This is a genomic window from Marinicauda sp. Alg238-R41 (genome assembly GCF_947331485.1).
GTDB classification, from domain to species: domain Bacteria; phylum Pseudomonadota; class Alphaproteobacteria; order Caulobacterales; family Maricaulaceae; genus Marinicauda; species Marinicauda pacifica.
Genome location: NZ_CAMZOJ010000003.1, coordinates 283,266 through 453,435 on the forward strand (window position 1 = coordinate 283,266; position 170,170 = coordinate 453,435).

157 protein-coding genes, 5 tRNA genes and 3 pseudogenes (1 of these 165 running past the window's edge) are annotated in these 170,170 nt (G+C 62.5%); 68 read left to right on the top strand and 97 right to left on the bottom strand.

What is annotated here, in order from left to right; genetic code table 11:
* The 8 genes from PGP17_RS13340 to hflX all read left to right on the top strand — a co-directional run.
* Window positions 1–957, top strand: partial view of a response regulator gene (locus PGP17_RS13340; protein WP_270375839.1) — the 3' portion only. It extends 291 nt beyond the left edge of the window; 957 of the gene's 1,248 nt are visible here — the last part of the coding sequence; its start codon lies beyond the left edge, outside the window; it ends in the stop codon at window positions 955–957.
* Between the two features lie 84 nt (window positions 958–1,041).
* The gene (locus PGP17_RS13345) at window positions 1,042–3,255 is read left to right on the top strand and encodes a sensor histidine kinase (protein WP_270375840.1); all 2,214 of its coding nucleotides are present in this window, start codon (window positions 1,042–1,044) and stop codon (window positions 3,253–3,255) included.
* Between the two features lie 7 nt (window positions 3,256–3,262).
* Entirely contained in the window at window positions 3,263–4,663 is a 1,401-nt protein-coding gene (gene ntrX, locus PGP17_RS13350; RefSeq protein ID WP_270375841.1) for a nitrogen assimilation response regulator NtrX, read from the top strand.
* A 19-nt stretch (window positions 4,664–4,682) separates the two neighbouring features.
* The gene (trkA, locus tag PGP17_RS13355) at window positions 4,683–6,056 is read left to right on the top strand and encodes a Trk system potassium transporter TrkA (RefSeq protein WP_135943689.1); all 1,374 of its coding nucleotides are present in this window, start codon (window positions 4,683–4,685) and stop codon (window positions 6,054–6,056) included.
* A gap of 66 nt (window positions 6,057–6,122) precedes the next feature.
* The gene (locus PGP17_RS13360) at window positions 6,123–7,457 is read left to right on the top strand and encodes a TrkH family potassium uptake protein (protein WP_270375842.1); all 1,335 of its coding nucleotides are present in this window, start codon (window positions 6,123–6,125) and stop codon (window positions 7,455–7,457) included.
* Between the two features lie 4 nt (window positions 7,458–7,461).
* The gene (locus PGP17_RS13365) at window positions 7,462–8,325 is read left to right on the top strand and encodes a D-amino-acid transaminase (RefSeq protein WP_270375843.1); all 864 of its coding nucleotides are present in this window, start codon (window positions 7,462–7,464) and stop codon (window positions 8,323–8,325) included.
* A gap of 95 nt (window positions 8,326–8,420) precedes the next feature.
* Window positions 8,421–8,675: an RNA chaperone Hfq gene (gene hfq / locus PGP17_RS13370; RefSeq protein WP_135943692.1), complete on the top strand. Its 255-nt coding sequence runs from the start codon at window positions 8,421–8,423 to the stop codon at window positions 8,673–8,675.
* On the top strand, window positions 8,672–10,009 hold the full coding sequence (hflX, locus tag PGP17_RS13375; protein ID WP_270375845.1) for a GTPase HflX: 1,338 nt from the start codon (window positions 8,672–8,674) through the stop codon (window positions 10,007–10,009). Before hfq ends, hflX begins: the two co-directional genes overlap by 4 nt.
* Window positions 10,010–10,013: 4 nt before the next feature.
* Here the strand turns inward: hflX and mazG are convergent, their stop codons facing one another.
* Window positions 10,014–10,856: a nucleoside triphosphate pyrophosphohydrolase gene (gene mazG, locus PGP17_RS13380; protein ID WP_270375846.1), complete on the bottom strand. Its 843-nt coding sequence runs from the start codon at window positions 10,854–10,856 to the stop codon at window positions 10,014–10,016.
* A gap of 263 nt (window positions 10,857–11,119) precedes the next feature.
* Here mazG and PGP17_RS13385 point away from each other — a divergent pair, with 263 nt between their 5' ends.
* Both PGP17_RS13385 and PGP17_RS13390 read left to right on the top strand, forming a co-directional pair.
* The gene (locus tag PGP17_RS13385; RefSeq protein WP_270375847.1) at window positions 11,120–13,990 is read left to right on the top strand and encodes a S8 family peptidase; all 2,871 of its coding nucleotides are present in this window, start codon (window positions 11,120–11,122) and stop codon (window positions 13,988–13,990) included.
* Between the two features lie 148 nt (window positions 13,991–14,138).
* Window positions 14,139–16,706 (top strand): EAL domain-containing protein, encoded by a 2,568-nt coding sequence (locus PGP17_RS13390; RefSeq protein ID WP_270375849.1) that lies wholly within the window; start codon window positions 14,139–14,141, stop codon window positions 16,704–16,706.
* A 643-nt stretch (window positions 16,707–17,349) separates the two neighbouring features.
* Here PGP17_RS13390 and PGP17_RS13395 read toward each other — a convergent pair.
* The 5 genes and pseudogenes from PGP17_RS13395 to PGP17_RS13415 all read right to left on the bottom strand — a co-directional run bounded on the left by PGP17_RS13395 (window position 17,350) and on the right by PGP17_RS13415 (window position 22,292).
* Entirely contained in the window at window positions 17,350–18,369 is a 1,020-nt protein-coding gene (locus PGP17_RS13395) for a restriction endonuclease (protein ID WP_270375851.1), read from the bottom strand.
* 40 nt (window positions 18,370–18,409) lie between these two features.
* Window positions 18,410–19,774 carry a hypothetical protein gene (locus PGP17_RS13400; RefSeq protein ID WP_270375852.1) on the bottom strand — a complete coding sequence of 455 codons (1,365 nt, stop codon included), beginning with the start codon at window positions 19,772–19,774 and terminating at the stop codon, window positions 18,410–18,412.
* Between the two features lie 8 nt (window positions 19,775–19,782).
* Complete coding sequence (locus PGP17_RS13405; RefSeq protein WP_270375853.1) at window positions 19,783–20,688, bottom strand: hypothetical protein; 906 nt, start codon at window positions 20,686–20,688, stop codon at window positions 19,783–19,785.
* Window positions 20,689–21,230 (bottom strand): annotated as a pseudogene (locus PGP17_RS13410) (hypothetical protein); the annotation flags it as partial.
* Between the two features lie 367 nt (window positions 21,231–21,597).
* Window positions 21,598–22,292 (bottom strand): annotated as a pseudogene (locus tag PGP17_RS13415) (IS6 family transposase).
* A 308-nt stretch (window positions 22,293–22,600) separates the two neighbouring features.
* Between PGP17_RS13415 and PGP17_RS13420 the strand changes: the two are divergent.
* Both PGP17_RS13420 and lspA read left to right on the top strand, forming a co-directional pair.
* A complete protein-coding gene (locus PGP17_RS13420) occupies window positions 22,601–22,987 on the top strand; it encodes a DUF302 domain-containing protein (protein ID WP_107713815.1) in 387 nt (128 codons plus the stop codon).
* A gap of 57 nt (window positions 22,988–23,044) precedes the next feature.
* Window positions 23,045–23,635, top strand: a complete 591-nt coding sequence (lspA, locus tag PGP17_RS13425) for a signal peptidase II (protein ID WP_107713816.1) — start codon at window positions 23,045–23,047, stop codon at window positions 23,633–23,635.
* A gap of 4 nt (window positions 23,636–23,639) precedes the next feature.
* Here the strand turns inward: lspA and PGP17_RS13430 are convergent, their stop codons facing one another.
* Window positions 23,640–24,086: a MerR family transcriptional regulator gene (locus PGP17_RS13430; RefSeq protein WP_107713817.1), complete on the bottom strand. Its 447-nt coding sequence runs from the start codon at window positions 24,084–24,086 to the stop codon at window positions 23,640–23,642.
* A 64-nt stretch (window positions 24,087–24,150) separates the two neighbouring features.
* On the opposite strand from PGP17_RS13430, the gene PGP17_RS13435 reads away from it, so the two are divergent.
* The 6 genes from PGP17_RS13435 (at window position 24,151) to PGP17_RS13460 (ending at window position 32,477) form a co-directional block, all read left to right on the top strand.
* On the top strand, window positions 24,151–24,786 hold the full coding sequence (locus PGP17_RS13435; protein WP_107713818.1) for a cation transporter: 636 nt from the start codon (window positions 24,151–24,153) through the stop codon (window positions 24,784–24,786).
* Window positions 24,786–25,382: a PEMT/PEM2 family methyltransferase gene (locus PGP17_RS13440; RefSeq protein ID WP_270375856.1), complete on the top strand. Its 597-nt coding sequence runs from the start codon at window positions 24,786–24,788 to the stop codon at window positions 25,380–25,382. The genes PGP17_RS13435 and PGP17_RS13440 overlap by 1 nt, the downstream gene beginning before the upstream one ends.
* 49 nt (window positions 25,383–25,431) lie before the next feature.
* Window positions 25,432–26,109, top strand: coding sequence for a class I SAM-dependent methyltransferase (locus tag PGP17_RS13445; protein WP_270375857.1), 678 nt, complete (start codon window positions 25,432–25,434; stop codon window positions 26,107–26,109).
* A 765-nt stretch (window positions 26,110–26,874) separates the two neighbouring features.
* Window positions 26,875–28,161, top strand: a complete 1,287-nt coding sequence (locus PGP17_RS13450; protein WP_270375858.1) for a TolC family protein — start codon at window positions 26,875–26,877, stop codon at window positions 28,159–28,161.
* Window positions 28,158–29,357, top strand: coding sequence for an efflux RND transporter periplasmic adaptor subunit (locus tag PGP17_RS13455; RefSeq protein ID WP_270375859.1), 1,200 nt, complete (start codon window positions 28,158–28,160; stop codon window positions 29,355–29,357). Before PGP17_RS13450 ends, PGP17_RS13455 begins: the two co-directional genes overlap by 4 nt.
* A gap of 12 nt (window positions 29,358–29,369) precedes the next feature.
* On the top strand, window positions 29,370–32,477 hold the full coding sequence (locus PGP17_RS13460) for an efflux RND transporter permease subunit (protein ID WP_270375860.1): 3,108 nt from the start codon (window positions 29,370–29,372) through the stop codon (window positions 32,475–32,477).
* Window positions 32,478–32,679: 202 nt separating this feature from the next.
* Here the strand turns inward: PGP17_RS13460 and PGP17_RS13465 are convergent.
* Window positions 32,680–32,895: pseudogene (locus PGP17_RS13465) on the bottom strand (integrase core domain-containing protein); the annotation flags it as partial.
* Window positions 32,896–32,999: 104 nt separating this feature from the next.
* Here PGP17_RS13465 and PGP17_RS13470 point away from each other — a divergent pair.
* On the top strand, window positions 33,000–33,215 hold the full coding sequence (locus tag PGP17_RS13470; protein WP_270375861.1) for a hypothetical protein: 216 nt from the start codon (window positions 33,000–33,002) through the stop codon (window positions 33,213–33,215).
* A 385-nt stretch (window positions 33,216–33,600) separates the two neighbouring features.
* On the opposite strand, the gene PGP17_RS13475 is transcribed toward PGP17_RS13470, so the two are convergent.
* From PGP17_RS13475 to PGP17_RS13520, 10 genes are all read right to left on the bottom strand, one after another.
* The gene (locus tag PGP17_RS13475) at window positions 33,601–34,113 is read right to left on the bottom strand and encodes a hypothetical protein (protein WP_270375862.1); all 513 of its coding nucleotides are present in this window, start codon (window positions 34,111–34,113) and stop codon (window positions 33,601–33,603) included.
* Complete coding sequence (locus tag PGP17_RS13480) at window positions 34,110–36,407, bottom strand: hypothetical protein (RefSeq protein ID WP_270375863.1); 2,298 nt, start codon at window positions 36,405–36,407, stop codon at window positions 34,110–34,112. Before PGP17_RS13480 ends, PGP17_RS13475 begins: the two co-directional genes overlap by 4 nt.
* The gene (locus PGP17_RS13485) at window positions 36,404–37,969 is read right to left on the bottom strand and encodes a site-specific integrase (protein ID WP_270375865.1); all 1,566 of its coding nucleotides are present in this window, start codon (window positions 37,967–37,969) and stop codon (window positions 36,404–36,406) included. The genes PGP17_RS13480 and PGP17_RS13485 overlap by 4 nt, the downstream gene beginning before the upstream one ends.
* Complete coding sequence (locus PGP17_RS13490) at window positions 37,969–39,018, bottom strand: site-specific integrase (protein ID WP_270375866.1); 1,050 nt, start codon at window positions 39,016–39,018, stop codon at window positions 37,969–37,971. Before PGP17_RS13490 ends, PGP17_RS13485 begins: the two co-directional genes overlap by 1 nt.
* Before the next feature lie 649 nt (window positions 39,019–39,667).
* Window positions 39,668–40,522: an MBL fold metallo-hydrolase gene (locus tag PGP17_RS13495; RefSeq protein WP_270375867.1), complete on the bottom strand. Its 855-nt coding sequence runs from the start codon at window positions 40,520–40,522 to the stop codon at window positions 39,668–39,670.
* Window positions 40,519–41,298 carry a TatD family hydrolase gene (locus PGP17_RS13500; protein WP_370373411.1) on the bottom strand — a complete coding sequence of 260 codons (780 nt, stop codon included), beginning with the start codon at window positions 41,296–41,298 and terminating at the stop codon, window positions 40,519–40,521. Before PGP17_RS13500 ends, PGP17_RS13495 begins: the two co-directional genes overlap by 4 nt.
* 18 nt (window positions 41,299–41,316) lie before the next feature.
* Window positions 41,317–42,363 carry a DNA polymerase III subunit delta' gene (locus PGP17_RS13505; protein WP_270375869.1) on the bottom strand — a complete coding sequence of 349 codons (1,047 nt, stop codon included), beginning with the start codon at window positions 42,361–42,363 and terminating at the stop codon, window positions 41,317–41,319.
* Between the two features lie 2 nt (window positions 42,364–42,365).
* Window positions 42,366–42,998 carry a dTMP kinase gene (gene tmk, locus PGP17_RS13510; RefSeq protein ID WP_370373413.1) on the bottom strand — a complete coding sequence of 211 codons (633 nt, stop codon included), beginning with the start codon at window positions 42,996–42,998 and terminating at the stop codon, window positions 42,366–42,368.
* Window positions 42,998–44,146 carry a D-alanyl-D-alanine carboxypeptidase family protein gene (locus PGP17_RS13515; protein WP_270375871.1) on the bottom strand — a complete coding sequence of 383 codons (1,149 nt, stop codon included), beginning with the start codon at window positions 44,144–44,146 and terminating at the stop codon, window positions 42,998–43,000. Before PGP17_RS13515 ends, tmk begins: the two co-directional genes overlap by 1 nt.
* Window positions 44,147–44,241: 95 nt before the next feature.
* The gene (locus PGP17_RS13520; RefSeq protein WP_270375873.1) at window positions 44,242–44,697 is read right to left on the bottom strand and encodes a septal ring lytic transglycosylase RlpA family protein; all 456 of its coding nucleotides are present in this window, start codon (window positions 44,695–44,697) and stop codon (window positions 44,242–44,244) included.
* Between the two features lie 181 nt (window positions 44,698–44,878).
* Here PGP17_RS13520 and PGP17_RS13525 point away from each other — a divergent pair.
* Window positions 44,879–44,966, top strand: a tRNA-Ser gene (locus PGP17_RS13525).
* Window positions 44,967–45,240: 274 nt separating this feature from the next.
* Here the strand turns inward: PGP17_RS13525 and PGP17_RS13530 are convergent.
* Window positions 45,241–45,516 (bottom strand): metal-sensitive transcriptional regulator, encoded by a 276-nt coding sequence (locus tag PGP17_RS13530; protein ID WP_270375874.1) that lies wholly within the window; start codon window positions 45,514–45,516, stop codon window positions 45,241–45,243.
* Window positions 45,517–46,075: 559 nt separating this feature from the next.
* Here PGP17_RS13530 and PGP17_RS13535 point away from each other — a divergent pair.
* The 6 genes from PGP17_RS13535 to PGP17_RS13560 all read left to right on the top strand — a co-directional run bounded on the left by PGP17_RS13535 (window position 46,076) and on the right by PGP17_RS13560 (window position 53,026).
* Window positions 46,076–48,001, top strand: a complete 1,926-nt coding sequence (locus PGP17_RS13535; protein WP_270375875.1) for a copper resistance system multicopper oxidase — start codon at window positions 46,076–46,078, stop codon at window positions 47,999–48,001.
* Window positions 48,001–48,780 carry a copper resistance protein B gene (locus PGP17_RS13540; protein WP_270375876.1) on the top strand — a complete coding sequence of 260 codons (780 nt, stop codon included), beginning with the start codon at window positions 48,001–48,003 and terminating at the stop codon, window positions 48,778–48,780. Before PGP17_RS13535 ends, PGP17_RS13540 begins: the two co-directional genes overlap by 1 nt.
* 14 nt (window positions 48,781–48,794) lie before the next feature.
* Window positions 48,795–50,015: a permease gene (locus PGP17_RS13545; protein ID WP_270375877.1), complete on the top strand. Its 1,221-nt coding sequence runs from the start codon at window positions 48,795–48,797 to the stop codon at window positions 50,013–50,015.
* A gap of 19 nt (window positions 50,016–50,034) precedes the next feature.
* Window positions 50,035–50,496 carry a hypothetical protein gene (locus tag PGP17_RS13550; protein WP_270375878.1) on the top strand — a complete coding sequence of 154 codons (462 nt, stop codon included), beginning with the start codon at window positions 50,035–50,037 and terminating at the stop codon, window positions 50,494–50,496.
* A gap of 144 nt (window positions 50,497–50,640) precedes the next feature.
* Window positions 50,641–52,203 carry a peptidoglycan-binding protein gene (locus PGP17_RS13555; RefSeq protein ID WP_270375879.1) on the top strand — a complete coding sequence of 521 codons (1,563 nt, stop codon included), beginning with the start codon at window positions 50,641–50,643 and terminating at the stop codon, window positions 52,201–52,203.
* Window positions 52,190–53,026, top strand: coding sequence for a hypothetical protein (locus PGP17_RS13560; protein ID WP_270375880.1), 837 nt, complete (start codon window positions 52,190–52,192; stop codon window positions 53,024–53,026). Before PGP17_RS13555 ends, PGP17_RS13560 begins: the two co-directional genes overlap by 14 nt.
* Window positions 53,027–53,114: 88 nt before the next feature.
* Here the strand turns inward: PGP17_RS13560 and PGP17_RS13565 are convergent, their stop codons facing one another.
* On the bottom strand, window positions 53,115–53,774 hold the full coding sequence (locus tag PGP17_RS13565; protein WP_270375881.1) for a hypothetical protein: 660 nt from the start codon (window positions 53,772–53,774) through the stop codon (window positions 53,115–53,117).
* A gap of 135 nt (window positions 53,775–53,909) precedes the next feature.
* Here PGP17_RS13565 and PGP17_RS13570 point away from each other — a divergent pair, with 135 nt between their 5' ends.
* The 6 genes from PGP17_RS13570 to PGP17_RS13595 all read left to right on the top strand — a co-directional run bounded on the left by PGP17_RS13570 (window position 53,910) and on the right by PGP17_RS13595 (window position 59,878).
* Window positions 53,910–54,584, top strand: coding sequence for a fumarylacetoacetate hydrolase family protein (locus tag PGP17_RS13570; RefSeq protein ID WP_270375882.1), 675 nt, complete (start codon window positions 53,910–53,912; stop codon window positions 54,582–54,584).
* 92 nt (window positions 54,585–54,676) lie between these two features.
* A complete protein-coding gene (locus tag PGP17_RS13575) occupies window positions 54,677–56,482 on the top strand; it encodes a M2 family metallopeptidase (protein WP_270375883.1) in 1,806 nt (601 codons plus the stop codon).
* Between the two features lie 128 nt (window positions 56,483–56,610).
* Complete coding sequence (locus PGP17_RS13580; RefSeq protein WP_270375884.1) at window positions 56,611–57,459, top strand: tryptophan 2,3-dioxygenase; 849 nt, start codon at window positions 56,611–56,613, stop codon at window positions 57,457–57,459.
* Between the two features lie 13 nt (window positions 57,460–57,472).
* The gene (locus PGP17_RS13585) at window positions 57,473–57,739 is read left to right on the top strand and encodes an Lrp/AsnC ligand binding domain-containing protein (protein WP_270375885.1); all 267 of its coding nucleotides are present in this window, start codon (window positions 57,473–57,475) and stop codon (window positions 57,737–57,739) included.
* On the top strand, window positions 57,740–59,122 hold the full coding sequence (locus PGP17_RS13590; RefSeq protein ID WP_270375886.1) for an L-serine ammonia-lyase: 1,383 nt from the start codon (window positions 57,740–57,742) through the stop codon (window positions 59,120–59,122). It abuts the gene before it with no gap.
* 312 nt (window positions 59,123–59,434) lie between these two features.
* Window positions 59,435–59,878: a PACE efflux transporter gene (locus PGP17_RS13595; RefSeq protein ID WP_270375888.1), complete on the top strand. Its 444-nt coding sequence runs from the start codon at window positions 59,435–59,437 to the stop codon at window positions 59,876–59,878.
* A gap of 44 nt (window positions 59,879–59,922) precedes the next feature.
* Here the strand turns inward: PGP17_RS13595 and PGP17_RS13600 are convergent, their stop codons facing one another.
* The 4 genes from PGP17_RS13600 to PGP17_RS13615 all read right to left on the bottom strand — a co-directional run bounded on the left by PGP17_RS13600 (window position 59,923) and on the right by PGP17_RS13615 (window position 63,662).
* Window positions 59,923–60,570: a CoA transferase subunit B gene (locus PGP17_RS13600; RefSeq protein WP_135943716.1), complete on the bottom strand. Its 648-nt coding sequence runs from the start codon at window positions 60,568–60,570 to the stop codon at window positions 59,923–59,925.
* A gap of 18 nt (window positions 60,571–60,588) precedes the next feature.
* On the bottom strand, window positions 60,589–61,281 hold the full coding sequence (locus tag PGP17_RS13605; protein ID WP_270375889.1) for a CoA transferase subunit A: 693 nt from the start codon (window positions 61,279–61,281) through the stop codon (window positions 60,589–60,591).
* Between the two features lie 99 nt (window positions 61,282–61,380).
* Window positions 61,381–62,295 carry a YihY/virulence factor BrkB family protein gene (locus PGP17_RS13610; protein WP_135943718.1) on the bottom strand — a complete coding sequence of 305 codons (915 nt, stop codon included), beginning with the start codon at window positions 62,293–62,295 and terminating at the stop codon, window positions 61,381–61,383.
* Window positions 62,296–62,504: 209 nt separating this feature from the next.
* Window positions 62,505–63,662, bottom strand: coding sequence for a CaiB/BaiF CoA transferase family protein (locus PGP17_RS13615; protein ID WP_270375890.1), 1,158 nt, complete (start codon window positions 63,660–63,662; stop codon window positions 62,505–62,507).
* A gap of 114 nt (window positions 63,663–63,776) precedes the next feature.
* Here PGP17_RS13615 and PGP17_RS13620 point away from each other — a divergent pair, with 114 nt between their 5' ends.
* Window positions 63,777–65,048, top strand: coding sequence for a diguanylate cyclase domain-containing protein (locus tag PGP17_RS13620; protein ID WP_270375891.1), 1,272 nt, complete (start codon window positions 63,777–63,779; stop codon window positions 65,046–65,048).
* On the opposite strand, the gene mfd is transcribed toward PGP17_RS13620, so the two are convergent.
* Complete coding sequence (mfd, locus tag PGP17_RS13625; RefSeq protein ID WP_270375892.1) at window positions 65,045–68,548, bottom strand: transcription-repair coupling factor; 3,504 nt, start codon at window positions 68,546–68,548, stop codon at window positions 65,045–65,047. The two genes, PGP17_RS13620 and mfd, sit on opposite strands and share 4 nt — an antisense overlap.
* A 388-nt stretch (window positions 68,549–68,936) precedes the next feature.
* Between mfd and PGP17_RS13630 the strand changes: the two genes are divergently transcribed.
* A complete protein-coding gene (locus tag PGP17_RS13630; protein WP_270375893.1) occupies window positions 68,937–70,640 on the top strand; it encodes a hypothetical protein in 1,704 nt (567 codons plus the stop codon).
* Between the two features lie 9 nt (window positions 70,641–70,649).
* Here PGP17_RS13630 and PGP17_RS13635 read toward each other — a convergent pair whose 3' ends face one another.
* Window positions 70,650–70,973 (bottom strand): FAD assembly factor SdhE, encoded by a 324-nt coding sequence (locus tag PGP17_RS13635; RefSeq protein WP_135943723.1) that lies wholly within the window; start codon window positions 70,971–70,973, stop codon window positions 70,650–70,652.
* A 141-nt stretch (window positions 70,974–71,114) separates the two neighbouring features.
* Entirely contained in the window at window positions 71,115–71,438 is a 324-nt protein-coding gene (locus PGP17_RS13640; protein ID WP_270375894.1) for a hypothetical protein, read from the bottom strand.
* A 221-nt stretch (window positions 71,439–71,659) separates the two neighbouring features.
* Between PGP17_RS13640 and recG the strand changes: the two genes are divergently transcribed.
* Window positions 71,660–73,753, top strand: coding sequence for an ATP-dependent DNA helicase RecG (recG, locus tag PGP17_RS13645; protein WP_270375895.1), 2,094 nt, complete (start codon window positions 71,660–71,662; stop codon window positions 73,751–73,753).
* A gap of 3 nt (window positions 73,754–73,756) precedes the next feature.
* On the opposite strand, the gene PGP17_RS13650 is transcribed toward recG, so the two are convergent.
* Complete coding sequence (locus PGP17_RS13650; RefSeq protein WP_135943726.1) at window positions 73,757–74,440, bottom strand: DUF502 domain-containing protein; 684 nt, start codon at window positions 74,438–74,440, stop codon at window positions 73,757–73,759.
* Between the two features lie 158 nt (window positions 74,441–74,598).
* Between PGP17_RS13650 and PGP17_RS13655 the strand changes: the two genes are divergently transcribed.
* Window positions 74,599–75,813, top strand: coding sequence for a DUF3089 domain-containing protein (locus PGP17_RS13655; RefSeq protein WP_270375897.1), 1,215 nt, complete (start codon window positions 74,599–74,601; stop codon window positions 75,811–75,813).
* An 8-nt stretch (window positions 75,814–75,821) separates the two neighbouring features.
* Here the strand turns inward: PGP17_RS13655 and rfaE2 are convergent, their stop codons facing one another.
* Both rfaE2 and kdsA read right to left on the bottom strand, forming a co-directional pair.
* Window positions 75,822–77,291, bottom strand: coding sequence for a D-glycero-beta-D-manno-heptose 1-phosphate adenylyltransferase (gene rfaE2 / locus PGP17_RS13660; protein ID WP_270375898.1), 1,470 nt, complete (start codon window positions 77,289–77,291; stop codon window positions 75,822–75,824).
* A gap of 14 nt (window positions 77,292–77,305) precedes the next feature.
* On the bottom strand, window positions 77,306–78,172 hold the full coding sequence (gene kdsA / locus PGP17_RS13665; protein WP_270375899.1) for a 3-deoxy-8-phosphooctulonate synthase: 867 nt from the start codon (window positions 78,170–78,172) through the stop codon (window positions 77,306–77,308).
* Between the two features lie 155 nt (window positions 78,173–78,327).
* On the opposite strand from kdsA, the gene PGP17_RS13670 reads away from it, so the two are divergent.
* Genes PGP17_RS13670 through PGP17_RS13685 form a run of 4 tightly spaced genes read left to right on the top strand, consistent with a single transcriptional unit; the run spans window position 78,328 to window position 83,227 of the window.
* Entirely contained in the window at window positions 78,328–79,779 is a 1,452-nt protein-coding gene (locus tag PGP17_RS13670) for a cryptochrome/photolyase family protein (RefSeq protein ID WP_270375901.1), read from the top strand.
* Window positions 79,776–81,140: an NAD(P)/FAD-dependent oxidoreductase gene (locus tag PGP17_RS13675; protein ID WP_270375903.1), complete on the top strand. Its 1,365-nt coding sequence runs from the start codon at window positions 79,776–79,778 to the stop codon at window positions 81,138–81,140. Before PGP17_RS13670 ends, PGP17_RS13675 begins: the two co-directional genes overlap by 4 nt.
* Window positions 81,137–81,937, top strand: a complete 801-nt coding sequence (locus tag PGP17_RS13680) for a DUF1365 domain-containing protein (protein ID WP_270375904.1) — start codon at window positions 81,137–81,139, stop codon at window positions 81,935–81,937. Before PGP17_RS13675 ends, PGP17_RS13680 begins: the two co-directional genes overlap by 4 nt.
* Window positions 81,938–81,982: 45 nt before the next feature.
* The gene (locus tag PGP17_RS13685) at window positions 81,983–83,227 is read left to right on the top strand and encodes an SAM-dependent methyltransferase (protein WP_135943733.1); all 1,245 of its coding nucleotides are present in this window, start codon (window positions 81,983–81,985) and stop codon (window positions 83,225–83,227) included.
* Here PGP17_RS13685 and PGP17_RS13690 read toward each other — a convergent pair.
* The 4 genes from PGP17_RS13690 to PGP17_RS13705 form a co-directional block, all read right to left on the bottom strand.
* On the bottom strand, window positions 83,224–84,027 hold the full coding sequence (locus PGP17_RS13690; RefSeq protein WP_270375905.1) for an SDR family NAD(P)-dependent oxidoreductase: 804 nt from the start codon (window positions 84,025–84,027) through the stop codon (window positions 83,224–83,226). The two genes, PGP17_RS13685 and PGP17_RS13690, sit on opposite strands and share 4 nt — an antisense overlap.
* A gap of 32 nt (window positions 84,028–84,059) precedes the next feature.
* On the bottom strand, window positions 84,060–85,595 hold the full coding sequence (locus tag PGP17_RS13695) for a cryptochrome/photolyase family protein (protein WP_270375907.1): 1,536 nt from the start codon (window positions 85,593–85,595) through the stop codon (window positions 84,060–84,062).
* 7 nt (window positions 85,596–85,602) lie between these two features.
* Complete coding sequence (locus tag PGP17_RS13700) at window positions 85,603–86,274, bottom strand: DUF6134 family protein (RefSeq protein WP_270375908.1); 672 nt, start codon at window positions 86,272–86,274, stop codon at window positions 85,603–85,605.
* A gap of 103 nt (window positions 86,275–86,377) precedes the next feature.
* Window positions 86,378–87,022 (bottom strand): cupin domain-containing protein, encoded by a 645-nt coding sequence (locus tag PGP17_RS13705; RefSeq protein WP_270375909.1) that lies wholly within the window; start codon window positions 87,020–87,022, stop codon window positions 86,378–86,380.
* 150 nt (window positions 87,023–87,172) lie between these two features.
* Between PGP17_RS13705 and PGP17_RS13710 the strand changes: the two genes are divergently transcribed.
* Window positions 87,173–88,186: a cysteine synthase A gene (locus PGP17_RS13710; RefSeq protein ID WP_270375910.1), complete on the top strand. Its 1,014-nt coding sequence runs from the start codon at window positions 87,173–87,175 to the stop codon at window positions 88,184–88,186.
* Window positions 88,187–88,198: 12 nt separating this feature from the next.
* Here PGP17_RS13710 and PGP17_RS13715 read toward each other — a convergent pair whose 3' ends face one another.
* On the bottom strand, window positions 88,199–89,260 hold the full coding sequence (locus tag PGP17_RS13715; protein ID WP_135943739.1) for an amino acid ABC transporter substrate-binding protein: 1,062 nt from the start codon (window positions 89,258–89,260) through the stop codon (window positions 88,199–88,201).
* Window positions 89,261–89,335: 75 nt separating this feature from the next.
* Between PGP17_RS13715 and metC the strand changes: the two genes are divergently transcribed.
* A complete protein-coding gene (gene metC, locus PGP17_RS13720) occupies window positions 89,336–90,475 on the top strand; it encodes a cystathionine beta-lyase (protein ID WP_270375911.1) in 1,140 nt (379 codons plus the stop codon).
* On the opposite strand, the gene PGP17_RS13725 is transcribed toward metC, so the two are convergent.
* From PGP17_RS13725 to PGP17_RS13745, 5 genes are all read right to left on the bottom strand, one after another.
* Entirely contained in the window at window positions 90,472–90,783 is a 312-nt protein-coding gene (locus PGP17_RS13725) for a hypothetical protein (RefSeq protein WP_270375913.1), read from the bottom strand. The genes metC and PGP17_RS13725 overlap by 4 nt on opposite strands.
* A gap of 113 nt (window positions 90,784–90,896) precedes the next feature.
* Window positions 90,897–90,973 (bottom strand) — tRNA-Arg (locus PGP17_RS13730).
* A gap of 13 nt (window positions 90,974–90,986) precedes the next feature.
* The gene (locus PGP17_RS13735; RefSeq protein WP_135943742.1) at window positions 90,987–91,292 is read right to left on the bottom strand and encodes an ETC complex I subunit; all 306 of its coding nucleotides are present in this window, start codon (window positions 91,290–91,292) and stop codon (window positions 90,987–90,989) included.
* Between the two features lie 52 nt (window positions 91,293–91,344).
* Window positions 91,345–91,421 (bottom strand) — tRNA-Pro (locus tag PGP17_RS13740).
* A 47-nt stretch (window positions 91,422–91,468) separates the two neighbouring features.
* Entirely contained in the window at window positions 91,469–92,056 is a 588-nt protein-coding gene (locus PGP17_RS13745) for a DUF192 domain-containing protein (protein ID WP_135943743.1), read from the bottom strand.
* A gap of 154 nt (window positions 92,057–92,210) precedes the next feature.
* Here PGP17_RS13745 and ppa point away from each other — a divergent pair, with 154 nt between their 5' ends.
* Window positions 92,211–92,744, top strand: a complete 534-nt coding sequence (ppa, locus tag PGP17_RS13750; RefSeq protein WP_135943744.1) for an inorganic diphosphatase — start codon at window positions 92,211–92,213, stop codon at window positions 92,742–92,744.
* Between the two features lie 212 nt (window positions 92,745–92,956).
* On the opposite strand, the gene PGP17_RS13755 is transcribed toward ppa, so the two are convergent.
* The 4 genes from PGP17_RS13755 to PGP17_RS13770 form a co-directional block, all read right to left on the bottom strand.
* Window positions 92,957–93,031: transfer RNA gene (locus PGP17_RS13755), tRNA-Glu, on the bottom strand.
* Between the two features lie 78 nt (window positions 93,032–93,109).
* A complete protein-coding gene (gene recJ / locus PGP17_RS13760) occupies window positions 93,110–94,906 on the bottom strand; it encodes a single-stranded-DNA-specific exonuclease RecJ (RefSeq protein WP_270375920.1) in 1,797 nt (598 codons plus the stop codon).
* A complete protein-coding gene (gene glpX, locus PGP17_RS13765) occupies window positions 94,906–95,859 on the bottom strand; it encodes a class II fructose-bisphosphatase (RefSeq protein WP_270375921.1) in 954 nt (317 codons plus the stop codon). Before glpX ends, recJ begins: the two co-directional genes overlap by 1 nt.
* A gap of 75 nt (window positions 95,860–95,934) precedes the next feature.
* Window positions 95,935–96,270 (bottom strand): hypothetical protein, encoded by a 336-nt coding sequence (locus PGP17_RS13770; protein ID WP_135943747.1) that lies wholly within the window; start codon window positions 96,268–96,270, stop codon window positions 95,935–95,937.
* Between the two features lie 86 nt (window positions 96,271–96,356).
* Here PGP17_RS13770 and phaC point away from each other — a divergent pair, with 86 nt between their 5' ends.
* Entirely contained in the window at window positions 96,357–98,315 is a 1,959-nt protein-coding gene (gene phaC, locus PGP17_RS13775; protein WP_270375922.1) for a class I poly(R)-hydroxyalkanoic acid synthase, read from the top strand.
* On the opposite strand, the gene PGP17_RS13780 is transcribed toward phaC, so the two are convergent.
* Window positions 98,312–98,941, bottom strand: a complete 630-nt coding sequence (locus PGP17_RS13780) for a class I SAM-dependent methyltransferase (RefSeq protein WP_270375924.1) — start codon at window positions 98,939–98,941, stop codon at window positions 98,312–98,314. The genes phaC and PGP17_RS13780 overlap by 4 nt on opposite strands.
* A gap of 97 nt (window positions 98,942–99,038) precedes the next feature.
* Here PGP17_RS13780 and PGP17_RS13785 point away from each other — a divergent pair, with 97 nt between their 5' ends.
* On the top strand, window positions 99,039–99,935 hold the full coding sequence (locus PGP17_RS13785; protein WP_270375925.1) for a LysR family transcriptional regulator: 897 nt from the start codon (window positions 99,039–99,041) through the stop codon (window positions 99,933–99,935).
* 67 nt (window positions 99,936–100,002) lie between these two features.
* Here PGP17_RS13785 and rpsI read toward each other — a convergent pair whose 3' ends face one another.
* A complete protein-coding gene (rpsI, locus tag PGP17_RS13790) occupies window positions 100,003–100,503 on the bottom strand; it encodes a 30S ribosomal protein S9 (RefSeq protein WP_135943750.1) in 501 nt (166 codons plus the stop codon).
* A 2-nt stretch (window positions 100,504–100,505) separates the two neighbouring features.
* Window positions 100,506–100,970, bottom strand: a complete 465-nt coding sequence (rplM, locus tag PGP17_RS13795; protein ID WP_135943751.1) for a 50S ribosomal protein L13 — start codon at window positions 100,968–100,970, stop codon at window positions 100,506–100,508.
* Between the two features lie 232 nt (window positions 100,971–101,202).
* On the opposite strand from rplM, the gene PGP17_RS13800 reads away from it, so the two are divergent.
* Both PGP17_RS13800 and PGP17_RS13805 read left to right on the top strand, forming a co-directional pair.
* On the top strand, window positions 101,203–102,624 hold the full coding sequence (locus tag PGP17_RS13800; protein WP_270375927.1) for an alkaline phosphatase PhoX: 1,422 nt from the start codon (window positions 101,203–101,205) through the stop codon (window positions 102,622–102,624).
* Window positions 102,594–103,604 carry a hypothetical protein gene (locus PGP17_RS13805; RefSeq protein ID WP_270375929.1) on the top strand — a complete coding sequence of 337 codons (1,011 nt, stop codon included), beginning with the start codon at window positions 102,594–102,596 and terminating at the stop codon, window positions 103,602–103,604. Before PGP17_RS13800 ends, PGP17_RS13805 begins: the two co-directional genes overlap by 31 nt.
* Window positions 103,605–103,615: 11 nt before the next feature.
* Here the strand turns inward: PGP17_RS13805 and PGP17_RS13810 are convergent, their stop codons facing one another.
* On the bottom strand, window positions 103,616–104,722 hold the full coding sequence (locus PGP17_RS13810) for a COX15/CtaA family protein (protein WP_270375930.1): 1,107 nt from the start codon (window positions 104,720–104,722) through the stop codon (window positions 103,616–103,618).
* 172 nt (window positions 104,723–104,894) lie between these two features.
* On the opposite strand from PGP17_RS13810, the gene PGP17_RS13815 reads away from it, so the two are divergent.
* Genes PGP17_RS13815 through PGP17_RS13825 form a run of 3 tightly spaced genes read left to right on the top strand, consistent with a single transcriptional unit; the run spans window position 104,895 to window position 107,812 of the window.
* Window positions 104,895–106,073 (top strand): acyl-CoA dehydrogenase family protein, encoded by a 1,179-nt coding sequence (locus tag PGP17_RS13815; RefSeq protein WP_270375931.1) that lies wholly within the window; start codon window positions 104,895–104,897, stop codon window positions 106,071–106,073.
* 24 nt (window positions 106,074–106,097) lie between these two features.
* Window positions 106,098–107,222, top strand: coding sequence for an acyl-CoA dehydrogenase family protein (locus tag PGP17_RS13820; RefSeq protein WP_270375933.1), 1,125 nt, complete (start codon window positions 106,098–106,100; stop codon window positions 107,220–107,222).
* A gap of 53 nt (window positions 107,223–107,275) precedes the next feature.
* Window positions 107,276–107,812 (top strand): paraquat-inducible protein A, encoded by a 537-nt coding sequence (locus PGP17_RS13825; RefSeq protein ID WP_270375934.1) that lies wholly within the window; start codon window positions 107,276–107,278, stop codon window positions 107,810–107,812.
* A gap of 2 nt (window positions 107,813–107,814) precedes the next feature.
* Here PGP17_RS13825 and PGP17_RS13830 read toward each other — a convergent pair whose 3' ends face one another.
* From PGP17_RS13830 to PGP17_RS13840, 3 genes are read right to left on the bottom strand one after another with little or no spacing between them, the layout of a single operon-like run.
* The gene (locus PGP17_RS13830) at window positions 107,815–108,315 is read right to left on the bottom strand and encodes a hypothetical protein (RefSeq protein WP_270375935.1); all 501 of its coding nucleotides are present in this window, start codon (window positions 108,313–108,315) and stop codon (window positions 107,815–107,817) included.
* A gap of 54 nt (window positions 108,316–108,369) precedes the next feature.
* Window positions 108,370–108,813: a BLUF domain-containing protein gene (locus tag PGP17_RS13835; RefSeq protein WP_270375936.1), complete on the bottom strand. Its 444-nt coding sequence runs from the start codon at window positions 108,811–108,813 to the stop codon at window positions 108,370–108,372.
* A gap of 14 nt (window positions 108,814–108,827) precedes the next feature.
* Complete coding sequence (locus PGP17_RS13840; RefSeq protein ID WP_270375937.1) at window positions 108,828–110,030, bottom strand: hypothetical protein; 1,203 nt, start codon at window positions 110,028–110,030, stop codon at window positions 108,828–108,830.
* Window positions 110,031–110,234: 204 nt separating this feature from the next.
* Here PGP17_RS13840 and PGP17_RS13845 point away from each other — a divergent pair, with 204 nt between their 5' ends.
* The gene (locus PGP17_RS13845; RefSeq protein ID WP_270375938.1) at window positions 110,235–111,647 is read left to right on the top strand and encodes an amidohydrolase family protein; all 1,413 of its coding nucleotides are present in this window, start codon (window positions 110,235–110,237) and stop codon (window positions 111,645–111,647) included.
* 96 nt (window positions 111,648–111,743) lie between these two features.
* On the opposite strand, the gene PGP17_RS13850 is transcribed toward PGP17_RS13845, so the two are convergent.
* From PGP17_RS13850 to PGP17_RS13875, 6 genes are all read right to left on the bottom strand, one after another.
* Window positions 111,744–111,821 (bottom strand) — tRNA-Pro (locus PGP17_RS13850).
* 140 nt (window positions 111,822–111,961) lie between these two features.
* Window positions 111,962–112,456 carry a MerR family transcriptional regulator gene (locus PGP17_RS13855; protein ID WP_270375940.1) on the bottom strand — a complete coding sequence of 165 codons (495 nt, stop codon included), beginning with the start codon at window positions 112,454–112,456 and terminating at the stop codon, window positions 111,962–111,964.
* A gap of 2 nt (window positions 112,457–112,458) precedes the next feature.
* A complete protein-coding gene (locus tag PGP17_RS13860; RefSeq protein WP_135943763.1) occupies window positions 112,459–112,761 on the bottom strand; it encodes an integration host factor subunit alpha in 303 nt (100 codons plus the stop codon).
* 79 nt (window positions 112,762–112,840) lie between these two features.
* Window positions 112,841–113,809: a beta-ketoacyl-ACP synthase III gene (locus PGP17_RS13865; protein WP_270375942.1), complete on the bottom strand. Its 969-nt coding sequence runs from the start codon at window positions 113,807–113,809 to the stop codon at window positions 112,841–112,843.
* Complete coding sequence (gene plsX / locus PGP17_RS13870) at window positions 113,806–114,873, bottom strand: phosphate acyltransferase PlsX (RefSeq protein WP_270375943.1); 1,068 nt, start codon at window positions 114,871–114,873, stop codon at window positions 113,806–113,808. The genes PGP17_RS13865 and plsX overlap by 4 nt, the downstream gene beginning before the upstream one ends.
* Before the next feature lie 121 nt (window positions 114,874–114,994).
* Complete coding sequence (locus PGP17_RS13875; protein WP_270375944.1) at window positions 114,995–115,540, bottom strand: ubiquinol-cytochrome C chaperone family protein; 546 nt, start codon at window positions 115,538–115,540, stop codon at window positions 114,995–114,997.
* 115 nt (window positions 115,541–115,655) lie between these two features.
* Here PGP17_RS13875 and PGP17_RS13880 point away from each other — a divergent pair, with 115 nt between their 5' ends.
* Window positions 115,656–116,156, top strand: a complete 501-nt coding sequence (locus tag PGP17_RS13880; protein ID WP_135943767.1) for an outer membrane protein assembly factor BamE — start codon at window positions 115,656–115,658, stop codon at window positions 116,154–116,156.
* A gap of 80 nt (window positions 116,157–116,236) precedes the next feature.
* On the opposite strand, the gene PGP17_RS13885 is transcribed toward PGP17_RS13880, so the two are convergent.
* The 10 genes from PGP17_RS13885 to glyA form a co-directional block, all read right to left on the bottom strand.
* Window positions 116,237–118,357: a sodium-translocating pyrophosphatase gene (locus PGP17_RS13885; RefSeq protein WP_135943768.1), complete on the bottom strand. Its 2,121-nt coding sequence runs from the start codon at window positions 118,355–118,357 to the stop codon at window positions 116,237–116,239.
* Window positions 118,358–118,526: 169 nt separating this feature from the next.
* Window positions 118,527–119,078: a hypothetical protein gene (locus PGP17_RS13890; protein ID WP_270375945.1), complete on the bottom strand. Its 552-nt coding sequence runs from the start codon at window positions 119,076–119,078 to the stop codon at window positions 118,527–118,529.
* 24 nt (window positions 119,079–119,102) lie between these two features.
* Window positions 119,103–120,086: a thiamine-phosphate kinase gene (thiL, locus tag PGP17_RS13895; RefSeq protein ID WP_270375946.1), complete on the bottom strand. Its 984-nt coding sequence runs from the start codon at window positions 120,084–120,086 to the stop codon at window positions 119,103–119,105.
* Window positions 120,087–120,182: 96 nt separating this feature from the next.
* Window positions 120,183–120,656, bottom strand: coding sequence for a transcription antitermination factor NusB (nusB, locus tag PGP17_RS13900; RefSeq protein ID WP_135943771.1), 474 nt, complete (start codon window positions 120,654–120,656; stop codon window positions 120,183–120,185).
* Entirely contained in the window at window positions 120,653–121,090 is a 438-nt protein-coding gene (ribH, locus tag PGP17_RS13905) for a 6,7-dimethyl-8-ribityllumazine synthase (RefSeq protein ID WP_270375947.1), read from the bottom strand. Before ribH ends, nusB begins: the two co-directional genes overlap by 4 nt.
* Window positions 121,083–122,216 carry a 3,4-dihydroxy-2-butanone-4-phosphate synthase gene (gene ribB, locus PGP17_RS13910; protein ID WP_270375948.1) on the bottom strand — a complete coding sequence of 378 codons (1,134 nt, stop codon included), beginning with the start codon at window positions 122,214–122,216 and terminating at the stop codon, window positions 121,083–121,085. Before ribB ends, ribH begins: the two co-directional genes overlap by 8 nt.
* Window positions 122,217–122,228: 12 nt before the next feature.
* The gene (locus PGP17_RS13915) at window positions 122,229–122,837 is read right to left on the bottom strand and encodes a riboflavin synthase (protein WP_270375949.1); all 609 of its coding nucleotides are present in this window, start codon (window positions 122,835–122,837) and stop codon (window positions 122,229–122,231) included.
* Window positions 122,837–123,514: a RibD family protein gene (locus PGP17_RS13920; protein ID WP_270375950.1), complete on the bottom strand. Its 678-nt coding sequence runs from the start codon at window positions 123,512–123,514 to the stop codon at window positions 122,837–122,839. Before PGP17_RS13920 ends, PGP17_RS13915 begins: the two co-directional genes overlap by 1 nt.
* Window positions 123,511–124,002, bottom strand: coding sequence for a transcriptional regulator NrdR (gene nrdR / locus PGP17_RS13925; protein ID WP_270375951.1), 492 nt, complete (start codon window positions 124,000–124,002; stop codon window positions 123,511–123,513). The genes PGP17_RS13920 and nrdR overlap by 4 nt, the downstream gene beginning before the upstream one ends.
* A 14-nt stretch (window positions 124,003–124,016) precedes the next feature.
* Window positions 124,017–125,321, bottom strand: a complete 1,305-nt coding sequence (glyA, locus tag PGP17_RS13930) for a serine hydroxymethyltransferase (protein WP_135943776.1) — start codon at window positions 125,319–125,321, stop codon at window positions 124,017–124,019.
* A gap of 254 nt (window positions 125,322–125,575) precedes the next feature.
* Between glyA and PGP17_RS13935 the strand changes: the two genes are divergently transcribed.
* Window positions 125,576–126,010, top strand: coding sequence for a MucR family transcriptional regulator (locus PGP17_RS13935; protein WP_135943777.1), 435 nt, complete (start codon window positions 125,576–125,578; stop codon window positions 126,008–126,010).
* Window positions 126,011–126,026: 16 nt separating this feature from the next.
* Here the strand turns inward: PGP17_RS13935 and PGP17_RS13940 are convergent, their stop codons facing one another.
* From PGP17_RS13940 to PGP17_RS13960, 5 genes are all read right to left on the bottom strand, one after another.
* Window positions 126,027–126,284 (bottom strand): DUF6898 family protein, encoded by a 258-nt coding sequence (locus PGP17_RS13940; protein WP_188634447.1) that lies wholly within the window; start codon window positions 126,282–126,284, stop codon window positions 126,027–126,029.
* Window positions 126,281–127,498 (bottom strand): 5-aminolevulinate synthase, encoded by a 1,218-nt coding sequence (gene hemA / locus PGP17_RS13945; protein WP_135943778.1) that lies wholly within the window; start codon window positions 127,496–127,498, stop codon window positions 126,281–126,283. The genes PGP17_RS13940 and hemA overlap by 4 nt, the downstream gene beginning before the upstream one ends.
* Window positions 127,499–127,625: 127 nt before the next feature.
* Entirely contained in the window at window positions 127,626–128,531 is a 906-nt protein-coding gene (gene mmsB, locus PGP17_RS13950) for a 3-hydroxyisobutyrate dehydrogenase (protein WP_270375953.1), read from the bottom strand.
* 11 nt (window positions 128,532–128,542) lie between these two features.
* Complete coding sequence (locus tag PGP17_RS13955; protein ID WP_270375954.1) at window positions 128,543–129,583, bottom strand: enoyl-CoA hydratase/isomerase family protein; 1,041 nt, start codon at window positions 129,581–129,583, stop codon at window positions 128,543–128,545.
* Window positions 129,584–129,690: 107 nt separating this feature from the next.
* Window positions 129,691–130,821, bottom strand: coding sequence for an isobutyryl-CoA dehydrogenase (locus PGP17_RS13960; RefSeq protein ID WP_270375955.1), 1,131 nt, complete (start codon window positions 130,819–130,821; stop codon window positions 129,691–129,693).
* An 89-nt stretch (window positions 130,822–130,910) separates the two neighbouring features.
* On the opposite strand from PGP17_RS13960, the gene hemB reads away from it, so the two are divergent.
* A complete protein-coding gene (gene hemB / locus PGP17_RS13965; protein ID WP_270375956.1) occupies window positions 130,911–131,897 on the top strand; it encodes a porphobilinogen synthase in 987 nt (328 codons plus the stop codon).
* Complete coding sequence (locus PGP17_RS13970) at window positions 131,890–133,026, top strand: trans-sulfuration enzyme family protein (protein WP_270375957.1); 1,137 nt, start codon at window positions 131,890–131,892, stop codon at window positions 133,024–133,026. The genes hemB and PGP17_RS13970 overlap by 8 nt, the downstream gene beginning before the upstream one ends.
* Here the strand turns inward: PGP17_RS13970 and PGP17_RS13975 are convergent.
* The 5 genes from PGP17_RS13975 to PGP17_RS13995 form a co-directional block, all read right to left on the bottom strand.
* Window positions 133,023–133,637, bottom strand: a complete 615-nt coding sequence (locus PGP17_RS13975) for a Shedu immune nuclease family protein (RefSeq protein WP_270375959.1) — start codon at window positions 133,635–133,637, stop codon at window positions 133,023–133,025. The two genes, PGP17_RS13970 and PGP17_RS13975, sit on opposite strands and share 4 nt — an antisense overlap.
* An 84-nt stretch (window positions 133,638–133,721) precedes the next feature.
* On the bottom strand, window positions 133,722–134,354 hold the full coding sequence (locus PGP17_RS13980) for a trimeric intracellular cation channel family protein (RefSeq protein ID WP_270375961.1): 633 nt from the start codon (window positions 134,352–134,354) through the stop codon (window positions 133,722–133,724).
* The gene (locus tag PGP17_RS13985; RefSeq protein ID WP_135943785.1) at window positions 134,351–135,352 is read right to left on the bottom strand and encodes a TIGR00341 family protein; all 1,002 of its coding nucleotides are present in this window, start codon (window positions 135,350–135,352) and stop codon (window positions 134,351–134,353) included. Before PGP17_RS13985 ends, PGP17_RS13980 begins: the two co-directional genes overlap by 4 nt.
* Window positions 135,353–135,355: 3 nt before the next feature.
* Window positions 135,356–136,231 carry an NAD(P)-dependent oxidoreductase gene (locus PGP17_RS13990; protein WP_270375962.1) on the bottom strand — a complete coding sequence of 292 codons (876 nt, stop codon included), beginning with the start codon at window positions 136,229–136,231 and terminating at the stop codon, window positions 135,356–135,358.
* A 15-nt stretch (window positions 136,232–136,246) separates the two neighbouring features.
* Window positions 136,247–136,714: a flavin reductase family protein gene (locus PGP17_RS13995; RefSeq protein WP_270375963.1), complete on the bottom strand. Its 468-nt coding sequence runs from the start codon at window positions 136,712–136,714 to the stop codon at window positions 136,247–136,249.
* A gap of 82 nt (window positions 136,715–136,796) precedes the next feature.
* Between PGP17_RS13995 and PGP17_RS14000 the strand changes: the two genes are divergently transcribed.
* From PGP17_RS14000 to PGP17_RS14030, 7 genes are all read left to right on the top strand, one after another.
* Entirely contained in the window at window positions 136,797–137,717 is a 921-nt protein-coding gene (locus tag PGP17_RS14000; protein ID WP_375284981.1) for a flagellar motor protein MotB, read from the top strand.
* Between the two features lie 70 nt (window positions 137,718–137,787).
* The gene (locus PGP17_RS14005; RefSeq protein WP_270375966.1) at window positions 137,788–139,653 is read left to right on the top strand and encodes an SLC13 family permease; all 1,866 of its coding nucleotides are present in this window, start codon (window positions 137,788–137,790) and stop codon (window positions 139,651–139,653) included.
* A 52-nt stretch (window positions 139,654–139,705) separates the two neighbouring features.
* A complete protein-coding gene (locus PGP17_RS14010; protein ID WP_135943789.1) occupies window positions 139,706–140,449 on the top strand; it encodes an arginyltransferase in 744 nt (247 codons plus the stop codon).
* A 113-nt stretch (window positions 140,450–140,562) separates the two neighbouring features.
* Entirely contained in the window at window positions 140,563–141,687 is a 1,125-nt protein-coding gene (locus PGP17_RS14015; protein WP_270375968.1) for a TRAP transporter substrate-binding protein, read from the top strand.
* Between the two features lie 4 nt (window positions 141,688–141,691).
* Window positions 141,692–142,471: a TRAP transporter small permease subunit gene (locus tag PGP17_RS14020; protein ID WP_270375969.1), complete on the top strand. Its 780-nt coding sequence runs from the start codon at window positions 141,692–141,694 to the stop codon at window positions 142,469–142,471.
* 3 nt (window positions 142,472–142,474) lie between these two features.
* Window positions 142,475–144,049: a TRAP transporter large permease gene (locus PGP17_RS14025; RefSeq protein ID WP_270375970.1), complete on the top strand. Its 1,575-nt coding sequence runs from the start codon at window positions 142,475–142,477 to the stop codon at window positions 144,047–144,049.
* Window positions 144,042–145,226: an AI-2E family transporter gene (locus PGP17_RS14030; RefSeq protein ID WP_270375971.1), complete on the top strand. Its 1,185-nt coding sequence runs from the start codon at window positions 144,042–144,044 to the stop codon at window positions 145,224–145,226. Before PGP17_RS14025 ends, PGP17_RS14030 begins: the two co-directional genes overlap by 8 nt.
* Here the strand turns inward: PGP17_RS14030 and PGP17_RS14035 are convergent.
* From PGP17_RS14035 to folK, 13 genes are all read right to left on the bottom strand, one after another.
* Window positions 145,223–146,224, bottom strand: a complete 1,002-nt coding sequence (locus tag PGP17_RS14035) for a M48 family metallopeptidase (protein ID WP_270375972.1) — start codon at window positions 146,222–146,224, stop codon at window positions 145,223–145,225. The genes PGP17_RS14030 and PGP17_RS14035 overlap by 4 nt on opposite strands.
* A gap of 47 nt (window positions 146,225–146,271) precedes the next feature.
* Window positions 146,272–146,835 (bottom strand): LemA family protein, encoded by a 564-nt coding sequence (locus PGP17_RS14040; protein ID WP_371872210.1) that lies wholly within the window; start codon window positions 146,833–146,835, stop codon window positions 146,272–146,274.
* A 33-nt stretch (window positions 146,836–146,868) separates the two neighbouring features.
* Window positions 146,869–149,148, bottom strand: a complete 2,280-nt coding sequence (gene parC / locus PGP17_RS14045; RefSeq protein ID WP_270375973.1) for a DNA topoisomerase IV subunit A — start codon at window positions 149,146–149,148, stop codon at window positions 146,869–146,871.
* 246 nt (window positions 149,149–149,394) lie between these two features.
* Window positions 149,395–150,123, bottom strand: coding sequence for a DNA repair protein RecO (gene recO / locus PGP17_RS14050; RefSeq protein ID WP_270375974.1), 729 nt, complete (start codon window positions 150,121–150,123; stop codon window positions 149,395–149,397).
* Between the two features lie 275 nt (window positions 150,124–150,398).
* Complete coding sequence (era, locus tag PGP17_RS14055; RefSeq protein ID WP_442915167.1) at window positions 150,399–151,349, bottom strand: GTPase Era; 951 nt, start codon at window positions 151,347–151,349, stop codon at window positions 150,399–150,401.
* Window positions 151,333–152,022 carry a ribonuclease III gene (gene rnc / locus PGP17_RS14060; protein ID WP_135943799.1) on the bottom strand — a complete coding sequence of 230 codons (690 nt, stop codon included), beginning with the start codon at window positions 152,020–152,022 and terminating at the stop codon, window positions 151,333–151,335. The genes era and rnc overlap by 17 nt, the downstream gene beginning before the upstream one ends.
* Before the next feature lie 3 nt (window positions 152,023–152,025).
* Window positions 152,026–152,814: a signal peptidase I gene (lepB, locus tag PGP17_RS14065; protein ID WP_135943800.1), complete on the bottom strand. Its 789-nt coding sequence runs from the start codon at window positions 152,812–152,814 to the stop codon at window positions 152,026–152,028.
* On the bottom strand, window positions 152,807–153,211 hold the full coding sequence (gene acpS / locus PGP17_RS14070; RefSeq protein ID WP_135943801.1) for a holo-ACP synthase: 405 nt from the start codon (window positions 153,209–153,211) through the stop codon (window positions 152,807–152,809). The genes lepB and acpS overlap by 8 nt, the downstream gene beginning before the upstream one ends.
* On the bottom strand, window positions 153,208–153,957 hold the full coding sequence (locus PGP17_RS14075) for a pyridoxine 5'-phosphate synthase (protein WP_270375976.1): 750 nt from the start codon (window positions 153,955–153,957) through the stop codon (window positions 153,208–153,210). The genes acpS and PGP17_RS14075 overlap by 4 nt, the downstream gene beginning before the upstream one ends.
* Window positions 153,954–154,541: an orotate phosphoribosyltransferase gene (gene pyrE / locus PGP17_RS14080; RefSeq protein ID WP_270375977.1), complete on the bottom strand. Its 588-nt coding sequence runs from the start codon at window positions 154,539–154,541 to the stop codon at window positions 153,954–153,956. The genes PGP17_RS14075 and pyrE overlap by 4 nt, the downstream gene beginning before the upstream one ends.
* A gap of 2 nt (window positions 154,542–154,543) precedes the next feature.
* Window positions 154,544–156,790, bottom strand: a complete 2,247-nt coding sequence (locus PGP17_RS14085; RefSeq protein ID WP_135943804.1) for a RelA/SpoT family protein — start codon at window positions 156,788–156,790, stop codon at window positions 154,544–154,546.
* Between the two features lie 3 nt (window positions 156,791–156,793).
* Entirely contained in the window at window positions 156,794–157,177 is a 384-nt protein-coding gene (gene rpoZ / locus PGP17_RS14090; protein WP_135943805.1) for a DNA-directed RNA polymerase subunit omega, read from the bottom strand.
* 67 nt (window positions 157,178–157,244) lie between these two features.
* The gene (gene folK / locus PGP17_RS14095) at window positions 157,245–157,796 is read right to left on the bottom strand and encodes a 2-amino-4-hydroxy-6-hydroxymethyldihydropteridine diphosphokinase (protein ID WP_270375978.1); all 552 of its coding nucleotides are present in this window, start codon (window positions 157,794–157,796) and stop codon (window positions 157,245–157,247) included.
* 31 nt (window positions 157,797–157,827) lie between these two features.
* On the opposite strand from folK, the gene PGP17_RS14100 reads away from it, so the two are divergent.
* Together PGP17_RS14100 and PGP17_RS14105 are read left to right on the top strand one after the other, a co-directional pair.
* On the top strand, window positions 157,828–158,388 hold the full coding sequence (locus tag PGP17_RS14100) for a LabA-like NYN domain-containing protein (RefSeq protein WP_135943807.1): 561 nt from the start codon (window positions 157,828–157,830) through the stop codon (window positions 158,386–158,388).
* Window positions 158,372–159,055 (top strand): uracil-DNA glycosylase, encoded by a 684-nt coding sequence (locus tag PGP17_RS14105; protein ID WP_135943808.1) that lies wholly within the window; start codon window positions 158,372–158,374, stop codon window positions 159,053–159,055. The genes PGP17_RS14100 and PGP17_RS14105 overlap by 17 nt, the downstream gene beginning before the upstream one ends.
* A gap of 15 nt (window positions 159,056–159,070) precedes the next feature.
* Here PGP17_RS14105 and smpB read toward each other — a convergent pair whose 3' ends face one another.
* Window positions 159,071–159,544: an SsrA-binding protein SmpB gene (gene smpB / locus PGP17_RS14110; RefSeq protein ID WP_135943809.1), complete on the bottom strand. Its 474-nt coding sequence runs from the start codon at window positions 159,542–159,544 to the stop codon at window positions 159,071–159,073.
* The gene (gene dapA / locus PGP17_RS14115; RefSeq protein ID WP_135943810.1) at window positions 159,541–160,413 is read right to left on the bottom strand and encodes a 4-hydroxy-tetrahydrodipicolinate synthase; all 873 of its coding nucleotides are present in this window, start codon (window positions 160,411–160,413) and stop codon (window positions 159,541–159,543) included. Before dapA ends, smpB begins: the two co-directional genes overlap by 4 nt.
* A 156-nt stretch (window positions 160,414–160,569) precedes the next feature.
* Between dapA and PGP17_RS14120 the strand changes: the two genes are divergently transcribed.
* Window positions 160,570–162,711 carry a lytic transglycosylase domain-containing protein gene (locus PGP17_RS14120; RefSeq protein ID WP_270375980.1) on the top strand — a complete coding sequence of 714 codons (2,142 nt, stop codon included), beginning with the start codon at window positions 160,570–160,572 and terminating at the stop codon, window positions 162,709–162,711.
* On the opposite strand, the gene PGP17_RS14125 is transcribed toward PGP17_RS14120, so the two are convergent.
* Complete coding sequence (locus tag PGP17_RS14125) at window positions 162,708–163,703, bottom strand: threonine ammonia-lyase (protein ID WP_270375981.1); 996 nt, start codon at window positions 163,701–163,703, stop codon at window positions 162,708–162,710. The two genes, PGP17_RS14120 and PGP17_RS14125, sit on opposite strands and share 4 nt — an antisense overlap.
* A 169-nt stretch (window positions 163,704–163,872) precedes the next feature.
* Here PGP17_RS14125 and PGP17_RS14130 point away from each other — a divergent pair, with 169 nt between their 5' ends.
* Window positions 163,873–165,522, top strand: a complete 1,650-nt coding sequence (locus PGP17_RS14130) for a long-chain-fatty-acid--CoA ligase (protein WP_270375984.1) — start codon at window positions 163,873–163,875, stop codon at window positions 165,520–165,522.
* 188 nt (window positions 165,523–165,710) lie between these two features.
* On the top strand, window positions 165,711–165,896 hold the full coding sequence (locus tag PGP17_RS14135; protein WP_135943814.1) for a superinfection immunity protein: 186 nt from the start codon (window positions 165,711–165,713) through the stop codon (window positions 165,894–165,896).
* Window positions 165,897–165,913: 17 nt separating this feature from the next.
* On the opposite strand, the gene PGP17_RS14140 is transcribed toward PGP17_RS14135, so the two are convergent.
* From PGP17_RS14140 to tdh, 4 genes are all read right to left on the bottom strand, one after another.
* Window positions 165,914–166,438: a hypothetical protein gene (locus PGP17_RS14140; protein WP_270375986.1), complete on the bottom strand. Its 525-nt coding sequence runs from the start codon at window positions 166,436–166,438 to the stop codon at window positions 165,914–165,916.
* Between the two features lie 147 nt (window positions 166,439–166,585).
* Window positions 166,586–167,032, bottom strand: coding sequence for an SRPBCC family protein (locus PGP17_RS14145; protein ID WP_270375987.1), 447 nt, complete (start codon window positions 167,030–167,032; stop codon window positions 166,586–166,588).
* Window positions 167,029–167,697 (bottom strand): nitroreductase family protein, encoded by a 669-nt coding sequence (locus PGP17_RS14150; protein ID WP_270375988.1) that lies wholly within the window; start codon window positions 167,695–167,697, stop codon window positions 167,029–167,031. Before PGP17_RS14150 ends, PGP17_RS14145 begins: the two co-directional genes overlap by 4 nt.
* 47 nt (window positions 167,698–167,744) lie before the next feature.
* Window positions 167,745–168,779: an L-threonine 3-dehydrogenase gene (gene tdh / locus PGP17_RS14155; protein ID WP_270375989.1), complete on the bottom strand. Its 1,035-nt coding sequence runs from the start codon at window positions 168,777–168,779 to the stop codon at window positions 167,745–167,747.
* Between the two features lie 173 nt (window positions 168,780–168,952).
* Between tdh and PGP17_RS14160 the strand changes: the two genes are divergently transcribed.
* Window positions 168,953–170,023 carry an acyltransferase family protein gene (locus PGP17_RS14160; protein WP_270375990.1) on the top strand — a complete coding sequence of 357 codons (1,071 nt, stop codon included), beginning with the start codon at window positions 168,953–168,955 and terminating at the stop codon, window positions 170,021–170,023.
* Window positions 170,024–170,170: the final 147 nt, after the last annotated feature.

A 170,170-nucleotide genomic window follows, 5' to 3' on the forward strand; every position in this document is an offset into this window, starting at 1 on the left:
CGGCGATATCTTCCCAAGCCGTTCGACCTGGATGAGCTGACCCGTGCAGTCAGCGCCTGCCTGTCGGCCCATCCGGGGCGCAGCGGCGAGACAAGCCGGCCGACAAAGTCCGTCGGGTATGAAGGCTTGCTGGGCCGGTCGCGCGCGATGCAGACGGTTTTCCAGGCGCTCGGCCGATTATCCCGTGTCGTTTGCCCCGTGCTGCTCACCGGGCCGGAGGGCTCTGGCCGTGCTACGGCTGCGCGTGCGCTGCACACCGCCCGCGGCGGACGCAAGCTGATCGAGCTGGGTCCGGCCCGGCTTGACCGCGAGGGGCCCGGCGCGGCAACGGGCGAGGCCGATGGTCTCTTGCTTCGCCGCGCCGACATGTGGAGCGAGCGGGCCGCGCAGCAGGTGCGAGAGTGGTGCGAAGCTCAACCCGCCACCAACCTCTACGTCACCGGTTCGCCCACCGTCCGCAACGCGTTGCCGGATGCGCTCTATTTTCTCATCGGTGCGGGCCTTGTCGAGCTTCCCCCGCTTAGAGACCGCGAAGGCGATCTCGATCTGATCGTCGATCATGTCTGGTCGAGGCTTTCGCCAGAACGAAGTCTGTCCGGCGAGGTGCGCACGGCGCTCTCACGCTGGGCATGGCCGGGTGAGGTGCGCGAACTGGAATTCGTGCTCACGCGGTTGAGCCTTTGCGAGATGCCTTCAGCCGAGTTCCTGGCGGGCCTTCTGGCGCAAGCAGGCGAACACGCGGAGGCCCTGGAGGCCGCCGTCATCGACGCTGCCAGCCGCGCGTTCGCCTCTGGCCAGGCGGACCCCGGGCGCAGCGTTCACGACCGCGTCGATGCCGCGCTGATCGAAGCAGCCCTGTCACGGACTGGCGGCGTGCGGCGCGATGCCGCCACACTTCTGGGCTGGAATCGCAACACGTTGGCCAGACGGATCGAAACGCTGAATCTGGATGTCTGAGTTGCGCCAGTTCGGCAACAGGGCGTGGACAATGGGTCACACTCGCGTCAGGATGGGCGTCTGTTTAATGGAGCGCTTCCTGCGTTGACTCTCAGAAGGCAACACCTGACCCGTGCCGGAGGCCGATCGCTTTTCGCGGTCGGGTTCGCGCTGGCCAGTATCGGGCTGATCCTGCTCGCCTTCCTGTCGATGTCGCGCGACGCCGACGAGAATAGCCGCCAGCTCTATGCACTCATCTTCGGCAATGGCGCGCTGATCCTGGTTCTGCTGAGTGCGGCCGGCATCCGGGTGGTGCGAAAATTCATGGGACGCCGCTTCGGCGAACCGGCGCCGCGCCTGCATATCCGCTTCATCATCCTGTTTTCGGTCGCCGCGATCACCCCGGCCGTCCTGACCGCGGGGTTCAACGCGCTCGTCCTGGGCCGGGGCATGGAGTTCTGGCTGGGCGAGCCGGTGAACACACTCGTGGAAAGCGTAGCCGATCTCGGACGAGAACAGGCACCCGAGGAGCTCGAACTGGCCCGCATCCAGATGCGGTCGATGGCCAACGACCTCTCCCAGGGCGAGGCGGTCGAAGCGCTGCGCAGCAATCGGATCGTGTATTCGGCCTATTTGCGTGAACAGGCGATCCGGCGGAATTTCCAGGCTGCCTACATCGTGGATTCCCAGTCCACCATTCTGGCCCGCGCCGAAGCTCAGAATGCGCCGCTTTTCACGGCGCCATCACCACGCCTGTTCCAGATTCTCGGTGACACCGAAATTGCGGTGTCCGACCCGGTGACACGAGACGATGCGCCTGATTTCGTCCGGCTATTGCTCGAGCTGCCCGCCTACGAGGATGCTTATCTCTACGTCGTCTGGTACCACGATTTCAGCCTGCTGACGCAGACCGAACAAGCCACGGCCGCGTTCCGCGATGCGGTCGCGGCGGAGGAACAGACGCGCCGTCTCTTCTTCTTTGTCTACGTCGAGGCGGCCATGCTGATCCTGGCCGGCGCGATCTGGCTGGCATTGTCGGCTGCCAACCAGGTCGTGGCCCCGGTCGGCAGGCTGGTAAGCGCAGCCGAACGTGTGCGCCGCGGAGATCTGGACGCGCGCGTCGAAGTGGCCGGCAATCCCGATGAGCTCGCCGCCCTCGGGCGGGCCTTCAACCGGATGACCCGCCAGCTGAATAGCCAGCGCTCGACGCTTCTGGAGGTCAACGCGGAGGCCGAGCGGCGGCGCGCCTTCATCGAGGCGGTGCTGACCGGTGTCAGTGCCGGGGTGATCGGCGTGGACTCAGACGGACGCATCACACTTATGAACCGTTCTGCCGCAACCCTTCTCGGCCTCGAACCGGGCGATGTCGTTGGCGAGACGGTCGATACCGCTGCGCCTGTGTTCGCGGCGGTCGTGGAGGAGGCGGCTCGCCGTCCGAGCGACATTGCGGAGCGTCAGATCGACCTGACTGGCGCGGATGGCGCTCTGGTTCACCTCAATGCGCGCGCGGCACTCGATGACGATGGTGGGATGGTGATCACCTTCGACGACGTGACACGGCTGGTTGCGGCACAGCGCAACGCGGCCTGGCGGGACGTGGCGCGGCGGATCGCTCATGAAATCAAGAACCCGTTGACGCCTATTCAGCTCTCCGCCGAACGGTTACGGCGCAAGTACCGCAAGGATGTAGACCAGACCCAGGTCGATGTCTTCGACCGGTGCGTGGATACCATCGTCCGGCAGGTCAGCGATATCGGCCGGATGGTCGATGAATTCTCGACCTTCGCGCGAATGCCCGCGCCGAAAATGGAAGTCACCGATCTCAATGTCGTGGCAGAAGGGGCGGTTTTCGCGCAGAGGGTGGCCTCGCCGCAAATCAGGATCTCGCTGCAGCGTCCCGACGACGCGGTGATGGTGGAATGCGATTCGCGTCTGGCGACACAATCTCTGGCCAATATACTGAAAAACGCCGCCGAATCGGTTTCCACCCGAATGGAATCGGAGGCCGGGAAGTCGATCGGCCAGATGCAGGTTTCAGTCCTGGTTCAGGATGGGTTCGCGATCATCGAGGTCAAGGATGACGGGCTGGGCTGGCCATCGCCGGACAAGGCGCGGCTGACAGAGCCCTACATGACGACGCGCGAGAAAGGGACCGGGCTGGGCCTCGCCATCGTTCGGCGGGTCATGGAAGACCATTCGGGCCGGCTTGAGCTTCACGATCGCGACGATTCCCAACAGGGCGCCGTGGTTCGGCTGGCCTTCCCCTTGCTAGACAATAACGGCTCACTGCCCAACCGCGCCGAAAGCGCGCAAGTTTGAGGACGAGATGGCGCAAGATATCCTGATCGTAGACGACGAAACCGATATCCGGGAACTGATTGGCGGTCTCCTGGAAGATGAGGGCTATATCGCGCGCTACGCTTCACAAGCCGACGAGGCGCTCGCAGAAATGCGGCAGCGCACGCCCTCGCTCGCGATTCTTGATGTCTGGCTGCAAGGCAGCCGGCTCGACGGAATCGAGCTTCTCGACGAAATCAAGCGGGGCGACCCCGACATGCCGGTGATCGTCATTTCCGGTCACGGCACGATCGAAACGGCCGTCGCCGCGATCCGCAAAGGCGCTTATGATTTTATAGAAAAGCCGTTTAAATCCGACAAGTTGCTGCTGACAGTTCAGCGGGCGCTCGAAGCTTCCCAACTGCGCCGGGAGAATGCCGAGCTTCGCAAGAAAAGCGATCTTCAAGATCAGCTCATCGGCGATTCCGCGAGCGCGGTTCATCTTCGCCAGACCATCGACCGGGTCGCGCCGACCAATTCGCGCATCCTGATCGAGGGCCCGTCGGGCTCCGGCAAGGAACTGATCGCCCGCCTGATCCACACCGCGTCCACGCGCCGCGACGGCAATTTCGTGGCCGTCAGCGCCGCGATCATGAATCCGGACAGGGTGGAGGAAGAATTGTTCGGCACCGAGCGTCCCGACGGCAGCGTGGAGCGCGTGGGCCTTCTTGAGCAGGCCCATAACGGGACTCTGTTCCTGGATGAGGTCGGCGACATGCCGGTGGCAACGCAGAGCAAGCTGCTCCGGATGCTGGTCGAACAGCATTTCCGCAGGATCGGCGGCGGTGTCAATGTCGAAGTGAATGTCCGCGTCCTGTCCTCCAGCGCCCGTGATCTTCGAGCGCTGATTGCCCAGGGCCGATTCCGCGAGGATCTCTTCCACCGGCTGGCCGTGGTTCCCGTGACGGTCCCCTCGCTGGCGGAACGGCGCGAGGATATTCCACGCCTTGTGGAGCATTTCATCGACCGGCTGGCCTCGACATCCGGTCTCACGCGCCGGGTCATCGGTGACGATGCGATGGCCGCGCTCCAGGCCCATAACTGGCCGGGAAATGTGCGCCAGTTGCGTAATAACGTGGAACGTTTGCTGATCCTGGCCTCGGGCACGCCGGACGAGCCGGTCACGATCGATGCGCTGCCCTCCGAGGTCGTGTCCCGCGAACATGACGGGGAAGGCTTTGAATCCGAGCGCATGATCGCCTTGCCTCTGCGCGATGCCCGTGAAAAGTTCGAACGTGAGTACTTGAAAGCGCAGATATCGCGGTTTGGCGGCAACATCTCCCGCACTGCGAGCTTTATCGGCATGGAGCGCTCCGCGCTTCACCGCAAGCTGAAGGCGCTCGGCGTGGCGAGCAGTCAAAAAGACGCCGATCCGGACGACGCGTCCTGATTTTTGGAGCAGGTTTCCTATGAAAGCAGTCGTGTGCGGCGCAGGCCGTGTGGGCTACGGAATCGCGCGCGAGCTGGCGCGCGAGGGCAATGCGGTCACGGTCGTTGACTGGTCGGCCGAACTGATCGACCGGGTCACCACCAATCTCGACGTGCGCGGCATTGTCGGCCACGGCAGCCATCCTGACGTGCTCAAGCGCGCCGGCGCAAAGGATGCCGACCTTCTTGTCGCGGTGACCTATTCCGACGAGACGAACATGATTGCGTGCCAGGTTGCGCATTCCTTGTTCGAAACCCCGACGCGCATCGCGCGGGTGAGGGCGCAAAGCTATCTCGACAAGCAATGGCGCGATCTGTTCTCCACCGGGAATCTGCCCATCGACGTGACCATCTCGCCCGAGCTGGAGGTGAGCCGGTCCATTCTGCAGCGCCTGGAAACGCCGGGGGCGTTTACCACCGCGCCGTTCGCCAACGGACGGGTCCAGGTGCTGGGGGTCCGCGTGGACGAGAATTCGCCGGTGGCCGGCAGTTCGCGCGACCAGCTGCTGGAGCTCTTTCCCGATCTGGCGATTGATGTGGTCGGAATCCTGCGTGACAAGACCTTGTTCGTGCCGCAGGGCAATGACCCGCTGATGGCCGAGGACGAGGTCTATCTGTCCGTGGCTGCGGGCCATGTCGGCCGAGCGCTCGATGTGTTCGGCCGGGCCGCGCCGCGCGCACGGCGTGTCGTGATCGTGGGGGCCGGCAATATCGGGCTCTATGTCGCTCAGGCGCTTGAACGCGTGTCGGGTGTCAAGGTCCGCCTGATCGAAGGCGACAAGACCCGCGCAGAAAATGCCGCAGATGCGCTGCGCCGCACGGTCGTACTTCACGGCGACGGGCTGGACCGGCAGGTCCTGAGAGAAGCCGGTGTGGAGGAGGCCGAGCTGGCCATCTGTCTGACCAATGACGACAAGGTGAATCTTCTCAGCGCGGTGATGGCCAAGCGCGAGGGGGCACAACGCACGCTTTCGCTCGTGAACGACGAAGCCTTCCGCCCGGTCAAGACGGCGCTCGGCATCGACGTTCTGATCGACCCGCGCACGGTGACGATCTCGACCATCCTCCAGCACATCCGGCGCGGCCGGATCACCGGCCTGCAGACGCTGGGGGGCGGTGAAGCCGAGGCGCTTGAAGGGGTTACGTTGTCGACCTCACCGTTGATCGGGAAGACGTTGAACGACCTGGAGCTTCCCGAAAACGTGGCCATCTGTGCTCTCGTGCGCGGTAACCAGGTGTTCTTCCAGCGCGACCCGGTCACCATACAGGAAAACGATCGCGTCATCTTCTTTGCCCTCAAGAGTGCGGTTTCCAAGGTGGAACAGCTCTTCCGGGTCAGCCTCGAATACTTCTAGACCGATATGGGGCTCTCTGCGCGCATGCTCCGGGCCCTCGGGTGGTGCTGGCTGATCGTCGGAGTGATGGCTGTGCCATTCGTGGTGATCGCCGCTGCCGAAGGCGCGGGAGCTGCCGCAAGAGGGTTTTCGGTCAGCGCTCTGATGGGGGTCTTCGCAGGAGGCGTGGCGCTTGCTGCAACCCGGTCGGCCACCGGGAAGGCTGGCCCGCCCGTGGCGCTTCGCATGGCGTTGTACGGTTGGCTGTCAACGCCTCTGTTTGCGGCGGCGCCGCTCGTGGCAGCTGCCGACGGCCTGATGCCCGGCCTGTTTGAATCCTATTCCGCACTGACGACAACAGGGGCGACGGTTCTCGACCCGGATACTCAGCCCCGGGCCATCCTGCTGTGGCGAGCCAGCCTTCAATGGATTGGCGGGTTCGCGACCCTTGTCCTGGCGGCGACGGTGTTTGCCGCCCTGGAGGCCAAGGATGCGAATCTACGCCGGTCGACGCTCCTTACAGTAACCCCGGACAATCTGTTCCTGAATTTCGGCCCGGCCGCGCGGCGGCTGGGCGGCGTCTACGGCCTGGTGACCGCTGTGGCGATCCTCTTGCTCAGTCTGACGAGCCTTGATGCCTTTGACGCGATCTGCCTGGCGTTTTCCGCCATCTCGACCGGCGGCATGACGCCGACAAGCGCGCCCCTCGGCTCATGGGTTCCGGTCCCGGCCCAGATCATCCTGGTCGTTACCTGTCTGATGGGCGCCTGGAATATCGCGCTTCAGTATGAGCTGCTGAGCCGCGGGCGCGCGGTGCGCCTGACCGGCGATTTGCGTGCCATGGTCTCGACATGCGCGGCGATCGGCCTGGGCGCCGCAGTCCTGTTTGGACCGTCGGCGGCCTACGAGGCGACCCTGGACGCGGTCTTTGCGCTAACGACGACAGGATTCGGTCTCAGCCCCGCACCGGTCCTGCCGACCGTTCTTCTGCTCAGCCTCGCCGTCATCGGCGGCTCGGCCCTGTCCACATCGGGAGGCATGAAGATCACCCGCGTGATCGTGCTTCTGCGCCGCGCTGCCGGTGAGCTTTCCGTGCTCGCCCACCCCTCGGCAGCGACGTATACGCGGTTTGCCGGACGGCATATTCCCGATTCCGCCCTGTTCAGCGTGTGGGTTGTCGCCCTTGTCTTTCCTGCCGCCATTGGTGCTTTCACGATCTTTCTGGGACTTGTCGGAGTGGACTTTCACGCGGCCTGGCAGATCGCGGCGGCGATGTTGTCCAATGCCGGGCCGGTCGCCGCTGTCGATTACGCGAATCTGCCGGCTGCCGGCCATGGGATCGCCATTCTTGCCATGATAACCGGGCGTCTGGAGATCCTGGCGGCGGCCGCCGCGGTCTTTGTCATTCTTGTGCGGGAGTAGGGCTGTGGCACGCATCGCCTACGTCAATGGCCGGTACCGGCCGATCACCGACGAAGCCATCGGCATTGAGGACCGCGGCTTCCAGTTCGGTGACGGGCTCTATGAAGTCTGGTCGGTTCGACGGGGCCGCTTTCTCGATCACGAGGAGCATAGCGCCCGCCTGGAACGATCTCTGCGCGAGCTTCAGATCGATCTGCCGGTCTCCCTGCCGGCGCTCGACGTGATCCTGCGCGAGGTCGTGCGGCGCAACCGATTCACCGACGGGCTGGTGTATCTGCAGGTGACGCGCGGCGTTTCGCGCCGCGATCATCCGTTTCCCGTCACGCCGGTTCGACCGACGCTGGTTGTGACCGCCCGCGGCCTGGACTTCACCACGATCGACCGGCGCGCCGCGGCGGGGATCGCCATCTTGACCCTGCCCGACGAACGCTGGAAACGGTGCGATATCAAGTCGGTCAACCTGCTTCCCAACGTTCTTGCCAAGCAGAAGGCGCGCGATGCCGGCGCGTTCGAGGCGTGGCTCGTCGACGAAGACGGATGCGTGACCGAAGGCTCGTCCACGACGGCCTGGATCCTCACGAAAGAGGGCACGCTCGTGACCCGTGCGACCGATAATCGCATTCTGTGGGGGGTGACCCGCAAAGCGGTGCGCGCGCTGGCCGAGCGGGAAGGCCTGCGAATCGAGGAACGCGGATTCACCGTCGAGGAAGCTCTGGAAGCGCGTGAAGCCTTCGTAACGTCGGCCAGCAGCTTCGTCATGCCGGTCACATCGATCGATGGACGCACAGTCGCGAATGGTGCGCCGGGCTCTGTTGCCATGCGGTTACGCGAGCTCTACATCGCCGCAGCAGATGGTGCAGCGCGGTAGGCAGACGTTTGTTCGCGGTTGCAGCGATGAGCAAGCCCGGCTACCAATTTTCAATATGAAACATGTCTCTGTAAAAGGGCTCGAGAGAAAGACCCATGTCTAACGATAAAAAACAAAATCTGCAGGATGTATTCCTGAACACCGTGCGCAAATCGAAGACGCCCCTGACCATTTTCCTGGTCAACGGGGTGAAGCTTCAGGGCGTGGTCACCTGGTTTGACAATTTCTGCGTCCTGCTGCGCCGCGAGGGTCAGATTCAGCTGGTTTACAAGCATGCCATCTCGACAATCATGCCCGGGCAACCCATCTCCTTGTTCGACGGTGAACAAGACGGAGACGAGACCACTTGATCCAACGCGAAGCGCCTGACGATACCGCCCTTGTCCTGCATCCCGATTTCGGGGGCAGCGATATCCTGCGGATCGAGGCTCGACTGGAAGAAGCGGCAGGCCTGGCCGAAGCGCTCGGCCTTCGTGTCGTGGACGTTCGCAGCGAACCTGTGCGCAAGCTTGAGCCCTCGACGCTGTTCGGGCGCGGAAAAGTGGAGACGCTGCGCGCGGAGATCGAAACGCGCGAGGCCAAGGTGGCGGTGCTCGATTGCGAGCTCTCGCCGGTGCAGCAGCGCAACCTTGAACGCGCGTGGAACGTGAAGGTCATCGACCGAACCGGTCTGATCCTGGAGATTTTCGCCGACCGCGCGCAGACGCGTGAGGGTCGGCTGCAGGTCGAACTGGCGCGTTTGAGCTATGAGCGTTCCCGCCTCGTGCGCACCTGGACCCACCTGGAGCGTCAGCGCGGTGGACGCGGCTTCCTGGCCGGCCCCGGTGAGACCCAGATCGAAACTGACCGCCGGTTGCTGGCTGAACGCATGGCCAAGCTGCGCCGCGAGCTGGAAGAGGTCAAACGCACGCGCGAGCTGCATCGCAAGCGCCGGCGGGCTGCGCCGTGGCCTACAGTCGCCCTTGTCGGTTACACCAATGCGGGAAAGTCGACACTGTTCAATCGTCTCGCCCGGGCCAAGGTCATGGCCAAGGACATGCCCTTCGCGACGCTGGACCCGACGATGCGCGCGATCCGCACGCCGGCCGGCCGAAAAGTGCTGCTGTCCGACACGGTGGGCTTCATCACCGACCTGCCGACAGAGCTCATTGCCGCGTTCCGCGCCACGCTGGAAGAGGTGCGCGAAGCCGATATCCTGATTCACGTTCGCGATGTGTCCGATCCGGATCACGAGGGGCGCAAAGCCGATGTGGAATCGGTTCTGAATGCGCTCGAGGCAGGGGCCGAGCACGGCCAGACCATCATCGAGGCCTGGAACAAGGCGGACCGGCTGGCCGAAGAGGATCGCGACGATCTGAAATGGCGTGCCCGTCTGCCCAAACGTCCCGGATCGCCGGACGTGGCGGTCACCTCGGCGATGACCGGCGAAGGAACGGACGCCCTTCTCGCTTTGCTGGATCTGGCGCTCGCAGCGGATGACGTGATGCTGCGATTGCGTCTGGATCCCGAGGAATCCGAGGCGATGGCCTGGTTGCACGAGCATGGCGAGGTCATCGAAGAACGCAGCGACCCAGAAACCGGGAAACTTTATGTCGTGGCCCGGCTGAACGAGCCAGATGCCGGGCGCTTCAGGGCCAGGTTCGGCGTGGCGGAGATCCGCAAGGAACGCGCCCCAGCCGGATGATCACCTAGGTTGAAGCCTTTTCTGCCGCCTTGGCTTCGATCCAGAGGGCTTCCATCGCGTCGAGCGACGCTTCTTCTATTCGATTGCCCTCTGCCTTCATCGTCTCCTCGATAAAGCGGAAGCGCCGATCAAACTTGGCATTCGTTCCGCGCAGGGCGGCTTCAGGCTCCACGCCCAACTTTCGTGCGAGGTTCGCGCATACGAAGAGCAGGTCACCGAGTTCCTCTGCAATATTCTCCTGGTCCCCGGCCGCAATGGCGGCCCGCAACTCGCGCGCTTCCTCCTCGAATTTCTCGAAAACACGTTCCGCGTCCGGCCAATCGAAGCCGACCCGGGCCGCGCGCTTCGTGAGCTTGCCCGCACGCTTGAGTGCAGGCAGGGCAACAGGAACGTCATCCAGCAAGGATTGCGAACGTCCCTTCTGGGTCCGCTCCCGCGCCTTCTGGTCTTCCCAGGCAACGGTCTGAGCGGCTGCGGTTCGGGACTCGTCTTCGGCAAAGACATGCGGGTGGCGCCGGATCATCTTGTCGGTGATCGCGCGGGCCACGTCATCGAAGACGAAATGGCCGCCTTCTTTCGCGATCTGACTGTGAAAGACGACCTGAAACAGAAGATCGCCGAGCTCATCGCGCAGATCTTCGATGTCTCCGCGATCGATCGCATCGGCGACCTCGTACGCTTCCTCGATCGTGTAGGGCGCGATCGATGCGAAATCCTGCTCAACGTCCCAGGGGCAGCCGAAATCACGATCTCGCAGGCTGCCCATCAAGGCCAGAAGGCGTTCAAGAGGCGGACGCGTTTCGTCCAGCGCAATGGCATGAGCAGAGGAGGGGGCAGTAGTGGTCATGAGCGACTCCTTTGGAGCGCTTAACTCGCACACCCGCTCAATCGATCAAAGCGACGGTGTGAAGATGACGGCTCGTCTCCACGCCCTACCTCGTAGAGACGTACATTTTATCGTTGCATAACAACGAAAACATCGCGTAAGGAGAAAAACGGGTACAATTTTGGCTTTCATTTATATCCCCAGGTTAATTCGCAGTAACTATAAGCGTTACGATTTTGGCAAGGGGTGACGGCCTAGACTGCCCTCAACTCAGGGAGGATTCCATGATCCGCGACCACATAAAGAATGCGCTGCTCGGGACCGTAGCCTCGACCGCTCTGGCTTCTGCTCTAGCAACCAGTGCAAATGCGGACACAGCGGAATTCACCCTTCAGGGCCACCACAGCGCTTCATCGGGCAGCGAGGCTGGTCCGATCCTTCCGCGTTACGGTGACATCGACCCCTTTTACGGGGACATCAACCCGTTCTGGGGTGACATCAATCCTTTCTACGGCGATATCGGCCCATTCTGGGGCGATATCGATCCGTTCTGGGGCGATATCAATCCGTTCTACGGTGATATCGATGCTTTCTGGGGCGATATTGATGCCTTCTACGGCGATATCGATCCCTTTTACGGCGACATTGACGCCTTCTGGGGCGATATCGGCGCCTTCTGGGGCGATATCGGTCCATTCTGGGGTGATATCGACGCTTTCTGGGGTGATATCGATCCGTTCGACACCGAAGCGTATTCGACTCTCACCGGCGATCTGAATGAATTGTTCAACCGCGCCGAGACCGTTTTCGGGCCTGCGATTGAGGGCGAAACAGGTCGGTCCTTCCAGGAGGGCTTCCTGAACGATCTCACCGCGGAATACGGGATCAATATGAGCGACCCCGCCTCGCTGGCCTCTGTCACGGCCCAGCAGCGCGCGGCCTTCTTCCTGGCGTTCCATGACGGCCTGATGAATTTCTCGGGTCGCGATCACGTCGATCACTGGATGGGCGCCATCAACTGGTCGCCGGCCATGGCGCGGGAAGCGAGCACACGCTTCCCGGTGGTCGTGGGTATCGTCGACTTCTCTTTGCCATCGCGCATTGACGGGCTGATTGGTGGCGGGAACGGGAATGACTATCTCGATTTCAATCACGGTGCGGCTGTGGCTGATCTGATCAGCGCGCGCCACGATGGCGAAGGTCTGATGGGCGTTGCTCCGTCTGTGAGACTGCGCTTGGAAAACCCGTTCGACGAAACCTTGTCGACCAATTGGGATGACGTTCGCAGCAGCGTGCGCCGATTGAGCTACCACTCCGCAATCATCAATGCGTCGCTTGGGATGCCGGGCTGGACCTTCCATGAAGGCTGGTCGGATGTCCTGTCGGACTGGTATATCCGCCATTCCGCTCCTCATACGCTTTACGTCTTTGCCGCGGGCAATGACGGGATCACACAGGACCTGGATGTCGACTGGAGCGCGGTGCGCAATGTCGAGAATCTCCTGATCGTGGGGTCGATCAACCCCGGCGGCGAGATCTCCAGCTTTTCCAACCGCCCGGGTGATGCCTGCTTCACGGTTCGCGGTGCGTGCCACGAGGGTTCGCGCCTGATGGACCGCTTCCTGGTCGCGCCTGGTGAGCTGATTCTGGTTCCCGACGGGGAGGGCGGATATGTGCGCATGTCCGGCACTTCGTTCGCGGCACCGCTGGTGACCGGCGCGGCGGCTCTGGTGAAGAGTGAGTGGCTCTGGTTGTCGCCCGGGCGCATCGCGGATGTGATCCTGGAAACGGCGACCGATCTTGGCGCACCCGGTGTCGATCCGGTCTATGGCCGTGGCTTGCTGAATGTCCAGGCGGCCCTGTCACCAATTGATCAGAACGCGCTGTATGCTCTCGATTGGCGCGGACGGCGCATTCCTGCCGGCGAACTCGGCTTCCTGCGCGGCCGCATCAAAGACCACGGCGAAGTCACGGTGTTCGAGGACTTCGGCGATACGTTCCGCGATTTCAGTTTCACGTTGGAAGAGCTGGGTGTCGGCCAGGACGCCCTATCGGGCAGCGCCCAGATCACCGCTCAGAGCTATTCGATCGACCGCGCCATCAATGCGTCGGGGACGAATTTCAACGACACCCAGGCGATCACGCGCCGGATCCAGACCCGCAATGGACTGACCGTCACATCCTTCGCGTCCCAGGCCGACATGGGCCAGGTCCTTGGTGATGGCGACCTGCCGTTCCAGGCGGGGATGGAGGTTAGCAACAGCGAATCCGGCGTCACCATCCGCTTCGGCATGGGTGAGGGCGCTCTCGCATTGAGCGATCAAAGCGGCTTCGGGCTCGCGTCCGACTATCGCCCGGATAGCGGGGGTGTGAATCCCATGCTCGGCTATGCGTCGGGCGGTGTCTATGCGATGGCCGGCTTCGCGCTGAGCCCCGACACGCGGCTGTCGATTGTCGCCACATCTACGCGTGACGAGTACGAGTTCACCAATCCGCTGACCGGGGAGCGCTCCGCCATATTCGAGACGCTTGATGCGTACTCGGCGTCTGCGGTCTCGCTCGATCTCTCCCATGCGGTCAATTCCCGTTTCGGCATCCAGGCTGCTTACACACACCTTGCAGAAGACCAGGCGCTGCTCGGCGGACAGGGGCTGGGTGCGCTTGCCTTCGATGGCGGGTCACGGACCGATGCCCTGACGGTCGGTGCGAACGTTGCGATCAGCGCCAGGTCGAGTGTGAGTGTCTCGGCGACGGCCGGGATTACCGGGGCAAGCGAGTTTGGAGCCTCGGCTCTGGCCTTGCCGGACTCCGTGTCCTCGACAGCCTTCCAGATCTCGTTCCAGCACAATGGCGTGTTCACTGCACGCGACGGCATCCGGGCGAGCTTCATCCAGCCGCTGCACGTGGAGAACGGTTCGCTAGAATATAGCGGCCTTGTCGTGACCGATCGCGACACCGGTACGCTGGGTCTGCGCACGCAGCAATGGTCGCTGGGCGGGGAACGTCCGCTGGCCGCGGAAGTCCTTTATGCCATTGAATTGGTGCAGGACCGTGTCGAGCTGAATGCGTTTGGCCGGACCGAGGCGCCAGGCGCGCGGTTTGCAGATGGCGATACAAGCTGGGCCGGCGGGTTCCGGTTGGGAGTGAATTTCTAAAGCTCAGCCTGACTTAGAACAGTTCCCAAACTCAAGAACGGCGCCTGCGCAATATCCGCAGGCGCCGTTTCTGTATCGGAGTTTTGAGAACATTAAGGGGTCCGGTGTAAATGTGGCTTGGTAACAAGCCTGTCTGGAGGAGACACAGTTGGCCAGACGATTCATAGCGGCGATCCTGCTCGGCGGCGCGCTGGTAACGTCTGCGGCCGGCGAAGCTCAAACGACGGATTATGAGTCCGCGATCGAATCTGCACGCAGCGACATGATGGGCAACCCTGGGCAAGCCCTTGAAACTGCGCAGATTGCGGCTCAGTTGGCAGAGGAAGGGGACGCGCCTGGAGAAATAGATGCCAGGAGGGCGACCGCTCTTTGGCTGCAGGCCGAAGCTCTTACTCGCCTGGGGCGCTCCAGTGAGGCGGGCATCCTGGTAGAGTCAGCGATTGAACTCCTTCACGGCACAGCTGCCACTAGCAAGCTGTACGCCGACCTGCTGGTCGCGCAGGGGCGGATCGCAAAAGACCTTGGAGACTTCCAGACCGCCTTGATCAGCTTTCAGGAAGCGTACGAGATCTATCTCGAAATCGGGGAAATGAGGGCGCAGTCCATCGTTCTTCAATCGATTGGCTCGATCCATAGCAGCGGAAAGCAATACGAAACGGCGGTAAGATACTTCTCAGATGCGTCCGAGCGCTTCGAGGATCCGGCGCTAGAGCTGGCCGCTTCGAACAATCAGGCGAATGCGTATCGCCAGATGGGTCGCTATGATGACGCGTTGAGTGCGTTTGAGCGTGCACTGGAACTCGCGCGATCCATGGAAAGCCGGATGCTCCAGGCCAGAATCCTGAATAATCTGGCAGCGCTTCATGCCGAGTTTGGCTATCTGGATGCCGCTGACGATGCCATCGGCCAGGCATTTGCCCTCTACGAGGGTGAAGAGCTTGGCGAATGGGCGCGGTTCCTGCATGGGGTGAGGGCGCAGGTCTCTTTCGGTCGCGGCAATCTGGACGCCGCACGCGAGCACATAGAGCAGACGTTCGACGGCGTTGCGCTGAACGAGACCACCCCGGCCTTCACCGATTTTCACGAGACTGCGGCTCAGATCTACGAGGCGCTCGGTGCGTTTGAGACCGCGAACGATCATTTGCGAGCGTTCAAGCGTCTGGACGACGACGCGCGCGACATTGCCGCCAGCGTAAATACCGCGTTGCTCGCAGCCCAGTTCGAATTTGCCGAAAATGAGCTGCAGATCGAGCAGCTTCGGGGCGAAAGTCTCGAACATGACCTTGCACTCACACAGGCACGCGCACGCACGCGGGTGGCCATTGCGGCCAGCGTGACAAGCGCAGTTCTGCTCCTCCTGATCCTTGGTGCGTTGCGTTACCGCGCCTCACGCCAGCGCCAGCGTTTCCTTGCCGAAGCGCTATATGTCGATGCGGCTACGGGCCTTCCGTCCCGCAATGCGCTGGAACGGCGGTTCGAGAAAGCGGTGGAAGAGGATCGCGAGGTCGCGCTGATCATGTTGAGCATCGACCGGACGATGCGACTGGCAGGGGCCTTGGGCGGCGCCAATTTCACCAAGTTGAGTTCGGACCTTGCCAAACGCCTCAAGGAAGATCCTGCCGTTGAATTTCTCGCCATCATGTCGCCCGGCGTGCTCGGGGTGATGATTGACTATGCGCCTCAGGACTCCTTGCTGGATGAAGACCTGATGGAAGTGGTGGCCAAGCGCTTGCTCGAACGGATCAAGGCTCCGTTCGAGGTGGACGAGATCGAGATCGATCTGACAGCCACTGCCGGCGCTGTTCTCTACACCGGACCCGACAGCTTCAAACAGGGCTTCGTGGCCATTCAGCAAGCCCAGGACAGCCACAGTAATTTCGCGTTGTATGACGGTCAGCGCTTCGGTGATCCCGCAACCAATCTGGCGCTGATGAGCCGCATGATGAAGGCGATCAAAGCTGGCGGGATGGAGCTTCACTACCAGCCGAAGCTGAACTTGCGGACCGGCCGCTTCGAAGCGGCCGAAGCCCTGGCGCGCTGGACCGATCCCGAGCAGGGTCCGATCCCGCCGACCGCATTCATTCCACTTGCCGAAGAGACCGGACGCATTCGCGAACTCACAGAATGGGCCTTGGAGCGCGTGGCGCGAGATCAACTCGCCCTGCAAAAAGCAGGGCACACCGTGACCTTGTCGGTCAACATTTCTGGTGCCTTGCTATGCGACCCGGAATTCGCGTCCCACGCCGGTCGGATCGCCGCCCAGGCCCCGGGGCAGCTGATCTTCGAGGTCACCGAAACCTCCCTGGTCCAGGATACCAAGAGGGCTGCTCAGACGATGAATCAGTGGGCCCGCGCGGGAGTCCAGATGTCGATTGACGACTATGGGGTGGGGCACTCTTCACTGGCCTACCTCAAGAGCTTGCCCGCCCATGAGCTAAAGCTCGACCGTGCCTTCATCACTGACTTCGAGACATCTCAGCGAGACCGGCTGGTCGTCCGCTCCACGATCGACATGGCCCACAATCTGGGCCTGCAGACAACGATTGAAGGCGTCGAGAACGCCGACATTCTGCCTGCGCTCCAGGCAATGTCTGCAGACTGGGCGCAAGGCTTCGCGCTCGCCAGACCGATGCGACTGCTCGAACTCGTGGCGCTCTTCCAGCGTCAGGCCGAAGACGGCCCGACGCTCGTGAAGGGGGCCGCCAGCAGATCCTGACGGCACGGTCACAGCCGGCGATCGGTCAGCGTGAGCCCTGAAGTGGTCAGCGTGAGCCCTGAAGTCTTCCTCGGCACCGATGAACCAATGATCTGACCGTGTCGCGAGGCGAGGACACGGGTGACAGCACGCCTCAAGCCGCGTCGATCGTCACCAAAATCGCGCAAAGGCGGAACTTTCGCGGAATGGTGCGGGCAAAAGATTCAGCTCTAACAAGCTGATCCGCGAGCACCTAGCTAGATCACTGGTGCGCGGTCATTTCATCAAAAATGGTGCGTCCCGTCCGGACTGCAAAATATCTGTGATCTGACTCTTGGTTCTTGTTTTTCAGAGTGCTCGGCCGCGCTGTGAAGCGCTAGCGCTTCGCGGCGTGGATGAGCGCAACCGCCGTAGGCGGAAAACGGTTCAGTAAAAATCTTTGGGGTCCGGCAAAGTCCCGATTGCGGTCATTTCGCGACTGACATGTCCCCCATCTTTTATCCAGCGGAAGCGAGAGTCCGAGGGTGATTTGGTTGACCTCTTCAGTGTGGCGCTCGACCTTTTTAAGGCTCTTGTGCTTGGTCTCAGCTTTGATCATGAAGGTTCTGGCTCCAGCTGGCGAGCCTGGAGAGCCCCTTGTAAAAGGGGTTGGCCGTGCGGAAGATCATGGGGCCACGATCTTCATCGACCGCGCTTCCGGCAGCGCCGCCGCGTGCTTCAGTACCAGCTGGGCGATACGATCTGCACCCAGACGGTCGACCCCGTCGTCCGGAGGCTCGCCGCCCCAATCGCACAGAACGGCGAAAACACGCCTCATGCCCCTGGCGGCGTCTTCAGGCTTTGGCCAGGCCTCCTGCGAGCCGTAGAGTTTACACTGGATGATCGCCGCCGTTCGTCCGTCGGCGCCCACTGCCATCCCGTCCACGCCTCCGTCGCCGGGGCCGCCTGTGTGCATCCAGACCTCCTCGGGATTTTCGAGCTGCATCAGATTGACCATCAGATGTTCGAAGGCGCTCGCTGTAAGCGTATCGGCAATGCGCTTCTTTATCTCGCCAAGGTCCGCGGTCGGCGAGCGCATGACCGCTCGACCAGGCGCTGCCAGCAGACGGTTGAGCGCGTCGTGGGCCGTTTCCGTTTCATCGAACGGGTGGTGATGGAGCCGGCCATAGGTCGAGCGGCCGAAGAGGGAGCGGCGGATCCAGCCCGGGAGCGCCGCGAGCGGGACGCTGATCCAGGTTTCCACGGGCCAGCCTTGCGCGACATCGGCGGCGTGTTGATTGCCTGGCTCGTCGAGATAGGCCCCCTGCGCCTCGCGGAGAGCCATGTAAGTTTTTAGCCATGGTGGATCGTTCTCGATCTTAAACGGGCCCGCGATCCGGGCCAAATGCGCGAGACCGGACTCCGGGCGCGGAACCACCACGATTGATCCGGGCGTCACCTCGGCGACCAGATTGCGATTGCCGCTGAACTGGCGGATGTGGGCGCGGCCTGAAATCTGCTCAGCCCATTCCTCGTCACCGCACGCAGGGCTGACCAGGCATTGCGCCAGATTGTCCGCATCGTAATGGGCGCCGTGACGCACCATCGGATACCCGATGAAGACCCGCTGTTGATCGCGAAAAATCGGCCAGGCGTCAGCCTGTTGCGGCTTGGCGCGGCAGTAGAAGGCGATAGGTTCGTTCATGGCGTACAAACTCGCCCTTTTATATTGTGATCCCTTTGCGCTATAGGCGAGCGGCGCACAGGGCCGCTCCAGGGAGTAGCGGCCAGTCCGCCCCGCAGGATTGGACCGCCACCTGGTACGGCAGCCCCGACCGGGATTTGCAGACCTTGCAAGTTGCGCAGGCTCGGTTCTCGAATTGCGCAAACCGCCGGACGCGCTGATTATATTGACCGCCGTTTTTGATAACTGGGCCGATAAGGTGAGCGCCTCCCAGCCATTTCTCCAGCACGGAATAGGCATGATCGTTCTTTTGCGAGCCGTGGTGCGGCGCGCTCACGAGGATCGGTCGGGCTGGATTGAAGTTGGCAGGTGTACTGAAGTCCACAGTCGGACGCGTCTCGCCATGCGCCAGCCTAGAGTCGCCGGTGAATAACACGCCAGGTTCGCTCAGGCTTTCAGGCCGCCAGAACACCAACGACTCCACATTTTGCGGCGTGAGCTTCAGACTGATGGTCGTGAACATTGCGAAACTCTGAAACGGCTCCGGGCGTGGAGGCCGTTTCAGCTCACAGGCGTTCAAGGGCACGATGATGTCGGGCAACCCTCCGGTCGCACACTCGCCGCGTTCGACCCACTGATTGAAATCGAACCAGCGGATCGGGATGCGGTTCCGGACCGCACATTCGGCGATTTCCTTAATAATCTTGGCTGTCTCGATCGCTTCCAGCGCAAGGCGGTAGGCTCTGCCTCTTGCCCGGTCACTGAGCCAGGGGCGGCGCATCCACGGCAGATAAGGCGGGATTGCATCGCGGGACGGGTAAGGTTCAGGCTCGAACGAGTCGATGCTCTCGCGGTCAACCCCAAGCGCTTCACCCAGACGATCCTCCGGCGAGGGGGCCTCGCGTTGAATACTCTCTGGTCGATCCGCAAGCACCTCCTCCAGCGCTTCCCGCTCAAATTCTGGAAGGTCATCGGAATCACGCGTGAATTCTCGAAACACCACTCGAACAGCATCCGCTTCGCTGAGCTCGGGATCGATTTCCTCTAAAAGCACAGAAAGCTTTTCGGCCCCTACGATAGTCCGTTCGAAGTGCCGCGCCGGGTTGAACAGCAGGTCAGGCATGTGCTCAGCCCATCGGCCGGGCAGCCAGAATTCGCCGATAGTCCCACCGGCCTGCGTCCAGTAATCGGCGAAATCGCGATAGCCGTTGGCGTGATCGGCATCGCAGTGAGTACAGATCGCCACATCGATGCGCCCGAAGCCGTTGGTGGTTCGCGCAATCGCGTCCGAGAGAGGATGGGCGCGTCCGGACCCTTTCTTGTGTCCGGAATCCACGAGCACGGTGAAGGGGCGCCGATTCGTTTCCGTCTGAAGCAGAAACGCTTCGCCGCTTGGCAGTTCTAGTGCTGTGAATGTGCTGGCCATCTGCGCTCCTAACGTCCGCGCCGGGTCAGCGTAGCTAATCGATTCTGGACTGTCTTCTGAAGCTCAGCGAGGCCTTCCGCGTTTGGGAGGTAATGAGCGTATCGGTGCGCTCCGACATCGAACGGGACGTGGTCTTTGTTCTGGGTGATTGGGATGACAGGACGCCCCAGCGTATGCGCGATTCCGGCCTCGTAAAAGACGTTCGGATTGCGATTGGTGAAATCGCAAATCACCACGGCGGACCGATAGATCAGGCCGAACACATCCTGAATGATCTCGCTCTCCTCCCAAACCTGATTGGCGTTCAGGCATTGGAGGCCAATCTCTTCGCACGCCTGCTGGAGCGCCTGGAAGACCGGCTCGAATTCTGCCGAGAACGGCATCATAACAGCAACGATCGAAGCGTCCCTTCTCAGATCTGTCAGCCGGAATACCTTCGGGGTGATTTCATAAGGCGCTTCGGGCGCCGCCTGCGGGAACAGGGTCCCGTCTATCGCGGACAATTGCCCCGGATCGAGGATCCCCGCTTCCTGAAGCGCTTCGCCGAGGTCGACATCTTTCAGTGCCCAATGGGTGCGGTTCATCTCCCACGCACCAATGTCCAGATCCCAAGCCAAGGCTTCGATCTGCTCAGGGGAAACCTTAGGCAGGTCAAGCAACTCGTATTTGATCTGAACGCTGTCTGGGCGCACTCGAATGCGCTCAATTCTACCGATTTTGGCAGGAGTGCTTGAGGCTTTCTCGTGAGCAAACAGGGCAGGATACTGAGTAAGCTCCTCAATCGCCTCATCTCCTAACGGCAGAAGGCGTTCTCGCAGTCGATCGGATGTGGAGGTAAGTACTCGCTCCTGCCCAACGATCCAAGGCTCACCATTCCATGCTTTAGGATCGTATGCGACAAACAAATTAAACATCTAAACCTCAAACACATTCATAACCTCGTCGCCCAGATGATTGATCACCTTCACCGCGATGCGGCCTGACTTCGGGCGCGGGAAGGGGCGCGAGGTCGTTGAATATAGCGTTTCCCGGGCGGCTTCGTCGATTTCGGCGCGCAGGGTGGTTTTCAGGGATTTGTAGGGGCGCCGGCACCAAGGAAATAGGCGCGGTGCTCGCTGAAGCTTTCCTCGCCATAGGAAACGTCGACGCCGTGAATGGTGATCTGGAGCTGATCGCCGTTCACTTCGGAAAGTTCGATATCGGGTTCGCCGAACACCACGAAGAGATTGCCTGAGCCGGTGGTATTCAGCGCGCCGGCCATGCGCAGGTCGGGGTTCATGTGCGCTTTCAGGATCGTCAGGCGGCCGAGCTTTTCCACCTCGCCGACGTGGGCGTCGAAATTGAAGGCGCAGGTGATTGGGATATCGAAACCGCCTTCAAGCGCCTCGTGCACGGCCGCCATCAGGTCGGCGCGCGCCATGTTGCCGTATTCCGGGCCGATCAAGACCACAGCCCGGTGGATGGTCTCTTCAATCCCGAAAGCGGACCTCGGCGATTGATCCCGTCGCAACACGAACTCCCATTTCAATTGCGGGACCAAATCGATCTCAGGCCAGCAACTCAGGTGCGGAAATTGGCGGAGCGGGACGATAGGTCGGCCTGCCGTATTACACGAATTGCCGCATGTCTTTCCCTCCTCTGACGAGCAGCAGGCGGAAACATTTGCGATTTATTATCTCGCCATAAGTTCGGAACCGCTCAGGCCATGACTCGCAATCTGCAGTAAATTTTTGACCCGCGGCGGTCTTGACCGAGCAAGAGCCGGTACAGGGTGCTGCCAGACAAATACGGAGTGGTCTCGAAGGACCGGGTTTGCCCGCAACTCAAGCCACGAGTTGGCGCCATTCGGCCAGGGCATGGGCACGGTTTTCCTTGAAGTCGGATCGACGATAGACTTGGCGTTCAAGATTGAAGTGATTGTGGACTGAAGACTGGATGGCGGCAAACTTTTGGAGACTGCGGGCCGACCTGAACCGGTTCATCACTTTCTCTCGTCGTCGCAGCGGCTGATGCGAGTTTTCGACCCGATTGTTGAGCCACCTCCCGGTTTCTTGTCGACGAACAATTCCCAGTCCACGCAACGCCGCTTTGTACGATGGCAACTTGTCGGTGACGATCGCTTCGGGACCGCCATAACGCTTCATCGCCTTGCGCAGAAAGTTCAACGCTGCCTTGCGATTTCGCGTCTTCGTGACATACGCCTCCAGCACTTCACCTTCGTGATCGACGGCGCGCCATAGATAGTGCGTCTCACCGTGATCTTCACGAAAACCTCGTCGAGATGCCAAGTCCAGTTCGAATAACTTCCGTTCGACACACGACGTTTTCTGATCGATTTGGCGAATAACGGCCCAAACCGGTTCCACCAAAACCGCACTGTCTCATGGGTGATGTCGATGCCGCGCTCGTGCAGCAGATCCTCCACATTCCGCAAGGACAGCGGAAAGCGCATATGCATCATCACCGCGAAGCGAATGATCTCAAGCGAAGTCTTGAAATAATTGAATGGGTTACGCATGCTCTGAAGCTATGAAGCCGCTGGTCCAGCCTCAAGGCTGAGTTCCTCTGACACTGCCCGCCAAACACCCCCTACTCTGGCGGATGCGCGCGACTAGCAACTGGCCCATGTCTATCCGGTTCGCGTGTTCAAAATTGCCAGAATTCACTCGATAACTACAGGATCACTGACGAAATTCGGGAGACGCTGAAACAGACCTTGATCCTACAGCCACTAGAGACACTACCGTTGAGATCCAGTCCAATGGAGAAAACGCCCGAACCGAAATTTTGAGGCTCGGGTAGTGGCCACAAGCGCACGAGGAAACTATGCCCTACACTCACAATCGCGTATTCGAAAACGCTAATATGGCTGAGATTGAGGAGCGCACGCGACGTTCACTAGCTGAGGCCGGTTTTGGTGTCCTTACGGAAATTGACGTGAAAGCCACGATGAAGGCGAAAATCGATGTTGATCTTCAAGCGTATCGCATCCTCGGAGCGTGCAACCCCACAATGGCGCATAGAGCCATAGAGCTTGAACCTCGGATTGGAGCGATGCTGCCATGCAACGTAATCCTGCGGGAGGTGGAAAACGGCATCGAGGTAAGCGCTATCGACCCTGTAGCGTCGATGCTCGCGATTGAGAATGACGACCTCACGCGTTTGGCCGCTGAAGTTCGTGATTTGCTGGTTCGAGCAATTGATAAACTGTGATTAACTGAGTGCCATTTGCCTGTCTGCTGAGGCAATTTAGAAGGTCGAGGTCCGCGTTTGTCTGATCTGTTTTATGTGAAATTTAAGACCTACTTTCTAGTGCGCATTAAACGGCACTGGGCAGCGCGGTCTCCACTGTTCCGAAAAATTCTCGCGAGGTTGCGAGAAGTGGGCATAGCCAAAATAAGCGTGATATCGACCCTCGTCGGATTTGAATTAATCATAAAACAGGTGCTTGAAAGCAGGCTAATTACTTGGGGCGGTGCGGCCTCGGTTTTCCCAGGTGTTCAGCTTTCTTTGAGTCACAATCGAGGAGTGAGCTTCGGATTGTTCGAAAGCGATCATTGGCTGATGCCCTACGGCCTTGCCGGCATAGCATTAGTTCTGGTTGTAGCCGCCGTGGTTTGGACCGCACGGCAAAAATCGAAACTCGTTAATCTCGCCGGTACTCTGCTTGCGGTGGGCGGATTGGCCAATGCGATCGATAGGCTCGGAGACGGCGCCGTGACGGACTATTTGGAAATTGGGTGGCAGGCGATTCGTTGGCCCACATTCAACTTGGCGGACGTTTTCATTTTCATTGCCGTCGCACTGTTACTCGTCGGCTGGAGAAAGGGCGTTCAAGATTTGGACGGCCACCCGCAATAGTCGACTATTGCCCGTTTGGCGCCTTGGGTTTGTGTTCAAATGAACATTTTGAATGGTCGAAGAGGCTTGTGACGATTTCACAAGAGCCGACCTTGCCACCTGCGCAGCCGTCGATCATGCGCATAAGTTCACCTTCGAGCACACGAAGCTGTTCGATGCGTTTTTGCGTTTCAATTAGGTGATGCCGCGCAAGTTCGTCCGCCTTGGTACAATCTGTGCCAGGGTTTTCCTGAAGATCGATCAGATCTCGAATGGCTTCGACGGTAAAACCCAGATCACGCGCATGTCGGATAAAGCCGAGCAGGTCCACCGAGGCTTGCCCGTAGACGCGCCGTCCGCTTTCAACCCGCCTCGGTTCTGGCATTAGGCCGACGCTCTCGTAATACCGGATCGTCGTCACTTTGACGCCTGACGTTTCTGCCGCTTGGCCGATAGTGAATTCTTTTTGCATTTTTCTCTTGCTTCTATAGTCGCTGTAGAAATTAGACTCCATCTTAAACGTAGGAGTCAAGAAAATGAGTTGTTGCCCAAGCGACCAAAAATTCGATGGATCATCGGTCGCGTACAGACGCGCCCTGTGGGCCGTCATTTTTATCAATCTTTTGATGTTCGTCGTCGAAATCTCGGCAGGCTTCGCTTCAGGTTCGCAATCGCTCAAAGCCGATGCCTTGGACTTCGCCGGGGATACGATGACCTACACAATCAGTCTTCTGGTCATTGGCTCCGCCCTTGCGGTTCGAGCCAAAGCCGCTCTCTTCAAAGGTGGCCTTTTGTTCGCGATCGCGATTGCCGTGCTGAGCATGACACTGCTCCGCGCATTCTCTGGCGAGCCGCCAGTCGCAGAGACCATGGGCATTGTCGGGTTCGCGGCACTACTCGCCAACGCTATCAGCGTGCTGATCCTTCTCAAATGGAGAGACGGTGACGCAAACGTTCGTTCGGTCTGGCTTTGCTCGCGCAATGACGCCATCGGCAATGTCGGCGTCATGATCGCCGGTGGCCTCGTCGCCCTGACAGGGTCGGCTTGGCCGGACCTCATTCTCGCGTTCGTGCTCGCCGGCATTTTCACCCGCTCGGCATGGTCCATCTGCTCGCAAGCTCTCGCAGAGCTTCGTGACCACACAGCCCTCGCCAACACTGGAGAAGCGTAATGTCACCCCTGCTCGTTGGCGTCGTTGCTTACATTCTCCTAACGGCCGCCTTGTCGATCCCGTTCATGCTTCGTGCGCGGTTTGAGTTTCGACAGCAGGGCAAATGGTCACCGATGACGGCGATCATTTCCGGGCTCATCATGCACGGGCATTTCCTCGCCACGATCGCTCTCGCGTGGCTCGATCGTGGCAGTTTGTTCGCGCCGAACCTGATCTCGTTAATGGTAGGGGGAGGGCTCGTCCTCGGTGGCGCCTACGTCATTTTCCTTGGGCGCTACGCCTACGGATCGCAACAGCGTGTTTACGGCTTGCTCGAAGATGAGCTGATCCAACACGGCATCTATAAGCGTACACGCAATCCACAATATGTCGGCTACAGCGGCATGTTTCTCGGTGCTGCGATCGCGGCCGGATCCGGTCTCGCTATGCTATCCGCACTGGCCTTCGTGGCGATCATCCACGTGTTCATCACCTGGGTCGAAGAACCGCACATGCGTCGGACCTTCGGTGATGCGTTTGATCAGTATTCGTCGCAAGTTGGGAGATACGTCAACCTATTTCAAAGAAACACGAAGAGAGCAAAATCGCGAGGCTAGAAGCGCTTAACACCTCGTCACACCTTCAACTCACCAAGATCGGATCGACGTGACCAAATCAGACAAAACAAGCGATAAGGATTACACTCCGGCTCTCGGCAATACCATCCTTACGCCGCTATACGATTGTGCGATTTCTTTGTTGACGCGTGAGCAGGTGTGGCGGTCGCGGGTCGTATCTGCCGTAGCCCCCACCTCTAACGACAGAATACTCGATGTCGGATGCGGGACCGGTACGCTCGCGATCAATCTCGCCCTTGCAGCGGACCGCTCCGTATCGATTCATGGCTTGGACCCAGACCCGAATGTACTCATGCGGGCGGAAGGAAAATCGCTTGCGAGCGGAGTGCGAGTTCAGTGGCATGAGGGCTTCTTGGATCGGGAATTTTTGGGCACGCAGGCGCCGTTCAATACAGTCCTTTCATCCCTCGTTTTGCACCAAACACCCCTTTCAGAGAAGCGGCGAATTCTATGTCTCGCCAACGAAGCATTGGTGGAACGTGGACGCTTGGTTGTAGCGGACTACGGCTTGCAGGAGACCGCCACAATGCGCTTCCTCTTCCGTCAGACTGTCCAGCGGATCGATGGTGTTATCGACACCCAGCCGAACGCGGATGGGATACTGCCGGAACTCATCGAGGAGGCGGGCTTCTTGATACAGTATCCATTGTTTGTTCTGCCCACATTGACCGGTTCCATTTCTGTTATCGTTGCCTCCAAAATCTAACCAATGTTCTCTCTTGGGTAGCACTGAGCCATCATCGCTTGCAGAAGGATCGCGGTCGTTCAGGCCTCTAGAAAAATCATCACCTTTCAGTCGGTCTCTATGGGCAAGTCCTTTCGCTCGATCACTCAACTCCGCACCGATAAACCGTTAGTGGCGAGCGATGGTGAGGGAGCGGCGGCGTGTGTGTGACACATACCCGATCGGATCAATGTCATAGTTCTCAGAAACAGCTTGCTTCTACAGCCGCTATAGGAAATAAATCTACCGTAGTTCACTCTGGACGAGCCCATTCTCGCGCACCCAATTGGGCGTTGGATAACTGAGTAGAGGCAAAATCATAGCGGCATTGACCAAAATACTCCTGCCTATCGGCCTAGCGCTAAAACTCGCAGCCTCCTTTCTGTTGGCCTGCGCGTTTCTGATAGCGCCCATAGCCGATGCGCAGTTATGTGACGACAAGTTCGCTATCGCTTGCGTAATTGGCCAAGAGCCGAACAGCGCCGAGCAGCAGGACGAAGGTCGGGGAGAACACGAAGACCGTGCGAAAAATTGCGGTCCCTGTCACGCGTTCAAAACGCGACAAGTATCATACGAGGCAGGTTTGGCACCGAGTGGCGCGCCCTCAGTTAGACCGCAGCCAGTCGACAATTTGCGATCTCGACCGATCGGCAGTCTCTATCGTCCCCCTCGAGCCTGATCCTTAGCAGAACATCGGTCCGCACTTGCGGGCACGCTTTAGCTGTATCCGCTTGAGGAACATACAACATGTCATTTTTTCTAAAGGGCGCTACCGCAGCCCTGGCGCTCGCCGCATTGACCGAAGGCGCGCTGGCCTCACCTTGCGATGGACGGATTGGCGGTTCGCCACAAATTTCGTCGGGAAGGCCCCTAACACTTTCCACCGTACTTTCAGAAGTTCGCCATGCCTCGCCTGCTGTTCGCGCGGCTGGATTGGAGGCCCGCGCCCTTGGTGCAGAGGCGGACCAAGCTGGGCGGCGGCTCAACCCGACCCTATCGCTCGAACTGGAGAATTTTGCGGGCAGCAACGCGTTGTCGGGTTTTGATCAAACCGAATCAACATTCGCATTAGAACAAACGCTTCGTCTTGGAGGGAAGCGAGCGCTCGAGGAACGAGCTGCGCGGGCTCGCCAGGCGCTCGCCAGCGCGGAATGCGCGGTTATCCTGAGGGAGACTGAACTAGAGGCCGCGATCGTCTTTGCTGAGTTGGTGGCAGCCGTCCAATTACGAAACCTTGCAGAAGAAAGTGCGGATCTCGCGGATGAACTGGTGAGCATTGTTGCGCGCCGAGTTGATGCGGGCGCTGCGGCACCACCGGAGCTCTCGCGGGCGCGGGCGGACGCGACCGCTTTGCGCGCGTCTGTCGAAACGGCGCAGGCAGGTATTGATCGCCGCAGATACGCGCTTGCTCTCTTGTGGGGCAGTGCCGAGCCCACATTCTCAGCACCGATGGGAGTGAGCTTTAATTCCACCATCGCGGAAGTCGAAGCAGACGTGACACACCCTGCGCTAAATGCAGCAGATGCAGCCGTTCGTGTCCGACAGGCCGAAACCAGCTTTGCCCGAAGCGCCATCATCCCAGACATAAGCGTATCGGCAGGAATCCGGCGGTTTGAAGAGACCGGCGATGAGGCTTTCGTCGCGGGTGTTAGCCTCCCGCTCCCAATCTTCGATCGCGGGCGGGATGCTGCGCGAGCGTCGGCGATCCGGAGCGATGCCGCCACACTCAATCGAGCAGTTGCCGAACAACGTTTGTTAGCCCAGCAACGGGCTGCAGCTGCGGCTCAACGCACGGCACAAAGCCGATTGCAAATCCTAAAACACGATACGCTGCCCGCGGCGACGGAGGCCTACGAGGCGGCCTCGCGTGGCTATCAGATTGGTCGTTTCGATCTCACCGCCACCCTAAATGCCCGCGCGGCCTTGTTGAGCGCCCAACTCGCTGTGATTGATGCAGAGTTTGCCTTGCAGAGCGAAGAGCTGCGTCTGCGAGCTCTGATTGGGGCAGCCCCCTTTGATGGAGATATCCGATGATTGGTAAACCGCATCTATTCGCGGTCATCGCCGCTACTTTGGCCATTACCGCTTGTGGCAATGGTGGGGACCGAGACTCGGATCGTTCCTCCGCAACGGAAGTGGATCACGATGATGGCGAACAATCTGCCCAAGTTGAGCTAAGCCGGGAGGTGGCGTCAGAGGCTGGCATTGTGACCGCGCGCGCGACACGTACTCCCCTGAGACAGTTTCTCTCGCTCCCGGCCGAGTTGAGGTTTGATGCAGATCGCGTTGCCGCCGTCTCACCGCAAGTGAGCGGGCGGATCATCCAAATCACAGCAACCGAAGGCGATCTCGTCTCTCCCAATGAAACGCTGGCAATCCTCTCCAGCCGTGAACTCGCCGACCTGAAGGCTGAGTTTCTGACAGCCGCCACTTCCGAAAATCTTGCCCAGCAAGCCCTGGCACGTGAGGAAACGCTTTTTGCAGAGCGAATTACACCCGAGGCCGACCTGCAGGCTGCCCGCGCTGCGCTCATCGCGGCCAGCGCCGCACGCGAAGGCGTTGAGAACAAGCTCATTGCTGTGAGCGTTCCTCGCAGTGAGCTCGCATCTCTCGGCGACGCGCCCGACCTAACGCTCGCCCAGGCCCGCCTTCGGGCTCCAATCGGCGGTGTGGTTGCGCGCCGAACAGCAATCCTTGGCGCAGCAGTATCGGCAGAAGACGCTAGCGCCCCAGCTCTCTTCACCATTGTTGATGACAGCGTCCTATGGGCTGACATAGCGGTCTACACGCAGGACGCAGCAATCGTTGGAGCCGGCATGGCCGTCGTCCTTCGGTCTGAAACGGGGGCTCAGTTAGCAGAAGGTGTGATTTCGACCGTTTTGCCGACGATAGACGAAACCTCGCGCATGGCGACAGCCCGCATGATTGTGGACAATTCTGACCGGCGGATGCGCCCCGGTCAGTTCGCAACGGCTGAGATTGCAACCGGGGCCCACGAGAGCCGCCTCCAAGTGCCATCGGCGGCCATCGTTGAAGTTGCGGGTCGAACGAGCCTGTTCGTTCCAACTGATGACGGATTTGCGCCGCGGACCGTGGAGCCGGGAACTGAATCCGGCAACCAGACCGTGATCCTGTCTGGCCTCGATGAAGGAGAGTTCTACGTGTCAGAGGGTGCATTCACGCTCAAAGCACATCTCGAAAGAGACTCCTTCGGTGATGATGACGACTAGGAAGTTAGAGATATGCAAAACTTAATGCACCGCCTTGCCGGCGGCCGGCTGCTAGCCGCCATCGCGGCCCTAACCCTCACCGTAGGGGGGCTGTTTGCCTTTCGTGCGCTTCCAGTTGATGCGTTTCCCGATCCTTCACCCTCGCTGGTTCAGGTGTTCACCGAAACCGAAGGGCTCTCTCCAGAAGAAGTCGAACGCTATGTAACCTTCCCAGTCGAAACCGCGATGTCCGGTCTTCCAGATGTCGAGGAAATCCGATCGGTCTCGAATTTCGGTCTCTCCATTGTAAACATCTATTTCGAGGATGGCACGGATGTGTACTTCGCACGCCAGGTCGTAGGCGAGCGATTACCAGAGGCAAGCGAAGCCATCCCAGATGGTTTCGGGACGCCCCAGCTCGGGCCCATTTCGAGCGGACTAGGCATCATCATGTACTTTCGCGTCGTCGATGAGACTGGCGCCTATGATCTGACCGAACTCCGCGAAATCACCGACTGGATGATTAAGTACCCTCTTCAATCCGTCGAAGGCGTGACCGAAGTGCTAGCGCTTGGCGGTTTCGAAAAGCAATACCAAGTTCGTCTCAATCCCGATCTTCTGATCGCCTATGATTTAGAGGTGGCAGATGTAATCGGTGCTCTAGAAAGCGCAAATCGCACGACCGGTGCGCAATTCATCGAAGTAGGCGCGGAACAATACACCGTGCGTGGTGTCGGCTTGGCACGATCGGTTTCCGACCTTGCAGAAACGCCGGTTAGCACGGTCAACGGTCGTTCGATCAGAGTGAGCGATCTTGGAGAGGTCGTTATCGGCGGTGGTACGCGCCAAGGGCTCGCGACTGCCAACGGCAATGGCGAGACGGTCGCTGGTCTCGTTCTTAAACTCTATGGTACGAACACGTCGGATGTGATTGAGCGCACACACGCGCGCTTCGATGAGATCAATGCATCCCTGCCAGAAGGCGTACGCGCCGTTCCATATTACGATCAGGGTACACTGGTTAGACGGGCGGCCTCGACCGTCACGACCGCGCTTTGGCAAGGTGCTCTGCTGGTCGCAGTTGTCGTGTTTATCTTCCTAGGTGGCTGGCGACCTAGCCTAGTGGTGGTCTTGTCAATTCCATTCTCGGTTGGCTTCGCCTTCATCTCGATGAGCGTGTTGGGCATTAGCGCGAATCTAATGTCTTTGGGAGGTGTCGCCATCGCCATCGGTATGATGGTTGATGGCGCTATCGTCATTGCCGAAAATGTCGACCGAGGTTTCCGGGAACGGCGAAATGGCGAGGACGCTCGCGATGTGGTCGCCAAATCAACCGCTGAAGTTATCGCTCCGCTAATCGCAGCCGTCGCAGTCGTGATTATTGTGTTTCTGCCTCTATTCTCGCTGGAAGGCGTTGAGGGTAAGACTTTCCGACCGCTTGCTGCGTCCGCCGCCCTTGCCATGACTGGATCGCTCCTCTACGCCGCGCTAGTCGCACCCGCCATGGCCTTTGGATTAATCAAGCCCCCCAAACGCAATACGTCTGGCGAGGGCGCAATCGCCGGCTTCGTCAAGTCTGTCGCAAGCGTGTTCGTCCGCGCACGCCTTGCTGCGGTTGCGTTAGCGCTTGGACTTTTGGTCATCGGAGGGTTGGCGGGCTCGAGATTGGGCTCGGAGTTCACACCCGCTCTCGAAGAAGGTGATATCTTACTTCGCGTCTCGATGGCGCCATCAATATCGCTCACTGAGGGGCGCGAGACATCAACACGACTTGAACGTCGATTGCTGGCGGCGTTCCCTGAAATTGACTCCATTGTTAGTCGAATTGGCCGAGGCGAGGTCGGGGCTCACGCTGACCCGGTAAACAGTATTGAGGCCTTTGTCGCTTTGAAGCCAAGGTCAGAGTGGCGACCCGGCCTCACACCGACCGACTTGCGTGCAGAAATATCCGAAGATCTGGAGTCTTTTCCGGGAATCAGAGTGAACATCGGGCAACCGATCGCGATGTCGGTTGATGAACTTCTAACCGGCACGAAAGCTCAGCTCGCGGTAAAAATTTTCGGTCCTGACATGGATGTGCTGTTGGAAGGTTCGCAGGATCTACAATCAATTCTTCAACGTGTCAGCGGGGCGAGTGATGTGCAGGCTGATCAGATCACCGGCGCGCCACAGTTAGTCGTCTCGGTCGATCGCGCGGCCTTAGGCCGATATGGTCTTTCAGTGGAGGAAGCCCTTGATACGCTGAGCGCGGCCGTCGGCGGGGCGGAAGCCGGCGTCCTCTTTGAAGGGGTTCGCCAGTTTCCAGTCGTCGTCAGATTTGACGAAAACCGGCGTGACAATGCGCAGACGATTGGCCGACTTATCCTAGAAAGCGAGAGTGGTGCTCGGGTGCCGCTTTCAAGTGTCGCCTCGATAAGAACTGTTGTCGGTCCTCGTCAGATAACGCGTGAAAATGGGGAGCGTTTCATAACCGTGCAGCTCAATGTTCGCGGGCGCGATATCGGCTCCTTTGTCGCCGATGCGCAAGCGGCAACCTCCAGTCAGCTTGACCTTCCGCCTGGTTATCGCGTCGAATGGGGTGGTCAGTTTGAATTGCAACAACAGGCCAATGCCCGCTTCGCCGTGGTGATACCGATTACGTTGGGCATCGTTCTTCTCATCTTGTTACTCGCATTCGGGAGGCTCAAGTCAGCGATATTGATCCTGCTGAACATTCCTCTCGCGTTGACCGGTGGCACCCTCGCTTTGTGGCTGACAGGATTACCAGTCTCGGTGCCAGCCACGGTCGGGTTCATTGCGCTTTTCGGCATTGCTCTTGGTAACGGAATGGTGCTCGTCAGCTTTATGGATGACTTCGCGCGGCAGGGCCGCGACCACAATGCGCTCGCTATTGAAGCGGCAGGACTTAGGGCGAGACCTGTGTTGATGACAGCGCTCACGACCGCGCTTGGACTGGCACCATTGCTATTTGCGACTGGAGTAGGTGCTGAAGTACAGCGCCCGCTAGCGACCGTTGTGATGGGCGGACTGGTGTCATCAACCGTGCTTACACTGCTCGTCCTACCCGCGCTGCATCGGTGGTTTGCACCGAAACCAGGGAGTCATGTTTCGGTATTGGAGACAGAACATACACATGACTGAGGACGGGGCGCGACCAATTCGCGATTGGTCGCCGAGCGTCAAATACCGGCGCGATTTTTAGGACCCGCGCGCTAGAAATTGCGGATCGTAGCCAGACGATAACGCTACGATCCGCCCGGAGCTCAGCATGGGGTCGCGCAGGGACTGTTGAAACTGACCTGAGACCCTCCGGTCCCTCGTTTAATTCGAGTGTCTGGGTCTTTCATAGTCCATGGTTTGAGGTCTGGCGCGCTGCGGGCGTCAGCCCGCCCAGTGATGAGTTGGGCCGGTGGGTGTTATAGTCGTGGCGCTAGCACGCCAGCACCTTGCGCGCGTGAGCGGGGCTGTCGAAGACATACTCGTTCAGGCATTCATCCCTCAGCTTATCATTGAAGCTTTCGACGAACCCGTTCTGCTGGGGCTTGCCCGGCGCGATGTAACCGCCGACTCAGCTCACGTCCGCTCGTGCGCCAAAGCGGATTATGGGCTGGATTTGATGAAAGGCGCGGCTCATTATTTGGTGATTGTGTGGCTGGAGTAGTAATGATGAAACTGATTGTTTCTCAATTAGGCGAAGGTGCTGGGATATCACTCTCAGATGCCGAGATGGAAGTTCTTGGCCTTCAAATCGGAGACGCACTGGAGGTCACCCAGCAGCCCGACGGCAGCTTGGTGCTAAGGACATGTTATCTTGATCAGATTGAGCTTGCAGAAAAAATCATGAGCGAAGATCGAGATATTTTATCTAAATTGAGCTGATCTCTGACTAGCATTCTAAGCATAGAAGACTGCTCATCTGGCTGGTGACCTGAGCCCCATTTGGTCCCGCATTTGAATTGCAGCTACCTAGAAAAACGGGCCCCGCAGGGCCCGTCTCTGATCCTAAGATCGCGCGAATACCAGTTTCCGCCGCGCACCGCGGGCACCCTTAAGGCTGGTGTGCCGTCTTTCATCGCTCTCGGCACATACACTTTATGCCAGATATTTCCAGAATGTCAAAAAGTGCATGCTATGCAATGAGTTGCCGGGCACGAGCCTCTTGGGAGCCCTATGTGTGAGCAAAAACCTAGGCTTCTGTGAGAAAACACCGATAAAATCGGATTTGGCATTGAAAGCTGACTCCAAGCCTTTGATTCTATTTTGGTTATTCAGTGTTCTGATTGCCTGCTTGGTCTTTTCTCACACTCGCAAATCTCTCAGCGACATTTATGATTTCGGCACTTTGAGGGATGGCTCCGCAATCCACCAGTCGATCGACAATTGACTGATAATCTTCGAAGAACCGGCGCCAGGCGCGCATGCCTCCAAGTTCACCAACGGCCATGATCATCGCCTGATGGGAGGCAATGAGAAGAGCATTTTGTTCCTCGAGTTTGGCGATCTTGCGCTTTGCTTCGGCCAGCATCTCGCTCTCTTCGAGGCCGAGCCGCCCCCGATTGTTACGAGCGATGCGCAGGACCGTTTGGGCAAGTTTCTGGCATTCTTCCAGCTGGAGCCGTTTTGCGGCGTCACGCGAGAGGGTCGTGTGCGCGACGCCCAGTTCCGCCGCGGCGGCGCGCAGGGTGATCTTGCGCCCCTCTTCAGCAAACCTCCGGCACACTGCGCCCAGCTCCGGGCAGGGCGCTTCAAACGGGGAAGGGGAGATGCCGACCGTCACAGCAGGCCCTCGATCTTCTTCTCCCCATAGCGCTTGCCCAGATCCGGGCCGTCCGGAAACACTTGCTTGCCCGGTGCGGTGTCGCGCGCTTGCTCGATGGCCGTCAGGCGCTCTTCGGCCTGGCGGCGGGCCGCCACTTTCGAAGCCTGCGTGCCAGGGTGCTTATCAATGGTGCTGAGGATGGTGCGGTATCGGCCGGCGAGCTTGTCGAGCTGTTGCTCCTCTAGAGCCGATCCTGTTCTCACGAGGTGGCAGCATCCATTGAAGCACTCGAGATGTTTGGGGCAGGGCTCCACGACGAAGGAATTCATGCACAGGCCGTAGGGCGTGATCTGCATGCCATCGGCTTCTGTAGCGAGGAAAACGAGGGCGGTCTCGTCACCTTCCGCTTCCTGAATGCGCCGGAACTCGTCAGCAATCGGGCCCTGTGCGCGGCCGGCGCTGATGAGTTTGAAAGCGTCGCGCGCCGGACCCGTCAGAAGATCTTCCGAACCGTCTGGCAGCTCCATGGCGTCGAGCTCTTGGGCCAGAGTTCGGCTGTCGTATTCGTGGCTTTGTGCAACGCTCTTTCGGCCAAAGCGGTTGGTGATGATCGTATCGGCGACACCAGCCGCGAACAGCTCGTTATTATGCATGTGCCGCGAGGAGTGGCTCTTGAAACTTAGAGATTTGAACTCCGGCTTTCCGTATTTTGCATAGAACGATTGACCTGCGCCTTTAGACCCTTTCTGTGAGCCAAGCGCGACCGCCAAATCACTCGGAGTTAGCCGTCCGACAAAGGCGTACCTGGTGATATCGCAAACGCCACCATTCCGGCCTTCAATTAGGGCTCGTTTGGGAGCGAGGAACAAGCAATGATCAGGGGCGAGTTCACGACCACCTTCCAGATGAAAAGGTTCTGTGTCGCTGAGCTTGGTGGGTATGTTCAGACGGATTTGTCGCTCAAGCCTCCATATTGGAACGCCAATATTCGAAAGTCGGCGACCACGAGCATTTGGGTCAAATTCCACTTTCGAAATCCATGAGTTCTCCTTGCGCGAGAAGAATGTCCGCAAGGCTTGTGTGTAGTTCGCTCCGTTATGTTTCAGCCGGGCTTGATAATCGCGGATTTCGTGAAGCACTTCGACATCGAATGTGGCTCGGTATTTCTCGGCAAGGTCTCTGTTGTACTCACCATCGAGGCCGAACGGGTTCCCTGTTAGCTGCGTGAAGACATCTTCAAGTGAGACAATCTCATCAAGCTCAAATTCTGGAAGAATGCGGCCTGTTTTAAGCTGGGAGGTGAGTCTCTGCCTTAGCGGCGCGGTCATCCTGGTGGCGGTTTCGACGAGCTCTAAAATCCGCTCTTCAAACAACCGTAACACTGACGTGGTGGCTTCGGCATGTATCGTCCCAGTATGGTCGCTTAGCTCCTGTTTTTCTGCGAAGTGACGCAAGAAAAGAGTGCGATCGACTCCTCCAATAAGCGAAGGCTTCCCACCACGAGGGTCGAAGTAGGATTGGCTTACAAGCGGATCGACCGGAACGGTCACGGTTTCGCCGACCCTCAAGCCCATGAGGAGGTGTAGTTCGGCCGCTAAGAAGCGAACTGCGTCGTAAGTGCTTTGCGGCTGTTCCTCCAGAAGGATCCGCAAAAGCTCCCAGAACTCCGTCGCACCCGGAAGCCTTTCTTTGGTTCGCCGCTCGTCAACTGATGTCCGAATGGTTCCGACATCCAATCGAGGCTTGTTTGACAGCGTCTGCTTCCGATGAAGAGGACAGTAGATTGATAGACCTAGTGCGTCGATGACGATGACCTGAGCCTCCACCATCGACCGCAGTTTCTCGTTTTTGTCGACCTTCGCTGTAATCTTGAGAGCGCGTGCAACATCTTCGCGACTTATTTGCCAAGGCTCTTGACCTGAGCAACAGCTGGCCAGGGCCCTCACAGAACGGCATATGCAACTATAAGTGTAGCGAGCGCTGTTCCGTAACTCGAACAAAGAGCGAATCGTGAGTGCTTTGATCAGGTCAGCCCAACCATCCGACAGAGGGGTCTTTTCCAGTGATTGATTTTGGTCGGGATTTCCAGATGCCAGCGCCTTTAGCGTGGCGAGGTCGGTGCCTAGGTCCTTCAGGTAAAAAGCTGGCGGTTTAGGGGCGCCAGTGATTTCGTTGAGATCCCATCTGAACGCCTTGATGATTTGTCCGGATTCGTCGGTTGGCGTATGCCAGGACACACCATTTGCCTTTGCGATGCTCTTATAGCTCTCAAGGAAGCGATCGAAGGCCGGATGACGCGATGTAGTGGTCATTGGCTCGCCTCCGAACCTTCCAGGTCCGAAATTATCGACTCGACGGTCTCAAGAACGCGTCGAAGCTGGCCGAAAGCGGGAGTGACCTTGTCTCCCTTGTTGGTGCCTATGAACTCGCCGACGATATTGCGGATTGAGTCGCGCGCCGCGCGATGAACCTCGATATCGCGGAGATACATGAACTTGTGACAATCATAGCAGGCGAGGGCGGGTGTTTTAGGGCAGAAGGACTGACCGATCGCACAGCCGCCGATGCCGGCGATCAGATGGCCGTGTGGCGCGCCTGAGACCTGTTGGTCTTCGGGGAGTTTGTTTAGCTCCTCCAGGTCCACGCTCTTGGACTTCAGGGATGCGTCGATCGCTTGAAAGAGGGGAGACAGGCCCAAGGCCGCATTGATTTTCTCCGCCTGGGTCGGGCTCATCTCGATGTAAGTATCGGCCGTATCGATATCGGAGTGCATCAGGAATTCAGCCAACTCGAGCCTGGAACTTCCAGCGTCTGCCTTTCTCTGGGCTGCCGTATGTCGAAGCTGGTAGGGTGTTCTGCGGATACCGGTGAGGGCCTCAGTAAGGCCTCTGACGATCCGAGTAACTTCTTGAGGCGGTACACCGAAGAGCGACTCAGCCCTGTCCAGGCGGAGGCTGCCTTCGAGCTCGTCACGCCGGCGAAGCCAGGCGACCAGAATGGGAGCCCAATCGCGTTTGATCTTTCTGGTTTGTTCCTGATTTTTCTGACGCGTTCGTTGTTTCGCGTACCGAAAGGTCAGGTGGACGATAGCTTGTCCGTCCTCCGCTTCTCTGACGCGAACGTGGGCCACGTTCCTGTTCGCAATCTGGATAGGCCGCATTGCGTGCTGAAAGCAAAGCATGAGGATGGCGGAGTCGCGGAGGATCTCTGTTGGTAGCTCTCCCTCATTCCTTTGCCGTATTCCCGTGCTGAGTTCATCTAGGTGATCAATCACCTTACGCTCTTCTTCGAACGTCAGAATTGCCGAGCCGTCGCGGACTGTCCGATGTTTCGATCTAGTGACGGGCGATCTAACAGTTCTGAGAATATTGGAGTGCGCTTCTTCCCAGCCAGCTAGGCCGATGTCGCAAAAGAACGCCAAAACCGCCTTTCCACACTGAAAGTAGTTCGTGTTTTCAACGTGGTGCGATGCTGAAGAGAATTCGCTCCGAAGATGATCAAGAGCCAAGTTAGGATCGACGACCGCGAGCCGCACGAGTGGAACCTGCACGCTTAGAGTGCTGAGAATGTGGTGGAGGTAATGCGCCGCGGTCACAGCGTTCTTTTGAAGCCTATAAACCGCAAAATGTTTCAGTACGTGAGCTATTTCGCCGGAAATTCTTTCAAATTTTAGTTTATGTTCCTGACCGTTAGCGGAAAGAAGCCAATTTTCATCGAGCGCTTCAACAGAACGGACTTGCTCGTCGTATTCATCAAAATACCTGATACGCTTTGGGAGCGGGCCAAGGGCAGCTGCTGCTGCCTTGAGATAGCTGCCGCCCGGGTCAACACCGTCGGAACTTGTCGCATCGAAGTTAAAGTTGAACTGAGACATTAACCCCATCCGCCTGGTTCTATGGCTCTGAGCGCATCGACGTGCGCATCGAAATCGTCGTTCCAGACCGTTTCGATCTGGCGCTCCCAATATGCGCGGGCGTACAGCCGAGGCATATTGGAGGTGTAGGTCCAGCCGAAGAAGGCCCTGAGTTGGGCCAAAGAGTCCGCCTCGTCTTTCCCATGCGCTCGGAAGTGAGCGAGCCGGATCACTGCGCAGGTGTGACGGAAATCGTGAGCGCTGATGCGCGGCCGACGAAGATTTTCTTGAAGCGCCAGCTTCGCTTCGTCTGACAACAGCGTTGAAACGCGATCGAAAATACGACCCAAACCTCTGACGCCTAGAGGGGCGCCTCGATTGTTAAGGAATAGCTGAGGGTGAGGGGACCGTCCTCGATAATTCGTAGCATAGGCATCGATATATTCAGCAACTTCATGGGAAACAGGTATCTGCCGGATGCTCTGAGAGTTCTTGATGGAGGGCGGGTCGCAATAGCGCGGATCTTCGTCTTCAAATTGGTTCTGGACGTTCATCCAGTAGCGAGGTTTGAGCGTGCGTTCGTCGGTCCCGGTTTTGACGGCGTCGGCTGCCAACAGAAGCGCCTCGCTCCTCCTGAGGCCCTGATGCAGGAGGCAAAGCAGGATCGCCATGTTACGCCAGCGCTGCGGCTCTGAGCGAAACGGATTATCCGGGCTATCAGGCTTAAAGAGTGTGTAGAGCTCTTCAATCACCCGTGCCGGCAGGGCACGTAAGACATGGATTCTTTTCGGAAACGGATTCGGAGAGAGGTTTCTATATCTCAGCTCCCAGCGTTTTATGTGAGACGATAATTCGTGCAGCTTCGATTTATCGTTTGATGTATGCGACAGATCCTGGAGCGTCTCGAGAATAAAGTCTCTTGTGGTGCGCCAAGCGCGGTTGATGTCTGCGCCGGTGCGAGCGGCTCGGTTTCGCTCGGCAGTGAAATAGGCCTCAAGAGTGCGATCTAGCTCATCGGTTGCCAAGTTCGCTATGAAACGGTCCATGACATCATAGCCGTAGAGCTCCATCGCGAAATTGTAGAGCCTCTCAATTGCCCGCAATTTCTTCCTGATCGTCGATTGAGCATTCCCGGACCAATTTCTGAGAGCGTAGATGGTTGCCCAATAACGAGGGGTGCTCGTTCTGGGGTGAACCAGGTATGGGCCAGCAAGAAATGATGGAAGCTGTGCACGGGAAGCTTGGCAGAGCGGCATAAGGCAAGACTGAAGGTGGCTGTTTCGGTGAACAAGCCCTATGCAGCGTTAAGGGCAGCCCTGACCATGCAATAGAATCAATAGTATAAAAAGCCCAATCTGAAATTCATATCATGCCTAATGCACCGATTTATTGTGTAGTGGTGATTTCCACCTCTTTATCTAATAATTTGCTTTGTTCTGTTTTCGGCAATTTGTCGAAACTTTTGAATTATATTAGTGATGGCTGTATAATGAGGTATATTTTTATTGATGTCTTTCGACACGCATAATACGTGACCTATAGCCTTCACACGATTCCCAATTCATGGATCATGCGTTTCGTTTACTTGTATCACGTCAGTGAGAAAGTCGGGAAGGAGTTTGGTCAATGCACCAGTTTTGAAAGTACCGGCCCCCCGCATAATAAATATTATGAGAAATGCTAGATGCTACGCTCTGGCTTCCCTAGGGCGTTTCGCGGCTAAGTCCGAAACTTCTTGCCCGTGCCGGCATCGATGGTCACGACCATCCCGTCAAAGGCGGGTTCGACATTCTCCGGGCAGCGATCGCTCAGAGCGTCGTAGTCGAGATCGATATGAAGATTGGTGAGAATGCCGTATCGGGCACGCACCTGTTCGAGCCAGTCCAGCGACTGGCCGACATGGGTATGTGTCGGATGTGGCTTTTCTCGTAGCGCATCGAGTATCCACAGCGGCACGTCCTGCAGCGCGTCGAACCCGGCCTGGTCGATCGCGCTGACGTCCGGCGTATAGGCAACGGGTCCGAACCGCAGACCGGCGCAGACGACATTGCCATGCTGAACCGGGAAAGTTTCCAGCTCTATCGCCCCGCCCTCGCCCTCGATCGAGATTCTGCCTCGCTCAGGCAGATCGCCCGCTTCAAGCAGCGGCGGATAGCCAGACCCTGGCGGAGTTTCAAAGATATACCCGAAGCGTTTGAACAGATCAGCCCGGGTCGAGACGTTCATGTACGCCGCTATTCTCGCCTGGTGGCGATAAACAATGGCCCGGATGTCATCGATACCGTGTGCCTGGTCGGCATGAGCATGGGTGTAGACGATGGCATCGGGAACCGGGCTGCCGGCATCGATCAGCTGCTCGCGCAGATCCGGTGAGGTGTCGACGAGAATTCGCGTGGATTTTCCGTGCTCTAACGCCTCAAAGTCTGAAGCTTTTTCAAGGAGGATCGAGCATCGGCGGCGCCGATTTCTTGGATTTTCAGGATTGCAGCTGCCCCAATCGCCATCCGCACGCGGAACGCCACCCGACGAGCCGCATCCCAGAATGCGGACGCGTATGAGGCCCTCGGCGCTCAACCGGCCAGTCTGTGGAAGAGCGCCAGCGAGTTTTCTCGTGTCCGCCGGGCGGTTTCCTCCACGCTCCAGTCGCGTAGTTCTGCAAGTTTTTCGGCAACATGGGGCAAGAAAGCCGGTTCATTGCGCTGACCGCGCCTGGGGACCGGCGCCAGATACGGACAATCGGTTTCGATGATCACCTTGTCGTCGGGCACGTCCTGAGCAAATACGGCTCGGACGTCCTCGGCCTTCTTGAAGGTAATGATGCCCGAAGCAGAAAACCAGGCACCGAGCGCGGCTGCGCGCCGCGCCAGGTCGTGCCCGCCCGTGTAGCAGTGCAGCAGGATCTTGAACCCACCCTTCCCCATCTCTTCTTCCAGAAGATCGGCCATCTGCGCATCGGCATCCCGGCTGTGCAGGATGATGGGCAGGCCGGTCTGCCGGGCAGCCTCGATATGCGCACGCAGGCTGGCAAACTGATCTTCGGCCGGGCTGTAGCCGTAGTGGAAATCCAGTCCCGTTTCGCCAATCGCCACCACCTTGGGGTGCCGGGCGATTGTGATCAGTTCATCGGGCGTGATGTCCGGACGGTCCTTGGCGTGATGAGGATGAGCACCGATTGTGCAGAATACGTCCTCATGAGCCTCGGCAACGGCCCGGACGTCATCGAATTCGTTGAGGCGGCAGCAGATCGCGATCATCGGCGAGACGCCCGCCTCCCGCGCGTGTGCCAGGACGATTTCACGATCTTCTTCATAGGCTTCACCATGAATATTGATGTGAGTGTCGATCAGCATTTCGGCGTTCAATTCCGACTATTGAGTCTCGGCTTGAGCGGCTTCCTTCAGGATCGTGAATGCCGCGTGCGTGGTCTGCTTGGGATCCAGATAGAGGGTTTCGCTCTCGCGGGCCAGACGCGCCAGTGCATCGCCTGCTGCGACCCATTTGCCTGCGCGGTCTGCGCCCTCTCCGCCCAGAATCGCTGCGCGGGCGCGGTCGTGCGCATAGCGTTCAAGAAACTCCATCAATGTACGGCGGACAGCCTCCCCATCGCGTTTCGCGGTCTCGCTGGCGAGCACGCCGACCGCTCGCGAGTCCAGCCTTGGAAGAGTCTTGAGTATGCCATCGAGCGTCTCTTTCAGGCGCGGCGCATCGGATTGTGAGAGAGCAAGCGCGCGACCCGGAGCTCCGCCGGCCATATCAGCGCATCGCCGCGCGATCTCTGCGTCAATGCCGTGCCGCTCCGCGAGCCAGGTCGCGCACGCGTCAGGGGCGGAGGCGCGCAGAGACAGCCGGCGGCATCGCGACCGGATCGTAGTGGGCAACCGGCCAGGCGCATTGACTACTAGCAATAACAACCCCTTGGCGGGCGGTTCTTCAAGTGTTTTGAGAAGGGCATTGGCCGCATTCGTATTCATTTCGTCGGCTGCGTCCACGATACAGACCCGCCAGTCGGATTCGCTCGCGCTTTTGGAGAAGAATTCCGGCGCGCGCCGGCTTTCATCGACGGTAATCTCGGCGCGCAGCTTGCCGCGTTTCGCATCGAACGGGCGACGAATGAGCAGAAAATCAGGATGGGACAACGCTTCCAGCCGTCTGGAAACTGTATCCTCAGGCCCCACCGAGAGGGGCGATTTTCCCGTGGGCGCACCGCCGAGAACGCGGCGGGCAAGACGCCACGCGAAGGTCGCCTTCCCGACCCCTTTGGGGCCGGTAATCATCCAAGCATGATGCATGCGCCCTTCGGCAAAGGCTTCGCCGGCCTGACGTTCGGCATCGTCATGGCCAACCAGGTCGTAGACTTCTCGCGGATGAGCGAGTTCGCCCTCTCGGTCGGCTTCCGGGATTGGGTCGTCCGCCATGCTCAGCTCCCTAGACGGGAGTCAATGACGGCCAACGCGGCCTGGGCAAGCTCTTGCGGAGGCTGAGTGGCATCCAGCACGGCGCATCGATCCGGCGCGGCGGCGGCGATATCGAGAAAGCCCTCGCGCAGTGCGGCGTGAAACGAAAGATCCTGCTTTTCGAACCGGGTCGCGTCCTCCCCGCGTTGGCGGGTGCGCTCCATGCCTATGGCCGGGTCAAGATCCAGGATCAATGTCAGGTCCGGTTCGAAGCCATCAAGGGCAAGCTGGTGCAGCCGGTTCAGACGATCGCGATCCAACCGGCCAGCCGCCCCCTGATAGGCGCGCGTGGAATCGGAGAAGCGGTCGCAAATTACCCACGTGTCCGAATTCAACGCCGGCCGAATCCGGCGATCCAGATGGTCCACCCGTGCCGCATAGAGCAACAAGGCTTCACTCAGTGAAGACCAGCGATCCGGTTCGCCGCTCACCAGAAGTGAACGTATTTGTTCGGCATTCTCGGTTCCGCCTGGCTCGCGGGTCACATCGACCGCGTGCCCACGCGCTTCAAGCGCATCGGCCAGCGCTCGAGCGAGGGTCGATTTCCCCGCGCCCTCGCCGCCCTCCAGCGTGATGAACCGGCCTGCCACCGGCATTAATTCCCGCGGATCAGGTGAACGAGAGCGCTGACGGCGCGGCCGACCATTCCCTTGCCGGGAACAGATTCGGCTGCCTCCACAGGCACGGTCTCCGTGCGTCCTCCGGGGAATGTCACGACAAGCTGCCCAACCGGGTCGCCTTCGAGAACCGGCGCGCGCAAGGGGCCTTCAAAGACAATCTCGGCCGTCAGGTCCGCTCGTTCGCGCCGATGGACGCCCACTGTCAGACCTTCGCCCGCACGCAGATCGACAACTGACGCCGTCCCCATGAAGACATCGGCCTGACCGAGGACTTCTCCGGCCTGCACCAGCTCTACAATTTCAAACTCGGTGAAGGCGGCGCGCATGATGCGCTCGGCCTCGTCGGCCCGGGCGCGCCCACTCTCCATTCCATTGAAAACCGTAACGCGCCGGGTTCCATCGCGTTCGGCCGAGCCTACCAGGCCGTATCCGGATTCCTCGGTGTGACCGGTCTTCAGCCCGTCCGCACCCTCGACGACTCCCAGAAGCGGATTGCGATTAAACTGACGAATGCCGTTATAAGTGAAATCGGTTTCCGAATAAATTTCATAGAGTTCCGGGAATTCCTCAATGATCAGCGCAGCGAGCCGCGCCAGATCCGCGGCAGAGATTTCGTGATCCGGGTGCGGCCAGCCGGTCGCATTCTCGAAATTGGCGCTCGTCAAACCGAGCTGATGAGCGCGTTCGGTCATCGCGTCGGCGAAATTCGATTCGGTTCCTTCCAGCCCTTCAGCGATGACGATGCAGGCGTCGTTGCCGGATTGAACGATAATGCCGCGCAGCAGATCGCCGACCCGCGCCCGCGTGTTCGGCTCCAGGAACATTGTCGACCCGCCAGTCGCCGCGCCGCCGCGGCGCCAGGCCTCCTCGCTGACTGGAAGCTCGTCATCCAGCGAGAGGCGACCGTCGCGGATCGCCTCAAACGCCATATAGACAGTCATCAGTTTGGACATGGATGCCGGGGGCATCGGTTCGTCGCCATTCTTCGAGAACAAGACCTGGCCGGTCTCGAAATCAAGAATCACCGCGTGAGTGGCATCCGTCGTGTAAGCGCTGTCCTGGGCGCGAGCGGCGCCGGCCGGAGCGAGTATCAGCAGGCAAATGGCGGGAAGTGAGCGCAGCACGGCAGACGCCTCCTAAAGACAATGATGGGTCGCTAAGGCTCGTGAAAGGCCATGAAACCCTGACGGAAACAAGGCGGCAAGGGTCTGGCTTGCAGTCACCGCTGCGCGGTTTGTATCGGCTCGAGCGTTTCCGCGTCGAACCGGGGCGGGCCTTCGGCGGGATCAAAGGCCATCGGCGGCGCAGCCCGATCCTCCACATCGGCCGGTCCCAGCGCCTCGATGAGGACTTCGGCAACGCCGTCCTCCACGAAGTCTAGCTCGTTGGCCGCAGCGAAGCTGAGATCGATGATGCGCCCTTCGACGAAGGGGCCGCGATCGTTGACACGAACGACGACGCTTTCACCGGTATCCAACCGCGTGACACGCGCAAGACTGGGCAGAGGAAGCGTCGGATGAGCCGCTGTCAGCGCATGCTGGTCGAAAACCTCGCCATTGGCTGTCAAACGGCCCTGGAAGCGTGCGCCGTACCAAGAGGCCAGCCCTTCATATACGGCGCGTGGGCGTGCTGAATCGGCGACCGGGATGATCCAGGGGCCACGCCCCTCTCCCAACGCCGGCGCGCGCGCCGATTCTTCGCCACCGGACGTATCTGAATTCGTCGCGCAAGCGGACAAAAGGGCAAACGCGCCAAGCGCGCAGAGCGATCGAGCAAGCCGCAAGGTGTGATCCTGTATCCTGGCTGTCACGCCATTCTTGCCCGAAGCGGGAGCCTCCGGCTACACCTTGTTTCACGGAGGGGTGGCAGAGTGGTCGATTGCGGCGGTCTTGAAAACCGTTGAGCCGCGAGGCTCCGGGGGTTCGAATCCCTCCCCCTCCGCCATTTTCCGCCTGTCCGGCCCAAGGCATAGTCTGCCCGAGACATAAGTGCTCGCGTGACGGCGCGGTGTCGTGCGCAAATAGGCCGCGCACGGGCCGCATCTCCAAGCGACCTTTATCCCCGCCAGTTCGCGAAGCGCTCACACTGTGGTCTGGCTCTTTCTCATCTGGATATGGTTTCGCGCAGTCTGAAGCAGAACGAGAGTCGTGGTAGTAGTAGGAGTCGCTTCGTTGGCGCTTTCGACTCTCACGAAAGGCCCGCGTCGGTAATAGGCCCGTTAGCGCCGCATGCGGTCGAACAGGTCGATCAGTTCGGCGAATTTTTCGCTCTGCTCGCCGGCATCTCCGCTCTCGATCGCGTTATGGACGCAATGAGCGGCATGATCTTTCAGCACGAGGCCCTCGACCTTGTTCAGCGCGGCCCGCACGGCTTGGACTTGCTGCAAGACCTCGATGCAGTAGCGGTCTTCTTCGAGCATGCGCGAAATCCCGCGGACCTGCCCCTCGATCCGCTTCAGGCGCCGGAGAGTATCCGGCTTATGAGCGTCGATCATTGACTTTTTATACTCCGTGGGGGTATGGGCCATACTCCCTACGATATTGCGATTTGATGAGCAAGAACCTGTATCGCCTTCCTGTCCTCCTTCTGCTTGCGCTGGTTTTCAGCGCGGGATGGGCGTCGTGTGTCTGCGCTGAAGCGGGCCATGAGCCCGCTCACGCGGCGAGCGCTACTGCGACTGCGGAACATGGCTCACATATGCCACATGAACCGGCTCGCGAAGCCGTAGGAACGGGATGTCACGATGCATGTGACGGCTGCGCGGAGCTGGCGGCCGTAGACGCGGAGGCGTCCTCAATGCGGCTCGCACCCGCGCCGTCTCTCGTGGCGATTTCAAGTGCGGGCGCCTCGGGTGGTCACCATCCGGTTCAGGCGCGTTCACCGTCTCACGTTGACCCGATTCCATCGCCGCCGCGGATGCGACGGCTTTCACCGGTCGGTTTGCACGTCAAAAGTCTCGATTGAGTTGAAGGCTTCGCGCGCTCCGGATTTTCCAATCCGGCAGAGCGGAGTGTGCATATCCCTGCTCTTCAACCTGTTCGGGACCTATTCCGATGCTCAACCGACGTCACTTTCTAAGCCGGGCAAGCGCCCTCTCCGGCCTTGCCGCGACAAGCGCCCTAACCCCGGCATGGGCCCGCAGCGCAGCCGCGCTCGGCACGGGTGTCCTGCCCTCTCTATCCGGGACCGATTTCGATCTCACGGTCGGGCGGACACCCTTCTCCGTGGACGGCCGTGCGAGTTCGGCGATCACCGTAAACGGGACGGTCCCCGCCCCGCTTCTGCGGTGGCGCGAGGGGGACGAGGTTACGCTGCGCGTTCACAACACGCTGGACATGGCGACGTCCATTCACTGGCACGGCATACTGCTGCCGTTTGAAATGGATGGAGTGCCCGGCGTGAGTTTCCCGGGCATCGCCCCGGGTGAGACCTTCACCTACCGCTTCCCCTTAAGGCAGAGCGGCACTTACTGGTATCACAGCCATTCCGGCCTCCAGGAGCAGGTTGGCCATTACGGACCGATCATCATCGACCCGGCAGGGTCCGATCCGGTCAGCTATGACCGCGAATACGTGATGGTCCTGGGTGACTGGACGTTCATGGACCCGCACCGCCTGTTTGCAGAGCTGAAGAAGAACGGCCACAGCCTGAATTACAATCAGCGCACACTCGGCGACTTCTTCGCCGATGCCCGGGAAGACGGCCTGGGCGCAGCGCTGGGCGATCGACGCATGTGGGGCGCAATGCGCATGACGCCGACCGATATCGCAGACGTGACCGGAGAGACCTACGCCTATTTGATCAACGGGCTCGGCCCCGACGACAACTGGACCGGTCTGTTTCAATCAGGAGAGCGGATTCGTCTGCGCATTATTAACGCCGCGGCGATGACGATTTTCAATGTCCGCATTCCCGGTCTGCCGATGACCGTGGTCCAGTCCGACGGGCTGAACGTCCAGCCGATCGAAACCGATGAGTTCCAGATCGGGGTTGCCGAAACCTATGACGTGGTCGTCACCCCTGACGAGGACCGGGCCTACACGTTCGTGGCTGAATCCATCGACCGGTCCGGGATGGCCCGCGCAACACTCGCGCCACGGCCCGGCATGGAGGGTGAAGTGCCCGCGCTGCGCGACCGCACGCTCCTCACCATGGCCGACATGGGCATGGCGCACGGGCATGGGAACCATAACTCAGACACACCGGAGGAGATGGCCCCGGATAGCGTGGAGAGCAGCCATGCCGGATCGCATGCGGCCATGGATCATGGCGGAGGCCATCGAGGCCATGCCGGCATGGATTCGACGGGCTCAGAAGCAGGCCACGCCATGGCCGGTCATGGTGGCGCAAACGCGAGCCCTTCGTCGTCGCCAACCGTGCACGACCACCCCACGGGCCCAGGTGTGGCAAACACGGCCACGATGCCGGTCAGTCGTCTGGATGAGCCGGGTATAGGACTGGAGGAAGTGGCACACCGTACGTTGCGCTACAGCCAGCTTCGGAGCCTGGCGCCCACGGCGGACCATCGCGAGCCAGGGCGCGAGATCGAGCTCCATCTGACCAGCAACATGGAACGCTACATGTGGTCCTTCGACGGGGTCCGGTTTTCGGAAGTCGTGGACCCCATCTTGTTCCACGAAGGCGAACGCGTGCGGCTCACAATGGTCAACGACACCATGATGCCCCACCCCATCCACCTGCATGGCATGTTCTTCGATCTGGTGCTGCCTGGGTCAACGGGAGGCCACGAGGCGCGGCACTGGCCGCGCAAGCACACGGTCATCGTCAAACCGGGCGAACGCCTGTCAGTCGATGTCACAGCAGACGAGGTCGGCGACTGGGCCTTTCACTGCCACCTGCTCTACCACATGCACGCCGGGATGATGCAGGTCGTCTCCGTTCGTCCGGATCCGGGCGATGCCAATCCATCCCATCATTCGATGCATGGCGATCACACCATGACCGGGGAGGACATGTAATGCGAGTGTTTGCGAGCCTGTCTCTTGTCTCGGGACTTCTGGTGTCTTCGCCGGCTTTGGCGCAGGGCACGTGGAACGCGGCCGACGCCTACTATGACGCCGAGCGCATGGATGAGGTGCGTGCGGCAGTTCAGCAGAGCCATGGAGGAATGCGTCATCTCTATCTTGAGGCCGACCGTCTGGAATACCGGTCCGGGGGCGGCGAAGAAGCTCTCTTGTGGGATACACAGGCCTGGTATGGCGGCGATCTGAATCGCCTCTGGCTGAAGAGTGAAGGCGAATACAATCTCGACCATTCCGAGTTTGAAGAGGCCGAGATTCAAGCGCTCTACAGCCGGGCCGTGACCAGTTTCTTCGATCTCCAGGCCGGCATCCGTCAGGACCTCGAGCCGGGCAACACGACCTACGCGGTGGTCGGTATCCAGGGCCTCGCCCCATACTGGCTGGAGCTCGATGCGGCCGCGTTTCTAAGTGAGGACGGCGACCTCACAGGCCGTGTGGAAGTTGAATACGAACTGCTGATTACGCAACGTCTCGTCTTGCAGCCTCGTGCTGAGCTGGAGTGGGCGCTGGAGGACGATCCGTCTCGCGAAACCGGAGCGGGCCTCACCGAAGCTGCGGTTGGTGCCAGGCTGAGATATGAACTCAAACGCGAATTCGCCCCTTATCTGGGTGTGAGCTGGTCGGGCCAGCTGGGTGAAACGGCCGATCTGGCCCGGCTTCGTGGAGAAGACCCGGATTCGCTTTCTCTGGTAGCAGGCATCCGGCTCTGGTTCTAATCGGAGGCGACCATATGAGCGGCGATTTCCTGGCGAGTTGGCACGAGGCGGCCCGCACGAGTCTCGGCCTGTTCTGGATGGCGTTCTGGGCTTTCGGACTGGGCTATCTCATCTCGTCTATGATTCAGGTCTTCGTGACCCGCGAGCGAATGCAGAAGAGCATGGGCGAGAGCGGGCCGCGCAGCGTCGCACTGGGCAGTCTCTTCGGCTTTATCTCCAGCTCTTGCTCTTTCGCAGCCCTGGCCACGACCCGCTCCCTGTTCACCAAGGGGGCAGGCCTGGTGCCTGCCCTGGCCTTTCTTCTGGCCTCGACCAATCTTGTCGTTGAACTCGGCATCGTGATTGCGGTCTTCCTCAGCTGGCAGTTCGTGGTTGGCGAGTATGCCGGCGGAATTCTGCTCATCCTGCTCATGTGGCTGGTTGTACGGCTCACCTACCCCAAAGCGCTGGTGGACGGCGCTCGCGAACATGCCCGGCAAGAAGAAAACGACGAAGATTCGGCTGAGCCTGAAGACTGGAAGTCCCTGATCGCCAGTGTCGAGGGCTGGCGGCGTGTCGCAACGCGCTACTTCATGGAATGGAAGATGGTCTGGAAGGACGTCACGGTCGGGTTCACCGTTGCCGGTGCAATCGCGGCCTTCGTCCCCCGGCGCTTCTTTGAAACCCTGTTTGTCGGGTCGGGAAGCGAAGCCCCTGCGTTTTGGCAGGTCGCGCTACAGGCATTGATTGGCCCGGTCGCGGCTTTTTTCACCTTCATTGGTTCCATGGGCAATATCCCGCTTGCGGCAGTCCTCTACTCAAACGGGGTCAGCTTTGCCGGGATTATGGCGTTTATATTCTCTGATCTGGTCGTCTTCCCGGTACTTCGCATTCAGGCGAAATACTATGGATGGAAGATGGCTTTCTACATCCTCGGCGTGTTTCTTCTCGTGCTCGTCGCCACAGCGCTCGTCATGCACTACGCATTTGCCGGACTTGGGATCCTGCCTGACACAAGCTCGGCGCAGAGTGTGACCGACCGCGAATTTTTCGCCCTGGACTATACGCTCATGTTCAATCTCGCCTTCCTCGCCATGAGTGCGGTCTTTGTCGCGTGGAAGGTGCGCGCGAGCGGGTTCAGCTTTGCGCTCAGCGCCGACTGGAGTGAGCGCGTGCTGCTCGCATTGGCGGTGATCGCCTTCGTCTGGCTGGGCGCCGGCCTCTCATTGCCGCTGTTCATGGCGCATCCTGGGTAAAGAAGGACGGAGACTGGCCATGCGATCGTCGCGGCAGCGCATCTTCCTCGATGCGATGATGATGCAGGAGCCGGCCTGGCCGATCGTAAAGCGTATCGAATCACGATTTCGCGACGCGATCACGCTGAACGTGGGCCCCGGCGTCTGGGAGGAAATTAGCCACCCCCGGGTGCCGCGCTTTGTGCGCGATCGCGTTGAGCCCCTCACCCTCCCAGTCGACGCTGGCGCACATCCTGCGATCGAATCGCTCACCGCTGAGCTTGGGGCAGTCCTTCGTGGCGATGCAGCCCGGTCCTTTCGACACGAAAAGGATGCGCGCAACTTGGCTGAAGCCGCCGTCCTGGGCGGCATCCGCTTTCTGACAGAGGACCGGCATCTGCTGCGCCATGCAGCAGAAATCGGGTCCCTATCTGGGCTCGAGGTTGTGGATGCCGAGACCTTTCTGACCAGGCTGGAGGCTAGCGCGCCATACGGCTCGTGACTGAGGCAGAAAATATTTTTTCGTCACGATTGAACCAAACTGGTTAAGATGCGTTAACCTTACCCGAAGTCTCGGTAGGGGGTTATGGTTTTGGCCGGACGCACTCAACGGCGCACTTCTGACGCAAAAGCGCTCGGCGCACACGTGACCGGATGGTTTGCAGTGATCGCTGGCACGGCTTTGCTGGCTGGCTGCGACCTTGTGGAGCGCCGCGGTGAAGCCGTCTACGAGGCCTGTCTCTACGACTCTCAATACTCCCACAGCTCTCTGGCTTGCGAATGCTACGTGGACGAAGTGTCCAAGTCGCTCACGCGGGACGACTGGAGCCGATACGACGCGATGGCGAGCCGCGGATACTATGCCGACAGCGAGCGCTTGCAGACGATGTTTGATGGGTCGCGCTATGGGATATTCGAAAGCGCAGCGCGCCGCTGCGGCCTGAACCTCTTCGCCCCCGAACGCGTGATCGTAGAAGGAGCCGACTTCGGAGAGAGCCCGGTCGGCTTCGATCGCGGCTACGCGGACTATCCCGGCGGACCCGGCGCCGGTGTTTTCGACGGATTTCCCGGCGTGCAAGAACGCCGGTGGGGGCGCCGCGATGGTTTTCCCGTCGAGCCCTGGAGTTACCACATCGAGGAAGACTCTCTGTTCCCGGTGTGTGTCTACGGCCTGGATCGGCGTGAGCGTTGTCTCTCGCGCGAGGAAGCCGCTCGACTCTATAACGATGGCGCGCGCTACTGGCTGCTGCGCGGGGATGCCGAACTCGCCACGCTGGATCTGACGCGCTCGACGCGTAGCAACGATATTCGTGTTCCGCGGCGGGATCCCAACGCGCCGCCCACGCGCCGCTATTACGAATACGACACGCTTTCAGCACGCCGGGCGATGGAATACTGGAATTATTCCATCGATTGGGGCCGCCCCTTCGGCGCCCAGTCGGCTCTCATGGCTCAGCGCCGGCTGCAAGCTCACATGGTGCAGTGTGAATCCTCGACCGACGGACTCAGCCTGCAACGCATCTCGCGCACGGGCCCGGGTGTCTCCGGCGACGTGATCAGCCTGCAATTGCGTCAGGCCGCCCTCGCCTCCCTTGGCTACTATTCTGCCGATGTCGATGGGCATTACGGTCCGGCTACACGCGACGCGGTTCGCGGATTTCAGCGCGAACTGGGCTATGACGAGACGGGAACGCTGACGCCGCGCCAAACGACCTTGCTGATCTGCCATGCGGCTCAGACTGCACGCGATCCCCATCTCCAGAATGCGCTTGGCATCATGTACGCGACCGGGCTTGGCGTCGCCCGCAACGCCGACCTTTCCCTTGAGTGGTTCGAGACGGCCGCGCGCCGAAACGATGCGGACGCTTACTTCAACCTGGCTATCGTGTTCGGGACGGGCGCAGTGCTCGGCAGTTATCGTCTCTGCGGAATAGTTGAAAACCCGGAGCGCGCTGACGCCTACCTGCGCGATGCGGCCTCGCTCGGTCACCCGGTCGCTCTTCGGTGGCGCAGTCACCCCGAGTTCCGCCGACAACCAAGCGCTGAAGCGCGCTGGATTCTCATATCTAACCGCCTCGAGCAAGCTGCGGCGGAAAGTGATAGCGACTTTTACCTAGACTGGCGCAGTCAAATCGACGTCGACCGGTTCGACAGAGCCTCGCTGTCCTGCCTCGATCCGGAAACAGGAGTTACCCATGCCCAATACTAAAGCCCGCGTGACCGCGCTGTCCGGTTCGAAGCTGGCATGGCTCGCCGTTCTCGCCGCATCGAGCATCGTACTGAACGGCTGTGCCAGCGGATATCACCACGCCGATGGAAGCCGCGTACACGAACACTATGCCGAGCCTGGAGTTGTCCCCGCTGCGGACGAGTTCTCGGTTGAAGCGGCCCAGCGCATCTGCTCCATCGACGCGCTTACCACCGCGCGTGACGAGATGCGGACGGTGATCCGGAATGTCGCGTTCGAAGATTATGATGACGATTTCTTCTACGACGAGCCGAACCAGTCGCGCACGACGAGCGAACGTATCGAGAGCCGGTCAGCGGTTACCGCTCGCCCGTATGGACCGCAGACCGAGGCGGTCGAGCTCGTACGCAGCTTCGAGACCGATCTGGATGCCGCGTACCGGTTTGCGACCTCCTCGTGCCAAGCCTACGCGATGTGCATGCATCAGCAGGCCTATGAAGAGTATGCGTGTAACGAATCCCGTCTCCAGTGGCGCGAATCTCAGGTGAACTTCAATCGTCTCTCCGAGAGACTGGCCGAGATTCGCCTGGAGATCAGCCAGACCTGCGCGGATTGCCGCTTTCGGGTCCCGGGCCCTCACCATCGCCCCTATGGAGGTGGAGCTTACGGTCCCGGCTACGGGGGGCATGGCGCGTATGACCGCGGATATTGCCGCGACGGCTATTGTGGCACCCATTCATCATACCACCAGCCCGACTGCGACAACATCCTAGGGGACGTTTTCACGACGAGCACCTGCAACTACCCCCGGCCGCGCACGCGTCCCTATTATCCGCGCTACTAGACGTCAGGCCGATTGTTAAAATGACATGAGAAAAGGGGGCAATGGCCCCCTTTTTTTACCCGCATCCGACTGAGATTACGTGTCGTTTCTAGATGTCGGCGCCAGGCGGCATTGCTTCAAGATCCGTCTCACAACGCTGATTGTCGATGCGGCGCTCGCGTGGGTAGAATTGAGCGCAGCCTGTTTCAATTTGCCAGATTTCAGCGTCCTGCCAAGGCCAGCGCGTGACCTGTTTTACCGTCAGACGCGTCTCACCAGTGGCTTCACGCGAAACATTCATGACCCAGCCATGCCCGTATCGATCGGACGCCAGGCGGGCCCCAAGGAGCTGGCTTGGCGCCACAAATTCAAGGGCAACCGGCCTCTGATCAAGTCTGGCACTGTCGAGGGCTTCACTATCAGCATCGACATGAATGACGCGGTGATCCGCACAATAACTCAAGGCCTGCGCGTCCACCCAGATCGAGCGGGTGCTTACCTGATCGCGCAGCCAAGGCCAGCGTGTACCGGCGACGATCTCGACGCCTTCGACATAGCCGGAATCATCGACTGATATCTGGTGAATAAAACCGTCATGCCCTGGCCACGAGAGGCGCGCATTCAAGGCCTGATCGAGCTCAATGGTCTCCAGCGCAAGGCGGCTATCATCTATTTCTCCGGCAGGCGGAGCGGTCATCGCGAGCCCTGATGCCAAGGCGCCGAGTCCTGTCGACCCAATTGCGGCCAGTTCGAAAAATGCGGTCTGCATGCAGCCTCCCTCTTTGTTTTAGGAAAGGCGCCACGATGGTTTCGTGTTCCAAACTTGTTCGATCAAGCTCAGCCGAGGTGTGTCGGGAGGTCGCGAGTCTGCTAGACCAGACCGACAACCAGCGCGGAGTCGCCCATGTCTGTTTTCGTCGTGCCCGTTCCGGAACCTGTTGTCATCGCCTGCGAGGACGGCAAGAGCTTTCCGGTCCGGCGGATCTACTGCGTAGGACGCAATTATGCCGAGCACGCGCGGGAAATGGGGGCTGACCCCGACCGGGAACCGCCTTTCTTCTTTACCAAGCCGCGAGATGCGGCCGTGACGTCGCGGGAAGTGCGCTATCCGACGGTCACGAAGAATCTTCACTTCGAAGCGGAGCTGGTTCTCGCAATCGGTAAAGGCGGCCATGCCATCAGCGCGAGCAGCGCGGCCGGCCATATCTATGGCTGCGCAGCCGGCGTGGATCTGACCCGGCGTGATCTGCAGGCGGAAGCCAAGAAAGCGGGACGCCCCTGGGATACCGCCAAAGGCTTCGATCAGTCTGCGCCGATCGGCCGGATCAGCCCGGGTCTCCCGGACATGGACGGCTTCATCCAGCTCCGCGTAAACGGCGATGTGCGGCAGCGCGCAAGGCTGAGCGACATGATCTGGTCTCCCGCAGAGGTGATCGCACACCTGTCGCGACTGTTCGAGCTGGCACCGGGCGACCTGATTTTCACCGGTACGCCGGCCGGAGTCGGACCGATCGAACCGGGAGACCGCGTGGATATGGAGATTGAAGGGCTGCCACCACTCTCCTTCGAGCTGATCTGAGGGCGGTGCAATTGACGCGGGTGCGTCGAAGCGCTTCTCTCTTTCCATCCTTCCTGCACGCGGAACCGTGCCAAAATATGAGGGGAATACTCATGAGATCGATCTGGCTTTCAGGGACGGCCGTTGCCGCCCTTTCACTGGCGAGCATCAACGGCGCAGCCTGGGCCCAGCAGGCAGAGTCACAAGACGCGCGCGCCTTCCTCTCCGACGCTGAGGCTGAACTGGCTGAAATGTCAGAATACGCGGGCCGTGTTTTCTGGGTGCAGAACACCAACATCACCTATGACACGAACTGGCTGGCCAGCCGTGTGGGCTCGGAGAGCACCCAGCTCGCAGTCCGGCTGGCGACCGAGGCTGCCCGCTTCGATGGCGCCGAGCTCCCTGACGACCTGCAGCGCAAGATCGATATCCTGCGGGCCGGCATCACAATCCCCTCCCCGAACGACTCTGAGGTGGCAGACGAACTCGCCGAGATCACGACGCGCCTGGACTCCACCTATGCCACCGGGACCTATGAGATCGATGGCGAGACGCTCGACCTGGGCGAGCTGTCGAATATCATCGAGACCAGCCGCGATCCCGAAGCGTTGCGCGAAGCCTGGGAAGGCTGGCGGACGATCTCGACACCGATGGCGGCCGACTATGCTCGTATGGTGGAGATCGCCAATCAGGGGGCCCGCGACCTCGGATTCGAGAACCTGGCCGAGATGTGGCTGTCGAACTACGACATGCCCGCCGACGAGATGGAAGCGGAGGTCGCACGCCTTTGGGGACAGGTCGAGCCGCTTTACGAAGAGCTTCACTGTTATGTCCGCGCTGAGCTCAACGAGGAATATGGCGACGAGGTTCAACCGGCCAACGGACCGATCCGCGCCGACCTGCTGGGCAATATGTGGTCGCAGAGCTGGGCGAATATCTATCCGATCGTCGCACCTGAGGGCGATGCCGACCCGGGCTACGACCTGACCCAGATCCTGCAGGACCGTGAATACGATGCCCTGAGGATGGTGGAGACCGGCGAGAATTTCTTCTCCTCCCTCGGCTTTGAAGAGCTCCCCGAGACATTCTGGGAGCGCTCGATGATCGTCCAGCCGGACGACCGGGATGTGGTCTGCCACGCCTCGGCCTGGAACGTGGATAATGTCGACGATATCCGCATCAAGATGTGCACGGAAATCAACGCGGAAGACTTCAGAACGGTTCACCACGAGCTCGGTCACAACTATTATCAGCGGGCCTATAACGGGCAGGATTTCCTGTTCCGCAACGGGGCCCACGACGGATTCCATGAGGCGATCGGCGACTTCATTGCTCTGTCGATCACGCCGGAATATCTGCAACAGCTCGAGCTGATCGAGCAGGTTCCCTCGGCCGATGCCGATCTGGGTCTCCTTCTCGATACCGCGCTCGACAAGATCGCTTTCCTGCCGTTTGCGTTGACCGTGGACCAGTGGCGCTGGAGCGTCCTTCGCGGCGATATCACACCGGATGGCTATAATCAGGGATGGTGGGACTTGCGCACCGCCAATCAGGGCATCGTGCCGCCGGGTCCTCGGCCGGACGATGCCTTCGATCCCGGCGCGAAATACCACATCCCCGGCAATACTCCGTACCTGCGCTATTTCCTGTCTTACATCCTGCAGTTCCAGTTTCATGAAGCGGCCTGCGAGATGATCGGCTGGGAAGGCCCGCTGCACCGCTGCTCGGTCTATGGCAACGAGAAGGTCGGAGAGCGATTCAACGCGATGATGGAGATGGGTCAGAGCCAACCCTGGCCGGAGGCATTGGAAGCCTTCGCTGGCACGCGTGAGATGGATGGCTCCGCGATCATCTCCTACTTTGAACCGCTGATGAACTATCTGGATGAACAGAACCAAGGCCGGGAGTGCGGCTGGTAGCCCAAAGATCTTCGGTAGTTAAACGGGGCGGCTCTGCTGAACGGAGCCGCCCTTTTTGTGCACAGGCGAGCGATCTTGCCCTGAACCGGTCGTACGGATAGACCGCAAGTCGTGCAGAGGACACTTTCATGAACGACTCGTTCAAAACATCGGTCGACCTGAGCGACGAGGACATTCACTGGTCCCCGGAAGACGGGCTCTCTTACGGAAGCTATCTCCAGCTCGACAGGATTCTGTCGGCCCAGTTGCCGCTGAGCGAAGAGCATGACGAGCTCATGTTTATCGTCATCCACCAGGCCAGCGAACTGTGGCTGAAGTTATGCCTGCACGAGCTGGATGCGGCGATCGCCCACGTGGCTAATGGCGACACGCGGCCTGCGATGAAGATGCTCGCCCGCATCGCGCGCATTCAGGAAAACCTGACCCAGTCCTGGTCGGTTCTGGCGACGATGACTCCATCCGACTATCTCTCCTTCCGCGACAAGCTTGGCCAGAGCAGCGGCTTCCAGTCGGCTCAGTACCGCGCGTTCGAATACCGGCTCGGCAACAAGAACCCTGCGCTCGCGCGCGTGTTCGAGAATGAGAGCGACGCATCCGCACTCGTTGAACGCGCCCTCGCCGCGCCCAGCCTCTATGACGAGACATTGCGCTTTGCGGTGCGTCAGGGCATGACGCTGCCTCGCTCGGTCACGCACCGCGAATGGCGCGAGCCCTACGAACCCAGCGAGGCCGTGGAGGCAATGTGGCGCGAGGTTTATCTGGATACCTCACGCTGGTGGGAGCTTTACGAGTTCGCCGAAAAGCTGGTCGATCTTGAACAAAAGTTCCAGCAATGGCGCTTCAATCATATGAAGACTGTGGAACGCATCATCGGGTTCCGGCGTGGGACCGGAGGATCAGGGGGCGTCAGCTACCTGGTCAAGGCCTTGGAGATCCGCCTCTTTCCCGAATTGTGGACCGTTCGAACCCAACTTTGAGGAGGCCCGGGCCTTGCGTCAGTTCTTTATCTTCATCAAGTGCGAGCTTGGCCATACGTATGAGGTCGCGGCCGAGATCGTCGACAGCCTGGCAGAGACGCGCCAGGTCCACTCTGTTTCGGGCGCATACGATCTGCTCGCGCAGTTCGCCGTCGAGAAGGAAGCCGACATCGGCCGCTTCGTGAACACGAAGGTTCAAACGATTTCCGGGATCAAGGACACACAGACGCTGATCTGCTTCAACGCGTTCACCTCCGACAAAGGACTTGGCGAAGCCTAGATGCATTTTGGTGTTTTCGACCTGTTCAAGATCGGCGTGGGTCCGTCGAGTTCTCATACTGTCGGTCCGATGAAGGCTGCGCGCCTGTTTCTGGAACGCGTCGACGAGGAAGGCCGCCTGGACGCGATATCGCGCCTGCAGGTGGAAGCGTATGGATCGCTTGCTCTGACCGGGTCCGGGCACGCCACGGACAAGGCCATGATGTGGGGACTGGAAGGGATCGCCCCGGAGGCGGCGGATCCTGACCGGATGCCCGCCATGATCGAGCGAATCCGCGAGGACAAGACCCTCAACCTGCTGGGCCGGAGATCGATTGCCTTCGATCCCGAAGCCGACCTGGCCATGAAAGGTGAGACCCGTCTTCCCTTTCACTCAAATGCCATGAAATTCATCGCGCTCGATGCAGCAGGCGATGTTGTACGCGAAGAGATCTGGTACTCGATCGGCGGCGGATTTGTCATTGACGAGGCCGAGGCCGGGCGCAATTCTGCCGCCGAGGCTCTCAAGGGCGAACCCTTCCCGTTCGATAGCTGCGAAGAGCTGCTGGAGATTTGCGACCGCGAGAACAAGTCGATCCCTGACGTCATGATGGCCAATGAAACGGCGTTCCGCGACGAGGCGGAGGTGCGCACCCAGATCGAGTCCGTGTTTGGCGCGATGGAAGATTGCATCGAGCGAGGGACCCGCATCGAAGGCGAGCTGCCAGGCGGACTGAAGGTGAAACGCCGCGCGCCGGGGATGCGCAAGCGTCTGATGGCCGATGCGGCGCGGGCCGAGAGCGATCCGCTTGCCGCGATGGAATGGGTCAATCTGTGGGCCATGGCGGTCAACGAGGAAAACGCGGCCGGCGGCAAGGTGGTCACCGCCCCGACGAATGGCGCAGCGGGGATTATCCCGGCTGTAGCGCGGTATTTCGACCGGCACTACAGGCGCAGCGAAGATCCCGATGCGCTCGTGCGCTTTTTCCTGACCGCGGCCGCAGTCGGGGCGCTCTACAAGAAGAACGCGTCGATCTCGGGTGCCGAGGCTGGATGCCAGGGCGAAGTCGGTGTCGCCTGCTCGATGGCCGCAGGCGGACTGGCGGCCGCGCTGGGCGGAACGAACCGGCAGATCGAGAATGCGGCCGAGATCGGCATGGAGCACAATCTGGGCCTGACCTGCGATCCCGTAGGCGGGCTGGTCCAGATTCCCTGTATCGAGCGCAACGCCATCGGGGCGATCAAGGCGATCAACGCGGCCCGGCTCGCCATGGTGGGGTCGGCCGAATACAAGGTGCGCCTCGACCAGGTGATCGCGACCATGCACCAGACCGGCCTCGACATGGCCGACAAGTACAAGGAAACGAGTACGGGCGGTCTGGCCGTCAACGTGCCGATGTGCTGACCGCCTGAGATTCCGGTCTCCGGCGGGACAACGACTCCTACTACTATCACGACTATCACGCGGCTGCGGACAAGAGCGTGGATGCGTGCCGGGCCTCAGCGATGAGACAGAGCCTTGCGACTATAGCGTCGCGAGTGGCCGGGGTGGATAGACCGCGCGCTCCGAGACCGGATGCGACTTTGGGCCTGGAACCGCAGCCGCCTCTCTTGCCCCCTCAAAGCCGAATGCGTATCCCGGCCTGAAGCGGGGCAGCATCGCTGTCGCCCGGGTCCGAGCGCGGGATGGCGCGACCTCACCGGAGCCTTTGTCGTCATGCGCAGCACGCCCGACCGGGTCCGCCAGGCCCTCAGCTTCGAGGCGATCGGCCTCGTCATCGTCACGCCGCTCTTTGCCTGGCTGTTCGATCGCCCGCTGGCAGAGATCGGGGTGCTTTCGCTGGTCAGCGCCACCATAGCCACGGCATGGAATTATGTGTTCAACCTGATCTTCGATCATGTCCTCAACCGCTGGCGTGGCACACCGCGCAAGACATTGCGTCTGCGTATCCTTCACGCGATCGGTTTCGAAGCGAGCCTGGTGATCATCCTGCTACCCGTCTTTGCCTGGTGGCTCAGCCTGTCCTTGCTGGATGCGCTCATCATGGATAGCTCCTTCGCCCTGTTCTACATGGGCTATACCTTCGTGTTCACCTGGGCCTATGACTCGATTTTCCCGCCGGAGGGAAAGCGGGAACCGGATATAAAAAGCCCCGGATGAGCTGGTCACCCGGGGCATAATCGATCGACTTTTTGTCAGCAGGCTCAGGCAGCGACGCTGTCGGCCACTTTGTAGCTGGCTTCTGTCGCCTGGGCGATTTCATCCAGGGTGACGCCCGGCGCAAGCTCGACCAGCTTCAGCCCGCCTTCGACCACGTCGAAAACGCCAAGCGTGGTGATGATGCGGTCGACGCATCCCGTGCCGGTCAGCGGCAGGGAACACTCCTTCAGGAGTTTGCTTTCGCCGGCTTTGTTGGTGTGGTCCATGATCACGACGACGCGCTGCACGCCGGCGACGAGATCCATGGCCCCGCCCATGCCCTTGACCATCTTGCCGGGGATCATCCAGTTGGCGATATCTCCCTTTTCCGACACTTCCATCGCGCCGAGGATGGACAGGTTGATGTGTCCTCCCCGGATCATGGCAAAGCTGTCGGCCGAGCTGAAATAGCTGGTCTTCTTGAGCTCGGTGATGGTCTGCTTGCCGGCATTGATCAGGTCGGGATCGACTTCGTCCTCGCGCGGAAACGGGCCCATGCCGAGCATGCCGTTCTCCGATTGGAGCGTGACGTCCATATCATCGGGAATGAAGTTGGCGACCAGGGTCGGAATCCCGATCCCCAGATTGACGTAGAAGCCGTCCTGCAGCTCTTTCGCGGCGCGTTCGGCGAGTTGTTCGCGGGTCCAGGCCATGTTCTGTCTCCTTCTCGCTCAGGCGCGCGTCGTGCGCTGTTCGATGCGCTTCTCGTGATCGCCCTTGATGAGGCGCTTCACGAAAATAGACGGGGTGTGGATGTGATCGGGGTCAAGCTCGCCCGGTTCAACGATTTCCTCGACCTCGGCAATGGTCACCTTGCCGGCCGTGGCCATCATCGGATTGAAGTTCCGGGCTGTCTTCCGGTAAACGAGATTGCCCTCGGTGTCCGCTTTCCAGGCTTTGACCAGGGAAACATCGGCGATGAGCGCGGTTTCCATGATGTAGGTCTCGCCGTTGAACTCCTTGTGATCCTTGCCGTCTGCGACCAGAGTGCCGACGCCGGTCTTGGTATAGAAGGCCGGAATACCCGCACCTCCGGCCCGGCAGCGCTCAGCCAGCGTGCCCTGGGGGTTGAATTCCAGCTCCAGCTCTCCGGAAAGAAACTGCTTCTCGAACGTCTTGTTCTCCCCCACATAGCTGGAGATCATCTTCTTGATCTGGCGCGTCTGAAGCAACAGGCCGAGGCCGAAATCGTCCACGCCCGCATTATTGGAAATCACGGTGAGATCCCGGCTTCCGCTGTCGCGCAGAGCCGTGATCAGATTCTCCGGAATGCCGCACAGGCCAAAACCGCCTGCCATGATGGTCATGCCGTCAAACAGCAGGCCGTCGAGTGCAGCGGCCGCATCGGAATAGACTTTCTTCAAGGAAGGCTCTCCCTCGCCGATTAGATTTCAACGTTCGTTGAATAAGAGGACTCCGGGCCGTTATATCGTGCCTGCCTGCGAAAGCCAGAGGCGAAATGTTCAGGCCTTGCTGGAATCGCCGATATCACGTCCTGCCTGCCGGTCGATCTCCACAGCAAGCGCGCCTCCGAAGAACACGGCATAGGAGGCCCAGTAAATCCACAGCAGGAAGACAATGAGCGCGCCGAGCGGCCCGTAAGTGGTCGGATTCACAATCGTTGACACATAAAGTGTGAAGCCCTTGGAGATAGCGAGCCAGATCAGCGTCGCGATGGCCGCGCCGGTAAAGGAGGCGCGCCAGCTGGTCTCCCCTGCCCGCTGCATCACGTAACGGTAGAGCAGGCCGAGCGCGAGGATCATGGTCCCACCGGCAACCGTCCACTCATTGATAATTGGCGATATGTCCGCCTGTGCAAAGCCGAGTGCGGACAGGAAGGGCCGCAGGAGGTTAGGCACGGTCAGAATCAGCAGGTTGGCGCCGATCAGCAGGAAGCCGGCTGCGAGCACCGCGCCCATCGCGATCAAGTTGAAATGGACGATGTTGCGGATATCGCCCTTGCGCGCGATCTGGTTGAGGCCGGCGATGATGGCCTTGGCCCCGCGTCCGGCAGCGAACAGAAGGATCGCGATCGCAACGAGGCTCTGAACTGTCAGCGAGAGCGTCGGCGTGCCGGCAAGATCGGAAACCATGCGCTGGATGAACTGATAGGCGGTCGGCGGCATGATCTCGGCGATTCTGAGCGCACTGAGCTGGTTGAGCGCGTCCGAGGCGGAAAACATCAGACCGTAGACCGAGGCGCCGACCAGCACGGCCGGAATCAGGGCGAGCAGACCAAAGAAGGACGCGCCGCCGGCAAACAGCATCACTTCGCGCGCCATCATACGGTTTATGGCTTTCACCCCGATCGCGATCGGAGGAATGGCCATGGCGCGTTCCGACACCTCCTGGCCAAGCTTGATCAGCTTCCTATGCATCAAAGCCGTCCGGTCTCATTATTCGCCCCTGCCGGACATGGAAGCGCCGGCCGCAAGAACGGCCGGCGCTTTCTTCAGGTGAAGCCCTGAAAGAAACCGCCGGCAGCGCGAGGGACTGACATAGAGTTTGCCGGCGGGTTCGGAAAGGAGCTTGTGTTCTGGCGTGTGAACGCCGGCTGAACACACCTCCGCCCTGCCGCCGGCCAACACTAGGCCGGGCCGCGACCGGGAGTGGACACGGCACCGGACGACATGAGGGCCTCGATCTTCTGCGCGTCGAATCCCCAATCGGCCAGCACGTCACGGCTGTCCGCCCCGGGGCGGGGGGCCGGGCCCTGAATCTTGCCCGGTGTACGAGAAAACCGGGGCGCGGGCGCCGATTGCGGCACGCCATCAACCTCTTCAAAACTGCCGCGCGCCTGGAGATGGGGATGGTCCCGGGCCTCCTCGATGCTCAGCACCGGCGCGAAACAGCAATCGGTGCCTTCCAGCGTCTGTGTCCACTCGGCGCGAGAGCGGGTCTTGAAGGTGCGTTCCAGAAGGGCGCGTAGCTCGGGCCAGCAGGTCGGATCGTACGGGTTTGCCGTAACGGGCTGATCGCCAATGCCGAGCTTTTCGAAGAGCAGCTGGTAGAATTCCGGTTCCAGCGGCCCGATCGAGACAAATTTCCCGTCGCTGCATTCATAGCACCCGTAAAAGGGCGCGCCGCCGTCCAGCAGATTTTCGCCGCGCTCGCCGGACCAGAGCCCGAGGGCGGAAAGCTGGTGCACCGCGCCGAGCAGGGAGACGGTTCCGTCCACGATCGCCGCATCCACGACCTGGCCCTCCCCGGTCTGGCGCGCATGGGTGAGCGCGGCCAGGACGCCAAGCGCGAGATAGAGGGAGCCACCGCCGAAATCGCCCACGACATTGAGCGGGGGAACGGGGTGCGATTTCGGTCCTATGGAGTCGAGCGCACCGGTCAGCGCAATGTAGTTCAGATCATGACCAGCAGCATGGGCGAGCGGGCCGTGCTGGCCCCAGCCGGTCATCCGTCCGTAGACAAGGCGGGCGTTTCGCGCCAGCACGATGTCCGGCCCGAGGCCCAACCGCTCCATGACGCCCGGGCGGTAACCCTCAAGAAGAATGTCGGCCCGCTCGAGCAAGGTCAGACAAGTCTCTACACCTTCGGCGCTTTTCAGGTTCACGCCGACTGATCTGCGGCCCCGCGCCAGCACTTCGGCGGCGCCGCCCCCACCGGCTCCGGGCCGGTCGATCCGGATGACGTCCGCGCCGAGATCGGAAAGCAGCATCGCGCAAAAGGGCGCCGGGCCAAGTCCAACAAATTCGACGACTTTAACGCCCCGCAAAGGCCCGTGTGCTTTCATCTAAAATCCCCGGATGGACTGGGTTGAACAATAAACAAGGGAATCTGGGTTGTGACACTCAAACTCCAGAGACACAATGACTCCAGCTTGGCGCGCGGGGGAGTCATGGGACGCATGGTCGATCTTGTCGTCGCGACGGACTCTTCAGCCCATCGCGACCTTGCCAGTGCCCTGCCCCGTCTGGGATTCAGGGTGCGGACATGCGACTTTTCCGAGATTTCGGGCATGCTGCGCGAGGCACCGCCTGAAGCTCTGGTCACGCTTGGCGACCTGACCCATCCGATCGCCCATCCTGCCAGCGTGCATATTCATGCCGGTCCTTGTTCGGTCGTAGGGCCGGACGCACTGTTACTGGCCCCGGCGCATCCCATCCAGATCGCCTCGCGGGTCCGGGCGCTGCTGCGTCTGAAGATGATCGAGTTCATCGCCCGCGTGAGACGTCAGGATGCCGAAGCGCACGGTGCGCCGATCAATTCGAAACCGCGAGCGGGCCAGAGCTCGGCCATTCTATACGTCGGGGCACCCGACCCGGCCTTCATGCGCCTGCAACACGCACTCAAGGCCTCGCAAACCGACGTGATTGCCGCGTTCTCGACCTTCAACGCCTTCGATTATCTGCATGAACGCACGTTCGATGCCGTCGTCCTGAACACCGACCCCGACCCCGAGCTCGCTCACACGGTGTGCTCGGCGATGCGGCGCAATACGCGTCTGTTCCATACCCCCGCCCTGCTTCTGACGCGCAGCGAAGTCTATGCCAGCGCCGACGAGGCGTTTGCCCGAGGCGCCTCCGACATACTTCCGGCCAACGCCAGCGGCGACGAGCTCAAATCGCGCGTCATCGCGCTAACCGCGGAGCGTCAGCGCCGGCGTCAGGCCAAGGCCCTGCTGGAAGCCTGTCGACAGCCGGTGCTGCTCGACGATGCATCGGATCTGTTCTCGCCGGATTTTGGCCGTGCCCATCTGGGCTCCTTGATCCAGGCTGCCGCCGACTACCAGACGCCGCTGTGCGTCATCGCGCTGGCGGTCAATACGCCGCGCGAAGCGGGCCCGGCCGACGGACAGGCGGCACACCATGCACTCGATCAGTTCGCGTCAATGCTGCGCCATTGCGTGCGCGCGGAAGATTTCGCGATGCGCATCGACGCCAATCGCTTCCTCCTGGCCCTGCCCAGCACATCCAGCGAGGAGGCGCGTAACGTGGCCTCCCGGGTCAGCGCGATTGCCGAATGCACCGCCTATGAAGGTGTGGATCCACTGTCGCCTTTCCGGCTGGAATTGACCTCGTGCGTCGATCAGTGGACCGCAGAGGAGAGCGCGGAACGGCTGTATGAGCGCGCCTTGGCCCGCGTCGATGCCCGGCCGGTTCGCCTCGTCGCGAGCTAGGCAGCCTGCTTGCGCGCCCGCTGGGCAGCATCGGCCAGCGGCGCCAGCAGGCGCTGAACACCCTTCAGCCGTTCGCCCACTTCGGGGAAGTCGCCTCTGAGCACCATCGTGTTGTCCGGGCGCAGCTTGTAGTCGCCCGGGCGCTTTTCCATAAGCTCGACCAGGGCGAGCGGATCGGCAAAGGCATGGTCGCGGAAGGTCGCGACGGCGCCCTTGGGTCCAGCGTCCAGCTTGGCGACACCGGCGCGCTTGCACAACGTCTTGATGGCCACGACTTCGAGCAGGCTGTCGACCTCCCCGGGCAGCTTGCCGAACCGGTCGATCAGCTCCGCGGCGAAAGCCTCGCGGTCCTTCTTGGTCTCGATGTCGGAAAGGCGGCGATAGAGCTGCAGACGCATGTCGAGATCGGGCACATAGCTGTCCGGGATCAACACGGCAGCGCCGACATTGATGTTCGGCGACCAGTCGCGGGACTCCTCCGCACCCGTGTCGCCCTGGAGGCTGGCGACGGCCTCCTCGAGCATCTGTTGATAGAGCTCGACCCCGACATCGCGGATATGGCCGGATTGTTCTTCGCCCAGCAGGTTCCCGCCACCGCGCAGATCAAGATCGTGGCTGGCCAGGGTGAAGCCCGCGCCGAGATTGTCGAGCGACTGGAGGACCTGAAGCCGCTTGGTGGCGCTGTCGGTGATCTTCTCTCGCGCCGGTGTGGTGAGGTAGGCATAGGCGCGCGCCTTGGACCGGCCGACCCGGCCACGCAACTGATAGAGCTGACCCAGACCAAACCGGTCGGCGCGGTGGACGATCAGTGTGTTGGCCGTGGGAATGTCGATGCCGGATTCCACGATCGTCGTCGACAGAAGCACGTCGTACCGGCCCTCGTAGAAGGCGGTCATGATGTCCTCCATCGATGTCGGGGAGAGCTGGCCGTGGGCCGTGACGAAACTCACCTCGGGCACCTGCTCGCGCAGGAACTCGGCGGTGTCTTCGAGGTCGGCAATGCGCGGCACGACGAAGAAGCTCTGCCCGCCGCGATAGCGCTCGCGCAGGAGCGCCTCGCGCACGGTCACAGGATCGAACGGTGTGACATAGGTGCGTACGGCCAGACGGTCCACCGGAGGGGTCGCGATGATGGACAGGTCGCGAATACCGCTCATCGCCAGCTGAAGCGTGCGCGGGATCGGCGTCGCGGTCAGCGTCAGGACGTGCACATCGGTGCGCATTTCCTTCAGGCGTTCCTTGTGGCGCACACCGAAATGCTGCTCTTCGTCGACCACGAGAAGGCCGAGATCCTTGAACTGGACCGATTTGGCCAGAAGGGCATGCGTGCCGATCACGATGTCGCACTCGCCTTCGGCCAGCTCCCGCCGCGTCTCCGCCGCCTGCTTGGCGGTCACGAGCCGCGAGAGCTGGCGGATCTTGACCGGCCAGCCCTTGAAGCGTTCGGTGAAATTATTCACGTGCTGGCGTGCCAGAAGCGTGGTGGGGGCCACGACTGCAACCTGCTTGCCGCTCAACGCGGCAACGAAGGCGGCGCGCAGCGCGACCTCGGTCTTGCCGAAACCGACATCGCCGACGATGAGCCGGTCCATCGGACGGCCTTTGCCGAAGTCTTCCAGCACATCTTCGATGGCGCTGAGCTGGTCGTCCGTCTCCGCATAGGGGAAACGCGCGCAGAATTCATCGAACAAGCCGGAAGGTGGATCGAGCACCTCGGCCTCCTTGGCGTTGCGCTGGGCGGCGATCTTGATGAGTTCGCCGGCCATGTCGCGAAGCCGCTTCTTGGCCTTGGCCTTGCGCGCCTGCCAGGCCGCGCCGCCCAGCCGGTCGAGCTGGGCGGTTTCGGCATCCGAGCCGTAGCGCGAGAGGAGTTCGATATTCTCCACCGGCAGGAAGAGCTTGGTGGCGCCGGCGTATTCCAGCTCGAGACAGTCGTGCGGCGCATCCTGGACGCTCAGCGTCTTCAAGCCGAGATAGCGCGCCAGCCCGTGATCGGCGTGCACGACCAGATCGCCGGGCGTCAGGCTACCCGCCTCGGCGATGATGTCGGAGTTCTTGCGGCGCTTCTTGGGCCGCGCGAGCCGGTCGCCGAGAATGTCCTGTTCGGAGAGGATACACAGATCGTCGCTTTCGAAGCCGCGTTCCAGCGGCATGACGATGCGCACGATGGTTTTCGAATCCAGCCTGGCCGCCTCGCGCCAGTTCGCGGCCGGCTGGATGGGCGACAGGCCGTGTTCCGAGAGCACGCCGCCCATGCGCTCGCTGGCACCCTCGCTCCAGCTGGCCAGAAGGACGCGCTTGCCGGCCTTGCGCCGGTCCGATGCATACCGCATCGCGGCTTCAAAGACATTCTGGTCGGCCTGGCGCTCGGCAGCGAAGGTGCGCCCCTGTTTGCCGGATAAAGCGACCACGCCCTCGCCGGCTTCCTGGAATGGGGTGAAACGGCGGCAATCGCGCGCGCCGAGTTCCGCTTCCCAGGTCTCGTCCGTCATGTAGAGCGCGTCAGGCTCGAGCGCCCGATAGATTGGAGCCGAGAGGGTCTTGGGGCCCTTCGAACCGGCTTCGGCGGCGTCGCGCCGCGCCTGGAAATAGTCATTGATGAGTTCTATGCGCTCTTCACGCGCATCCTTGACCAGCGGATCGAGACCGAGAAGCGCATCCTGGCCCACGTAATCGAACACGGTATCCAGATGCTCGTGAAAGAGCGGCAGCCAGTGTTCGGCGCCGACCGGACGAGCCCCCGCGCTGACACTGTCGTAGACTGGGTCACCGGATACCGCGCCACCAAAGCGCTGTACGAACCCGGACCGGAAACGCGAAATCGCCTCGTCGTCGATCAAGATCTCGCTGACCGGCGTGAAACGGGCCTGGGTCAGCTGCCGGGTCGAGCGCTGGGTTTCTGGATCGAAGCTTCGAATGCTGTCGATACTGTCGCCGAAAAAATCGAGCCGGATCGGTTCATCCGCATCTGCGGCGAACACATCAACCACACCGCCCCGAATCGCGAAATCGCCACGTTCAGTCACCGTTGTTGCCCGGGTGTAGCCGTTGCGGGTCAGGTATGTTTTCAGCACTTCAGTGTCGAGCGCGCCACCTGCCTTGGCGACGATCCCGCCTCCGGCCATCGCTTCGCGCGGGGCGCATTTCTGGATCACGCCATTGACGGTCGCGATGACGATGAGCGGGCTCTTGTCATCAGGTTCGCGATCGGCCAGCCGGTGCAATGCGCCAGCACGGCGCGCAGCAGTGCGCGGGCTTGGACTGATCCGGTCATAGGGCTGACAGTCCCAGGCAGGCAGGCGCAGGCGTTCGAGATCGGGTGCGAAAAAGGCGCAGGCGCTCGCAAACGCGCTCGCCCGGCTATCATCGGAGCAGATGAACAGCGCGACACTTCCCCGGGCGCGCACCGCATCGCAAAACACGAGCGCGTCAAAGCCCTCCGGCGCGCCGGACACGGTCAGCGCCCCTTGGGCGCGCGCAATGCGGTCAAATTCGTCCACGGTTCAACGCACTCCAGCTGGCAGCTCAGCGTCCCAACGCACAAACGCCGACAAGCTTCCAGCACAATTGCAGGAAGGTTCATCGGCCCGGAACGAACGCGCGATATAGCCCTGCCATCGCCCAAGGTGAAGGCATGGTGTCGGTGTCGGCTGTGCGCAATGCCAGGGCGAGCAGATCAATCTCCAGAAAACCGCGTAGCGGCTGAACTGTCAGAACCTGATGAAAATCAGCTAGCTTCTGCAATCTTTGCACTTACCCACTTCGCAACATTCGGCTAATTTATTGTAGCCGACTCTCTCGAGAGTCGCACGCCGCCGCACGCGCCAGACGTCCCTCTTCGCTGGTCCCCCATCCAGATCGACAAAGGCCTTTGTGCAATCAATGCAGATGCAATCTGGTTTGGCACGCTCGGTGGTGAGGTTTGCCGCTTTCGCGATAGTCGTCCTGATCGCGCTTTTCCTGCGTTATCCAAGCCAGTTCCTGGATCCCTCGATCGGGACGGAGAGCCTGACATTCCACGTCCGCCAGTTCGCTGAAGACGGATTCGCCTCGCTTCTCTATCCGGTCAACGGCTATCTGATCACGGTCTCGCGCCTATTCGACGTGCTGGCATTGGCTATCTCGCCTTATGCGGCGCCGCTTTTCGCGTCGGCATTCGCGAACGCCTACACCGTGCTGATCCTCTTTGCTGTCTGGCGCGCTCCAACGAGGTTAAGGTCGCCGCTGCTGTGCGCGCTTGCTCCGCTATTCATCCCTATCCAGCCTGAGCCATTCGCGGTCTCTCTGTACAGTTTCTGGTGGTCTGCCGTTGGCCTCGCGCTGACCTTGTTCTGGGTCGCTGGCAGAAGCCGCACCTGGGACATCGCGGCCATCGTGCTTGCTGTCACCGGGGCTCTGTCGTCGCCCATGGGAATCGTGTACGGCCCGCTTTTCATGGCTCGCTGGCTGCGCGACCGCACGCAGTTCAATTTCGCGCTCATGGTCGCGGTCGCTGCACCCTCGATCATCCAGCTCGCGATCATTCTCGCGACAGACGGGGCGGCAACTCATCCAGGACGAACCTTCCCGGTGACGGGGATCATCAGAGAGACCTTAGGCTATTTCGTGCCGGTTCTCGCGCCGTTTTCGCCGCGCGCCGATCTCGCCTACACCGTGATCGGGTTCCTCTTCGGCAGCGCGCTGGTTGCCGCGGCGGCAGCACAAACCAAGCGGTTCGATTTCTTCTTCTGGATCCTGGTTCTGCTGGTGGCAGGCGCCGCCGCAGCTTACCTGATGCGAATCGGGACCGATGTCGCCCACCCGCTCCTGAGCGGCGGACGTTATTTCATGTTGCCCTTCATCTTTCTAAGCTGGCTGGTCCTTTACCTGATCGCCGAGATGCCCGGCTGGCTACGCGCCGGGAGCATCGCTGCCATAGCTTTCAGCTGGGTTCTGGCCACGCCCTACACGATGTGGCGGACCCACGACCCCCTGCCCTGGGCCAGCCATATCCGCCTCTGCAAGGAGCACGGCGATGTCCAGATCGTCGGTCAGTTTTTCGGCAATGCCGACGCCGTGTGGAGGACGTCGGTCACTCAGGCGGGATGCCGCTTCATGGTTGGTTTGAACCCGCTCAACCGGCTCATCGAGCCGTATGTCCCCGAACTCTTTGCGGCGCGCACGGCTCCCTACGAGGGCGGTCAGCTCTCTAGCGCCCTTGTAATTGCGGCGCACGGCTGGAGCCCCGACGGCTTCTACAGCATGGACGTGGTCGCAAGCCTGCCGGATGACATTCGCGCTTTCGGGTCCCACATCGGCGGCGATGCCGCGACCGGCGATCTCGTCCTCGAGTTTGGCCACGAGCCGGGGGAACCGACCGTCTTCTTGATGCTCGTGGGGCCTGGTGAGCGTGAAGCTCTACTGGAGCTGGAATATCCGGACGGGTCAGTTCGGACCATGACCCCGGCCTCCCGAGTGCCCGGCTGGATCAAGCTTGAAATTTTTTCCCACCAGACAGGGGTTCACCGCTTGACGGTTCGAGATATCGGTAGCGGATGGGGCGAATGGGCGGCGCTGGCCTTCGCCTCGCCCGAACGCCGGGGCACGAATTAGCGCCGGAGGTTAGCGCACAGGGCCGTCGCCGGCCTCCATGTCACGGTCATACTCGAAGGCTTTCAGAGCCTTGAGCACCGGGCCGTCATAGTTGGACGGCGCTGGCGCGCTGCCATTGATCCAGGAATAGACCTCAGTGTCGGGCGCATCGAGCAGGCGCTCGAACTCGTCCACAGCTTCAACGCTCAGGCTATCGAGATGCTCGTCGGCAAATCGGCCCATGATGATGTCGGCCTCGCGAAAGCCCCGGCGCCAGGCACGAAACCTGAGGCGTTTCCTGCGGTCGGTGTCATTGATGGGCGTGTTCGGATCGGCAAAGGGATTATCGCTCATGGGCGAGTATGTAGCGCGCCGATTGCCGATGGCAAAGCGGGTATGGGTGAGGCGTCTCAGTCATGAGACGTCGGGCTCGACAGCCAAAAAAGGGGAGGCCCACCGGCCTCCCCTCACGTTCGGCTTTTCAAAGCCCGCAAGCTATTCGATCGTGTAGCTGCCGGTTTCGCAGACATTGACCGTGTCTTCCAGGACGTCGCCATCCTCGAACACCATGCGCAGGTCGTAATCGCACTGGGTACGGCCGTCCGCGATGATCACTTCGACGCTTTCGCCGGTCGCCAGGATATCGGCGCCGAGAATGTCCTCTTCCCAGGACGACACGTCCGTGGGAGAGGCGTAGAATTCATACAGATCGTAGCCGGACTGGTTGATCAGCAGAAAATGCACGTCTTCGGCCTGAGCCGGCGCAGCAGCGAAGGCCAGAGCGGACGCCGCGAGCGCGGCGCCAAACAGATGTTTCATTGGGAATGTCCCGGAAAAAAGAGGCAGTTACACGCAATTCTCTAGCATGCGAAATTGCCGCCCACTAGGAAACGAAATCGGAACCGCCAAATATTTTTCGCGGCGCTTACACGCCGGTTCGGTCCGAGAACCGTGGCGCCGCGTGACCGTTTCTGCCCCTCCCCAGCCTGGCTCGGGCGGGATAAGGTCGCGGTTCCGAATCCCGCCTTGTGCCAGGTGACATGCGCCCCGAAGCCCTCTTTCCCCTGTTTGCCGATATCACCACCCTTCCGGGGATTGGTCCGCGCTTGGCTGTGCTTGTGGAAAAGGTCGCCGCAGGCGGCCGGGTCAAGGACGTGCTCTTCACCGCGCCGACGGGCGTCACCGACCGCACGCGCCGGATTTTGATCTCCGATGCCGGCCTGCCCGGTCATGAAGGCCTTGTGACGCTGGAGGGCGAGGTTGAGGCCCACCTTCCGCCAAGTTCCATGAAGCAGCCCTACAAGGTGCGTTTGCGAGACGAAACGGGTTATCTGCATCTCGTCTGGTTCCGGGCCAAGCCGGACTATCTGATGCGCCTTCTGCCCGAAGGCACGCGGCGTGTCGTGTCCGGCAAGGCCGAGCGCTTTGGCTCGGAAATCCAGATCGTCCATCCCGATCTCGTCGCCAGGCCCGAAGACCTGGACGATGCCGATCTGATCCAGCCCAACTATCCACTGACGGCGGGCCTGACCGTCAATGTCATGCGCAAGGCCGTCCGAAGCGCCCTGGATGTCACACCTGCCCTGCCGGAATGGCTCGATCCGGCGTTGCTGGACCGGGAAGGCTGGACAGACTGGGCCGGTACGCTGAACAGCCTGCACCGTCCAGAGAACGCTGGCGATGTCGATCCCCAGAACGCCCCACGCCGGCGCCTCGCCTTCGACGAGCTCTTTGCCCACCAGCTCACCCTGAAGCTCGCCCGGGCCGATCGCCGCTCACGGACAGGCCGAGAGGTCACCGGGGACGGCACCAGGGTCCAGGCCGTGCTCGATCACGCACCGTTCACGCCGACCGGCGCTCAGATAAGGGCTTACGAGGCGGTGCGTGACGACCTGGCCGCACCGGCCCGGATGATGCGCCTGCTTCACGGCGATGTGGGGTCGGGCAAGACGTTCGTAGCGGCGCTCGCCGCGGCGAGGGTTGCCGAGGCGGGCTTCCAGACGGCCGTCATGGCCCCGACCGAGATTCTCGCACGCCAGCACGCATCGGTTCTGGCTCCGCTTCTCGAACCCGCAGGCATTACCGTCGAGGCCCTGACGGGGCGCGACAAGGGGCGCGTACGAGAGGAGATTGTCGGACGGCTGTCACGCGGCGAGATCACTGTGGTGTGCGGTACGCACGCGCTTTTCCAGGAGGGCGTGGAATTTTATGATCTCGGGCTTGTCGTGGTTGACGAGCAGCACCGCTTCGGGGTGTCGGACCGGCGCAGGCTCGGCGCGAAGGGGCAGCGCCCCGATACGCTGGTCATGAGCGCGACGCCGATCCCTCGCACGCTGACGCTGGCGGTCTACGGCGATCTTGACGTCTCGCGGCTGGACGAGAAGCCCGCCGGACGCATCGCGCCGGTGACGCGCGTGATCAGCGCAGAGCGGCTGGGCGATGTGATCGAAGGTCTGCGCCGCGCTCTGGCCAATGGCGAGCGCGCCTACTGGGTCTGCCCGCTCGTCGAAGAAAGCGACACCAGCGATCTGGCGGCGGCGGAAGAGCGTTTTCACTTGCTGTCCCAAGCGCTCGGCGTCCGCGTCGGGCTGATCCATGGACGGATGAAGGCGCGCGACAAGGAAGCGGTTGCCAATGCCTTCCGGGCCGGAGAGCTCGACCTGCTCGTGGCCACCACGGTGATCGAAGTCGGCGTGGATGCGCCGGATGCCACCATCATGGTGATCGAGCATGCCGAACGGTTCGGCCTGGCCCAATTGCATCAGCTGCGCGGCCGGGTCGGCCGCGGCGACAAGCCCTCCTCCTGCCTGCTGCTCTACCATGGCATGCTGGGCGAGACCGCGCGGGCGCGGCTTGAAGTCATGCGCGCGAGCGATGACGGCTTCGTGATTGCCGAGGAAGACTGGAAGCTGCGCGGGTCGGGCGATCCCTTGGGACTTCGACAATCGGGCATGCCGGATTATCGCTTTGCCGATCTGGGTGTGCACGGCGATCTGCTTGCCATGGCCAGCGACCAGGCGCGCCTGGCCGTCAGCCGCGAAGACCCGTTGTCTGGCGAGCGCGGGGAGGCCCTGCGCACGTTGCTCTACCTGTTCGAACGCGATGAGGGTGTCCGGCTCATGCGGTCGGGCTGAGTCTTACAGGACTCCGTCGGTATTCTCGCGCGAGGCGCCGCGCTTGGCCGGCGTTTCCGGCACCGCGCCGTCGGGCAGGTGCTCTGGCGTGACCAGGCCGAACGAGATGATCAGCTTGGCCGCCTCCTCGACGGACAGCGACAGCTCGATCACCTTGGATCGGGGAACGAAGAGCAGGAAACCGGAGGTCGGGTTGGGGGTCGTCGGCACGAAGACGCCAATCACTTCTTCGCCCTGGCCCACGACCGCACGGATTTCACCCTTGGCGTAGGACGAAACGAAGGCGACCGCATAGCTGCCCTTCATCGGGTATTCGACCAGCACAACCTCCTTGAAGGAGTTCTGCTGGCCGGAGAAGACTGTTTCGACAATCTGCTTCAACCCGCCATAGAGATTGCGGACCAGCGGCACCGAGTTCACGATCCGCTCGCCGAATCCGAGCAAGGTGCGCCCGAAGATATTGGCTGCGAGCGCGCCGAGAAACGTGAGCGCCAGGATGGCGATGATCAGTCCCATGCCGGGCAACGCGAAGGGCAGATAGCTTTCAGGATTATACCGCGCCGGCACGAGCGGTTTGATCGTCGAGTCGACGAAATTGACGAATGTCACGATCAGCCAGACCGTCACCGCCACGGGGGTGACGACCACGATGCCGGTCAAAAAAGAGTTGCGAAGCCAGCGCAGCACGAATCCAGTCTCCGATTTCCCGCTCAAGCAGGCTTAGCACGAGTGTGCGCGACACCATACGTGGCCTTGCGGCAGCAAGAAGGCGCAGCGACAATGCAAATTCGCCGTGACCCGGGAGGTTCCGCCCGAACCGCGGCCCCACGCATGGAGGTCAGTGTATGGTCCGCGCCACCCCGTTCCGATCCTTGTGGTTCACCGTCATTATCGGCGGACTTGGGGCCTTCATGATCCTGGCCGTTCTGGCGAGCTGGGTCCTGCGCGACCAGATATTCCAGACCTTCCTCGATCCCGGCGTGCCCTATCAGACCTACGAGCTTCCGCCCGCGCCCGATTACACGCGGGTTGAAAGCTGGGCTCGGCGCCCGGATCCCGCCCTACTGGAGTTCGAGCCGTTGCGACCGGCCGTCTTCTTCGTTCATCCCACCACGTATGATGGCGGAGACGAGTGGAATGCACCGTTCGACCGGCCACAGGAGGCCGAGGAATTGTCCGGGATCATCCTGCCCAACTACGCAGCGCCCCTCACTGGCGACGGCCTCCTCTTCGTGCCTCATTACAGGCAGGCCTCGCTCTACGCTTTCATGAACAACCGGGAGGACTCGCAGGCGGCCCGTCTGCAGGCGTTCGAGGATGTCCGTCGCGCCTTCGCCCGGTTCAGGGCTGAAATCGGCGAGGACCGGCCCTTCATCATTGCAGGGCTGGGCCAGCAGGGCGGACTTCATGCCCTGGGGGTCATCCTACGCGACATTGCGCCGGACGAGGCATTTCGCCATCGCATGGCGGCCGCATATCTGCAGGAATCGATCGTTCCGCTTGACCTGTTCGAAGGGCCACTGGCCAGCCTTCCGCCCTGCGCCTCGCCCGAACAGGTCCGATGCGTGATCGCCTTTGCCAGTGTCGAACCCGACGAGCAGAGCCGTGTGGATGCCTTGCTGGACCGCGGCATGTCCTGGACCTCTGACGGCTCGCTGTCCTACGTCGAGGATCGCGGAACACTGTGCGTCAATCCCCTGCTGGGGACGAATTCGGAGGATTTCGCGCCAGCCCGGTTGCATCAGGGCGGCGCCGCGGCCGAAGGGCTCGAGCCTGGCGACGAACCGTCTCCGCTTGCCTCCCAGACCGGGGCGCAATGCCAGAACGGTTTGCTGATGATCGAGACACCCCGATCGCGCGCTCTGCGGCGGCCCCACAGGCTGGGTGAGGACCGCCGGGTCCCCCCGTTCAACCTGTTCTATGTCGACATTCGCGAGGACGCCGCGCGGCGCGGCGCGCTCCTTTCGGCCATTCTGGCCGAAGAAGCGCGATACGCACCGCCGCTTGAGGCCATCGAGGAGATCGAGGTCTCGCCGGTCGAACCGATCGATCCGCAATAGGGTCGACGCTAGCGGCGCCCGGCGAGTTTGTTGACCAGGTTGGTTGTGGAGAGACCCTCAACGAGCGGCGCCAGGACGACTTCTCCGCCATGCGCCTTTATGTGACGTGCGCCCGGCAATTCGTCGGCGGTGTAGTCTGCTCCCTTGATCAGAACGTGCGGCGTTAGGGCTTCGATGAGGGCCTGCGGCGTGTCTTCCTCAAACACCACGACCCGATCGACCATTTCGAGCGATGCCAGCATGAGGGCACGGCTGGCCTGGTCATTGATCGGCCGGTCCTCGCCCTTGAGCCGTTTCACCGACCCGTCGCTGTTCAGCCCGACAATGAGCCTGTCGCAGGTCGATTTCGCGTGGCGCAACACGGCCAGATGGCCCGGATGCAGAATATCGAAGCACCCGTTGGTGAAGCCGATCTTGAGACCCTCGCGGCGCCATTGATCGGCCAGCGTGGCGGCCGTGTCGCGCGTGATGACCCTCCAGTCGGGCGCCTTCTCACCGCCTGCCGCGTCCTGCAAGACTTCTTCAGGGGTGACGCTCGCTGTGCCAGCTTTGCCCACCGCGGTTCCCGCGGCGAGGTCAGCCAGGGCCATGCAGTCCGGCAAAGTGAGGCCGGCGGCGACACCCAGGGAGAGGGCCGCCAACGCGGTATCGCCAGCGCCTGATACGTCAAAAACCGAACGTGGACGAGCGCGGTGGTGGGCGACGGCCGCATTGCCTGCCAGCAAGCTCATCCCCTGCCCGCCACGTGTGACCAGCAGTGCATCGGTTTCCGGCAAGCGGGATTTGAGCGTTTTCAGCGCGTTCTCAGCGCTTTGGTCGTCGGTCACCGGTAATCCGGTTTCCGCGGAGAGTTCGTCGGCATTCGGCTTGATGACGTATGCGCCGTCATAGCGCGTATAGTCGTGCCCGCGCGGGTCGACGCAAACCGGAACCCCCGACTTGCGGGCCAGATCGATGAGCAATCGGGCAAAGTCGCCGCTGACGAGCCCTCTGCCGTAGTCTGAAAGGATCATAACATCGGCGCCGTCGATCCGGCTGCGGACGGCGTCGAGAACGCGCTCCTGAGTATCAGAACCGATCGGTGCTTCGGGGTCTCGATCAACGCAGAACATCTGCTGCCCGTTCGCGACGTAGCGTATCTTGCTCGGCGTGCACCGCGATACGTCAGTCAGCACGCCTGCTGCGGAATCGGGAGCGCTCGATGTCAGTAGAGCGCGGACGGCATCGCCTTCGGCATCATTGCCGACGACACCGACAAGAATGGCCTGTCCGCCCAGGCTCTCGACATTACGCGCGAGATTGCCCGCCCCGCCCAACATCGCGCTGCGCCGGATTTCCGACAGGATGGGGACAGGCGCTTCGCGGCTGACCCTGCGCACCTCTCCGTAGACAAAGCTGTCATACAGAATGTCACCGACGCAAAGGGCCCGCCGGCCCGCGAACTGGTCCAGAAGCCGTGCCGCTGTCGCGCGTTGCATTGCCGTCTCCGGGTCTAATCGAACGTCATCGGAGGGCGCGCCTTGGCCAGGGCGTCGAATTCCAGAAGATCGGCGCACAACGCTTCAAAATAGCGCATCGGGATCATGTTCGGTCCGTCCGAGGGCGCATTGTCGGGATCGGGGTGAGTCTCCATGAACACCAGGGCCACACCGATCGAGACTGCGGCTCTTGCCAGGTGCGGCACGAATTCCCGTTGCCCGCCCGAGCGTCCGCCCTGCCCACCCGGCTGCTGGACCGAATGGGTGGCGTCGAACACAACCGGGCAGCCGATATCGGCCATGATGGGAAGCGACCGCATGTCCGAGACGAGCGTATTGTAACCGAAGCTGACGCCGCGTTCACACGCGAACACATTCGGATTGCCGGCCTCGTTCAGCTTGGCGATGACATTTTTCATGTCCCAGGGAGCAAGGAATTGTCCCTTCTTCACATTGACCGCCCGGCCGGTCTGCGCTGCCGCGACCAGCAGGTCGGTCTGCCGGCAGAGGAAGGCGGGGATCTGGAGCACGTCGATTACCTGGCCCACCTCGGCGCATTGTTCGGCCGTGTGCACATCAGTCAGCACCGGCAGGCCGGTTTTCGACCGGACTTCCTCGAAAATCGGCAACGCCTTGTCAAGCCCGATGCCGCGCGCGCTTCCCGCGCTGGTACGATTGGCTTTGTCGAAGCTGGACTTGTAGATGATGTTGGCGCCGAGACGCTCACCGATCTCTTTCAGAGCGTGCGCTGTCTCGAGCGCGTGTTCACGGCTTTCCATCGCACAGGGACCCGCGATGAAACTCAGTTTTTGCGAGTTACCGATTCTATAGGCCGGACCGGCAGACCGCGGAATTTCTACGATTGAGTTGGGCGTGCTCACGGGGCTGGCTCCGTTTCGGTCGGCTAACGCGTTGGATCAAGGCTGTGCCTTACAGCTAGGGATGATCCGCTTCCCTAGCCACCGCGTAGTACTGCACATCGAGTTTCGCGTCACCTGTGCGGTGTCGCTGCTGTGCCTGGAGACGACTGCCTCGTATGACCGCTGCCAAAGAGCCTGTGATCGTCTGGTTCCGCCAGGATTTGCGATTGAGCGATAACCCCGCCTTGCTGGCTGCGCGCGACTCCGGCGCGCCGATCCTGCCGATCTATATCCTCGACACCGAAACAGAGGGTGAGTGGGCGCCGGGGCCTGCCTCGCTCTGGTGGCTTCACCACAGCTTGAGCGCACTGGCTGGAAGTCTCGAAGCCGCAGGGGCGCGGCTCTGGCTCAAGAGAGGCAGAGCCGACGAGATTCTAGCTGAGCTTGTCCGGGAGGTTCGCGCCAGCGCGGTCTACTGGAACCGCGTCTACGAACCGGCCGCGATACGCCGCGACAGCCAGATAAAGACCGATTTAAAAGAGGACGGGGTAGAAGTGCGTTCGTTCAACGGTGCGCTTTTGGCCGAGCCGTGGGAAATCTCGACCAAACAGGACACGCCCTACAAGGTCTACACTCCATTCTGGCGGGCGCTGAAGTCCACAGTCACCCCAAAGGAGCCGGCTCCGCGCGTGACCTCGATTGACGGGTATGGCGGTGCACCAGCCAGCGATACGCTCGACGACTGGAATCTGCGCCCCACCCAGCCAGACTGGGCCGGAGGATTGCGCGATGCCTGGTCGCCCGGTGAAGCGGGCGCGACTTCGCGTCTGAACAGGTTTCTGGACAAGGCGCTGACCGGCTATGCGTCAAACCGCGATTGCCCTGCGATCGACGGGACGTCCAGCCTCTCGCCTCATCTTCACTTCGGCGAAATCTCGCCGCGCCAGATTTGGCAGGCCGTCGAGGACCGGGTCTCGAACGGGCCTACGCGCGAAGGAGCGGACTCCTTTCTCAGTGAGATTGGATGGCGCGAGTTTTCGCACAACCTGTTGTATCATTTTCCGAATTTTCCCGACGAGAACTTTCAGAACAAGTTCGACGGCTTCCCTTGGGCGGAGAATGAAGAGGCCTTCGGTGCCTGGAAGGCCGGATGCACCGGATACCCGATCGTCGACGCGGGTATGCGCCAGCTGTGGGAGACAGGCTGGATGCACAATCGGGTGCGCATGATCACCGCGTCCTTTCTCATCAAGGACCTGATGGTTCACTGGAAGCGGGGCGAGGCCTGGTTCTGGCACACGCTGGTCGATGCCGACCTGGCAAATAACTCGGCCGGCTGGCAGTGGGTGGCCGGGTGCGGCGCCGACGCAGCACCGTATTTCCGTATCTTTAACCCGGTCTCGCAAGGCGAGAAATTCGACCCCAAAGGCGAGTATGTCCGCCGCTGGGTGCCGGAGCTGCGCGATTTGCCCAATTCGGTCATCCACGCGCCATGGACCGCCGACAAGTCCACCCTGCGTCAGGCGTCGATCACGCTTGGCGAGACCTATCCCCATCCGCTTGTGGACCACAAGAAGGCGCGAGAACGCGCGCTTGAGGCCTGGAACAAGATCAAGGACGCCGCATGAACTCCTATACAAAACCGGTGCCGCAACGCGCCAGGATCGCCGTCATCGGCGCCGGCATTTCAGGGCTCGGCGCGGCTTGGGCCCTGCGCGACGTTCACGATGTCACCGTGTTTGAATCGCGCGACAGGCTAGGCGGACACGCTAATACGGTGACCGTCGATTATGAGGGTGAAGAGGTCGCGGTCGATACAGGGTTCATCGTCTTCAACCGCCTCAACTATCCCAACCTGACCGCTCTGTTCGAGCATCTGGGCGTGGAGACACACAAGAGCGACATGAGCTTTGGCTTCAGCCTGGACCAGGACATCGAGTGGAGCTCGAACGGCCTGGCGGGACTTTTCGCCCAGAAGCGAAACCTGGTCCGCCCCAGCTTTCTGCTCATGCTTGGTGATATTCTCAGGTTCAACAAGGACGCCATTCGCGCGCTCGAAGCTGGCAGCCTTTCCGGGCTGTCCCTGGGCGAATACCTCGATCTTGAGCGCTATAACCGCCGCTTCCGCCGCAACTATCTGCTGCCGATGGGAGCCGCGATCTGGTCGTCCACCGAGGACGAGATGGAGCGCTATCCAGCCGAGTCCTTTGTCCGATTCTTCCGAAATCACCGCCTCGTCAATGCCCGCCGGCCCAAGTGGGAGACCGTGAAAGGTGGCAGCCGGACATATGTTAGCCGGATGCAAAGCGCACTCCAGTCAGCCGGATGCCGCTTCGAAACCGCAGCCAGCCAGGTTTTGCGTCACGAACACGGCGTCACCATCGTCAATGCAGACGGTCGCGCGGAGCAATTTGACGAGGTTATCCTGGCCTGCCATTCAGATCAGACCTTGAAGCTCCTGGGCGATGCGGATGGCGAGGAACGCGAACTGCTCGGCGCAATCGGGTATGCGCCCAATCGCGCCGTGCTCCATCGTGATACGGCGCTCCTGCCGACGCGTAGCAATGCTCAGGCGGCCTGGTGCTATTCGCGTCAGGGCGACGGCGCGCCAGCTTCGGTCACCTACGACATGAACCGGCTCCAGGATTTACAGCCTCAACACCGGCTTCTCGTGACACTCAATCCGACACGCGAACCCGATCCGACCAAGGTGTTTGGCCGCTTTGAATACGATCATCCCCAATTTACCGCCCCTGCGCTGGCTGCACAGCGAATCTTCAATCGGATCCAGGGCGTGCGTCACACCTGGTTTGCCGGCGCCTGGCTCGGATACGGGTTTCATGAGGACGGGCTGCGCTCCGGCCTTCGGGTGGCCCTGCGTCTGGGTGGCCAGATTCCCTGGGAATTCGCCGAGGGCGATATCGACGGAGGCCGCTGGGGCACACGTCCGCAGAGTGCGATCACGCTTGCCGCAACGGCTACGGGATGACGCAGGCGGCCGAGCTCTTCATTGGGCGCACGGTGCACGAGCGCCGGACGCCGCGTCACCGGTTCGCCTATCGCGTCGCCCTGATGATGATCGACCTGGAGCGGCTGGAGGAGGCTGATAGACAGGCGCGCCTCTTCTCCGTCAACCGGTTCAATCTCTACGGATTTCACGAGCGCGATCACGGTCCGCGCGACGGCAGCTCGCTCATCTCTTGGGCGCGCGGCCAGTTCGAGCAGGCCGGCATCAATGCCCACTCGGCGCGGATTCGTCTGCTCTGCTCTCCACGCGTGGCCGGCTACGTGTTCAATCCGATTTCAATCTACTTTGCCGAACAGGACGGTCGACTTCACGGGGTCATCTACCAGGTGCACAATACGTTCGGCGACAGCCACGCCTACATAGTGCCGGCCGGCGGAGGACGCCGGGAGAGCCATTCTGCCGACAAGGTGTTCCACGTCTCCCCGTTCTTCGATGTGTCGGGCCGCTACGACTTCATGCTCCGCCAACCGAATGACCGCTTCAAGCTTGTGATCAGAAAGCAGACCGAATCCGGTCCCGATTTTCTCGCGACAATGGCCCTGAAGGCGCGCGCCCTGACTTCACCTGCCCTGCTTGGACTGTTCGCAAGTCAGCCCTTCTCCACGTTAAAAACCATCGGCGCGATCCATTTCGAGGCATTGCGCCTCTGGCTGAAAGGCGCGCGCTATCACAGCCGACCGACGCCGCCAGGCAAGCCCAGTCTGGGACAGCGCACGTCCAAATCCGACACGCCCGGTCTTGGCCAGTACCGGCATTGATTCTACACTCGATCGCACTGTGTCCGACAAATATCAGGAATTGCCATGACCGACGCGGCCACATCCTCAAAGGGTGAGATTTCTGCCAACGCAGAGACAATTTCGCGCCTGTCCGAAGTCCCGAGACTGTTCAAGACGGGGTTGCGCCAGCTTCTCAAGATCAAGACCGGCACCATGGATGTGGCCCTGCCCGATGGGCGTGTCCTGCATTTCAAGGGCGAGGAAGCAGGTCCGCATGGTCGGCTCGAAGTCCAGGACTACGCGATCGTGCGCAAGGTTCTGGCCGGCGGAGATGTCGGGTTTGGCGAAGCCTATATGGATGGACTCTGGACCAGTCCGGACCTGGCCGGCGTGCTGGAAGTCTTTTCAGCCAATCTCGACCGGATGGATGGTGTCGCCGAGGGCGGACCAGTCACCCGCTTCGTGCACTGGATGATTCATCGGCTCCGGCCGAACACGAAGTCGGGTGCGCGTAAGAATATCGAAGCGCACTATGATCTCGGAAACGATTTTTATGAGCTCTGGCTCGACGCCTCGATGACGTATTCCTCGGCGCGCTTCAACGAGCCCGAGCAATCGCTGGAATCGGCTCAGCGGGAGAAATACGCCGCGCTCGCGCGCTCGATCAATCTGAAGCGCGACGACCATGTGCTCGAGATCGGCTGCGGCTGGGGCGGATTTGCCGAGTACGCGGCGGGCGAGATCGGCGCGAAGGTGACCTGCCTTACGCTGTCCCCGTCGCAGCGCGACTACGCTATCGAACGGCTGGAACGCAAACAGCTGATCGGCCAGGTCGATATCAAGCTGCAGGATTACCGGGACGAGACCGGGCGCTATGATGCCGTGGCCTCGATCGAGATGTTCGAAGCGGTGGGCGAGGAGTACTGGCCGAGCTTCTTTTCCAAGGTGTCCGACGTACTCAAACCGGGCGGCAAGGCCGGTCTTCAGATCATCACGATCCGCGACGACTTGTTCGACGTGTATCGGAAACGCGCGGACTTCATCCAGCGTTACATCTTTCCGGGCGGTATCCTGCCCAGCGTCTCGCTGCTCCAGGAGCAGTTCGAAAACGTCGGCCTGAAACAGGTCGGCGCCGACATGTTCCGGCGGGACTATGCCGAGACGCTCAATCGCTGGATGGAGCGGTTCAAGGACGCGTGGGGCGAGATCCAGCCCATGGGTTTTGACGTTCGCTTCAAGCGGATGTGGGAATTCTACCTGGCCTATTGCGAGGCCGGGTTTCGCACGGGCCGCATCGATGTCGGCCAGTTCGCGGTCGAGAAACCTTAAGACTTCGGCGCGTCGTCCGGCTTGTCCCAACCGGTCTGCTTTCGTACCAGCGGGATGTACCAGTCCGCAGGCAGCGCGTAGAGCGCCTTCAACGCCCAGGTGAAGCGCCGGGGAAATGTGATCTGGAAGCGGCGTGAGGTGAACCCCGCCGCCATGCGCCGGGCCGCCTTCTGAGGACTGATCGTGAACGGCTTGGGAAATGCGTTGTCATCCTGAGCCGGCGTCTCGACGAAACCTGGCGTCACCGCCTGGACGAAGACCTGGTAGCGATCGAGCTCGATGCGTAGGGCTTCTGCCATGTTCAATAGCGCGGCTTTGCTGGCGCCATAGGCCGACGCTGTCGGCATGCCCCCGAAAGCTGTCGCAGAAGAGACAATGGCGATGTGCCCGGACCGGCGCCGCACCATGCGCGGGCTGAGTGCGCTCACGCACGCCGCCGTGCCGTTCAGGTTCACGGCGAAGGTCTTGGCGTAGTCGGAAAAGTCAGGGGATTCTGCGCGCACCGGCAGATAGATGCCGGCGTTGAGCACCGCGAGGGCAATCGGACCGTGCTCGGATTCGATCTGCGCCACGACGCGTTCGACTGCGTCCGCGTCGGTGGTGTCGAGCGGCGCAACGTCAATCCTGCCTGGCCCATCCACTTGCCCGGCCACGGCCTGAAGATCCTCGCGCGTGCGTGCCGAGATCACGACATGCCATCCGTTACTGGCGAGACGAAGGGCAAGCGCCTTGCCGATCCCCGAGCTGCCGCCCGTGATCCAGCAAACTCCGTCGGTCTTGCGCGCCGGCCGTGCTTTCATGTCGAAATCTCCGCGGTGGGGTCAGAAGGAGGTCAGGGTTCAAGACCGATGGACTTCAGAAAGCGCCGGCTGTCGCTCTGAATGGTCTCGACCTTGTTTTCATCCATACGATCGAGCGTCTTGTAGATCATGGCGAGGCGATGATTGTCGCGAAGCCGCTCGCGGTTCTCGATCAGGAAGTTCCAGTAGAGATAGTTGAATGGGCAGGCCCCCTCGCCGGTCTTCTTTGAGACCTTGTAGGCGCAGCGCTTGCAGTAATTGCTCATCTTGTTGATGTAGCTGCCACTGGCTGCGTAGGGCTTGGTGGCCATGATCCCGCCGTCGGCGAAAATGGCCATCCCGTGTGTATTGGGCGCTTCGACCCATTCATAGGCATCAGCGTAGACGCCCAGATACCAGGCATTGATGGCGCCGGGATCGATCCCGGCCAGAAGCGCGAAATTGCCGGTGACCATCAGGCGTTGAATGTGATGGGCGTAGGCATGCTTGCGCGTCGTCGACACACAGTCGTCGATGCAGGCCATGCCGCTATCCGCGCTCCAGTAGAAATCTGGAAGCGCCCGCGAGGCGTTCAAATGATTGGATTTGAGATAGTCCGGCATGAAGCGCCAGTAGATACCGCGAACGAATTCGCGCCATCCAAGGATCTGGCGCACAAACCCTTCTGCAGCATTGATCGGCGCATTGCCGGCCCGATAAGCCTGCTCCGCGCGCTTGCACACCTTCAGCGGGTCAAGCAGCCCGGCATTCATGTAGAGCGATAGCAGGGAGTGGAAGAGAAAGGCTTCACCGGCCGCCATCGCGTCCTGATATCTGCCGAAGTCGGGCAGCGCCGTCTCGATGAACCAGTCCAGCTGACGTTCAGCGTCCTGGCTTGTGACGGCATAGCCGAATGGCTCCAGCTCGCCGAAATGTCCGTCAAACCGCTCGGCGACGATCTCAAGCACATCGCGCGTGATCGTGTCAGGCTCCACCCATAGGCGTTCGGGCAGAGCGACGTCATCAGGCAGGGTCTCGCGGTTTTCCTTGTCGAAATTCCACTCCCCGCCACACGGCGTGTCGCCGTCCATCAGGATGCCCGTGTCCTTGCGCATCTCGCGATAGAAATACTCCATTGTCAGGCGCTTGCGTCCTGCAGCCCAATCGTTGAAACGGTCCAGCGTCGCGATAAACCGGTCGTCACGTCGAATCTCAACGTCAAGATCAAGCGTCTCGCGCCAGGACCTGAACTCTTGCATGAGGCGGAACTCACCGGGCTCTACGAGAACCAGGCGTTCGAAAGGCCCGCAATCATTATTGGCGCGCTGAACCTCGCCTAGCAGGGTGTTGGCGTTCGAGGGATCGTCTATCTGCGTATATCGCACCGGAAGACCCTCATCTTCCAGCGCTTGGGCAAAGTGGCGCATGGCCGAGAAAATGAAGGCAATCTTCTTCTTGTGATGATCGACATAGCCCGCCTCCTGACCGACTTCTGCCAGAAGTATGAGATCGTTTTCGCGGTCGACGTCCCGCAGGCTCGCCAGCGAGCGCGTCAACTGGTCGCCCAGAACCAGGCGAAGCGTGGCCATCTCGCGGCTAGGCTGCTGAACGGCGTTCGTAGCGGATCGACTGACCGCGCGCTTCAAAGGCACAACCTGCCCAGCGACCATTGGCGTCATACCACAAGTCGACAGTGAGCGTTCCTTCAAGACGATAGTGATGGGCCATGATGGTGGTCCCATCCGCGGCGATCTGTTCTTCGCCGAGATATTCGACGGTGACCTCCATCGGAGTCCCGAATTCGGTATTCAGGATCCGTTCCAGACCATCGGGATAACCGTGCCAATGAGACGACGGGAGAATGGAGGGCGCAAAGCTGTTCGTGACGTCGCCCCCCTCCTCGGTTTCGCCCTGCACGACAAGCGCGTCATTCTCGAGGTCGGCCTGGACCGTATAGGTTTCACCGTCCTTCAGAGTTTGAGAGCTGAACGCCACCAGGGTACCTGAACGCCAGCGCTCGCTGGATTCGTGCTCGTATCGAAAGACCGTGACCGGTCCGAAGCCGGCCCGCAGCGCGATATCGACATCCACGAGCAGCTCGTCGCCTTCGCGCTGGAACGCGATCTCGTGTGTTCCGAACTCGGTGTCGCCCCGGTAGACGTCAAAGGCGAGAACCTCACCATCCTGCGGGCTATAGTCCGGCGCATTAGCCAGCGCCGGGAGGCCGGTGAGCGAAACGGCAATGGCGGCGGAGACAATCTTGAACATTGAGCACTCCATCTAGAAACACGGCGAACAGACCGCGTCGTTCGCGATCGTGAGAGTCAGAAACGCGCTCTCGCCGGATCGCGATCCGCGGGGGGCGACGAGGTCAAAAATAGCGGGACAGGAAACGGTCATAGGCGGCGACCAAGGGACTGGAGAAACGCATCCTGCCCATATTCACGGCAAAGCAGACGCACGGTTCATCGCCGACGACAACGGGCCGGTGAACCCGTCCTGCGCCGGCCGTACACACGTCTCCGCGCTCATAGACGCCATTCTCGTCCTGAAAGCTGCCCGATATCACCAGCGTGTATTCATCGTCGTCATGACCGTGCTGGGGGATTGAGCGACCCGGGTCCAGGCGCAGGAGGAAGGCATCGATCCCCGGTTCACTGAGTGACTGAAGGCGGATTTCGGCACGGCCGCCTGCGCGCCGCTTCCAGGCGAGCGCCTTGCCCTCGTCGGCCAGGCGGTCAACGAGAACCCTCGGCACATTGCTGCTGTCCGAGCTCTCTTCGCCCTCGGAAGGCTCCGGAGCGTCGAGCCGCCCCATCACGCCGGCTTGGACGGCCGGTTCAAAGACAGCGCCCGCCTCTTCCTCGAAAAAGACCGCCATCGCGGCTTCAGCGAGGCGAATCCGGGCGGCGGTCTCGGGCTTCAACTCGGCTTGGGCGAGTGCAAGCACGCTGATTGCTGCAGGCGCAGCGCCTGATGCGTGATCCAGCAAGACACCGTCGTCAATCACAGTCATGAAAGTGCTGCATCCTCATTACGCGAAGCTTGGTCCTTGGTACGCGCATCGATGCGGGCCGGATCACCGGCGGCTGCACCACAGACTGCCTGATTGCAGCGTCAAGGCTGAACGCCTAGCTTCTGAAACGTCCATCGAAGGGAAACCCACATGAACCTGACCGCGCCTGCCCCGTCCGTTGTAGACTTGATCGGCAACACTCCGCTGATACGGCTGAAGAAAGCATCCGAGATGACCGGATGCGAAATTCTGGGCAAGGCCGAGTTTCTCAACCCGGGCGGATCGGTGAAGGATCGTGCGGCACTGGGAATTATTCGCGACGCCGAGGCACGCGGCGATCTGAAGCCCGGCGGCACCATCGTTGAAGGCACGGCGGGTAATACCGGCATCGGCCTGGCCATGGTGGGCAGTGCGCTCGGCTACCGCACGGTCATCGTCTTTCCGCGAACCCAGTCACGCGAAAAGCGCGACGCGATCCGTTTGCTCGGTGCGGAATTGATCGAAGTCGACGCGGTTCCCTACTCCAACCCCAATCACTACGCGCGCTACTCGGGCACGCTCGCCGAAGAACTCAACGCGTCCGAGCCCAACGGCGCCATCTGGGCCAATCAGTTCGACAATACCGCGAACCGCAAGGCCCATTACGAGACAACCGGTCCAGAGATTTACGACCAGCTGGGCGGAAAGGTGGACGGGTTCATCTGTGCGGTCGGTTCTGGCGGCACCCTCGCCGGGGTCGCCACGGCGTTACGAGAGCGCAAGAAGGATATCCAGATCGGCCTGGCCGACCCGGGTGGCGCGGCCCTCTACGGATATTATGCGCACGGCGAGCTGAAGGCCGAAGGCAACTCGATCACCGAGGGGATCGGACAGGGCCGGATTACCGGAAATCTTGAAGGCCTGGAGATCGATGAGCCTTTCCGCATCCCCGATGAGGAGGCTTTGCACATCCTGTTCGATCTGGTTCAGGAGGAAGGCCTGTGCCTCGGCGGGTCCGCCGGTATCAATATCGCTGGTGCGATCCGGCTGGCCCGCAAGCTCGGCCCGGGGAAGACGATCGTCACCGTACTCTGCGATCACGGCGCCCGCTATCAATCGAAACTCTTCAATCCGGAGTTCTTGCGCGAGAAGGGCCTGCCCACCCCGCCCTGGCTGGACCAGTAAGGCTGAGGTCGCCTACCGGAAAGGGGGAGCGTAGAGCAGGCCGCCTTGCGTCCACTGGGCGTTGAGCCCGCGACGCAGGCCCAGCTCGCTTTCGCGGCCGAGATGACGCGAGAAAAGCTCGCCGTAATTGCCGTTGGCTGTGATCGCGCGATAGGCAAAGCCATCGTCGAGCATGAGCCGATCACCAATTGCACCCTCGCCGCCCAGGAGTCTGCGAATTTCCGGGTTCGTGCTTTCCGTGAGCATGGTGTCGGCCGTCTCGGCGGTAATTCCGTATTCTTCCGCCGCGATAAGGGCGACGAGCGTCCACCGCACGGCTTCGGCAAACCGGGGGTCGTCGCTGCGCACGACCGGGCCGAGCGGCTCCTTCGAGATCACCTCGGGCAGAAGAATGTGGGCATCGGGGTCGTCAAGCGTGACGCGCGTCCCTGCCAGCGTGGAGATGTCGTTGGTAAACGCATCGCAACGCCCTTCCGAATAGGCCTGTATACCCTCTTCGGATGTCTCCACCTCCACCAGGCTGAAAGTGACACCGTAGGTCTGGGCGTAGTCGCCCAGATTGAGCGCCGTGGTCGTATCGCGCTGGACGCAAATCCGCGCCCCGTCAAGCTCTCGCACGCTGGAGACGCCAAGATCGGATGGGACCAGGAAACCCTGCCCGTCATAATAGTAAATTCCTGCAAAGGTCAGGGCCTGGCCCGCATCTCGAGCGAACGTCCAGCTGGTATTGCGAACCAGCAGGTCCACCTCGCCGTCCAGCAGCGCCGCGAAGCGCCCGCTCGTGGTCAGAGGTACAAACTCAACCCGATTCTGATTGCCCAGAAACGCCGCGGCGTAGGCTCTGCAGAGATCGGCTTCGAACCCGACCCAGCGCCCGTTCTCATTTTCCAGTGCGAAGCCAGCCAGCCCTGTATCCACACCGCAGCGCAACTCGCCGCGCTCTCGAATCTGCGCGAGCGTGGTGTTTCGCTCTTCAAGCTCGGCCTGCGATACGGTAAAGCCGAGCGCGAATGCCGCGGCACCCCGCGCCAGAGTGCGCAAGCGAAACAAGTCGATGATCGAGTATGGCGACACGGAAAGGTCCTGTCCGGCGTCAGCGCGAATTCGGGATGCCAATCTGTCTTAGACAACAAGGAGCGCTACGTCGATATGAAACGCGAGACCCGCCTCATTCACACCGGTCGAGCTGCCGCTCAATCCGGCCTCGTCAATGCCGCGATCGCGCGTGCCTCCACGATACTGGCCGAAAGCACGGCCGAGCTATACGCGCCAAGTGACGGCAGGAAGACCTACGGCCGCGGCGGCATGGAACCGGCCGGACAACTCGGCCAGGTGATCGCCGAGCTCTATCAGGCAGATCACGTGGCATTGGCGCCGTCCGGCCTCGCCTCGGTCGTGCTGGCCATCCGCGCCGCCGTCATAGCTCCGGGCGAGGCGCTCGTGCCGGATAGCGTCTACAAGCCGGTACGCGCTTTCTGCGATGCGGAGCTTCCACGGCTTGGCGTCACGCCGATCTACTATGATCCGCGTGCAGGCGCAGACATCGAGGCATTGGTCACCGACCGAACCGTACTGATCCTGCTTGAGTCGCCCGGCTCACTCACTTTCGAGGTGCAGGACATTGCCGCAATCACCTCGATCGCCCAGGAACGGTCGATCGCAACGGTGATCGACGACACCTGGAGTGCGGGTGTTTTGATGAACCCGCTCGACCTGGGCGTCGACTATGCGGCGCAGTCGCTCACCAAGTACGCTGGCGGCCATTCCGATTTGCTGATGGGCAGTGTAGCGGCGCGCGGCGGAGCGGCTAAGCAAGTCGAGGCTTGCGCCCGGCTGAACGGCCTTCATGTCTCACCGGACGATTGTTTCCTGGTGTTGCGCGGGTTGAGGACGCTGACTCTGAGGCTGGAGCGCTCCGGCGCGAACGGGCTGGAGCTGGCCCGGAGACTGGAAGACCATCCCAAAATCGCGCGTGTGCTTCACCCGGCTCTGGAAAACCATCCCGACCACGAGCTTTATAAGCGCCAGTTCAGCGGCTGCGCCGGGTGCTTCAGTGTCATTCTCGATGGTATCGGTCCGCGCGAAGGCGAAGCGATCGCGGACTCACTTCACCTCTTCGGCATCGGGTTTTCCTGGGGCGGATTTGAAAGTCTCGTCCTGCCCTGCGACCGCCAACTGGTCCGCACCGCGGTGCCCTGGCAGGCGGAGGGCGCACTCGTCCGTTTCTCGACCGGTCTGGAAGCAGTTGATGATTTGTGGGCGGATATCGAGCAGGCGCTTGATGCTTAGCTGATCAGCAAGGCGGCAATCAGCAATGCGAGGAAGGCGGCAAAACCAAGTAGTCCGACAACCGGCATCCAGCCCGATTCCATGAAGGTTCTGGCCTTGCCCTCGGGGTCAGGATCGGACCGCATCGCAGATTCCAGACGCCGCGCTTCTGCCGAATGCCCGGCGGCTTCGTCGTCCGTACCCAGGGGGGAGGCTGCTGGTTCGTTGTCGTCCACAGGTTCGCCGGGACGCCGGGCGTGCTTGCCCTTGCGGACCTGTGCAGCGGTCGGCGATTTCGAAAACTGGGTCTCGCCATTTTGCGGTGCCATCGGTCTCTTCTCCATTCTCGTCAGATCAGGAGCTAGATTTCGACGCGGTCAGTTCTACTGAATAGCTGTATTAACGGGTGTAGTTGGCATCTGCATCGCGCTGAACAGCGAGATGGCGCCTCCGGCAGGACTCGAACCTGCAACCATTCGCTTAGAAGGCGAGCGCTCTATCCGGTTGAGCTACGGAGGCCAAGGCCCACGCCTTAGTGAGACCAGGGCACTTTACGCTCGAACGAGAAATTGCCAGCGTAGGACTTGATCTTGCGAGGGGTTTCACGCGCATCGCGAACCTGGAACGGAATCCCGTAGCGCTTGGCGTAGGAGACCGCGTCTTCCTTGGTTTCAAAATTTAGATGAACCTGACGTCGCGTGTCCGAACCGCCTGACCATCCCATCAGAGGATCGGGGCGTTTGGCCTGCGCCGGCTCAAATTCAAGAACCCAGTGCTGGCTGTTTGCCCGTCCTGATTGCATGGCGTTCTTAGCCGGGCGATAGATCTTGGCGAACATCTCTCGTTTCGTCCTTCAGCGGTCATTGGGCCCGTTCAAGGCCCTTAGAGGCTGGTCGGGGCGGCGTGATTCGAACACGCGACCCTCTGCTCCCAAAGCAGATGCGCTACCAGGCTGCGCTACGCCCCGATTTACCCGGCCCGGTTTAGGCAGGATGCGTGCTGTGCGCAAGCACCTCACCCCTCTTCCGGCTGCGCCTCTGCATCGGTTGGGCTGTCATCGCCAACCTCTTCGGACGACGGGTCCTGCTGATCGATTGCGGAAGCGGCAGTGCCGAACATGGCGTGACGCACAAGATCGCCCGGCTCGATACCAAGCTCCATGGCACGACCAGCGCCGATCTCGAGCACGCCCAGAACCGGCTCGCCCGAAGGCAGCTGCCGGCGGGACATGGCCTGCGCGTGTGCGATGATCTTGGCGATCGTTCCGTCTTCCCGGATGTAAATAATATCCAGCGGGATCAGCGTGTTCTGCATCCAGATGGCGACCGGTTGCTCGACCTCGAAGTCGAACAGCATGCCCGCATCGTCGGCGAGCTGCTCGCGCCACATCAGGCCGCGTTCCCGGCGTGCCGGCGTGTCCGCTATTTCTGCGGTCAGAGTCACCTCGCCTTCCCCGGTTTCGATGATGACGGGATCAGGCCCGCCATAAACGATTACGGTGTCGCGAGCGGCCGGCGCACCAGACACAGTATCCTGAAATGCGAACGCACCGGTTAGCGGCGCGGCGGTCAGGGCGAGAGCGAGAAGGATTGAACGTATCATGCGCCAGAAGCTAGCCGCGCGCGATGCGGGGCGCAATCTCGATGTCCAGACGCCGCGATGACTGCGCAACGCGTCTGGTGCATCGCACAAAAGGCTTGAATCCGCGGTGCTGACAGAGTTTGTTCCGCTCGCGTCAACTCAAACGGAGCCATTCATGCGTCTGTCCAAGATCGCGGCCGGTGTGAACCCGCCTGAAGACATCAACGTCATTGTCGAAGTCCCGGTTGGCGGCCAGCCGGTCAAGTACGAGATGGACAAGGAATCGGGCACCGTCTTCGTCGACCGTTTCCTGCACACGCCGATGCGCTATCCGTGCAATTACGGCTTCATGCCTCACACGCTTTCTGATGACGGCGATCCCATCGATGTGATGGTGCTGGGCCAGACGGAGCTGATACCGGGCTGTGTTGTGCGCGCGCGTCCGATCGGCGTTCTTCTGATGGAGGACGAAAGCGGCCAGGACGAGAAGATTCTCGCCGCGCCGCACGAGAAGCTGACGCCCTTCTATTCCAACATCAAGAACTACACCGATGTGCATGAGGCCCAGCTCGCGCGGATCACGCACTTCTTCGAGCACTACAAGGATCTCGAGCCCCGCAAATGGGTGAAAGTCGAAGGCTGGCACGGTATCGACCGCGCCCACGACCTCATTCGCCAGGCGCTCGAGCGGGTAAAGACACAGGGCTGATCGGGTTCTAACCCAGTAGGCTGCAGGTTCGAGAACGGGCTCCTTTTCAGGAGCCCGTTTTCGTTTGGGCGGAGGCGTGACCGCGCGGGCCCACGTCCAGATTACTGAATCGCGGCGGCCTCAACCGGGAGGCAGGCCAGAGTCGCGTTCAGCGCCGACACTACCGTGAGGCGAGCTTGCGCGATTGGTTTTCGAAGGGAAATGCGCGCGAGTGGTAGGCCCTAGGGGAATCGAACCCCTCTTTCCAGGTTGAAAACCTGGCGTCCTAACCGATAGACGAAGGGCCCACTGGCTCGCGAGAACGGGGGTATATCCGCTGGGTTTTTTTGATGCAAGCGGCGGGTGAAGAAAAAGCTGCATCATTGTCAGCGCGCCGGAGCGAGGTCTTCCAGATGCAGTTCTGCCCTCCGGCCGAAGCGGTTATCGGAGGCTTTGAGCCGTCCTGCCACGTGCCAAGGCCCCTCTCCGCCTGAGAGTAGAGCCTGTCCGATCGGATCGTCCGCCCGGCGGAACGCGATGCCGCCCAAGCGGGAGCCGCTGGCATCCTCGAACGCAAACCGGACATGGTCCTGACCCACGCGTTCGGCATAGGTGCAGCGCAGGTCTGCAAACGCAAAGCGCGGCTCGGGATGGCCGGCGCCATAAGGCGCCGCCTTGTTCAACGCTTCGCAGAATTCAAAGCTGACAGCGCGGGCACTCATGACCGCGTCGAAACGCGCCGTGCGCGCCTCGTCTGCCTGCTGCCACTCTGCCCCCAACGCCTCGGCCATGAAGGCGCGAAACGCGTCCACGCGTTCGGCAGCAATGGTCAAGCCGGCCGCCATCGGATGGCCGCCGCCGGCGATCAGCAGACCTTCACTTTGCGCCCGCGAGATGGCAGCGCCCAGATTGACGCCGGGCACCGAACGTCCTGAACCCTTGCCGAGCCCATCTTCTGCAAGGCCGATCACGATAGCCGGCCGGTTGAATCTTTCTTTCAGGCGCCCCGCCGCAATCCCTATAACCCCGGCATGCCAGTTCATCCCCGCCGCAATGAGCACCGGCGTCGTCTCATCGGGTGGGTTAGCCTCGATTTCGGCCATGGCTGCGCCAAGAACCTCGGCTTCGATGGCCCGCCGCTCGGCATTGAGGGCATCGAGCTCGGCCGCAATCGAACGCGCTTCGGTCCTGTCGTGCGCACTCAGCAGACGCACCCCCAGATCGGATTTGCCAACCCGCCCGCCTGCATTGATCCGGGGTCCGATAAGAAACCCGGCCTGGTAGGGCGTCGCCGGACCCTCCGCGCCTGCGATCTCGGCCAAGGCAGCGAGGCCAGGTCTGGTCCACGCGCTCATCACCTTGAGCCCCTGCGCCACAATCGCGCGATTGATCCCGGTCAACGGAACGACATCGCAAATCGTGCCGAGGGCTGCCAGATCTGCCAGCGCAAGGACGTCCGGCTCCGGCCCATTCTGGAATGCCGCGCGTCGCCGGCCTTCACGGTTGAGAGCGGCCAGAAGGATGAAGGTGACACCCGCTGCCGCCATGTGCCCGCAGTGTGAGCGATCACCGGCCTGATTGGGATTGACCAGGGCCACGGAGGGCGGAACCTCCTCCTTCATCATGTGATGGTCGACGACGATCACCGGCAGGTTCAGGGCCTGCGCCGCTTTGAGCGGCTCGATGGAGGCGGCACCGCAATCGAGCGTGATCACCAGCTCGGCGCCCTGTGCTTTCAATGTCTCGAATGCGGCCGTGCTAGGCCCGTAGCCTTCCTCGATGCGATCCGGGATGTAGATCAGCGGTTCCTGACCCACCGCGCGCAGCCACTCTATCAGCTGCGCCGCAGAGCTAGCCCCGTCCACGTCGTAATCGGCAAACAGTGCGATCTGCCGGCGAGCTTGCACCGCATCCCAGATAAGACCCGCGGCCTTGTCCATGTCGATGAAGAGCGAGGGATCGGGGAAGCAGTCGCGCAGCCGCGGATTGAGGAAAGCTGCCGCCCCGGCGGCGTCGATCCCTCGCGATGCCATGAGACGGGCCAGCGTATCGTCGCACCCTGCCGCACGGGCTATGTCGCCGATGAGCCGATCATCGGCCTCGCTAAGCTGCCAGCGCTTGCCGGAAAGCGAGCGCTCGACGCCGAACAGGGCGTTTGAGTTGGAGAGTGGCGGCGTGGCCATTATGCCGGACGCCGGGTCTCCACGATCCGGCGCGCTCCGCTGACCGAGGACAGAACCAGGCTCTCGGTTGACACATACCCTTCGCCGCGGCGCACGCCGGCCAGCATCAGGCCTTCGGTGACGCCAGTGGCGATAAAGACGCAATCCTTCGAGGCCAGTTCGTGCTCTGCGTATTTGCGTTCCAGGTCGGTGATACCGACCCGGCTGGCGCGTTCGCGCTCTTCGTCATTGCGAAAATGCAGACGGCCTTGCATCTGACCGCCCAGGCAGCGCAGGGCCGCAGCGGCCAGCACGCCTTCAGGGGCGCCACCCCGACCGATATAGATGTCCGGTCCGCCATCGGGGTCCGCGACGGAGATAACACCGGCGACGTCACCATCGGGGATGAATTCGATACGCGCGCCGACCCGGCGGATGTCGTCCACGATGTGCTGGTGACGTTCGCGTTCGAGAACACAGACGGTGATATCGCGAACATCGACACCCTTGGCCTTGGCCAGAGCCTGCACGTTCTCGGATGGGGAAGCATCCAGATCGATCACGCCCTTAGGGTAGCCCGGACCAATCGCAATCTTGTCCATGTAAGTGTCCGGCGCATGCAACAGTCCGCCACACGGCGCGATCGCCAGGACCGCCAACGATTCTGGCAGTCCCCGTGCCGTCAGGTCCGTGCCTTCGAGTGGATCGAGCGCGATGTCGATTTCCGGTCCCTCTCCGGTCCCGACTTCCTCACCGATATAAAGCATCGGCGCTTCATCGCGTTCGCCCTCGCCGATCACGATGCGCCCGCGCATGGCCATGGCGTTCAAGCCCTTGCGCATGGCATCCACCGCAGCCTGGTCGGCGGCGATCTTGTCGCCGCGCCCGGCGAGACGTTCGGCAGCAATGGCGGCCATTTCAGCCGCATTGAGGGCTTCGAAAGCGAGACGATCGAGCGCGCGGCCGTCGGACATGACTAAATTCCTTCCAGAGTGGGGCGATGCCGGTGTGAGCGGCCTGTATTCTCTAACCTGATTTGGGTGGCGTGATCACGAGCCAGGCGCAGGCGGCGGCGCGTTTCGCTCGCGCGCCTGACGCACGTAGGCGCCGGTATCGACCGGCTCGTCGGCAATGGCCTCTGCGCGGGCTCGCACCTGCGCAGCCAGGACAAGCAGACGCCGGGTCGTCGCTGCAACTTCGATGCGATCTTCCGGGTCAAGTTGATAGCGGGGAACGGTCGCGGGCGGCGCGATCCGGCGCCCTTCCTCCAGGCTGGCGTCCAGCCAGGCCGCCTCGTCGGCAGCCTCCCCCATACCCGCACACCCGGCCGAGGCGAGCGCAATTGTCGCGCAGCAGGCCTGCACCAGGCGGTGAAAACTGATCAAGAGCGGTCTCCCGTGATTGGACGCGCAGGAGGCTTTCTATACGCTGAAGTCTTCGTCTGTCACCTCTCGTGAAGAAGGCACTTGCCATGGCCGACAGCAAGTCTTCTGGCCCGTCTCACCCGGAGCCCGTTTCGGACTCCGAATCGAAGGACTCGTCGGCGAAGCCGCAGGCGGCTGCGGACCCTTCGCCGGAGGCCGATCCGAGCCTAGCCGAGCAGTCGCCTAAGGTGCGCTCCTTCTCCGATCTGACGCAATTGGGCGCGTTGAACGAGGCCGAGATCAAGCATCTCGATGCCCTGTCCCGCAACCTGATGGACACGGCGATGAAGAGCCAGACCCTGCTGGCCGAGATGATGGCGCGGCCTGACCGGCCCGGCCCGGGCCTTTCGCTGGAGACACTCTCGAAAAGTCCGGATCTATCGCGGGTTTTCGAACAGGTCGTGGCCGATCAGGACCTGATCATGAAGGCCCAGAGCGACCTTCATCAGGGCTATCTCGATCTGTGGTCGGGCACGGTGTCGAAACTGATGAAGGCGCCCGCGGAACCCGTGATCGAGCCGGCTCCGGGCGACAAGCGGTGGCAGGGCGAGGAATGGACCAGCCACCCGGTTTTCGATGCAATCAAACAGTCTTACCTGCTCAATCAGCGTTTCATGATGAGCCTGGTCGAAGGGGTAAGGGGCGTGGAAGATCGCGCCAAGCGCCGGGCCGCCTTTCTCACCCAGCAATTCATGGATGCGATGGCGCCCACCAATTTTGCCCTGACGAACCCCCAGGTTCTCAAGGAAACCTATGAAACCCAAGGCGAAAATCTGAGCCGTGGGCTGATGAATCTCGCCCGCGACCTGGAGCGCGGCAAAGGTCGGCTGGCGCTTTCCCAGACCGATATGGAGGGGTTCAAGATCGGCGAGAACCTGGCGACAACGCCGGGAAAGGTCATATTCCGCAACGAGTTATTCGAGCTGATCCAGTACACGCCCCGCACGCAGAACGTCCGCCGACGCCCGCTTCTCATCGCCCCGCCCTGGATCAACAAATTCTACATTCTCGATATGCGGGCGCAGAACTCGATGATCGCGTGGCTGCTCGACCAGGGCTTCAGCCTCTTCCTGATGAGCTGGGTCAATCCGGGTCCCGAGCTGGCTGAAGCCGGGATGGAAGATTACATGAAGTCCGGGCTTTTCAAGGCTCTGGATGTGACACTTGAGGTGACGGGCGAGGAGCAGGCCGATGTCATCGGCTATTGCATCGGCGGGACGATGCTCGGTGCGGCGCTCGCCTATCTCGCGAAAGACAAAGAGGAAAACCGCATTGCGTCGGCGACATTCTTCGCCGCCCAGCTCGATTTCGAGGACCCCGGCGAGCTGATGGTGTTCATGGAGGACGGCTGGGTCGGCGAGATCGAGCGGATCATGGAATCCCAGGGCGGCGTGCTCGACGGCCAGATCATGGCCGACACGTTTAATGCCTTGCGCGCCAATGACTTGATCTGGTCTTTCGTGGTCAACAACTACCTGCTCGGCAAGCAGCCCCAAGCCTTCGACCTGTTGTACTGGAATGCCGACCAGACGCGCATGCCCAAGCGTCTACATCTGGCCTATCTCAATGCGTTTTACCGCCATAATCTGCTATCTCAATGCAAAATGACGCTCGATTCCCGTCAGCTCGACCTATCTGAGGTGACCGTCCCCGTCTTCATGCAGGCCAGCATCCGCGACCATATCGCGCCGGCCGCCTCGGTCTATCGCGGCGCGAAGCTGTTCGGAGGACCGACCGAGTTCATGCTGGCCGGATCGGGGCATATCGCCGGCGTTATCAATCATCCCGACGCGAACAAATACCAGTATTGGAGCCGGACCGACCTGCCCGGCGATTTCGAGGCGTGGAAGTCCGGCGCCACGGAGACCGAGGGCTCGTGGTGGCCGCACTGGCGCGACTGGCTTTATCGTCTGAGCGACGAGACGGTGGCGGCCCGCGACCCGGGCAGCGAGGCCTACCCCCCGATCTGCGAGGCGCCGGGCGAGTATGTGAAGGTTCGCGGCTAGGCGCGGTCTTCTTTTCGCGCGACCACGAAGACCGCGATTGCGCCGTCCTTGCGCCAGCATTGCTCGACCCGGAAGCCGGCCTCCTCCAATTCCTCAAGGTGATCGGCTTCTGAAAACACGGCGACGCGCGGTAGCAGGCCGAGCAGCCGGCCGAACGGGGCGACAAACCGGAACCAGCCCATCCGCTCCGCCAGGCAGGCCGTACTCATGACAAGGTGGCCGCCCGGCTTGAGCAGCCGGTGGATAGTCGAGAGCGCCACCCGGCGGTCCTTGAGCAGATGAAGCAGCGAGTGCGCCATGACGACGTCGAAGCTCTCCATGGGCGCCTGGAAACTGTCGATATCGGCCACTTCGAAATCGACATTTTCGATCTCCGTCACCGCCGCTCTCTGGCGGGCGATCTCGATCATCTGTTCAGAAATGTCGGTCGCCAGGATGTGCTGGACGAAGGGCGCGTGTTTCAGCGCGGTCGTCCCGGTCCCACAGCCCAGCTCCAGCACCCGGCTGTCTGGCGTCAGATAGTCGCGCGTGATCGCGAGCTTCTTCTCGTAGCTCTCCTCGTCCGCAACCGGAGACGCGGCATATTTGCGCGCGCTGCGGTTCCAGAAACCGGCATCGGTCTTCATGAGTGACTCTGCGCTCCTGTCTCGTGTCCCTCAGTCCTAGCCATACGCCAACACGCAATGAATTGTCGAAAATTGTGGGTTTGCTATACAAATTTGTATGACTTGGCAGGTAATCCAATTTGACTGGAACCAGGCGCGCGCCTTCCTGGCGACGCTGGAGGAAGGCAGCTTCTCCGCGGCCGGGCGCGCGCTGGGGCTGACCCAGCCCACGCTTTCACGCCAGATCGCAGCGCTAGAGGTGCATCTGGGCGTGACGCTGTTCGAGCGCGGGCCGCGTACAATGATCGCCACCGAGGCCGCGCTCGCGTTGGCCGATCACGTGCGCGCGATGGCGGACGCCGCCGCGAAGGTGTCGCTGACCGCGGCCGGTCAATCCTCTACGGTCAGCGGTCTTGTGACGATTTCGGCGACCAGCCTGACAGCCGCCTACCACCTGCCTGAGATCATCGCGACGTTGAAGGCCACTGCACCGCGCATCCAGATCGATATCCTCGCCTCGAACGAGCTCAGCGACCTGTCCAGACGCGAGGCCGATATCGCGATCCGCCACGCGGCGCCGCGCGCCGCCGACCTGATCGCGCGCAAGCTGGGCGATATGTCCGCACATCTCTACGGATCGCCCGGCTATCTCGACCGCGCCGGCCGCCCCGTAACCCTGAACGACCTTGCAAGGCACGAACTGCTCGGATTTGCCTCGCGCGCGCAAGTTCGAGCCGTTCTCGACGAGTTCGGCCTGCCGATCGGAGACGATCAGATTCGCTACCGCGCCGAGGACGGGATCATCCTGCTTGAACTGGCGCGCGCCGGGTTGGGTCTGTGCGTGCTGCCGGACGATATCGTGGCCCGCGCAGGAGGACTTGAGCCGGTCCTGACCGAGGCTTTTCACGTTCCGGTTCCCAGCTGGCTTGTGACCCATCGCGAGGTCAAGACCAGCCGGCGTATCCGTATAGTGATTGACGCGCTGGCTGACGGGCTGGCCCCAGCCGTCGCTTGAGCGCCAAACAAAACGGGCGGCTCCACTGGAGCCGCCCGCCTGGCAAACCAAAACTGCAAGTGCCGTCCTAGCGCTTCGAGAACTGGAAGCTCTTACGGGCTTTCTTGCGGCCGTATTTCTTACGTTCCACGACACGGGAGTCGCGGGTCATGAAGCCACCGGCTTTCAGCACGGCGCGCAGGCCCGGCTCGTAATAGGTCAGTGCCTTGGAAATGCCGTGACGCACCGCACCGGCCTGGCCGGACAGGCCGCCGCCGGTCACCGTCGCGACGACATCGTACTGGTCGGTGCGATCGGCCGCTTCGAACGGTTGTTGCAGCAGCATGCGCAGAACCGGACGAGCGAAGAATTTCTCCTGCTCGCGGCCGTTCACGGTGATCTTGCCGTTGCCCGGCTTGATCCAGACGCGGGCGATCGCGTTCTTGCGCTTGCCGGTGGCATAGGCGCGACCGAACTCGTCGATCTTGGGTTCGGCCTGAACGGCCTCTTCAGCATCTGCGACGACCGGGGCGTCCGCTTGTTTGAGCGCGGATTTCAGGTCTTCGAGAGAGCGAGCTTGTTCAGCCATGATCAGCTCCGCGCGTTTTTGGTGTTGAGGGACTTGAAGTCGATCGTCTCGGGCTGCTGGGCCACATGCGGGTGTTCGTCACCGGCATAGACACGCAACTTGGACATTTGCGAACGCGCCAGGGGGCTATCCTTGGGCATCATCCGCTCGACCGCCTTTTCGACGACGCGCTGCGGGAACCGGCCTTCCAGGATCTTGCGGGGGCTGGTTTCCTTGATGCCGCCCGGGTGACCGGTGTGGCGGTAATAGCGTTTGTCCTCGAACTTCTTGCCCGTGAACTTCACCTTGTCGGCGTTGATCACGATAACATGGTCCCCGGTATCGCAATGCGGGGTGAAGTCGGGGCGGTGCTTGCCGCGCAGGCGGGTCGCCACGAAAGCCGCCAGGCGGCCCACGACAGCGTCCTCAGCATCGATCACAATCCACTTGTGTTCGACCTCTGCGGGCTTTGCGGAGAAAGTCTTCATCGCTCAAGCCTTTACTCGAAAGCATTTGCGCGCCGGAGCCCACCTCCGCCGCGATCAGGCGCGCTGTCTACGCGAGGTGCGGCATCGGGTCAACTCACCGTTCCAGAAAATAAGCAAAAACAGTCATTTGAAAGCATGGTAACAGGTTACCGTCAAATTGCGGCCCATCCGGTACTCACAGGCCCTAAACCCCGCTAGATAGAGACCAAGCTGCTGCCACACGACCGATATCATGACCCTTTCCCGCCGAAGCTTTCTGCACCGCGCTGCCGCCACCAGCACGGCCTTCACCGGCCTGGCGAGCCTGGCTGCCTGCGCGCCGCGCGGGGTGGATGGCTATCTCAACCAGGTGGCCGGATACGGTCCGCTGCAGCGCGACCGGCGAGGCCTGATCGATCTGCCGCGGGGCTTCGACTACCAGATCCTGTCTGAAACCGGCGACCGGATGAGCGACGGGCTGATTGTGCCGGGCGACCCGGACGGCATGGCGGCATTCACCGACGCTTCGGGGAAGATAAGGCTCGTGCGCAATCACGAGCTGATGCCGGACGAGCCGGAGAAGTCGGCGTTCGGCACGCGCGCCGAGCGCCTGAGTCGGATCGACGAAACGCGCATCTATGACCGGGCCGGCGACGGCCTGCCCTATCCGGGCGGGACGACCACCCTGGTCCTGGACCCCGAGACCCTTCGCATCGAGGCGCAATTCCTGTCGCTGGCGGGCACGGCAAACAATTGCGCAGGCGGGCCGACACCCTGGAATAGCTGGATCAGCTGCGAAGAGACGCTGGTACGCCGGGGAGAGGATGCCGGCGTTGATCACGGCTATGCGTTCGAGGTGCCTGCGGGCGCCAACGGGCTCGTCGAGCCGCAACCCCTGCGCGGCCTCGGCCGGTTTCGTCATGAGGCCGCCGCGGTCGATCCCGTCACCGGCATCGTCTACCAGACCGAGGACGACGAGCCGGCGCTCTTCTACCGCTTCATTCCAGATTATCCCGGCGAGCTGTGGCGTGGCGGCCGGCTTCAGGCCCTGGCCATCGAGGGCCGCCCGGGAGCCGATCTGAGAAACTGGGAGGACAGCCCCTCCCCGGTCCCGGCCGGGCGCCAGCTTGATGTGCGATGGATCGACCTGGAGGATATCGACAACCCGCAAGACGATCTGGCCGCGCGTGCCATCGCGGCCGGCGCGGCGCGCTTCACCCGCGGCGAAGGGATGTGGTTTGGCGACCGGGAGCTCTATTTCTGCTGTACCGATGGCGGGCCTGCCCGGATCGGGCAGATCTGGCGCTACCGGCCGAGCCGGTTTGAAGGCTACGCTCAGGAACGCAGCGAAAGCGGCGTGCTGGAGCTGTTTGTGGAAACCACGGATGCGCGCCGGCTGGAGAAATGCGACAACATCACCATCGCGCCCTGGGGCGATCTCATCGTCGTTGAAGACGGCGACGCAGACCAGTTCATCCGCGGGGTGACGCCGCAGGGGCAGATTTACACGATTGGCCGCAACGCACAGAGCGATTCAGACGGCGAATACAGCGAGATAACCGGACCATGCTTTTCACCGGACGGAACGACACTCTTTTTCAACGTGCAGCAAGCACCGGGACGTACCTTCGCCGTGCGTGGCCCATGGCCGCGGCGGTCGCTGGACTTGGCCTGACGCTTGCCGCCTGCGGCGACGCCCCCGAGGGTGACACCGCGGCGCCGGGCGAGAGCGCGCAGGTCGACACGACGCGTGTCGACAGCGCCATCGTCACCGTCGCCTTCGATCCCAGCCGGCCCGTCGACGACCTCACCTTCCTGCCCGACTCCGATGCGCCCTGGCAGGGCCTGATCGCCGCCTCACTGAGCGACGGCGGTTACGAGGTCTTCAACCTGGATGGCGAAGTGGTCGGCGGCGAGGCCGGGCCGCGCCTGCGCAGCATCACCGCCGCGCCGGACTTTGCCCTGCGCGGTCTGACCATTCCGCTGCTCTTCGGGATCGACAGCGACGGCGCTGTGCGCGCCCAGGCCTTCATCGCCGAGGAAACGACCTTCATCGAGGTCGGTTTGACCGGCGAAGGCCTCGAGGACAACGCCACGGCCGTCTGTCACGCCGGCTCGGGCATCGGCTTTGTCGATATCGCGCTGCTCAACGATGACGAAACCGCCCAGATCTGGCGGGTCGAGGACACCGGACAGGACAATCTGCAACTGACCCTGCAATCGCAATTCGACCTGCCCTTCCCTGCCCGGGCCTGCGCCAGCGCCGGGACCGAGCTGATCGTCACCGGGCCGACCGGCGGAGCCGCACGTCTGGACCGGGACGGACAGGTCGTGGCCGATATAGAGGGCTATTCCCTGGCCGATGTCGCCTATGGCGAACTGCTCGGCCGGGCCGTGGCGATCGCACCGCTGGGCCAGGACGGACAGCTGGGCGTGTTCGATGCCAACTCGATGGAACCGATCACGCTGATCGAGTTCGAGGAAGGGCTGAACGCACCGGCCATCCTGCAGCCGGGCGCGATCGACCTGACAGACGCCAATTTCGGCGGGTCGCCCTTCTCCGGCGGTCTGCTGGCCGTTTACGACCGCGAGGACGGCCGCCTGAAGCTTATCGGGCGAGACGTCATCACGCGGATCGTCGTCGCTCCAGAATAAGCATTGGTGCGCTAGGCGCCTGACGGGGCGGCCCGGGCGGCTTCGCCGTCCGCCTCGCTGCGAGACAGGAGCCAGGCCGCGTAGCCGGACACGCCGAAGAGCGCGATGGCCCCGGCCTGGTGCAGCAGCGAAAGCGAGAGCGGCGCGGCATTGACCAGCGTCGCGATGCCCAGGAGCACCTGGACGATCAGGACAGCCGGCACCAGCAGGGCCAGGCGGGAGACGGCGCCCGTTCCCTGGCGGCGATAGCGCCAGGCCAGAAGAAGGCCCGCCACGGTCAGGACATAGGCAAACCAGCGATGCTGGAGCTGGACCGCCGGGCGGCTTTCGAAGATGGCCTGCCAGAAGGGCATGCCGCCGAGATAGCCATCGGGGATGAGCCGGCCCTCGAAGAGCGGCCAGCTGGTGTAGATCCGGCCCGCATCCAGCCCGGCCACGAAGGCACCGAGGGCGATCTGTAACAGGACCCCGGCCCAGAACAGTCCAGCGAGCGCGAACAGGCCGGATCGCCGTGTGAGGACTTGCGCCCCGTAGCGCAGGTCGAGCGCAGTCCACAGGGTGAGGCCGAGTATCACGAAGGCCATGGAGAGGTGCGTGGCCAGCCGGTACTGGCTGACATCGAGCCGGTCTGCGAGACCGGACGAGACCATCCACCACCCGATGGCACCCTGAAGCCCGCCGAGAGCGAACAGAATCCACAGGCGCGGGCGCAGCCGGCGCGGGGCAATGCCCCGGACCAGGAAGATGAAGAACGGCACGGCGAAGACCAGGCCCAGCGTGCGGCCGAGCTGTCGATGGCCCCATTCCCACCAGTAGATGAACTTGAACTCGTCCAGGCTCATGCCCCGGTTCTGTTCCTGGTATTCGGGAATCTGGCGGTATTTTTCCAGCTCCGCCTCCCAGCCCGCTTCGCTCAGCGGCGGAACGGCGCCGGTCACCGGGCGCCATTCGGTGATGGAAAGCCCGGAATCGGTGAGCCGCGTTGCACCGCCCACGACGATCATGGCGCAAACGAACAGCGCCACGATGACCAGCCACCAGAACATCGCCCGGCTGGTGCCGGGGGCGGTGAAGGCGCGCGGCAGACGCGCATCGGCCGGTTGTGTCAGGACGCTCATGGGTTTCCTCAGATGTGCTCGTCAGCGCGCTAAATACCTGCCTGCCCGGCGAGGGCAAGACGCACGCGCGCTTTCGCCGCGCCACCTGCCGACGACATTTTCATTCCGGGGGGCTGGCAAGCGGCCTGAACGCGGCCTACCCTTGACGTAAACGTCAATGGGAGGAGACCACATGTCCCTGGAAGAATTTCGCGCCGAAACCCGCGCGTGGCTCGAAGCCAATTGTCCCGACAGCATGCGCACGCCGATCTCCGGCGAAGGCGATATCTGCTGGGGCGGGCGCGACTGGAAATTCAAGAGCGAGGACCAGCGGCTCTGGCTGGAGCGTATGGTCTCCAAGGGCTGGACCGTTCCCGCCTGGCCCACCGAGTATGGCGGCGGCGGCCTGTCCAAGGACAAAGCCTTCGTTCTGAAGGAAGAGATGAAGCGCATCGGCGCGCGCAGCCCGCTGGACAGCTTCGGCATCTGGATGCTCGGCCCGGCCCTGCTGAAATTCGGCACGCACGAGCAGAAGCTGGAACACCTGCCCCCGATCGCGCGCGGCGAAATCCGCTGGTGCCAGGGATATTCCGAACCCGGCGCGGGCTCCGATCTCGCCTCGCTGCGCACCAAGGGCGTGCTGGACGGCGATCACTACACGGTGAACGGCCAGAAGGTCTGGACCAGCTATGCGGACAAGTCCGACTGGATCTTTGCCCTGGTGCGCACCGAGCCGGATGCGCCCAAGCACGAAGGCATCTCCTTCCTGCTGATCGACATGGCTCAGGACGGCGTCTCGACCAAGCCGATCAAGCTGATCTCCGGCAAGTCGCCCTTCTGCGAGACCTTCTTCGACGATGCCAGGGCCCTGGTGAAAAACCGGGTCGGCGATGCCGGCCAGGGCTGGACCATCGCCAAATACCTGCTGAGCCATGAGCGCGCGAGCATCGTGTCCGAAGGCGCGTTCGGCGGGCTGAACCCGATCACGGCAGCGACGGCCTCCGGCGAGATGGATGAGGACGGCAAGCTCGCCGATCCGATCCTGCGGGGCGAAGTGGCCAAGCTGACCATCGATGGCCTGGCCTTCGAGGCGACCATGCGCCGTGTGAAGGAAGAAGCCGACCATGGCGAGGGCGTCGGGGCGCGCGCCTCCGCGCTGAAATATCTCGGCACCGAGCTCAACAAGCGCCGGCACGAGCTGAACATGAGCGCGCTCGGGTCCGACGGGCTGTTGTGGGAAGGCGACGCGGAGAGCGATGGCGATCCGGCGCGCAACTGGCTGCGGGCCCGGGCCAACTCGATCGAGGGCGGGACGAGCGAGATCCAGCTCAACATCGTGGCCAAGCGCGTGCTCGAGCTTCCCGGCGGCTAATCTGATACTTTAAGGAATTACTCGATGACCTTCATTCTTAACGACGAAGAGCAGATGCTTCGCGACAGCGCGAAGTCGTTCCTGAAACAGACCTCGCCGGTGTCGGCGCTGCGCAAGCTGCGCGATGACAAGGATCCGGTCGGCTATTCGGCCTCGGTCTGGTCGTCCATGGCCGAGATGGGCTGGTGCGGCGTTCTGGTCGAGGAAGACCATGGCGGGGTGGATCTCGGATACACCGCCGCCGGACTGCTGCTGCAGGAGATGGGCCGGACGCTGTGCGCCTCGCCGTTCCTGCCCACGGCCGTGCTGTCGGCGAGCGCCCTGCGCCTGGCCGGTTCGGATGCGCAGAAATCGGCCTGGCTGCCCAAGATCGCGTCCGGCGAGGCCGTGATCGCGTTCGCCGTCGACGAGAAGGCCCGCCACAACCCGGACCGGATCGACACCAAGGCGATCAAGGACGGCAACGGCTTCCGTCTGAGCGGCGAAAAGCGCTTCGTGTCCTGCGCCATGGGCGCGGATGCCTTCATCGTCGCGGCGCGTACCGAGGACGGGCGCATCAACCTGTTCCTGGTCGACGCCGATGCGGCCGGGGTCGAGCGCACCGCGCGCCGCACCCTGGACAGCCACGTGCCGGCCGATATCCGCTTCGACGACGTGAAGCTGGACGGCGACGCGCTGCTGAACGGCGCCGAAGACAGCGAGACCGCCTATCGCCATGTGCTGGATGCCGGACGCGCCTGCCTGGCGGCCGAAAGCCTGGGCGTCGCCGAAGAGGCCTTCGACCTGACCATCGACTACATCAAGGAACGCGAGCAGTTCGGCCAGCCGATCGGCTCCTTCCAGGGCCTCCAGCACCGGGCCGCGCATCTGTATTCGGAGATGGAGCTGGCGCGCACGCTGGTCATGAAGGCGCTGCGCGCGCTGGACGAAACCCCGTCCCAGGCGCCGCTCTGGTGCGCCGCGGCGAAGGCGAAAGCCACCGAGGTCTCGCGCCTGGCCGGCTCGGAAGGCATCCAGATGTATGGCGGCGTCGGCATGACCGACGAGTACGATATCGGCCTCTACTACAAGCGCGCCCAGGCGGCGGGCGAGTTTCTGGGCGACGATAGCTGGGGTGCCGGACAGGTCGCGCGGCTCTCGGGTTACTAGAGAAAGCCTGGAAGGGAGAAGACAGGGCAGCGGGGCTCGGGCATAATCGGTCCATGACCCGCTCCCTGGCTTCCCCCTCACCCGATCTGCATGGCGCTGGCGGCGCACTTGGACGCGCCTTCCTGTTTCTCGGGATCGTGCTCCTGCCGCTCGGGCTCACCCTGCCGCTGATGGAGACTGCGCGCCTCGTAGTCCTCAGGGCCACCTATTCGGTGCTCGAAACGATTCAGGTCCTGTGGGCGACCGAGGAATTTGCCCTCGCCCTGCTCCTGGGCGTGTTCTGCGTGGCGATACCGGTTGCGAAGGCCGGCCTCCTGACCTGGCTTCACCTGTCGTCGCGGGCATTCGGCCGCAGAGCGCTGCGCCTGGTCGACATCATGGGTAAATGGTCGCTCAGCGAGGTTCTGGTCGTCGCCGCGATGATCGTGTTGTGGTCCTCGGACGGGTTTTCCAGCGCCGCGAGCCTGCCCGGCCTGTGGATTTTCGCCGCGAGCACAGTCCTGCTCATGCTGGCGGCAGGGCAAATCACACGCGACGCCAGACGGCATCTGGACGCAGAGGCACTGCCTGCGAGCCGCGAAGGGGCTTAAGGCTAGAGGTTCGAGCGGATGCGGGCGGTTTCGGTCGACTCGCGGGGCAGGTTCAGAATCGGGTCCGGGAGAACGCGGCCGATTTGCGCGCAGACATCCGCCCAGTCTCCGATCGCGAGGGCGTTCACACCCAGCTTCTGAGCCTGGCGCGAGGCATGGGCGGCGCGCATCAGCGTCAGGTCGCCGTAAATGTAGACCAGGGACTCCAGCCGGCCGAGAGACGGCTCGAGCTTCTGGAAAAATTGAGCGTACTCATCGGGATTGAGCATCGGGAGCGCGAGCCGGTAATCGATCAGGAAATGGCGGTAATCGCCGCCATCCAGACGCTGGATGATGCGATCCGCATTGCGCATGCTGGCACTGAACCGGGTTTCGCCCAGAAGCGCCGCATAGCGGCAGTCCGGCACGAGATCGAGGGCATAAATCCGCCCGTCCTCATCCGCTGGACTCTGGAACACCGTGCTGCCGTCCATCATCATTCGCCCCTGCCTCAATCGTTTCATCGACCTGAGTAGATCAGAAAATGGTACCGCCAAGGTTAAGCTTGCGGCCCGTGCTTAGTCATCGCCCCAGGACCGGGGCGCGACGGACAGGATACTCTCCTCATCGGCCGCGCGCTGAAGGCGGGCCAGCAGCTGGTCGACCGGTTGGTTTTCCAGGTCCTCGACGCTGTATCCCGGCAGAGGCGGCAAAGTGATATTGAGCAGGGCCATCGACCATTTGGGGAACAGCCGGGTTTCGACCGGCTCATCGATGCGGATTGTCATGTTGGTATGACGCGGGTCGCCAAGAAGCCGGTCCACGAGCGCCCCTATCGGTCCGGGTGGGCCCTCGATGTACTGAAGGAAGCGGCCACGGTCATAGGCGAGTACGCCGGTGATGTCGTCGGCGCGGTTATTGCGCTCGCTTTCCATCATGATTTTCGAAATGGCCGCACGGAAGTCGTCGCGGTCGGCCCTGATCAGGCTCTGGCTAACATAGAGGATGCATTTCAACGACATGGTACGTTCCAGGGCTAATGCTGCTCGGCCGCATGAGGGCGAGACGCGAAGGGATCGTATTTTTCAGGAGGCTGGGGAAACCGGGCCGGTTTGGGAAAGATGCTCCCCTGAAACAGGTTCACGCCGAGCTTGATACTCTCCTCCACCACGGGAAGGCTGGTGCAATCGTCCATTGCGATGGCGGCCCGAAGGTGCGCGGCTCCGCTCTGAAAGCGGATAAGCGCATTCATGTCGCGTTGCAGGGCTTCGCAATCGCGCGGCGCAGAGATCACGAAACCATCCAGGCGGCCCTCGAAGAACCGGTCGCACCGGGCCTGACGAAAATCAATATCAAAGAAGACCCGCCGGAAAAACAGGCTGGCAAGACGGGTGACTTCCGCATAGCGCGTAGACGGCGCGTCTGCCGGAGCGTTCAGGATGCGCAAGGCGAGGACTTGTTTGAGGCGATCGGGCAACTCAGCCAGTCTTGCCGCATAAATCACACGCAAGCGCGCCACTGTCAGTGTTTCAAAAGAAACCGGTACCGCGAGAAGGCAGCTTCGTCCGCGATCGAGACAGTCGGCCGCATGAGCCGACACGCGTGCAAGGACCGCGATGTCGAACTTGAGCAGGTCTTCCGGCCTATGCGTACCTGGCAGTACCCGGTGGAAGACGCGATCGGGCTGGCGGCGTAAATCCAGCAGTGGCATCGCGCAACGCAAGGCGATATGTCCGCTCGCCGACGCCCAGACCGGCTGATAGAACATATCGAAGGCAGGGACACCTGGCCGGGACGCGACTGTTTGCGGACCCGCCTTCTCGTACTCTTTGGCAGCGGTATCGAGCGCCGTGGAGTCTGCGGCATCGATCAGCCCGGAGATCGACATCGGCATCGTGCCAGTCTCCAGTGCGAGTTCCTTGAGATAATCGGTGCCCAGAAAGAAGACTTTCAGTTCGCGCTCAATGCGTTCGGCCAGAGCAGGCGCGCTCTCGCCGCGATCGGGCGATGGCAGGACGAGAAAGCCATTGCCGGCGCGCAGCATCAGGTCACGCGGGCCGATGCGCTTTTTGATGAAAGTTTCACAGGTCTCGAAGATGCGGGCTTTGACCTTGGGCCAGCGTTCGCCATAGCGCTCGGCCAGTTCGTCCAGGTTCAAGAATTTGAACTGGCTCGCGCTGACATCATCCGCGCCGGCCAGAGCCTCGCGAAACGCCTTCAGATTGGCCAAGGACGTCATATGATTACCGCTAGTTCCTTGTTTCTTTTATGGAATTATTTATTCAATCGATCTCATTGGGGACCCAAAAGATTGTTTAAAGATTAACATTAAACACGTTCAATGTTTGTGGGTATTCAAATCGCACTTTCCCGCCCCTCGCCCGTCCGGCAAACAGCCCGTAACGTGTGATCCGTTCGCGATGCCCGGTTTCAGGCGATAGTCATGATGCAAACTCTTCTCACCGGGCTTGCCGCCCTCGTCTGGGCAGCGATGGGCAGTGCAAGCGCGCAGGAGCCGCCGGACGGGCTGGATCCGGTGGCCCCTTTTTTTGCTTTTGAAACCGGTCCGGTCCTGATCGAACGGGCCTCATTGATCGACGGCACGGGCGGTCCGGTCCGGCGCGGCATGAGCGTGCTGATCGAAAGCGGACGCATCGCCGGGGCCGGTCCCGACGGCACGATAGACGCGCCGGCCGGCGTGCGCCGTATCGACGGCGCTGGCGCTACGCTGATCCCCGGGCTGATCGGGGCGCACGATCACACCCACATGCCAGGTGCCCCGCTGCTGCAGCGCGCGGCGAGCCGGCTTTATCTGGCGGGCGGGGTGACCACAATCCGGACGGTGGGCGCGGCCTCCCCGATTGCCGATCTGGCCATGGCCGAAGCGGCCGAGACCGGACGGGCAGCGGCCCCGCGCGTGTCCACATCCTCACCCTATGTCAGCGGGCCGGGCGATGCGCCGGTCATGGTCCAGCCCGCCAGCGAGGAGGAGGCGCGCGCCTTCGTACGGCGCTGGGCCGAAACCGGCGTGGACTGGATCAAGCTCTACCGCCGGGTGGAACCGGATATCGCGCGTGCCGTGATCGACGAGGCGCATGCGCAGGGCCTGCGCGTGGCGGGACATTTGTGCTCTCTCACCTTTGCAGAGGCGGCAAACATGGGGATCGACACGATCGAGCACGGGCTGGTCTCCGCATCCGATTTCCTGACCGGCAAACCAGAGGGAGAATGCATCGCCGGCTCTGTGGGCAATATGGAGCACGTCGACCCGGACGGCGACGCCGCGCGCGCGGTCTATGCGGCCATGATCGGGAACGGCACGGCGCTTGTCTCCACCTTGACCATTGTCGAGAGCCGGTTCGCCCATCGCTATCAGGGCGAGGAGCGGGTCGTGCGCTATCTGGCCCCGGCGTTTCGCGAGACCTACGAGGCGCGCCAGGTGGCGCTACGAAGCATCGCCAGCACGAGCGAGCCCAGTGCGGCATTTGACAACGCGATGCGCTTCGAACGTGCCTTTCATGAGGCCGGCGGGCTGTTGGCAGCCGGAGTGGATCCGGGCCGTCACAACCTTCCCGGCTTCGGAAATCAGCGCAATTACGCGCTGTTCCTGGAAGCCGGTTTCGCGCCGGAAGAGGCCATCCAGGTCATGACCCTGAACGGCGCGCGCATCATCGGGCGCCAGGATGAGCTGGGCTCGGTGGAGGCTGGAAAGTTCGCCGATCTGGTGCTGCTGGATGGCGATCTGATCGCCGATCCAGGCGCGATCACGCGGCCGCGCCTCGTCTTTCTCGGCGGCAGGGCATTCGATCCGGACGCGTTGCTGTCCGGCCTGGAAGGCCGCGTAGGACTGCAATGAGGCGGGCGGCTAGCGATTCCGGCCACGGCGCCAGCCGGCTCCGGACACAGCGCCGCAAGGGCTGCGCGCGAAACACATCAACGAAAAAGGGAGGAATGGTCGGAACGGCGGGATTCGAACCCGCGACCCCCGGTCCCCCAGACCGGTGCGCTAACCGGGCTGCGCCACGTTCCGACTGATGCCCACTTCGCCAGGGGGGTAAGGCGAAGGAAGCGGCGTTATAGGCGCGCGGGCCGCAGGCGGCAACCGCGATTGTGAGCCGACTGACAGTGACCGCCAAAGGGCCGATTACAAAGGCAGCCGACCGGTCCGGTTCAGCTCTCCATCGCCTGACGCAGCGAGTCGCGCGCGCCGATCAACCGCTCGAGCACGTGTTCCAGCCTGGCGCGCCCGGCCGCGTCCAGCGGTGCCGCTGCGCCCGCCGGGGTTGCGCCCTCATCATCGGCGCCGGCCTCTGGCCGGGCGCTCTCGGCATCGGCCGCAGCGTCTGGTGTCTCGGAAACGCCAGGCGCGTCGGGAAAGGGCGAGCCGCCGCCTTTCCCAAGCTCGGCAACAGCAGCCACACCGTGGTCGCGCAGGTATTTCTGCGCCCCCTTGATGGTGAAACCCTCTTCGTAGAGGAGCTGGCGCAATCCCTTCAGGAGCTGAATGTCCTGGGGACGGTAGAGCCGCCGCCCGCCATTGCGCTTGAGCGGTTTGAGCTGGGTGAATTTCGACTCCCAGAACCGCAGGACGTGCGCCGGCAGGTCCGCCTCTTCGGCGGCCTCGGAAATCGTGCGGTAGGCGTCGGGCGACTTCTCGGAAGCCATGCTTATTTCGCCAAGGCCTCGTCGATGCGATCCTTGAGGACCTGTGACGGCTTGAACACCAGCACGCGGCGCGGGTCGATCGGCACTTCCTCGCCCGTCTTCGGATTACGGCCCATCCGGCCATTCTTCTCGCGCAGGGCGAAAGACCCGAAGGAGGAGAGCTTGACCGTTTCACCGCCGGCGAGCGTGTCCGCCATCAAGTCCAGCACAGACTCGACCAGGGTGGCGGAGTCCTGTCGCGACAGCCCGACTTCCCGGTAAACGGCTTCGGCCAGATCGGCACGGGTCAGTGTCTTGCCTGTCATCGAAACACCCTCAATTAAAATACCAGCGCGAGCCTACGTTGCCTCGATACACACGGTCAACGTTAACCACGCTGGAGCCTCAATAACGTGCTAACGCCGCGCCCCAGGTGAAGCCGCCGCCGAGCGCTTCCATCAAGACCAGATCGCCGCGCTTGACCCGGCCATCGGCAATCGCAGCCTCGAAGGCCAGCGGAATCGATGCCGCTGACGTATTCCCGTGTCTGGCGACTGTTGAGACCACTTTCTCAACGGGAATGTTCAGCCGCTTGGCCACGCCGAGCAGGATGCGCTCATTGGCCTGGTGCGGAATGAACCAGTCAATGTCCGCGATCTCGCGCCCCGAAAGTGCAGCCAGTTCGGTGATGGAACCGGCAATCTTGGTCACGGCGTGCTTGAAGACCTGATTGCCCTGCATGCGCAGATGCCCGACCGTTTGCGTCGCGGACGGCCCGCCATCCACATAAAGAAGGTCGCGGAAGCGCCCGTCCGAGCGCAGATGCGTGGCAATCAGGCCTTCATCCTCGGCCTCCTCGCCCGCAGTCAGAACAACTGCTCCCGCGCCGTCGCCGAACAGCACGCAGGTCGCGCGGTCCTCCCAGTCCAGGATGCGCGAAAAGGTCTCCGCCCCGATCACCAGGGCGCAGCGCGCCTGCCCGGCCTTGATGAAATTGTCGGCGGTGGCCAGCGCATAGATGAAGCCGGAGCACACGGCGTGAACGTCGAAGGCCGCCCCCTGCTCCACCCCCAGCTTTTCCTGGATGATGGTCGCGGTGGCGGGAAAGGTGAGGTCCGGTGTCGCCGTGGCCACGACGATCAGATCGACGGCGCCGGCGCTGATCCCCGCGTGTTCGAGCGCCGCCCGCGCAGCGTGCGTGCCCAGATCGCTGGTCAGCTCGCCCTCGGCGGCGATGTGGCGCTCGTGAATGCCGGTGCGCTCGCGAATCCACTCATCGCTGGTTTCCACAATCTCGCACATGTCCGCATTGGTCATGACCCGTCCCGGGAGATAGGCGCCAACGCCGGCGATGCGGGAAATCGTGCGGGTCACGCGTGCTCCTCTTCGGATCCGGACTGCGGGGCTGCGGCCTGGACGGCTTCCAGACGCGCCAGATTCTGTTCGATCTCGGTCAGGAAGTGACTGTCGGCCATCTCAAGGGCGATGCGCAGCGCGGTGGCAAAGCCCGGACCGTCCGTTCCGCCGTGACTTTTGACCACCACACCGTTCAGGCCGAGGAAAACGCCGCCATTGACGTTGTTCGGGTCCATGCGCGCCCGCAATTGCTTGAGCGCGCCCATGCTGAGCAGCGCGGCGCCAAGCTTGGCAAGGGGCGAGCTGGTCAGCGCTTCGCGCACCCAGCCGCCCACCAGGCGGGCGGTGCCTTCGGCCGTCTTCAGCGCAACATTGCCAGTGAAGCCGTCGGTCACGACGACATCGGTGGTGCCAGCCGAGATATCATTGCCCTCGATGAAGCCGCGATAATCCATGTCGAGCCCGGCTTCGCGCAGGAGCGTATCGGCGTCGCGCACGACCTGATCGCCCTTCAGCTCTTCCTGGCCCACGTTCAACAGGCCGACACTGGGGCGGCTCACACGGTGGACGGCGCGATGGAAAGATTCGCCCAGAACCGCGAACTCAACCAGCTGTTCGGGCGCGCAATCCACGTTCGCGCCCACATCCAGAACCGTGCAAAATCCCTGAGGCACCGGCCAGCTGGCGGCGATGGCCGGACGGTGCACGCCTGATTTCATGCGCAGGATGACCTTGGAGATCGCCATCAGCGCGCCGGTATTGCCGGCGGAGATGGCCACATGGGCCTCCCCGTCCTTGATGGCGTGAACCGCATTCCACATCGAGGAGCCGCGCGCACGCCGGACCGCCTCGGACGGCTTGGCATCCATCGAGACGGTCTGGTCGGTGTGGCGAATCTCGCAGACCTCGGCGAGTGAAGTGTGGCGCGCGAGCAGCGGACGGATGCGCGCCTCGTCGCCATGCAGGATCAGCCGCACAGGGCGCTGGCGTCCCTTGAGGAAATGAGCGGCGCCATCGACGATGCTCTCAGGGGCGTGGTCGCCCCCCATGGCATCGACAGACAGGACCAAGGGTGAAGGCATGAATCAAATCCGGTCCAACGACCCGCCGGGGGCGGGTCAAAACGCGCGAAACTTACCCCATGACCTGCTCAATGCAAGCCGGGCCGGACAGGGGTAATGGCAGGCAGAACGCGATAGAGGCCTATTGCGGCGAGGCGAATCGGGGCCGCGACCGGCCGTCGATCAACAAGGCTGGGTCCTGATCGGCCAGAAGCGTCTCGCTGTCCAGCATGTAGCGCGCAAGCGTGCGGCCGGCGGCGGCAGCGCGCTCATGGCCGTCCTCGTCAAACAGGTTGCGCTGGATGATCGTGCCGAGCGCGGCCGCGTTGCCGGTATCGAGCGCGTCGTCATAGGCTTTCGCCCGGCCGTAGAACGCCTCGCCCATCTCGCGGATCTTCTTGCCGACTTTCAGATCGCCCGTGCCCATTTCGCGCAAGGCCGCATCGAGATCGTCGAACATGCGGTCGAACAACGCTTGCGAGGCCGCGGAGCCCGCCTCCCCGCCCGCGCGCAGGCGCCGCATCACCAGCACGGCGTGCAGGACGATCATGTCGAAGCGGCCATCGACCGTGTCCGGCGCGCCGGCGGCCGAGTACAGAACCGGACGGCGCGCGGCGGCCACCACGTCATCGTAAAGGCGCGCTCCGACCGCTTTCATCGGGTCTTTTTTGAACAGCCGTGCGAACATGTTGTTGATGGCTCCCTTCACACAGGACTTGAAGCTAAGATCATCGCCCGGTACGTCAATGTTGCGCTGCCGCTGAGCCAGCGCGACAGATCTGCTCAAGGAGGGCGCAAGCCCCATGTCACTGCGACGCTCTCTGGCCGTTTCCGCCGTTCTGACCGGCGCCCTTCTGGCCGCCGCCTGCAATCCGACCCTGCGCACGCACGGCTATCGCTATTCCGATGGCGAGGTGCCCGAGTTCACCGTCGGCGAGGATACCGAGGCCACAGTGCTGGATACCCTGGGCAATCCGTCCACACGCGGCGCGTTCGAGGACAACACCTGGTATTACATCAGCGCGACGCGCGAATACCTCGCCTATCTGAGGCCCGAAACGCGCGACCGCCGCGTCCTGACGCTGCGCTTCGACGATAACGGCACGCTGGCCGAGATCGAGGAATACGGCGTGGAGGACGGCCGCGTCGTCGCCTTCATCGATCGCGAAACGCCCACGCGCGGACGCGAGCTGACCGTGCTCGAGCAATTGCTGGGCAATGTCGGACGCCTGCCGGGCGAAACCTTCGGCGGCGAGCAGAACCTGCCCGGCGGCGCGGGCGGCCCGCGCCCGGATGGAAGCTAGGCGGCCAGCCATAGAACGGACGAAAGAAAAAGCCCCGGTCCTGCGACCGGGGCTTTCTCGTTTTCAGCGATCAGATCGGCCTAGTGACCGGCAAGCACTGCGAGCAGAAGCAGGGCTACGATATTGGTGATCTTGATCATCGGGTTGACGGCAGGACCGGCAGTATCCTTGTAAGGATCGCCGACGGTATCGCCCGTCACCGCGGCCTTGTGGGCTTCGCTGCCCTTGCCGCCGTGATGGCCATCCTCAATGTATTTCTTCGCATTGTCCCAGGCACCCCCGCCGGAGGTCATGGAGATGGCCACGAAGAGGCCGGTCACGATCACGCCGAGCAGCATGGCCCCGACCGCAGCGAGTGCCGCCGCCTTGCCCGCAATCGCGAGGATCACGAAGAACAGCACGATGGGTGACAGAACCGGCAAGAGCGAGGGCACGATCATCTCGCGGATCGCCGCCGTGGTGAGAATGTCGACCGCCCGCCCGTAATCGGGACGTGCCGTGCGCTCCATGATGCCGGGGATTTCCCGGAACTGGCGGCGCACTTCCTCGACGACCGCCTGGGCCGCACGGCCCACCGCCATCATCGACATGCCCGCAAAGAGGAAGGGCAGAAGCCCGCCGAACAATAGCCCGACCACGACATAGGGGTTGGACAGGGCGAAATCGACGACGATGCCGTCAAAGAAGCTGCCCGCTTCGGCCCGGTCGGAGAAGAAGCGGATGTCTTCGGTGTAGGCGGCAAACAGTACCAGGGCGCCTAGACCGGCCGAGCCGATCGCATAGCCCTTGGTCACGGCCTTGGTCGTGTTGCCCACAGCGTCGAGCGCGTCGGTGGTCTCACGCACCGAGCCGTCCAGCTCGGCCATCTCGGCAATGCCGCCAGCATTGTCCGTGACCGGGCCGAAAGCATCGAGCGCGATGACCATGCCGGCCAGCGCCAGCATCGTTGTGGTCGCAATGGCAATGCCGAACAGGCCCGCCAGATTGAAGGTCACGATGATGCCCGCGATGATCACGATGGCGGGCAGCGCGGTGGATTCCAGCGAGACGGCGAGGCCCTGGATCACGTTCGTGCCGTGCCCGGATTCCGAAGCGCGCGCCACGGACCGCACGGGGCGGTGCTCGACGCCGGTATAGTATTCGGTGATCCAGACGATGAAGCCGGTCACCAGGAGGCCGGCAATGCCGCACAGGAAAAGGCTCATGGCCGGGATGTCGGTCCCGCCCTCACGCTGAAGTCCTTCCGGGACCAGTGTCCAGATGACGCCGGCGACGGCCGGGATGGACAGGAGCGCGGTGGCGATGAAGCCCTTATAGAGCGCGCCCATGATGTTGGCCTTCTTGCCCAGACGGACAAAGAAAGTGCCGATGATGGAGGTGACGATACACACCGCGCCGATGGCGAGCGGCAGGACCATGCCGTCGACCTGCGAGCCGCCGGCGAAGAAGATCGAGGCCAGCACCATCGTGGCCACAACAGTAACCGCATAGGTCTCGAACAGGTCGGCGGCCATGCCGGCGCAGTCGCCGACATTGTCGCCCACATTGTCCGCGATGGTCGCCGCGTTGCGCGGATCGTCTTCGGGAATACCCGCTTCGACCTTGCCGACCATGTCGCCGCCGACATCCGCACCTTTGGTGAAGATGCCACCGCCGAGACGGGCGAAGACGGAAATCAGCGAGGCGCCGAAGCCCAGCGCCACGAGCGCGTCGATCACCGCCCGGTCGCCCGGCGCATAGCCGAGTCCCATGGTCAGGATCATGAAGTAGACCGAGACGCCGAGAAGCGCGAGGCCGACAACGAGCATGCCGGTCACCGCACCGGAGCGGAAGGCCATGGACAGGCCCTTGGCCAGGCTTTGCTGCGAAGCGGCGGTGGTCCGCACGTTCGCACGGACCGAGACCAGCATGCCTATGAAGCCCGCCATGCCCGACAGGATCGCCCCGACCGCGAAGCCGATCGCCGCCCACAGACCGAGCAGGAAGAAGACGATGACGAAGATGACGACGCCGACAATGGCGATCGTGGTGTACTGGCGCTTCAGATAGGCGTTCGCGCCTTCCTGGATGGCCTGAGCGATTTCCTTCATCCGCTCGCTGCCGGCATCGGCCGACAGGATGGACCGGACGGTCACGGCGCCGTAGACGAGCGCGATCAGGCCCGCTGCCACGGTAAGCCACAGCCAGAGTTCAATACTCATTGCTTATTCCCCCCAATGTATGGGTTTTGATTATTTGAAGGGACGGCCGCTTGTCTGGAATCGTATTTTCGGTCCGCTCCCTACCCGATAGGTAGACGGACTATGCCTCAACACAGTCTGCGCGTGCAATAGACGTCGCAAACTGACGAAATACTGAAATATTAGGGGCTTAGCTGCGCAACAACCGGACGTCGCCGCCGATCAGCTCGACCTGCGAGACTTCGGCATCGCTCAGGATCGACTCGATTCGCTGCGCGATTTCGGCTTGCGCCGAGGCGGCGTCATACACTTCATGCCCGACATACACGAAGGGGGTCTGGTGCATGGCGCGGATGGCGGCGTCCATCAGCAGATGAGTCCGGTCGCGCACGCGCCATTCATCGGCTGAGGAATCCAGATGCACCCGTACGACGACGAAGGAATAGCCCATCAGGCGGCCGGAGCGCACGACCGGGACGTTCATGGCGGGAAGGTCCACATAGGGCCCTTCCGGCGGCGCCATCGCGTCTGCGGCGGTTTCTGCATGCGATTCCAGGTCGTTGGGTAACGCGAGGCTGGAAACGTGGACATTCGTGCGCATCGAGGCTTCCGCCGCGGGGGCTGCGCCGTGGCTACTACTACCACTACTACTACCACCGCCTCCTCCGCCCCCGCCGGCGAAGGCGGGCATGGCAGATGCGACAAGCAGGACCGAGGCGGAAAGGAGTGCGCGAGTGATCATGCGGGCCCTTCTAAACGAGGAGCCTCAAAAATGGGTAAAGCCTGCGCGCGAAATTTCCCGCGTCTTCCCGCGATGGCGCACGGTGACACCCTCGCCGGCGTCGAACCGGCCCAGCACTGTCAGGCCAAGTCCGGCGTGCCGGCACGCGTCGGCGAACCCGCCGACGTGATCGGGCGGGACAGCGCAGGCCAGTTCATAGTCGTCGCCGGAGGTGGCGAGCGCCACCCGCCCGGCCGCTTCGTCCTGCTGACGATCCAGCCAGGCCTGCGCGCCGGCCGAGACCGGCATGTCTTCGAGATCGATGGTGAGCGAACACTCGCTGGCCGACGCGATATGGCCGGCATCCGCGATCAGACCGTCGGAAATATCGATGGCCGCATCTGCGTACCGGCGCAGGGCTTCGGCGATGCCGAGACGCGGTTCGGGACGCAAATGACGCTCTATCAGCGCCTGGCTGTGCCTGTCCTCGAGATCGAGCTTACCCGTCCGGCAGGCCAGGCCGAGACCGGCATCGCCGATCGTGCCGGTCACGGCCAGAAGGTCGCCGGGCCGCGCTCCATCCCGGCGAACCGCCCGGCCGAGCGGCACGTCGCCAATGGCGGTGATCTGGATCACGAACGGGCCCGGGGAGGCGGTAATATCGCCGCCGATCAGGGTCACGCCATAGCGTTCCTGATCGGCCGCCCAGCCCGACACGAAGCGGCGCTGAAACCCGGCTTCGGTCTTGTCGGGCCAGACCAGGCTGGAGAGGTAGAATCGCGCCCTCGCCCCCATGGCGGCGAGATCCGAAAGGTTGGCGCGCAACGCCTTGCGGGCGATGTCCCCCGCATCGTCGCCTTCTGAGAAATGTCGCCCTTCAACCAGAGTATCGGCGGTGACGACGAACTCGTGGCCGTCCTCCGGCGCGATCGTGGCGGCGTCATCGCGCAGGCCGTACGCCCCCGGATGACCGGAGGCGAGCGGGGCAAGCAGGGAGGCGATCAGATCGAATTCGCCGTATCGCGCCATGAAACCGCTCTTTCACCCGAGAAGGCTTCGCCCTGGGCTCTTGTCTTGCCGCATTTTCGAACCGCGAAACCGGAAGCCACTTTCGCTCAAAGTGCTCTAGTTAAAGGCCTCCGGCCTGACGCGGCGCGCAAAGCTTTCCAGCGAGGCATTGATGAAGCCAGGCTCGCTACCCTCGTAGAAGGCATGGGCGATGTCGACATATTCGTTGATGACGACGCCGACCGGCACATCGCTGCGCTCGAGAAGCTCGTAGCCGCCCGCGCGGAGAATGGCGCGCAGAGTGGAGTCCAGCCGCGACAGCTTCCAGCCCGTCTTCAAGGTTGACCGGATCGTCTCGTCCACGCGGTCCTGAGCCTTCACCACGCCGCTCAGCAAATCCTCGAAAAAGGCTTCGTCAGCTGCGAGATAATCGCCCGGCTCGTCGTCGTGACCGAAGCGGTGGGAGAGAAATTCGCGGGTGACTTCGCTCGCCCCGGCCCCGGCCAGTTCCATCTGGTAGAGCGCCTGCACGGCGGCCAGACGGGCAGAACGGCGCAGACGGGCGCGCTTGTCGGACGCCTCTTCGCTCATCGCGCGCCACCGAACCGGCTGCGGGCGTCGATCATGGTCAGGCAGGCATCGGCGGCATCCCTGCCCTTGTTCTTTTCGTCCACCATTGAGCGGACACGCGCCTGCTTGATGTTCTCGACCGTCAGAATGCCGTAGCCGATCGCGACCCCCTTCAGGGAGAGGTCCATCAGTCCGCGGGCCGATTCCCCGCAGACATAGTCATAATGGCTTGTCTCGCCGCGAATGACGCAGCCGAGCGCGATATAGCCGTCAAACCCGGCTTGCGCCGCCTCGGCCTGGGCAATGACGCCGGGAATCTCGAACGCGCCGGGGACCTCGAACGTCTCGTGCGCCACGCCGCGCGCATCCAGTTCCGCGCGCGCACCCCTGAGCAATTCTTCGGTGATTTCCTCGTAGAACGGCGCGGCTACGAGGAGGACTTTGGTGTCAGTCATCGTCATGTCCTTCAATCTCGCGCTGTTCAATAACTTCCAGGCCGTAACCTTCAAGCCCGACGATCTTCTGCGGCGCAGTGGACAGCAGGATCATGCGCCTCACTCCCAGATCGAGGAGGATCTGCGCGCCAACCCCGTATTCGCGCAGACGGCGCGCTTCCTGGGCATGGGGCGGATCGACAGGCGTCGCCCCGAAGCGCTCGGTAATGGCAGAGGGATTGGTCTCGCGGATGAACACCATCGCCGCCGGTCCATCATGAGCGGAAATCGCCTTGATGCCTTGCTCCACCAGACCTTCTCGCGAACCGGCAGTGCCCAGAATATCGTCGGTAAAGCTGACCTTGTGCATGCGCACCAGCACCGGCCGGTCGGCGGTGAAATCACCGCGCGTCAGCGCCACGTGCTCGACATTGTCCACCAGGGAGCGGAAGACGGAGAGCTTGAACGGCCCGCCCCACTTGGTCGTGACCTCGCCATCGACCTGGCGTTCGACAAAGCGGTCATTCTTGCGCCGGTAGGCAATCAGGTCGGCAATGGTCCCGATCTTGAGATCATGGGTCCGGGCAAACTCTATCAGGTCGGGCAAACGCGCCATCGTCCCGTCATCGTTCATGATTTCGCAGATCACGCCAGACGGGTTCATGCCCGCGAGACGCGCGACATCCACGGCCGCCTCGGTGTGGCCGGCGCGAACCAGAACCCCGCCATCGCGCGCCATCAGCGGAAAGACGTGACCGGGCGAAACGATGTCTTCCTCGCCCTTCGTCGGGTCGATCGCGACATTGATCGTGCGGGCGCGGTCGTGCGCGGAGATGCCGGTCGACACGCCCTCGCGCGCCTCGATCGACACGGTGAAGGCGGTGGTCTGACGCGAGCGGTTATGCCCGGTCATCAGCTGAAGGCCGAGCGCACGCGACCGGGCCTGCGTCATCGACAGGCAGATCAATCCGCGCCCGTACTTGGCCATGAAGTTGACCGCTTCGGGTGTGGCGAACTGCGCCGGAATGATCAGATCGCCCTCATTTTCCCGATCCTCGGCATCGACCAGGATGAACATCCGCCCGTTGCGGGCATCCTCGATAATGTCCTCGATCGGCGCGAGCGGCGGGGTGTGGATGTGTGTCACAGAATTTCGCTTTCAGGCTTGAGCCGCAGTCTCGGCCAGACGCGCGGCGTAGCGCGCCATGATATCCACCTCAAGGTTCACGCGCTGACCTGGCTGCAGCGTCCCGATCGAGGTGATCTGTGCGGTATGGGGAATAATCATCAGGTCGAAGACATTTCCCGCGACCGCGTTCACGGTGAGGGAGACGCCATCCACGGCGATGGACCCCTTCTCCGCAATGAAAGGCGCCAGCGCGCCGGGGGCTTCCACGCGCAGGGTGAGCCAGCCATCGCTTCGCTCGGCCGAAACCACCCGGCCCGTCCCGTCCACGTGTCCCTGAACGATGTGACCGCCGAGTTCGTCTCCAACCTGCAGAGCGCGTTCCAGATTGACGCTGTCGCCTTCGCGCCAGTCGCCCAGCGTGGTCCGCGCCAGCGTTTCCGGCGAGACTTCGACCGCGTACCGGCACCCCTCGTCCAGACCAATGACATCGACCACGGTCAGACAGACGCCCGCATGGGCAATGGAGGCCCCGAGCGCGATACTCGCCGGATCGTAGGGCGCTTCGATCTCGAAGCGGCGCACGGAGTCTCCGGACAGACGCGCGATGCGTCCGATCGCGGTTACAATCCCGGTGAACATCAGGCCGTCTCCCGCCGGTAGGTCTCGTGAGTGTCCGCCCCGCAGGGACGCACATCGATGCGGGTAAATCTGGGTGCCGCGTCCAGTCTCTCAAGGCGAAGGTCTGCGAAAACCGGTTTGGCATCCCCGCCCAGCACGATCGGCGCGCGAAACCATTCGATACGGGTCACAAGGCCGGAGGCGAGTGCGGAGGTCGCGACCCTGGCACCGGCCTCGATGAGAATGCGCGTGTAGCCGCGCTCGCGCAGGCTCTCGATGACCTGTTCGAAGCGCGGGCGCGCATTCACATCGCCTTCGACCGTGATCGACTGGACACCTTCGGGCACCGAGGTCGGCGACTCGGCGGAGAACAGCATGACGCGCCGTCTTTCCTCCAGAAGCCGGGCGTCGGAGGCGAGATCCCCGCTCGAACTCAGGATCGCGCAATCAGGTTGCGGACCGTTGAACGCGTCGACATCGCGCGCCGTCAGGCGCGGATCGTCGGCACGAACCGTCCCGGCACCCGTCAGGATGAGCTGGGTCTCGGCGCGCATGCGATGGACGGCGCGCCGGCTCTCTTCTCCGGTAATCCACTGGCTGTCGCCATTGGCGAGGGCGATCGCACCGTCGAGCGACGTCGCCAGCTTCAGGACGATTTCGACCGGCCTTTCACCGGCCTCTTCAGAGCCGGTGCTCATTCGTCTTCGTCCGGTGTGGCCACGATCTTCCCGGACCGGGTCAGCTTCTCGCCCTTGATGAAGTCGGAGAAGTCGGCGACCTCCCGGAAATCCTTGTAGACCGAGGCGTAGCGGACATAGGCAACGGTATCGAGATGCTTGAGCCCCTCCATCACCAGTTCGCCGATCACCTTGGAGGGAATGTCCGGATCTCCGCCGCTTTCAAGGCGGCGAACGATCCCGGAGACCATCTGCTCGAGCTTCTCGCGGTCGATGGAGCGCTTCTGGGCCGCCAGCAGGATGGATCGCACCAGCTTGTCGCGATCGAACGGCGCACGCTTGCCATCGGTCTTGATGACGTGGAGATCGCGCAACTGGACGCGTTCGAACGTGGTAAAGCGCGCCGCGCAGGACGGGCACTGGCGCCGCCGGCGGATTGCCTGGCCGTCCTCGGCGGGACGGGAGTCCTTTACCTGGGTATCGGGATGGCTACAGAAGGGACAGCGCACGCGCGTTCAATCCTCTAGCCAAGCTCGGCGTAGATCGGGAAGCGTTCGCACAGGGCGACCACCTCGTCACGTACCCGCGCCTCGGTCGCGTCGTCGCCATCGCGATTCTCGGCCAGCGAGTCGAGGACTTCGGCCATCATCTCGCCGATGCGCGTAAACTCCTCCTTGCCGAAGCCGCGGGTGGTCCCGGCGGGCGAGCCGACGCGCAGGCCGGACGTGACGAAGGGCTTTTCGGGATCGAACGGGACGCCATTCTTGTTGCAGGTAATGTGCGCGCGCTCGAGCGCCTTCTCCGAAATGTCGCCGGTCAGCGATTTGGGGCGCAGATCGACCAGGGCGACGTGGCTGTCGGTACCGCCGGACACGATGTCGTAACCGGCATCTACCAGGGCGGCGGCCATGGCCTGTGCGTTCTCGATCACCGCCTTGGCGTAGGTCTTGAACTCGGGCCGCAGCGCCTCGCCGAAGGCCACCGCCTTGCCCGCGATGACGTGCATGAGCGGACCGCCCTGCAGGCCGGGGAAAACGGCCGAGTTGATCTTTTTGCCGATGTCCTCGTCGCGCGACAGGACCATGCCGCCGCGCGGACCGCGCAGCGTCTTGTGCGTGGTCGTCGTGACGATATCGGCATGCGGGACCGGGTTGGGATAGGCGCCGCCCGCGACCAGGCCGGCAAAGTGGGCCATATCCACCAGCAGATAGGCGCCCACCTCGTCCGCGATGGAACGGAAGGCTTCGAAATCGATCTCGCGCGGATAGGCCGAGCCGCCGGCGATGATCATCTGCGGCTTGAGCTCCTTGGCCTGCTCACGCAGCGCATCGTAGTCGATCAGCGCGTTGTCCTCGCGCACGCCATAGTGGTGCGCGTCAAACCACTTGCCGGACAGGTTGGGACGCGCGCCATGGGTCAGGTGCCCGCCGGCCGACAGGTCGAGCCCGAGAATCCTGTCTCCCGGCTTGAGCAGGGCCAGAAAGACGGCCTGATTGGCCTGGCTGCCCGAATTGGGCTGCACATTGGCGTAGGCGGCTCCGAAGAGCTGTTTGGCGCGGTCGCGGGCGAGATCCTCGGCAATGTCGACGAACTCGCAGCCGCCGTAATACCGCTTGCCCGGATAGCCCTCGGCATACTTGTTGGTCAGCGGCGAGCCCTGAGCTTCAAGGACAGCGCGCGAAACAATGTTCTCCGAGGCGATCAACTCGATCTGGGTCTGCTGACGGTGCAGCTCGCGGGAAATGGCCGACGCCAGCTCGGGATCGCGTGACGCCAGGCTCTCGGAGAAGAAGGATTGGATGTGAGTCCTCGACTGATCGTCAGGCATGGCGCGCTCCCTGGGCTTGTGCGTGTGCACAGACATACGTCCCCTGCCCGTTCGCGACAACACCGCGAAGGTGTGTGCGTCGCATCAAAGACACCAAAGATGGTCGTTAAGTGTACTTAACTAGGCAAGAGCGGATGAGCCGGTTGGACTGAAATTGTTCCCGAAGGCGACTTGTAGAGCGCGCGCAAACGCAATATAGGACCGCAATTGGTGCGCATTTGAGCGCGAACACGCCTCGTCAGACAGGATAACTTATGACCGAAGACCTTGCTAACTCCGTCGATCAGGAAGAAATCCTTCGCATGACCACGGATATTGTCGCGTCGTTCTTGACGCACAATTCTATTCCGTCGGAGAACGTGCCGGAACTGATCAAATCGATCTACGGAACGATGCGGTCGCTGTCCGAAAAAGAGGAAGAAAAAGTCGAGACCAAGCAGAAGCCGGCCGTACCGGTCTCGAAGTCGGTCCAGGACGACTACATTGTCTGCCTGGAAGACGGCAAGAAGCTGAAGATGCTCAAGCGCTACCTGCGCTCGCAATACGACATGTCGCCGGAAGAATACCGCCGCAAATGGGGCCTGCCGGCCGACTACCCGATGGTTGCGCCCGCCTACTCGCGCCGCCGCTCGCAATTTGCCAAGGATATCGGCCTCGGTCGGGGCGCGGCAAAGAAGCGCGGCAAGTAAAACGCCCGCGACCTTTTCAGACGATGACGCCCCGGCCGCCGCGCCGGGGCGTTTTCGTTTCATCGCCCGAAGAGCCCGACAGCCGTTCCAGACGCCGCGCCAGCTTCCGGGACGCGATGCGCTTGAGCTCTGCCTTCGGCGTCGAGCCCGGGCCCTGGATCACGACCTCCTCGCCCGTGTCGACATCGATGGCGGCGACGCGCACGATTTCGCCCACGGTCTGGAATTCGAAGATGATCTCGCGGCCCGCAGACGGATCGCGGCCCTGGCTCATCCCGCGACCCGGATACGCGCATGCTTGGCGTAGACAGCCTTCAGCGCGGAGACGAGTTCGTCGAACATCTCGTCGGTATGCAGCGGCGTCGGGGTCAGCCGCATGCGCTCGGTCCCCTTGGGCACGGTCGGATAGTTGATCGGCTGCACGTAGATGCCGTGCTCGTCCAGAAGCGCATCGGTCAGGCGCTTGCACAGGACCGGATCGCCGACATGGATCGGGACGATGTGGGTCACCGACTCGATCAGCGGGAAGCCCTCGGCTGTCAGACGCGCCTTCAGCGCAGCCGCGCGTTCCTGGTGGGCTTCGCGCAAATGGTTGGCCGATTTGAGGAATTCGACACTCGCACGCGCGCCTGCGGCAATCGCCGGCGCCAGCGACGTGGTGAAGATGAAGCCCGGCGCCCAGGAGCGGATCGCGTCGCAGATGACGGCGTCGGCCGCGATATAGCCGCCCATGACGCCGAACGCCTTGCCGAGCGTGCCCTCGATGATGTCGAAGCGGTCGAGCAGACCTTCGCGCTCGGCCACGCCGGCGCCGCGCAGGCCGTAGAGGCCGACCGCGTGGACCTCGTCGAGATAGGTCATGGCGTTATACTTGTCGGCCAGGTCGCAGACTTCGCGCAACGGACCGATATCGCCGTCCATCGAGTAGACGGACTCCAGCGCGATGACCTTCGGCGCGTCGAGCGGCGCGGCCTTGAGGAGCTCTTCGAGATGCTCGACGTCGTTGTGGCGCCAGACATGCTTCTCGCAATTGGCCTGGCGGACCCCTTCGATCATCGAGGCGTGGTTCAGCGCGTCGGAGTAGATGATGAGGCCGGGCAGAATCTTGCCCAGCGTCGCCAGCGTCGCCTGGTTGGCGATATAACCGGAGGTGAAGAGGAGCGCGGATTCCTTCTCGTGCAGCTCGGCCAGCGAGCGCTCGAGTTCGACATGGTAGTGCGTCGTGCCGGAAATGTTGCGAGTCCCGCCCGCGCCTGCGCCGACATCGTCGAGCGCCTGCTTCATCGCGCCGACCACGCACGGGCTCTGGCCCATGGCGAGATAATCGTTCGAGCACCACACCGTGACATCGCGCATCTCGCCGGTGGAGACGCGATAGCGGGCGCGCGGGAAACTGCCCCGCGTGCGCAGCAGGTCGGCGAAGACGCGGTAGCGTCCTTCGGCCCGGACCCGGGCCACGGCCGTCTTGAAGGCTTCGTTATAATTCATTGCCGTTTCACCACCGTCCGGCGGCGCCTTACTCCGTTTTCAAGACAGTGCCACGAACCAAAGCTTGCGTCATCTGCTCCAGAGGAGACCGAATGTCGCGGCTACGCTTTGAAAACGCTTCGCAAATTCACTCCGGCACCTGCCCGATTTCACCCTGGAGCATCTTGATGATTCCAGAGAAGTCCAACTGGTTTCCGCCAGACTCGTTAAAGACCGAATACAGATTCTCCGCGCGCTGCCCCAGAGGCGTCGAGGCGTCCACGCGTTCGGCGGCCTGCATGGCCAGACGCAGGTCCTTCAGCATCATCGGAGCCGCGAAGCCGGGCTTGTAGTCGCGATTGGAGGGCGCAGCCGGCACAGGACCGGGCACCGGGCAATAGCTCGTCAGCGACCAGCTCTGGCCGGAGGCCTGGGACGCGATATTGAAGAAGTTCTGGGGGTCGAGCCCCAGCTTCTGCGCCAGGTTCATGGCCTCGCAGGTGCCGATCATGGTGATCGCGAGCAGCATGTTGTTGCAGATCTTGGCCGCCTGGCCCGCCCCGGCATCGCCGGCACGAATCACCGCCTTGCCCATGGCATCCAGGAAAGGCTTGGCCTTGTCGAAGCTGGCCTGGCTGCCCCCGACCATGAAGGTCAGCGTCCCGCCTTCGGCCGCGGCAACCCCGCCGGAGACCGGCGCGTCGACAAACGCCATCTGCTTCTTGTCGGCCTCGCCAGCGACGGCACGCGCAGACTCCACGTCGATCGTGGAGCAATCCATCAGGATGGCATCGTGTTCGGCCAGCTGCAGGATGCCATCATCGCCTTCATAGACGCTGCGCACATGCTGACCGGCGGGCAGCATGGTGACGATCGCCTCGGCACCGCGTACTGCGTCGGCCAGGCTTTCGGCCGCCTTCGCGCCCTTGGCTTCAAGCGCCTTGACCGCGTCGCTGTTCAGATCGAACGCAAACACCTCGTGGCCGGCCTTGACCATGTTGGCCGCCATGCCCGAGCCCATGTTTCCCAGTCCGATAAATCCAATACGGGCCATGTGGCCTCCCCTTAAATGAAGCTCATCTCGTGGTCGTCATCGAGCGGCGCGAAGAAAACGGCGCGGTCTGCCGGGACCGGACCCCAGGACGGGGCATTGTCCTTGTCGACCACGACAGCGCGCACGCCTTCATAGAAGTCCGACCCGGGACGCAGAAAGCGCATGGAGACGCGCAGATCCTGCGCCATCACATCGCGGAATTCCAGATCGCGTCCGGTCCGGATCGCCTCCAGCGTGACGGCGAGCGAAGTCGGCGACTTGGCACGCAACAGCTCCGCCTGTCTCGTCGACCAGTTGTCACCGGCGGAATCGAGCGCGGCGAGAATGGCTTCGATGGACGGCTCGCAGAACGCCGCGTCGATCAGTCCGCGTTCGAGGGCCAGATCGCTGTCGCCAACCTTGCCGTCGAACCCGTCGAGCAATTCCTCGATCCGCTCGCCGTCATCGTCGAGGCGTTCGGTCTCCAGCGCATAGATCAGCTCGCCATTGCGCTCGCTCGGCACGTAGTGTGTCGCGACCCCGGCCGCGATGGCATCCGCCGTCTTCAGGCGCGCCCCGGTCAGGCCCATCCATTCACCGAGACAGCCGGCCAGGCGCGGCAGGAAATAGGCCCCGCCGACATCGGGGTGAAAGCCGATCCCGGTTTCAGGCATGGCAACCATCGTCCGGTCACCGGCAACCCGGTGCGAGCCGTGAACCGATACACCGACGCCGCCGCCCATCGTGATGCCGTCGATCAGCGCGACATAGGGCTTGGGATATTCGAAAATCAGCGTGTTGAGCCGGTACTCATCGCGCCAGAAGCGCCAGGCCCGATCATCGCCCGCCTTGCCGCTCTCGGCCAGCATCTTGATGTCGCCGCCGGCGCAGAAGCCCTTCTCGCCCTCACCGTCGACCACGACGGCCTTGATGGAGTCATCGTCCCTCCAGGCCGTCAATGCCTCGATCATGGCGTCGACCATGGACTGGTTCAGCGCGTTGAGCGCCTTGGGACGATTAAGGCTGATGCGGCCGACATCGCCCGTCCGGCGGATGATCACGTCATCGGTCATGACTGGTCCTTTCTCGGCGTCCGGCATCGATAGCGGGCACGCCCTGCATAGGCAAATCGATCCATTCTGGTCCACCCATCGAAGAACTCGATACGTGGCCCAGCGCGCTACAGGCTCTTGGCGATGATGACGCGCATGATTTCGTTCGTGCCCTCAAGAATCTGGTGGACGCGCAGATCGCGCACGATGCGCTCGATCGGGTAGTCCTTCAGATAGCCGTAACCGCCGTGCAGCTGGAGCGCGTCATTGGCCACTTTCGAGCCTGCGTCAGTGGCGAAACGCTTGGCCATGGCGCAATGTTTCGGCGCCCCGGGATCCTTGCGGTCCAGCGAATCGGCGGCGCGGTAGAGCATGAGGCGCGCGGCATCGAGATCGGTGGCCATGTCAGCGAGCTTGAACTGGGTCGCCTGGAACGCCTCGATCGGCTTGCCGAACTGCTCGCGCCCCTGCACGTATTCGCGCGCCAGATCATAGGCCTCCGATGCGCCGCCGAGCGAGCAGGCGCCGATATTGATACGGCCCCCGTTCAGCCCGTTCATGGCGATGGAGAAGCCCTTGCCTTCCTCATCGAGGCGATTGGCGGCCGGCACGCGGCAATCCTCGAAGGTGACCACGGCCGTCGGCTGGGAATTCCAGCCCATCTTGCGCTCGTTGGCGCCGAAGGAGAGGCCCGGCGTGTCCTTTTCCACCACCAGGGTGGAAATCCCCTTCGGTCCCGCCTCGCCGGTGCGGCACATGACGACGTAGAGATCGCTGGTCCCGGCACCGGAAATGAAGGCCTTCGAGCCGTTGAGCACGTAATCATCGCCATCGCGCACGGCCTTGGTGCGCAGGCTGCCGGCGTCAGACCCGGCGCCCGGCTCGGTCAGGCAGTAGGAGCCGATCATGTCCATGGCGGTGAGCTTGGGCAGCCATTTCTGGCGCTGCTCGTCATTGCCCCACGTGTCGATCATCCAGCTGACCATGTTGTGGATCGAGATGAAGGCCGCCGTCGAGACACAGCCGCGCGAGAGCTGTTCAAAGATGATTGCGGCGTCGAGACGCGACATGCCCGATCCGCCGACATCGTCGCGCGTGTAGATGCCGGCAAAGCCCATCTCTGCGGCTTCCTTCAGCACGTCGACCGGGAAGATCTTTTCCTCGTCCCATTTTGCCGCATTGGGTTTAAGCCGGTCATCGGCAAACTTGCGGGCGGCGTCCTGGATGAGGGCTTGCTCTTCGCTAAGCTCGAAATGCACTCGGATTCTCCTTAAAGAGTAGCGGAACGCGGCGAACCGGCGAGACCGGGACCGGCCTCCAACAGATTTGACAAGCGAGATAGACTAAAATGCCCCAGTTTCCCAATACCCGGCTGCGTCGCCTGCGCGCTCACGACTGGTCGCGCCGCCTGGTGCGCGAGACCCGTCTGACGCCGGACGACCTGATCTGGACGGTGGTGGTGTCCGACAGCGCCGACCCGACAGAGCCGGTCGCGTCCATGCCCGGCGTGGAGCGCCTGTCGATTAGAGCTGCCGCCGATGCGGCCCGCGAAGCGCGCGATCTGGGCATTCCGGCGATCGCGATCTTTCCCCACATAAACCCGGCCCACAAGGACGATGCCGGGTCCGAGGCGCTCAATCGCGACGGGCTGGTTGCCCGCGCCGTGCGCGCGATGAAGGACGCTGCGCCCGAGGTCGGGCTGATCTGCGACGTGGCGCTGGATCCCTTCACCACGCACGGCCATGACGGCGTCCTGAAGGACGGACGCATTCTGAACGACGAAACCGTGGAAAAGCTGATCGCCCAGGCCATTGTCCAGGCGGAGGCAGGCTGCGACGTGATTGCCCCCTCCGACATGATGGACGGGCGGATCGGCGCCATTCGTGCCGCGCTCGACAGCGCGGGCCAGCAGGACACGATGATCATGTCCTACGCGGCCAAGTATGCCTCGGCCTTCTATGGCCCCTATCGCGATGCGATCGGCTCCGCCAAGGCACTCACCGGCGACAAGAAGACCTATCAGATGGATCCGGGAAACAGCGACGAGGCCCTGCGCGAGGTCGCCATGGATATCGAGGAAGGCGCGGACATGGTCATGGTGAAGCCGGGCCTGCCCTATCTCGACATCGTGGCCCGGGTGAAGGCCGAATTCGCCATGCCCACCTATGTCTTCCAGGTGTCCGGCGAATACGCGATGATCCAGGCAGCCGACGCGCAGGGCTGGATCGACGGCGAGCGCGTGATGATGGAGAGCCTGTCCGCGTTCAAGCGCGCGGGCGCCGACGGCATCCTGACCTATTTCGCCCCGCGGGCGGCGCGTGCGCTTCATGGATAAACGCCCCGAAACCCTTGCCGCGCAAGCCCTGCACCGGATCGATCCCGAGACCGGGGCGGTCATTGCGCCAATTCACCCGTCCACGACCTATGCGCGCGGACCCGACAGCGCGCTGATCGGCCAGCACCAGTATCGCCGGCCCCAGGGGCCGGGCTCCCAGCATGCCGAAGATATCGTCGCGGCGCTCGAAGGCGCGGCGGCGAGCCGGCTGTTCGCCTCCGGCCTCGGTGCAGCCTCCGCCCTCTTCGAGACGGTTGCGCCCGGCGCGCATGTCGTGGCGCAGTCGCGCATGTATCACGGCACGCGTCTCCTGTTGCGGCGTCTGGCCGAACGCGGGCGCATCCGTCTCACCCTGTTCGACCCTGAAGCCCCCGAAACGCTGAAAGAGGCTATCGAGCCCGGCGTGACCGAGCTCGTCTGGATCGAAACCCCCGCCAACCCGGTCTGGTCGATCCTGGATATCGGGGCGTGCGCGCAGATCGCTAGAGACGCCGGTGCCGTGCTGGCCGTCGATGGCACGTGCGCCCCGCCCTGCACCACGCGCGCGCTCGATCTCGGCGCCGACCTGGTGATGCATTCGGCGACGAAATACCTCAACGGCCATTCCGATGTGCTGGCCGGGGTAGTCTCCACCCGCGAGGAAGACGCGCGCTGGGAGCGGCTGAGCGAGAACGCCTCGCTGAACGGGGCGACGCCGGGCGCGTTCGAAAGCTGGCTCCTGATCCGGGGACTGCGTACCTTGTTCGTCCGGTTCGAGCGCCAGAGCGCCAATGCGATGGCCGTGGCGAAGGCCTTGGAAGGCCACTCGGCGGTGAGCCATGTCCTCTATCCGGGCCTGGAGAGCCATCCAGGTCACGCCGTTGCCACGCGTCAGATGACGGGCGGGTTTGGCGGGCTGCTGTCGATAAGGCTGGAAGGCGGAGCAGGCGCAGCGAAGAAACTCGCCGCCACCACTCAGGTCTTCATCCAGGCCACCTCGATCGGCGGCGTGGAAAGCCTGATCGAGCATCGCCAGCCCATCGAGGGGCCGGACAGCCCGACGCCGGAAGACCTGGTGCGCCTGTCCTGCGGAATCGAGGCGGAGGGCGATCTGATTGCGGACCTGACGGCGGCGCTGGATTCGATCTAATCGCGAATTAAAGAACGTGAGTCGTATTCGTCCCAGTGGGCTGCTCGTCGGTCAAGCCAATCGAGAATTCTGTCATATGTCACTATTTCTACGAAGGATTCGGCGTGTTCTTGATTTCGTAGGTCATTAAATCTCGGCGTCACAAAGTCACGGCGTCCAGCAATCACCATTGGGTAGAAGCCGGCAACATCTCCCAGATCCAGACCGCCTCGTTCATAGGGGTCAGATGCAATTCGGGGGTGATTTATGAGATAGCGACGCCAATCGCGAACTTGTTCGAGACCCCTGCGAAGCTTAGCTCCAAAAGAACCAGCCTTCGTGACGAGTTGGGCTTTCGGGCTCTCGAGTTCGATGAGATGAACGAATGTTCCCGCTGAGCTCATATCCAGTGCAACGAAATCCGCCCTGTATTTCCCACCGAATCCGAACTGCGGAACTACAAAATGCCCATGAGCAAATTGCTCGCCGATGATCCACGGGTTGCCCTCCAGAAATAGTTGGATAGGCCGCTCTGTGTTCGACTGATCAACAACCTCTCTAAATTCACGCGCGATTTCTCGGCATTTTCCGTGAGGCCTCGTCCAACCAAAACGTTCGTACCTACTGGTCAAAGCAATTCCCTCTCCCTTACGCGAGAATGCGAGACAGTAGTTCTTTCTATCCTCCCAATCGAGCGCTGGACCGGCTTTAGACCCTCAATCCAGCTTGCCGATGGAGGGCAGCGTCCAGTTGAAGCGCATGGCGGCGGCGCGGATGGCAAAGGCCAGGAACGCCGCCGCGATGGCCAGTGGACCGCCCGGCAAGGCAAACATGTGGCCGAAGACGTAGGCCGCCGCCCCGGCAAGGCCCGCCAGCGCGTAGATTTCCTCGCGCAGGACGAGCGGCACGTCGTTCACCAGCACATCGCGCAGCAATCCGCCGAACGCGGCTGTCATCACCCCGGTCAGGATCGCGATCGACCAATGCGCCCCTGCAAGGAGGCCCGCCTGTGCGCCCAGCACGCAGAACACCGACAGGCCCACCGCATCGGCCCAGGCCAGCGCGGCCCGCCGCGCCCCGGTTCCGCTGGTCAGCAGGGTCGATCCGTAATAGCCGACAATGGCGCCGGCTGCTGCGATGGCCAGGTATTCCGGCGCATTGACCCAGTAGACCGGCAGCGCGCCGAGCAGGATGTCGCGCAGCGTGCCCCCGCCCATGCCGGCGGCGGCACCGACAATCACCGCCCCGAACGGGTCGAGGCTCTTGCGCGCGGCGATCATCCCCCCGGAGAAGGCAAAGAAGAAAACGCCGGCATAGTCCAGTAGGGAAAAGACGAGCGCGACGCTCATGGCAGGCCGATGGCCGGCTGGGATGCGAAATGGAGTGCGATGAGCGTCAGCGCGATGATCAGTACGGCCCACACCGCCCCGTTAACGTAGACCGAGCGCTTGGCCGCGCGCCGCTCCAGCCAGGTTCGCGGACGCACGCCCTTGAGGAAATACACCAGCAGGGCGGCCAGATTGACGCTGACCACGTTGATGAAGAGCAGCAGCAAGGCGCGCGCGGCCAGCTGCCAGTAGCCGGCACCGGCATAAAGCCCCGCCGCTGCTGCGGGGGGCAGGAGCGCGACGGCGACCATGACGCCGACAAGCGCGGAGGGCAGGCCCGCGGCGATGGAGAGCGCTGCCGCCGCGCCGGCCGCGAGTGCCAGCGTGGGCGAGTCCAGCCCGACGACCGTGCGGCTGGTCAATTCGTCGGCAGAGAGGTCGAGCGGCAAGGCAAATCCGATCGCAAAGGACAGGGCAAGCCCGATGGAGAGCCCCGCAATCGCCGTGCGCGCTGACTTGCCCATCAGGGCCAGATCGCCGAGCGCAGACGCGAAGGAAAACGCCAGGATCGGGCCCAGGAGCGGGGCGATCACCATGGCGCCGATGACGACGGCCACATTGTCCGCCGCCATTCCAAAAACAGCCACGATGGTGGACAGGGCCGTGAGCAGGATGAAGTCGCTGTTGAATTTCGCGCCGCGGCTGATGTCCTCGAACAATTCTTCACGCAGGGCGAGCGTGCGCCGTTCCTGGCGGGCATCGGTGTCTTCGGGGATTTTGGGCAGGCTTGCCTCGATCGGGATCACCACGAGCTGCCAGTCGGCTTCCTCGTCGAGAATGGCCGAGATCGCGTCGATCGCCTTCTGCCCGTCCCCCGTCTTGAAGAGCAGGCGCAGCAGACGCCTGCCGCGATCGTCCGGCTCGGTCAGGCGATAGTCGAGCGGCTCGGTCTTGAGCGTCGCCTTGAGGACCTGCTGAACGCGATCGCCGTCGGGAAGGGAGAGTTCGATCAGGCGCACGCGCTAGTCCTTCGCGCGATCGGCGTTCTCAAGGCGGGCAATCAGGCTGGACGTGTCCCAGCGCTCCCCGCCCATCGCCTGGACCTCGCCGTAGAACTGATCGACCAGAGCGGCGACCGGCAGACGCGATCCATTACGGCGCGCCTCCTCGAGCGCGATCCGAAGGTCTTTGCGCATCCAGTTGACCGCAAAGCCAAAATCAAATTCGCCCTCGACCATGGTCTGCCAGCGATTTTCCATCTGCCAGGACTGCGCGGCGCCCTTGGAGATGGCATTGATGACGGTTTCCGGTTCGAGCCCGGCCTGCTTGGCGAAATGAAGGCCCTCTGAGAGACCCTGCACGACGCCGGCGATGCAAATTTGATTGACCATCTTGACCAGCTGGCCCGAACCCGCAGGCCCGGCCAGCGTGATCGCCTTGGCGTAGGCATCCATGACGGGGCGGACCTTGTCGAAGTCCGCCTCGCGCCCGCCGCACATGATGGAGAGCTGCCCGTTCTCGGCGCCCGCCTGGCCGCCGGAAACCGGCGCATCCACGAAGCCGAGACCGGCTTCCTCAGCGCGTTCGGCCAGCTGCCGGGCAAGCTCGGCCGAGGCCGTGGTATGATCGACCAGCACGGCGCCGGGCTTCATCGCGTCCAGAACCGGTTCGGCGATGGCGCGCACGTCGGGATCGTCGCCCAGACACATGAGGACCACGTCGCAGTCCTCTACCGCGTCTTCGGGGGATTGCGCCGCCCTGCCCGCGTGATCCTTCGCCCAGGCCTGCGCCTTGGTCGCAGTGCGGTTCCAGACCGAGACCTGGTGACCCGCAGAAACAAGGTGTCCGGCCATCGGATAGCCCATGACCCCGAGGCCGAGGAAAGCAAGTTTAGCCATGACGCGATGCTCCGGTCAGATCTGGAAATAGCTGGAACGGTTGAAGACGAGCGGGGACACGTCGCGCGGCGTATCGAAGTCGAGCACCTCGGCTACGATGATATCGTGATCGCCCGCCTCGTGGATGGCTGTCGTGCGGCAGTCGAACCGCGCGATTGCACCCTCCACGAAGATGGCACCGCTCTCGCGCTGCGTCCACTTCGCCCCGGTCAGCTCGAGATTGTCTTCGCGCGCACACAGGGTGGACAGCATCTCCTGATCGCTGGCCAGCACGTTGATGCCGAAGGCCGGCGTATTGCGGAACAGCTCGTAGCGCGCACTGTCGCGTGCGATCGACCACAGGATCAGGGCAGGCTCGAGCGAGACCGACGAAAATGAATTGACCGTCATGGCACAGGCCCGCTGCCCGTCCATCGTGGTGACAAGGGTCACCCCGGTCGGAAAGCGCGAGAGTGCGTCCCGGTAGGCCCGTGCACGTTTCAAATCCGTCTCCCTGGCGAAGTTTGTCCGCTGAAACCGCCCCTTAACCCTGACGATGTTAACTGGCTGCCTGAATAGAGGGTGGATGGCAATGGCGTCGGATCAACCGATCATCATCAAGAAAGTCAAGAAGGGTGGCCATGACGGTCACCACGGCGGGGCCTGGAAGGTCGCTTATGCCGACTTCGTGACGGCCATGATGGCCTTCTTCCTCCTGATGTGGCTGATCGCGACCGCAGACCCTGAGCAGAAGCGCGGCATCGCCGACTATTTCGCCCCCGCCAGCGTCAGCCCGACCAATTCGGGTTCCGGCGGCGTGCTGGCCGGGACCGAATTCGGAGACGAAGGTGTACGTGGACCGGGCTCTGCGTCCGTGGTCGAGCGTCTCGCCCCGGAATCGGTGCGCAACGAGAATGTACGCCAGCAACAATCCACCGAATCCTCCTCCGATGCCGACGATCAGCCGGACGTCTCCCAGGACGCGCTCGCCAATGCCCTGGCCCGCCGCGAGGCAGCCGAATTCGAGAGCGCCGAGATGTCGCTCCGCCAGGCGCTTCAGGACATGCCCGAGCTCGCCGAGCTGTCACGGCACATCATCGTGGACGAGACCCCCGAAGGCCTTCGTATCCAGCTGATCGACGAAGAAGGCCGCTCGATGTTCCAGCCCGGTGCCGTAGAGCCCAACGAGCGCGCCGTCGTGCTGCTGCGCGCGGTCGCCGAGGTTGCCGAGCGCCTGCCCAACCGCCTCTCCATCTCCGGCCATACCGATGCTTCACCGGCGGGTGCCAACTCATTGTCCAACTGGCAGCTTTCCGCCTCGCGCGCCAACGCGGCCCTGGAAATCCTGAACGACGCGGGAATCGCCGAGCACCGCATTGCGGAAGTCTCCGGCAAGGCCAGCTCCGAACCGCTCTTTCCCGACGATCCCTATCTGGCGGGCAACCGGCGCCTGTCGATCATCCTGCTTCGCGAAGCGCCGGTGGTTCCCCCGGGCAATCGCATCTAGGCGCACGCGTTTTTCCACACACCTGAAGAAGCGCTTTTCCAAACACGGACTGCCCGGCTAGCATACCGGCTTGGCCCGGATTCGGGTGCGGCAGGCGTATTACCGTATGGATCAGCTCTCGGCAGTGGGCGACTGGCGGATGTGGGCCATCATGGCCGGCGTTTGCGTCGCGATCGTCTTCTATTGCTGGGACAAATTCTCTATCGAGGTGGTGTCTGCAGTCGTCGTCGCAGCCTGCCTGCTCTTTTTCCAGGTTGCCGACGGACCGGACGCGGGCACCTTGCTCGCCGGCTTCGCCAATCCGGCGTTGATCACGATCCTGGCGCTTCTGATCATCGGACAGGGCATTTTCCAGACCGGCGCGCTGGAGGCGCCGACCCGGGCCATGCTCGCGATGTACGACGTGCGCCCGAAGATCACGATTCTGGCGCTTTTCCTCTTCGTGTTCGCGGTTTCGGCCTTCATCAACAATACGCCTGTCGTGGTGATGTTCATCCCGATCCTGGGCGCCATCGCGGCGCGGGAGAAGAACTCGCCCTCCATCTACATGATGCCGCTGAGCTATGTCTGCATCCTGGCGGGCATGACGACGCTGATCGGATCCTCAACCAACCTGCTCGTCGCGGAATCGCTGCTGGACACATCTGGCCTCCAGCTCGGTTTTTTCACGCCTACGGGCCCGGGGCTGATACTGGCGGGAGTGGGGCTGCTCTACATCACTTTCATTCTGCCTCATCTCACGCCCAAGCGCGCCGACATGGAATCGGAAATCACCGGCACCTCGGCGGGCAAACAGTATATCGCGCAGATCGAAGTGGGCTCCGGCCACCCCCTGCTGGGCCAGAAGCCGGTGGCCGGCATGTTCCCGGACCTTCCCGATGTCACGGTACGCATGATTCAGCGCGGAGAAAATGCGCTGCTCCCCCCGTTCGACACGGTCGAGCTGAAACACGGCGACCTGGTCATCGTGGCGGCGACCCGAAAGAAGCTGACCGAGCTTCTGTCGAGCCGGGCCGATTTCCTTAAAGGCATGCTGCGTGCAGCCGGACCGGGAGAAGCCCCGGCGCCTGGCGAGCGGCTGGCGATCACCGAGGCCATCGTGTCGCCCGGCTCACGCCTGATCGGGCGCACCATCCGGCAGATCGGCTTTCGCCATTCGGTGGGTGCGGTCGTGCTGGGAATTCAACGCCGCTCGCGCATGTTCCGCGCCCGCATGGGCGAAATACGCCTTGAAGCGGGCGACGTGTTGTTGATGTTCGGAACCGGAGACGCGATGCGCAAGTTGCGCGCGGACCGCGACCTGCTGCTGATCGAATGGGCGACGAGCGACCTGCCCGACCCGCGCCGCGCCATGGCGGCGCGTGTAATTTTCGGCGGGGTGGTCCTGACGGCGGCGACGGGGCTCCTGCCGATCGTCGTTTCCTCGGTACTCGGCGCCGTCGCGATGATAGCCACCGGATCGCTGAATACACGCCAGGCCGCGCGCGCCTTCGACATGAAGGTCTATCTGCTGATCGGCTCGGCATTCGCGCTGGGCACCAGCCTGGAAGCCACCGGCGGCGCGGAAGTGCTGGCCTATGGCGTGGTCGCGCTTTTCCAGCCGTTTGGAACCATCGCGCTGCTGTCGGCGCTTTTCTTCCTGGTGGCCGCGCTGACCAACGTCCTGTCCAACAATGCCACGGCCATCCTGTTCACTCCGATCGCGCTCAATGCGGCCGAACAGACCGGGGGCGATCCCATCCTGTTCGCATTGACGGTGCTTTTTGCAGCCAATACCTGTTTCGCCACGCCGATCGGCTATCAGACAAACCTTCTGGTAATGGGACCGGGCAAATACAAGTTCACCGACTTCGTGAAAGCGGGCCTTCCCCTCTCTTTGCTCATTTGGGCTGCCTTCACCGTGTTTATCTGGCTAAATTCCGGATTGAGATTTTGATGCGCCGGCCAAACTCTGACATCCTGCTCAAAGCCGCTTTTGGAGCTGGTGTGTGACCCATCCCTTCAAAACCAATCAGCTGCCTTTCTTCCTGACGGCGCCGGCGCCCTGCCCCTACCTGCCAGGCGAAATGGAGCGGAAGGTCTTTACCAAGATGGAGACGTCCGACGGGGCGGCGCTGAATGATGCGCTGACCCATGTGGGTTTCCGGCGCAGCCAATCGATCCTTTATCGTCCTGCCTGCGAACGGTGTGCCGCCTGCAAATCGGCGCGCATTCCGGTCTCCGAGGTCAAGCTGAGCCGGAGCCAGCGCCGGATCGTGAAGCGGAATCGGGGCCTGATTCGCAGCTCGGCGCCCGCTCAGGCGACGCCCGAACTCTATGCGCTCCTGTCGCGCTATCTGGACGCGCGTCATGGCGATGGCGACATGGCCGGCATGGATTTCTTCGAGTTTGCCAGCATGGTCGAGGACGGTGCCCAGTCGACCAGCATTGCCGAGTACCGCGATGCAGACGGGTTCCTGATGGCCGCGGCCCTGATCGACGAGCTGAGCGACGGCTTCTCAATGGTCTACAGCTTCTTCGATCCCGATCTGGTCCGGTACAGTCTCGGCAGCTTCATGATTCTCGATCATATCGAGCGCGCGCGCGAGGCCGGCCTGGATCATATCTATCTAGGCTACTGGGTGCCCGGCAGTCCCAAAATGCATTACAAGGCGGCCTTCCAGCCGCTCGAAATTCTCGAGCCGGCCGGATGGAGACGTTTGACCGACGCCGAGCGTCAGGTCAAAACGTAATCAGACGATCCGGTTATCGGCCGGGCCATTCTGTACAACCAAACGTGTCGATGGCCGAAATAACGGCCGGCGCCCGCAAGAAGGCGCCACACGTCATACGGGGGAGACGATCCATGGATCGGCGGACGTTCATCAGCGCGGCGGGGATTGCGGCGGTCGGGGCCGCATCGGCATGTTCACAGGGCTCGGACGGAACGTCCGAACGCGTGGCCGCACCGGCGGTCAATCGCGGACGAACCCGCCGGTTACGCATGGTCACCACCTGGCCGCCCGGGTTTCCCGGTCTCGGGACCGCCGCGGTACGCACCGCCGAGCTGATCACCCAGATGTCGGGCGGCTCGCTCGAGGTCGAGGTCTACGGTGCGGGCGAGATTGTCGGCGCATTCGAAGTCTTCGATGCCGTCTCCAACGGCGTCGCGGACATGTATCACGCCGCCGATTATTACTGGCAGGGCCGGTCTCCGGCCTTCAACTTCTACTGCGCAGTGCCCCTGGGCATGACGCCCTACGAGATCATGGCGTGGGTGGAATACGGCGGCGGACAGGAGCTGTGGAACGAGCTTTCCAACCCGTTCAATATCCAGCCTTTCCAGGCGGGCAATACCGGCCATCAGATGGGCGGGTGGTTCAAACGCGAAATCAATACGCTCGAGGATTTTCGCGGGCTGCGCATGCGTATTCCCGGACTCGGCGGCAATGTCATCCGCGAACTCGGCGGCGCGGCCGTCGCGCTGTCCGGTGGCGAAATCTACCAGTCGCTGCAGTCCGGAGCGATCGACGCCACCGAATGGGTCGGGCCCTGGAACGACCTGGCCTTCGGCTTCTACCGTGAAGCTCCCTATTATTACGGTCCCGGATTCCACGAGCCGGGCTCGGCCCTGGCGCTCGGGATCAATCTGGGCGTCTGGGAATCGCTGGCGAGCGACCACAAGGCGATCGTGCGCGGCGCATGTCATGCCGCGAACAATCAGAGCCTGGCCGAATTCAATCACCAGAACGGACTCGCCCTTCGCACGCTGACCGAGGACCATGGGGTGCAGCTGCGCTCCTTCTCGGACGATATCTGGCTTGAGGTCGGGCGCATCTGCGAGCAAGTCGTCGCCGACAGCGCGAATGCGGATGCCATCTCCCGCCGGGTCTATGACAGCTACCTGCAGTCGCGCAGGCTGGTGCGTGACTGGGCGAACGTGTCCGAAGCTCCCTATTATCGTCAGCGTGACCGCATTCTCGGTCGCTAGCGCCATGAGATCCGGAGACGTCCTGCTGGTTCTCATCATCGCGGCAAGCCTGGCGCTGATCGCGGCCGACGGCGCGACGGGCGGCGCGGTTCAGGCCTGGATCGCGGCCAATCTGTCAGCTGTCGCCGCGTGGTCCGGCGATTTTCTGGTCCTGCTCGGACTGGTTCTCAGCCCGCTTCTGGCCCTGCCGCTCGTCCTGCTGATCTGGGGCCGCGTATCCGGCCTGCCTCCCCTGGCCGAGCGAGTCCTGACCAGGACCACGCAAATGCTCGATGCGATCAGCGAAACGCTGAGCGACGCGGTGCGCTGGTTCGCGCTGGCCCTGGTCATCGTTACCGTCGTGGTGGTGATCCAGCGCTATGTGTTCGGCAATTCATCCACGAAGCTGCAGGAAAGCGTCATCTATCTTCACAGCCTGCTCTTCCTGCTGAGCGCAGGGGCGACGCTGCTGCACGGCGGCCATGTCCGCGTCGACGTGATCTATTCCAAGCTGTCCGATCAGGGCAAAGCCTGGACCGATCTCTTTGGCTATTATCTCGCCCTGGTGCCAATGGGCGTGCTGATCCTGTCGACCTCGCGCAGCTATGTCGGCGGGGCATGGCGCGTTCTTGAGAGTTCACGCGAAAGCGACGGTCTGCCCCTGGTCTTCGCACTGAAGACCGCAATTCCGTTATTTGCCGTCCTGCTCATCCTGCAGGGCTTTGCGATGACGGCCCGCGCCGTCCTGACCCTGTGCGGACGCGAGGCGCCCGTGCCCGGCGAGCCGGCCCGGCGGGAGCTGTAGGTCATGGCGGTGTTCTACGAGACCCTGCCCTTCGCGATGTTCGCCCTCGCCTTTGCGGCGCTGCTGCGCGGCTACCCGGTGGCCTTCACTCTGGCCGGCGTTGGGATTGCCTTCGCGATCCTCGGCGTGGCGCTGGACGTGTTCGATCCCATCCATCTGCGTGCCTTCCCGCAGCGCATCTACGGCAACATCATGGAGATGGACAAAGCCATTCTGGTGGCCGTCCCGCTCTTCGTCTTCATGGGCGTGATGCTGGAGAAATCGCGTGTGGCGGAGGAATTGCTGGAGGCGATGGGTGCCCTGTTCGGCACGATGCGCGGCGGGCTCGGCATCTCCGTCGTCGTGGTCGGCGCCCTGCTGGCGGCATCAACCGGGATTGTCGGCGCGACCGTGGTGACGATGGGGCTTCTCTCCCTGCCGACCATGCTGAGGCGCGGGTACGATCCCGCGCTGGCATCCGGCTCGATCGCTGCCGCCGGCACGCTCGGGCAGATCATCCCCCCGTCAATCGTTCTGGTGCTGCTCGGCGATCAGCTTTCGAGCGCGTATGCCGAAGCACAGCGCGCACAGGGCATATTCTCACCTGACGTCGTTTCGGTCGGGGATTTGTTTGCCGGCGCGCTGATACCCGGCGTCCTGCTGGTGCTGGTCTATGTCGGATACCAGCTGGTGATGGCACACCTGAAGCCGGAAGGGTCGCCGGCCATTGCCCGCGGTGAATTGAAGCTGAGCTGGCGCGCGCTGTTGAGCGCGCTCATTCCACCTCTGCTTCTGATCGTGGCCGTGCTCGGGTCGATCCTGTCCGGTCTGGCCACACCCACCGAAGCGGCCGCCGTCGGCGCGCTGGGGGCGACCTTGCTGGCCGGGTTCAGGAATGCAGGCGCCGCGACCAACCCGGGCTACGGACGCTCCATCATCGCATTGGGAGGCGCGGGCCTGCTCCTGCTGATCTTCTCCACCGGGGTGATCGATCTCAAAACGGCCGATGCAGGCCTTGCCCTGGGCGCGGCCTATGCCGTCTGTGCGCTCGCAGGACTGGCCACGCTTCTCGCGCTGTGGCGGTTGAAGCGAACCGGCGTGCTGGACGAGGTGATGACGGCGACCGCGCGGATCTCGTCCATGGTGTTCGTCATCCTGATCGGGGCATCCCTGTTTTCCCTGGTCTTCCGTGAACTGGGCGGTGACGAGAGCGTAGAGCATCTGCTCACCTCCATGCCCGGCGGTGTCTTCGGCGCCTTGGCAGCCGTGATGATCGTGATGTTCCTGCTTGGCTTCTTCCTGGACTTCATCGAAATCACCTTCGTCGTGGTGCCCATCGTGGCGCCCGTCCTGCTGATGATGGGCGTCGATCCGGTCTGGCTCGGCGTTCTGATGGCGATGAATCTGCAGACCAGCTTCCTGACACCCCCGTTCGGCTTTGCGCTCTTCTACCTGCGCGGGGTCGCGCCGGAACAAGTCACCACTGGGGCGATTTACAGGGGAGCGATGCCGTTCGTGTTCATCCAGCTCGCCGCGATCGTCGTCATCATTCTCATGCCCTGGCTTGCGACAGCCCTGCCTGGATTGCTCTATGACTGACAAATCCGACGAAACGCGCGATGCCGGCGACCGGTTGATCCTGCAGCGCGCCTTCATCGTCGTTCTGGCGCTGGGTATCTCCGCTGTATTCCTGTGGATGATCCGGGATTTTCTTTCGGTGCTGTTCCTGGCGGCCGTGCTGGCGCTGCTGCTCATGCCCGTGCAGCAGAACCTCGCCCGCCTTCTGGGCGGCCGGGCCCGCATCGCGGCCAGCCTTGTGATGGTGCTCACCGCAGTCGTGATCCTGCTGCCGGTCAGTGCGATGCTGTTCCTGATTGCGCGCCAGGCGGTGGAGGTCACCCAGGCCATCACGCCCTGGCTCCAGGACCAGGTTGCGGCTTGGCGCCAGGACGGTGTGGGCGCGCTGCCCGGATGGATGCCGTTTCAGGACGTCATAATAACCTATCAGGGCGAGCTGACGAGCCAGCTCGGTGATCTGGCGTCGCGGGCCGGGACCATGATCGTCAGCGCGCTGCGAAGCGCGACCGGCAATGTCTTCGCGCTTTTCCTGCATGTCATCGTGCTGATCTTCGCGCTCTACCTCTTCCTGATGTCGGGCAGGACCATGGCCGCCAATACGATCAACCTGATCCCGATGGCACCGAAGGATCGCGAATTGCTGGCCGAGCGCGCGCTCTCGACCATCCGCGCGACGGTCAAGGGCACGTTCGTGATTGCGGTCGTGCAAGGGGTGCTCACCGGGATCGCCCTGGCGATATGCGGCATTCCCGGCGCCGCCTTCTGGGGCGGCGTGGCGGGCGTGCTCTCCATTGTGCCGCTGGTCGGCCCACCCTTGGTCTGGGGTCCGGCAGCGCTCTTTCTCTGGTTTGACGGCCAGATCGCCGCGTCGATCGGTCTGGCGCTCTACGGCTCCCTGTTTGTCGGAGTGATCGACAATGTCCTGCGTCCGATCCTGGTCGGCCAGGACACGAAAATGCCTGACCTCCTGATCCTGATTTCGACCGTCGGGGGTCTGACGCTGTTCGGGCCGGTCGGTCTGATCATCGGCCCGGTGATCGCCGCGCTCTTCATCTCGGTCTGGTACATCTACGCCCAGTCCTATGCGCCGCTCCTGAACGAGGATCGGGACGAGCCCCCGTTGGTCTCAAGTGCCGAGACAGAGGACGATCGCGCGATCGGCGGGCGCGTCGACGATACCGATCGGCAGGATTCCTAGACCGGGGCGCCTCCGGTCCGTCCCCCACCATATTCCACCAAGGCGGCGATACGTTTGTCGATCGGAGGATGGGTGGCGAACAGGCCGGCAAATCCGGTTTCATGATCGTACAGGAACATTTCGCGCACTTCGCGCGGCGCTTTCTCGATCATCGGGTCGGCGGAAATTTTCTGGAGCGCGCGGATCATCGCGTCGGGATTCTTGGTCAGCTCGACCGCCCCGGCATCCGCCATGAATTCTCTTCGCCGCGACAGGGCAAACCGGATCACGACCGCCAGTGCGTAGGCGACCGCCACGATGGCAACGCCGATGAGCACGATGACGATTGCGTTGCCTCCCTTGCCGCGACGCGCTCCTCCGACACGGTTCAGCGAACCGTGCAACAGTCCGCGCGCCATGATCTCCGCGACCACCGAAATGATGCCGACGAAGATCACCGAGATGACCAGAAGCCGCACATCATTGTGCCGGATGTGGCTGAGCTCGTGGGCCAGCACCGCCTCGATCTCGTCACGCTCGAGCGTTTCCATCAGGCCGCGCGTCACTGTAATCGAATACTGGCCCTGCTTCAGTCCGCTTGCATAGGCGTTGCGCGCGCCCGTCTCGATGACGCGAAGGTCCGGCATCGTGATCCCGCGCGAGATGCAAAGGTTTTCAAGCAGGTTGTAGAGCTCTGCCTCCTCGCTGCGCGAGACCTTGCGGGCCCCGGTCATCGAATCGATCATCGCCTGATGGCCGAACCAGGCGACGATGAACCAGAGCCCGGCCCCGATCAGCGCAAAGGGCAGCACCACCGGCAGCTGCCGGGCGGCCTCGCCGAAGACCAGGCCAACCGCCTGCCCTTTATAGGCAGGCTCGCTGCCCCCCGCGACCGCACCGAAGATCAGGATGCCGGCGTAAAGCAAAAGGCAGAGCAGGAGCGGAAAGCCTGCCAGAAGCAGAATCGATTTTAGATTGTTGTTCCAGATATAGGTCCGCAGGCCGACCGCTTTCATCATGGTGTCGCGATCCTTGGGTCACCCGGACCTGCCCGGCGGCGACCGGACTAGAAGCTGACGTTCGGCGCAGCTTCCACACGCGCACGCTCGGTCGTCGCGACCTCGAAGAACTCCTCGGTCTTGAAGCCGAACGGACCGGCAAGCAGCACGGCGGGGAATTGTTCGATCGCGGTGTTGTATTCGGCGACCGCATTGTTGAAGAAGCGCCGCGCGGCCGCGATCTTGTTTTCCAGCTCGGCGAGCTCGGTCTGGAGCGACAGGAAGTTCTGGTTCGCCTTCAGGTCGGGATAGCTTTCCGAGAGGGCAAAGAGCTGGCGAAGCGCGCCGGACAGCATGTTCTCGGCCTGGGCCTGATCTTTCAGGCTGCCGGCATCGACGGCCTGCTGACGGGCTTTCACGACGTTTTCCAGCGTGTCCTTTTCGTGCGTAGCATAGCCCTTCACCGTCTCGACCAGGTTGGGCACCAGATCGTGGCGCTGTTTCAGCTGGACATCGATATCGCCCCAGGCCTGACGCGTCGTCTGACGAAGCGCGACGAGCCGGTTGTAAACCAGGGTCACGATGACCGCGGCCACGATCACGATAATCAGGATTGTCATTCCGATGCCCATCAAACGAATCCTTCAAAGGGTTGCGGGCCGAGCTTAGTCGGCCCCGTTCCGGTTCGCCACTGCCTTGGACGCGCTGGCATCAAATCGTTTCGCCTTGCCGAACCCCTTCGGTGCCATCCGCCCCGCCTGGGCGCGCTTGGCTTCGAACAGATGCCATCCCTCGACCTCGTGACGGCGGCCGGCGGAGTCGACCCGGAACAGGCCGTCTTCAGCCTTGAACACGGTGATGTCGGCGATATCGCCGCCCTTGCCGCCGAACAGGCGCACGCCCTTGCCACGCGCCATCTCCGGAATCTCGGACAGGGCAAAGACCAGAAGCTTGCCATTGGTGCCGAGTACGGCAACTCGATCGCCGTCTGCCTCGATGACGCTCATCGCTTCGGCACCCTCGAGCACGTTCAGGATCTGCTTGCCGCCCCGCTTCGACGCGGTCACGGCCTCTTCCTTGATCTGGAAGCCGTGCCCGGAGCTTGAAGCGACCAGAAGCGTGCGCGCGGGATCGTGCTTGAACAGCGCAATCGGCGACGCGTCCTCGTCCATCTCGATGGTCAGGCGCAATGGCTCGCCAAAGCCACGTCCGCCCGGCAGCTTGGATACATCCAGCGTGTAGAAGCGGCCATTGGTCTCGACCAGGATCAGCTTGTCGGTGGTTTCGGCCTTGACCGCGAACAGCGTCTCGTCGCCTTCCTTGTGCTTCAGGCCCGACAGATCGTCCTGGTGCCCTTTCAGCGCGCGGATCCAGCCCATGGTGGAAAGCACCACCGTCACCGGCTCGCGCGAGATGAGCGCTTCTTCCACGGCGCTGGCAATGTCGGCATCGGGCGCATCGGCAAAGCTGGTGCGGCGCCGGCCGATCTCGGTGTTCTGGCCGAACGTCTTCTTGACCTGAGCGATCTCGCTATCGACCTTGGCCCATTGCGTCTCCTCGCTATCGAGCAGCGCATTCAGCTCGGCGCGTTCGCCCTCAAGCTTCTCCTGCTCGGAGCGAATTTCCATTTCCTCCAGCTTGCGCAGCGAGCGCAGGCGCATGTTGAGGATCGCCTCGGCCTGGCGCTCGTTCAGCGAGAACTCGGCCATCAGGGCGGGCTTGGGCTCGTCGCTTTCGCGGATGATCTCGATGACCCGGTCCAGATTGAGGAAGGCGACGATGTAGCCGCCCAGCACTTCGAGCCGGTCTTCCACCTTGCCAAGCCGCGTGCGCGCCCGGCGCACCACGACTTCGCGGCGATGGTCGAGCCAGATCTGGAGCACCTCGATGAGGCCCATGACGCGCGGCGCGCCCTTGGGGTCGAGCACGTTCATGTTCATCGCGAACCGCACTTCCAGATCGGTGACCCGGAACAGCGATTCCATCAGCAGTTCGGGATCGACCGTGCGGCTCTTCGGCTCGATGACGAGGCGGATATCCTCCGCGGACTCGTCCATGACATCGCCAACGAGCGGGAGCTTCTTGGCGTCCATGAGCGAGGCGATCCGCTCGACCAGGCGCGATTTCTGGACCTGGTAGGGAATTTCGGTGATGACGATCTGCCAGGTTCCCCGGCCCAGATCCTCCGTCGTCCACCGGGCGCGGACACGAAAACCGCCCCGCCCGGTCTCGTAGGCCTCCAGCATTGAGGCCTTGTCCTCGACGCAAACGCCGCCGGTGGGAAAGTCGGGCCCCTGGATATAGTTCAGCAGGGTTTCGGTGCGCGCATTGGGCGTCTTGATCAGGTGACGCGCGGCATCGCACAGCTCGGCAGCGTTGTGGGGCGGAATATTGGTCGCCATCCCCACCGCAATCCCCGCCGCGCCGTTGGCCAGCAGGTTCGGGAAGGCACCCGGCAGGACAAGCGGTTCCTCGTCCTCGCCGTCATACGTGTCGCGGAAATCGACCGTCCCGGCGTCGATGTCCTGCAAGAGCAGGCGCGCGGCTTCGGTCAGGCGCGCTTCGGTATAACGCATCGCCGCCGCGCCATCGCCGTCGATATTGCCGAAATTGCCCTGGCCCTCCACCAGGGGATAGCGCGCGGCGAAATCCTGGGCGAGACGCACGAGCGCATCATAGACCGACTGATCGCCGTGCGGGTGGTACTTACCGATGACGTCGCCGACCACGCGCGCGCATTTCTTGAAACCGGAATCGGGATCCAGCTTGAGCAGACGCATGGCATGCATCAGGCGGCGGTGAACCGGTTTCAGCCCGTCGCGCGCATCGGGAAGCGCCCGCTGGGTGATGGTGGACAAGGCGTAGGCGAGATAGCGAGAGGACAACGCCTGCTCGAAACTCTCGTCAAAGATGCGTCCGCCTTCTTCGGTAAAGTGCTCGCCCATGCCCGGCCCTCTGATTCGCGTGTGGGGTCAGTATAGGAAGGCGAGACCGGCTTGGCTTGAGCGACGCTCAGAAACGGGTGCAGTGAGAGTCGGGTCACGACACCGCCTCCTACTACCACGACTATCACGACGCTCATGGGGACAGGTGACGCGCAGCGTTGAGAAAGAGCGCGCACAGTATGCAGGTGACTGGCGGCACGGGGAGAACCGAAATACCGCTTCCCGGTGAAAACCGGGAAACCACCCTCACACCATCCCCGCTGCCGCCAGACGGTCGATCATGCGCAGGCGCGCCTCGGGCAGGACCCGGTCGGAGGGCCAGAGGACGCGGCGTTCGAGGAAATAGCCGGTCAGGATCAGGCCCGCCTGGACGTCACCGGAGCGAAGCCCACCCTGCCCGGTCATGAAGCCGGGAAGGGCCAGCAGCTTGTCCTTGTAGGGTTCGCCGGCGCCGGAACTCACGGCGCGCCCCGTACGCGGACTGACATAGACGAGATCGTCTGTGTGACCGGTCGCGGCGCATTTGCGAAGATCGAGCCCGTAGCCGAGATCGGCCAGCAGGCCCGCCTCCCACTGCACGTAGATCGCCGGCCACACACCGGATTCGTCGAGCGAGGACACAAGCACCTCAAACCCGTCGGCCACGGCCGGGTGCGCCTCGCGTTCGGGCAGACCGGCAACCGCGACCGCGCAGGCGGCATTGAGACCGGACAGGGCAAGCGGGTCTTCCATTAGGGCACCGGCCGAGAGGTCTTCCGCCTCGATCTGGAAATTGCCCAGATGCTCGTCGAGGCGCGCACGCCAGTGGGCCTGCACGCGGTTACCCGGCTGCAGCACGGGGCGCATGGAGCGCGAGCGCCCGCCGCGCACCAGCCCGGCATGCCGGCCATGATCGCGGGTCAGGATCTCCACGATTGCGGAGGTTTCCCCATGCCCGCGCACGGAAATTATGCGTCCGGATTCGATCCATTCCATGAGCGGTGTCTATCACGATGGCGGGAATTGGAGGGGTGCGCGTGTCATCCGACCCTTCCTGTGCGGCCCTCAAGGGTTGGTCCTCGCGTCAGAACACCATGGAAACTCGGGACCAATTTCGGATGTCATCCCGGCCGAGTGAAACGAGAGCCGGGACCTCGTGAGGGGGGCGGGCTCGCACAATTCGCCCGCAAGAGGCCCCGGATCGCCTGCGGCGTCCGGGGTGACACATCTATTTGTCTTGCACCGGCTGCGAATAGGAGCGAACCAGCCCCCTAAGCCTCGAAATCCAGGCCGATGGAGGTGTAGCGGCCGCGCTGTTCCTGCCAGCCCGGTTTGACGATAACGCGCAGGAAGAGATGGACCTTGCGGCCGAGCTGGTCCTGCAGCTCTTCACGCGCCTTCTGGCCGATCTCCTTGATGACCGCCCCGCCCTTTCCGACCACGATGGGTTTGTGGCGTTCGGCATCCAGGATGATGGCCTGATCGATCTTGACCGAGCCGTCGCGATGCTCTTCCCACGTCTCGGTCTCCACCATCGCATTGTAGGGCAGCTCGTCATGGACGCGCAGGAAGAGCTTCTCGCGCGTCACCTCTGCGGCGAGCAGGCGTTCTGGCAGGTCCGCAATCTGGTCCTCGGGATAGAGCCACGGACCTTCCGGCATGGATTTGGCCAGATGCTCGCCGAGCGCCTGCGTCCCGTCACCCTTGAGCGCGGAGATCATGAAGACCTCGTCATAGACACCTGATTCAAATAGCGTTTGAGCGATCACGAATAGCTCTTCACGCTTCATGCCGTCAATCTTGTTCAGAGCCAGGACCGCCTTGCGGTCCGCATTGCGCAGGCCTTCGATCACACGGTCGACATCCTGGCCGGAGCGCGCATCCTGACCCTTGGCCTTGCCGGCGAAGACCAGCGACTGGGCGGGGGCGTCGACGACATGGACGATGACGTCCGCGTCGTCCGCGCCGGCCCAGGCGGCTGCGACCATGGCCCTATCGAGCCGGCGGCGCGGCGCGAACACGCCCGGCGTATCGACCAGAACGATCTGGGTGCGCGCCACGATGGCAACGCCGCGCACCTGAAAGCGGGTGGTCTGCACCTTGTGGGTGACGATGGACACCTTTCGCCCGACCAGCTGGTTGACCAGGGTCGACTTGCCGGCATTGGGAGCCCCGATGATGGCGGCAAAGCCGGCGCGGGTCGGGTTATCGGTCATCTGCATTCTCTTTTCTGAGGAGTGCGCGCGCTGCGGCGCGCTGAGCATCTTGTTTCGAGGCGCCTTCGGCCTGCGCGGCTCCGGCGCCGCCCACGCTCACTTCCACGGTGAAGACGGGGCGGTGGTCGGGACCCGAGCGCGAGACCGTCTTGTAAACCGGCGCGGACTTGTCATTTGCCGCCGCCCATTCCTGCAGGCGGCTCTTGGGATCCTTGGGTCTGTGGATCATCTCGGTCAGGTCTTCGGCCCAGTAGGTCTCGAAAAAGGTGCCGGAGGCCTCCAGGCCGCCATCGAGGTAAAGCGCGCCGATGATCGCCTCGCAAGCATCGCCGAGGATCGAGGTCTTTTCGCGGCCGCCGAGCCGCTCCTCGGCCGGGCTCATCTGCAAGGCATCCCCGAGCCCGGCGCGCCGGGCGGCGCGCGCGCACGCCTCCTTGTTGACGATGGCGTTGAGGCGATGGGCCAGACCGCCCTCGTCCAGCCCCTCGAAGGCGCCAAACAGGCGTTCGGCCGCCATCAGGCCCAGCACACGGTCGCCGAGGAATTCGAGGCGCTCGTTGGACGTGGCGCGCCGCCGGCCGTCACCATAGCTGGCATGGGTCAGCGCGCGTTCGAGAAGCGCGTCGTCACGGAAATGGTAGCCGATATGATCCTGAAACTGCTTGACCCGGTCACTCAACGTCTAATGTGCTCCCACGCGCGTGGCCGTGCGGGCCTGGCGTATCCGCGTCCAGGTCCACGGCTTGATCAGATTGAAGTCCGGCCGCACCGATAGCAGAACGTAATCGGCCCGTCCCACGATGTGCGCGGCAGGGACCAGGCCGGGACCGAAGGGCCGCGGCACCCGGCTGTCGCGGGATTCGTCGCGATTGTCGCCGAGCACGAAGTAATGGCCCGCAGGCACCTCGAACGCGGCCACATGATCGAGCTCGCTCGCGCCGCGATCCAGAACCGTATAGCCCTGCCCGTCGGCCATTTCCTCGCGCAGCGATTCAAGACCCGTCAGGGCGTCCGCGCCGAGCGCGACCTGGCCGAGCGCGCTGCCGTTGAGATAAACCGCGCCGCCATGCATCGCAATCTGGTCACCCGGCAGGCCGATGACACGTTTCACATACGCCTGGCGCGGCTCGTGCGGCGCGCGAAAGACCAGGACGTCGCCATGCTCCGGCTGGCGCTCGAACACCCGTTCGCCCCGAAGCGGTCCGGCGAGCGGGAGCGAGGCCCGCGAATAGCCGTAGGCGAACTTGGATACGATGACGTAATCGCCCGCCAGAAGATTGGGTGTCATCGACCCTGTCGGGATGTAAAAGGGCTGGTAGGCGAAGGTGCGCACCGCCATCGCGATCAGGAAGGCAATCGCGAAGGCCCGCATGATGCGCAGCGCCGCCCGGCCCTGCACTGGCGCGGCCGCCGGGACGGTCGCGACCGCGGGCGCGACACTGTTGGCCGCGTAGGTGGAGCGCCTAGCCACGCGCGGGTACCGCCTCGATCGTCACGAAGGCCTGGGCCCAGGGGTGATCGTCGGTCAGGGTCAGCTGGACATTAGGCACGTGACCGTCCGGGATCAGCGCATTGAGCCGGTCGAGCGCGGCTCCGGAGAGCTGCATGGTCGGCTTGCCGCCGCGCTCGTTGACCACCGAAAGGTCACGCCAGATCACACCGCGGTAGATTCCGGTGCCGAGCGCCTTCGCGCAGGCCTCCTTCGCGGCGAAGCGCTTGGCCAGTGTGTCGGCAAAGCGCATGCGGCTTTCGGCCTTGGCGCGCTCGACCTGGGAAAAGACCCGATTGATGAAGCGGTCGCCGAACCGGTCGATAGAGCGCTCGATCCGCCTGATGTCGATAATATCGGTGCCGATTCCGACGATCACGCTGCGGCCTCGCTACGCGCTTCGTCCATCAGGGCGCGCATGCGCCGGATGGCGGTATCCAGCCCGGAGAATATCGCCTCTCCAATCAGGAAATGGCCGATATTCAGCTCCACGATTTGCGGGATGGCCGCAACCGGTTTGACGGTATCGAAGGTCAGGCCGTGCCCGGCATGGATCTCCAGTCCGCGCTTATGCCCGTCCGCAGCCGCCTGGCGCAGACGGCCCAGCTCCCGTTCCGCGTCCTGCGTGCGCCCGGCAAAGCACAGCTCGACATATTTGCCCGTATGCAGCTCGACCACCGCGGCGCCGAGCGCGTGAGCCACCGCGATCTGGACCGGGTCCGGCTCGATGAAGAGCGAGACGCGGCAGCCGGCCTCGGTCAGCTGTTCGATGAAGGGGCGCAGCTGGCCGTGATGGGCTGCGACATCGAGCCCGCCCTCCGTGGTCCGTTCCTCGCGTTTTTCCGGCACGATGCAGGCGGCATGCGGGCGGTGCCTGAGCGCGATCGCAAGCATTTCCTGTGTGGCAGCCATCTCGAAATTGAGCGGCACCTCGATCGCCTCGATCAGGCGTTCGATGTCCTGGTCGCCGATATGGCGCCGGTCCTCGCGCAGGTGCGCCGTGATACCGTCCGCGCCCGCTTTCTGCGCCTGCAGGGCCGCGCGCACCGGGTCGGGATGCGCGCCGCCGCGCGCATTCCGGATCGTGGCCACATGGTCGATATTGACGCCGAGCCGCAGCGTCATGCCTGCAAGCCCCGGCTGCCCGGCTTCACGGCCGGGATGCGTTCGAGTTCGGGCGGCAGATCGTCAGCCGGGTAGGCCGGGAAGGTCACGCTGGCCAGCGCCGTCAACGGAACGCCGACATCGGCGCGCCCGCCAGACCGGTCGACCAGACAGCCTTCGGCAACGACCTTCGCGCCGGTCTTCTCTACCGCGGCGATGCATTCGCGCGAGGAGAGGCCGGTTGTCACGATGTCCTCGATGATCAGAACCCGGTCACCCCGGTTGAGTTCGAAGCCGCGGCGCAGGCGGAACTCTCCCTCTTCGCGCTCCACGAACAGGAAGGGCAGTTTGAGGTGGCGAGAGGTCTCGTAGCCGGGAATGATGCCGCCCATCGCCGGTGAGACGATGGCCGTCAGCTCCTCGTTCACCTCCGCGTCGATCTTCGCGGCAAGTGCCTTGCACAGGCGCTCGGTGCGTGCAGCATCGCGGAAGACGAGCGCCTTCTGCAGGAAGATGGGGCTGCGCAGGCCCGAAGACAGAATGAAGTGACCTTCCAGCAAAGCACCCGCTTCACGGAATTCGTCCAGGACCTCGTCGCTGGTCATGCTTACTCCTGCGGTTCTTCGTTACCGGTCTGGGGCGAGCGTGCGCGCTCGACCGTGATCACGCGTTCGCACGTCTTCAGTGCGGCCAGGATATTCGACAGGTGGCGCGCATCAAACACCTCGACGTCGAAGACCATGTCGAAGAAGTCGCGCGAGCGCGACCAGGTGCGGATATTGACGATATTGCCGCGCGCCTCACCGACGGCGCCGGCGATTTCGGCCAGGGCGCCCGGCTCGTTGCTGACGGTGGCGGTGAGCCGGCCGATAGAGACCGCTTCGGAACTGGCCTCGGGCGTCCAGCGCAGATCGACCCAGCCGGAACCGGCCGCCTCGTCATCTTCCTCGTGGCTGGCAAGCACTTCGCAGTCGATGACATGCACTTCCAGGCCCTTGCCCGGCAGCACGACCCCGACAATGCGGTCGCCGGGGATCGGGGAGCAACACCCGGCAAAGTGGACCGAGACGCCCGGCGTCAGCCCGCGCCCGGAGATGTAGAGCGCGGCCTTCTCGTCCTCGATCACCTCGCGGTCGCCCGGCTGGGCCCGGCGCAGATCGCGGTGGCCGGGATAGACTGCCTCGAGCAGGTCGCCGGAGGTAAGACGGCCGCGGCCAAGATCGATATAGAGCGCCTCGGCATTGTCGCGCTCGAGCCGCTTGATCGCGTCCTCCAGCTTCTTCTCGCTGAATTCCTTACCTTCGCGCATGAAGGCGTGCTCCGCGATGACGCGGCCGATCCGGCTGAACTCTTCTTCCTCGGAGGAGCGGATGAGCTTGCGGATTGCCGCACGCGCGCGTCCTGTAATGACCAGGTCTTCCCAGCCGGCAGGCGGCTGGCGCACTCCGCCCTTGACGATCTCGACCACGTCGCCATTGGTCAGGCGCGTGCGCAGCGGACGCTTGCGCCCGTTGATCTTGGCGGCGACCGCCGTGTAGCCGAGCTCGGTATGGACCGCGAACGCGAAATCCAGCGGCGTCGCCCCCGAGGGCAGCGCGATCAGATCGCCCTTCGGGGTGAAGGAGTAGACCTGGTCCACGAACATTTCGAGCTTGGCATGCTCGAGGAATTCGTCCGGATCCCCGCCCTGCTCCAGGATTTCTACAAAGGGGCGCAGGCGCGCGAGCGGATCGCCACCGGCCGCCTCGGCCGATTTGGGATCGTAGGCATAGCGCCCCGACTTGTAGCGCCAGTGCGCGGCAACCCCGGTCTCGGCGATCGCTTCCATCTCTTCGGTGCGGATCTGGAGCTCCACGCGCGTATTGCGCGGGCCGATGATCGTGGTGTGCAGGGAGCGGTAATTGTTCGGCTTCGGCGTGGAGATGTAGTCGCGGAAGCGGTCGTGCACGCAGCGATAGCTCTGATGGACCACGCCCAGGGCGCGGTAGCAATCGTCCGGCTCGGACACGATGATGCGGAAGGCGTAGATGTCCGCAATCTCGTCAAAGCTGACATGCTTGCGTTCCAGCTTGCGCCAGATCGAATAGGGCCGCTTCTCGCGGCCGAAGACGCGCCCGTCTATGCCGGATTCCTGAAGGCGCTCTGAGAGCGCCATGGAGACCGACGCCACCGCCTCGGACCGCGTCGCGCGCAGCTCGTTGAGCCGGCGCACGATGGATTCATAGGCGTTCGCGTTGATATTGCGGAAGGCCAGGTCTTCCAGTTCGACACAGACCCGGTTGACCCCGACCCGGCGGGCGAGCGGCGCGTAGATGTCCAGCGTCTCGCGCGCGATCCGCTCGCGCTTGTCCGGCCGGGGAATGTGGTGGAGCGTGCGCATGTTGTGCAGCCGGTCGCACAGCTTGACCAGCAGCACGCGAACGTCGCGCGTGATTGCCACGACGAGTTTCTGGAGATTCTCCGCCTGCTTGGTGCGCTTGGAGGTCAGCTCCATCTGCCCGAGCTTGGTCACGCCGTCGACCAGCTCGGCCACGTCGGCGCCGAACCGCTCGGACACCTCGCTCAGCGTCGCGTCCGTGTCTTCCACGGTGTCGTGAAGCAGGCCGCACATGATGGTTGCGGCATCCAGGCGCAGATCGGCGAGCAGCATCGCCACGGCCACCGTGTGCCCGTAATACGGATCGCCGGAATAGCGGGTCTGGCCCGCATGCTTGTCGCGCGAAAACTCGTAGGCCTCGCGCAGAAGATCGACCGGCGCGCCCTTGTGATAGGACAGGACACGCGCGATCAGATCGTCGGCGCTGGGGATGGCGTCGGCTGAGGCAAGCGCGGCTGGGCTGGCCAGCGCCGTCATAGCCTACATCCGGCCGTCGTTCGGCCCGTCACGGTCGCTTTGCAGAGCCTTGAGCATCGCCGCCTCGTCCATTTCGGCCGGAGCGGGGAGCGCCTTGGGCTCGGCCGTCTCTTCGGCCGGCTGCGAGCGGGCGTGAGACGGGGCCTCGTCATCATCCTGCGGGATGACGCGCTGCAGCCCGTTGACCAGGCTCTCGCCGAGGCTGTCGAGATCGAGACGCTCGTCGGCAATCTCGCGAAGCGCCACGACCGGATTCTTGTCATTGTCGCGGTCAACGCGAATATCGGCGCCGGCGGCAATATTGCGCGCACGGTGAGCCGACAGAAGGACCAGGCGGAAGCGATTCGGGATCTTCTCGATGCAATCTTCGACGGTGACGCGAGCCATGGGGGGAGTGCGCTCCTGAGGGCGATGTCAATTCAAACCTTGTAGATACCTGCTTGTGGAGGCCGCATCAAGCGCCGTGCTGCACCGCGAGAGGCGCCAGGGGCGGTCCGTCCGGGCGCGCCCCGGCCCGGTCCTTCGCGCCGAGGCGCGCCACCAGCCTGTCAATGTCGAGACCGGAGACCGGATCGCGCCAGTCCGGGGCGATCTCGCGCAGAGGAAGCAGCACGAAAGACCGTGCGGCAGCTCGCGGATGCGGCAGGATCAGCCCGTCGCCGCCCTGCCCGCTCACCCGCCCCCGATAGTCGATCAGGTCGAGGTCCAGCGTGCGCGGCGCGTTGCGCTGCCCGCGCGCGCGTCCGAAGACATCCTCGACCTCGTGCAGCACGTCCAGCAGCGCACCGGGCTCCAGCCCCGTCGTGACGCGGGCGCAGGCATTGGAGAACGGCGGATCGGACGGGTCGGGCCAGGCCGGCGTGCGCCAGGGACGCGACGCGGCCTCGATCTGCACGCCCCGGCGGACAAGCTCGCCAAGCGCGAAACAAAGTGTGCGCGCGGGCGTTTTTCCCATGTGCGCTTGGTTTGAACCCAGCGCTATATAGATACATTGGTGTCGATTCATTGGTTAAGCGATATCTCACGAGGCATTAGACATGACATTTTATCCAAACGAACGGCTCGGGCTCTTTATCGACGGCGCGAACCTGTACTCTGCCGCCAAGGCGCTCGATTTCGACATCGATTACCGCAAGCTGCTTGAGGAATTCAAAAAGCGCGGACGTCTCCTGCGCGCGAACTATTACACCGCGCTGCTGGAGAACGACGACTACACGCCGATCCGCCCGCTGATCGACTGGCTGGACTATAACGGCTTCAAGGTCGTGACCAAGGCGGCCAAGGAGTATTCCGACGATACCGGCCGCCGCCGGATCAAGGGCGACATGGACGTCGAGATTGCCGTCGACATCATGGAAGCCGCCCCGTATCTCGACCACATCCTCCTCTTCTCTGGCGATGGCGATTTTCGCAAGGTCGTAGAGGCGGCACAGCGCAAAGGTGTGCGCGTCTCGGTGGTCTCGACACTGAAATCGACCCCGCCCATGACCAGCGACGATCTGCGCCGGCAGGCCGATTCCTTCATCGAGCTGGCCGACCTCGGCAAGCTCGTCGGACGCGAACGGCGTCAGCGCGACGATAATGACAGCGAGGACTAGCGGCGTGCCTGCAGGCAAGGTCCCGCCCGAAGCGCCGCTCGACTGTCCCCTCTGCCCGCGCCTTGTCGCCTATCGCGAGGAAAACGAGCGGCGCGAGCCGGACTGGCACAATGCGCCGGTGCCCTCCTTCGGGTCAGAGAATGCGCGTCTGCTCATCGTCGGACTGGCACCCGGGCGCACGGGCGCGAACCGGACCGCGCGCCCGTTCACCGGCGACTGGGCGGGCGACCTGCTCTACCCCACGCTAGACAAGTTCGGATTCTCGCGCGGTCATTTCGACAAGGATGGCCAGGACGATCTGCGCCTGGTCGACGCGATGATCACCAATGCGGTGCGGTGCGTGCCGCCGGAGAACAAGCCGGTGGGATCGGAATGCAATAACTGCCGCCCTTATCTGACGAGCCGGATCGCCGCATTGCCCAAGCTGGAAGTGATCGTGTCACTCGGAGGAATCGCACACACCAACACGCTGCGTGCGCTGGGAATGAAGGCGTCCGCCGCCAAGTTCGCCCATGGCGCCTGGCACGATGTGGAAGGCCCGGACGGGCGCGCCTTCAAGCTGGTCAACAGCTATCATTGCTCGCGCTACAACACGAATACCGGGCGGCTGACGACGCAGATGTTCGAGGACGTGTTCAGGAGCGTGCGCGACCATCTGGACGGTTAGCCGCGCCGAACACGCCTACCCGTACGTCTTCATGATGCGCTGCTTCTGACGGCCCCATTCGCGGGCTTTCTTGGTTTCGCGCTTGTCGATCTCCTTCTTGCCCTTGGCGAGACCGATCAGGAGCTTGGCGATGCCGCGCTCGTTGAAATAGAGCTTGAGCGGGACCACGGTGCGTCCTTCGCGCTGGACCGAACCGGACAGCTTGTTGATCTCCTTCTTGTGCAGAAGGAGTTTCCGCGGCCGGCGCGGCTCGTGATTGAAGCGGTTGCCGCCTTCATAGGGCGGGAAGTCGGCGTTGATCAGGTAGACCCCGCCTTTTTCCGGGCTGACATAGGCTTCGGCGATATTGGCCTTGCCCTGGCGCAAGGATTTGACCTCGGTGCCGGTCAGTTGCAGCCCGGCCTCGAATGTGTCCTCGATCTCGTAGTCGAACCTCGCGCGGCGATTGACCGCGACCAGCCCGTCCTTGTTGTCGGCGGGCTTGCTCATAGCAATTCCAGCTCTTCCAGCGTCTGACGAACGCCCTGTCTGACCGGTTCGGGGCATTCGACCAGCGGCAGGCGCACCTCAGGCGCGCACAGTCCCATCAATGACAGCGCGTATTTCGACGGTGCCGGGCTCGGCGCGGCGAACAGCACCTCATGCAAGGCTTGAAGCTTGTCGTTCAGCGTGCGGGCGCGGTCCCAGTCACCCTCAAGGCAGGCGGTCTGGAACTCGGCGCACTGGCGGGGCGCCACATTCGCCGTCACGGAGATGATGCCGTGCCCACCATGAGCATTATAGCCGAGCGCAGTATCGTCTTCGCCCGACAGCTGGATGAAGTCGGGACCGATCAGATTGCGGTGCCGGGTGACGCGCGCCACGTCGCCGCTGGCGTCCTTCACCCCGATGATGTTGGGATGCTCTGCCATGCGGGCCATCGTTTCTGGAAGGATGTCGACCACCGAGCGTCCGGGAATATTGTAGATCACGATCGGCAGCGCGACGGCATCGGCAACCGCGTTGAAATGCGCCAGAAGACCGGCCTGGGACGGCTTGTTGTAATAGGGCGCGACCACGAGGCCCGCATCGACGCCCACGCTCTTGGCAAAGCGCTGCCACTCGATGGTGGATGCCGTCGCATTCGTGCCGGTTCCGGCGATAACCGGAATGCGCCCGCCTGCGATCTTCACCGTGCGTTCGATCACGTCGCGGCGCTCCGCCTCGCTCAGAGTCGGCGTTTCGGCAGTCGTCCCGCCGGGCACCAGGCCGTGCGTTCCTGCCTCGATCTGACGCTCGATGAGCGCTTCATAGGCCGCCCAGTCCACGGCTCCATCGCGGAAAGGCGTCACCAACGCAGTAAATGAGCCGCGGAACATCACCCTAGTTTCCCTTGAAGGTTCACTCTTGAACTGGGCGCGGAACATAATGACCCGCCCCGCATACGCCAACCATGTGCACGCACGCTAGACAGTGTGCCGGGTATAAGAGACTCTGCTGTCTCACTTAGCCCCGCAAATACTGGGTTTTTTCATATGATCGCGCGTCTTACCCTCCTGGCCGGCCTGCTTGCCGCCACCGCCCTGACCGCTCCGGCCTGGTCCCAGGCTCCGGTACCGCGTCCCAAACCTGCGGTCGAGAACTACTCGGTCATCCTCAACGATGCCGATTTCGACCGTTTCCGCGCGGGAATGGCCGCCGCGGACGATGACGAATGGGCTGGCGTGCGCGATGTACGCGGCACGATCGAGAACCCGGTCGCGCGCAAGATGCTGCTCTGGCGCATCGCCGTTTCCGATGCGCGCGCGCCCTTCTCCGACCTCGATCTCGCGCTCGACGAGCTGCAGAACTGGCCGCGACGCTGGCAGATCCAGCGCGAAGCGGAGTGGAAGATCGAGGAGTCCGGGATGAGCCCGGCCCTGATCGTGCGCTGGTTCGAGGACCGCACCCCGGTGACCGGCGAAGGCCAGGTTGCCTATGGCGAAGCGCTACTCGAAACCGGCCAGCGCGAAGCGGGCCATGCGCAGATCGTCGACGCCTGGCGTACCAAGACCATGCGCCTCTCGGCTCAGGATGACGTTCTGGACGCGCATGCCGGCCTGTTTTCCGCCGCCGATCACGCCGAACGGGTCGACATGTTGCTCTGGGCCGGCCAGCGCACGGCGGCGAGCCGCCTGCTGCCGCGCCTGAGCGAGGGAGAACGCCGCCTTGCCACGGCGCGCATCCGTCTGGCGACACGCTCGGCCGGAGTGGACTCGGCTGTAAACGCCGTTCCTGACAGCCTCGCCAGCGCACCCGGCCTGGTCTACGAGCGCGCCCGCTGGCGCCGGCAGGCCGGGCTCGACACCGACCTGCCCCTGCTGCTGGAGCTTCCCGACAGCTACCACAACACCGGCGCGCTGGAATCCATGTGGACCGAGCGCAAGCTCCAGATTCTGGAGCTGATGCGCGATAACGACCATCTGACCGCCTACCAGCTCGCAGCCGCGAACGGGATGAGCTCGGGCGTGGATTTTGCCGATGCCGAATTCCTGGCCGGCTGGCTTGCGCTGACCCAGCTCAATCGCCCAGAAGACGCGCTGGAGCATTTCAACCGGCTTGAAGCGGGCGTCACGACCCCGGTCTCGCTGGGCCGCGCCAAGTACTGGCAGGGCCGCGCAGCCGAGGCGGCCGGCCAGCTGGAGCTGGCGCAGGAGCGCTTCGTGGCGGCGACCGAGCACGCCACGACCTATTACGGCCAGCTCGCCCTGCTGGCGCTGGGTCCGGACGTGGCCGAGCTGAACCTGCCGCCAGACCCCGAAATCAGCGCCGCCGATCGCCAGGCCTTCAATGACCGCGAGCTGATCCAGGCGCTGCGCCTGCTTGCGGAAATGAACGAGGATTATCTGTTCCGCGTCTTCATCTACCATCTCGATGACGAGATGGAGACGGCCGAGGAAACCACGATGCTCGCCGATATCGCGCTGGAATTCTTCCGCCTGCGCGAAGCGGTGCGCGCGGCCAAGTCTGGGCGCATGCAGCAGGGCATGACCGTCATCGGGCGCGCCTATCCCATGGTCGAAATCCCCGACGGAGCACCCATCATGCCCGAAGCGGCGCTGACCTATTCGGTCATCCGTCAGGAGACCGAGTTCGACGCGCGAGCCGTCAGTTCGGCCGGGGCACGCGGCATGATGCAGATGATGCCCGCGACCGCCCGTCAGACGGCGCGCCAGATCGGACAGCCGTATAATTTCCAGTGGCTGACCGACGACCCGGACTACAATCTGACGCTGGGGATGGCCCACCTCAACGAGGTAGCCGAGGATTATAACGGGTCGCTGGTCCTGGCCCTGGCCGCCTACAATGCCGGGGGGCACCGCGTCCGCCGCTGGGTGGAGGAATACGGCGACCCGCGCACCGGAGCCATCGACCCGGTCGACTGGGTGGAACACATCCCCTACTCGGAAACCCGCAACTATGTGCAGCGCGTGCTGGAAAACCTCCAGGTCTACCGCGCCCGCCTGAGCGCGGACTCCTCAAGCCCGCTGATGATCGAGCAGGACATGGTGGGCGCGGGCGGTGTCTCCGACCTGCCCTCCCTGCCCCCGGAATTCATCGAGGCGCTGGACGAGATCGAAGCGGAACGCGCAGAGGCTGAAGCCGCGGCAGACCGGCCCGAGGGTGAAGGCGATTAGGGCCGGCCAGGCCGCAGCGCGGCCTCGGCAAGCCTTTGCGGATCGATATTGCCGCCGGTCAGCACGATGACCGTGGTCCTGGCTTGGCAGTCGATCTTGCCCGAGAGCGCAGCGGCGAGTGCGGCGGCCCCGCCCGGCTCGACGACCAGCTTCAGACTCTGCAGCCCGAACGCGACCGCGTCGAGCGCCTCGTCATCGCTGACCACGCCCACACCGCTGAGGCGGCGATTGATCGCAAAGGTGAGCCGGCCCGGCGCATCGGACAGCAGCGCATCCTGAATCGACCCGGATTTGCGCGCATTGGCCAGCCGCTCACCGGCGGCGAGCGAACGGGCGTGATCGTCAAACCCTTCCGGCTCGGCCCCGAAGATGCGGGTCTCAGGAGAGAGCTGAGCTGCCGCCAGGTTGATCCCCCCGATCAGCCCCCCTCCACCGACACAGCAGATCAGCTGATCGGCCGCTATCGCTTGCGCCTCCAGGTCCTGGAAGATCTCCAGCCCGCACGTTCCCTGCCCGGCGATGATATCGGGATGGTCGAACGAGGGAATGATCGCCGCGCCGCTCTCAGCGGCCAGGCGCGCGGCGATTTCCTCGCGGTCTTCGCGCTCGCGGTCATAACTGACCACCTCGGCCCCGCGTGCCCGGACCCCGTCGGCTTTGACGGAAGGCGCATCGGCCGGCATCACGATCCGCGCGTGAATGCCCAGACGCCGGGCCGCCTCGGCCACGCCCTGGCCGTGATTGCCGGATGAAAACGCCACGACGCCGCGGGCCTTCTGGTCGGCATCCAGCTTCGACAACGCGTTATAGGCGCCGCGAAACTTGAAAGATCCGGTGACCTGGAAAATTTCGGGCTTGAGATAGAGACTCCCCCCCAGGCGTTGACTCAACGCGGGGCTGTAAACGAGCGGGGTGCGCACCGCCTGCCCTGACAGGCGCTGCGCTGCAGCGACGACATCCTCGTACGTGGGAAGTGGTCGGCCGTCCTTCATGAAACCCGCTCCTCGTGAGTGGTGCGCCGCAACAACTGCGCAGACTTTATCAGGCAAAGCCATTGCGAAAACCGCCCGGCACGCTTTTGATAGCGCCAGACACACGCAACCTGGCCGATCTCCCCGCCAGACGGGGGACGGCATCTACATTCCTAGGGGAGGATTGCCCATGCTTCGCGGGCAGATGATGGATCGTCAATTGATGGTCTCGAGCATTCTCGTTCATGCCGCGCAGAATCACGGCGAGCGCGAGATTGTCAGCCGGCTTCCAGATACCGGCGAGATTCACCGCTATGGCTGGCGCCAGTGCCACGAGCGCAGCAAGCGCCTGGCCAATGCGCTGACCAGCCTGAAGACGAAGCCCGGCGACCGGGTGGCGACGATTGCGTGGAACTCGCATCGCCATCTGGAACTCTATTACGGCGTCTCGGGCATGGGCGCCGTGGTCCACACGGTCAATCCCCGTCTCGCGCCCGAGCAGATCGCCTGGATGCTGGATCACGCCAAGGCCAAACACGTCTTCTTCGACGTCACCTTCGCGCCGATCGTCGAAGCCATCGCCAAGTCGTGCAAGACGGTCAAGCACTGGGTCGCGATGACCGACGAGGCCCACAAGCCGGACATGAAGACCAAGGTGGATGTCTACGAGACGCTGATCGAACGCGCCTCGCCCGACTTTGAGTGGCCGAGCTTCGACGAGAATGCAGCGGCCGGCCTGTGCTATACCTCCGGCACGACGGGCGAGCCCAAGGGCGCGCTCTATTCGCACCGCTCCACCGTGCTGCACGCCATGATGAGCCTGTCCACCGACACGATCGGGGCCGGCGCGCACGGCGTGATCATGCCGGTCGTTCCCATGTTCCACGTCAATGCCTGGGGCGTACCCTATGCCGCTGCAATGTCCGGCGCGAAACTGGTCATGCCGGGCGCCCAGATGGACGGCAAGAGCATCCAGGAGCTGATCTCGGGCGAGGAAGTCACCCACGTGCTCGGCGTGCCGACCGTGTGGCTCGGCCTGCTGCAATATCTGCGCGAGAGCGGCACCCGCATCGATAGTGTGGACACCGTTCTGATGGGCGGATCGGCGATGCCCGAGGCCCTGCTGCGCGCCTACCAGGACGAGTATGGGGTCAACATGCAGCAAGGCTGGGGGATGACCGAAATGAGCCCGCTGGGCACGGTCGGCAAGCTTCTGCCCAAGCATGAAGATCTCACCGAGGACGAGAAGATTGCGATCAAGCTGAAGCAGGGCCGCCTGATCTATGGCGTCGAGATGCGCATCGTCGACGATGGCGGCAATGTGCTGCCGCGCGATGGCAAGGCGTCAGGCCACGTGCAGGTGCGCGGGCCCTGGATCATCGAGAGCTATTACCGCGGGGCCGGTCAGGAAGCCTTCACCGAGGATGGCTGGTTCAGGACCGGCGATGTCGGCACAATCGACCAGGACGGCTACATGACGATCACAGACCGGTCGAAGGACGTCATCAAGTCCGGCGGCGAGTGGATCAGCTCGATCGAGCTGGAAAACGCGGCGATGGGCCATCCCGAGGTGGCGATGGCCGCCGCGGTGGGCATGCCGCATCCCAAATGGCAGGAACGCCCGCTTCTGGTCATCCAGCCCAAGCCGGGGACCGAACCGACCCGGGACTCCATCCGCGAGTATCTGGTCCAGCACGTTCCCAAATGGTGGCTGCCCGAAGGCATCGAATTCATCGACGAGATGCCGCTTGGCGCGACCGGCAAAATCCTCAAGACCCGGCTGCGCGAAATCTACAAGGACTATGAATTCCCGGACACTCAGGAGTCCGAACAGGCCTGATCGCCCGACTTGGCGACCGGTATGGCAGCGCCCCGGCCCGCAAGGACCGGGGCGTTTTTCTATGTCTTACCCCTTGCATCGGCCGGAAACCTGACCTAAATTTATTGATATTCGATAAGGCGGAGCAACCGCCAGGGTCTGAAAACAGACACCGGATACCAAGAACAAGACACGAAAGGTTGGACGATATGGAAATTCTTCTGGTTATGGCCCTCGCCTACTTCCTCCCCGCGGTGATCGCGCTGGCGCGCGGCCACCACAACGGATTCGCGATCTTTCTCACGAACCTGCTGCTGGGCTGGACCTTTATCGGCTGGGTCGTCGCGCTGATCTGGTCGGTGACGGCGAGCGAACGCCGCGTGCGCACCGCCTGAACCCTGGAGCGCCGGTATCAGACCTGCCCGGCCTCGCGCTTTTCATAGAGATAAAGGGCGCCGCGTGCGGCATGGATGATCAGGAGCGCGATCACGAAGGCAAAGACCAGGAAGAGCAGGCCGCTGATGACCGTATTGGCGCTCGACAGCTCCTCGAAGGTCAGCGTCAGGCGGGCTCCGACCCAGATCATCGCGCCGCTGGCATAGAGAAGGACGACGGTGAGGCGCTGCGTGAACAGCATCGCAATGCCCATCGTGGTCGCCACCACGACGGCGTAGGCGAGCAGCGCGGCGAGCAGAATATCGGGCAAGACCGCCCCCTGCTCCGCCCGGTCGCCCAGCAGCGTCTGGACAGCCGAAGCCAGCATGCTGCCGCCCGACAGCGGAATGATCAGTGAGGCGATGGCCGCCAGACGGATTCGTCCGCGCGCCGCGCGTTCGTTCGGAATGGGAGCGCCTGGATTGAAGAAATCGCCGATGCTCTCCGCTTCGGCCGCCTTCTCATCGGAGTGCTCGGTGGTGTGTTCCTGGTGCGCGGTCATTGTCTCCCCCCGATCGCGATTCTGCCGACTGGCCGAGTATGACCGCGTTTTGCCGCAACCTGTCAAAGCGCGGCACACGCGGCGCGATCCTCGGGCGCGATATCAGCATGAGACACAGACGCCGCGCACAGTCTACTCGTGTCGTGGCTAAGCGGACTCACCTCGCAAATGCGCCCGCAGATCATGGCGTTGCTCGTACATTTTCCGGGCCGTTCTTACGTAGAAGCCGGTCAGCCAGCCCGCTTCTATCTCCAACGTGTCGCGGTGAATGCAGCCCGTACCGTCCGGTGTCACCGTAAGAGTATGACGCCAAGATTTCACAGCGCCGCCTTGCTCAAAGCTACGCACGCGCCTTTCCGCGTCATTGCGTTCCAAGACCTCGATATGCCAGCTGCCGATGGGCAGCCAGCCGAGCAGAAAGAGCTTCAGACTGTAAGACTGCCCCTCCGCGATTTCACCTTCGGGCAAGCCGACATAGCGCACCTGGCCTTCCATAGCCTCGGCGAGTTCGTCATAGCGCATGATCCGGGACCAGTGCTCGCTGGCGGAAAGCGCGTAGTGACGCTCCACCGTAAATGTCGCTGGCGCACTCATCGAAAGTCGCTGATCTCGGACAGCGCCTTTTTCTGAAGCGCATGCAGCGGCACTTGTGCGTTCTCGGCCGGATAGCCGCAGACGATCAGCATCATGGGCTTTTCGATCGCCGGGCGTTCGCAGATCTCGGTCAGGAAGCCCATCGGATTGGGCGTGTGGGTCAGGGTCGCAAGGCCCGCCTGATGCAGGCTCGCGATCAGAAGACCGCAGGCAATGCCGACGCTTTCAGAGACATAATAATTCTTCCGGTCATCGCTCGGCTTGGGCCCGCCGCGACGCTGGGCGAAGACGGCGATGATCCAGGGCGCCGTTTCCAGAAACGGCTTGCGGGCGTCGGTCCCGAGGGGCGCCAGCGCCTGGAGCCATTCCGCGCTGGCCTTGCCCTCATAGAAAGCGCGCTCTTCGGCTTCCGCGGCCTCGCGCAATTGCGTGCGTAACTTCCCTTGTCCCAGAACCGTGAAATGCCAGGGCTGGTGATTGGCGCCATTGGGCGCGGTGCCCGCGGTCAGGATCGCCGTCTCGATGATCTCGCGCGGCACGGGGCGGTCCGCGAAATCACGCACCGTGCGCCGTTGCCTCATGGCAGCGTAAAACGCATCCGCCCGGGCGCGCATCTCGGCTTCAGGCAGTTCGGTGAAATCAAGCGGGATCACAGGATGGGTCATGGGCGCATTCTGATCACGAATGCGCGAAGACGCCATTCAAGAATGAACTAGACCCCGCGCCAGTCCAGGATGACCTTGCCCGCCTTGCCCGAACGCATTGCGTCGAAGCCGGTCTGGAACTCTTTCGCGGGAAGGCGATGAGTGATCAGCTTGGAAACATCGAGCCCGGACTGGAGCATGGCCAGCATCTTGTGCCAGGTCTCGAACATCTCGCGTCCATAGATGCCCTTGAAGGTGATGGCGCGCATGATCAGGCTGCCCATGTCCAGCGTGAAGGGCTGGCCGGGCAGGCCCAGCATGGCGATCTTGCCGCCCATCACCATGTGATCGACCATCTGCTTGAAGGCCGGTTCGGCGCCCGACATTTCCAGCCCGACATCAAAGCCTTCGGTCATGCGGAACTCGGCCATGACGTCGCGCAAATCTTCATTGGTGGTGTCCACGGCGCGTGCGGTCGGCACGACGCGCGAGCACAGCTTGAGCCGGTCCGGATTGATGTCGGTGACCGCGATGTGGCGCGCGCCGCAATGACGCGCGACCGCCGCCGCCATGATGCCGATGGGTCCGGCGCCAGTGATTAGAACATCCTCGCCTACCAGGTCGAAGGCGGTCGCGGTATGCACCGCATTGCCGAGCGGATCCAGGAAGGCCGCCTGGTCCATCGAGACCTCGTCAGGCAACGGGATCACGTTGAAGGACGGGATTTTGAGGTATTCGGCAAAGGCGCCGGGCATGTTCACGCCCACGCCCTTGGTATCGGGATCGAGATGGAAGCGCCCGGCACGGACCGCCCGGCTCTTCTCACCGACGACATGGCCCTCCCCGGACACACGCATGCCCGGCTTGATCCGGGTCACGTCCTCACCGACCGCCTCGACGATGCCGCCGAACTCATGGCCCACAACCATCGGAACCGGCACGTTCTTCTTCGCCCAGTCGTCGTAATTGTAAATGTGCACGTCGGTGCCGCAGATGGCGGTCTTCTCCACGCGGATCAGAACGTCGTCCGGCCCGATTTCGGGCTTGTCGACATCCTGCATCCACAGGCCTTCTTCGGCTTTGGCTTTGACGAGCGCTTTCATGGGCCGCACTTCCTTGCAGGGCTTAAGAGTGATTGCGCGCTTATAAACGGGTTCCGGGCGGCACGGGAGGGGGCGTACGGCGAGACTGCAGCTTCGTCGGCCAGCGATTGCCCGTCCGGGCACCAGCGCGTATTGACTGCTCTTCCGGCACGGGGGCCGGCATGAGGGTCACCATGTCACCGACAGGATCGAAAGGCGGGTTCATCGCACCCCTTCACGCCTTTCGCGGGGTGGCGATCGTGAACATCGTGGCCGTTCACGCCGGATCCCTGGCGATCTACGATTTTGGCGGAGGTACGCAGGATCGCGGCGGATTGCGCCTGCTTGCGGCCTTGAACGAGGTGTTGTTTCACAGCGCCACGCTCTATTTCGCGTTCATCTCCGGCCTGTTGTTCTCCGCTGTCCTCAGCGCGCGCGGCTGGCAGCGCTTCTTTTCCAGCAAGCTGAAATACGTGCTGCTGCCCTACGCCGTGATGAGCGCACTCTTCACGGCGTTTCACTGGCACTGGTCGCAGGATTTCGACGTGTTCTCGGGCGGCCCTCTCGCCTTCATCCAGACAGCGGGTCATCACATCCTTGCAGGAACGGCGATGGACCCGTTCTGGTATATTCCGGTGCTGGCCTGCCTGTTCGCCCTGACCCCGGCGGTCCATGCCCTGCTGGAACGCAAATCTCTACGATGGATGGTCTGGCTGCTGGTGCTGGCACCGCTCCTTGTCTCGCGTACCGGCGCAGACGTATCGGTTGCCAACGTCGTCTATTTCCTCGGGGCGTATGCGTGCGGCATGGCGCTCGGGCGCGATTACGCCGCGGCGGCGCGCCGGATCGAAGGCCATACGCGATGGCTTGCTCTGGCGGCGGTCGCGCTCAGCCTCGCCCTTCTGGCCCTGATCTGGACCGGCTATGACCGGGTCGGCCCGGTCTCGGTGCGCGAGACGCTTTTCTATCTCCAGAAGGGCGCGCTGGCCGGCGTATTTCTCGCGATTCTCTCACGCTGGCAGACCATCCCACCGCTTCTGGCCCGGCTGGCCGATCACGCGTTCGCGATCTACTTCCTGCACCTGTTCGCGCTCTACACGCTGGCCGCCGGACTTCGAGGACTGATCGGCACGCCGGTGCCGTTATACGGCGTGGCGCTGGTGTTCAGTGGGCTGCTGGCCGCGTCGCTCGGGGTCTGCCTGGCCGTCAGCGCCGGATTTCGCGCGGCCCTTGGCAAACGCGCGCGCCTCCTGATCGGCTCCTAGACCCGGGCAGCCACAAAAAAGCCGCGGCGCAGAACGCCGGGGCTCTTCTGGATCGAGAGGTGCGCTAGTCCTAGAGCATTTTCATTCTAATCGAGGTCATATCCGCAGGCTTGGAAGTAGTTGATGCATTCGGCTGGCGTGATGGCG

Coding starts and splice junctions, on each gene's coding strand:
- ntrX (WP_270375841.1), top strand. CDS start 3,263: ATGGCGCAAGATATCCTGATCGTAGACGACGAAACCGATATCCGGGAA.
- trkA (WP_135943689.1), top strand. CDS start 4,683: ATGAAAGCAGTCGTGTGCGGCGCAGGCCGTGTGGGCTACGGAATCGCG.
- PGP17_RS13360 (WP_270375842.1), top strand. CDS start 6,123: ATGGCTGTGCCATTCGTGGTGATCGCCGCTGCCGAAGGCGCGGGAGCT.
- hfq (WP_135943692.1), top strand. CDS start 8,421: ATGTCTAACGATAAAAAACAAAATCTGCAGGATGTATTCCTGAACACC.
- mazG (WP_270375846.1), bottom strand. CDS start 10,856: ATGACCACTACTGCCCCCTCCTCTGCTCATGCCATTGCGCTGGACGAA.
- PGP17_RS13385 (WP_270375847.1), top strand. CDS start 11,120: ATGATCCGCGACCACATAAAGAATGCGCTGCTCGGGACCGTAGCCTCG.
- PGP17_RS13395 (WP_270375851.1), bottom strand. CDS start 18,369: ATGAACGAACCTATCGCCTTCTACTGCCGCGCCAAGCCGCAACAGGCT.
- PGP17_RS13400 (WP_270375852.1), bottom strand. CDS start 19,774: ATGGCCAGCACATTCACAGCACTAGAACTGCCAAGCGGCGAAGCGTTT.
- PGP17_RS13405 (WP_270375853.1), bottom strand. CDS start 20,688: ATGTTTAATTTGTTTGTCGCATACGATCCTAAAGCATGGAATGGTGAG.
- PGP17_RS13420 (WP_107713815.1), top strand. CDS start 22,601: ATGCCCTACACTCACAATCGCGTATTCGAAAACGCTAATATGGCTGAG.
- PGP17_RS13430 (WP_107713817.1), bottom strand. CDS start 24,086: ATGCAAAAAGAATTCACTATCGGCCAAGCGGCAGAAACGTCAGGCGTC.
- PGP17_RS13435 (WP_107713818.1), top strand. CDS start 24,151: ATGAGTTGTTGCCCAAGCGACCAAAAATTCGATGGATCATCGGTCGCG.
- PGP17_RS13440 (WP_270375856.1), top strand. CDS start 24,786: ATGTCACCCCTGCTCGTTGGCGTCGTTGCTTACATTCTCCTAACGGCC.
- PGP17_RS13450 (WP_270375858.1), top strand. CDS start 26,875: ATGTCATTTTTTCTAAAGGGCGCTACCGCAGCCCTGGCGCTCGCCGCA.
- PGP17_RS13455 (WP_270375859.1), top strand. CDS start 28,158: ATGATTGGTAAACCGCATCTATTCGCGGTCATCGCCGCTACTTTGGCC.
- PGP17_RS13460 (WP_270375860.1), top strand. CDS start 29,370: ATGCAAAACTTAATGCACCGCCTTGCCGGCGGCCGGCTGCTAGCCGCC.
- PGP17_RS13470 (WP_270375861.1), top strand. CDS start 33,000: ATGATGAAACTGATTGTTTCTCAATTAGGCGAAGGTGCTGGGATATCA.
- PGP17_RS13480 (WP_270375863.1), bottom strand. CDS start 36,407: ATGACCACTACATCGCGTCATCCGGCCTTCGATCGCTTCCTTGAGAGC.
- PGP17_RS13485 (WP_270375865.1), bottom strand. CDS start 37,969: ATGTCTCAGTTCAACTTTAACTTCGATGCGACAAGTTCCGACGGTGTT.
- PGP17_RS13490 (WP_270375866.1), bottom strand. CDS start 39,018: ATGGAGCTCTACGGCTATGATGTCATGGACCGTTTCATAGCGAACTTG.
- PGP17_RS13500 (WP_370373411.1), bottom strand. CDS start 41,298: ATGCTGATCGACACTCACATCAATATTCATGGTGAAGCCTATGAAGAA.
- PGP17_RS13505 (WP_270375869.1), bottom strand. CDS start 42,363: ATGGCGGACGACCCAATCCCGGAAGCCGACCGAGAGGGCGAACTCGCT.
- tmk (WP_370373413.1), bottom strand. CDS start 42,998: ATGCCGGTGGCAGGCCGGTTCATCACGCTGGAGGGCGGCGAGGGCGCG.
- PGP17_RS13530 (WP_270375874.1), bottom strand. CDS start 45,516: ATGATCGACGCTCATAAGCCGGATACTCTCCGGCGCCTGAAGCGGATC.
- PGP17_RS13535 (WP_270375875.1), top strand. CDS start 46,076: ATGCTCAACCGACGTCACTTTCTAAGCCGGGCAAGCGCCCTCTCCGGC.
- PGP17_RS13540 (WP_270375876.1), top strand. CDS start 48,001: ATGCGAGTGTTTGCGAGCCTGTCTCTTGTCTCGGGACTTCTGGTGTCT.
- PGP17_RS13545 (WP_270375877.1), top strand. CDS start 48,795: ATGAGCGGCGATTTCCTGGCGAGTTGGCACGAGGCGGCCCGCACGAGT.
- PGP17_RS13550 (WP_270375878.1), top strand. CDS start 50,035: ATGCGATCGTCGCGGCAGCGCATCTTCCTCGATGCGATGATGATGCAG.
- PGP17_RS13560 (WP_270375880.1), top strand. CDS start 52,190: ATGCCCAATACTAAAGCCCGCGTGACCGCGCTGTCCGGTTCGAAGCTG.
- PGP17_RS13565 (WP_270375881.1), bottom strand. CDS start 53,774: ATGCAGACCGCATTTTTCGAACTGGCCGCAATTGGGTCGACAGGACTC.
- PGP17_RS13570 (WP_270375882.1), top strand. CDS start 53,910: ATGTCTGTTTTCGTCGTGCCCGTTCCGGAACCTGTTGTCATCGCCTGC.
- PGP17_RS13575 (WP_270375883.1), top strand. CDS start 54,677: ATGAGATCGATCTGGCTTTCAGGGACGGCCGTTGCCGCCCTTTCACTG.
- PGP17_RS13580 (WP_270375884.1), top strand. CDS start 56,611: ATGAACGACTCGTTCAAAACATCGGTCGACCTGAGCGACGAGGACATT.
- PGP17_RS13590 (WP_270375886.1), top strand. CDS start 57,740: ATGCATTTTGGTGTTTTCGACCTGTTCAAGATCGGCGTGGGTCCGTCG.
- PGP17_RS13595 (WP_270375888.1), top strand. CDS start 59,435: ATGCGCAGCACGCCCGACCGGGTCCGCCAGGCCCTCAGCTTCGAGGCG.
- PGP17_RS13600 (WP_135943716.1), bottom strand. CDS start 60,570: ATGGCCTGGACCCGCGAACAACTCGCCGAACGCGCCGCGAAAGAGCTG.
- PGP17_RS13610 (WP_135943718.1), bottom strand. CDS start 62,295: ATGCATAGGAAGCTGATCAAGCTTGGCCAGGAGGTGTCGGAACGCGCC.
- PGP17_RS13615 (WP_270375890.1), bottom strand. CDS start 63,662: ATGAAAGCACACGGGCCTTTGCGGGGCGTTAAAGTCGTCGAATTTGTT.
- PGP17_RS13620 (WP_270375891.1), top strand. CDS start 63,777: ATGGTCGATCTTGTCGTCGCGACGGACTCTTCAGCCCATCGCGACCTT.
- PGP17_RS13630 (WP_270375893.1), top strand. CDS start 68,937: ATGCAATCTGGTTTGGCACGCTCGGTGGTGAGGTTTGCCGCTTTCGCG.
- PGP17_RS13635 (WP_135943723.1), bottom strand. CDS start 70,973: ATGAGCGATAATCCCTTTGCCGATCCGAACACGCCCATCAATGACACC.
- PGP17_RS13640 (WP_270375894.1), bottom strand. CDS start 71,438: ATGAAACATCTGTTTGGCGCCGCGCTCGCGGCGTCCGCTCTGGCCTTC.
- recG (WP_270375895.1), top strand. CDS start 71,660: ATGCGCCCCGAAGCCCTCTTTCCCCTGTTTGCCGATATCACCACCCTT.
- PGP17_RS13655 (WP_270375897.1), top strand. CDS start 74,599: ATGGTCCGCGCCACCCCGTTCCGATCCTTGTGGTTCACCGTCATTATC.
- rfaE2 (WP_270375898.1), bottom strand. CDS start 77,291: ATGCAACGCGCGACAGCGGCACGGCTTCTGGACCAGTTCGCGGGCCGG.
- PGP17_RS13670 (WP_270375901.1), top strand. CDS start 78,328: ATGACCGCTGCCAAAGAGCCTGTGATCGTCTGGTTCCGCCAGGATTTG.
- PGP17_RS13675 (WP_270375903.1), top strand. CDS start 79,776: ATGAACTCCTATACAAAACCGGTGCCGCAACGCGCCAGGATCGCCGTC.
- PGP17_RS13680 (WP_270375904.1), top strand. CDS start 81,137: ATGACGCAGGCGGCCGAGCTCTTCATTGGGCGCACGGTGCACGAGCGC.
- PGP17_RS13685 (WP_135943733.1), top strand. CDS start 81,983: ATGACCGACGCGGCCACATCCTCAAAGGGTGAGATTTCTGCCAACGCA.
- PGP17_RS13690 (WP_270375905.1), bottom strand. CDS start 84,027: ATGAAAGCACGGCCGGCGCGCAAGACCGACGGAGTTTGCTGGATCACG.
- PGP17_RS13695 (WP_270375907.1), bottom strand. CDS start 85,595: ATGGCCACGCTTCGCCTGGTTCTGGGCGACCAGTTGACGCGCTCGCTG.
- PGP17_RS13700 (WP_270375908.1), bottom strand. CDS start 86,274: ATGTTCAAGATTGTCTCCGCCGCCATTGCCGTTTCGCTCACCGGCCTC.
- PGP17_RS13705 (WP_270375909.1), bottom strand. CDS start 87,022: ATGACTGTGATTGACGACGGTGTCTTGCTGGATCACGCATCAGGCGCT.
- PGP17_RS13710 (WP_270375910.1), top strand. CDS start 87,173: ATGAACCTGACCGCGCCTGCCCCGTCCGTTGTAGACTTGATCGGCAAC.
- metC (WP_270375911.1), top strand. CDS start 89,336: ATGAAACGCGAGACCCGCCTCATTCACACCGGTCGAGCTGCCGCTCAA.
- PGP17_RS13725 (WP_270375913.1), bottom strand. CDS start 90,783: ATGGCACCGCAAAATGGCGAGACCCAGTTTTCGAAATCGCCGACCGCT.
- PGP17_RS13735 (WP_135943742.1), bottom strand. CDS start 91,292: ATGTTCGCCAAGATCTATCGCCCGGCTAAGAACGCCATGCAATCAGGA.
- PGP17_RS13745 (WP_135943743.1), bottom strand. CDS start 92,056: ATGATACGTTCAATCCTTCTCGCTCTCGCCCTGACCGCCGCGCCGCTA.
- ppa (WP_135943744.1), top strand. CDS start 92,211: ATGCGTCTGTCCAAGATCGCGGCCGGTGTGAACCCGCCTGAAGACATC.
- recJ (WP_270375920.1), bottom strand. CDS start 94,906: ATGGCCACGCCGCCACTCTCCAACTCAAACGCCCTGTTCGGCGTCGAG.
- glpX (WP_270375921.1), bottom strand. CDS start 95,859: ATGTCCGACGGCCGCGCGCTCGATCGTCTCGCTTTCGAAGCCCTCAAT.
- phaC (WP_270375922.1), top strand. CDS start 96,357: ATGGCCGACAGCAAGTCTTCTGGCCCGTCTCACCCGGAGCCCGTTTCG.
- PGP17_RS13780 (WP_270375924.1), bottom strand. CDS start 98,941: ATGAAGACCGATGCCGGTTTCTGGAACCGCAGCGCGCGCAAATATGCC.
- PGP17_RS13785 (WP_270375925.1), top strand. CDS start 99,039: ATGACTTGGCAGGTAATCCAATTTGACTGGAACCAGGCGCGCGCCTTC.
- rpsI (WP_135943750.1), bottom strand. CDS start 100,503: ATGGCTGAACAAGCTCGCTCTCTCGAAGACCTGAAATCCGCGCTCAAA.
- rplM (WP_135943751.1), bottom strand. CDS start 100,970: ATGAAGACTTTCTCCGCAAAGCCCGCAGAGGTCGAACACAAGTGGATT.
- PGP17_RS13800 (WP_270375927.1), top strand. CDS start 101,203: ATGACCCTTTCCCGCCGAAGCTTTCTGCACCGCGCTGCCGCCACCAGC.
- PGP17_RS13805 (WP_270375929.1), top strand. CDS start 102,594: ATGGCCGCGGCGGTCGCTGGACTTGGCCTGACGCTTGCCGCCTGCGGC.
- PGP17_RS13810 (WP_270375930.1), bottom strand. CDS start 104,722: ATGAGCGTCCTGACACAACCGGCCGATGCGCGTCTGCCGCGCGCCTTC.
- PGP17_RS13815 (WP_270375931.1), top strand. CDS start 104,895: ATGTCCCTGGAAGAATTTCGCGCCGAAACCCGCGCGTGGCTCGAAGCC.
- PGP17_RS13820 (WP_270375933.1), top strand. CDS start 106,098: ATGACCTTCATTCTTAACGACGAAGAGCAGATGCTTCGCGACAGCGCG.
- PGP17_RS13825 (WP_270375934.1), top strand. CDS start 107,276: ATGACCCGCTCCCTGGCTTCCCCCTCACCCGATCTGCATGGCGCTGGC.
- PGP17_RS13830 (WP_270375935.1), bottom strand. CDS start 108,315: ATGAAACGATTGAGGCAGGGGCGAATGATGATGGACGGCAGCACGGTG.
- PGP17_RS13835 (WP_270375936.1), bottom strand. CDS start 108,813: ATGTCGTTGAAATGCATCCTCTATGTTAGCCAGAGCCTGATCAGGGCC.
- PGP17_RS13840 (WP_270375937.1), bottom strand. CDS start 110,030: ATGACGTCCTTGGCCAATCTGAAGGCGTTTCGCGAGGCTCTGGCCGGC.
- PGP17_RS13845 (WP_270375938.1), top strand. CDS start 110,235: ATGATGCAAACTCTTCTCACCGGGCTTGCCGCCCTCGTCTGGGCAGCG.
- PGP17_RS13855 (WP_270375940.1), bottom strand. CDS start 112,456: ATGGCTTCCGAGAAGTCGCCCGACGCCTACCGCACGATTTCCGAGGCC.
- PGP17_RS13860 (WP_135943763.1), bottom strand. CDS start 112,761: ATGACAGGCAAGACACTGACCCGTGCCGATCTGGCCGAAGCCGTTTAC.
- plsX (WP_270375943.1), bottom strand. CDS start 114,873: ATGCCTTCACCCTTGGTCCTGTCTGTCGATGCCATGGGGGGCGACCAC.
- PGP17_RS13875 (WP_270375944.1), bottom strand. CDS start 115,540: ATGTTCGCACGGCTGTTCAAAAAAGACCCGATGAAAGCGGTCGGAGCG.
- PGP17_RS13880 (WP_135943767.1), top strand. CDS start 115,656: ATGTCACTGCGACGCTCTCTGGCCGTTTCCGCCGTTCTGACCGGCGCC.
- PGP17_RS13885 (WP_135943768.1), bottom strand. CDS start 118,357: ATGAGTATTGAACTCTGGCTGTGGCTTACCGTGGCAGCGGGCCTGATC.
- PGP17_RS13890 (WP_270375945.1), bottom strand. CDS start 119,078: ATGATCACTCGCGCACTCCTTTCCGCCTCGGTCCTGCTTGTCGCATCT.
- thiL (WP_270375946.1), bottom strand. CDS start 120,086: ATGGCGCGATACGGCGAATTCGATCTGATCGCCTCCCTGCTTGCCCCG.
- nusB (WP_135943771.1), bottom strand. CDS start 120,656: ATGAGCGAAGAGGCGTCCGACAAGCGCGCCCGTCTGCGCCGTTCTGCC.
- ribH (WP_270375947.1), bottom strand. CDS start 121,090: ATGACTGACACCAAAGTCCTCCTCGTAGCCGCGCCGTTCTACGAGGAA.
- PGP17_RS13915 (WP_270375949.1), bottom strand. CDS start 122,837: ATGTTCACCGGGATTGTAACCGCGATCGGACGCATCGCGCGTCTGTCC.
- PGP17_RS13920 (WP_270375950.1), bottom strand. CDS start 123,514: ATGAGCACCGGCTCTGAAGAGGCCGGTGAAAGGCCGGTCGAAATCGTC.
- glyA (WP_135943776.1), bottom strand. CDS start 125,321: ATGCCTGACGATCAGTCGAGGACTCACATCCAATCCTTCTTCTCCGAG.
- PGP17_RS13935 (WP_135943777.1), top strand. CDS start 125,576: ATGACCGAAGACCTTGCTAACTCCGTCGATCAGGAAGAAATCCTTCGC.
- PGP17_RS13940 (WP_188634447.1), bottom strand. CDS start 126,284: ATGAGCCAGGGCCGCGATCCGTCTGCGGGCCGCGAGATCATCTTCGAA.
- hemA (WP_135943778.1), bottom strand. CDS start 127,498: ATGAATTATAACGAAGCCTTCAAGACGGCCGTGGCCCGGGTCCGGGCC.
- mmsB (WP_270375953.1), bottom strand. CDS start 128,531: ATGGCCCGTATTGGATTTATCGGACTGGGAAACATGGGCTCGGGCATG.
- PGP17_RS13955 (WP_270375954.1), bottom strand. CDS start 129,583: ATGACCGATGACGTGATCATCCGCCGGACGGGCGATGTCGGCCGCATC.
- hemB (WP_270375956.1), top strand. CDS start 130,911: ATGCCCCAGTTTCCCAATACCCGGCTGCGTCGCCTGCGCGCTCACGAC.
- PGP17_RS13970 (WP_270375957.1), top strand. CDS start 131,890: ATGGATAAACGCCCCGAAACCCTTGCCGCGCAAGCCCTGCACCGGATC.
- PGP17_RS13980 (WP_270375961.1), bottom strand. CDS start 134,354: ATGAGCGTCGCGCTCGTCTTTTCCCTACTGGACTATGCCGGCGTTTTC.
- PGP17_RS13990 (WP_270375962.1), bottom strand. CDS start 136,231: ATGGCTAAACTTGCTTTCCTCGGCCTCGGGGTCATGGGCTATCCGATG.
- PGP17_RS14000 (WP_375284981.1), top strand. CDS start 136,797: ATGGCAATGGCGTCGGATCAACCGATCATCATCAAGAAAGTCAAGAAG.
- PGP17_RS14015 (WP_270375968.1), top strand. CDS start 140,563: ATGGATCGGCGGACGTTCATCAGCGCGGCGGGGATTGCGGCGGTCGGG.
- PGP17_RS14020 (WP_270375969.1), top strand. CDS start 141,692: ATGAGATCCGGAGACGTCCTGCTGGTTCTCATCATCGCGGCAAGCCTG.
- PGP17_RS14025 (WP_270375970.1), top strand. CDS start 142,475: ATGGCGGTGTTCTACGAGACCCTGCCCTTCGCGATGTTCGCCCTCGCC.
- PGP17_RS14030 (WP_270375971.1), top strand. CDS start 144,042: ATGACTGACAAATCCGACGAAACGCGCGATGCCGGCGACCGGTTGATC.
- PGP17_RS14035 (WP_270375972.1), bottom strand. CDS start 146,224: ATGATGAAAGCGGTCGGCCTGCGGACCTATATCTGGAACAACAATCTA.
- PGP17_RS14040 (WP_371872210.1), bottom strand. CDS start 146,835: ATGGGCATCGGAATGACAATCCTGATTATCGTGATCGTGGCCGCGGTC.
- parC (WP_270375973.1), bottom strand. CDS start 149,148: ATGGGCGAGCACTTTACCGAAGAAGGCGGACGCATCTTTGACGAGAGT.
- recO (WP_270375974.1), bottom strand. CDS start 150,123: ATGGAATGGATCGAATCCGGACGCATAATTTCCGTGCGCGGGCATGGG.
- era (WP_442915167.1), bottom strand. CDS start 151,349: ATGCAGATGACCGATAACCCGACCCGCGCCGGCTTTGCCGCCATCATC.
- PGP17_RS14075 (WP_270375976.1), bottom strand. CDS start 153,957: ATGACGCTGCGGCTCGGCGTCAATATCGACCATGTGGCCACGATCCGG.
- pyrE (WP_270375977.1), bottom strand. CDS start 154,541: ATGACCAGCGACGAGGTCCTGGACGAATTCCGTGAAGCGGGTGCTTTG.
- PGP17_RS14085 (WP_135943804.1), bottom strand. CDS start 156,790: ATGACGGCGCTGGCCAGCCCAGCCGCGCTTGCCTCAGCCGACGCCATC.
- rpoZ (WP_135943805.1), bottom strand. CDS start 157,177: ATGGCTCGCGTCACCGTCGAAGATTGCATCGAGAAGATCCCGAATCGC.
- folK (WP_270375978.1), bottom strand. CDS start 157,796: ATGAATCGACACCAATGTATCTATATAGCGCTGGGTTCAAACCAAGCG.
- PGP17_RS14100 (WP_135943807.1), top strand. CDS start 157,828: ATGACATTTTATCCAAACGAACGGCTCGGGCTCTTTATCGACGGCGCG.
- PGP17_RS14105 (WP_135943808.1), top strand. CDS start 158,372: ATGACAGCGAGGACTAGCGGCGTGCCTGCAGGCAAGGTCCCGCCCGAA.
- smpB (WP_135943809.1), bottom strand. CDS start 159,544: ATGAGCAAGCCCGCCGACAACAAGGACGGGCTGGTCGCGGTCAATCGC.
- dapA (WP_135943810.1), bottom strand. CDS start 160,413: ATGTTCCGCGGCTCATTTACTGCGTTGGTGACGCCTTTCCGCGATGGA.
- PGP17_RS14120 (WP_270375980.1), top strand. CDS start 160,570: ATGATCGCGCGTCTTACCCTCCTGGCCGGCCTGCTTGCCGCCACCGCC.
- PGP17_RS14125 (WP_270375981.1), bottom strand. CDS start 163,703: ATGAAGGACGGCCGACCACTTCCCACGTACGAGGATGTCGTCGCTGCA.
- PGP17_RS14130 (WP_270375984.1), top strand. CDS start 163,873: ATGCTTCGCGGGCAGATGATGGATCGTCAATTGATGGTCTCGAGCATT.
- PGP17_RS14135 (WP_135943814.1), top strand. CDS start 165,711: ATGGAAATTCTTCTGGTTATGGCCCTCGCCTACTTCCTCCCCGCGGTG.
- PGP17_RS14140 (WP_270375986.1), bottom strand. CDS start 166,438: ATGACCGCGCACCAGGAACACACCACCGAGCACTCCGATGAGAAGGCG.
- PGP17_RS14145 (WP_270375987.1), bottom strand. CDS start 167,032: ATGAGTGCGCCAGCGACATTTACGGTGGAGCGTCACTACGCGCTTTCC.
- PGP17_RS14150 (WP_270375988.1), bottom strand. CDS start 167,697: ATGACCCATCCTGTGATCCCGCTTGATTTCACCGAACTGCCTGAAGCC.
- tdh (WP_270375989.1), bottom strand. CDS start 168,779: ATGAAAGCGCTCGTCAAAGCCAAAGCCGAAGAAGGCCTGTGGATGCAG.
- PGP17_RS14160 (WP_270375990.1), top strand. CDS start 168,953: ATGTCACCGACAGGATCGAAAGGCGGGTTCATCGCACCCCTTCACGCC.